This window comes from Smaragdicoccus niigatensis DSM 44881 = NBRC 103563 (assembly GCF_000380645.1).
GTDB lineage: Bacteria > Actinomycetota > Actinomycetes > Mycobacteriales > Mycobacteriaceae > Smaragdicoccus > Smaragdicoccus niigatensis.
In genome coordinates, this window is record NZ_AQXZ01000019.1 from 741,712 (window position 1) to 972,397 (window position 230,686).

Annotated in this window: 219 protein-coding genes (2 of these 219 running past the window's edge); 83 read left to right on the forward strand and 136 right to left on the reverse strand. The window is 64.8% G+C overall.

The window, feature by feature from the left end:
- Both F600_RS0124670 and F600_RS0124675 read left to right on the forward strand, forming a co-directional pair.
- On the forward strand, positions 1 to 332 hold the 3' end of the coding sequence (locus F600_RS0124670; protein ID WP_018163343.1) for an ABC transporter ATP-binding protein. Its footprint begins 397 nt before the window's first position; the window shows 332 of its 729 coding nt (coding positions 398-729); its start codon lies off the left edge, out of view; its stop codon occupies positions 330 to 332.
- Complete coding sequence (locus tag F600_RS0124675; protein WP_018163344.1) at positions 329 to 3,019, forward strand: fumarate reductase/succinate dehydrogenase flavoprotein subunit; 2,691 nt, start codon at positions 329 to 331, stop codon at positions 3,017 to 3,019. The genes F600_RS0124670 and F600_RS0124675 overlap by 4 nt, the downstream gene beginning before the upstream one ends.
- Here F600_RS0124675 and F600_RS0124680 read toward each other — a convergent pair.
- The gene (locus tag F600_RS0124680) at positions 2,992 to 3,516 is read right to left on the reverse strand and encodes a PH domain-containing protein (protein ID WP_018163345.1); all 525 of its coding nucleotides are present in this window, start codon (positions 3,514 to 3,516) and stop codon (positions 2,992 to 2,994) included. The two genes, F600_RS0124675 and F600_RS0124680, sit on opposite strands and share 28 nt — an antisense overlap.
- A 12-nt stretch (positions 3,517 to 3,528) precedes the next feature.
- A complete protein-coding gene (locus F600_RS0124685) occupies positions 3,529 to 4,335 on the reverse strand; it encodes a biotin--[acetyl-CoA-carboxylase] ligase (protein ID WP_026306919.1) in 807 nt (268 codons plus the stop codon).
- Between the two features lie 68 nt (positions 4,336 to 4,403).
- Here F600_RS0124685 and F600_RS0124690 point away from each other — a divergent pair, with 68 nt between their 5' ends.
- From F600_RS0124690 to F600_RS0124700, 3 genes are read left to right on the forward strand one after another with little or no spacing between them, the layout of a single operon-like run.
- Entirely contained in the window at positions 4,404 to 6,014 is a 1,611-nt protein-coding gene (locus F600_RS0124690) for an acyl-CoA carboxylase subunit beta (RefSeq protein WP_018163347.1), read from the forward strand.
- Complete coding sequence (locus F600_RS29755) at positions 6,011 to 6,232, forward strand: acyl-CoA carboxylase epsilon subunit (RefSeq protein ID WP_018163348.1); 222 nt, start codon at positions 6,011 to 6,013, stop codon at positions 6,230 to 6,232. The genes F600_RS0124690 and F600_RS29755 overlap by 4 nt, the downstream gene beginning before the upstream one ends.
- The gene (locus tag F600_RS0124700; protein ID WP_018163349.1) at positions 6,229 to 6,867 is read left to right on the forward strand and encodes a Maf family protein; all 639 of its coding nucleotides are present in this window, start codon (positions 6,229 to 6,231) and stop codon (positions 6,865 to 6,867) included. Before F600_RS29755 ends, F600_RS0124700 begins: the two co-directional genes overlap by 4 nt.
- Before the next feature lie 16 nt (positions 6,868 to 6,883).
- Here the strand turns inward: F600_RS0124700 and F600_RS30895 are convergent, their stop codons facing one another.
- Positions 6,884 to 7,333 (reverse strand): hypothetical protein, encoded by a 450-nt coding sequence (locus F600_RS30895; RefSeq protein WP_018163350.1) that lies wholly within the window; start codon positions 7,331 to 7,333, stop codon positions 6,884 to 6,886.
- Between the two features lie 132 nt (positions 7,334 to 7,465).
- Positions 7,466 to 7,846 carry a hypothetical protein gene (locus F600_RS0124710; protein WP_018163351.1) on the reverse strand — a complete coding sequence of 127 codons (381 nt, stop codon included), beginning with the start codon at positions 7,844 to 7,846 and terminating at the stop codon, positions 7,466 to 7,468.
- An 86-nt stretch (positions 7,847 to 7,932) separates the two neighbouring features.
- On the opposite strand from F600_RS0124710, the gene F600_RS29765 reads away from it, so the two are divergent.
- Genes F600_RS29765 through F600_RS0124730 form a run of 4 tightly spaced genes read left to right on the forward strand, consistent with a single transcriptional unit; the run spans position 7,933 to position 11,157 of the window.
- Positions 7,933 to 8,133 (forward strand): CsbD family protein, encoded by a 201-nt coding sequence (locus F600_RS29765; RefSeq protein WP_018163352.1) that lies wholly within the window; start codon positions 7,933 to 7,935, stop codon positions 8,131 to 8,133.
- 29 nt (positions 8,134 to 8,162) lie between these two features.
- The gene (locus F600_RS0124720; RefSeq protein ID WP_018163353.1) at positions 8,163 to 8,975 is read left to right on the forward strand and encodes a sulfurtransferase; all 813 of its coding nucleotides are present in this window, start codon (positions 8,163 to 8,165) and stop codon (positions 8,973 to 8,975) included.
- Positions 8,976 to 9,027: 52 nt separating this feature from the next.
- Entirely contained in the window at positions 9,028 to 10,812 is a 1,785-nt protein-coding gene (locus tag F600_RS0124725; protein WP_018163354.1) for an acetyl/propionyl/methylcrotonyl-CoA carboxylase subunit alpha, read from the forward strand.
- A gap of 3 nt (positions 10,813 to 10,815) precedes the next feature.
- A complete protein-coding gene (locus F600_RS0124730; RefSeq protein ID WP_018163355.1) occupies positions 10,816 to 11,157 on the forward strand; it encodes a hypothetical protein in 342 nt (113 codons plus the stop codon).
- On the opposite strand, the gene lat is transcribed toward F600_RS0124730, so the two are convergent.
- The 3 genes from lat to F600_RS0124745 are packed head-to-tail and all read right to left on the reverse strand — an operon-like array spanning position 11,131 to position 13,523.
- Positions 11,131 to 12,459 carry an L-lysine 6-transaminase gene (lat, locus tag F600_RS0124735; RefSeq protein ID WP_018163356.1) on the reverse strand — a complete coding sequence of 443 codons (1,329 nt, stop codon included), beginning with the start codon at positions 12,457 to 12,459 and terminating at the stop codon, positions 11,131 to 11,133. The two genes, F600_RS0124730 and lat, sit on opposite strands and share 27 nt — an antisense overlap.
- A gap of 34 nt (positions 12,460 to 12,493) precedes the next feature.
- Positions 12,494 to 12,940 (reverse strand): Lrp/AsnC family transcriptional regulator, encoded by a 447-nt coding sequence (locus F600_RS0124740; RefSeq protein WP_018163357.1) that lies wholly within the window; start codon positions 12,938 to 12,940, stop codon positions 12,494 to 12,496.
- A gap of 31 nt (positions 12,941 to 12,971) precedes the next feature.
- On the reverse strand, positions 12,972 to 13,523 hold the full coding sequence (locus F600_RS0124745; RefSeq protein ID WP_018163358.1) for a histidine phosphatase family protein: 552 nt from the start codon (positions 13,521 to 13,523) through the stop codon (positions 12,972 to 12,974).
- A gap of 272 nt (positions 13,524 to 13,795) precedes the next feature.
- Between F600_RS0124745 and F600_RS0124750 the strand changes: the two genes are divergently transcribed.
- The gene (locus tag F600_RS0124750) at positions 13,796 to 14,767 is read left to right on the forward strand and encodes an alpha/beta hydrolase (RefSeq protein ID WP_018163359.1); all 972 of its coding nucleotides are present in this window, start codon (positions 13,796 to 13,798) and stop codon (positions 14,765 to 14,767) included.
- A 180-nt stretch (positions 14,768 to 14,947) separates the two neighbouring features.
- Here F600_RS0124750 and F600_RS29770 read toward each other — a convergent pair whose 3' ends face one another.
- From F600_RS29770 to F600_RS0124770, 4 genes are all read right to left on the reverse strand, one after another.
- Positions 14,948 to 15,658, reverse strand: coding sequence for a DUF6875 domain-containing protein (locus F600_RS29770; protein WP_018163360.1), 711 nt, complete (start codon positions 15,656 to 15,658; stop codon positions 14,948 to 14,950).
- 15 nt (positions 15,659 to 15,673) lie between these two features.
- Positions 15,674 to 19,675 (reverse strand): non-ribosomal peptide synthetase, encoded by a 4,002-nt coding sequence (locus F600_RS0124760; RefSeq protein ID WP_018163361.1) that lies wholly within the window; start codon positions 19,673 to 19,675, stop codon positions 15,674 to 15,676.
- A 286-nt stretch (positions 19,676 to 19,961) separates the two neighbouring features.
- Positions 19,962 to 20,879, reverse strand: a complete 918-nt coding sequence (locus F600_RS0124765) for a patatin-like phospholipase family protein (RefSeq protein ID WP_245541625.1) — start codon at positions 20,877 to 20,879, stop codon at positions 19,962 to 19,964.
- On the reverse strand, positions 20,876 to 21,637 hold the full coding sequence (locus F600_RS0124770; protein ID WP_018163363.1) for an enoyl-CoA hydratase/isomerase family protein: 762 nt from the start codon (positions 21,635 to 21,637) through the stop codon (positions 20,876 to 20,878). Before F600_RS0124770 ends, F600_RS0124765 begins: the two co-directional genes overlap by 4 nt.
- Before the next feature lie 92 nt (positions 21,638 to 21,729).
- Here F600_RS0124770 and F600_RS0124775 point away from each other — a divergent pair, with 92 nt between their 5' ends.
- The 3 genes from F600_RS0124775 to F600_RS0124785 all read left to right on the forward strand — a co-directional run bounded on the left by F600_RS0124775 (position 21,730) and on the right by F600_RS0124785 (position 27,402).
- Complete coding sequence (locus tag F600_RS0124775) at positions 21,730 to 26,067, forward strand: Lhr family helicase (protein ID WP_018163364.1); 4,338 nt, start codon at positions 21,730 to 21,732, stop codon at positions 26,065 to 26,067.
- Positions 26,067 to 26,816 carry a DNA-formamidopyrimidine glycosylase family protein gene (locus tag F600_RS0124780; protein WP_018163365.1) on the forward strand — a complete coding sequence of 250 codons (750 nt, stop codon included), beginning with the start codon at positions 26,067 to 26,069 and terminating at the stop codon, positions 26,814 to 26,816. The genes F600_RS0124775 and F600_RS0124780 overlap by 1 nt, the downstream gene beginning before the upstream one ends.
- A gap of 73 nt (positions 26,817 to 26,889) precedes the next feature.
- Positions 26,890 to 27,402 carry a DUF4282 domain-containing protein gene (locus tag F600_RS0124785; RefSeq protein WP_018163366.1) on the forward strand — a complete coding sequence of 171 codons (513 nt, stop codon included), beginning with the start codon at positions 26,890 to 26,892 and terminating at the stop codon, positions 27,400 to 27,402.
- A gap of 12 nt (positions 27,403 to 27,414) precedes the next feature.
- Here F600_RS0124785 and F600_RS0124790 read toward each other — a convergent pair whose 3' ends face one another.
- Positions 27,415 to 28,953: a CBM96 family carbohydrate-binding protein gene (locus F600_RS0124790; protein WP_018163367.1), complete on the reverse strand. Its 1,539-nt coding sequence runs from the start codon at positions 28,951 to 28,953 to the stop codon at positions 27,415 to 27,417.
- A 108-nt stretch (positions 28,954 to 29,061) separates the two neighbouring features.
- On the opposite strand from F600_RS0124790, the gene F600_RS0124795 reads away from it, so the two are divergent.
- On the forward strand, positions 29,062 to 30,291 hold the full coding sequence (locus F600_RS0124795) for an MFS transporter (protein ID WP_026306923.1): 1,230 nt from the start codon (positions 29,062 to 29,064) through the stop codon (positions 30,289 to 30,291).
- Positions 30,291 to 31,253, forward strand: a complete 963-nt coding sequence (locus F600_RS0124800) for a TolB-like translocation protein (RefSeq protein WP_018163369.1) — start codon at positions 30,291 to 30,293, stop codon at positions 31,251 to 31,253. Before F600_RS0124795 ends, F600_RS0124800 begins: the two co-directional genes overlap by 1 nt.
- Positions 31,254 to 31,258: 5 nt before the next feature.
- Here the strand turns inward: F600_RS0124800 and F600_RS0124805 are convergent, their stop codons facing one another.
- Both F600_RS0124805 and F600_RS0124810 read right to left on the reverse strand, forming a co-directional pair.
- The gene (locus tag F600_RS0124805) at positions 31,259 to 31,639 is read right to left on the reverse strand and encodes a nitroreductase/quinone reductase family protein (RefSeq protein WP_018163370.1); all 381 of its coding nucleotides are present in this window, start codon (positions 31,637 to 31,639) and stop codon (positions 31,259 to 31,261) included.
- A gap of 4 nt (positions 31,640 to 31,643) precedes the next feature.
- Positions 31,644 to 33,377 (reverse strand): glycerol-3-phosphate dehydrogenase/oxidase, encoded by a 1,734-nt coding sequence (locus F600_RS0124810; protein ID WP_026306925.1) that lies wholly within the window; start codon positions 33,375 to 33,377, stop codon positions 31,644 to 31,646.
- Positions 33,378 to 33,457: 80 nt separating this feature from the next.
- Here F600_RS0124810 and F600_RS0124815 point away from each other — a divergent pair, with 80 nt between their 5' ends.
- From F600_RS0124815 to F600_RS0124835, 5 genes are all read left to right on the forward strand, one after another.
- The gene (locus F600_RS0124815; RefSeq protein WP_018163372.1) at positions 33,458 to 34,495 is read left to right on the forward strand and encodes a pirin family protein; all 1,038 of its coding nucleotides are present in this window, start codon (positions 33,458 to 33,460) and stop codon (positions 34,493 to 34,495) included.
- A gap of 24 nt (positions 34,496 to 34,519) precedes the next feature.
- Positions 34,520 to 36,010 carry a glycerol kinase GlpK gene (gene glpK / locus F600_RS0124820; protein ID WP_026306926.1) on the forward strand — a complete coding sequence of 497 codons (1,491 nt, stop codon included), beginning with the start codon at positions 34,520 to 34,522 and terminating at the stop codon, positions 36,008 to 36,010.
- A 2-nt stretch (positions 36,011 to 36,012) separates the two neighbouring features.
- Entirely contained in the window at positions 36,013 to 36,831 is an 819-nt protein-coding gene (locus F600_RS0124825; RefSeq protein ID WP_026306927.1) for a methyltransferase domain-containing protein, read from the forward strand.
- Between the two features lie 261 nt (positions 36,832 to 37,092).
- The gene (locus F600_RS0124830) at positions 37,093 to 38,208 is read left to right on the forward strand and encodes an LLM class flavin-dependent oxidoreductase (RefSeq protein ID WP_018163375.1); all 1,116 of its coding nucleotides are present in this window, start codon (positions 37,093 to 37,095) and stop codon (positions 38,206 to 38,208) included.
- The gene (locus F600_RS0124835; protein ID WP_018163376.1) at positions 38,205 to 38,843 is read left to right on the forward strand and encodes an FMN reductase; all 639 of its coding nucleotides are present in this window, start codon (positions 38,205 to 38,207) and stop codon (positions 38,841 to 38,843) included. The genes F600_RS0124830 and F600_RS0124835 overlap by 4 nt, the downstream gene beginning before the upstream one ends.
- Here F600_RS0124835 and F600_RS0124840 read toward each other — a convergent pair.
- From F600_RS0124840 to F600_RS0124850, 3 genes are all read right to left on the reverse strand, one after another.
- Entirely contained in the window at positions 38,840 to 39,079 is a 240-nt protein-coding gene (locus tag F600_RS0124840) for a hypothetical protein (RefSeq protein WP_018163377.1), read from the reverse strand. The genes F600_RS0124835 and F600_RS0124840 overlap by 4 nt on opposite strands.
- 201 nt (positions 39,080 to 39,280) lie before the next feature.
- A complete protein-coding gene (locus F600_RS0124845; protein ID WP_018163378.1) occupies positions 39,281 to 39,481 on the reverse strand; it encodes a cold-shock protein in 201 nt (66 codons plus the stop codon).
- 234 nt (positions 39,482 to 39,715) lie between these two features.
- Complete coding sequence (locus tag F600_RS0124850) at positions 39,716 to 41,119, reverse strand: NAD(P)H-quinone dehydrogenase (RefSeq protein WP_018163379.1); 1,404 nt, start codon at positions 41,117 to 41,119, stop codon at positions 39,716 to 39,718.
- Between the two features lie 183 nt (positions 41,120 to 41,302).
- On the opposite strand from F600_RS0124850, the gene F600_RS0124855 reads away from it, so the two are divergent.
- A complete protein-coding gene (locus F600_RS0124855) occupies positions 41,303 to 41,767 on the forward strand; it encodes a gamma-glutamylcyclotransferase family protein (protein ID WP_018163380.1) in 465 nt (154 codons plus the stop codon).
- 5 nt (positions 41,768 to 41,772) lie between these two features.
- Here the strand turns inward: F600_RS0124855 and F600_RS0124860 are convergent, their stop codons facing one another.
- Positions 41,773 to 42,930, reverse strand: coding sequence for an amidohydrolase (locus F600_RS0124860; RefSeq protein ID WP_026306928.1), 1,158 nt, complete (start codon positions 42,928 to 42,930; stop codon positions 41,773 to 41,775).
- Positions 42,931 to 43,043: 113 nt separating this feature from the next.
- On the opposite strand from F600_RS0124860, the gene F600_RS0124865 reads away from it, so the two are divergent.
- On the forward strand, positions 43,044 to 43,826 hold the full coding sequence (locus tag F600_RS0124865; protein ID WP_018163382.1) for a purine-nucleoside phosphorylase: 783 nt from the start codon (positions 43,044 to 43,046) through the stop codon (positions 43,824 to 43,826).
- A 124-nt stretch (positions 43,827 to 43,950) separates the two neighbouring features.
- Entirely contained in the window at positions 43,951 to 45,396 is a 1,446-nt protein-coding gene (locus F600_RS29775; RefSeq protein ID WP_081629021.1) for a phospho-sugar mutase, read from the forward strand.
- Here F600_RS29775 and upp read toward each other — a convergent pair.
- Positions 45,393 to 46,016, reverse strand: coding sequence for a uracil phosphoribosyltransferase (gene upp, locus F600_RS0124875; protein WP_018163384.1), 624 nt, complete (start codon positions 46,014 to 46,016; stop codon positions 45,393 to 45,395). The genes F600_RS29775 and upp overlap by 4 nt on opposite strands.
- A 59-nt stretch (positions 46,017 to 46,075) precedes the next feature.
- Between upp and F600_RS30900 the strand changes: the two genes are divergently transcribed.
- Positions 46,076 to 46,681 (forward strand): TetR family transcriptional regulator, encoded by a 606-nt coding sequence (locus F600_RS30900; RefSeq protein WP_018163385.1) that lies wholly within the window; start codon positions 46,076 to 46,078, stop codon positions 46,679 to 46,681.
- A gap of 153 nt (positions 46,682 to 46,834) precedes the next feature.
- On the opposite strand, the gene F600_RS0124885 is transcribed toward F600_RS30900, so the two are convergent.
- The 10 genes from F600_RS0124885 to F600_RS31800 are packed head-to-tail and all read right to left on the reverse strand — an operon-like array spanning position 46,835 to position 55,416.
- A complete protein-coding gene (locus tag F600_RS0124885; RefSeq protein ID WP_018163386.1) occupies positions 46,835 to 47,224 on the reverse strand; it encodes a hypothetical protein in 390 nt (129 codons plus the stop codon).
- Positions 47,221 to 48,003 carry a hypothetical protein gene (locus F600_RS30905; protein WP_018163387.1) on the reverse strand — a complete coding sequence of 261 codons (783 nt, stop codon included), beginning with the start codon at positions 48,001 to 48,003 and terminating at the stop codon, positions 47,221 to 47,223. Before F600_RS30905 ends, F600_RS0124885 begins: the two co-directional genes overlap by 4 nt.
- A 6-nt stretch (positions 48,004 to 48,009) precedes the next feature.
- The gene (locus tag F600_RS0124895; RefSeq protein WP_018163388.1) at positions 48,010 to 48,270 is read right to left on the reverse strand and encodes a hypothetical protein; all 261 of its coding nucleotides are present in this window, start codon (positions 48,268 to 48,270) and stop codon (positions 48,010 to 48,012) included.
- 25 nt (positions 48,271 to 48,295) lie between these two features.
- On the reverse strand, positions 48,296 to 48,886 hold the full coding sequence (locus F600_RS0124900; protein WP_018163389.1) for a hypothetical protein: 591 nt from the start codon (positions 48,884 to 48,886) through the stop codon (positions 48,296 to 48,298).
- A complete protein-coding gene (locus F600_RS0124905) occupies positions 48,883 to 51,636 on the reverse strand; it encodes an FtsK/SpoIIIE domain-containing protein (RefSeq protein ID WP_018163390.1) in 2,754 nt (917 codons plus the stop codon). Before F600_RS0124905 ends, F600_RS0124900 begins: the two co-directional genes overlap by 4 nt.
- The gene (gene grpE / locus F600_RS30910) at positions 51,617 to 52,117 is read right to left on the reverse strand and encodes a nucleotide exchange factor GrpE (RefSeq protein ID WP_018163391.1); all 501 of its coding nucleotides are present in this window, start codon (positions 52,115 to 52,117) and stop codon (positions 51,617 to 51,619) included. The genes F600_RS0124905 and grpE overlap by 20 nt, the downstream gene beginning before the upstream one ends.
- Positions 52,114 to 53,241: a tetratricopeptide repeat protein gene (locus tag F600_RS0124915; RefSeq protein ID WP_018163392.1), complete on the reverse strand. Its 1,128-nt coding sequence runs from the start codon at positions 53,239 to 53,241 to the stop codon at positions 52,114 to 52,116. Before F600_RS0124915 ends, grpE begins: the two co-directional genes overlap by 4 nt.
- A 28-nt stretch (positions 53,242 to 53,269) precedes the next feature.
- Complete coding sequence (locus F600_RS0124920) at positions 53,270 to 54,802, reverse strand: Hsp70 family protein (protein WP_018163393.1); 1,533 nt, start codon at positions 54,800 to 54,802, stop codon at positions 53,270 to 53,272.
- A gap of 9 nt (positions 54,803 to 54,811) precedes the next feature.
- Positions 54,812 to 55,228: a hypothetical protein gene (locus tag F600_RS0124925; RefSeq protein WP_018163394.1), complete on the reverse strand. Its 417-nt coding sequence runs from the start codon at positions 55,226 to 55,228 to the stop codon at positions 54,812 to 54,814.
- A 29-nt stretch (positions 55,229 to 55,257) separates the two neighbouring features.
- Positions 55,258 to 55,416, reverse strand: coding sequence for a hypothetical protein (locus F600_RS31800; RefSeq protein WP_156024815.1), 159 nt, complete (start codon positions 55,414 to 55,416; stop codon positions 55,258 to 55,260).
- Positions 55,417 to 56,088: 672 nt separating this feature from the next.
- Here F600_RS31800 and F600_RS0124935 point away from each other — a divergent pair.
- The 6 genes from F600_RS0124935 (at position 56,089) to F600_RS0124960 (ending at position 59,826) form a co-directional block, all read left to right on the forward strand.
- The gene (locus F600_RS0124935) at positions 56,089 to 56,679 is read left to right on the forward strand and encodes a hypothetical protein (protein WP_156024816.1); all 591 of its coding nucleotides are present in this window, start codon (positions 56,089 to 56,091) and stop codon (positions 56,677 to 56,679) included.
- Positions 56,680 to 56,768: 89 nt separating this feature from the next.
- Complete coding sequence (locus tag F600_RS0124940) at positions 56,769 to 57,074, forward strand: hypothetical protein (RefSeq protein WP_018163397.1); 306 nt, start codon at positions 56,769 to 56,771, stop codon at positions 57,072 to 57,074.
- 8 nt (positions 57,075 to 57,082) lie between these two features.
- Positions 57,083 to 57,988, forward strand: a complete 906-nt coding sequence (locus tag F600_RS0124945) for a C40 family peptidase (protein WP_018163398.1) — start codon at positions 57,083 to 57,085, stop codon at positions 57,986 to 57,988.
- Entirely contained in the window at positions 57,985 to 58,161 is a 177-nt protein-coding gene (locus F600_RS31805; RefSeq protein WP_018163399.1) for a hypothetical protein, read from the forward strand. The genes F600_RS0124945 and F600_RS31805 overlap by 4 nt, the downstream gene beginning before the upstream one ends.
- Before the next feature lie 128 nt (positions 58,162 to 58,289).
- A complete protein-coding gene (locus tag F600_RS0124955) occupies positions 58,290 to 58,598 on the forward strand; it encodes a YbaB/EbfC family nucleoid-associated protein (protein ID WP_018163400.1) in 309 nt (102 codons plus the stop codon).
- Between the two features lie 4 nt (positions 58,599 to 58,602).
- Positions 58,603 to 59,826 (forward strand): hypothetical protein, encoded by a 1,224-nt coding sequence (locus tag F600_RS0124960; RefSeq protein WP_018163401.1) that lies wholly within the window; start codon positions 58,603 to 58,605, stop codon positions 59,824 to 59,826.
- A 7-nt stretch (positions 59,827 to 59,833) separates the two neighbouring features.
- Here the strand turns inward: F600_RS0124960 and F600_RS0124965 are convergent, their stop codons facing one another.
- Complete coding sequence (locus tag F600_RS0124965) at positions 59,834 to 61,330, reverse strand: flavin-containing monooxygenase (protein ID WP_018163402.1); 1,497 nt, start codon at positions 61,328 to 61,330, stop codon at positions 59,834 to 59,836.
- Positions 61,331 to 61,394: 64 nt separating this feature from the next.
- Between F600_RS0124965 and F600_RS0124970 the strand changes: the two genes are divergently transcribed.
- Positions 61,395 to 61,985 carry a TetR/AcrR family transcriptional regulator gene (locus tag F600_RS0124970; RefSeq protein WP_018163403.1) on the forward strand — a complete coding sequence of 197 codons (591 nt, stop codon included), beginning with the start codon at positions 61,395 to 61,397 and terminating at the stop codon, positions 61,983 to 61,985.
- On the opposite strand, the gene F600_RS0124975 is transcribed toward F600_RS0124970, so the two are convergent.
- From F600_RS0124975 to F600_RS0124985, 3 genes are read right to left on the reverse strand one after another with little or no spacing between them, the layout of a single operon-like run.
- A complete protein-coding gene (locus F600_RS0124975) occupies positions 61,982 to 63,082 on the reverse strand; it encodes an adenosine deaminase (protein WP_018163404.1) in 1,101 nt (366 codons plus the stop codon). The genes F600_RS0124970 and F600_RS0124975 overlap by 4 nt on opposite strands.
- 10 nt (positions 63,083 to 63,092) lie before the next feature.
- Positions 63,093 to 64,373, reverse strand: coding sequence for a thymidine phosphorylase (locus F600_RS0124980; RefSeq protein WP_018163405.1), 1,281 nt, complete (start codon positions 64,371 to 64,373; stop codon positions 63,093 to 63,095).
- Entirely contained in the window at positions 64,370 to 64,759 is a 390-nt protein-coding gene (locus F600_RS0124985) for a cytidine deaminase (RefSeq protein WP_018163406.1), read from the reverse strand. The genes F600_RS0124980 and F600_RS0124985 overlap by 4 nt, the downstream gene beginning before the upstream one ends.
- A 187-nt stretch (positions 64,760 to 64,946) precedes the next feature.
- On the opposite strand from F600_RS0124985, the gene sdhC reads away from it, so the two are divergent.
- From sdhC to F600_RS0125005, 4 genes are read left to right on the forward strand one after another with little or no spacing between them, the layout of a single operon-like run.
- Positions 64,947 to 65,348 (forward strand): succinate dehydrogenase, cytochrome b556 subunit, encoded by a 402-nt coding sequence (gene sdhC / locus F600_RS0124990; RefSeq protein WP_018163407.1) that lies wholly within the window; start codon positions 64,947 to 64,949, stop codon positions 65,346 to 65,348.
- A gap of 18 nt (positions 65,349 to 65,366) precedes the next feature.
- Positions 65,367 to 65,834 carry a succinate dehydrogenase hydrophobic membrane anchor subunit gene (locus F600_RS0124995; protein WP_018163408.1) on the forward strand — a complete coding sequence of 156 codons (468 nt, stop codon included), beginning with the start codon at positions 65,367 to 65,369 and terminating at the stop codon, positions 65,832 to 65,834.
- Complete coding sequence (gene sdhA, locus F600_RS0125000; RefSeq protein ID WP_018163409.1) at positions 65,835 to 67,604, forward strand: succinate dehydrogenase flavoprotein subunit; 1,770 nt, start codon at positions 65,835 to 65,837, stop codon at positions 67,602 to 67,604. It begins immediately after the preceding gene.
- Positions 67,604 to 68,368 carry a succinate dehydrogenase iron-sulfur subunit gene (locus F600_RS0125005; RefSeq protein WP_026306932.1) on the forward strand — a complete coding sequence of 255 codons (765 nt, stop codon included), beginning with the start codon at positions 67,604 to 67,606 and terminating at the stop codon, positions 68,366 to 68,368. The genes sdhA and F600_RS0125005 overlap by 1 nt, the downstream gene beginning before the upstream one ends.
- 125 nt (positions 68,369 to 68,493) lie before the next feature.
- Here F600_RS0125005 and F600_RS0125010 read toward each other — a convergent pair whose 3' ends face one another.
- On the reverse strand, positions 68,494 to 69,492 hold the full coding sequence (locus F600_RS0125010) for a UDP-glucuronic acid decarboxylase family protein (RefSeq protein ID WP_342664569.1): 999 nt from the start codon (positions 69,490 to 69,492) through the stop codon (positions 68,494 to 68,496).
- Between the two features lie 99 nt (positions 69,493 to 69,591).
- Between F600_RS0125010 and F600_RS0125015 the strand changes: the two genes are divergently transcribed.
- The gene (locus F600_RS0125015; protein ID WP_245541626.1) at positions 69,592 to 70,869 is read left to right on the forward strand and encodes a D-alanyl-D-alanine carboxypeptidase family protein; all 1,278 of its coding nucleotides are present in this window, start codon (positions 69,592 to 69,594) and stop codon (positions 70,867 to 70,869) included.
- 1 nt (position 70,870) lies between these two features.
- Here the strand turns inward: F600_RS0125015 and yhjD are convergent, their stop codons facing one another.
- From yhjD to F600_RS0125035, 4 genes are all read right to left on the reverse strand, one after another.
- The gene (gene yhjD, locus F600_RS0125020) at positions 70,871 to 71,890 is read right to left on the reverse strand and encodes an inner membrane protein YhjD (protein WP_018163413.1); all 1,020 of its coding nucleotides are present in this window, start codon (positions 71,888 to 71,890) and stop codon (positions 70,871 to 70,873) included.
- Between the two features lie 24 nt (positions 71,891 to 71,914).
- Positions 71,915 to 72,937 (reverse strand): tryptophan--tRNA ligase, encoded by a 1,023-nt coding sequence (gene trpS / locus F600_RS0125025; RefSeq protein WP_018163414.1) that lies wholly within the window; start codon positions 72,935 to 72,937, stop codon positions 71,915 to 71,917.
- Positions 72,938 to 73,041: 104 nt separating this feature from the next.
- The gene (locus F600_RS0125030; RefSeq protein WP_026306934.1) at positions 73,042 to 75,609 is read right to left on the reverse strand and encodes an ATP-binding protein; all 2,568 of its coding nucleotides are present in this window, start codon (positions 75,607 to 75,609) and stop codon (positions 73,042 to 73,044) included.
- Positions 75,610 to 75,626: 17 nt separating this feature from the next.
- Positions 75,627 to 75,902 (reverse strand): DUF4242 domain-containing protein, encoded by a 276-nt coding sequence (locus tag F600_RS0125035; protein WP_018163416.1) that lies wholly within the window; start codon positions 75,900 to 75,902, stop codon positions 75,627 to 75,629.
- 214 nt (positions 75,903 to 76,116) lie between these two features.
- Here F600_RS0125035 and F600_RS0125040 point away from each other — a divergent pair, with 214 nt between their 5' ends.
- Complete coding sequence (locus tag F600_RS0125040; protein ID WP_156024818.1) at positions 76,117 to 76,386, forward strand: hypothetical protein; 270 nt, start codon at positions 76,117 to 76,119, stop codon at positions 76,384 to 76,386.
- Here the strand turns inward: F600_RS0125040 and F600_RS0125045 are convergent.
- Positions 76,383 to 77,177: an exodeoxyribonuclease III gene (locus F600_RS0125045; protein WP_026306935.1), complete on the reverse strand. Its 795-nt coding sequence runs from the start codon at positions 77,175 to 77,177 to the stop codon at positions 76,383 to 76,385. The two genes, F600_RS0125040 and F600_RS0125045, sit on opposite strands and share 4 nt — an antisense overlap.
- Positions 77,178 to 77,188: 11 nt before the next feature.
- Entirely contained in the window at positions 77,189 to 78,406 is a 1,218-nt protein-coding gene (locus F600_RS0125050) for an NADP-dependent isocitrate dehydrogenase (protein WP_018163419.1), read from the reverse strand.
- A 249-nt stretch (positions 78,407 to 78,655) separates the two neighbouring features.
- On the opposite strand from F600_RS0125050, the gene metX reads away from it, so the two are divergent.
- Positions 78,656 to 79,786 (forward strand): homoserine O-acetyltransferase MetX, encoded by a 1,131-nt coding sequence (gene metX, locus F600_RS0125055; RefSeq protein WP_018163420.1) that lies wholly within the window; start codon positions 78,656 to 78,658, stop codon positions 79,784 to 79,786.
- Here metX and F600_RS0125060 read toward each other — a convergent pair.
- Entirely contained in the window at positions 79,755 to 80,390 is a 636-nt protein-coding gene (locus F600_RS0125060) for a pyridoxamine 5'-phosphate oxidase family protein (RefSeq protein WP_018163421.1), read from the reverse strand. The two genes, metX and F600_RS0125060, sit on opposite strands and share 32 nt — an antisense overlap.
- A gap of 38 nt (positions 80,391 to 80,428) precedes the next feature.
- On the opposite strand from F600_RS0125060, the gene F600_RS30920 reads away from it, so the two are divergent.
- Positions 80,429 to 80,941 carry a CGNR zinc finger domain-containing protein gene (locus F600_RS30920; RefSeq protein ID WP_018163422.1) on the forward strand — a complete coding sequence of 171 codons (513 nt, stop codon included), beginning with the start codon at positions 80,429 to 80,431 and terminating at the stop codon, positions 80,939 to 80,941.
- Here the strand turns inward: F600_RS30920 and F600_RS30925 are convergent.
- The 4 genes from F600_RS30925 to F600_RS0125085 all read right to left on the reverse strand — a co-directional run bounded on the left by F600_RS30925 (position 80,938) and on the right by F600_RS0125085 (position 84,123).
- Entirely contained in the window at positions 80,938 to 82,596 is a 1,659-nt protein-coding gene (locus tag F600_RS30925) for a serine/threonine-protein kinase (protein ID WP_018163423.1), read from the reverse strand. The genes F600_RS30920 and F600_RS30925 overlap by 4 nt on opposite strands.
- A gap of 140 nt (positions 82,597 to 82,736) precedes the next feature.
- The gene (locus F600_RS0125075; RefSeq protein WP_018163424.1) at positions 82,737 to 83,042 is read right to left on the reverse strand and encodes a DUF3017 domain-containing protein; all 306 of its coding nucleotides are present in this window, start codon (positions 83,040 to 83,042) and stop codon (positions 82,737 to 82,739) included.
- Entirely contained in the window at positions 83,039 to 83,896 is an 858-nt protein-coding gene (locus tag F600_RS0125080) for a bifunctional methylenetetrahydrofolate dehydrogenase/methenyltetrahydrofolate cyclohydrolase (RefSeq protein WP_018163425.1), read from the reverse strand. Before F600_RS0125080 ends, F600_RS0125075 begins: the two co-directional genes overlap by 4 nt.
- Before the next feature lie 35 nt (positions 83,897 to 83,931).
- Entirely contained in the window at positions 83,932 to 84,123 is a 192-nt protein-coding gene (locus tag F600_RS0125085) for a hypothetical protein (protein WP_018163426.1), read from the reverse strand.
- Positions 84,124 to 84,287: 164 nt separating this feature from the next.
- On the opposite strand from F600_RS0125085, the gene F600_RS0125090 reads away from it, so the two are divergent.
- Positions 84,288 to 84,752, forward strand: a complete 465-nt coding sequence (locus F600_RS0125090; RefSeq protein ID WP_018163427.1) for a tRNA (cytidine(34)-2'-O)-methyltransferase — start codon at positions 84,288 to 84,290, stop codon at positions 84,750 to 84,752.
- On the opposite strand, the gene F600_RS0125095 is transcribed toward F600_RS0125090, so the two are convergent.
- From F600_RS0125095 to F600_RS0125110, 4 genes are read right to left on the reverse strand one after another with little or no spacing between them, the layout of a single operon-like run.
- A complete protein-coding gene (locus F600_RS0125095; protein ID WP_018163428.1) occupies positions 84,749 to 84,973 on the reverse strand; it encodes a DUF167 domain-containing protein in 225 nt (74 codons plus the stop codon). The two genes, F600_RS0125090 and F600_RS0125095, sit on opposite strands and share 4 nt — an antisense overlap.
- A complete protein-coding gene (locus F600_RS0125100) occupies positions 84,942 to 85,865 on the reverse strand; it encodes a DUF4349 domain-containing protein (RefSeq protein ID WP_026306937.1) in 924 nt (307 codons plus the stop codon). Before F600_RS0125100 ends, F600_RS0125095 begins: the two co-directional genes overlap by 32 nt.
- 37 nt (positions 85,866 to 85,902) lie before the next feature.
- On the reverse strand, positions 85,903 to 89,175 hold the full coding sequence (locus F600_RS0125105) for an error-prone DNA polymerase (protein ID WP_018163430.1): 3,273 nt from the start codon (positions 89,173 to 89,175) through the stop codon (positions 85,903 to 85,905).
- A 33-nt stretch (positions 89,176 to 89,208) separates the two neighbouring features.
- On the reverse strand, positions 89,209 to 89,610 hold the full coding sequence (locus F600_RS0125110) for an Imm7 family immunity protein (protein ID WP_026306938.1): 402 nt from the start codon (positions 89,608 to 89,610) through the stop codon (positions 89,209 to 89,211).
- 388 nt (positions 89,611 to 89,998) lie between these two features.
- Between F600_RS0125110 and F600_RS0125115 the strand changes: the two genes are divergently transcribed.
- Positions 89,999 to 90,472, forward strand: coding sequence for a hypothetical protein (locus F600_RS0125115; RefSeq protein ID WP_018163432.1), 474 nt, complete (start codon positions 89,999 to 90,001; stop codon positions 90,470 to 90,472).
- 6 nt (positions 90,473 to 90,478) lie between these two features.
- Here F600_RS0125115 and F600_RS0125120 read toward each other — a convergent pair whose 3' ends face one another.
- From F600_RS0125120 to F600_RS0125150, 7 genes are all read right to left on the reverse strand, one after another.
- The gene (locus F600_RS0125120) at positions 90,479 to 91,570 is read right to left on the reverse strand and encodes an acyltransferase family protein (protein WP_018163433.1); all 1,092 of its coding nucleotides are present in this window, start codon (positions 91,568 to 91,570) and stop codon (positions 90,479 to 90,481) included.
- Positions 91,571 to 91,745: 175 nt separating this feature from the next.
- Positions 91,746 to 92,636, reverse strand: a complete 891-nt coding sequence (locus tag F600_RS0125125; RefSeq protein ID WP_018163434.1) for a ferredoxin family protein — start codon at positions 92,634 to 92,636, stop codon at positions 91,746 to 91,748.
- Positions 92,633 to 94,186, reverse strand: coding sequence for a DNA polymerase Y family protein (locus F600_RS0125130; protein ID WP_026306939.1), 1,554 nt, complete (start codon positions 94,184 to 94,186; stop codon positions 92,633 to 92,635). Before F600_RS0125130 ends, F600_RS0125125 begins: the two co-directional genes overlap by 4 nt.
- Before the next feature lie 20 nt (positions 94,187 to 94,206).
- Positions 94,207 to 94,941 (reverse strand): hypothetical protein, encoded by a 735-nt coding sequence (locus F600_RS0125135; protein WP_081629024.1) that lies wholly within the window; start codon positions 94,939 to 94,941, stop codon positions 94,207 to 94,209.
- 147 nt (positions 94,942 to 95,088) lie between these two features.
- Positions 95,089 to 96,486, reverse strand: coding sequence for a glycosyltransferase family 39 protein (locus tag F600_RS0125140; RefSeq protein ID WP_156024819.1), 1,398 nt, complete (start codon positions 96,484 to 96,486; stop codon positions 95,089 to 95,091).
- Positions 96,487 to 96,516: 30 nt separating this feature from the next.
- Positions 96,517 to 97,164 (reverse strand): LuxR C-terminal-related transcriptional regulator, encoded by a 648-nt coding sequence (locus F600_RS0125145; protein WP_018163438.1) that lies wholly within the window; start codon positions 97,162 to 97,164, stop codon positions 96,517 to 96,519.
- Complete coding sequence (locus F600_RS0125150; RefSeq protein WP_018163439.1) at positions 97,161 to 98,348, reverse strand: ATP-binding protein; 1,188 nt, start codon at positions 98,346 to 98,348, stop codon at positions 97,161 to 97,163. Before F600_RS0125150 ends, F600_RS0125145 begins: the two co-directional genes overlap by 4 nt.
- A 198-nt stretch (positions 98,349 to 98,546) precedes the next feature.
- Between F600_RS0125150 and F600_RS0125155 the strand changes: the two genes are divergently transcribed.
- From F600_RS0125155 to F600_RS0125170, 4 genes are all read left to right on the forward strand, one after another.
- Positions 98,547 to 98,816 (forward strand): hypothetical protein, encoded by a 270-nt coding sequence (locus F600_RS0125155; protein WP_018163440.1) that lies wholly within the window; start codon positions 98,547 to 98,549, stop codon positions 98,814 to 98,816.
- A gap of 103 nt (positions 98,817 to 98,919) precedes the next feature.
- Positions 98,920 to 100,137: a PspC domain-containing protein gene (locus tag F600_RS0125160; protein ID WP_026306942.1), complete on the forward strand. Its 1,218-nt coding sequence runs from the start codon at positions 98,920 to 98,922 to the stop codon at positions 100,135 to 100,137.
- The gene (locus tag F600_RS0125165; RefSeq protein WP_026306943.1) at positions 100,130 to 100,345 is read left to right on the forward strand and encodes a hypothetical protein; all 216 of its coding nucleotides are present in this window, start codon (positions 100,130 to 100,132) and stop codon (positions 100,343 to 100,345) included. The genes F600_RS0125160 and F600_RS0125165 overlap by 8 nt, the downstream gene beginning before the upstream one ends.
- Before the next feature lie 120 nt (positions 100,346 to 100,465).
- A complete protein-coding gene (locus F600_RS0125170; RefSeq protein WP_018163443.1) occupies positions 100,466 to 100,675 on the forward strand; it encodes a hypothetical protein in 210 nt (69 codons plus the stop codon).
- 63 nt (positions 100,676 to 100,738) lie between these two features.
- Here F600_RS0125170 and guaA read toward each other — a convergent pair whose 3' ends face one another.
- The 4 genes from guaA to guaB all read right to left on the reverse strand — a co-directional run bounded on the left by guaA (position 100,739) and on the right by guaB (position 105,824).
- A complete protein-coding gene (gene guaA / locus F600_RS0125175; protein WP_018163444.1) occupies positions 100,739 to 102,295 on the reverse strand; it encodes a glutamine-hydrolyzing GMP synthase in 1,557 nt (518 codons plus the stop codon).
- 63 nt (positions 102,296 to 102,358) lie between these two features.
- The gene (locus F600_RS0125180; RefSeq protein WP_018163445.1) at positions 102,359 to 103,102 is read right to left on the reverse strand and encodes a DUF427 domain-containing protein; all 744 of its coding nucleotides are present in this window, start codon (positions 103,100 to 103,102) and stop codon (positions 102,359 to 102,361) included.
- 22 nt (positions 103,103 to 103,124) lie between these two features.
- Positions 103,125 to 104,234 (reverse strand): GuaB3 family IMP dehydrogenase-related protein, encoded by a 1,110-nt coding sequence (locus F600_RS0125185; RefSeq protein WP_211220118.1) that lies wholly within the window; start codon positions 104,232 to 104,234, stop codon positions 103,125 to 103,127.
- Positions 104,235 to 104,300: 66 nt separating this feature from the next.
- Positions 104,301 to 105,824 (reverse strand): IMP dehydrogenase, encoded by a 1,524-nt coding sequence (gene guaB / locus F600_RS0125190; RefSeq protein WP_018163447.1) that lies wholly within the window; start codon positions 105,822 to 105,824, stop codon positions 104,301 to 104,303.
- Positions 105,825 to 105,947: 123 nt separating this feature from the next.
- Here guaB and F600_RS0125195 point away from each other — a divergent pair, with 123 nt between their 5' ends.
- Positions 105,948 to 106,352 (forward strand): DUF5319 domain-containing protein, encoded by a 405-nt coding sequence (locus tag F600_RS0125195; protein WP_018163448.1) that lies wholly within the window; start codon positions 105,948 to 105,950, stop codon positions 106,350 to 106,352.
- A 62-nt stretch (positions 106,353 to 106,414) separates the two neighbouring features.
- Here the strand turns inward: F600_RS0125195 and F600_RS29810 are convergent, their stop codons facing one another.
- From F600_RS29810 to F600_RS0125210, 3 genes are all read right to left on the reverse strand, one after another.
- Positions 106,415 to 107,344: an anti-sigma-D factor RsdA gene (locus F600_RS29810; RefSeq protein ID WP_018163449.1), complete on the reverse strand. Its 930-nt coding sequence runs from the start codon at positions 107,342 to 107,344 to the stop codon at positions 106,415 to 106,417.
- On the reverse strand, positions 107,337 to 107,915 hold the full coding sequence (locus tag F600_RS0125205; RefSeq protein WP_018163450.1) for a sigma-70 family RNA polymerase sigma factor: 579 nt from the start codon (positions 107,913 to 107,915) through the stop codon (positions 107,337 to 107,339). Before F600_RS0125205 ends, F600_RS29810 begins: the two co-directional genes overlap by 8 nt.
- Positions 107,916 to 108,054: 139 nt before the next feature.
- Positions 108,055 to 108,852 (reverse strand): hypothetical protein, encoded by a 798-nt coding sequence (locus F600_RS0125210; RefSeq protein WP_018163451.1) that lies wholly within the window; start codon positions 108,850 to 108,852, stop codon positions 108,055 to 108,057.
- A gap of 401 nt (positions 108,853 to 109,253) precedes the next feature.
- Between F600_RS0125210 and F600_RS0125215 the strand changes: the two genes are divergently transcribed.
- Entirely contained in the window at positions 109,254 to 109,550 is a 297-nt protein-coding gene (locus F600_RS0125215; RefSeq protein WP_018163452.1) for a WhiB family transcriptional regulator, read from the forward strand.
- Positions 109,551 to 109,607: 57 nt separating this feature from the next.
- On the opposite strand, the gene groL is transcribed toward F600_RS0125215, so the two are convergent.
- The 8 genes from groL to F600_RS0125255 form a co-directional block, all read right to left on the reverse strand.
- The gene (gene groL, locus F600_RS0125220; protein ID WP_018163453.1) at positions 109,608 to 111,224 is read right to left on the reverse strand and encodes a chaperonin GroEL; all 1,617 of its coding nucleotides are present in this window, start codon (positions 111,222 to 111,224) and stop codon (positions 109,608 to 109,610) included.
- A 142-nt stretch (positions 111,225 to 111,366) separates the two neighbouring features.
- Positions 111,367 to 111,663 (reverse strand): co-chaperone GroES, encoded by a 297-nt coding sequence (gene groES / locus F600_RS0125225; protein WP_040632323.1) that lies wholly within the window; start codon positions 111,661 to 111,663, stop codon positions 111,367 to 111,369.
- A gap of 151 nt (positions 111,664 to 111,814) precedes the next feature.
- Positions 111,815 to 112,861, reverse strand: a complete 1,047-nt coding sequence (gene tsaD, locus F600_RS0125230; RefSeq protein WP_018163455.1) for a tRNA (adenosine(37)-N6)-threonylcarbamoyltransferase complex transferase subunit TsaD — start codon at positions 112,859 to 112,861, stop codon at positions 111,815 to 111,817.
- Positions 112,858 to 113,346, reverse strand: a complete 489-nt coding sequence (gene rimI, locus F600_RS0125235) for a ribosomal protein S18-alanine N-acetyltransferase (RefSeq protein ID WP_018163456.1) — start codon at positions 113,344 to 113,346, stop codon at positions 112,858 to 112,860. Before rimI ends, tsaD begins: the two co-directional genes overlap by 4 nt.
- Positions 113,343 to 113,969 carry a tRNA (adenosine(37)-N6)-threonylcarbamoyltransferase complex dimerization subunit type 1 TsaB gene (gene tsaB, locus F600_RS0125240; protein WP_018163457.1) on the reverse strand — a complete coding sequence of 209 codons (627 nt, stop codon included), beginning with the start codon at positions 113,967 to 113,969 and terminating at the stop codon, positions 113,343 to 113,345. Before tsaB ends, rimI begins: the two co-directional genes overlap by 4 nt.
- Positions 113,970 to 113,981: 12 nt before the next feature.
- Positions 113,982 to 114,500: a tRNA (adenosine(37)-N6)-threonylcarbamoyltransferase complex ATPase subunit type 1 TsaE gene (gene tsaE / locus F600_RS0125245; protein ID WP_018163458.1), complete on the reverse strand. Its 519-nt coding sequence runs from the start codon at positions 114,498 to 114,500 to the stop codon at positions 113,982 to 113,984.
- A complete protein-coding gene (alr, locus tag F600_RS0125250) occupies positions 114,497 to 115,699 on the reverse strand; it encodes an alanine racemase (protein WP_018163459.1) in 1,203 nt (400 codons plus the stop codon). The genes tsaE and alr overlap by 4 nt, the downstream gene beginning before the upstream one ends.
- A 63-nt stretch (positions 115,700 to 115,762) precedes the next feature.
- Positions 115,763 to 117,208, reverse strand: a complete 1,446-nt coding sequence (locus tag F600_RS0125255; protein ID WP_018163460.1) for an NAD(P)H-hydrate dehydratase — start codon at positions 117,206 to 117,208, stop codon at positions 115,763 to 115,765.
- Between the two features lie 42 nt (positions 117,209 to 117,250).
- Between F600_RS0125255 and F600_RS30930 the strand changes: the two genes are divergently transcribed.
- On the forward strand, positions 117,251 to 117,670 hold the full coding sequence (locus tag F600_RS30930; RefSeq protein ID WP_162141478.1) for a cupredoxin domain-containing protein: 420 nt from the start codon (positions 117,251 to 117,253) through the stop codon (positions 117,668 to 117,670).
- A gap of 54 nt (positions 117,671 to 117,724) precedes the next feature.
- Here F600_RS30930 and glmS read toward each other — a convergent pair whose 3' ends face one another.
- Complete coding sequence (glmS, locus tag F600_RS0125265) at positions 117,725 to 119,587, reverse strand: glutamine--fructose-6-phosphate transaminase (isomerizing) (RefSeq protein WP_018163462.1); 1,863 nt, start codon at positions 119,585 to 119,587, stop codon at positions 117,725 to 117,727.
- Positions 119,588 to 119,682: 95 nt separating this feature from the next.
- On the opposite strand from glmS, the gene F600_RS29820 reads away from it, so the two are divergent.
- Entirely contained in the window at positions 119,683 to 120,534 is an 852-nt protein-coding gene (locus F600_RS29820) for a dienelactone hydrolase family protein (RefSeq protein WP_018163463.1), read from the forward strand.
- Here the strand turns inward: F600_RS29820 and F600_RS0125275 are convergent.
- From F600_RS0125275 to F600_RS0125290, 4 genes are read right to left on the reverse strand one after another with little or no spacing between them, the layout of a single operon-like run.
- On the reverse strand, positions 120,531 to 121,199 hold the full coding sequence (locus F600_RS0125275; protein ID WP_018163464.1) for a hypothetical protein: 669 nt from the start codon (positions 121,197 to 121,199) through the stop codon (positions 120,531 to 120,533). The genes F600_RS29820 and F600_RS0125275 overlap by 4 nt on opposite strands.
- Positions 121,196 to 121,465 carry a hypothetical protein gene (locus F600_RS0125280; RefSeq protein WP_156024822.1) on the reverse strand — a complete coding sequence of 90 codons (270 nt, stop codon included), beginning with the start codon at positions 121,463 to 121,465 and terminating at the stop codon, positions 121,196 to 121,198. Before F600_RS0125280 ends, F600_RS0125275 begins: the two co-directional genes overlap by 4 nt.
- A 45-nt stretch (positions 121,466 to 121,510) precedes the next feature.
- The gene (locus F600_RS29825) at positions 121,511 to 123,040 is read right to left on the reverse strand and encodes a 5-oxoprolinase subunit B/C family protein (RefSeq protein WP_018163466.1); all 1,530 of its coding nucleotides are present in this window, start codon (positions 123,038 to 123,040) and stop codon (positions 121,511 to 121,513) included.
- A gap of 4 nt (positions 123,041 to 123,044) precedes the next feature.
- Positions 123,045 to 123,800, reverse strand: a complete 756-nt coding sequence (locus tag F600_RS0125290; protein WP_018163467.1) for a LamB/YcsF family protein — start codon at positions 123,798 to 123,800, stop codon at positions 123,045 to 123,047.
- A 124-nt stretch (positions 123,801 to 123,924) separates the two neighbouring features.
- Between F600_RS0125290 and F600_RS0125295 the strand changes: the two genes are divergently transcribed.
- The 3 genes from F600_RS0125295 to F600_RS0125305 all read left to right on the forward strand — a co-directional run bounded on the left by F600_RS0125295 (position 123,925) and on the right by F600_RS0125305 (position 127,998).
- Entirely contained in the window at positions 123,925 to 125,235 is a 1,311-nt protein-coding gene (locus F600_RS0125295) for a condensation domain-containing protein (RefSeq protein ID WP_245541642.1), read from the forward strand.
- A gap of 96 nt (positions 125,236 to 125,331) precedes the next feature.
- Complete coding sequence (locus F600_RS0125300; RefSeq protein ID WP_018163469.1) at positions 125,332 to 126,645, forward strand: wax ester/triacylglycerol synthase domain-containing protein; 1,314 nt, start codon at positions 125,332 to 125,334, stop codon at positions 126,643 to 126,645.
- A 21-nt stretch (positions 126,646 to 126,666) separates the two neighbouring features.
- Positions 126,667 to 127,998, forward strand: a complete 1,332-nt coding sequence (locus F600_RS0125305) for a WS/DGAT domain-containing protein (protein ID WP_018163470.1) — start codon at positions 126,667 to 126,669, stop codon at positions 127,996 to 127,998.
- A 4-nt stretch (positions 127,999 to 128,002) separates the two neighbouring features.
- Here the strand turns inward: F600_RS0125305 and glmM are convergent, their stop codons facing one another.
- The 3 genes from glmM to rplM all read right to left on the reverse strand — a co-directional run bounded on the left by glmM (position 128,003) and on the right by rplM (position 130,388).
- Positions 128,003 to 129,340: a phosphoglucosamine mutase gene (gene glmM, locus F600_RS0125310; RefSeq protein ID WP_018163471.1), complete on the reverse strand. Its 1,338-nt coding sequence runs from the start codon at positions 129,338 to 129,340 to the stop codon at positions 128,003 to 128,005.
- A 104-nt stretch (positions 129,341 to 129,444) separates the two neighbouring features.
- Complete coding sequence (gene rpsI, locus F600_RS0125315) at positions 129,445 to 129,948, reverse strand: 30S ribosomal protein S9 (protein ID WP_018163472.1); 504 nt, start codon at positions 129,946 to 129,948, stop codon at positions 129,445 to 129,447.
- Positions 129,945 to 130,388 (reverse strand): 50S ribosomal protein L13, encoded by a 444-nt coding sequence (gene rplM / locus F600_RS0125320; RefSeq protein WP_018163473.1) that lies wholly within the window; start codon positions 130,386 to 130,388, stop codon positions 129,945 to 129,947. Before rplM ends, rpsI begins: the two co-directional genes overlap by 4 nt.
- A 290-nt stretch (positions 130,389 to 130,678) precedes the next feature.
- On the opposite strand from rplM, the gene F600_RS0125325 reads away from it, so the two are divergent.
- Positions 130,679 to 132,070: a neutral zinc metallopeptidase gene (locus F600_RS0125325; RefSeq protein WP_018163474.1), complete on the forward strand. Its 1,392-nt coding sequence runs from the start codon at positions 130,679 to 130,681 to the stop codon at positions 132,068 to 132,070.
- On the opposite strand, the gene F600_RS0125330 is transcribed toward F600_RS0125325, so the two are convergent.
- The 4 genes from F600_RS0125330 to F600_RS0125345 all read right to left on the reverse strand — a co-directional run bounded on the left by F600_RS0125330 (position 132,067) and on the right by F600_RS0125345 (position 137,840).
- Positions 132,067 to 132,360, reverse strand: coding sequence for a WXG100 family type VII secretion target (locus F600_RS0125330; protein WP_018163475.1), 294 nt, complete (start codon positions 132,358 to 132,360; stop codon positions 132,067 to 132,069). The genes F600_RS0125325 and F600_RS0125330 overlap by 4 nt on opposite strands.
- A gap of 17 nt (positions 132,361 to 132,377) precedes the next feature.
- Positions 132,378 to 132,674, reverse strand: coding sequence for a WXG100 family type VII secretion target (locus F600_RS29830; protein WP_018163476.1), 297 nt, complete (start codon positions 132,672 to 132,674; stop codon positions 132,378 to 132,380).
- Positions 132,675 to 132,753: 79 nt separating this feature from the next.
- Entirely contained in the window at positions 132,754 to 133,959 is a 1,206-nt protein-coding gene (locus F600_RS0125340; protein WP_018163477.1) for a type VII secretion-associated protein, read from the reverse strand.
- Positions 133,956 to 137,840 carry a type VII secretion protein EccC gene (locus tag F600_RS0125345; protein WP_018163478.1) on the reverse strand — a complete coding sequence of 1,295 codons (3,885 nt, stop codon included), beginning with the start codon at positions 137,838 to 137,840 and terminating at the stop codon, positions 133,956 to 133,958. Before F600_RS0125345 ends, F600_RS0125340 begins: the two co-directional genes overlap by 4 nt.
- A 116-nt stretch (positions 137,841 to 137,956) precedes the next feature.
- On the opposite strand from F600_RS0125345, the gene eccD reads away from it, so the two are divergent.
- Together eccD and mycP are read left to right on the forward strand one after the other, a co-directional pair.
- Positions 137,957 to 139,366, forward strand: a complete 1,410-nt coding sequence (gene eccD, locus F600_RS0125350) for a type VII secretion integral membrane protein EccD (RefSeq protein WP_018163479.1) — start codon at positions 137,957 to 137,959, stop codon at positions 139,364 to 139,366.
- On the forward strand, positions 139,363 to 140,685 hold the full coding sequence (gene mycP / locus F600_RS0125355; protein ID WP_018163480.1) for a type VII secretion-associated serine protease mycosin: 1,323 nt from the start codon (positions 139,363 to 139,365) through the stop codon (positions 140,683 to 140,685). Before eccD ends, mycP begins: the two co-directional genes overlap by 4 nt.
- Here mycP and eccB read toward each other — a convergent pair whose 3' ends face one another.
- Positions 140,686 to 142,101, reverse strand: coding sequence for a type VII secretion protein EccB (gene eccB / locus F600_RS0125360; RefSeq protein WP_162141479.1), 1,416 nt, complete (start codon positions 142,099 to 142,101; stop codon positions 140,686 to 140,688).
- A gap of 103 nt (positions 142,102 to 142,204) precedes the next feature.
- Between eccB and eccE the strand changes: the two genes are divergently transcribed.
- Entirely contained in the window at positions 142,205 to 143,737 is a 1,533-nt protein-coding gene (eccE, locus tag F600_RS0125365; RefSeq protein WP_255222408.1) for a type VII secretion protein EccE, read from the forward strand.
- 113 nt (positions 143,738 to 143,850) lie between these two features.
- A complete protein-coding gene (locus F600_RS32595; RefSeq protein ID WP_156024824.1) occupies positions 143,851 to 145,686 on the forward strand; it encodes a PGRS repeat-containing protein in 1,836 nt (611 codons plus the stop codon).
- Here F600_RS32595 and F600_RS0125375 read toward each other — a convergent pair whose 3' ends face one another.
- Both F600_RS0125375 and F600_RS0125380 read right to left on the reverse strand, forming a co-directional pair.
- Positions 145,687 to 146,250, reverse strand: coding sequence for an NADPH-dependent FMN reductase (locus tag F600_RS0125375; RefSeq protein ID WP_018163485.1), 564 nt, complete (start codon positions 146,248 to 146,250; stop codon positions 145,687 to 145,689).
- Positions 146,251 to 146,536: 286 nt separating this feature from the next.
- The gene (locus F600_RS0125380) at positions 146,537 to 147,337 is read right to left on the reverse strand and encodes an S-methyl-5'-thioadenosine phosphorylase (RefSeq protein WP_018163486.1); all 801 of its coding nucleotides are present in this window, start codon (positions 147,335 to 147,337) and stop codon (positions 146,537 to 146,539) included.
- A 168-nt stretch (positions 147,338 to 147,505) separates the two neighbouring features.
- Between F600_RS0125380 and F600_RS29835 the strand changes: the two genes are divergently transcribed.
- A complete protein-coding gene (locus F600_RS29835; protein ID WP_156024825.1) occupies positions 147,506 to 147,769 on the forward strand; it encodes a hypothetical protein in 264 nt (87 codons plus the stop codon).
- A gap of 42 nt (positions 147,770 to 147,811) precedes the next feature.
- On the opposite strand, the gene F600_RS0125390 is transcribed toward F600_RS29835, so the two are convergent.
- Together F600_RS0125390 and F600_RS0125395 are read right to left on the reverse strand one after the other, a co-directional pair.
- Positions 147,812 to 149,338 carry an MFS transporter gene (locus tag F600_RS0125390; RefSeq protein WP_018163488.1) on the reverse strand — a complete coding sequence of 509 codons (1,527 nt, stop codon included), beginning with the start codon at positions 149,336 to 149,338 and terminating at the stop codon, positions 147,812 to 147,814.
- Complete coding sequence (locus tag F600_RS0125395) at positions 149,335 to 150,867, reverse strand: MFS transporter (protein ID WP_156024826.1); 1,533 nt, start codon at positions 150,865 to 150,867, stop codon at positions 149,335 to 149,337. Before F600_RS0125395 ends, F600_RS0125390 begins: the two co-directional genes overlap by 4 nt.
- A 116-nt stretch (positions 150,868 to 150,983) precedes the next feature.
- Between F600_RS0125395 and F600_RS0125400 the strand changes: the two genes are divergently transcribed.
- From F600_RS0125400 to F600_RS0125410, 3 genes are read left to right on the forward strand one after another with little or no spacing between them, the layout of a single operon-like run.
- A complete protein-coding gene (locus F600_RS0125400; protein ID WP_018163490.1) occupies positions 150,984 to 151,367 on the forward strand; it encodes a VOC family protein in 384 nt (127 codons plus the stop codon).
- Positions 151,368 to 151,417: 50 nt separating this feature from the next.
- Positions 151,418 to 151,789, forward strand: coding sequence for a nuclear transport factor 2 family protein (locus F600_RS0125405; protein ID WP_026306950.1), 372 nt, complete (start codon positions 151,418 to 151,420; stop codon positions 151,787 to 151,789).
- An 18-nt stretch (positions 151,790 to 151,807) separates the two neighbouring features.
- Positions 151,808 to 152,350: a hypothetical protein gene (locus F600_RS0125410; protein ID WP_018163492.1), complete on the forward strand. Its 543-nt coding sequence runs from the start codon at positions 151,808 to 151,810 to the stop codon at positions 152,348 to 152,350.
- 26 nt (positions 152,351 to 152,376) lie between these two features.
- On the opposite strand, the gene F600_RS0125415 is transcribed toward F600_RS0125410, so the two are convergent.
- The 9 genes from F600_RS0125415 to infA form a co-directional block, all read right to left on the reverse strand.
- Entirely contained in the window at positions 152,377 to 152,703 is a 327-nt protein-coding gene (locus F600_RS0125415; RefSeq protein ID WP_026306951.1) for a cupin domain-containing protein, read from the reverse strand.
- Positions 152,704 to 152,720: 17 nt separating this feature from the next.
- A complete protein-coding gene (truA, locus tag F600_RS0125420; protein ID WP_018163494.1) occupies positions 152,721 to 153,566 on the reverse strand; it encodes a tRNA pseudouridine(38-40) synthase TruA in 846 nt (281 codons plus the stop codon).
- A 30-nt stretch (positions 153,567 to 153,596) separates the two neighbouring features.
- Positions 153,597 to 154,304, reverse strand: a complete 708-nt coding sequence (rplQ, locus tag F600_RS0125425) for a 50S ribosomal protein L17, sunset domain variant (RefSeq protein ID WP_018163495.1) — start codon at positions 154,302 to 154,304, stop codon at positions 153,597 to 153,599.
- A gap of 36 nt (positions 154,305 to 154,340) precedes the next feature.
- Positions 154,341 to 155,384: a DNA-directed RNA polymerase subunit alpha gene (locus F600_RS0125430; protein ID WP_018163496.1), complete on the reverse strand. Its 1,044-nt coding sequence runs from the start codon at positions 155,382 to 155,384 to the stop codon at positions 154,341 to 154,343.
- Between the two features lie 89 nt (positions 155,385 to 155,473).
- A complete protein-coding gene (gene rpsD / locus F600_RS0125435) occupies positions 155,474 to 156,079 on the reverse strand; it encodes a 30S ribosomal protein S4 (RefSeq protein ID WP_018163497.1) in 606 nt (201 codons plus the stop codon).
- A gap of 22 nt (positions 156,080 to 156,101) precedes the next feature.
- Positions 156,102 to 156,518: a 30S ribosomal protein S11 gene (rpsK, locus tag F600_RS0125440; RefSeq protein WP_018163498.1), complete on the reverse strand. Its 417-nt coding sequence runs from the start codon at positions 156,516 to 156,518 to the stop codon at positions 156,102 to 156,104.
- 4 nt (positions 156,519 to 156,522) lie between these two features.
- Positions 156,523 to 156,897, reverse strand: a complete 375-nt coding sequence (gene rpsM, locus F600_RS0125445) for a 30S ribosomal protein S13 (RefSeq protein WP_026306952.1) — start codon at positions 156,895 to 156,897, stop codon at positions 156,523 to 156,525.
- Positions 156,898 to 157,052: 155 nt separating this feature from the next.
- Positions 157,053 to 157,166, reverse strand: a complete 114-nt coding sequence (gene rpmJ / locus F600_RS0125450) for a 50S ribosomal protein L36 (protein WP_018163500.1) — start codon at positions 157,164 to 157,166, stop codon at positions 157,053 to 157,055.
- A gap of 82 nt (positions 157,167 to 157,248) precedes the next feature.
- On the reverse strand, positions 157,249 to 157,470 hold the full coding sequence (gene infA, locus F600_RS0125455) for a translation initiation factor IF-1 (protein WP_006554587.1): 222 nt from the start codon (positions 157,468 to 157,470) through the stop codon (positions 157,249 to 157,251).
- Between the two features lie 119 nt (positions 157,471 to 157,589).
- Between infA and dtd the strand changes: the two genes are divergently transcribed.
- On the forward strand, positions 157,590 to 158,021 hold the full coding sequence (dtd, locus tag F600_RS0125460; RefSeq protein WP_018163501.1) for a D-aminoacyl-tRNA deacylase: 432 nt from the start codon (positions 157,590 to 157,592) through the stop codon (positions 158,019 to 158,021).
- A gap of 2 nt (positions 158,022 to 158,023) precedes the next feature.
- On the opposite strand, the gene F600_RS29840 is transcribed toward dtd, so the two are convergent.
- Positions 158,024 to 158,830 (reverse strand): glycosyltransferase family 2 protein, encoded by an 807-nt coding sequence (locus tag F600_RS29840; protein WP_162141480.1) that lies wholly within the window; start codon positions 158,828 to 158,830, stop codon positions 158,024 to 158,026.
- Positions 158,831 to 158,974: 144 nt separating this feature from the next.
- Positions 158,975 to 160,183 (reverse strand): formate-dependent phosphoribosylglycinamide formyltransferase, encoded by a 1,209-nt coding sequence (gene purT, locus F600_RS0125470; protein ID WP_018163503.1) that lies wholly within the window; start codon positions 160,181 to 160,183, stop codon positions 158,975 to 158,977.
- A gap of 76 nt (positions 160,184 to 160,259) precedes the next feature.
- On the opposite strand from purT, the gene F600_RS29845 reads away from it, so the two are divergent.
- A complete protein-coding gene (locus F600_RS29845; RefSeq protein ID WP_211220113.1) occupies positions 160,260 to 161,939 on the forward strand; it encodes an alkaline phosphatase D family protein in 1,680 nt (559 codons plus the stop codon).
- Here the strand turns inward: F600_RS29845 and map are convergent.
- From map to secY, 3 genes are read right to left on the reverse strand one after another with little or no spacing between them, the layout of a single operon-like run.
- A complete protein-coding gene (map, locus tag F600_RS0125480) occupies positions 161,936 to 162,727 on the reverse strand; it encodes a type I methionyl aminopeptidase (protein ID WP_026306953.1) in 792 nt (263 codons plus the stop codon). The genes F600_RS29845 and map overlap by 4 nt on opposite strands.
- A gap of 9 nt (positions 162,728 to 162,736) precedes the next feature.
- A complete protein-coding gene (locus F600_RS0125485; protein WP_026306954.1) occupies positions 162,737 to 163,282 on the reverse strand; it encodes an adenylate kinase in 546 nt (181 codons plus the stop codon).
- Positions 163,279 to 164,598, reverse strand: a complete 1,320-nt coding sequence (gene secY, locus F600_RS0125490; protein WP_018163507.1) for a preprotein translocase subunit SecY — start codon at positions 164,596 to 164,598, stop codon at positions 163,279 to 163,281. The genes F600_RS0125485 and secY overlap by 4 nt, the downstream gene beginning before the upstream one ends.
- Positions 164,599 to 164,804: 206 nt before the next feature.
- On the opposite strand from secY, the gene F600_RS0125495 reads away from it, so the two are divergent.
- On the forward strand, positions 164,805 to 165,329 hold the full coding sequence (locus tag F600_RS0125495; RefSeq protein ID WP_018163508.1) for a hypothetical protein: 525 nt from the start codon (positions 164,805 to 164,807) through the stop codon (positions 165,327 to 165,329).
- Positions 165,330 to 165,390: 61 nt separating this feature from the next.
- On the opposite strand, the gene rplO is transcribed toward F600_RS0125495, so the two are convergent.
- From rplO to rplN, 14 genes are all read right to left on the reverse strand, one after another.
- Positions 165,391 to 165,840 carry a 50S ribosomal protein L15 gene (gene rplO / locus F600_RS0125500; protein WP_018163509.1) on the reverse strand — a complete coding sequence of 150 codons (450 nt, stop codon included), beginning with the start codon at positions 165,838 to 165,840 and terminating at the stop codon, positions 165,391 to 165,393.
- A gap of 2 nt (positions 165,841 to 165,842) precedes the next feature.
- Positions 165,843 to 166,022: a 50S ribosomal protein L30 gene (rpmD, locus tag F600_RS0125505; RefSeq protein ID WP_018163510.1), complete on the reverse strand. Its 180-nt coding sequence runs from the start codon at positions 166,020 to 166,022 to the stop codon at positions 165,843 to 165,845.
- Positions 166,022 to 166,684, reverse strand: a complete 663-nt coding sequence (rpsE, locus tag F600_RS0125510) for a 30S ribosomal protein S5 (protein ID WP_018163511.1) — start codon at positions 166,682 to 166,684, stop codon at positions 166,022 to 166,024. Before rpsE ends, rpmD begins: the two co-directional genes overlap by 1 nt.
- A gap of 31 nt (positions 166,685 to 166,715) precedes the next feature.
- Positions 166,716 to 167,195 carry a 50S ribosomal protein L18 gene (gene rplR, locus F600_RS0125515; RefSeq protein WP_018163512.1) on the reverse strand — a complete coding sequence of 160 codons (480 nt, stop codon included), beginning with the start codon at positions 167,193 to 167,195 and terminating at the stop codon, positions 166,716 to 166,718.
- The gene (gene rplF, locus F600_RS0125520; RefSeq protein WP_018163513.1) at positions 167,195 to 167,734 is read right to left on the reverse strand and encodes a 50S ribosomal protein L6; all 540 of its coding nucleotides are present in this window, start codon (positions 167,732 to 167,734) and stop codon (positions 167,195 to 167,197) included. Before rplF ends, rplR begins: the two co-directional genes overlap by 1 nt.
- Positions 167,735 to 167,746: 12 nt before the next feature.
- Entirely contained in the window at positions 167,747 to 168,145 is a 399-nt protein-coding gene (gene rpsH / locus F600_RS0125525; protein ID WP_018163514.1) for a 30S ribosomal protein S8, read from the reverse strand.
- Positions 168,146 to 168,383: 238 nt separating this feature from the next.
- Complete coding sequence (locus F600_RS31815) at positions 168,384 to 168,521, reverse strand: hypothetical protein (RefSeq protein ID WP_018163515.1); 138 nt, start codon at positions 168,519 to 168,521, stop codon at positions 168,384 to 168,386.
- Between the two features lie 35 nt (positions 168,522 to 168,556).
- Positions 168,557 to 169,894: a WS/DGAT domain-containing protein gene (locus F600_RS0125535; protein ID WP_162141481.1), complete on the reverse strand. Its 1,338-nt coding sequence runs from the start codon at positions 169,892 to 169,894 to the stop codon at positions 168,557 to 168,559.
- Between the two features lie 130 nt (positions 169,895 to 170,024).
- Positions 170,025 to 171,332, reverse strand: a complete 1,308-nt coding sequence (locus tag F600_RS0125540) for a hypothetical protein (RefSeq protein WP_156024828.1) — start codon at positions 171,330 to 171,332, stop codon at positions 170,025 to 170,027.
- 86 nt (positions 171,333 to 171,418) lie between these two features.
- The gene (locus F600_RS0125545; RefSeq protein WP_018163518.1) at positions 171,419 to 172,729 is read right to left on the reverse strand and encodes a hypothetical protein; all 1,311 of its coding nucleotides are present in this window, start codon (positions 172,727 to 172,729) and stop codon (positions 171,419 to 171,421) included.
- Between the two features lie 97 nt (positions 172,730 to 172,826).
- Positions 172,827 to 173,012 carry a type Z 30S ribosomal protein S14 gene (locus F600_RS0125550; protein ID WP_026306956.1) on the reverse strand — a complete coding sequence of 62 codons (186 nt, stop codon included), beginning with the start codon at positions 173,010 to 173,012 and terminating at the stop codon, positions 172,827 to 172,829.
- 2 nt (positions 173,013 to 173,014) lie between these two features.
- Positions 173,015 to 173,578: a 50S ribosomal protein L5 gene (gene rplE / locus F600_RS0125555; RefSeq protein ID WP_018163520.1), complete on the reverse strand. Its 564-nt coding sequence runs from the start codon at positions 173,576 to 173,578 to the stop codon at positions 173,015 to 173,017.
- A gap of 1 nt (position 173,579) precedes the next feature.
- Positions 173,580 to 173,894 carry a 50S ribosomal protein L24 gene (gene rplX, locus F600_RS0125560; RefSeq protein WP_018163521.1) on the reverse strand — a complete coding sequence of 105 codons (315 nt, stop codon included), beginning with the start codon at positions 173,892 to 173,894 and terminating at the stop codon, positions 173,580 to 173,582.
- Positions 173,895 to 173,896: 2 nt separating this feature from the next.
- Positions 173,897 to 174,265: a 50S ribosomal protein L14 gene (gene rplN / locus F600_RS0125565; protein WP_026306957.1), complete on the reverse strand. Its 369-nt coding sequence runs from the start codon at positions 174,263 to 174,265 to the stop codon at positions 173,897 to 173,899.
- A 271-nt stretch (positions 174,266 to 174,536) separates the two neighbouring features.
- On the opposite strand from rplN, the gene F600_RS0125570 reads away from it, so the two are divergent.
- Genes F600_RS0125570 through F600_RS0125585 form a run of 4 tightly spaced genes read left to right on the forward strand, consistent with a single transcriptional unit; the run spans position 174,537 to position 178,083 of the window.
- On the forward strand, positions 174,537 to 175,502 hold the full coding sequence (locus F600_RS0125570) for a daunorubicin resistance protein DrrA family ABC transporter ATP-binding protein (RefSeq protein ID WP_018163523.1): 966 nt from the start codon (positions 174,537 to 174,539) through the stop codon (positions 175,500 to 175,502).
- Positions 175,499 to 176,305 carry an ABC transporter permease gene (locus F600_RS32510; protein ID WP_018163524.1) on the forward strand — a complete coding sequence of 269 codons (807 nt, stop codon included), beginning with the start codon at positions 175,499 to 175,501 and terminating at the stop codon, positions 176,303 to 176,305. Before F600_RS0125570 ends, F600_RS32510 begins: the two co-directional genes overlap by 4 nt.
- Complete coding sequence (locus tag F600_RS32515; RefSeq protein WP_018163525.1) at positions 176,302 to 177,159, forward strand: ABC transporter permease; 858 nt, start codon at positions 176,302 to 176,304, stop codon at positions 177,157 to 177,159. Before F600_RS32510 ends, F600_RS32515 begins: the two co-directional genes overlap by 4 nt.
- A gap of 3 nt (positions 177,160 to 177,162) precedes the next feature.
- Positions 177,163 to 178,083: a pseudouridine synthase gene (locus F600_RS0125585; RefSeq protein ID WP_018163526.1), complete on the forward strand. Its 921-nt coding sequence runs from the start codon at positions 177,163 to 177,165 to the stop codon at positions 178,081 to 178,083.
- Here F600_RS0125585 and F600_RS29850 read toward each other — a convergent pair.
- On the reverse strand, positions 178,019 to 179,065 hold the full coding sequence (locus tag F600_RS29850; RefSeq protein WP_018163527.1) for a polysaccharide pyruvyl transferase family protein: 1,047 nt from the start codon (positions 179,063 to 179,065) through the stop codon (positions 178,019 to 178,021). The two genes, F600_RS0125585 and F600_RS29850, sit on opposite strands and share 65 nt — an antisense overlap.
- A 95-nt stretch (positions 179,066 to 179,160) precedes the next feature.
- Between F600_RS29850 and F600_RS0125595 the strand changes: the two genes are divergently transcribed.
- The 3 genes from F600_RS0125595 to F600_RS0125605 all read left to right on the forward strand — a co-directional run bounded on the left by F600_RS0125595 (position 179,161) and on the right by F600_RS0125605 (position 182,063).
- On the forward strand, positions 179,161 to 179,937 hold the full coding sequence (locus tag F600_RS0125595) for a hypothetical protein (protein ID WP_018163528.1): 777 nt from the start codon (positions 179,161 to 179,163) through the stop codon (positions 179,935 to 179,937).
- A 391-nt stretch (positions 179,938 to 180,328) separates the two neighbouring features.
- Complete coding sequence (locus tag F600_RS0125600; RefSeq protein WP_018163529.1) at positions 180,329 to 181,138, forward strand: hypothetical protein; 810 nt, start codon at positions 180,329 to 180,331, stop codon at positions 181,136 to 181,138.
- A gap of 187 nt (positions 181,139 to 181,325) precedes the next feature.
- Positions 181,326 to 182,063: a sulfotransferase gene (locus F600_RS0125605; RefSeq protein WP_081629029.1), complete on the forward strand. Its 738-nt coding sequence runs from the start codon at positions 181,326 to 181,328 to the stop codon at positions 182,061 to 182,063.
- 83 nt (positions 182,064 to 182,146) lie between these two features.
- Here F600_RS0125605 and rpsQ read toward each other — a convergent pair whose 3' ends face one another.
- Genes rpsQ through rpsJ form a run of 11 tightly spaced genes read right to left on the reverse strand, consistent with a single transcriptional unit; the run spans position 182,147 to position 187,336 of the window.
- Positions 182,147 to 182,428, reverse strand: a complete 282-nt coding sequence (rpsQ, locus tag F600_RS0125610; RefSeq protein ID WP_018163531.1) for a 30S ribosomal protein S17 — start codon at positions 182,426 to 182,428, stop codon at positions 182,147 to 182,149.
- On the reverse strand, positions 182,425 to 182,658 hold the full coding sequence (gene rpmC / locus F600_RS0125615; protein WP_018163532.1) for a 50S ribosomal protein L29: 234 nt from the start codon (positions 182,656 to 182,658) through the stop codon (positions 182,425 to 182,427). The genes rpsQ and rpmC overlap by 4 nt, the downstream gene beginning before the upstream one ends.
- Positions 182,658 to 183,074 (reverse strand): 50S ribosomal protein L16, encoded by a 417-nt coding sequence (gene rplP / locus F600_RS0125620; RefSeq protein WP_018163533.1) that lies wholly within the window; start codon positions 183,072 to 183,074, stop codon positions 182,658 to 182,660. Before rplP ends, rpmC begins: the two co-directional genes overlap by 1 nt.
- 2 nt (positions 183,075 to 183,076) lie before the next feature.
- Positions 183,077 to 183,874: a 30S ribosomal protein S3 gene (gene rpsC, locus F600_RS0125625; protein ID WP_018163534.1), complete on the reverse strand. Its 798-nt coding sequence runs from the start codon at positions 183,872 to 183,874 to the stop codon at positions 183,077 to 183,079.
- Positions 183,874 to 184,266 carry a 50S ribosomal protein L22 gene (rplV, locus tag F600_RS0125630; protein WP_018163535.1) on the reverse strand — a complete coding sequence of 131 codons (393 nt, stop codon included), beginning with the start codon at positions 184,264 to 184,266 and terminating at the stop codon, positions 183,874 to 183,876. The genes rpsC and rplV overlap by 1 nt, the downstream gene beginning before the upstream one ends.
- Positions 184,263 to 184,544: a 30S ribosomal protein S19 gene (gene rpsS / locus F600_RS0125635; RefSeq protein ID WP_018163536.1), complete on the reverse strand. Its 282-nt coding sequence runs from the start codon at positions 184,542 to 184,544 to the stop codon at positions 184,263 to 184,265. The genes rplV and rpsS overlap by 4 nt, the downstream gene beginning before the upstream one ends.
- 15 nt (positions 184,545 to 184,559) lie before the next feature.
- On the reverse strand, positions 184,560 to 185,399 hold the full coding sequence (gene rplB, locus F600_RS0125640; protein WP_018163537.1) for a 50S ribosomal protein L2: 840 nt from the start codon (positions 185,397 to 185,399) through the stop codon (positions 184,560 to 184,562).
- Positions 185,399 to 185,704 (reverse strand): 50S ribosomal protein L23, encoded by a 306-nt coding sequence (gene rplW / locus F600_RS0125645; RefSeq protein ID WP_018163538.1) that lies wholly within the window; start codon positions 185,702 to 185,704, stop codon positions 185,399 to 185,401. Before rplW ends, rplB begins: the two co-directional genes overlap by 1 nt.
- Complete coding sequence (gene rplD / locus F600_RS0125650; protein WP_018163539.1) at positions 185,701 to 186,357, reverse strand: 50S ribosomal protein L4; 657 nt, start codon at positions 186,355 to 186,357, stop codon at positions 185,701 to 185,703. Before rplD ends, rplW begins: the two co-directional genes overlap by 4 nt.
- Complete coding sequence (gene rplC, locus F600_RS0125655) at positions 186,354 to 187,019, reverse strand: 50S ribosomal protein L3 (RefSeq protein WP_026306958.1); 666 nt, start codon at positions 187,017 to 187,019, stop codon at positions 186,354 to 186,356. The genes rplD and rplC overlap by 4 nt, the downstream gene beginning before the upstream one ends.
- 11 nt (positions 187,020 to 187,030) lie before the next feature.
- Positions 187,031 to 187,336, reverse strand: coding sequence for a 30S ribosomal protein S10 (rpsJ, locus tag F600_RS0125660; protein WP_003938093.1), 306 nt, complete (start codon positions 187,334 to 187,336; stop codon positions 187,031 to 187,033).
- Between the two features lie 282 nt (positions 187,337 to 187,618).
- Between rpsJ and F600_RS29855 the strand changes: the two genes are divergently transcribed.
- Positions 187,619 to 188,752, forward strand: a complete 1,134-nt coding sequence (locus F600_RS29855; protein WP_018163541.1) for a hypothetical protein — start codon at positions 187,619 to 187,621, stop codon at positions 188,750 to 188,752.
- Here F600_RS29855 and F600_RS0125670 read toward each other — a convergent pair.
- Entirely contained in the window at positions 188,739 to 189,272 is a 534-nt protein-coding gene (locus tag F600_RS0125670; protein WP_018163542.1) for a GNAT family N-acetyltransferase, read from the reverse strand. The genes F600_RS29855 and F600_RS0125670 overlap by 14 nt on opposite strands.
- An 8-nt stretch (positions 189,273 to 189,280) precedes the next feature.
- Positions 189,281 to 189,577: a hypothetical protein gene (locus F600_RS0125675; RefSeq protein WP_156024830.1), complete on the reverse strand. Its 297-nt coding sequence runs from the start codon at positions 189,575 to 189,577 to the stop codon at positions 189,281 to 189,283.
- A gap of 250 nt (positions 189,578 to 189,827) precedes the next feature.
- On the opposite strand from F600_RS0125675, the gene F600_RS0125680 reads away from it, so the two are divergent.
- From F600_RS0125680 to F600_RS0125690, 3 genes are read left to right on the forward strand one after another with little or no spacing between them, the layout of a single operon-like run.
- The gene (locus F600_RS0125680) at positions 189,828 to 190,706 is read left to right on the forward strand and encodes an alpha/beta fold hydrolase (protein ID WP_018163544.1); all 879 of its coding nucleotides are present in this window, start codon (positions 189,828 to 189,830) and stop codon (positions 190,704 to 190,706) included.
- A gap of 33 nt (positions 190,707 to 190,739) precedes the next feature.
- Complete coding sequence (locus F600_RS0125685; RefSeq protein WP_018163545.1) at positions 190,740 to 191,216, forward strand: hotdog fold domain-containing protein; 477 nt, start codon at positions 190,740 to 190,742, stop codon at positions 191,214 to 191,216.
- Complete coding sequence (locus tag F600_RS0125690; protein WP_018163546.1) at positions 191,198 to 192,352, forward strand: lycopene cyclase family protein; 1,155 nt, start codon at positions 191,198 to 191,200, stop codon at positions 192,350 to 192,352. The genes F600_RS0125685 and F600_RS0125690 overlap by 19 nt, the downstream gene beginning before the upstream one ends.
- Before the next feature lies 1 nt (position 192,353).
- Here the strand turns inward: F600_RS0125690 and F600_RS0125695 are convergent, their stop codons facing one another.
- Positions 192,354 to 193,712, reverse strand: coding sequence for a WS/DGAT domain-containing protein (locus tag F600_RS0125695; RefSeq protein WP_156024831.1), 1,359 nt, complete (start codon positions 193,710 to 193,712; stop codon positions 192,354 to 192,356).
- Between the two features lie 157 nt (positions 193,713 to 193,869).
- Here F600_RS0125695 and F600_RS0125700 point away from each other — a divergent pair, with 157 nt between their 5' ends.
- The 3 genes from F600_RS0125700 to F600_RS0125710 are packed head-to-tail and all read left to right on the forward strand — an operon-like array spanning position 193,870 to position 196,468.
- Positions 193,870 to 194,826, forward strand: coding sequence for a daunorubicin resistance protein DrrA family ABC transporter ATP-binding protein (locus tag F600_RS0125700; protein WP_026306960.1), 957 nt, complete (start codon positions 193,870 to 193,872; stop codon positions 194,824 to 194,826).
- Positions 194,823 to 195,620 carry an ABC transporter permease gene (locus tag F600_RS0125705; protein WP_018163549.1) on the forward strand — a complete coding sequence of 266 codons (798 nt, stop codon included), beginning with the start codon at positions 194,823 to 194,825 and terminating at the stop codon, positions 195,618 to 195,620. Before F600_RS0125700 ends, F600_RS0125705 begins: the two co-directional genes overlap by 4 nt.
- A complete protein-coding gene (locus tag F600_RS0125710) occupies positions 195,617 to 196,468 on the forward strand; it encodes an ABC transporter permease (protein WP_018163550.1) in 852 nt (283 codons plus the stop codon). Before F600_RS0125705 ends, F600_RS0125710 begins: the two co-directional genes overlap by 4 nt.
- A 64-nt stretch (positions 196,469 to 196,532) precedes the next feature.
- Here F600_RS0125710 and F600_RS29860 read toward each other — a convergent pair whose 3' ends face one another.
- The 4 genes from F600_RS29860 to F600_RS29870 form a co-directional block, all read right to left on the reverse strand.
- Positions 196,533 to 210,905, reverse strand: a complete 14,373-nt coding sequence (locus tag F600_RS29860) for a non-ribosomal peptide synthetase (protein ID WP_156024832.1) — start codon at positions 210,903 to 210,905, stop codon at positions 196,533 to 196,535.
- Positions 210,906 to 211,000: 95 nt separating this feature from the next.
- Positions 211,001 to 211,321 (reverse strand): hypothetical protein, encoded by a 321-nt coding sequence (locus tag F600_RS29865; RefSeq protein WP_018163552.1) that lies wholly within the window; start codon positions 211,319 to 211,321, stop codon positions 211,001 to 211,003.
- Complete coding sequence (locus F600_RS0125725) at positions 211,318 to 212,220, reverse strand: acyl-CoA dehydrogenase family protein (protein WP_018163553.1); 903 nt, start codon at positions 212,218 to 212,220, stop codon at positions 211,318 to 211,320. The genes F600_RS29865 and F600_RS0125725 overlap by 4 nt, the downstream gene beginning before the upstream one ends.
- Positions 212,217 to 216,926, reverse strand: coding sequence for an nSTAND1 domain-containing NTPase (locus F600_RS29870; protein WP_081629031.1), 4,710 nt, complete (start codon positions 216,924 to 216,926; stop codon positions 212,217 to 212,219). Before F600_RS29870 ends, F600_RS0125725 begins: the two co-directional genes overlap by 4 nt.
- A 366-nt stretch (positions 216,927 to 217,292) precedes the next feature.
- Between F600_RS29870 and F600_RS0125735 the strand changes: the two genes are divergently transcribed.
- The 5 genes from F600_RS0125735 to F600_RS0125755 all read left to right on the forward strand — a co-directional run bounded on the left by F600_RS0125735 (position 217,293) and on the right by F600_RS0125755 (position 221,846).
- Positions 217,293 to 217,667 carry an SgcJ/EcaC family oxidoreductase gene (locus tag F600_RS0125735; RefSeq protein ID WP_081629032.1) on the forward strand — a complete coding sequence of 125 codons (375 nt, stop codon included), beginning with the start codon at positions 217,293 to 217,295 and terminating at the stop codon, positions 217,665 to 217,667.
- A gap of 85 nt (positions 217,668 to 217,752) precedes the next feature.
- A complete protein-coding gene (locus F600_RS29875; protein WP_018163556.1) occupies positions 217,753 to 219,123 on the forward strand; it encodes an HNH endonuclease signature motif containing protein in 1,371 nt (456 codons plus the stop codon).
- Between the two features lie 20 nt (positions 219,124 to 219,143).
- A complete protein-coding gene (locus F600_RS0125745; protein WP_026306961.1) occupies positions 219,144 to 219,791 on the forward strand; it encodes a TetR/AcrR family transcriptional regulator in 648 nt (215 codons plus the stop codon).
- Positions 219,788 to 221,032 (forward strand): glycosyltransferase, encoded by a 1,245-nt coding sequence (locus F600_RS0125750; RefSeq protein WP_018163558.1) that lies wholly within the window; start codon positions 219,788 to 219,790, stop codon positions 221,030 to 221,032. The genes F600_RS0125745 and F600_RS0125750 overlap by 4 nt, the downstream gene beginning before the upstream one ends.
- A gap of 262 nt (positions 221,033 to 221,294) precedes the next feature.
- Positions 221,295 to 221,846, forward strand: a complete 552-nt coding sequence (locus F600_RS0125755) for a hypothetical protein (RefSeq protein WP_018163559.1) — start codon at positions 221,295 to 221,297, stop codon at positions 221,844 to 221,846.
- 56 nt (positions 221,847 to 221,902) lie between these two features.
- Here the strand turns inward: F600_RS0125755 and F600_RS29880 are convergent, their stop codons facing one another.
- A protein-coding gene (locus F600_RS29880; RefSeq protein ID WP_018163560.1) for a non-ribosomal peptide synthase/polyketide synthase crosses the window boundary here: on the reverse strand, positions 221,903 to 230,686 show its final stretch. 38,523 nt of this gene lie beyond the right edge of the window; 8,784 of the gene's 47,307 nt are visible here — the last part of the coding sequence; its start codon lies beyond the right edge, outside the window; the stop codon is at positions 221,903 to 221,905.

Here is a 230,686-nt window from a genome sequence, read left to right on the forward strand (position 1 = left end):
ACCTTCCACGCGACCTGTCCGGCGGCATGCGGCAGCGCGTGCAGCTCGCCCGCAGCCTGGCCGGCTCGCCCCGCGCCGTGCTCATGGACGAGCCGTTCGGCGCGCTGGACACCCAAACGCGCGCGGACATGCAGCGACTGCTGATCGAAACCTGGAAGGCGCACCCGACCACGATCGTCTTCGTCACCCACGATCTCGACGAGGCACTCCGCCTGGGTGATCGGGTCGCGGTTCTCGGCAACGGGCAATTGCGTGCGGTTCTCGATGTGCCGCAGCCACGTCAGTCGGTCGACCGAAGCGCCCTGAAGGCCCAGATTCTGGAGTACCTGTGAACATTCCCGATGTCGCCGACGCGACTCGCCTCGACTGCGACGTCCTCGTCATCGGAGGCGGGACGGCGGGCACGATGGCGGCGCTCACCGCGGCCGACAACGGCGCGAACGTCCTGCTGCTCGAGAAGGCGCACGTCCGTCACTCCGGCGCTCTCGCCATGGGCATGGACGGCGTGAACAACGCGGTCGTGCCGGGAAAGGCCTCCCCCGAGGATTACGTCGCCGAGATCACGCGCGCCAACGACGGCATCGTCAACCAGCGCACGGTCTACCAGACGGCAACCCGCGGTTTCGCGATGGTGCAGCGGCTCGAGCGGTACGGCGTGAAGTTCGAGAAGGACGAACACGGCGAATACGCGGTCCGGCGCGTGCACCGATCCGGGTCGTACGTCCTTCCGATGCCTGAGGGCAAGGACGTCAAGAAGGTGCTCTACCGCGTGCTCCGGCAGCGGTCGATGCGCGAGAAGATCCAGATCGAAAACCGGGTCATGCCGGTGCGCGTGCTCACCTCCGAAGGTCGCGCCGTCGGCGCCGCGGCGTTCAACACGCGGACCGGAGAGTTCGTCGCGATCGGCGCGAAAGCTGTCATCCTCGCGACCGGCCCCTGCGGACGGCTCGGACTTCCAGCATCTGGCTACCTCTACGGAACCTACGAGAATCCGACGAACGCCGGTGATGGCTATTCGATGGCGTACCACGCGGGTGCCGAACTGTCCGGCATCGAGTGCTTCCAGATCAATCCGCTGATCAAGGACTACAACGGTCCGGCGTGCGCGTACGTCGCGAACCCGTTCGGCGGCTACCAGGTGAACGCGGCCGGCGAACGCTTCGTCGACTCCGACTACTGGTCCGGCCACATGATGGCCGAGGTGAAGGAAGAGATCGAATCCGCGCGCGGCCCGATCTACCTCAAGGTTTCACACCTGCCCGACGAGACGCTGTCGACGCTCGAAAACATCCTCCACACGACCGAGCGACCGACCCGCGGCACCTTCCACGCCAACCGTGGACACGACTACCGCACTCATGACATCGAGATGCACATCTCGGAAATCGGTTTGTGCAGTGGACATTCCGCGTCCGGCGTGTGGGTCGACGAGAACGCGCGCACGACGGTCCCGGGACTCTACGCGGCGGGCGACCTGGCGTGCGTGCCGCACAACTACATGATCGGCGCATTCGTCTACGGAGACCTGGCGGGTGCCCATGCCGCGACTCACCTCGCACCAGCGCCGACCGACCTGCCCACTGACCAGCTTTCCGAGGCGCACGAGCTGATCTACCGGCCCCTGCACCATCCCGACGGTCCTCCGCAGACACAGGTCGAATACAAGCTCCGCAGGTTCGTCAACGACTACGTTGCCCCGCCGAAGACGGCGACGAAGTTGTCGATCGCCGTGGAGACATTCGATCGCATGCGCGCCGAGATCGAGGCGATGGGCGCGCAGACCCCACATGAGTTGATGCGCGCGGTTGAGGTCTCGTTCATCCGGGATTGCGCGGAAATGGCAGCTCGCAGCTCGTTGACCCGAACTGAATCCCGGTGGGGGCTCTATCACGACCGCGCTGACGTGCCCGGACGCAACGACGAGGACTGGAGCTTCCACCTCAACCTGCGCAAGGGCGTCGACGGCGAGATGGAGTTCTTCAAGCGCCCGGTTGCGCCGTACCTCGTTCCGGTGCCGGAGTTCGACGACGTCCCGTCGCACGACCCGACGATTTACGCCGTAGCCACTCCCGACCTGGTCACCGGGCGGGCACCGCACGTCCCACCGGCTCCGGCAACGACGGCGGTGACGCCGCCCTCGCCCCGGCTGGTGACCCTGCTCGCTCTCGATTCACCTACCGTCGACGAGTTGGCCGAGTACCTCGCGGACTCCGATCCGCAAGTACGAGTCGCTGCGCTGGCCGTGCTCAGCGAGAACACTCCGCCGGGATTCGAGCACGAATTCGTCCATGCCCTCGGAGATAGCGCACCCGCGGTTCGGCGTGCATCTGCCGAGGCGCTGCGCGAGCTCGTGGAGGTTCTCCCCACCGCGAACGGCCTCAGCCAGCACCTGACCTCGACGGATGCGCTGGTCCGGGCCACCGTGATCGACCTGCTTCGTGCCCTTCGGGCAGGTACCGCGTCCGACTACCGATCGGCGCTTGGAGACATCGACCATCGGGTTCGGGTCGAAGCGATCCGCGCGCTCGTCTCCATCGATGATTGGCGATCGGTCGGAGCCGCAGGTCACGACGACAACCGGGAAGTTCGCATCGCTGTCGCGAACGGTCTGGCGAGCATCGGCGGCGGCGGTCACGCCATCGTGCGGGACCTGTCCTCGGACCCCGACCCGCTGGTTCGCGCGGCCGCACTCGGCGCCTATGCGGCGCTCGGCGTGCCGCGGGACGACGTCGGCAAGCTGACGGGTTCGATCCGGCATGCCGCCTGGCAGGTTCGGGTCGGTGCCGCGAAAGGCCTGGCCGGCACGACCGCGAGTGTTGCCGTGGAGCCGCTGCGCAGCGCACTCGACGATCCGCACCTCGATGTTCGCAAGGCCGCGGTGTTGTCACTGGCAGCGTGGCCGGACGATGCCGGCGCGATCGACGCGCTCGAAGCGGCACTCAACGACACCGACGCTGACGTCCGCGCGCACGCCCGGAAGGCGGTGTCGGCTCAGCGGGTTTCCGTGCCGTTGGTCTGACCGTCGTTGTCGTCGAAGACCTGGTGGTACATCAACGAGTGGACCTTCTTGACCTGCGGGATCTCGTCGAATTCGAGCGGATCCTGCGAGGCCGACTCGATGATCAGCTTTCCGGTCCCGAACATGCGATCCCACACACCATGGGTGAACTGAACGCTCGAGATGCGCGACAGCGCGATGTCGATGCCGCTGTGGGTCAGAATGCCGTGGCGAAAAAGGACACGACGGTTCGTGACCACGAAGTGTGTGGTCTTCCAGCTGAGGAACGGAGCCACGCACAGCCAGCCGACGATCGCGAGCCACACCACCGCGAGGACGCCTAACACGAGCAGCCGCCCGTTGCCATCGACCTTGTTGGCGGCCAAACCACCGACGAACCCGACGACCGCGGACGTCACGATGAAGATGACGGCCGGCCAGAACAGCATCTTCCAGTGCGGGTGACGATGCAGAAGGAGATCTTCGTCGCCCGCGAGGTCATCTTCCGGGAAGCCCATGATCAGAAGGTACTAGTCCGTCCGGCGCACGTGCCGCACATCGCCCGCGGTCACGGTCGCAATTCCCTTGTCCGTGTCGATCTGCAGGCGACCGGCGGAGTCGACGCCCAGCGCGCGGCCCTGGAGCAGGTCGCCGGACGGGAGTTCGGCGCGAACGTTCGCGCCGATCGTGGAGCAGCGCTCGGCGTACGCGGGAGCCAGGGCGGTGGACGTGAAGTCAGCGTTCTCCCACCGCGTGTACCAATCGCCAAAGGACCGAAGGATCGCGCGGATCAGCGTCGTCCGGTCGGTGCATTCGGCTTCCTCCAGGACCAGCGAGGTCGCTTCGGGAACGGGGAGTTCGTCGGCTTTGAGGCTGACGTTCAGACCCAATCCGACAACGACTGCGGCATCCTTACCGACTCCGGCCATTTCGGCCAGAATCCCCGCCACCTTCTTGTCGTTGATCAGAAGATCGTTCGGCCACTTGAGCACGGCGTCGACCTCCGCGACCGAACGCAGTGCGTCCGTCACCGCGATACCAGTGAGAAGCGGGATCCAGCCCAGCTCGGAAGCCGGCACTTCCGGAATGCGCAGGAGCATCGACATCGCGATCTGTGCCTGGGGCGGCGACACCCATTCGCGTCCGTGGCGGCCACGGCCCTTTGTCTGGCTTTCGGCGATCAACACTTTTCGATCCGCGCCGCGATCACCGGCAACAGACACGAGGTCTGCGTTAGTGGAACCCGTCACGGCGACAACATCGAGACTGGAGAAGAAGGTGAGGTTCCTGCGAAGTTCTGTGGCATTCAAGGGTGGTCGCGACAGATCAGAAAACATGAGGGAACCTTACGTGTACGGAGTTGCCTACCTGCAGGTAACAAATCGGGTCTATACACTCCGAAACCATGACGAGCGTTCAGCCTGATATTCACACCACTGCCGGCAAGCTCGCCGACCTTCGCAATCGCCTCGAAGAGGCGAAGCACCCGATGGGTGAAGCGACGGTCGACAAGGTGCATGCGCGCGGCAAAATGACGGCCCGGGAGCGCATCCTCGCGCTCCTCGACGAAGGTTCGTTCGTCGAGATGGACGCTCTCGCGCGCCACCGCAGCAAGAACTTCGGGCTCGAGAACACTCGCCCGCTCGGCGACGGTGTCGTCATCGGCTACGGCACCATCGACGGCCGCGACGTCTGCGTCTTCAGCCAGGACGTCACCGTGTTCGGCGGCAGCCTCGGTGAGGTCTACGGCGAGAAGATCTGCAAGGTCATGGACCTCGCTCTCAAGACCGGACGCCCGATCATCGGCATCAACGAAGGTGCCGGCGCCCGCATCCAGGAAGGCGTCGTCTCCCTCGGTCTGTACGCCGAGATCTTCAAGCGCAACGTCAACGCCTCCGGCGTCATCCCGCAGATTTCGATCATCATGGGCGCGACCGCGGGTGGTCACGTCTACTCCCCCGCACTGACCGACTTCGTCGTCATGGTCGACCAGACCTCGCAGATGTTCATCACCGGACCGGACGTCATCAAGACCGTCACCGGCGAAGAAGTCACCATGGAAGAGCTTGGTGGCGCGCAGACCCACATGGCGAAGTCGGGTGCCACCCACTACGTCGCCTCCGGTGAGCAGGACGCCCTCGATTGGGTGCGCGAACTGCTGTCCTACCTGCCGAGCAACAACCGCGCCGAGACCCCGCGCTTCATCCCGACCGACCCGATGGACGGCTCGATCGAAGAGTCGGTCAACGACGAGGACCTCGAACTCGACACGATCGTCCCAGACTCGCCGAACCAGCCGTACGACATGCACGAGGTCATCGCTCGCGTGCTCGACGACGACGAGTTCCTCGAGATCCAGTCCGGCCGTGCACAGAACATCATCTGCGGCTTCGGTCGCGTGGACGGCCGCAGCGTCGGCATCGTCGCGAACCAGCCCACGTTCTACGCCGGCTGCCTCGACATCGACGCCTCGGAGAAGGCCGCCCGCTTCATCCGGACGTGCGATGCCTTCAACATCCCGATCCTGACGTTCGTCGACGTCCCGGGCTTCCTCCCGGGTACCGACCAGGAATACAACGGCATCATCCGCCGCGGCGCGAAGCTCCTGTACGCCTACGGCGAGGCGACGGTCGGCAAGATCACGATCATCACCCGCAAGGCCTACGGCGGCGCGTACTGCGTCATGGGCTCCAAGCACATGGGCGCGGACGTCAACCTCGCGTGGCCGACCGCACAGATCGCGGTCATGGGTGCGGCCGGCGCCGTCGGCTTCATCTACCGCAACCGTCTCAAGGAAGCCGCCCGCGATGGTGCCGACATCGCATCGCTGACCCAGGAATTGCAGAACGAGTACGAAGACACCCTGGTCAACCCGTACGTTGCCGCCGAGCGCGGTTACGTCGACGCGGTCATCCCGCCGTCGCACACGCGCGGCCAGATCGTCAACGCACTTCGACTGCTCGAACGTAAGTCGGTCACGCTGCCGACCCGCAAGCACGGGAACATTCCGCTGTGAGCGGCGCCGACGAGCCAAAGCTCATCGAGGTCGTCAAGGGCAACCCCACGGACGAGGACATCGCGGCGATCGTCGCCGTCGTCTCCGCTGCGGTCGCTCCGAAGGAAGAAGGGCCCAAGGCTCCTCGGGACCGCTGGGGTATCGACACCTCGCGCGGAACCGGTGCGAGCCCGAACGTGCCGTGGGCGTTCCCCAACGTGTCTCATCTCCGCTGGTGACCAGGCTCGTACTCGGGTCGGCCTCGCCGGCCCGGTTGTCGGTGCTGCGCGCTGCCGGCGTCGACCCGATGGTTGTGGTGTCTGCAGTCGACGAGGACGCGATCATCGCGGCCATGCCGCCGGGGTCTGCACCCGAGGCCGTCGTCACCGAACTCGCGGAGGCAAAGGCGCGTGACGTCGCGGCCGGCCTCGAGTTGGAGGACTGCGTCGTCGTCGGTTGCGACTCGATGCTGCTCATCAACGGTGAACTGCAGGGCAAGCCACAGACGGCGAAAACCGCGCGCGCCCGCTGGGAGACGATGGCCGGTCGCACCGGGCACCTCCTCACGGGGCACTGCGTATTACGGGTCGTCGATGGCCGAGTCACCACGACTGCGCGCGGCGAGAACTCGACCGTCGTTCATTTCGCCCGTCCCGACGCCCGGGATCTCGACGCTTACATCGGGTCGGGCGAGCCGCTGCAGGTCGCGGGCGCGTTCACCCTCGACGGCCTCGGTGGCTGGTTCATCGAGAAGATCGAGGGTGACCCATCGTCGGTCATCGGCATCAGCCTGCCGCTGATGCGCAAGCTGCTCGCCGGCGTCGGCGTGAACATCGCCGAACTCTGGCTGGCCAATCCACAGCCGGTGGCCTGACCAGTCGAATTCACGATCAGTGGCCTACGAGCGTGTAGGTGGCGGTGATTCCGTCGCTGTTCGCGACGTAGTGGTCGGACAGGTTGATGTGTTCGGCGTTCGCGCCTTCGAGACGAGTGCCGAGGGTGTTGGCGCCGTTCGCCATGTTGTCGGCCACGAACGTCGCGTTGACGTCGGGCGTCACCGAGTAGGTGAAGTCGGCGTGGTCTCCGTGGGCGGTGACGACCTCACTGGCGCCCGGTGCGAGCTCCGACTGCGGGCCGACGAGCCAGGACCCGTCCTCGAGGTTGCGGGACTTCAGGTGGAGCGTGCTCGGGGTGTTGTTGACGACCGTCATCGAGATCGGGACGGAGTGATCCGGAAGCGTCTGTGCGCTTGCGCAGCCCGTGGCTGCGATTCCGATGCCGGCGGCCGCAAGAGCTGCGACGGGGATTCCGACGAGGACGCGGCGAAGGTTGGTGTTCATTGTTGACTCCTTGTGTGTTGGGTTTCGCCGGCCTTTCCGGCGATGCCCATTACTTTCGGATTCAACAAAGATCGACTGTGTCCGCCTGGCGTCGGAGTACGCGGGTGAACCGCAATTCCGCCGATCGGTGGATCACCGTCGCCGCGGCAATGCGAGCGCAACGACCGATAGCAGCATCATCGCGACCGCCGAGTAGATGATTCCGGCGACCAAGATCGCCTTCAACGTGATGTCCGTGCGGTATCCGCCGTTATCCAGGACATCGCCGGCGGCATTGTCGAATGTGTTCCCGAATCCCTTCGGCACGAGCGCAGAGAGTCCGTCGCGAGTTTGTGCCGCCTTCTCGTCGGTGCAATAGACCTTGCCGGTACCGGTCTCTATCTCATAGACACCACTTCGGCACAAGACCGGCTCAGCGACCCTCAGGACCGGCGGGTAGACGATTCCGCCTATGCCGCCGACCACAACAATTCCCAGCAAAAGGCTGCTGACCAGCACCAGAAGCACACGCATTCGGTCAGGTTACGAAAATCACGTCGGAATCGACCCTGATTGGGCCGTACCGTAATGCGATAGGCACTGGTCAACAAGGAGTAGCCATGGGTTTCCGCGACAAAATGTCCCACCGCGCCCAGGATCTCGTCGGCCGGAGCAAGGAAGCCGCAGGCGTGGTGAGTGGGAACAAGCGACTCCGCGCCAAAGGACTCGTAACTCAAGCAAAGGCGAAGACCCGGTCGTCGATCTCCAAGGTCCGCGATGGTCTGTGGAAGCTGGAAAAGGAATTGCGTCGCGGTCGGTGACGACCGACGACGGACTAGGGTTCGGAAATATGAGCAACCGAGTCGTCAGCACCGAATGGCTGTCGGCGAATCTCGGTAATCCGCACGTGCGCATCATCGCTGCCGCACCGAATCCGCGATCCTTCTCCATCGGGCACATTCCGGGCGCAGCGCGCCTCGCCTGCAGTCAAATGTTCGACGCATCCCAGGGCGACTTCGTCGAAAGCAAGGCTTTCGCCGCGATCGTGGGCAAGCTCGGCATCCGGCGGAACGACTCGATCGTGCTCTACGGGGACCCGGACAATTCGTCCGCGGCGTTGCTCATGTGGCTGTTCACGATGTTCGGCCACACCAACGTCAGCATCCTCGACGGCGGGCGCGGTGCGTGGCTCGGCGACGACCGGGAAACCGAGTTCGAACCGGCGGACTGGTCGCCCTCGGACTACCCCGCGATTCCGCGCACCGACGCGCCGCACCGGATCTCCCGAGACGAGCTGCACAGACTTTTCGGCAAAGTCACAATTCTCGATACCCGGGCCGAGTCCGAATTCATCGGCGATGTCGACGCGTCCGACGAGGTGACCCGGACCGGTCATATTCCGACGTCGATCAGTGTGCCGGCCAGCGCATTACGCGACAGCGCCGGCCGCTTCCTCGATTCCGCCACACTCCGAGAGCGGCTTGTCGATCTTCGAGACGACCGTCCGGTGATCGTTTACGACCGCACTGCGGCACGCGCCGCAGAAACATGGCTTGTCCTGCGGTTTCTTCTGGACTGGAATGACGTAAGGGTCTATGACGGCGGTTGGAACGAATGGGGAAACTCGTTTGGGCTGCCCGTCCTGCAAGGCCCACAACCCTGACCGCTTAGACTCACAAAAGCCCAGCCGACCGGCGCACCCAAAAGGAGTTTCCGTGGCCGTAGTCAACACCACCAAGATCACCAAAGTCTTGGTGGCAAACCGAGGCGAAATCGCCGTTCGTGTCATCCGCGCAGCCGCGGACGCCGGAATCCCGAGCGTCGCCGTCTACGCCGAGCCGGACGCGAACGCACCGCACGTGCGGATGGCCACTGAGGCCTTCGCTCTCGGCGGCCAGAACTCGGCCGAGTCTTACCTGAACATCCCCAAGCTTCTCGACGCTTGTGCGAAATCCGGCGCGAACGCCGTACACCCGGGATATGGGTTCCTTTCCGAGAACGCCGAGTTCGCTCAGGCCGTGCTCGACGCCGGACTCATCTGGATCGGTCCTTCGCCACAGTCGATTCGCGACCTCGGCGACAAGGTCACCGCTCGCCACATCGCCATGCGCGCGGGCGCACCCCTCGTCCCAGGCACGAAGGAGCCGGTCAAGGACGCCGACGAGGTCGTTGCCTTCGCCGAGGAGCACGGCCTGCCGATCGCCATCAAGGCCGCGTTCGGTGGTGGTGGCCGCGGCATGAAGGTCGCGCGCAAGATCGAAGAAGTCGCCGAGCTTTTCGACTCCGCCACGCGTGAGGCCGTGTCCGCGTTCGGTCGCGGCGAGTGCTTCGTCGAGCGCTACCTCGACAAGCCGCGTCACGTCGAGGCTCAGGTCATCGCCGACATGCACGGCAACGTCGTCGTCGCCGGTACCCGCGACTGTTCGCTGCAGCGCCGCTTCCAGAAGCTCGTCGAGGAGGCTCCCGCCCCGTTCCTCACGGACGAGCAGCGCAAGCAGATCCACGAATCCGCCAAGGCGATCTGCCGCGAGGCCGGTTACTACGGCGCCGGCACGGTCGAGTACCTGGTCGGCCAGGACGGCCTCATCTCGTTCCTCGAGGTCAACACCCGTCTGCAGGTCGAGCACCCGGTGACCGAGGAGACCTCGGGCATCGACCTCGTCCGTCAGCAGTTCCTCATCGCCGAAGGCGGCGAGCTGAGCATCACCGAGGACCCGACCCCGCGCGGTCACAGCTTCGAGTTCCGCATCAACGGTGAGGACGCGGGCCGCGGATTCCTGCCGGCCCCCGGCCCGGTCACCCTGTTCGTCGGCCCGACCGGCCCGGGCGTGCGTATGGACTCCGGTGTCGAGTCCGGCAGTGTCATCGGCGGCCAGTTCGACTCGATGCTCGCCAAGCTCATCGTCACCGGTGCGACTCGCGACGACGCGCTGCAGCGCTCGGCTCGCGCGCTCGACGAGTTCATCGTCGAAGGCCTGGCCACGGTCATCCCGTTCCACCGCGCTATCGTGCGCGACCCGGCGTTCATCGGTGACGGCGAGAAGTTCGACGTCCACACCCGCTGGATCGAGACCGAGTGGAACAACACGGTCGAGCCGTTCGCCGGCGCCGGCGCTCCCGCCGACGAGGACGAGGTTCTGCCGCGCCAGAAGGTGGTCGTCGAGGTCGGCGGCCGCCGCGTCGAGGTCTCGCTGCCCGGTCACTTCACGATGGCCGGTCCGGCCGGCGCCACCCGCCGTAAGCCGAAGCCGCGCAAGCGCGGAAACCTCGGTGGGGCTGGAGCTTCGGGCGACTCGGTCGTCGCGCCGATGCAGGGCACCGTCGTCAAGGTCGCCGTCGAAGAGGGTCAGGAAGTCGCCTCCGGCGATCTGATCGTCGTCCTCGAAGCCATGAAGATGGAGAACCCGGTCACCGCCCACAAGGATGGCGTCGTCACCGGCCTCGACATCAAGCCCGGCACGACGATCACCCAGGGCACCGTGATCGCGGAGCTCAAGTAGCTTTTGGAACCCGTCGAGATCAACGCAGGCGCGTGGTATCTGCGCGCGCTGCGTTCGGACGAACGCGTCGATGACCGCCCTGCGCTGGCTGAGGGCGGCATCACCGACGCTGACTATGTCGCGACGCGCACCCGTCAGTGGCACGACAACGAGCACTACTCGTGGGCCGTCTGTGAGCCTTCGACGGGCGAGCTTCTCGCCGAGGCGGGACTCACGCTCGTCGGCGAAACCGCAGTTCTCACCGGTTGGGCCCGGGCGGGTCACGAAGACGCCCTGGCGGCCGGTCAGACGTCGATTCGGCGGTTTGGCGAGTCCGGGTTAGGACTGCAGGTCAAACAGCTCTAAAACTCGATCGACGGCCTCGACGGCTTCATCGATTTCGTCCGCGGTCACGGTCAGCGGCGGCCGGAAGCGAATACCGGTCTCGCCAGTCCCGACGACCAGGACGTGTTCGCGCAGGAACAGGTCGCTGACGATCTGGTCCCGCAGCGCTCGGGTGCGCAGCGTGAACGCGCACATCAACCCGCGGCCGCGCGGTTCGGTGACCACCGCGTGGCGTTTCGCGAGCCATTCGAGCCCGCGGAGCAGTCGGTCGCCGAGCGGCCCCACCCGATCGATAAGTCGTTCGTCGGCAATCGTCTCGAGGATCTTGCGCGCCCGGACCATGTCGGTGAGGTTGCCGCCCCACGTCGAGTTGATGCGCGAACTGACGCGGAAGACGTTATCCGGCACCTCGTCGACGCGCCCGCCGGCCATGATCCCGCATACCTGCGTCTTCTTGCCGAACGCGACGACGTCGGGTTCGAGACCGAACTGCTGGTAGGCCCACGTGGTGCCGGTCAGTCCGACGCCGGTCTGCACTTCGTCGACGATGAACAACGCGTCGTTGTCGTGGCACAGCTGCTGCATAGCGCACAGGAACTCGCCCCGCAGGTGCCGGTCGCCGCCCTCCCCTTGGATCGGCTCACAGATGAAGCAGGCGATGTCGTTGGGACGCTCGTCGAACGCGTCCTGAGCTGCCAACAGCACACGCTGTTCCCGCGCCTCGACAAACGGCCCCACGATCGGCGCGTGGATCCGCGGCCACCCGAATTTCGGGAAGCGGTCCGTCTTCACCGGGTCGGTGTTCGTCAGGGATAGCGCGTATCCCGACCGGCCGTGGAACGCGCCCGTCAAGTGCAGCACCTGACCGCCCAGCGCAGGATCGAGTCCTTTCGCTTCGTTCCGTCGGCTCTTCCAGTCGAACGCGACCTTGAGCGCATTCTCCACCGCCAGAGTGCCGCCCTCGATGAAGAACAGGTGCGGCAGTCGTGGGTCACCGAGCACGTCCCGGAATGTCTCGACAAACCGGGCCATCTCCAGCGTGTAGATGTCCGAGTTCGCCGGCTTGTTCAACGCGGCGGTGAGAAGTTCCGCACGAAATTCCGGATCGGCGGCGAGCGCGGGATGGTTCATCCCCAGCGCCGACGAGGCGAAGAACCCGAACATGTCGAGGTAGCTCGCGCCCGTCCGGGCATCGACGAGACGGCGGCCCTGCGACCGCTTCAGGTCGAGGACGAAGTCGAATCCGTCGATGAGCATCGACTCGCGAAGGACGTCGAGAGCTCGGTCCGGAGCTAACGATCGACCGGGATAGATGGCCGTCATGATTCCAGAATAGGAAACTTTACGACAAAAACCCTTAACGCTCGTAAAAAGTTTGAAGCACGATGGTGCTTCGCGTCTTTACGTTCGCCGTTGCTCGAATTGTCTGAAGTAGGTGCTCGAGGTGCCGCGGCGACGCGACGCGCACCATCAGCAGGTAGCTCTCCTCGCCCGCGACCGAGTGGCAGGACTCGATTTCCGAGATGCCCTCGAGGAGACTCGGTGCATCGTCAGGTCGCGACGGATCGATCGGCGTGATCGCGACGAACGCGGTCAGCATCTGGCCGAGCGCCTCATGATCGACGCGAGCGGTGTACCCCTTGATCACGCCGCGCGACTCGAGGCGCCGGACCCGGGACTGCACCGCAGACACCGACAGACTCGCCTTCTCCGCGAGCGTGGAAAGCGTCGCACGGCCATCTTCGATCAGTTGCTCGATCAGCAGACGGTCAATCTCGTCCACGATTGGTTCGACCACTTCCACCCCTTCCGAGCAATGGAATGTACCCGGTCCATCAGGTACCCGACACGGACGCGCCGATTTTGACCGTCCAGCCGCCGTTCCGGTATCGGAGGATCGTCCGGGTCAGCGGAGCGACGTCCACCCGCCAGAACGACGAATAGGGCACATTAAGGGCATTCACAATCGCCGCGCGGACCACCGCCTGGTGCGTGACCGCAACCGTCCGGCCGCCACGCGTCGCACAGTCCTCGAGCCAGGCGGATATTCGGCGGCACAATTCCGAAACTGATTCACCGCCATGCGGCGCGGCGTCCGGGTCCGTCAACCATCGGTGCAGCAGGGCGGAATCAACGTCTTCCAGTCCCATTCCCGCCCACGAACCGCAGTCCAGATCGCGCAGTCCGGCGTCGATCTTCACGGTTGGATCACCCGCGGTTTCGCGCGCGCGCAATTCGGGTGCGGTGACGAAATAGTCGGCGCGCGGAAATCGAATTCCGGCCGGTTTGTCGATCAAAGGCTCATCGACCGGAAATCGCGCGATCCGTGTGGCTGCCGTCAACCCGTGCGTCACCAGGGTCAACTTCGCAGGCACCGAGGCGGTCACGGACCGAACTCTACGGGACGTCAACCGCCACAGATTGCCGGGAAATAACGACGGCGACTAGTCAAAGCGAAAACTATTCGTCGCGCCGCAGTTTCTGATTTCGGGACTTTGGGTCGCGCCGCAGTGTCCGTTTTGGCTACCAGTCGCAATGATTCCGTGTCTCTACCGCCGTTTTCCTGCGCTTTTGCGTCATTACGATCCAGAAGAGTCTGACGTTGAAGCCAGAGTGGAGATATCAAATGATTTTGCATGGTTCCAGGACCGTTGCACGGATGCGACGGCTGCTTTCCGCAGTCGTCTGCGTTACTGCGGCGACCGGCGCGCTGCTCGCCTCGGGCTCGGTCGCGCAAAGTTCGCACGTCGTGGGTGAGCGGCCCCTCGGTGGCCGCACCTTCATGATCGACGTTTACTCGTCGTCGATGGGCCGCACCATTCCGTTGTGGGTCTCGAAGGGTGGCGACGGCGCTCCTAACCTCTACCTCCTCAACGGCGTCGACGGCGGCGTCAACGGACAGGGCTGGCCGTGGCGCACGGACGTGCCCCGGTTCTTCGCCAACAAGCACGTCAACGTCATCTCGCCGCTCGGTGGACACCACAGCTACTACACCGACTGGAACGTCGACGACCCGGCCATGGGTCGCCAGAAGTGGCAGACGTTCCTGACGCGCGAACTCCCGCCGGTCCTGAACGGCTACCTCCACTCGAACGGCCGCAACGCGATTGCAGGTGTGTCGATGTCGGCGAACTCCGCGCTCGACCTCGCGATCCACGCTCCCGGCCTCTACCAGTCGGTCGGTTCGTACAGTGGCTGCTCCCGCACCAGCGACTCGTTCGGCCAGGCCTACGTGACCTCCCAGGTCGCCGGCGGTGGCGGCAGCGCGACCAACATGTGGGGACCCACCGGCAGCGCCCAGTGGATCGACCACGACCCGACCGTTCAGGCCGGCCGTCTCCGCGGCATGGACCTGTACATCTACTCCGGCACCGGTCAGCCTGGACCGCACGAGAACCTCAATGACCCGACGCTCCACGGCGACATCGGCGCGACGGTCGACCGCACGGTGGTCGGCGGCATGATGGAGACCGTCATCCGCCAGTGCACAACCCAGCTCGCGCAGCGTATGACTGCACTGCACGTTCCGGCGCGCTTCGTGTGGGGACCGGTCGGCACGCACTCGTGGCCATACTGGCAGGACGCCCTGCACAACCACTGGCCGGCGATGTCCCGCGCTATCGGCGCCTGATTCAGATTCTGAAAGAACCGGCCCCGGGTTATCCCGGGGCCGGTTCTTTGGTTTCACCCCTGGCGATCTGATTCGGAAGGCTTTGGATCGTCTACCGATCCGAATCCTGCCCAATGCCGAGGACACCGAACACGAAGGAGCCCGGGCCGATGAATCCGGCCCGGGCTCCTTCGCTGAAAACTACTTGGCGTGCTCGTCGATGTTGTGGATGCGAAGCTCGGCGAACGCCTCGATCATGTCGTCGGCGACGACCATCTTCTCCGCCATCGATGCCCGCAGACGGATCGGCAGATCCGGTGCGAACTGCGAGAAATACGAGTAAAGCCAATCCCGCTGTCCCACCAGGAACGGGTAATCCGTGCTCATCATCTTCCGAACGATGAGCATCGGCACCGGAGCCGCCAGCGGACGGAAGTCCGGGTTCCACAGACCCTGCTGCGGACAGTCCGGGTAGAACTGCCCGAGCATGTAACCCTTGGCCACGAACTGCGGCTTGCGGTCCGCGTGGACCTCATCGATCTTCGTGAAGTCGACGAGATCCGGGAACACCGTCACGACGGTCTGCGTCACCTGCTCGCGGTAGTCGCGCCGCAGTCCGGCAAAGATGTCGAACGCGTCATCGATGACGGTCTCCATCGTCTCGTGTGTCAGCTCCGCGTCGGTCCCGCGGACGAACGACACCCAGACGGTGTGTTTGCCGACGGACGTCTTGACGAACGGGCAGACCGCCCCCGTGCGCCCCAGATCCGGGTGCGGATGTGTCAGGAACTCCGACATGTACTCACCGAGCACCAAGGAACTGGGGTGCATCTCCGCAGCCTCGTCGAGGTTGTCGAAGAGATTGATCCAGTCAGTCCCTGTACGTGCCCCGATCAGATGCCGTGCGGTCATCTGCCCTACCTCCCTCTACTCCTCCCCCGACGGGGAAGAGCCAAAATTCACGCTCGCCTTGTCAAGGCTAGTGGCTAGCACTGGTCCTATTACCGCCAGCGCCGCCGCATTTGTTAGCTGCGCATGCATCGCATCCACCGGATGCTCAGTAATTGCGCCGCCAACATACGGCCGCCATATATGTGAATCTAGAGCAGCAGTCATGCCTCTGGTAGCAGAGAAGTACAACAAGTCGCCTTCAAAATATTTTGGGCGATACTGGTGTGACATAAGTACACCATCGTGATAGCTGTTGTGAATCCGCTCGAGCTGCTCGACTGTGAGGCCTTGGCCGAAGCCCGGCGAATTCGCTAGCACCGCAGCGGCTTCCTGAGCCGAAAGATCAGATTCGTCGACCTCGTCCGGCTCCTCGCCCTGAAGCGATGTCAGCAGGTGTCGCATCGTCGGAAGCTCCGGTTCGGGCGCGCCGTCGAAAAACACAAGACTGTCAAACATCACCAGGAGTCCCACGGCGTCGCCGCGGCTGCGAAGTTGCACAGCGATCGCGTGCGCGATTTGTCCGCCTAGCGACCAGCCCAGCAGGTAGTACGGCCCGTTCGGCTGAACGTTCTTGATTTCGTCGACGAAGACGGCCGCGAGTTCGTCCACGCTCTGGAAGCGCCGGTCCTCCCCCAAGATCGCCGGACCCTGCAGTCCGTACAACGGACGGTCCTTGACGTACGGCGCGAGACCCGCGTACGGCCACGCCAACGGCACGGCGGAATGCACACAGAACAGCGGCGGCTCCGAACCGGTACGGCTCAGCGGGAGGACGACCTTGAGTGCATCCTCACCGGCGGCCACGTCCTCACCGGCGAGGGCGGCGTCGATCTTCTCGGCGAGCGCCGAAACGGTCGGCGCGGTGTACAACCACCGGACGGTCACATCGACGCCGGATTCGGCGGTCAGCCGCGCCGCGAGCGCGACGCCGAGCAGCGAGTTGCCGCCCAACTCGAAGAAGTCATCGTCGAGCCCGATGTCGCGCTGCTGAACCGTATCGGCGATCACGCGAGCGACCAGCTGCTCGGTCGCCGTCACCGGCGGACGGAACGCCCGGTGGACGGACCGCGGCGCCGGCAGCGCCTTGCGATCGATCTTCCCGTTGGGCGTCACCGGCATCTCGTCGATGACGATGAGCTGAGACGGTTGCATCGACGTCGGCAGCAGGCCGCGCACCCGCGACAGCAGGTCCGACGTCTCGATGGCCGCGTTGCCACGCGGCACCACGTAGGCGACGAGACGGTCGCCCAGCGGCGACGACGCAACCGCCACGACCGCCTGACCGACCTCGGGCTGGTTGACGAGAACGGTCTCGATCTCGCCCGGCTCGATCCGCCGGCCGCGAAGCGACATCTGACCGTCCGCCCGACCGAGGAACTCAAATCGCCCGTCGGCCATCTGACGCACGACGTCACCGGTCCGATACAGGCGCTGGCCGCTCGGATCGAACGGGTTGGCCACGAACCGCGAAGCGGTCAGCCCCGGGGCGTTGTGGTAGCCGAGAGCCACGCCCGGCCCGGCCAGGTAGAGCTCGCCGCGGGCACCCCGCGGTGCCGGCGACAATTGCGGCGTCAGCACGAGGGCCTGCACGTATGGCAATGCCGGCCCGATCGAGACTTCTTCGCCCGCGGTCATCGCATCGGTCTGGCTCGCCATGACCGTGGTTTCCGTCGGGCCGTAGCTGTTGAAGAAGCGAACGTGCGGCGCCCAGCGCGCCACGAGCGACGTCGGGCAGGACTCGCCGCCGACCACAACGGTCTCGAGCGCGGGAACGGTCTTCGGCGTGAGGGTCGCGAGCACCGCGGGCGTGGTCAGGAAGTGCGTGATCCCGTGCCGGACGAGGAGCGACTCGAGGTCCTTGCCGGCGACGACGTCGGTCGGTTCGAGAATCAGGTGAGCTCCGGCGGCGAAGGCACCGAGGAGTTCGAGGAGATGTGCGTCGAACGACGGCGAATGCGCGTGGAGCACGTTCGACGAAGAGTCGACGGCATAAGCGGCGACGACGTAGTCCGTGAGGTCCCCGAGGCCGGCATGCGATACGGCCACACCCTTGGGCAGACCGGTCGATCCGGACGTGTAGATCAGGTAGGCCGGATGGCCGCTGCGCAGCGCCGCGGCGCGGTCGGCATCGGTGACCGGCGACGAGTCCCGACGCGAGATCGAGCGGGCCGTGGCCGGGTCGTCGAGGACCAGCCAGTCGACGTGCGACTCCGGGAGCGGAGCCAGATGACGCGCATCGGTGATGCCGAAGCGAGCGTGGGAATCCTCGAGTACCCATCCCAGACGCGAAGACGGGTTGGCGAGGTCGAGCGTCACGAAGCCGGCGCCCGTTTTCGCGACCGCCCACACCGCCAGCACCGATTCGATCGAGCGCGGGAGGGCGATCGCCACGAACTCACCCGGACCGGCTCCGGCACTGATCAGTTCGCGGGCCAGCTGCGACGACCGTTCGTCGAGGTCGCGGTACGTCAGCGTGCGGGTGTCGTCCGAGATGGCGGCGGCGTCCGGACGCATACCGCTGCGGAGCAACTCCGGCAGGGTGCGGCCGATCTCGTCGGCCCTGAGCACGGGGATCGGCTCGGGCGCGGCGGAACCCGGAAGTTCGATGTCGCGGATCGCACGCGTGGGCTCGGCCTGCAGGAACTGATCGAAGAACTGGAGGAATGCCGCGTGGTGCTCGGCGATCCGCTCGCTGCTGTAGAGCGCCGGGTTGGCCTGGAAGTCGATGCTCGCGGACTTCTCATCCGCACCGAGCTGGTAACCGTTGACGAGAATGTCCTCGACCGGTCCGAGCGACATCAGATTCGCTTGACCGACCGCCGCGCCGAACCGCATCGGCTCGACGTAGCCCAGAACGTTGATCACCGGACCCAGACCGCCCCGTGCGACCATCTCATGGCCACGCTGACGCTGGATATCGCTGTATCGGTAGAGCTGATGCCGAACGGCACCCACCATCTTCGTACGGACCTGTGCGATGAGGTCTTCGACATTCGTCTGCTGGACCGAACGCAGGCGCAACGGCACGACGTTCGACACGCTGCCCGCCGAACGGCGCAAGGCGGCGGTATTCCGGCAGGCGACCGGCAGCGAGAAGGTGATGTCCTCGTCGCTCGTCATGCGTGCCAGGAATCCCGTGAGGGCCGCGACGACGAGTTCGGGGAAACTGGCGCGGTAGCGCTGGCGAGCTTCGGCGAGACGGGCCGCGGTCGACGCCGGCAGCACCGCACCGACATGGCGTGGACGCGGCGCGGGCGCGGCATCGTGGTCCGCGAGACTCGTGACGTGGCCGAGGTCGGAGACTTCGCGTCGCCAGAATTCGCCGTCGTCGACGAATCGCTGCGACGAGCGGTAGCGGTCCTCGACCGGCCCGATCTCGGTCAGCGGAACGGTTCGGTCCTCCGGGTCGGGCTGACCGGCGATCCGCGCGTCGTAGAGCTCCGACGTGCGCACGAGCATGTTCATCGCGCCGACGCCGTCGAGGGCGACGTGATGGCTGCGCGAATAGAGCAGGTGGCGCGTGGCGCTCAACCGGAAGAGTTTGGTGACCGTGACGCGGTCGTTGACGAGGTCGATGTGCGCGATCGAGTCGCGTTCCATCCACTCGATCGCCGGCGCCATCGGATCTGGATGCATGCTGAGGTCTTCGAGCGGCAGCCACATCGTGCCCGAGCGGTCGACGTACTGGTACGGAACGCCATCGTCGACGCCGAATCGGACGAAGGGAGAACCGAGTTCGCGGCCGGCCTGGTCGCAGGCCCGCATCAACAGGTTCGGTTCGATCTCTCCGCGGATGTCGGCATACATCGCGATGACCATGGGAACCGAGGGATGGAGCTGCTGCGCGATCCACAGTTCGGTCTGGGCATGTGTCAGGGCAAATCGCTCGAGGTCCAGATGGTCTGGTACCTCGAGGACCGGAAGGGTTGCGCTGTCTGCCGAAACCGACTCAACGCGATCTGCGTCGGTTCGCTTCAAGCCTCCTCCTTCACCCCAGGGCAATAACTCGTGGCCCGGCGAAAGGGTAGATCACAAAAACAGGTGTGGGGACACCTACGCCGTCCTGTCGAGTCTCGCCAGATCGACCAATTTCTCTGCGTCGGGTCTGGCGTAATTTCGACAACTTAGCTATACCGGTACAAACGGGTCATCTGGGGTTGCCGCGCAAGCTGGCACCGGAATCGCACCGTTCTGTGACCAAGCTGAGAGTCACTAGATGCAGAGATCGTCAGTTCGCCACGTCGATTGTTTGATCTCGCGTGGCTTAGCTGGCGATCACCTCAGCCAAGTGAGTGTGCACCGTCTGCCGGCCGATTTCGAGTGCCCGCGCGAGAGTTGCACCGTTCCTCTCGGACCGGTCAACGCGCGGCGAACCCTCGGGCGGCCGGAACCGTAGAACTGCGTCGTTGCTGAGGTCGGCAAGAAGTTGTTCGTCGGCAGCTTCGGATTCGATTCTCTTGTTCCAGGCCGCCACGGCACCGGGCGCGACCATCCGGATGAACGCACCACCAATGGCGCTCTGTAGCCGCGGATCGCCGACTCGCTGCTCCGAAGCCTGCCGCGTGCGCAGCACCACGACGCGAGTCGCGCCGTGCGCCAAGGCAGTCCGGATCGGAAGCGGTTCGGCGATGCCGCCGTCGAGGTAGTGCACTCCGCCGAGCTCGACCGGCGGGCCGGCCAGGATCGGAATATTGCACGTGGCTCGCATCGCCGTCATGAGCGATCGCTTGTCGACGATGTGCGGGTGCAAGTCGACCGAAACACCAGTGCGGGCATCCGTCGCGATCGGATGAAACGACGTCACATTGTTGAGAATCGCTGGGAAATCCATCGGGACCGACCCGTCGTACACGTCCCGGACGAGGTAGTCGGTGTCGAACAGAACCCCTCCCCGCAGCAGCCGTTTGGGGTCGATGAGCCGCCGCATGATCGTGGTGTCCGACCACGCCTGCATGGCCGAACGTGCGCGGCCGCACAACAACCAGGCGCCGTTCAGGGCACCTGCCGACGTGCCGTAAACCGCGTCGAAAACACCGGAGAGACCGAGTTCTTCGAGGGCCAGCACCATTCCGCTGGAATAGACGCCGCGGCTCGCGCCACCCTCCACGACCAGGACCAGTCGATGACCGTCGCGAGTTCCCGCGCGACGAGATCGCAGAAGTTCCACCACGGTGGGGCTCACTGATCAAACACTTCTCTGGCTCGGTCACTGGCCAACCCATTGATCCAGAGTTCGCCGTCCCCTTCATCGAATTCGCCCATGCGGCGCGCCTGTGCGTAGGCCCGGAACTGGCTCTTGGTAGCGGCAACCGCATACTCCGGTCGATCCGCGAGTTGGGCGGCGATTTCGTCGATCGTGTTGTCGAGCTCATCGGCCGGAACCACGCGGTGCAGCAGCGCGAGCTGCTCGGCTCGCGCAGCCGGCACCTCGCCGCACAAGAGCACCAGTTCCCGCGCGCGAGCCATTCCGATCTCGCTGATCAGCCGCGGTAGGACGCCCCACGCCAAGGGCATGCCAAGTTCGACCTCCGGGATGCGGATCCGCGAATCCTCGCTTCCCACCCGGAAGTCACACGCCAGCGCGAGGGCAGCTCCACCGCCGATGGCGTGCCCATGAACTCGGGCAATCGTGAGGACATCGCAGTCCTGAATCGCCTCGATCGCTCTCCTCCCCACTTGTGCTTCCCACCTGCGCTCCCGCTCGGTTCGGCCGCCGCGCCCAGGCGGGTTGCGCCGGTCCGCGCCGGCACAGAACAATGGGCCACGGCCACCCAAAACCACGACCTTGACGTCAAACCGCGTCTGCAGACTCGAAAACAGCGCAGCGATCTCGTCGAGCATCGCGCCGTCGAGCGCGTTCCGCGCTTCGGGCCGGTTGAGCCAAACATGCAGCGTCGAGTCGTGTTGTACGACGTCGAGTAGGTCCCGTCGAGTGGGCATCTTCGCAACTCCGATCCGGCTGGGCTCTGACCTCGGCCGGACAGTGCCGAGGTACTCGCCGCACTTGTCAGTGGTCCGACCACAATGGGGATGTGCTCACCGAATTCTCCACGCCGACCCGTGAATGGTTCACGGGCGCCTTCCCCGGCGCAACGGCCGCGCAACTCGGTGCCTGGAAGTCGATCTCGGCGGGCGATCACACGCTGGTCATCGCCCCGACCGGCTCCGGAAAGACGCTATCGGCCTTTCTGTGGGCGATCGACCAACTCGCGCGTGGAGAACGCTCAGCCGAGGGCACCCAGGTTCTCTACATCTCGCCGCTGAAGGCCCTCGCGGTCGACGTCGAACGCAACCTGCGGTCACCACTGGTGGGCATCACCCAGACCGCGAAACGCATCGGCACCGAGATCCCGAACATCACGGTCGGCGTGCGGTCCGGCGACACCGATTCGGCAACCCGCAGCCGACTGGTCCGGAATCCGCCGGACATCCTCATCACCACGCCCGAGTCGTTGTTCCTCATGCTGACGTCGAACGCCCGCGAGACCCTGCGCTCGGTACGGACGGTCATCGTCGACGAGGTCCACGCCGTCGCGGGCACGAAACGTGGCTCACACCTGGCAGTTTCGCTGGCCCGCCTCGATCAGCTGATGGATCGCCCGGCCCAACGGATCGGCCTGTCCGCAACCGTCGAGCCAGCTGCCGAAGTCGGCCGATTCCTCACCGGCTCCGCACCGATCACGATCGTCCGGCCGCCCGCGCCCAAGACGTTCGATCTCACGGTCCGTGTCCCGGTGCCGGACATGACCGACCTCGACAATCCCGAGGGCTCGATCTGGCCGCACGTAGAGGAAAACATCGTCTCGCTCGTCACCGAGCACCAGTCGTCGATCGTTTTCGCCAACTCACGGCGCTTGGCGGAGCGACTGACGGCTCGGTTGAACGAGGTCTATGCCGAAACCGGCGCCACCGACACGCTCGCGCGCGCCCACCACGGTTCGGTCAGCAAGGAACAGCGCGCGATCATCGAGGACGACCTCAAACGCGGTCGACTGCGGTGTGTGGTGGCGACTTCAAGCCTGGAGCTGGGCATCGACATGGGTGCGGTTGATCTGGTGGTGCAGGTCGAGGCGCCGCCGTCGGTCGCCAGCGGGCTTCAGCGTGTCGGGCGCGCGGGCCACCAGGTCGGCGAGGTGTCGCGGGGCGTCCTGTTCCCGAAGCATCGCGCGGACGTGCTGCATTGCGCCGTCACCTCGATGCGGATGACCGCCGGGAAGATCGAGGCGCTGGCCATCCCCACGAATCCGCTCGACATCCTCGCGCAGCACACCGTGGCCGCGGCCGCCCTCGATGAGCTCGACGTCGACGAGTGGTTCGAGGTCGTCCGGTCGACGGGCAGCTTCGCCACGCTCCCCCGAAGCGCCTACGACGCGACACTGGACCTGCTGTCCGGCAAGTACCCGTCGAGCGACTTCGCCGAGTTGCGACCGCGGATCGTTTGGGATCGCGACAACGGCACGCTCACCGGCCGGCCCGGCGCGCAGCGTCTCGCGGTCACGTCCGGTGGTGCGATTCCGGACCGCGGCATGTTTGCCGTCTATCTCGTCGGCGACAACAACGGCCGCATCGGCGAACTCGACGAGGAGATGGTCTACGAATCGCGGGTCAGCGACGTGTTCGCGTTGGGCGCGACGAGTTGGCGCATCGAGGAGATCACTCACGATCGCGTGCTCGTGAGTCCGGCCCCCGGGCTCCCCGGTCGCCTGCCGTTCTGGCACGGCGACGGCCTTGGCCGACCTGCTGAACTCGGCGCTGCGCTGGGTGCATTCGTTCGTCAGGACCGCATCGACATCGAGGCTCAGGCACTGTCCGCCGGCCTCGACCAGAACGCCGTCGGGAACCTTCTGGCTCTCATCGATGAGCAGCGGGAATCGACCGGTCACGTGCCGTCGGACCGCACGTTCATCGTCGAGCGATTCCGCGACGAACTCGGCGACTGGCGCCTCATCCTGCACTCGCCACTGGGCCTTGCCGTTCACGCGCCCTGGGCCTTGGCCGTGGGCGCCCGCCTCCGCGACAGCCTCGGCATCGACATGGCACCGACCGCCTCCGACGACGGCATCGTCGTTCGGCTCCCGGACACGTCCGACCGTCCCCCGGGCGCCGATCTGTTCTTGTTCTCGGCCGACGAGATCGATGCGATCGTCACCGAACAAGTCGGGGCCTCAGCGCTTTTCGCGTCTCGCTTCCGCGAGTGCGCAGCTCGCGCACTCCTGCTTCCGCGGCGCGATCCGGGCAAGCGAGCGCCTCTCTGGCAGCAGCGTCAGCGGGCGGCGCAGTTGCTCGATGTGGCGCGCAAATACCCGGACTTCCCGATCCTGCACGAGACCGTCCGCGAGTGCCTCAAGGACGTCTACGACCTCCCCGCGCTGACCTCGCTGATGTCCCGCATCGAGCAACGGAAGGTCCGCCTCGTCGAGGTCGAGACGCCGACCCCGTCGCCGTATGCGAAGTCGCTGCTCTTCGACTATGTCGGCACGTTCATGTACGAAGGCGACAATCCGCTCGCCGAACGTCGGGCTGCAGCACTCTCACTCGACACGGCGTTGCTCGCAGAGCTTCTCGGCCGGGTCGAGCTGCGGGAATTACTCGATCCGAACGTCGTCGCCGAGGTCGAGGCGCAACTGCAGCGCCTCGCCGACGACCGGAAGGCTCGCGACGCGGAAGGAGTCGCCGATCTCGTCCGGGTGCTCGGGCCGATGACGCTGGAGGAGATTTCCGAACGCTCGACGGAGCCATCCGGTCCGTGGCTGGCGGAACTCGCTCGCCAGCGGCGCGTCATCGAAGTGTCGTACGCCGGCACTCGCTGGTGGACCGCCGTCGAGGATGCGAGTCGACTCCGCGACGCGCTCGGCGTCCCGCTGCCGGTCGGTACTCCCCACGCCTTCCTCGATCCGGTCGCAGATCCGCTGACCGACCTGATCAGCCGATTCGCGCGCACGCACGGACCATTCACCACCACCGACGTGGCCGCCCGGTTCGCGCTCGGACCGGCCGTCGTCGCTCCGATTCTGCGCAGACTGGCCGGCGAGAAGCGCATCGTCGAAGGCGAGTTCCGCCCCGGCGCGGCCGGTAGCGAGTGGTGCGATGGCGAAGTTCTCAAGCGGCTCCGTCGCCGCAGCCTCGCGGCGGCGCGCGCTGAGGTCGAGCCCGTTGCACAGGAAGCACTCGTTCGGTTCCTGCCCGCGTGGCAATACGTCGGCGAGAACCTGCGCGGCGTCGACGGCGTGGCCGCAGTGATCGAACAGCTTGCCGGCGTACCGATTCCGGCGTCCGCGCTGGAACCGCTCGTCCTGTCGAGCCGCGTTCGCGACTACTCACCCGCGATGCTCGACGAGCTCATGTCCTCCGGTGAGGTCGTGTGGTCGGGCAGTGGCTCGATCACCGAAACTGACGGCTGGATTCGTCTCCACCTTGCCGATCAGGTCCCGGTGACCCTCGGTGAACCAGCCGCGATCGACCTGTCCGAGACGCAGGCGCGGATTATCGAGACGCTGTCCAGCGGCGGCGGGTACTTCTTCCGGCACCTGTCGGACTCCCTAGGCATGACCGACGACAATGCCCTGGTCACGGCATTGTGGGAGCTCGTCTGGGCGGGACTCGTCACCGGCGACACGTTCAATCCGGTGCGCGCGAAGATGGCGGGCAAAACGCCGACGTCGCACCGTCAGCCCATCCGTCGAGGCACGCGGATCCCGCGCGCCGCCCTCCCGACCCGGACCGGACCGCCGACCGTCGGCGGCCGATGGTCCCTTCTGCCGGCTCCGGAATCGGACCCGACTCGTCGCGCACAGTCGATCGCCGAACTGCTGCTCGAGCGATACGGCGTCCTCACGAAAGGCGCGGTTGCCGCCGAGGGGGTGACCGGCGGGTTCGCCCTCATGTACAAGGTGCTCACGGAGTTCGAGGACCGCGGCCGATGCCGTCGTGGCTACTTCGTCAATGGGCTCGGCGGCGCGCAGTTCGCAACGGCGAACGCGGTCGATCGCTTGCGCGGGTCAGAGGAGTCCAGCGCCGTCGTACTCGCTGCGGCCGATCCGGCGAATCCGTTCGGTGCCGCGCTGTCTTGGCCGCAACTCGAAGGACACCGTCCCGGACGCAAAGCGGGTTCGATGGTCGTTCTCGCCAACGGCAACCTCGTGCTCTATCTGGAGCGCGGCGGCAAGACGATGCTGACGTTCACCGAGGATGCCGAACTTCTCCTGCCCGCGGCGGCCGCCTTGACGGAACTGGTGAAGAAACGGCGGGTCGACAAACTCGTCGTCGAGCGCATTGACGGCATCAGCACCCACGAGAGCGCACTGTCGTCGCTACTGGTCGACGCCGGGTTCGCCGCGACACCGCGCGGTCTTCGGTTGCGGAGCATGTGATGCCGGAGGGTGATGTCGTCTGGCATGCCGCCGCCCGACTGAATCGCGCGCTTGCCGGAAAGACGTTGACCAAGAGCGACTTCCGGGTCCCCCGCTACGCGACGCTGGACCTGCGGGGCCGCACGGTCGACGAGACCGTGAGTCGCGGCAAGCACCTGCTGACCCGCATCGGCGATGTCACCGTGCACACGCATCTCAAGATGGAAGGCGTCTGGCGGGTGTTCACGCCTGGCCAACGCTGGAATCGGCCGGCACATCAAGCGCGCCTCATTCTCGCGGCGGAGGGGCACGAGGCTGTTGGCTTCGCGCTCGGGATCGTCGAGGTCCTTCCGCGGGCCAAGGAAGAAGACGTGGTCGGCCATCTCGGCCCCGATCTTCTCGGCGCTGACTGGGATCCCGATGAGGCTGCGCGCAGGCTCTTGAGCGATCCGGCGCGGCCGCTCGGACTGGCCCTTCTCGACCAGACGAATCTCGCCGGAATCGGCAACATCTACCGCAGCGAGATCTGCTGGGTTTCGCGTGTCGATCCGCGCACCCCGGTCGGAGAAGTGGACGACCTACCGGCCCTCGTCAACAATGCGCACGACGTTCTCATGTCGGCGACCCACCAGCCACCGTGGCGACCGCGGGCCTATCAACGAAGCCGAATGCCCTGCCGCCGTTGCGGTTCCGGCATCGAGTCGCAGGCGCTTTCGGACGATCCAGCCAATCAGCGGCACGTGTGGTTCTGCCCGAAGTGTCAGCGCTGATTGCATGCCCAGGTGAATACTTGCCCTACCGCTGATCGCCGAAGCGCCGGCGATCGCGACATTTGGAGTGCCCATGAGTGAGCCAGTCGATCAACCCGACGATGACGATGACGTGCTGGACATTCCGATGAACAGCGTGCCGAACGTGCTGCACGAGGGTGAGTCCGACGGGGTCTTCATCGGTCTTTTCGACGTGCGGTTCCGGAAGATCAACGCCGTCCGGATGGCGCCACTCGCCTACGTGGCGGTGACCATTCTGTCCGGAGCAGGCTGCATTCTTCTCGACGTCGTCGCCTTCTGGCATTCGACCACCGTCGGCATCATCACGTCATTCCTGATCACGCCGGCACTGTTCGTCACCCTGGTGATCCTGGCGCGTTTCGTGCTCGAGTTCATGCTGTCGCTACTGGTGCTGCCGTCGCATCTGACGCAGGTCACCAACTCCGTGTTGGGCATTCTGGGCACCACCACGACGATCGTGGGGACGACCACTGACATCTCGAGCGACACCGCACACCTCGGGATCATGCACCCGCTGAAGAAGATCCGGCTGAGCAAGCGGCAGCGGATCGTGCCGTACAACTAGGCCAGAAACGGCCTAGTGACAGGTGATCGTTCCGCTGTCGTTGAACGACTTCCCCGCCGCCGGAACGAACGCGTAGTCGGCGCTGTTTGCCCGCAGCGTGAACTTCAGGACGCCGTTCGTGTCGCTGTTGCGAGCCACACTGTTCGCCTGAATGGTCCCGAACTGATAGAAGCCCGCGCCTCCCGTGCCGGCGACGAATTGAACGATGCCCTTCGCGTTGTCCGCCCCACCATTCGGATCCTGCGGCGCGAACCGCTCGTACTGGTGGTTGTGGCCGGTCACCACGACGTCGGCGTTCGCGTCGTAAAGTGCCTGGTAGAGAGGCCGCGTCGCCCGGTTCGGTGCGTGGTTGGCTCCCGAGGTGAACAGCGGTTCATGCCAGTAGGCCAGCGTGCACGACTTCTTGGACGCGGCCAGGTCGGACCGCAACCAGGTCTCCTGTGCCGAACCGGCGTTCATGTTCACCTCGGAGTTGAGCGACACGATGTGCCAGTTGCCGAGATCGTAGGAGTAGTACCCCTGACCTGACGGGCCCGCCTGCGATCCGAAGTACTGGTAGTAACCCGCGGCGCCCGAGGTCTCGTATTCATGGTTGCCGGGTGCCGGGCGGGTACGTGCTTTGAACGCTCCCCACGTCGGTTCGTAGTTTGAGTTGTAGTTGTTCATCGATCCGCTGTCATAAGCGTTGTCGCCCGCGGTGAACACGGTCGCACTCGGCATCCCCTTGATCAGCGCGGCGGTCAGGGAGGCACCGTTCCCGCCGTCGGCGATATCGCCCGCACCGACGAGCACGGGGTCGGTCGCGGTCGGAGCTGGAGGCGGATTCTGTGCTGTCGTCGCTGCAGTGGTCGTCGCTGCAGTGGTCGTCGCCGGAGCGGTCGTCGCCGCGGCCGGGACGGTCTGGGCTGCAGCAGCGGTGTTGATCACCAACTGCGGCGCGTTAGCACCGCTTTCCTTCGAGTCGTAGTCGGCACCGTCGCTACTGGTGGACGAGCCTCCGATACTGATCACCGCACCCGGGGTGACCTTGCCCGTGAGATCGAGTTCGACCCAGGTATTGCGCGTGACCTGACCCAACGTGCCGAGCGGCGCACCGGCCACGGCTGGCTGGTTGTCATATGTGACCCCGGCCGGGCTCCAGTTCTTATCGCTCATCAACGTGAAGGTGCCACCGCTGGCGCTACTGGCGCTGTCGTCGTCAGCAACATGGAGACGCAACTTCGCGCTGGTGATCGGGCCCGCCACGGCCGACAGATCGAACTTCAGGAAGAGGTTCTTGATCTCTTGGGCGGGCGCCAACGATCCCAACAAGCTCGACGGCTGGACGACACTGAGGCGAGTCGAAGCCCCGTAGTTCGTCGTCGGAAGAAGGCTGTCGACGTAGGTGTCTGCGGTTGGGGTGAGCGTCGTCGTCGCCGCCGAAGCGCTTGGGCTTTCGACGACGAGCATTGTTCCGGCCACTGCGGTTACCGCGGCGATCGCGACTCCGCTAGCGACCCGGGTGTTCCGAGCCGGCATGGGTTGGTAGCTCCAATCGGGCTCGACGCCCATGGGGTTCACCGCCGGGTCGGAGCCTACGATGCTTTGACCTGCAATTACGTGACCCACACCGGGCGCGGCCCGAGAAAAACACCTCGCGATTGGCTTAGGGTGCTTCTCGTGTACCTGTCGACGGTGTCGCGACCGGTCTCCGCAAACGGGGGTCGCGTCCACAGTCGAGTGGCGGCAAACGTCTTCGCCCTCGGCGCCGTCAGCCTCGTCACCGACATCTCCTCGGAGATGGTGACCGCGATTCTGCCGGTGTATCTCGTAGTGGGACTACACCTTTCACCCGCCGCCTACGGCGTCCTCGATGGGCTATACACCGGAGCAACCGCGCTCCTGCGAATCGTCGGTGGCTTTATCGCAGACCGAACTCAGCACCGCAAGCTCGTCGCCGGGGTCGGTTACGCGACCTCCGCCCTGATGAAACCGGCGCTGCTGCTCGTCGGACCGTCGGCGGCGGGCATCGGAGCGGTGATCGCGTTCGACCGGGCTGGAAAAGGGCTTCGAAGCGCCCCTCGCGACGCGTTGATCACCCTGTCGTCGCCACCCGGCAGCCTCGGCCGCGCGTTCGGCGTGCACCGTGCGATGGACAGCGCCGGAGCCTTCCTGGGGCCCCTCGTCGCGCTCGGGGTTCTGGCGATGAGCGGCCAGTCCTTCGACGCTGTCTTCGTCGCCAGCTTCTGCATCGCGACCCTGGCCGTGGTCCTGCTCGGTCTCTACGTCCGGGACCAGCGCAATCCGCTCGCACCGAGCGGCACGGTGTCGCTGCGCTCGTTCCGCGAGCTCGTCGGCGACCCGGCAGTACGTCGGATCATTCTGGCGGCCAGCCTGCTGGGACTCGTCACCGTGGGCGACGGCTTCGTCTACCTCTTGCTGCAGAAGCGCGAAGACCTCAGCATCGCCTGGTTCCCACTTCTCGCGGTCGGCACGAACCTCGTCTATCTGCTGCTCGCCGCACCATTCGGGGCCTTGGCGGACCGGTTCGGCCGGGTGCGCATGATGCTGAGCGGTTACGTCGCGCTCGCCCTCGTCTATTTGATGCTCTTCGGGCCGGTGACGGGCTGGCCGATGCTCGTCGCCACGCTCTTCCTGCACGGGGTCTTCTACGCCGCGACCGACGGCGTCCTCATGGCCCTCGCCGGACCGGTGCTTCCGGAGGGGATGCGCACGACCGGCATCGCGATGATCCAGACCGCCCAGGCACTGTGTTACCTCGTGTCTTCGGTGGCGTTCGGCTTGGCATGGCAGCTGTGGGGCGCCGTCCACGCCTGCCAGGTCGCGGCCGCGGCGGTTGCGATCACCATCGGAATGTCGGCTGTTCTCCTTCGTCGACGGGTCTCCTGATGACTCGACGTCGGATTCGACCGGTCCTCGCGATAGCTGCCGCGGTGCTGCTCATCGGCATCGCGATCGGATACGCGATCTGGGTCCGTCCGACCGAATCGCGCGTCGCGCCCGGAGCTTCAATATCGCTGGCGCCCGACCAGCTGCTCGTGGTGACCCAGCGGCATCTCGCGACAGTGTCAGCTGCCGACCCGAACGGTCCACGCCAGGTGTCTGCGCTCTCGTGCAATCGGGTCTATGCCGCGGCCGGGACGGGTGTGTGCCTTCGTCAGGATTCGGCGTGGACCTACTCGCTCCACGTCCTCGACCGCGACCTCAAAGACACGACGTCGTTTCCCCTGCCGGGACTGCCCAACCGCGCGCGCGTCTCGACCTCCGGCCGGATGGTGTCGTGGACGACGTTCATCGCCGGAGAGTCGTACACGACGAGCAATTTCTCGACGCGGACCGGAATTCTGGACACGAAGTCGGGTGCCCAGGTGCAGAGCTTGGAAGCGTTCGACATCACGCTCGACGGCCAGCCCTATCGGGCGATCGACGTGAACTTCTGGGGCGTCACGTTCGCCGCGGACGACAACCGCTTCTACGCCACCATGTCGACGAATGGCGTGCGCTACCTCGTCGAGGGCGACTTCGCCGCAGGCACAGTGCACACGATCGCGACGAACGTCGAGTGCCCGTCGTTGTCCCCCGATGGAAAGCGCATCGCCTTCAAGCAGGCCCTCGACGGCGACCCGGCCGCTGGGTGGAGGCTGTCGGTGCTCGACCTCGCCACCCTGCGCGTCACGCACCTCGCGGAGACCCGCAGCATCGACGACCAAGCGGCGTGGCTCGACGACCGCACGATCGGCTACACCGTCCGCGACTCCAGCGGCAATCCCTCGGTCTGGTCCACCCCGGCGGACGGGTCGGGCCAGCCGAAACTGCTGGTCAACGACGCGGAGTCACCGGCGGCGTTGTAGACGGCTCAGATGTCGGCGACGAAGAACCGCAGCCCCCGGGAGGCCACCCGGAACACCAGCGGAAGCTGTTCACTCGAACTCGAATCCACGACTCGCGGGTTGCTGATCGTTCGGCGACGTCCGAGTTGTTCGACTTCAGCCACGCCGGTCGCCATTACGTTGCGCACCCAATTCACGCCCTCGCCGTGCGCGAGCGGCACGATGACCCGCCCGCCGTTGAAGATCATCGTGACCGGAGTGCGGAATTCACGTCCCGTCTTGCGGCCGCGGTGAATCACGATCCCCAGGCCCGGAACGAACCGCGCGAGCGGTCGCATCACGGTGTTGACCACTGGACTGTTGATCAGTCCGGTCACTGCCGCCGGAATCAGACGCTTCGGGGGCATGCGGTCACCGTCCGATCGGAACAGGCTCGAGGATCTGGCGCCGCGACTCCGGAGCCGATGACCGCAGCGCGTCCGCAGATTCATCATCGGGCTTCGCCTGGGACTTGATCTCGGCCTTCACCCGCGCGTAGTACAGGTCGACTTCGCGTTCGATGTCTTCGGCGTCCCAGCCGAGAACCGGAGCGACCAGCTGAGCGACCTGTTCGGCACAGTTGCTGCCGCGGTGCGCGTACTCGATCGCGATGCGCGTGCGTCGCGCGAGGACGTCCTCGAGGTGCAGCGCGCCTTCCGCGAGCGCCGCGTAGACGATCTCGACCTGCAGGTACGACGGCGCGTCGGTGAGCGGCTGCAGCAACTCCGGTTTGTCGACCGCCAGTTCGAGGACTTCATCGATCATCGAGCCGTAGCGCTCGAGCAGATGCTTGATCCGGTACGGGTGGAGGTTGTACAGCTCGGCGAGGTGCGGCACCTGGTTGACCAGCGCGAAGTAGCCTTCGGCACCGAGCAGCGGGACCTTTTCGGTGATCGAGTCGGCAACGCGAGCCGGAATGTCTTCGACGGCCGCATCGACGGCGTCCTGGGCCATCACCCGGTACGTCGTGTACTTGCCACCGGCGATGGCGACCAGCCCCGGCGCGACCCGAGCGACCGCGTGTTCACGCGACAGCTTCGACGTCATTTCGCTTTCTCCGGCGAGCAATGGGCGAAGTCCGGCGTAGACGCCGTCGATGTCCGTGTGCGTCAGCGGCGTCACCAGAACACGGTTGACGTGGTCGAGGATGTAGTCGATGTCCTTGCGGGTCGCGGCGGGATGCGCGAGGTCGAGATTCCAGTCCGTGTCGGTCGTGCCGATGATCCAGTGCGTCCCCCACGGGATGAGGAACAGCACCGACGTCGCGGTGCGCAGGATGATCGCGACCTCGCTGGGAATCCGGTCGCGGGGCACGACGATGTGCACGCCTTTGGACGCACGCACGCGGAACCGCCCGCGCTGCCGCGACAGCGCCTGAATCTCGTCGGTCCACACGCCCGTCGCGTTGATGACGACGTGTCCCCGAATCTCGGCGGTTCGGCCGTCTTCGGAGTCCCGGACCCGAACACCGCAGACGCGATCGTCCTCGCGCAGGAAGCCGACGACCTGCGTGGACGTCCGGACGATGGCGCCGTAGTACGCCGCCGTGCGGGCGACCGTCATGGTGTGGCGGGCATCGTCGACGACCGTGTCGAAGAATCGAATCGCGCCGACGAGCGCATCGCGGCGCAGTGCGGGCGCCAGACGCAAGGCGCCGCTGCGAGTCAGATGCTTGTGCCGCGGAACGGATTTCGCGCCACCCATGCGGTCGTACAGCTCCAGGCCGGCACCGACGTACGGTCGCTCCCAGCCGTAGTGGGTCAGCGGGAACAGGATCGGGAGGGGCTTCACGAGGTGCGGGGCGAGCGAATTCAGACTCAGCTCACGCTCTTTGAGCGCCTCGCGGACCAAGCCGAATTCGGCCATCTCGAGGTACCGCAGACCGCCGTGGAACATCTTCGACGATCGCGACGACGTGCCCGACGCGAGATCGCGCGCCTCGACCAATGCAACACGTAGGCCTCGGGTTGCGGCGTCGAGCGCGATACCACTGCCGACGACACCCCCACCGATGACGATCACGTCGAAGTTCTGCTTCTGCAGTTGCTCCCATGCCAGCTCGCGCTGCATCGGACCAAGTACTTGGGAGCCCGGCATCATGGGCATCGGTGCACCTCCCCCTCAGGTATCCCCAGGCTAGATGTTCCGGTGGGCTGATGTGTGGACGTCGGCACTAAGGTGGGGGCATGTCCGCAGGTGAAGGCGCGATCATCGAGAAGGTCAATCTGTCCCGGCCGTGGCAGACGATCGACCCTTTCCTCTTCTGTGTGCATCACGACGACGACTATCCCGAGGGCGACGAAGAACTCGGCCCCTGCGCACCGCTCGTCGGTCGCAATATCGGCCAGGATTTCTCCGCCAAAGACGGCTGGTCGATGTACCACGGTTCGCAGGTCCCGGGATTTCCCCAGCACCCGCACCGCGGATTCGAGACCGTGACGTTCGCCCGCACCGGCTTCATCGACCACGCTGACTCCCTCGGCGGCGCCGCCCGCTTCGGTCGAGGCGACGTCCAGTGGATGACTGCCGGATCTGGCATCACGCATGCCGAGATGCTTCCGCTGTTAAAGAAGGACGAGCACAACAAGATCGAGTTCTTCCAGATCTGGATCAACCTGCCCGCCTCGGACAAGATGGTGCCCGCGCATTACTCGATGCTGTGGGACCACGAGATCCCCAAGCACACGCTTCTGGACCCGTGGGGCAAGCCCGTCGAGGTCACGGTGGTCGCTGGCGAATACTCGCCTGGGCACCCCGCACCCCCGCCGCCACCGCATTCGTGGGCCGCGCGCAAGACCTCGGACGTCGCGATCTGGCACGCGCAACTCGCCGAAGGCGCCTCGTGGGAGCTGCCCACCGCCAAGTACGCCGACACCTTGCGGACCCTGTATGTGTTCAACGGCGGATCGGTCATCATCGACGGCGAGGAAGTCGCAGCCGACCAGGGTGCCGTGATCCGCGCGGACATTCCGGTGACGGTGGACGACGCCGGATCGGGCACCGAGATCCTCATCCTGCAGGGCCGCCCGATCGGTGAGCCGGTCGTCCAGTACGGGCCGTTCGTCATGAACACCAAGGCGGAAATCCAGAAGGCCTACAGCGACTACCAGAACGATGGCTTCGGCGGCTGGCCGTGGCCGGCCGACGACCCGAACCACGGCGCCGACCTTCGGCGCTTCGCAATTCACCCCGATGGAAAGACCGAAGAGTTTCCCGTCGGCTGAGCCCTCCCCGTGCAGAATGCAACCGTGCACAAAAAGTCAGACGAGCCGAAATTCGTTGCCGCGATTGACCAGGGCACCACGTCTACCCGCTGCATGATCTTCGACCAATCCGGACGAGTCCTGGGCTCGGCCCAGCGCGAGCATGAGCAGATCTTCCCGCGTGCCGGTTGGGTCGAGCACAATCCGGACGAGATTCGGGCGAACACCGATGCGGTGATCGCCCGCGTCCTCGACATCACGGGTCTGACCAGCGCCGACATCGCCGCGGTCGGCATCACGAACCAGCGCGAAACCGCTGTCGTCTGGGACCGCTCGACCGGTGAGCCGATCTACAACGCGATCGTCTGGCAGGACACCCGCACCGACAAGATCTGCACAAAGATCGCCGGCGACGACGGCCCGGGCCGATTCCAGGCGAAAACGGGCCTCCCGCTGTCGACGTACTTCGCCGGACCCAAGGCGCGCTGGATTCTCGAGAACGTCGATACCGCAGGGAAAGACCTCTGTTTCGGCACGATCGACACGTGGGTCCTGTGGCACCTCACCGGCGGCGCGGTGCACGCCACCGACGTGACGAACGCATCGCGCACGCTCCTCATGGATCTCAAGACGCTGCAATGGGATTCGGAGCTCTGTGAGGCCATCGGCGTCCCCGAGTCGATGCTCCCGGAGATCCGAAGCTCGTCCGGCGAATTCGGCGTCGTCGCCGAGGGCCCGCTCCAGGGTGTGCCGATCACCGGAATCCTCGGTGACCAGCAGGCGGCGACGTTCGGCCAGGCATGCCTGAGCCCGGGCGAAGCGAAGAACACGTACGGCACCGGTAACTTCATGCTGCTCAACACCGGCACGACGCCCGTCGCCAGCGCGAATGGCCTGCTCACGACGGTCTGCTACCAGATCGGCGATCAACCCGCGGTCTATGCGCTCGAGGGTTCGATCGCGGTGACCGGCTCACTGGTGCAGTGGCTTCGCGACAACCTCGGCATCATCAAGACCGCCGCCGAGATCGAGCCGCTCGCGCTGTCCGTCCCGGACAACGGGGGCGCGTATTTCGTGCCGGCATTCTCCGGCCTGTTCGCACCCCGCTGGCGCCCCGACGCACGCGGCGTTTTCGCTGGTCTGACGCGCTTCATCAACAAGGGACACCTCTGCCGAGCGGTGCTCGAAGCGACCGCATTCCAGACCCGCGAGGTTCTCGAAGCGATGCGGCAGGATTCCGGCGTCGAACTCAAAGCGTTGAAGGTCGATGGCGGAATGGTCGTCAACGAGACCCTCATGCAGTTCCAAGCTGACGTCCTCGACGTGCCCGTGATCCGGCCGGTCGTCAACGAGACGACCGCGCTCGGCGCGGCTTATGCGGCTGGGCTGGCGGTCGGCTTCTGGTCGGGCGAGGATGACATCCGAACCAACTGGGCCGAGGACAAGCGCTGGGAGCCGAACATGCCCGCCGCCGAGCGCGATCGTCTGTATGCCGAGTGGAACAAGGCCGTCGAACGCACCTACGACTGGAACTGATGATGACTGACACGAACCCGCCCATCACCTTCGACGCCGACGTTTCCGACGATGCCGCGGTCGCCATGCAGGTCGACATTCTCGATATCCAAGCCGGCGTCGTGGGCGTGACCCGCCTTCGCGAGTGGGGGCACGCGGCCCTCGCCGTTCAGCCGGGCGAGAAGGTGCTCGACGTCGGATCCGGCACCGGTTCAGAAGTGCGTGCGATGGCAGAACTGACCGGGCCGACCGGCGAAGCGGTCGGCGTCGAGCCCAATCCCAAGCTTCGGGCGGTCGCCGATCAGCGCACCACGACCACACGCGAGTGGACTCGCTACGTCGCGGGCAATGCCTATGAACTGCCGTTCGAGGACGGGACGTTCGACGCCGTTCGGTGCGAGCGGGTTCTGCAGCACCTCGATCAGCCACAGCGGGCAATCGATGAAATGGCGCGCGTGCTCAAGCCCGGCGGTCGCCTCACGCTCCTCGACAGCGACTGGGCCACCGCGATCGTGCATCCAGGTGATCCCGAGGTCGCCCGGCTGTGCATGGAAGCGATGCTGACCGCGACCCCGAACCCGCACTCCGGACGGCGTCTCTCCGGTCAAGTCGTCCTGGCCGGACTCACGGTCGCCGACATGGGCTCGGAGGCTCTGATCTGGCCTGCGGACATCGTCACCGGCATGCTGCTGCCGATGTTCGTGTCCACCGCACAGCAAGCCGGTTTCATCACGACCGAACAGGCCGCGCGGTTCGCGACCGAACTCCAAGCTGCCGCGCATTCGGGTGAGCTGCACATGTCGGTGACAATGTTCTGCGCGCTCGGCCGCAAGCCGGACTGATCGGAAACGATTCGGTGCTCTCCTGGCCACTTCAGGTCAGTATTTCGATAGGAACGGCGGTGGAGCACCGAACCGTCGATCACCAGCCCTCGAACATGAGGGGTGGATTGCGCTCGGGCTGCACCGAGTACGTCCGCTTGACGCTGAGTCGCTGGTTGTCGCTAAGAGTGGTGGCAGATGAGGGCCTCGCCCCCGCGGGAATACCCCGGAGAGCGATTCGGTTCAATAGGTTGACATACCAACCTTCCTAGGAGTCGTGACATGCAGTTCGGAATCTTCTCGGTCAGCGACGTCACCGTCGACCCCACGACAGGTAAGGCACCGTCCGAGGGCGAGCGCATCCAGAACATGGTCGCCATGGCACTCAAGGCCGAGGAAGTCGGTCTCGATGTCTTCGCCACCGGCGAGCACCACAACCCGCCGTTCGTCGCATCATCGCCGACGACCATGCTCGGCTGGGTCGCCGCGAAGACCGAGAAGCTGCTGCTCTCGACCGCGACGACACTCATCACCACCAACGACCCAGTCAAGATCGCGGAAGACTTCGCGATGCTTCAGCATCTGTCGGGCGGTCGCGTCGACCTCATGATGGGTCGAGGCAACACCGGACCGGTCTACCCGTGGTTCGGCAAGGACATCCGCGACGGCATCCCGTTGGCCATCGAGAACTACCACTTGCTGCGCAAACTATGGCGCGAAGAGGTCGTCAACTGGCAGGGCAAGTACCGCACGCCGTTGCAGGGCTACACCTCAACGCCGGCACCCCTCGACGGCACTCCGCCGTTCGTGTGGCACGGCTCGATCCGCTCTCCCGAGATCGCCGAGCAGGCCGCCTTCTACGGTGACGGCTTCTTCCACAACAACATCTTCTGGAACAGGGAGCACACCGAGCAGATGGTGAATCTGTACCGGCGCCGCTTCGAGCACTACGGCCACGGTGCCGCCGACCAGGCGGTCGTCGGCCTCGGCGGACAGGTCTTCATGGCGGAAACCGAAGCGGAGGCCAAGAAGGTCTTCCGTCCGTACTTCGACAACGCGCCCGTCTACGGACACGGACCGTCGCTCGAGGAGTTCACGGACATGACGCCGCTGACTGTCGGCACACCGGAGCAGGTCATCGAGAAGACGCTGTCGTTCGCCGACTACGCCGGCGACTACCAGCGCCAACTGTTCCTCGTCGACCACGCGGGACTGCCGATCGACAAGGTGCTCGAGCAGATCGAGATTCTGGGAACGCAGGTTGTTCCGGTGCTCCGCAAGGAGTTCGAGGCACGGCGTCCGGCCCACGTCCCGAGCGACCCGCCGACCCACCAGACGCTCATCGGCAATGCTGCACACAAGCTCGTGCAGCCGGCCACCGGGAAGGTGACCGCATGACCCGCAAAGTCGTCGTCATCACCGCCGGTCTGTCGGTTCCGTCGTCGACCCGACTCCTCGCCGATCAACTCGGCGGGGCGGTCGAGGCCGCCGTCTCAGGCCGCGGCGAAGACGTCAAATACGACGTCATCGAACTTCGCGAGCTGGCGACCGAGCTTGCCCAGGCCATGGTCACCGGCGGTATCCCGACGCCCGCAATCAGCGCGGCAAAGGAAGCCGTCGCCCAGGCGGACGGCATCATCGCGGTGACTCCGGTGTTCGCGGCGAGCTACAGCGGGCTGTTCAAGATGTTCATCGACATCCTGGACCCGGATTCGCTCAACGGCATCCCCGTCCTGATCGCCGCCACCGCCGGAACCGCACGGCACTCGCTGGTCCTGGACTTCGCGATGCGCCCGTTGTTCACCTACCTGCGTGCGAACGTCATTCCGACCGGCGTCTTCGCGGCAACCGAGGACTTCGGATCGACCGGTCTGACCGACCGAATCAACCGCGCTGCGGGTGAGTTCGCATCCGCACTGGTCACTACGTCGGTCGCGGGCTTTACACCCGCGCAGGATCGCAGGTCTGGAAACGACGTCGGAGACGTGACTCCGTTCGAGCAATTACTGGCGGGACTCGACGGAACGGGCTAATGGCCGAATCTGTTTTTCAGCGCTTCGGCCATCCGGCCGAGTCGCCGCAGTTCGGTCGATTGCCGATCGGACTGCGAGCGAAGCCAATGGGCATGCTGAACCGACGACGTATTCCGGATCGATGACTCGATTTTTCCGATGAAGGCGTGGACTCGATCCATCTCAATGGACAGGAGATGCCGCAGTTCTCGGGCTTCGTGGGCATCCACCGGATCGCCGTCGAAGCTCTGGCTCATGTCGCCGACTCTGCCTTACTTGGCTCTTCGTCTGAATTGTCGAGAGCCTCGCCACGAAGGCACGCATGGCAGGTCATGCCGGTAATCCGATAGGCAGGCTGGATGCGCCAGCATGTCATGCACCGACTGTGTGTGGGTCCTGGTTGGTTCGCCACGTCACGACCTCCCCTGTAACGAGGTATTTGAAAGCACGGGACATCGTCAGTGAATGACGATGTTTTCAGCCTGAGGGCCTCGCCGACCGGCTGCGACATCAAAGCTGACCTTCTGGCCAACCGCTAGTTCCTTGACCCCACCCGCGATACCCGAGTAGTGGGCGAAGATGTCAGACGATCCGTCGTCGGGCGCGATGAACCCGAAACCCTTGTCGACGTTGAACCATTTGACGGTACCGGCAGGCATATGCCTACTCCCTTGTTTGAGCCCGACCCCATCCCACAAGGCGCAGGACAGGATGGTCGCGGAGATGATTCCCTGTCCGGGCGGGCGACGGGATCGTAAACAACAGGAGTCCTCACCAAGACATCAGGCGAGGAAAACGTAGAGAAAAGTACCCGGGTACCAAGACTGCAACTAAGACCAGACTAGCAGGCCTGGTTCACACCAATCGGACCCGACGCGAATGGTTGTCGAAGTTCAGTCGAGATCGTCGTGCCGCATGAGCAGGCGCGCAGCCTCGACCACCGAGCCGCTGAGGGACGGGTAGACCGAGAATGTCTGCGCCAGGTCGGTCACCGTCAGGTTGTTCTGCACTGCCATGGCGATCGGGAGGATCAGTTCGGACGCCGTTGGCGCCACCACGACACCGCCGATGACGGTTCCGGTCGCCTGGCGGCAGAACACCTTGACGAAACCACGACGGATTCCGGACATCTTCGCTCGCGGATTCGTGTTGAGCGGCAACATCACCGAACGCGCGGCGACCTCGCCGTTGTCGATGGCCGCCTGCGAGACACCGACAGTCGCGAGCTCCGGACGCGTGAACACCGCAGAGGCGACGGTCTTGAGCTTGATGGGCTGCACTCCCTCACCGAGAGCGTGGTACATCGCGATACGACCCTGCATCGCGGCCACCGATGCCAGCGGCAGCAGGCCGGTACAGTCTCCGGCTGCGTAAATGCCGGAGACGGCTGTCCGCGAGACCCGGTCGACGCGGAGGAATCCGCCCTTGTCGAGTTCGATGCCGACGTGCTCCAGGCCGAGACTGCGCGTATTCGGGACCGAACCGACCGTCATGAGCGCGTGCGATCCCTCGACCGTGCGGCCGTCCGCAAGCTCGACGACGATGCCGTCATCTGTGCGCCGAACCTTGTCCGCACGGGCATGCTTGACGAGTTCGATGCCGCGCTCGGCGAACTCCTCCTCGAGCACGTGTGCGGCGTCCGCGTCTTCGTACGGCAGCACTCGGTCGCGGGAGGACACCAGCGTCACCTTGACACCCAATTCGGTATAGGCCGAAGCGAATTCGGCACCGGTGACACCCGAGCCGACGACGACGAGGTGCGTCGGCTGCACCGTCAGGTCGTACAGCTGACGCCAGTTCAGGATGCGCTCGCCGTCGGGTTCCGAGCCGGGAAGGACACGCGGCGAGGCGCCGGTCGAAATCAGCACGACATCGGCCGTGACGACCTCGTCCGTACCGTCATGCTTTTGCACGTACACCTTGTGCGCGGCCAAGCCGATCGCGGAATCGCAGAAGCTCCCGTACCCCGCGAGAATCCGGACGCCGACGGACTCGAGCCGACTCCGCACATCCGAGGACTGCGCCTGGGCGAGCTGCTTGACGCGGAGGTTGATGTTCGGCACCTCGGCCTTGGCCTGCGAGATGTCGAGGTCGATGCCCACGCTCTTCGCGCGACGAAGAATCGTGAGCATGTTCGTCGAGGCGATGAACGTCTTCGACGGGACGCAGTCCCACAGCACGCACGCGCCGCCGAGACCATCGGAGTCGACGACCGTCACCTGGGCGCCGTGCAGCGCGGCAACGAGAGCCGCTTCGTATCCAGCCGGGCCTCCACCGATGATGACGATCCGCGGCATGGGGCTCTCCTTCCGGGGAGCGAGCGGCGACTGCAAGAAGGTTCCGCACGCTGCGCTCTATCGAATTACGCTCCGTCCTAGTCTCCCGGTAACGGTGCGGATCCGGCAATCTGACTGGGATTCCTCACATTCGGACGTTCTGAGCGGGGCCTGAGGAGACGCGTGTGAGTTAGTCTGACCGACGTGCCGATGTATGCAGCCTATGGCTCGAACATGGACCCCGAGCAGATGCTCAAACGCTGCCCCCATTCACCGATGGCGGGCACGGGTTGGTTGCATGACTGGCGTTTGACATTCGCAGGCGGTGACATCGGCTGGGAAGGCGCCCTGGCGACCGTGGTGCCCGAGGAGGGCGCGAAGGTCTTCGTCGTGCTCTACGACGTCCCTACCGAGGATGAAGAACGCCTCGACCGCTGGGAAGGCTCCGAGCTCGGCATTCACCGAAAGCTTCGCCTCCGCATCGATACGTACGAAGGCCCGGTTCTCGCGTGGCTGTACGTCATCGACGGCTATGAGGTCGGGATGCCCTCCGCTCGCTACCTCGGTGTGATGGCGGACGCGGCCGAGAAGGCCGGGGCTCCGAACGACTACATCCACCGGTTGCGCACGCGACCGAGCCGGAACGTCGGTCCGGGCAGCCTCGAGTAGTCGAGTTATCGAGCGCTCTCCAGCACCAGGTTCACCAAAACCTTGACGCCGACCTCGAGAGCACGTTCGTCGATCTGAAGGTCGGCCTGGTGCAGGTCGAAACGGCGGCCTTCACCCTTCCAGACGCCCAGTCGACCCATGGCGCCCGGAGCTTCTTCGAGGTACCACGAGAAGTCTTCGCCGCCGCCCGACTGCAGCGTGTCGGCAAGTGCGTCGGGACCCAGCGCGCGAATCGCCTCTTCGAAGATCCGAACCGAGTGTTCGTCGTTCACGACTGGCGGCACGCCGCGGCGGTAGTCGAGCTTGTAATCGACGCCCGTGGGGGCGAGGAGTCCGGCGACGATGTCGCGTACGAGCGGCTCCATCCCAAGCCACGTCTCGTGATTTCCGGTGCGGACTGTTCCCACCAGACGGCCTGAGCGCGGGATCGCGTTGGCGGCCTGACCAGCGTTGATCGCTCCCCACACCATGACCGTGCTGGTCCGTGGGTCGACGCGACGGCTCAGCATGCCGGGGAGACCGGTGATGACGGTACCCATCGCGTAGATGAGGTCGGTCGTCAGATGGGGACGCGAGGTGTGCCCGCCCGGAGATTCGAAGTCGAGAACGACGGTATCTGCGGCGGAGGTGATCGGACCGACGCGGATTCCCACTCGCCCGACCTCGAGATGCGGGTCGCAGTGCAGCGCGAAGATGCGGCCGACCCCGTCCATGACACCCGCGGCGCAAGCGTCCAAAGCGCCGCCGGGCATGACTTCCTCAGCGGGCTGGAACAACAGGCGAACGCCGACTGGTAGATCTGCTGCGGCGAGCGCGAGCCCGGCCGCGAGAACCATCGCCGTGTGGGCGTCGTGCCCACACGCGTGCGAGATGCCCGGGATCGTGGAGGCGAACGGAAGGTTCGTGAACTCCTGCATCGGCAGGGCGTCCATGTCGCCGCGCAGGGCGACTCGTGGGCCGGTCGCGGGGCCGATGTCGCAGATGAGGCCCGTTCCGCCCGGCAGGATCTTGGGCGTGAGCCCGTGCGCTTCGAGCACTCCTGCCACGAACGCGGTCGTCTGAAACTCGGTGCGCGCAAGCTCCGGATGCGCATGGAGATGCCGCCGCCATGCGATCAGGTCGCCGGTGTGCTGGGCCAGCCAGGACTCAGCGATGTCGGACACCCACACCCCTCCAGATCACTCCAACGTGACATGTCTCGGCTTGCAACGATATCCCGCCACGATGAGCGCGTCTGAGACATCCCGCCGGATTGGGCGCGCTCTAAAGTGACCATATGCAGATGCCCGACCTCATCGCGGCCGAAATCGCTCGACGCATGGGAGTTCCGCGTCATGACGTGGCAATCGTGCTCGGATCGGGCTGGCGGAGCGCGGTCGAGGTGTTCGGTCCCGGCTGGCGGACGATGCCAGTCAACGACGTCCCCGGCTTGATCCCACCATCGGCGGCCGGGCATGGCGGCGAGATCCGTTCGGTGCGCGTCGGCGAGCAGAACGTGCTCATCTTTCTCGGTCGCGTCCACCAGTACGAAGGCCACACTCCAGAACAGGTTGCGCTGCCCGTTCAGGCCGCCTGCGCGGCCGGCGCGAAGACCGTGATCCTCACCAACGCCGCCGGTGGCATTCGGCCCGGGATGGCCGTCGGAGACTGCGTGCTCATCAGCGACCACATCAACCTGCTGGGCGGTTCTCCCCTGGTTGGCCCGCAGTTCATCGACCTCACCGAGGCCTACTCGAAGCACCTGCGCGAACTCGCCCACGCGATCGACCCATCGCTCACCGAAGGTGTCTACGCAGGCATGCGCGGACCGCAATACGAGACGCCCGCGGAAATCCGCATGCTGCAGACCATCGGCGCGGACCTCGTCGGAATGTCGACGGTGTACGAGACGATCGCCGCACGCGCGGCGGGTGCCGAAGTGCTCGGCATCTCCCTCGTCACGAACCTCGCGGCCGGACTCGGCGAGAGCGGCCTCGACCACGCCGATGTTCTCGCCGCCGGTCGCGGCAACGCCGACAGCCTCGGCGAGCTGCTGCACTCGATCGTGAGTGCACTGTGAGTGGGCCGGGTGACGGCTGGACTGAGGAGTCGAGGGCTGCGAGGAACGAGCGGCCTGAGCAACGAGGGAAGGCGGCGCCCTTAGGGCCCGCGAACCGCCTGAGCGAGCGAAGGCAGAAGACACTGTGACTAACTTGCGGTTCGGCACGGCCGGCATCCGCGGACCCATGCAGGCTGGTCCGGACGGGATGAACATCGACGTCGTCATCACGACGACTGCGGCGATCTGTGCCTGGCTTCGCGACCGCTGTCTCGGCGGCGGAACCGTCGTCGTCGGGTTCGATGCCCGACATCAGTCGCGCGAGTTCGCCACCGCCGCGGCAGAGGTGTTCGCGGGCGCCGGATTCAAGGTGGTGGCGTTACCGCGCCCCCTCCCCACTCCCGTGACCGCCTTCGCCGTGAAGAAGCTCGACGCGGTCGCCGGTGTGCAGATCACCGCATCGCACAACCCCAAGGGAGACAACGGCTACAAGGTCTACGTCAGCGGCGGCACCCAACTCAACGTGCCCGCGGACCGCGAGATCGAGCAGTTGATGGGTCAGGAGGGGCCGGTCGATTCGGTGCCTCGCACGCCGGTCACGCACGCCGATGACAGCCTCTTCAACGACTACCTCGAACGGGTCTCGAGCCTCGCCCGCGGCGAGCACCGCGACTTGCGAATCGCGGTCACGGCGCTGCACGGGGTGGGCGGCGGACCGCTGGTCCGCGCCTTGACCAAAGCCGGGTTCCATGACGTGAGAGCGGTTGTCGCACAGCAGGAACCGAACCCGGACTTCCCCACGGTCGACTTCCCGAATCCGGAGGAGTACGGCACGTCGGACAAGCTCATCTCGCTCGCCAAGGAGATGCAGGCCGATCTCGCCATCGCCCTCGATCCCGACGCCGACCGCTGCGCCGCCGCCATTCCCGCACCGGGAGGCTGGCGAAAGCTGACCGGCGATGAGGTCGGCGCCCTTCTCGGCGACTTCATCCTCGAGACAGCTGCGCCGGATTCACTCGTGGCTACATCGGTGGTCTCGTCACGCCTGCTCGGCAAGATCGCCGCCGCCCGCGGCGCGCGATACGCCGAGACGCTGACCGGATTCAAGTGGCTGGCCCGAACCGGCCCGGGGCTCGTCTTCGCGTATGAAGAGGCGATCGGCTATTGCGTCGACCCGGCCGCTGTCCGGGACAAGGACGGCATCTCGGCAGCGGTCGTGCTCGCCTGTCTGGCGGCTCGAACGAAAGCCGAACACCGCGGGCTCGCCGATCGCCTCGCTGACCTCGATGCCGAATTCGGAATCCATCGGACTGACCAGGTCTCGCGATGGACCGAATCGGCAGCCGAGGCGATGACCAAGCTGCGGACGAATCCCCCGACGGAACTCTGCGGCGAACCGGTGATGCTCACGGATCTGTCGGCGGTGCGCGGACCCCTGCGCACGGATGCACTCGTGTTCGAGGGCGAGACAGTTCGCGTCGTGGTCCGGCCATCCGGCACTGAACCCAAGCTCAAGTGCTATCTGGAGGCGACGGGACCGGATGCCGCGATGAACCTCAAGCAGCTCGGCGATTACTGCGCGTCGATCTAACGCGGCCCGAACTGCCGATCGCCCGCGTCGCCGAGCCCCGGGACGATGTATGCGTTCTCGTTGAGATGCGAGTCGACCGCTGCGGTCACCAAGGTCAGCGGATGCTCGGAGGCATCGAGCGCGTCGATTCCCTCCGGCGACGACACCGCGCACAGTGCGGTGATGTCCCGTGCCCCGCGCTTGACGAGCAGTTCGATGACGTGCAGCAACGAGCCGCCGGTCGCGAGCATCGGGTCGAGAACGAACACCGGAACGTCGGACAGGTCGGCCGGCAGCGAGACCATGTAGACGTGGGCCTCATGCGTTTCCTCGTCCCGCGCGAGACCCACAAACCCGACGTGCGCTTCGGGAATCAGCGCACTGGCCTGGTCGACCATCCCCAACCCCGCACGCAGCACGGGGACGAGCAACGGCGGATTCGCGACTCTGGTTCCAACGGCCGGGCCGACCGGCGTCCGCATTTCGAAGCGCTCGGTTGCCAGGTCGCGAGTCGCTTCGAAAACGAGCATCCGGGTCAGTTCGGCAAGGGCCCCCCGGAATGCGGCATTCCCAGTACGTTCGTCGCGCATCGTGGTGAGAAGGGCGGCCGCCAACGGGTGATCGAGAACCAGGGTTCGCATAGCTGAAATGCTAGTGTGCCCGCAGTCACTGGCGATCCCAGAAGGAAGGCAGGACATCCATGTCAGACCACAAGTCGGGCCTTATTTCGCATATTCCTTACGCCGTCGCGGCGCGCAATCTGCTGCGCGACTCGGTGCTCGGTGCGGTTCACGAGCTGAGCCGTTCCAACGGCTGGGCCGCAACGACCATCGCCGCGATCGCCGTGCAGTCCGGAGTCAGCCGCCAGACGATCTACAAGGAATTCGGCACCCGCCAGTCCTTGGCCGAGGCGTACATCGTGCATCGCGTCGATTGGCAACTCGACCGGATGCAGAAGGTCTTCGACACCACCGAGGGTGACCTCGAAGCCCGCATCCGCGCTGCCCTCGCCACCATCTTCGACTTCATCGACGAACCGCTCATCCACATGACGCTGGAAGGCGGCCGAATCGGCTCGGAAGACCTGGTCAGCCTCCTGAAAGAGACGAACGCGCTCGCGACTCGGAGAGTCGGAGCGATCGTCAAGACCCTCGTGCCCGACCTGTCCGACGCCGAAACCATCATCGCCGCCGACACCCTGGTGCGGGTCGCTGTCACGCACGCCATCGCCCCGATTCTGAGCCGCGAGGAAGCCATTCATCGCATGGTGTGGGTTGCGATGCGGCTTCTTCCCGACCGCGTGTGATCAGCCGACTCGAAGCGTCACTTCCAGTGACCTCCGTGCTGACTGCACACGACGCCGCTGTTGTCGCACTTGTTGCAACTCAGGCGGCCGAAGATGCCCGACGCCCGTCCCCCGTTACAGGCCTGGCAGTCGTGCAGTGGGCGACCACATTTCTTACATTTCATGGCTACTCCTTTGGTGTGGATTGTCGAAGTTGGAGAGAACGTGAGCAACAGCCTCTGCGGACGGCGGGTTTGGGGTGAACGTCCGCTGCGTCAGGTAGTCCAGAAACTCTTGGCCTGGACTGAGGAGATGGTTTTCGACGTAATAAAGCAGCGTGTCGTCCCACGACCACTCGTTATCGCAGCGGGTTGACAGCCCGACCAAAGCCAGCACGGAAGAGTCCAGTACGTCGCGAACGCGCGCTGTCGTCGCGACAACGACCCGTCCAGCGCGCAGATAGTCCACGACCCGCCGTGCCGTGGCGGCGTCGATCCGCGGGTGATCCGTGGCAATACGCGGTAGGCCGTCCGGGCCGATAGTCCAGATGGATGCGTGCCTCATGTGCGTGAACTCCTCGGTTGGAAGGTCTGCCAGCTGCCACCGGACGGGTCCGGTCCGGTTCGTCCGTGAATGTCAGTGACCGGATCGGCGACAACGGGCGGCCGGCCGTCCGCGAAACTCCACACCGCTCGATCTGGCGCGGTGACGGGGACGCCGAGAATGTCGGCCAGGTCCTGGGCAAAACTTCCCGCACCGGTGTGGCAGGCGAACAACCGAATCGGCGAGCCATCCCAACCGGTCCCGCGAACCACCGTTGCGAACTCGGCCACCGTAAGGTCCGTCCAGTTGCCGTCCGAGTCGCACAACGACACCGAATCGGGCGTGCCGTGGATGTCCAGCACGTACTCACCGGGATACGCAGGCACGTCATTGCTAGCGGCTCGAAACCTGGGGTCCCAAGCGTAGAAGAACGCCGAGCCCACCGCCGTCGAGAATTCGGCGCCAATGAATTCCAACTGGGCATTACTCAGCGGGGTGACAACGCTGCCTGCGCTGCCACCGGTGGCACTCGCTGGCCCAGCTAGATTCGTCAGGTAGCGCCGGGCCGAGTCGGCTGACTCGGTCAGTCGTTCAGCAGCGTTGACACACGACCGCGCCGCTGCATCGAGAGCCGCAAGGGCGACGTCGAGCGACGGGTCGGCGGAAACCGACGCCGATTGCCAGATCAAGTCTCTCGTTCTGTCAATCGTGGAACCCCGGCGAACGAGTTCCACCGACACCGCCCGAGCGTCAGTCTCGATTCCGCTCAGTGCGCCAACGAGCTCGTCTAGAAGACTCACCGACTGCTAGATCGAGGAGGCATAGCGATGCGCCACCTGTGCGGCCTGTTGCAGCGCCACGATTGCCTGGTCCAACTGACGTTCGGCGGCCTGCAACGCCTGCACCATGTCCTTGTCGACGTTCTGCGCGCTTCCGCCGATTGTCGCGGTCACCTGGCCGACAGCTTGGCCGAACTTCGACTTGAAACCCGCGAGCCCCTGCGCGGTGGTCTTTGCGTCGTTTCCGACGGCGGCAATGTGCTGCTTGAGCTGGGTTAACTGTGACATCTTCTCTCCTTGTTTGGTCGAGCTCTCACAGCACGACAGCGGCCAGAACGGCCGTGACGATGAGCAAGACGATGATTGCGATCACGACGTACGCGACCGACGCCGACTGGTTTGCTTCCTGGGTTGTTGAGCGTGCGGGTTCAGCAGTCACAGCGGGCTCCGAAGTTCGAGCCTGAAGGCGTGCTTGGCGAGCCCGTAGTGCGTCCGCGGCGCGGTTCGCTGCTTCGCCGGCAGCGGCGTCGGCAGCAGCCCTTTCCCGATCCGCGATACGGGCGGATCGATTGATCTGCTGCGCGAGCGAACGAGCTCCTTCACATGCGGACGCGAACGCCGCCTGTGCGTCTCCCAGGCTCGACGGCGATGCGCCCGCCGGGCGTACGAGATTCGGGAGCCCAACCCCGAGCTCAGCCAAGGACGTCGCAACCTGCCGATATTCCTTGGCAGAGGCGTCGCGCAGTGCTTGATAGCGCGCCGACGTTCGCTCGCGCTCGCGAGCGAACTGCGCGGTCTCGCGAGTGGAGTCCTGGTCGGCAACGCTCAACTGCTGGCGAAACGCTTCCGGCAGGTCAAGCACAGCATCGATGGCAGCAAGATAGCGCTGGTAGGAGTCGGTCACGGCCGCCCCACCAGAGCATTCATCGCGTCCACATCGAGATCCTCGGTGGGGGCACACGGGACGATCGTGACGGGCTCGGGCAGTTGTGTCCGGTCGTACCACAGCGCGCGGTTGTCGCGAACCGTCCAGTTCACAAACGGACCAAGAAATCCCTGGACCGACGAGCGGTCGAGACGAAGGAACACCATCGCATCGACGTACCGGTCACCACCGATGCCGACGTGCGAACTGAACGTGGCAGCATTCGTCCACCACCCGATCACGTGAACGCCGCGTGCTGGACCGTGCCGCAGAATCGTCCGGAAGTGGTCAGCAGGAGAGCTGGCGAACATGTCGGCGGACTCCAGGTTGGCGCGGTCCAGACCAAAGCCGATGACAAATGTCGGGCGGTCGACAGTGCCGGCTGCGACGTCCGCAGCCAGCGACTCCAGGCATGTCACGATGTCGTGTGCCCGCTTGACGACCAGCTCGCAGCCCAGCTGGTTCATCAACCGGTACCAATTATCTTGGCCGCTTCGCAGACGCGTCCGCTCATCGAGCAGGTCCAGGCACAGCACTCGGACCGGGGCGTTTCCGCCGGTCACGGCCAGGGAAACGCCGGCGAGATGCAGAATCCCGATGGCATGATTGGCGTCGCTCTGATCATCGTCGGCCATCGCCGCATGCGGGTCCGAACCCGCACCCAGCAGTGCAACGTTGCGTCCTGCCTCGGGCGAAAGGACAACGGCGGCACGGTCGTCGTGGACGCCGATGGTTTGTCCCAGGAGCGCAACCGGGGCAAACCCGTCCCGCCGAGCAAGTGCGGCGAGGGCGAGCGTGTAATCGCGGAGCCGCATCACTCGTGCGCCATCGAAAACGATCGGGGCACGGTGGTGTGGCAGTCGCTGGCGCCACCAACCCTCCCGGATCTTCGCCAGCGTTCGGTCATTGGCGGAGGCCACGGTGACCTGACGGTTTCCACTCCTTGCGCCGTAGTCCTCGTTGAGGATCGCTTCGCCGCGGTAGCGCAGCTTCGCCGCGGCGTCGTTGTCGGGGGCGAGCGTCGCCATTGACTCGGACGGCGAGTTCTTGAGCGCAATTCGAATTGGGAACTGGGCGAACAGGCCGTTCTCGCGGGTCAAGAGGGCGGCAACGCCGGCAATCGTCTGCGACGCGAGGATCAGATGGATGCCGTAAGCCCGTCCCAACCGCGCTGTGCTCTCGAGCAATTCGGCAATTTTGCTGGTGAGCGCGTCGTCCGACGACTCAAACAACCGCTGGAACTCATCGATCACGACGACGATCCGCGGCATCACGGCGTGACCTACCTGCGCGCGATACCGAGCGATGTTGTCGCCATATGGCTTGAACAGTTTGGCGCGGCGGTTGCGCTCAGCGGCGAGTTCGCGAAGTGCCGCGAGCCCGAACTCCTGATCCGCCTCGAGCCCCAACACTCGGGCGTGTGGCAGGTACTCCGGCGAGTCCGGGGTTTCCGCGAGTGGATAGAACGACACGCCATCTTTGAAATCGAGCAGGTACAAGGACAGTTCGTCCGGGGAATACCGGTGCGCGAGGCTGTGGATGATCACCTTGAGCAAGTTCGACTTGCCCTGCCCGACGGCCCCGGCGACGAGAACGTTGTGGCGTTGGGTCCGCTCGTCACCGAGCGTGACGTCCACCAAGTTCGGCCCCAGTCGTCCGAGCGTGAACGTGACGCCGTCAGCGCTGTTGTGCGTCCAGGCACTTCCGGCGTCGACGATCTGGTCGAAATCGACGTTCGGCGCCGAAGCCGCCGCCATCTGTGCGGCGAGGGCCGCGGCCTCGGCAGAAACCACCTCGGCCGCACGTTCGTCGACCTCCACGAGCGTGTTCCGATGGGTGACCCAGCGGAGCGGACCGCTGCTGACCACGTTCGATACGACATCGAAATCCGCGATCATCTGTCTCTCCGTCGCCGATGGCGCCTCGGACGCGACGACGACCAGCACGATTCCCGCAGCGAGCCCGGCCCGTGCGACCGTGAGGAGACTCTGGTGCATTTCCTTCGTCACGCCACGCGGATAGTCGGCGAGTACGAAGAGTTGGTAGCGCTCGATCGGATGACCGGCCTCGCGGCAATAGTCGACCAGAGTCAGCGGGCGCCCCTGGATCAGCTGCGACACACGCTGGATCTGCTGAACAAGGCGGTCTCGGAGGGTGGTGAGACCCTCCGGCGTGGCGACCACAGAAAGCGACTCCCCGGCGACTTCCTGAATTGGCGAAAACGCCGCCAACCAACCGCGCAACAAGGGGTCGAACACCGAAACGTCGATCTGACCGGTTGCCGTCCCGCGAAGGGCGCCGAGGACGATCGCGTGCAGCACCGTACGCGCACGATCACCGGCGAGCGACACATGCGAATGCCCGAAGAAGGGGATCACCCAGGGAAGGCGCGGAACCTCGTTCAGGCCGAGCGAACGGCCGTCGATCGTCAACTGACCGATCTCGAGGTACTCGGCAACGTCCAGCGGATTCTGCCCCGCCGAAACGCTCTTGGCACACAGCCCCTGGATTTGACTGGCCTGTGCCGAAAGCTGGGCGGCGACACGTGTGCCGACGAGCGCGCGCGTCCGTTGGTGTAGCCGTTTCGTCGCGGCGACGCGTTCGTCGACGGCCTTGGTCTCCTCGGCCATCGATGACTCGATCGATCGGAGCAGTTTCGCGTACGCCCCGATCACCGTGTCCCGTGCGGTGACGAGGTCGGCGGTGTGCTCAGAACTCGGACGCGTCATGCGCGGCAACCGCCAGCGTTATCTGAGCCGGCCGGAGGAGGCGACCGGCGACTGTATAGCCGTCTCGATGGACTGCCACGATCGCACCCGCTTCCGCTGCGGACCGCGCGGCAACGGTCCCCACGATCTCGTGCATGGCGGGGTCGAAGTTGCGGTCGACCGGAACCCGCGTCACTCCACGACGATGCAGAAGCTCGCCGATCTCGTCGGCAGCCGACTGTACGAGCTCGGGGCCCGAGAAGTGCTGCTCGACCGCGCCGGAGATCCGGTCGGTGATGAGCAGCAACTCCTTGAACAGCAGGTCGTGGTCACGTTGTTCGAGCAGCGCTTTGCTGGACTTCACCTCGTCCTGAAGTGCTGAATACAGACCCGCTCGTACCTTGTCCTCCATCAGCCTGCGGACGAACAGGTCGCGCAGCTGACGCGTCTCACTGACGAGTTCTTCGAGAGTGTCACTGGCTGCCCCGGCCGGCGTCGTCACCGCGCACCGACCTGAAGTCCGCTTCGAACGGTGGCCTTGGGGGCAATCTTGGAGTGCCGCTTCCACTCCGGCATTCGGTGGCGAACCACATAGATGGCGATGATTCCCGCGACCGTCAACATCGCCAGGAAGCCGAGTCCGCCGTCACCTCCGCCGAAGAGGATCAACATCGCGATCGTTGCGACGGCGAGGCCGCCGCCATAGCCCGCCATGTTGTCCGATCCATACCACCGGACCCGTTCGGCACCATCGACGATTCGACTGAGTTCGGCGAGGCCGGCCGCGAACTCGGGGTCCAGGTCGCGCGGCAGGTTGAGTGCCCGAATTCGCGCAAGCGTTGCCCTGCCCGACTCGATCTGGGCGACGTTGGTGATGATGCGTGAACCATCCGCGAGTCGGCTCAAGTGTCCCCACGTGCGGTTGAACAGGGCGATTGCCAGGCCCATGGTGAAGTAGTCGATGCCGGGATTCTCGGCGACCGCCCGCTCATAGATCGGAATCTGCAGTTCCGGATTGTCCGGATAGGTGTCCGCGATTCCAACTGCATAGAACGGGTTCGTCGGGTCGAGCTTCTGCGCTTTCTCGTACGCTTCGCGGGCGCGCAGGACGTTGCCGCCGTCGATGTAGATATCGCCCAGGATCGAGAGATAACGCGGGTCGTTCGGGTTGAGGCGGATCGCCTCACTGATCTCGAACTGAGCGTCGTTGACAAGGTCCTGTGCCATCGACGCCTGGGCTCGGATGTACCAGGCCTGCGGGTTGTCCGGCTGTTGGGTTGTCGCTTCCCGAGCCGCATAGGAGGCCTGCATCTCGTTGCCCGCACTGAGGTATTCCTCGGCGATCGCAAGCCAGTTGCGGTCGCCGGACGACGGCGGCGGAGGCGGCGCCGACTGGTGCGCCGCGAGCTGCTGATCGTAGGCCCGGCGCTGGTCGGCCGCGGACAGAACTCGCTCGGCCTCCGAGATGAGGTGGACCTGTTTCTCTGCCGTCTGGCGAATGTCCGGGTTCGGGTGATTCTGGCGCTTGGTCCATTCCTTGCGCTTGGCGCGCACTGCGTCCGCAATTGCTGCGGCGTCGGCGGATCGCGGGATGTCCAGCAGGGCGTAGTAGTCGACGAAGTCCATTGGGGGTCCTCACAGGCGATGGTCTGGATTAGGAGACGGCGATCTGGCTGATGCGCGTCTTTGCCTCTTCGATGTCGGCGCCGCTCATGTTTGCGACCCGATCGATCTCAAAGGTGCCGAGCCGTTTGCCGCTCGTGTCGTCGAACACTTCGACGAATACGGTCTGGTCGATGTCGTACGCGAACGACACCGTTATGGGCGACCCCTTGGGGTACGGCGGGATCGGGATGTCCTTCTCCCCGAGTTTCACGACGTACTGCAGGTCGATGTCGTCACCTTCGTTGCAGTCGACGTTGACGATCTTCTGTTCGTGCACGGTGGTGAAGAACGTCTGCTGGCACTTGACCGGAATGCGCGTATTTCGAGGAACGATGATCGCGTTCTCGAGCTTTCCGGTATCCGGATTGATCGCCGCGGTACCGAGCGCTTGGGACGTGACGTCCTGTACGACCAGCGGTTTGCCTTGATACAGGTCGACAGTCGTCCCGACATCCGAAGCGTCCTCGACGGCCGCCTGGATCGCGGCGCCGAGCGCGACAGCATGGTCCGGGTGGACCGACTTGTTGACGGGTTGTCCGGCGAGTCGCTCGACCATCTCGCGAACCATCGGCATCCGGGTGGAGCCCCCGACCAGAAGCACGTGATCGATGTCCGACCACCGAAGGCCCGCTTCCTCGAGTACCGAAGTTGTGAGGTCTTCTGTTCGATTGAGCAGGTCCGATGTGATGCGCTCGAACTCGGCCCGATCAAGGCGAATGCGATGGGTCTGGCCGCCAGCGGGAACGAGCATCATCGTCGTTGGCACGGTGGTGAGACTGCGCTTGGCCATCTCCGCCTTCTCACGGAGGCTCGCGGTCAGCAGTGAGTCATCGAGAAGATCCACGCCGCCCTGGGCTTGCACAGACTGGGCGGCGAACATCATGATCCGGTCGTCAAAATCCTTACCGCCCAGGTTGCGGTCACCGTCGGTGCCGAGTACCTCGAACTCGCCAGCGTTGATACGCATGACGGTGACATCGAAAGTCCCGCCGCCGAGGTCATAAACGAGCACATTTCCCTGCGCAGAAGTGTCGAGCCCGAACGACAGAGCGGCGGCGGTCGGTTCGTTCAGGACTCGGAGAACAGTCAGTCCGGCGATCTCGCCTGCGTCCTTCGTCGCTTTACGGCGTGCATCGTCGAAATACGCGGGGACGGTGATGACGGCCCGTGTGACCTCGGCGCCGAGGGTGAACTCGGCGTCTTCCTTGAGGCGGCGGAGGATGATCGCCGAGATCTCCTCGGCGGTGTAGGCCGACCCAGAACTCGACTCGAACCGATAGGCCCGGTCGCCCATGAACCGTTTGACGAACTCGACCACATCGTCGGGCGCGCCCGCGGCCGCGTGTTTGGCCATGGTCCCCACCAGAGGCTCGTCGCGGCCGCCAATGTCCTGGAACATCACCACCGACGGAGTGATCTCCTCGCCGGCATTGTTGATGAGGACCTCGGGCTCACCTGTCGGACGTAGAACGGCGACGGCCGAATAGGTGGTCCCGAGATCGATTCCCACTGTGATACCCATGTGCGTGACCTAGTGGAGCGGCGCAGCGCCGGCGACTTCGAGCGACTCGAGCTTCTTCATGAGCTTGCGCGACTTGAAGACAACGCGATCGCAGTACCCGATGAGTCCGAACTTGCTGCCCCATTCGGTCATCCCGACGACGACCTCGGTGTTGCCGTTGTCATGGGTGACGACGTTGACCGACACGGTCGGCTTCATCATTCCGACCGAGCCGACTCCGAAACCTTTGGGCTCGAAGTTGAGGTCGCCTTCGCCCTTGATCTGACGCCACCAGACCGATCCGAAGTGGTCACGAACGAGGTCAATCACCTGCGCTCGAGGTGCCTGCACGTACGTTTCGTATTCGCGCCGGGCCATGACACTGAGGGTGATCTGGAGTACGAGTGCGGCTACGACTACGCAGCCGATGAAAACGAGAATGTCCATTGTGATTGCTCCTGGAGAAGTTTGGGTGATTAACCGGTTTCGATGTCTCGCACGCGCTTTGTTTCGCCGCTCGTCCGACAGAACATTTCTGCGGACGCCTTCGTGAGTTGCACATTGACGGCGCCGGCCTTCTCGCCCTTGTCTTCGAGATACTTCTCGATGACGGCCTTTTTGCCGCTACTGTCCATAGCCGCAAAATCCGCACACGAGGTGTCTCCGCCATTGTTCGAGGCGGACGAATTCGAGGAGCAGCCCGCGGACATGACGAGCGCCACGGCTACCATTCCGATTCCGACTGTTGTTTTTCTTGCCACCGTGCCAGTTCCTTTCGTAGGAGTTCTTTGAGAAGGAAGTTAGTGATCAAGATTTGAACGAAAGAAGCCTCTTGAAACGCACCGCGCTCCCAGATATAGTGCGCCCCTCCATGCTTGAGCATGTGGGCCGCTAGCTGGCAGAATGCCCTAGCCCGGGAGCGACAGATCGCCCCACCTGACACACCTGTTCATCTGACCGAATTACTTATTGTCATTTCCTCAAATGAAAACAAGATTCTCGATTGCGCGCACCCGAGCCACAGCTGCTAGCTTTCCCGCCATGGCTGAATTCGCGCACACGGAGCCCGAGTCCGGACTGAACCGCCCGCACTACTATCGACATACGGTCACGTCAACCGACACTCGATTACCGTCGCAGAAATAGTGACCGTTATGCAGCGGAGCGCCGGTCCAATCACCGACACACTGCTCCGCGAGAGCAGTCCGCGGTTCGATTCACCACGCCTATTACTGGTGTCCGATGATGCAATTCTCCGAGTGGGAATTTCCGAATCGTTCAGAGCGGAAGGTGTCGACTGCCTCGCGGTGCCCAGTTCCCGCGCAGCGTCCTATTCGAGCGCACTATGGGACTACGTCCTGGTCGTCGCGGAAAGCTTTCGGTCGACCGACCGATTGTCGAGTTTGGATCTCGTTCAACGATTGGCACCGACTGTCCCGCAGGCCACGATCGTGGCCCTGATGACTCGTTCGCCGTCCCCGGTGGCAAAGCTCCGAATGTCCGAGGCAGGGGTCAAATTCACTGTGTCGTACGAAGACCTGGCGCCAGCAGTCCCGGACTTCGTTCGAAGCATGACCGACGGATCGCTCCCGGAGCGATTCCAACTCAAGCCGCCCATCGTCAAGAGGATGGCTTTGGGCTACCGGGCATTCGGGTCAGTGTCGAACTTTCTCGCCCAGATTGCGCACGTGGACCACATGGTGTGGCTCACCGACCGAACGCAGGACCGACTGCCGCTCACTCGTGGCGACGTTATCCAGCTCCGTCGCTGGGCGGCAGAACTAGCCGGGCTACCCGCACCAGAAAGCTCCCGATACTCGGCAGCGCGGTCCGCAAACGACTATCCGAGCTTCGCCATGGTCCGGACCTTTGTCCGACAATGCTGGAGCATCGACTGATCGATTGATCCACCGCTCCGTGGAACCAATCCACCGCCTCCCGCGTCCAACCCATCGACGTGCAATACGAAGCCCGCAGGAGCTAGTCGATGGACTCTTTCAAAGCCGATCTGGCGCAACTTGATTCGTTGCGCTTCAACGCCTCCGATACGACCGGGCTGTTGCTCGACGTCGCATCGACGTGGCAGCAGATCTCACCCGAATCGTTGGAAACGGCACTGGGGATGTTCGGCCCACAGTTCCTGTCCGCGTACCAGCAGGCGCAGCAGTCGTACGTCCGCGCGACGACTCAGCTCGCCTCGGTGTCGAACACGATCGAGAACGTCACCGACCGGGCGCTCGGCGCCTTCACCACCGATGACTCGTCGACCGCGACCACGCTGGGGTCGCTGTGAATCCTTTGATGTTCGCTGAACCGATCGTCCAACTGCTCGGCACCTTCGGGACCGGAAATCTCGGCAGCGCGACTCCCGGGTTCGCCAACGCCCAGTCCTCGATGCACTGCGCGCAGGACTCGGGGCGGCGCGGCATGAACAATCTCAGCGGGTGGAGCGGGACGTCGGGCGAGGCCGCCACGACCACCGCGCAGACAAACCAGTCCCAGATGGCGGACCAGTCCGATCGCGGACAGGCCATCGCGAGGGTGGTCTCCCAAGCCGCTCAGACCGTCGGCGGCGGCAAACTCGATGTCCAGGGAATCCTCGAATCCTTCACCTCGGTGGCCACCACCCTCGCACCGATGCTCGGCCTCCCGGCTGGCCAGATCGCACTGCTCAAGACCGCCGCCGAGCACATCGGCGACGCCGTCAACGTGGTCCAGGGTGTGAATCAGCAGATGGGGCAGCACACCGAGCAGATGAGTGCACTGGCTTCTCCGGATCTCGGTTCGAGCGCCGCCAAGACTGTGAACACCGGCACCGGAGTCGCCGTCACCCTGCCCGACGGAAGTACCGCGATGGCACCGAACGAGCAGGCCGCGACCGCGGTGCGTAGCGCCTTGAGCCAGCAGGGGGTTCCGTACGCCTGGGGCGGGACGACGCCGGCCGGGTTCGACTGCAGCGGTCTGACGCAGTACGCGTATCAACAGGCCGGCGTCGACCTTCCGCGCATGGCAGCCGATCAGGGGGTGGGCACGTCGGTACCCGCGGACCAGCTCATGCCCGGCGACCTCGCCGTGTGGGATGGTCACGTCGCCATGGTCGTTGGAAACGGTCAGATGATCGAGGCAGGCGACCCGGTCGAGATCTCGGCGATCCGCACCGACAACCAGGGCGAGGCCTTCCACGGCTTCTACCGGCCGACGGCATGATCACCGCCACCGCGCATTCCAAGGGCATCAGTGTGACCGCGTCCGTCGAAGGGGTGCCGACGGCAATCCACATCGAGCCGGCCGAACTCCGGTTCGGCGCCGAGGCCCTTGCCATCCGGGTGCTGGAACTGACGTCGGCGGCCGCACGTTCTGCTCTCCAGGAGCTGCGGTGAGTGGGCCGGGTGGGGTCTGGACTGAGGAGTCGACGGTTGCGAGGTACGAGCGATCGGCGCGACGAGGGAAGACGCCGCCCGTAGGGCCCGCGAACACCCCGAGCGGAGCGAGGGAGAACACGCAGAGTGTGGAGCAGATCCTCACTAACGCCGAGAAGCAACTCGAACTCATCGAGGAGGCCCTGGCCGGACTCTCGGCGATCACCGCCGTCTACACGAGCCCGGACGGTCTCGTCGTGACTGAAGCGGATGCATCAGGGGCGCTCGTCGGGCTGTGGCTCGACGAAACTGTGTGCCGGCTCACTGGCGATGAAGTCGGCCAGCTCATCGTGCGTGCCGCCGCCGAAGCAAGTGCCATTGCCGCTGCTCGTCGTGATCACGTTTTCTCCGCATTGACCAGCGCGGTAGCCACACTGGCGTCGCGGTCGTTACGCTGACGCCATGGCAACCGGAGACATCGTCCCCATCGAACTCGGCTTGACCGACGGAGACCTCGTTACCCTGTGGGCGCCGCGGTGGCGCGACGGTGACGACGAGTGGGAAGCCTTCCTCGGCGATGACGACTCGCTGTTCGGCTTCGGCTCGGTCGCCGAAATGGTCGCGTTCGTGCGCAGTGGCGCCGGTAACGACCTCGACGACCACCCATCCTGGCCAGTCGTTTCGAAGTTGTCTGCCTCCGAACTCGAACCCGATGAAGGACACTCGTTCGACCTCGTGGGCGTTCCGGAGCTCGCCGCTGAGCAGCCCAGTGCCGATGTCGTCGCCGAACTCGAGGAAGCCCTCGAGATCACCCGTTCGATTGGCGAGGTGTGCGAGCTCGAGGTCGTCGAGTCGTTCTTCGCCAAGCACCCGGTCCTGACCTCTATCCCCACCGGCGCGAGCGCGTTCGTCGGCCGCGAAGGCATCGCGCTGTGGGATGAGATCGGCACCGCGATCGCCGACGGATGGGACGAAGTTCTCGACGCGATCGACGACTTCATCACGACGCCGGATGTCGATAAGAAGGCCGTCGCCGTCGCCGAGGCGGAACTGCTTGCCGCCGCGGAGAACGAGGTCGACTCGGACGACGCCGCGGACGTCGACGACGACCTCGAAGACGATGCCGTCGAAGAGGAGACCTTCTGGGGTCGCGTCGGGATCGACCCGATCAAGATCATCACGTCGGAGAAGACGTACTACTCGCTGCGCTGCTACCTCGACGACGAGCCGATCTTCCTCGGCACTGACGAGAAGATCAGCGTGTTCAGCTCGCCCCGCGCGCTGGCCCGGTACCTCGCCGACAATCACGAGCACGACCTAGCGACGGTCAGCACGTACGGCGAAGTCCAGGCCGCCGCGACCGACGGATCGCTCTCGATCCAGGTCACCGACGAGAACACTTACGTCCTGAACGGCATCGCCGATGACATCCTTGCGGGCCCGAGTGCCGTGGATGCCGAGCAGCTCGACCTCGCCGTCGAGCTGTTCACTGACGCTGCGGACTACGCCGACGACGACACGGTCGCCGAAGCGCTGCAGCCCACGAACGCGCTGGGCTTCCTCGTGTCGTTCATCGTCAACCCGGACCCGACTCGCCTCGAGCCCAGCGGCCCGTTCACGGCCGAATCGGACGCTTGGCGTGAACTGGTCGAAGGGTTCGAGGCACGTCTGGACAAGTTGGGCTAGGGCTTACCTAGGCCACCTTGCGGAAGGTGTAGTCCTTCAGCGGGAAGTGGCGGCTTCGCCATGCAGCCTCGATCGTCAGCGACGGCCGCAGCGGCACATCGCCGTGCTTGTCGAAGTAGTAGCTGTTGGCCAGGCCGCACGACTCCTGCCAGAAGATCTGGTTCCCGCGACGCCGCATCATTTCCGCGTGGTAGTCGACGTGCGCCTTCTCGGTGACCTCGATGAGGTCGGCATTCTGGCGTCGAGCGTGATCGAGGCATCGGACGATGTGCGCCGAGCTGTTCTCGATGAGCGCGAAAAATGACGAACCGTTGTAGCCGTACGGCCCCATGATCGTGAAGAAGTTCGGGAACCCCGGCGACGAAACGCCCTGGTAGGCCTGCAGGCGGTTCTCCTCCCACCAATCTCCGAGCACCAGCCCGCCGCGACCGGTCAGGTCGTACGTCGGGATCGCGTCCTTCTCGGTGACCTTGAAACCAGTGGCCAGAATCAGGACGTCAACCTCGTGAGCGACCCCATCGGCGGTGTGGACCGCGTTCTCCGAGATCCGGGTGATCGAGCCGGTCTCGAGCGCGACGTTCGACCGGTTGAAGGTCTGTAGGTACGAGTTGTGGAAGCTCGGCCGCTTGCAGCCCAGCGCGTACTTCGGAGTCAGCTTCTCGGCAAGCGCCGGGTCCTTTACCTGCTGCTTGATGTACCTGCGCCCGGCGGTCTCGAGGACCGACGTGCCGGGGATGAGCTTGTGATAGTGCGCCAAGATCGGGAACGTCGCCTCGACGAACGCGTCACTGGCCAGGCTCGCGACAGCCTCGACACCTGGCACGCGTTTGAGCGCCCATCGCGCCGGACCCGGAATCGGCGCATCGAATTTCGGCATGCACCAGATCGGTGTCCGCTGGAACACCGTCAGCTTCGCCACCTGCGGGGCGATCTCCGGAATGATCTGGACCGCAGACGCCCCGGTACCGATGATCGCGACACGCTTGCCGCGCAGGTCGATGCGGTGATCCCAGCGCGCGGTGTGCATCGTCGGACCCGCGAACGAGTCGAGACCCTCGATGTCCGGACGCTTCGGGCGCGACAGCGGTCCGCCGGCGTGAATCACGTGACGTGCGGATACCGGGCCGGCGCTGGTCTCGATCCGCCACAGGTTCGCGGTCTCGTCGAAATGGGCGGAGATGACCGAGGTGTTGTACCGAATATGCTGTGCCAGATCATATTTGGCGACCAGATGCTGGGCGTAGCCCTTGAGCTCACGCCCCTTGGCATAGGTCCGCGACCAGTTCGGGCGCTTCTCGTACGAGAACTGGTAGCTGAACGACGGGATGTCGACAGCCACGCCCGGATAGGTGTTCCAATGCCACACGCCACCCGGGCCCGAGGCGTCGTCGAGAGCGAGGACGTCGTTGAACCCCGCCTTCTTCAACGCGATCAGGGTTCCGATGCCGGAGAAGCCGGCACCGACGATGACGATTTCGCGGTCGGGAATTCTTGGGTCAGTCAAAGTTCACTCCATCGGGATACTTCGAATATCTGAATATCCTGAGTACACCAGATACTCTTGTCCCGTGGCAAGGCTCACGCGTGCAGAAAGTCAGGAACGCACCCGACGTCTGCTCATCGAGTCCGCCACCAAGCTGTTTCTGCGCGACGGGTTTCGCACGACCTCCCTCGACGCGATCGGCGACGAAGCCGGATTCAGCCGAGGCGCGGTGTACTCGAACTTCTCCAGCAAAGGCGAAATCGGCATCGCGGTCATCGACGAGCTGTACGAGAGCGCGTTGCGTACAGCGGTTACTGCCGTCGGAGCGGAGTCCAGCAGCGACCCCAAAGCCTGGATTGACGCGCTGATTTATGCCCTGCGCTCGAGCATCGGCGATCCCGGATGGGCACGACTCGAACTCGAAGTCGCCGCCGCTGCGCAGCACGGCGAGATGAGGGCCGCAACCGCAAAGCGGTATGCGAACCTGAGGGCAGTCTGCGAGTCGTACGTGGTCGGACTATTCACCGCACGGAACGCAACTCCGCCTACCGACCCCCAAGTCCTGGCGCTTGCAATCGTGAGCGTGTTCGTCGGATTCGGTCTCCAACGTGCTTCCGACTCGTCGCTGCCGAGCCAGGCGATCGGCCCCGTGCTGCGACTGCTGCTCGGCGACTAGCCGACCAGCACGGCATAACCCGGCTTGATGACGTCGTCGATGATTTCGAGACGCTCCGGAAACGGCACGAACGCCGACTTCATCGCGTTGATCGTGAACCGTTGCAGGTCGCTCCACCCGTAGCCGAACGCCTCGACAAGCTTGAGCATCTCCTGGCTCATCGTCGTGCCGCTGATCAGTCGATTGTCGGTGTTGACGGTGACCCGGAACCGAAGGCGTGCGAGCAGATCGAATGGGTGCGTGGCGATGCTGTCGGCCGCCCCGGTCTGGACATTCGACGTCGGACACAGTTCGAGCGGGATTCGACGGTCGCGCACGTAGCTCGCGACGTATCCGAGCGATACAGTGCCGTCCTCGGCAACCGTGATGTCGTCGGTGATTCGCACGCCGTGACCAAGGCGATCCGCACCGCAGAACGTGATCGCTTCATGGATCGAGGGCAGCCCGAAAGCTTCGCCCGCGTGAATCGTGAATCGCATCGTGTTCGCCCGCAGGTACTCGAACGCGTCGAGGTGCCGACTCGGCGGGTAGCCGGCCTCGGCACCGGCGATGTCGAAACCCACGACTCCCTGCCCACGGAATCGCACGACAAGCTCGGCGATCTCCCGTGACCGTGCCGCGTGCCGCATGGCCGTCAGGAGGCACACGACCCGAATCCGGCCGCCTTGCGCCCGGATCTCATCCTCGCCCTCCCGGAATCCGGCCAAGGTGTGGGAAACGACCTCATCGAGCGTCAATCCACGCTGTAGATGCAGCTCCGGTGCATAGCGAACCTCGGCATACACAACGCCGTCGGCCGCGAGATCTTCGACGCATTCGCGCGCTACTCGGCGCAACGCCTCCGGCGTCTGCATGACGGCAACCGTGTGGGTGAACGGCTCGAGGTATCGAACGAGATCGCCGCTGTTCGCGGCATCGGTGAACCACTTCCCGAGCTTCACCGGATCGTCGACCGGCAACCCGGCATAGCCCGATGCCTGCGCCAGTTCGATGACGGTCGACGGTCGAAGCCCGCCGTCGAGATGGTCATGCAGTACCGCCTTTGGCGCCTGCCGAATCGTCTCCAGGGTCAGCGGTGCAGGACCGGTGAGCTGCATGTTTCCGACGTTACGCCGAGCCGACGCGCTCGAGCACGAGCGGCACGGGACGAAACGCTGCCCCGAATGCGAAGCCGCCGTCGAGGGCCGCCAACGCAGGCTCGAACAGATCGGGCGAATCAGTGTGGAGCGTCAGCAACGGATCGCCGAGGCGCACGGAATCGCCCGGCTTCGCATGCATCGTCACGCCGGCACCCGGCTGTACCGAATCGGTCTGCACCGCACGACCCGCACCCAATCGCCAGGCCGCACGACCGACTGCCATCGCGTCGAGGCGGGTCAGCACACCAGATTCCGGCGCCGGGACGACGTGGGTGTGACGGGCGACGGGTAGTGCCGAATCCGGATCGCCACCTTGCGCCCGCACCATCGACCGCCAATGATCCATGGCCGCGCCCTGGTCGAGTTTCCGTTCCGGATCAACGTCAGTGAGGCCCGCGAGATCGAGCATTTCGCGCGCTAGAGCCAAGGTGAGATTTCGCACATCGCTTGGTCCGCCGCCGGCCAAAACCTCAACCGCTTCAGTGACTTCGAGCGCATTTCCGGCCGTTTGCCCGAGCGGTGTGTCCATCGCGGTGATCAATGCAATCGTGTCGACGCCGGCGTCATTGCCGAGGTCGACCATCGTGCGTGCGAGCTCTCGCGCATCCTCGATCTTCTTCATGTAGGCGCCGGAGCCGACCTTCACGTCGAGGACAAGCGCGTCGGTGCCTTCGGCGATCTTCTTGCTCATGATCGAGCTTGCAATGAGCGGAATCGACTCCACCGTTCCGGTGACGTCGCGCAGGGCATAGAGCTTCCGATCCGCGGGTGCGAGCTCATCACCAGCGGCGCCGATGTACCCACCGATAGTGGGGTCTGCCAGCATCTTTCGCATCTGATCGGTGGAGACGTCCGGACTCCAGCCGGGGATCGACTCGAGCTTGTCGAGCGTGCCACCGGCATAGCCCAGGCCACGTCCGGAAAGCTGCGGAACCGCGGCACCGCACGCCGCGACGAGCGGAGTCAGGACCAGGGTGATCTTGTCACCGACGCCTCCCGTCGAGTGCTTGTCCACGAGCGGTCGGATCACTTCACCGAAGTCCAGGCGCTGCCCCGACGCGATCATCGCGGCGGTCCAGTCGTGGATCTCGCGCCGATTCATCCCGCGCAGATAGATCGCCATGGCGAGCGCGGCCTTCTGCTCCGGAGCTACCACGCCACGCGTGAATCCATCTACCACCCAATGGATTTCACGCGATGTCAAGGCTCGGCCGTCGCGCTTGGCAGCGATGATCTCGACCGCGTTCACGTCAGGTCCTGAGCACCGAACGAGTGCGGCAAGAGGTCGCCCAGAGGAATGGGCGAGGGTTCTGCATCGATGAGCAACTGCGGGCCTCCGTTTTCGAGCAAGACCTGACGGCATCGGCCACACGGCATCAAAGCCCCAGGTCGAGGCCCGATCACCGCGACGGCAACGAGCGTGCCGCCGCCGGACGCGACGACGTTCCCGACCAGGACACACTCCGCACACAGGCCGAGTCCGTACGAGGCGTTCTCGACATTGCACCCGGTGACCAGCCGTCCGTCTGCACACCAGCCTGCCGCACCGACCGGGAACTTCGAGTAGGGCGCGTAGGCAACCTCACGGGCGGCTTCGGCGGCTGTGCGTAAAACTGACCAGTCGATCGCTGTCACGGATTGTCACTTTGCCAGTTAATTGCGCTAAATTGACGCCGCCCGAGATCCTTTGATCTATCGCTCCAAAGGAGATAGATCACAGGGCAATTGATCTCGGGCGAAACCGCCAAGGACTAGAGTTCTCATAGCCCGGTTGCGCAGCCCTGCATCCGGTGCGCGGAAAAGATTTTGGAGGCAGCTCCACATGACCAGCACCGCCGCTGACACAGCGGTCAAAGAAAAGACTCGATCGCTGTACCTGGGTGACCCGGGCATGTGGTCGTGGGTTGCGCACCGCATTACCGGTGTGACCGTTTTCTTCTTCTTGTTCGTGCACGTTCTCGACACCGCCCTCGTGCGCGTGAGCCCGGAGACGTACAACAACGTCGTCGACACCTACAAGAACCCGCTCGTCGGGCTCATGGAATTGGGTCTCGTCGCCGCCGTGTTGTTCCACGGATTCAACGGCATCCGCATCATGCTGGTCGACTTCTGGTCCGAGGGCCCGCGCTACCAGCGTGTGATGCTCTGGGTCGTCCTCGCCATCTGGCTGGTCCTCATGACCCCGGCCGCTGGGCGCCAGATCTTCCTCATGTTCAACCACTAGGCCAGGGGGTAGAACACGATGGCTGAAGCAAGGATCATCGGGACGCACTACGACCGTCCTGCAAGTCTCGACGCACCCCGCGCAGCGCGACGCGTCAACAAGAGCAACTTCGAGCTCTACGCCTGGATCTTCATGCGCCTGTCCGGCTTGGCGCTGATCGTCCTGGTGCTCGGACACATGTTCATCATGCTCATGCTCGACAAGGGCGTGCACCGCATCAACTTCGGATTCGTCTCGGGTCGCTGGGCCAGCCCGTTCTGGCAGTTCTGGGATCTGTCGATGCTGTGGCTCGCTCAGCTCCACGGCGGTAACGGCCTCCGCACGATCATCGCGGACTACACCCGCAAGGACTCCTCGAAGTTCTGGCTCACGACGCTGCTGGTCATCTCGATGATCCTGATCATGGGCCTCGGCAGCTACGTCATCTTCACGTTTGACCCGAACGTCGGTACGCCGCTTTCCACGACCCTCTCGGGAGGAAACTAAATGGTGCAGCACCACAGGTACGACGTCGTCATCGTCGGTGCTGGTGGCGCCGGCATGCGTGCCGCGATCGAGTCAGCCCCTCGCGCCCGCACCGCAGTCCTGACGAAGCTGTACCCGACGCGTAGCCACACCGGCGCCGCACAGGGCGGAATGTGTGCCGCACTCGCCAACGTCGAGGAAGACAACTGGGAGTGGCACACGTTCGACACCGTCAAGGGTGGCGACTACCTCGTCGACCAAGACGCTGCCGAGATCATGGCGAAGGAAGCCATCGACGCGGTCATCGACCTCGAGAAGATGGGTCTGCCGTTCAACCGCACGCCGGAAGGCAAGATCGACCAGCGTCGATTCGGTGGCCACACCCGCGACCACGGTAAGGCTCCGGTCCGTCGTGCGTGCTACGCCGCCGACCGCACCGGCCACATGATCCTGCAGACGCTGTACCAAAACTGCGTCAAGCACGGCGTCGAGTTCTACAACGAGTTCTACGTCCTCGACCTCATCCTCACCGAGACGAAGAAGGGCCCCGTCGCCACCGGCGTCGTCGCCTACGAGCTCGCGACCGGCGAGCTGCACGTCTTCCACGCGAAGTCGATCGTCATCGCGACCGGTGGTTCGGGCCGCATGTACAAGACGACCTCGAACGCCCACACCCTCACCGGCGACGGCATGGGCATCGTGTTCCGCAAGGGTCTCCCCCTCGAGGACATGGAGTTCCACCAGTTCCACCCGACAGGCCTCGCCGGCCTGGGCATCCTCATTTCGGAGGCCGTCCGTGGTGAAGGTGGAATCCTCCGCAATGCAAGCGGTGAGCGCTTCATGGAGCGCTACGCCCCCACCATCAAGGACCTCGCACCGCGTGACATCGTCGCTCGGTCGATGGTTCAGGAAGTGCGCGAAGGTCGCGGCGCGGGCCCGAACAAGGACTACGTGCTGATCGACGTCACGCACCTCGGTGAAGACGTCCTCAACGAGAAGCTCCCGGACATCACCGAGTTCTCCCGCACCTACCTCGGTGTGGACCCGGTCAAGGAGCCGGTGCCGGTCATGCCGACCTGCCACTACGTCATGGGCGGTATCCCGACCAAGATCCGTGGTGAGGTTCTCCGCAACAACACCGACCACGTTCCCGGCCTGTACGCCGCCGGTGAGTGCGCCTGCGTTTCGGTCCACGGTTCGAACCGTCTCGGCACCAACTCGCTGCTCGACATCAACGTCTTCGGTCGTCGCGCCGGTATCGCCGCCGCCGAGTACGCGAACACCACCGATTTCGTCGAAATGCCGCCCGAGCCGTACAAGATGGTCGAGCGCTGGGTCGCCGGCATCCTGAGCGAGCACGGCAACGAGCGCGTCGCCGACATCCGGGCCGACCTCCAGAACGAGATGGACGACAAGGCCGGCGTGTACCGGACCGAGGAGAGCCTCTCGGAGATGCTCGAGGTGATCCAGGTCCTCAAGGAGCGCTACAGCCGGATCTCGGTGCAGGACAAGGGCAAGCGCTACAACAGCGACCTCCTTGAGGCCATCGAGCTGCTGTTCCTGCTCGAGCTGGCCGAGGTCACCGTCGTCGGTGCACTCAACCGGAAGGAATCGCGCGGCGGTCACGCTCGCGAGGACTACCCGAACCGCGACGACAAGACCTTCATGAAGCACACGATGGCCTACAAGCAGATCAGCGACATCCATGCGCCGGAACTGCTTGCCGAGATCAAGCTTGACTTCAAGCCTGTGGCCGTTACCCGCTACCAGCCGATGGAGCGTAAGTACTGATGACTACTGCGACTGAACCTCGTCCGGCACCGGTCCCTGACGGCTCGGTGATGGTCACGTTGAAGATCGCGCGCTTCAACCCGGAGAACGACCTTGGCGCACACTGGGATTCGTTCCAGGTGCCGTGTCTGCCCACGGACCGTCTGCTCAACCTGCTCATGTACGTCAAGAACTACCTCGACGGCACCCTGACGTTCCGCCGCTCGTGCGCCCACGGAGTCTGCGGTTCGGACGCCATGCGCATCAACGGCGTGAACCGCCTGGCGTGCAAGGTCCTCATGCGTGACCTGCTGCCGAAGAAGCCGGGCAAGACCCTGAGCATCACGATCGAGCCGATCCGTGGTCTTCCGGTCGAGAAAGATCTGGTCGTCAACATGGAGCCGTTCTTCGACGCGTTCCGTGCGGTCAAGCCGTTCCTCATCACGACCGGCAACGAGCCGACGATGGAGCGCATCCAGAGCCAGCACGACCGTGCTCGCTTCGACGACACCACCAAGTGCATCCTGTGTGCTTGCTGCACCACGTCGTGCCCGGTGTTCTGGAACGAAGGCAGCTACTTCGGTCCGGCCGCGATCGTCAACGCGCACCGCTTCATCTTCGACAGCCGTGACGAGGCCGCTCGCGAGCGTCTCGACATCCTCAACGACGTCGACGGTGTGTGGCGCTGCCGCACGACCTTCAACTGCACCGACGCATGCCCGCGTGGCATCGAGGTCACGAAGGCGATCCAGGAAGTCAAGCGCGCGCTGCTGTTCTCGCGCTAGTTTTGCGTCTCACGAGAAGCGCCCGGCTCCGGCCGGGCGCTTCTCGTTTCGGCCAATCGACCTGTCAGCGTCGCCATCGAATTATTTCGATGGCGAGGCTGACAGGTCGATTGGCCGCAGTGCCCTCAGCGGTGGTGCTTGTCGACGACCGACTGGAAGTACGGAATCGTCTTCCCGAGCCCCTCTTCGAGACTGATGTTCGGCTTCCAGCCGAGATGTTCCTGCGCCTTCGTGATGTCGGGCTGACGCTGCCGTGGGTCATCCGATGGGAGGGGCGCCCATACGATCTTCGACGTGCCGCCGGTCATCTCGAGGACCTTCTCGGCTAGCTCGAGGATCGTGAACTCCCCCGGGTTGCCGATGTTGATCGGTCCGGTGATCTCAGCGGGCGAATCCATGAGCCGGATCAGACCGTCGACGAGGTCGTCGACGAAGCAGAAGGAACGCGTCTGCGAGCCATCGCCGTAGATAGTGATATCGCGTCCCAGCAGCGCCTGCATGATGAAGTTCGACACCACGCGACCGTCCGACGGGTGCATCTTCGGGCCGTAGGTGTTGAAGATCCGCGCCACCTTGATCTCCAGCTTGTGCTGGCGGTGGTAGTCGAAGAACAGCGTCTCCGCGCAGCGTTTGCCCTCGTCGTAGCAGGACCGAATGCCGATGGGGTTGACGTTTCCCCAGTACTCCTCGGTCTGCGGGTGCACGACCGGGTCGCCGTAGACCTCGCTCGTCGACGCTTGCAGGACACGGGCTTTCACACGCTTGGCCAGTCCGAGCACGTTGATCGCACCGTGGACGCTCGTCTTCGTCGTCTGCACCGGGTCGAATTGGTAGTGCACGGGCGAGGCCGGACAGGCGAGGTTGTAGATCTCATCGACCTCGACATACAGCGGGAACGTGACGTCGTGGCGGATCAGTTCGAACTGCGGATTGTCGAGGAGATGCTCGACGTTCTCCCGCGTGCCCGTGTAGTAGTTGTCGACGCACAGGACATCGGCGCCACGCGCCACCAATTGAGTGCACAAATGGGAGCCGATAAATCCTGCGCCCCCGGTTACGAGAACTCGTTTACGAGTGAACTCTCTCGGCGCTTTCATCCCGACTCCTCCCGACGTGAACCGCATGAGGCTATCGAAACGCGTGAGTCTGCGGATCGAATTCTTCCGGGACACCCGTTTCGGTTAGGACAACTTGGCCCAGTCCACGGTGTACGGTCCGAAACCGTGTGGTTAAGCGCTCGGGCATCTGTCGTGGCAATTCTGCTGTTGGCATTCACCGGGCCGTTGACGATTGCTCAGGCTGAAGAATCGACCACGACTACCCCTCCCACATTCAGCACCCCCAATACCGACCACTGCCCCAACCGCAGTAATCCACCGGCCCCCACAGACACGTCTGAGGTCCCTAAGCCCGGCGGCGTCGCGCCCGGACCGCTTCCGATCCCCCACGACCCGATCGGCGGGCCGCTGCTCGGGCGCTGCGGGATCATCACGCCCGCGGGCGCACCTGCGCTCCCGGAGACGATCGGCGCAGCGAGTTGGGTGGTCGCCGACCTCGACACCGGCGAAGTGCTCGCGGCCAAGGACCCGCACGGACGCTACCGACCGGCGAGCACGCTGAAGATTCTGCTCGCGCTCGTCGCACTCCGGGAGTTGAACCTCTCGACCGTCGTCACGGGCACGGACGAGGACGCGAACATGGACGGCTCCCGAGTCGGCATCGGCCAGGGTGGCCGGTATTCCAACAATGACCTCATGCAGGCTTTGCTCATGGTGTCCGGAAACGACGCTGCCAACGCTCTCGCGCGCCAGATGGGCGGCACGGAAAAGACTCTCGAGAAGATGGATGCGGCTGCTCGCGAATTAGGGGCGATGGATACCCGTGCAGCCACCGTCTGCGGACTTGACGGACCGGGAATGTCGATCTCGTCGTATGACCTCGCGGTGTTCTTCCGCGAGGCGATGCGCAATTCCGATTTCGCACGTCTCGTTCGAACCGAACAGGCTCAATTTCCCGGATTTCCTGGACCACCCGGAGAACCCGCGCTGCCTGGATTCGCGATGGCCAACGACAATCAATTGCTTTACAACTACCCCGGCGCGATCGGCGGCAAGACCGGCTTCACCGACGACGCCCACCACACGTACGTGGGCGCCGCGGAACGCTTCGGCCGGCGTCTGGTCGTGACGATCCTCGACGCCGACGCCACGTTCCTCCGACCATGGGAGCAGGGCGCCCGACTGCTCGACTACGGATTCGGGATCAAGGGCGCGAACGTCGGATCGCTCGACGGGAAGCCCTCGGTGACCGCCGCCGAAGCTGGCGCGCCTGCTGTTCCTGCGGCGACTATGGCCGCCCCGCCGGCCAAGACCGTGCACGAGATCGCGCGGGCCAGTAAGAACTCGCAGTCCATCTTGGTGCGGTTCGCGATCGGACTGATGGGTGGGATTGTGGTGTGCCTGCTGGTTCTCGCCGCGATGGCGAAGAAGAAGCGGCGCTAGCTCACGCCTTCTTCCGCCCCAACACCCCGCCCAACCCAAACGCAACCAAAACCCCAGCGCCAACCACGGCTGTCGCCTCGATGACACCCATCCCCCGCCGCACCTGAATCCGCGGCTCAATCACCGCAGTCCCCGGCGGAGCCACCGTCGCCAGCGCCACGTTCTCCGGGGCCGTAGCCGCCCACGCGGTCGCAAATAGCGCGATCCGATACGTGAAGAACGCGAACACCATGATTCCGATAATCGGGCCGAACACCGCGCCTGCTGGGCTGTGCAAAACCGAGCGCAGATACAGCGTCGCGATCTGCTTGAAGATCTCGAACACCACCGCGGCAATCAGCGCAGCCCGTGCGGCGCTACGAAGCGTCACGGGTTCGTATGGCAACCGCGCGACGATGTAGACGAAGAGCAGCCAGGACGCCAAGACTCCAATCAGAATTCCGACGACCTTGATCAAGACAGCCGCAACGATCGAATGTTCGAGACCCACCAGGCTGAGCGCCTTCTCGGCCAGGGAGCCGGAGGTGACTGCCGTGATTGCAACCGAAAATATCAACGTCGACAGCAACCCGAGAAGCGCGACCAAATCCCCGAGCTTCGCCTTGATGAAGCTCATCTTCGGCGGATTCTGCAGCCACTGTTCCGTCAGGGCCGCGCGGAAGTTCGCCATCCAGCCAAGGCCTGCATAAAGCGCACCCAAAAGGCCGATGGCACCGACGGTCGACCGCGAATTGATCGCCTGATCGATGATCGTTTTGAGTTGGTCACCCATCGCGCCGGGCGCGGCATTCGAAATCTTGGCCTGGGCAGTAGAAAGCAATTCCGGGTGCGTGACAAGCACGAAACCGGCGATCGAGAAACTGATCATGAGCAGCGGAAAAATCGCCAGCACGGTGAAGTAGGTGACCGCTGCGGCAAAGAAATCGCCGCGCTGGCTCTGATACTGCATTGCCGCCGTGATGAGGTGGTCGAGCCAAGGACGCTGGAGTCGCTCTTCTTCGAACCGTTCCTTGAGCTTCATCCCCGGCCACCTCCCGGGATTTACTTACCCCTTTGGCAAGAACCCCACTCGCTCATACACCTGACCGAGCGTGCGGGACGCGACCTCTCGCGCACGATTGGCACCGTCCGCCAAGATCCGGTCCAGTTCCGCCGGGTCTGAAAGATACTGTTGCACGGCCTTCTGTACCGGCGTCACGAAATCAACGAGCACGCCCGCTACGTCGCCTTTCAGGTCGCCGTATCCCTTTCCGACATAACCCGATTCGAGCGCCGGAATATCATCACCGGTCAGCGCACTGAGGATTGTGAGCAGATTGCTGACGCCCGGCTTGTTCTCCATGTCGTACCGAATTTCACGCTCGGTATCAGTAACCGCCGAGCGCACTCTTTTCGCCGAAACGTTCGGATCATCGAGCAAATTGATGAGCCCGGAATCGCTCGCGGCCGACTTCGACATCTTCGAGGTCGGGTCCTGGAGGTCGTAGATTTTCGCGGTGCCCTTGACGATGTACGCCTCGGGCACGACGAACGTCTTCTTGAAGCGCGTGTTGAAACGCTGTGCGAGGTCACGCGTGAGCTCGAGGTGCTGGCGCTGGTCCTCACCGACCGGAACGAACTGCGGGCGATAAAGGAGGATGTCCGCGGCCATCAGCACTGGGTAGGTGAACAGCCCGACAGTGGTGTTCTCGTTGCCCTGCTTGGCGGACTTGTCCTTGAACTGGGTCATCCGCGACGCCTCGCCGAAACCGGTGATGCAGTTCAGAACCCATGCCAGCTGCGCATGCTCGGGCACATGACTCTGCGCAAAGATCGCCGAGCGCGACGGATCGACGCCGAGTGCAAGGAGCTGCGCGGCAACTGCGCGAGTGCGATAAGCCAGCCGCTTCGGATCAAATGAAACGGTGATCGCGTGCTGATCCGCGATGAAGTAGAACGCGTCGAACTCGTCCTGGAACGCGACCCACGACTTCAACGCACCGAGGTAGTTGCCGAGGTGGAACGAATCACTCGTGGGCTGAATCCCGGACAGAACGCGCTGCGGAGCGGCAGGAGCTGGACTCGACATGCGTCTGATCTTCCCATGCGAGGATCGCGTCCCTGCAACTGCTTTACCGTGGGCAAAATCTTGGGATAGGTCCGCAATATCGCCCATAGAACCGACGTCGCTGCCTACAACCCCAGATCATCGGCCTGCGCCACGATCGCCCGCCGGCTCGCCAGCCCAAGTTTCATGAGGATCGCCGAGACGTGGTGGTCCGCGGTTTTCGGCGAGATGTACAACCGCGCAGCGATCTCATTGTTCGATAAACCGCGGGCGATGAGACGAGCGACATCGAGCTGCCGGTTGGTGAGTCCGCCGGGGTTCGCGCGCGTCGTGCCACGCGGACGCTGCGGGAGAACCGTCAGACCGCCTTGGCGGAGCGCCACCCGCAGTCGATCGGCCGTGCCGACCGCGCCCAATCGATCCAACAGCGCAACCCCACGAACTCGGTCGTCGGTCGCCGGAGAATCCGTCCAGCACATGGCCTCCGAGAACGGATCACCCGCCAGATGCCACCACGATGCCGCCTCGGCGAAATGTCCGCCAAGCGAAAGTCGGTAAGGCTCCGCCACTGCCACGTCCGGAACGGCAAGCTCAACCCGCCGCAGCCACACGGCAAGGTTGCCGGCCGCCCACCCGGCACCCGGGGCCGACGCAAGCCTCGGCAATTCCGCGACGGCGATCTCGGACACGCGCTCATCGACTCGATCGGTCATCCAGGCGACTTCCGCCAACGCCGCGAGCACCGCCAGCCGCCGAAGAGGTTCGTCGAGCCGGCCAGCGAGGTCCCAGGCGTCATCGAGTTCCGCGAGCCGGGCCTCTTCTCCTCGGCGCAACGGCACCAGAGTCTTCACCACATGCGGCCACAAGGTGGCGATAGGCATCCCGTCCGCGTCGAGCACCGCCGCCGCGTCCTCGAGAGCGGCACTCCAATGCCCTTTCACGAACTGCAGCCTCGACCGCACCGCCGTCTGCCAATGCCGACAGATGGGGATATCGCGCTCAACGGTGAAGGGAAGCGACTCCTCGAGCACCCTCTCGGCAGCTCGGTATCGTCCGTGCTCGACGTCGAGATTGACGATGTTCGAGTACACCGTCGAGGCCAACTCGTCGAAGCCCAACACCCGCGCGGCTTCCATGTGGTCAAACAGGCGGGCCCGGGCATCGTCGTCGCCGCACACGAGGTTGTTCGCGTCGGCGACAACGCGATTGCGCAATCGCAGAAACTCCTGTGGCCGCGTGTGCTGCACATTTCTGGCCTGGTCAAGACAGTCCCGTGCCAGCTCGGCATCGCTCCGCATGTAGGCCAGATAGGCGCGCGTCGTGCGCGCTTGGCAGTAGGTCACATCGGCCCCGATGTCGCCCGCGATCGCTGCGGCTCGGTCCAAATGGGCTTCGGCGCGACCGCGCTGCGCGTTGTAGTACTCGTAGACGGCGACGGCCGCATGCGCCTTCGCGAGCCCGTCCACGTCGCCCGCGTCCTGCCAGATCGGGAACGTTTGGCGCACTGACTCGATCGCCTCCCGGAGTCGGCTGACCATGTACTGCTGGAATGCGAGCGCGAGCAGCAGGTCAGCGCGTTCCATCGGCGCCCCTGCCCCCAGGTGTTCGAGGGCGATCTCATAGAACGCCACCGCCTCGGAGTGCGCGCCGGATCGAATCGCCTCTGCCGCTGCCGCTTTCGCATACAACGTAGCGCGTGAACGATCCCCGGACGCGACCGCGTGGTGAGTCAGAACCGCCGGATCGCAGTAGTCGAGCCGTTCGAGCGCCTCCAGTAATCGAGCATGCAGACGGCTCGCGCCACCAGGCGGGATAGTGCTTTCGATGGCCCGACGCGCGAGCTCGTGGCGAAAGACGATCCCCTCCCGCCTTCGATCGATCAGCGTCGTTTCGGTCAATCGGCGCAAAGTCGGGAGGTCGATTCCGAGCGTCGGCAGGACGCGATCGCCGAGCCGGTCGGGTGCGGTGGCCATCAGCTGCAACACTTCGAGGTCCGCAGCAGACACCTTCGTCGTGTGAGCGAGAACGGCATCCCGCACCGACCCCGGAATCGGCAGGTCGGGTTCCTTCGCAACTTCGGTGACGAAGAAGGGATTGCCGCCCGTCACCGAATGCACTTCGGCGGGGTTCAGCCCGGTCCCGCCGAGAAGCTGGGCCACCGCGTCGACGCTCAACAGCGGCAGCGGGATCGTCGCCAATCCGTCAAGGACCGCAACATCGCCGAGCAACGGCCGGGCGGGGTGCCCGGCCCCGATTTCGACATCACGAAGAGTCATGAGCAAGACCAGCGGCATCGCTTCAATCCGGCGGGCCAGGAATCGCAGTACACCCACCGACGCCGCATCCACCCAATGCAAGTCCTCCACGACCACAACCGACGGTTCCGCGAGCATCGCCGCGTACACCTTCTCGCAGACCTCGGACAGCAGCATTTCGGTGTTGCCGAGATCCAAACCGACAACGGCCGCAAGGTCTTTGAACGGTCCCAGCGGCCGCGGAGTATCGAGCGGATCGCATTTCACACGCAATATGCGAGCACCGTCGACGCGCGCACAGGCCGCATCGACCAACGTTGTCTTGCCCGCACCGCTGTCACCGGAGATGGCAAATCCGCTGCCCTGACGTTCTGCCGTGAGCCGCGTGATGGCCGCGCGAAGCTGCTCGAGTTGTGAATCGCGCTCGAGCAGCTGCACGTCGCCAGTGTAGGTCGCTACCGCTGTTCCCACTGCGGACCGAATTCGTGAGCGACTGCCGTGACCTTGTTGGCCGGAAAGCCGCCGCGACGAGCGTGTTCGAAGATCGCTTCAGCGTCGTCGGCCTCGTGGACGCAGTAGATCTTGTCGCCGGCCACGTAGCTGGTGACCCAGTTGTACGGAACACCCAGCGACGCGACGGCGGCGTTCGAGGTGGTGGCGATGTCGACGAGCTGTTCCTCGGTCAGCTCGGCGGCATTCGGGATTTCGCGTTCGATGACGAAGCGGGTCATGGCGGGCTCCTTGGTTGTGATGTCCGAACCGGGTTTTCGGCTCGATGCACTCACCCTTCCGCCGATTCCGGGTCAGAACATCGGGAGGTGTTCCCTACATTTCGCGACAGCTCCCCACGCTCGAGATAGGTCGTTTCTCCCGATGTCATGACGCGTGCGCAGCCGGATCGTTGTCGATGCCGGCAACCGCCGGACCCAACCCATAGGAGAAACGATGTCCATCGCATCGAAAATCAGACGAGCCATCGCCGGGGCGGCCCTTGCTACTGCGCTGGCGGGACCCATGATGCTGGCCCAGGCTGCCACTGCGAATGCACTGCCGATCAGCAACCTGCAATCCGAGTGCCGCGGAGCCGGCGGCAGTTGGTACGTCGAATACACCTCGGGCGTTCTGACCGGGTACCAGTGCTGGTACCGCGACAATCACGGAAATCAGTACGTCGACTTCTACGACCGCCGCGGCAATTACTACGCGACGGGCTAGCGGTACTGCACCGTCACCGGCGCGTGGTCCGACCAGCGCTGGTCATAGGCGTCCGCACGCTCGACCCGAGCATCCTTGGCGCGGTGGGCGCGATCCGGGGTCGCGAAGTGGCAATCGATGCGCCAACCAGCATCGTTGTCGAACGCGCGGCCCCGGTACGACCACCAACTGTAGGGACCCGGCGTCCCCGGGTGCAGATGCCGAACGACGTCAACGAACGGCGCATTGGGACCCACAACCGAATCCAGCCACGCGCGCTCCGACGGCAGGAATCCCGAGTTCTTCAGGTTGGTCTTCCACGCCTTGATGTCCAGCTCGGTGTGCGCCACGTTCCAGTCACCGCACACGACATACTGCGATTCGTTTCGAAGCATGTGCGTGCGCAGAGCCGCCAGGAACTGCTCTTTCTCGTCCTGACGTGGCGTGCCGGCATCACCGGTCGGGACGTAGACGCTGGCCACCGTCAAGCCGCCGAAGTCGGCCTCGAGGTAGCGACCCGACAGGTCGACATCACCCTCGAATCCGACTCGAACCGCGTCCGCCGGACGACGGGACAGAATGCCCACGCCCGCGCGGCCTTTGTCCGTGCACTCGGTGTGCACGAAATGCCAGCCTGCGGAGATCGCAGGCTCCAAGGCCTTCTGGGCATCGGCATCGGTCGCGCGGACTTCCTGCACACACACGAAGTCGGCTTCGGTTGACGCCAGCCAGTCGAGCAGGCCCTTGCGAGCAGCCGCGCGCACACCATTGACGTTGATCGTCGAAACGATCGCCGGCGTGGGGAACGACAACCCCGGAGAATTCACCTCAGTTCGCGCCGCAGGTTCTCGTCCAGAGTGCCGAGGAACTCCTCAGTGCTCAGGTAGCTCTGGTCGCCGCCGACGAGCAGTGACAGATCCTTGGTCATCTCGCCATGCTCGACGGTCTTGATGACGACGTCCTCGAGCGTCTGCGCAAAGCGAATGACGTCCGGGGTGTTGTCGAGCTTGCCGCGGTGCTCGAGTCCACGCGTCCACGCGAAGATCGAGGCGATCGGGTTCGTCGACGTCGGCTTGCCGGCCTGGTGCTGGCGGAAGTGACGCGTGACGGTGCCGTGTGCAGCCTCGGCCTCACACGTCCGGCCGTCCGGAGTCAACAGCACCGAGGTCATGAGGCCGAGCGAACCGAAGCCCTGCGCCACGGTGTCCGACTGGACGTCACCGTCGTAGTTCTTGCACGCCCAGACGTAGCCGCCCTCCCACTTCATGCAGGAAGCGACCATATCGTCGATGAGGCGGTGCTCGTAAGTCAGTCCAGCAGCATCGAATTCGGACTTGAACTCGTTCTCGAACACCTCCTGGAAGGTGTCCTTGAACATGCCGTCGTAAGCCTTGAGGATCGTGTTCTTGGTCGATAGATAGACCGGATAGTTCTGCTGCAAGCCGTAATTGAGCGAGGCACGCGCGAAGTCGACGATCGACGACTTGAAGTTGTACATGCCCATGATCACGCCACCGTCGGCCGGCAGGTGCACGACCTCGTGCTCGATCGGGGCGCCGCCGTTGCTCGGCGTGAAGGTCAGGGTGACGGTGCCCTCTTCGAACACCTTGAAGTCAGTGGCGCGGTACTGATCACCGAACGCGTGACGGCCGATGATGATCGGCTTCGTCCAGCCCGGAACCAGACGCGGGACGTTCGAGATGATGATCGGAGCGCGGAAGATCGTGCCGCCGAGGATGTTTCGGATCGTGCCGTTGGGCGACTTCCACATCTTCTTGAGGCCGAACTCCTTGACGCGGGCCTCGTCCGGGGTGATCGTCGCGCACTTCACGCCCACGCCGTGCTTCTTGATGGCGTTCGCGGAGTCGATCGTCACCTGGTCGTCGGTGGCGTCACGATGCTCGATGCCGAGGTCGTAGTACTCGAGGTTCACGTCCAGGTAGGGGAAGATCAGTCGATCTTTGATGAACTTCCAGATGATTCGGGTCATCTCGTCGCCGTCGAGTTCGACGACAGTGCCCTCTACCTTGATCTTCGCCATCGGTACGCGAGTCCTCCTCGGTGGGTAACCGCCACTGGCCATTCTTGCCAAGCGTGTACGAGTTCGTCTGCCTTATGGGCTGACTTCGTCCTCAGCCTAAAGCCTTCGATGCGAATTCGTCTCCCCACCCCAAAGCTCTGACCTCACAGTTCAGCTCGGAATATTGTGCGTTTCCGACATGCCCTAAGATCGGAGTGTTCACCGCGACGCGCTTTCTGCGCCGCTACAACTAACAGGGACGGTCCAGGCTTGAGGCTCGAGCAGAATTGCGACGCCGACAGCACCGCATTCCCGAGTGGTGACGGCAAGCTAGCCATCGTTCCGATCGGCTCATTGACTCTCGAAAGCGGTGCCGAACTCCCCGCGGTCGACGTTGCCGTTCAATGCTGGGGCGCGATTTCCGCAGCCCGCGACAACGTCATCCTTGTCGAGCACGCACTGACCGGCGACTCGCACGTCACGGGCGCACCAGACGGCCTGCACCCGCTTCCCGGCTGGTGGGACGGCATGGTCGGCCCGGGCCTCCCCCTCGACACCGACAAGTACTGCGTCCTCGCGACGAACGTTCTGGGCGGTTGCAAGGGCACCACCGGACCGAGCTCTATCGCGCCGGACGGACAGGCCTGGGGTTCGCGGTTCCCCATGATTTCGATCCGCGACCAGGTGCTCGCCGAACGTCATCTCGCGGATGCGCTCGGCATTGACAAATTCGTGTCGGTCATCGGCGGATCGATGGGCGGAATGCGTGTCCTCGAATGGATGGTCGAGTACCCGACTCGCGTCCGATCCGCGCTTATTCTGGCGGTCGGCGCTCGTGCAACAGCCGATCAGATCGGCACGCAGAAGACCCAGATGGCCGTTCTCGCCGCCGATCCGGACTGGCAGGGTGGCGATTATCACGGCACTGACCGTGTCCCGCGCACCGGACTCGGGCTTGCCCGCCAGATCGCGCACCTGACCTACCGCACCGAATTCGAGCTTGACGAGCGCTTCGAGAACAATTCACAGCCCGGCGAGAACGCCTTCGACGGTGGTCGTTTCGCGGTGCAGAGCTACCTCGAGCACCAGGCCGACAAGCTGGTTCACCGCTTTGACCCGGGCAGCTACTACGTTCTCACCGAAGCGATGAACCGCCACGACGTCGGGCGCAATCGCGGTGGCGTGGCGGCCGCGCTCGAGGCCACCGACGTGCCGTGCGTTGTCGCTGGCATCGATTCCGATCGCCTCTACCCGCTGCGCACGCAGCAGGAACTCGCGGACCATCTGCCAGGCTGCCGCCAACTGGAGGTCGTCGCGTCGCGCTTCGGACACGATGGCTTCCTCACCGAGTTCGATGCGGTCGGCAAGCTCATTGTTGAGACGCTGACGCTCGCTCGCTAGCGGCGCGGAGTTCAGCATTCTCCGCGGTCAATCGAGCAATCTCTTCCTTTAGTCGCCCGACGGTGTCGGCCACGGCCTGGGCCGGAATCAACTGCGGAATGTGCTTCTGGCAGTTCCAACTCGTCGCCTCGACGTCGATCACCATCGCCCGCTCGGGGACGGCTCGATAGTTGTCGGGCATCAGCTTGGCAACCAATTCGGAGTCCTCGCTGACCCGCACGCGCCCGAAGATCTTGAGCCGGACTTTGTGCAGGTAGTCGACGAAGATCAACGCGACTCGATCGTCGTCGGCGACATTTCCGACGCTGATGTACTGGCGATTTCCACGGAAATCAGCGAATGCGATTGTCCGGTCGTCGAGCACCTTGACGAACCCCGCTGGGCCCCCGCGGTGTTGCACGTACGGCCAACCATCGGAGTTCGTCGTTGCCATGAAGAAGCTGTCCCGTTCGGCGAGGAACGACATCTCCGGATCATCAAGGGGGCCGAAGCTGCCGACCGTCGCGTCGCCATAGCCATGCTCATAGGCGCGACGGCTGCCCTGTCGAATCTGCTCAGCTTGAACTCCGGGCGTGAAAGCAATCGCCGCGTATCTGGTGTCCACGTCTAATCCTAACGCTTTGACACATTAGAATTAGTCCCGTGGTGAGAACGTATCCACTCATTGGCGAACCCGCCGCACTCGATCTCGTGAACACCCTTGTTCGTCGGGGCGGCCCGCAGCAGACGGACTTGATCGCGACCGATCGGGACTTGGCGCGTTGGCTCGCGGCACGCGGCAGTTCCGTGGAGGCCGATCTCGCCCAAGTGCACAAGCTGAGGGAATGCTTGACCGAGCTCATGGATGCTCGCGTACTCGGCACGACGCCCAGCCCGGCAGCGATCGCCTACCTCAACGAAACATCGAAGGGGTGCCCGCCGGAAATCGTATGGGCAGCGCGGCCCCGACTGGCCAGCGACAACATCATCAGCGAGTGCGTGTCGACCGCGTTCGCGCTGCTCACGGCACCCCATGGCGCCATACGCCCGTGCGCCCATAGCGAGTGCACACTACTGTTCGCGGCTACCAATGCGCGCCGACAATGGTGCTCAGCCGCCGGCTGCGGAAACCGGGCGCGCGCAATGCGCCACTACCAGCGCAGCGCCCACGTCTAGTGTTCGATCGTCACGCAGTTTCCGGTGTTGTAGCCCCCGCTGTGATCGGCCTTCAGCTGGTGCTGACTGTTGCCGATCCGGGCGCAGACCTTCGTGTTGCTGCCGATCACCTGCGCGACCTCGTCGGCGGTGAGCACTGCCGGATCGGTGTCCTTGATGACCCATTTCCCGGGATACGCGGCCTGCGTTCCCATGGTGTCGGGATCGGGGGTCGTTCCGTCACTGCCCCAGATGTGAAGGTGGTAGCCGCCGTTGATGTTCGGCGTGGTGCCCGCCCACTCCGCCGTGTACTGGATGACGAGTTGCCCGTCGACGATCTTTGCGCTGGTCAGACAGACCCAGAGCGGATTGCTCTTGATGTCGTCGGTACACTGCTCGTCGGCCGGCAGCTCGGACGTCGTGGCCTCGGAGTCCGACGTCATGTCCATGGTCATCGATGACTCACCGCTGCCGCCGGAGCTCTTGTCCGAGTTGTTAAGCGTGTACCAGGTGCCAGCTCCCGCGGCGGCGAGCAGCGCGACAGCAGCGACGGCGAGCGCGGCCTTCTTGCCGCCGCCACCCTGACCGGACGACTTGCCGCCGTTTGCCGGAGGTCGCGGAGAGCCTTGCGGCCGCACGTTCGCCATCGCGGCAATAGGCGGTGGTGGTGGCGGGGTGACGCCCTGTGCCGGGGTTCGCGGGCTGGCCACCGTCTCGCCCGAATCCGACCTGCTCGGGGGCGCCGAGCTGAGGACCGTCTCGGCCGAGTCCATGACGGGCGGCGGGGGTGGCGGTGGCGGCATCGCGGTTCCGGTCAAGGCCGCGCGCGCGGCAATGGCCAGGTCTTTGCAGCTCTGGTAGCGCGCATCCGGTGACTTGGCCATGGCCGTGGCGATGACGTCGTCGATGGCCGCCGGCAATTCGGGGCGAAGGAAAGTCGGTCGTGGCGGCGCCTCGGTGATGTGCGCGAGCATCACGGCCGCCATGTCCGGACGCGGGAACGGCTTCGAACCGGTGAGGAGCTCGTAAAGCGTGCATCCCAGCGCGTAGATGTCCGCGCGATGATCGATCGTTCCGGCTTGCAGAATCTCGGGTGCGGCGTAGCTGATCGTCGCGAGGATGCTGCCGGTGTTCGTGAGGTTCGTCGTGTTGGCCAGAGTGCGTGCGATTCCGAAATCGCTGACCAAGACGTGGTGAGCCGCTGGGTCGTTGTGGTCCCAGTCGCCAGTCAGGAGCAGGTTCGCGGGCTTGACGTCGCGGTGCAGCATCCCACGCGAGTGCGCTCGGTCCAATCCGCGTCCGGCTTGCGTGACGATGTCAATGGCAAGGCTCGGATCGATGCCGCGGGGGCTCTCCGCGATCAGGCGCGAAGCATCGGTTCCGTCGATGTACTGCATTGCCAGCCACAAGATGCCGTTGTCTTCACCGGCGTCGTACACCGGAACGATGTTCGGGTGCGACAGCTGCGCGGCGAGATTCGCCTCGCGCTGAAACCGCGCGCGGAACGATTCATCACCGCCGAGATGCGGGTAGAGAACCTTGATGGCGTCATAACGCGGCAGCCGGGGATGTTGGGCGAGGTAGACCTGACCCATGCCGCCGGAACCGAGGAGCCGGATGATCGTGTATCCCGACACCGTGCTGCCTGGCTGCATGAACCCGCGCTCTTCCGGCATGCCTGTTCACCTATTCCCTCACGGTCTTGATAGCGGGAAGTGTAACCGTGTCGTGCTCTTCTTGATCAAGTGCGAACAGGACAAATCGCCAGGACCGCGAACCAGGCTCGGCCACTTGAGCTTCCGAAGACTCGTCAGGCCTAACCCGTACCCAGCGGATCGATCGTGTACGCAAGCCAAACGATCCCCGCACCGACGACTGCGAGCGAGATGCAGTCAGCCCGCTTGGTTCGGACGGCAAGTATTCCCACCCGCCACTCCGGCAGGGAGAAGCGCAGCCCCGCCGCGATGAGAGTTGCGATCCCGAAAACGAACGCGCCACGGCGCCAGCGATCCTCGAGAACCAACATGACCGCACCCGCCATCACCGCCACGACCAGCAGGATCGGCAGGTTGCAGACGACGTAGCGGGTGAAGCGGCTGGCTTCCGGCGGCTGCGTGGTCACGCGATTCCAGCCGTCCGTTCGGCCCGCTCGACGACGTTTGCCAGGAGGAACGCGCGGGTCAGCGGGCCGACGCCGCCGGGGTTCGGCGAGACGAAGCCCGCAACGTCCCAGACGTCGGCGGCGACATCGCCACGGAGTCCATCCGCGGTCCGGCTCACGCCGACGTCAAGAACGGCCGCTCCAGGTCGAACCATGTCTGCGGTGATCAGGCCGGCAACGCCCGCCGCGGCAACGACGATGTCTGCGCGCTTCACTTCGGCGGCAAGATCTTTCGTACCGGTGTGGCACAGCGTGACGGTCGCGTTCTCGCTGCGGCGCGTAAGCAGTAGGCCGATTGGGCGCCCGACCGTGACACCACGACCGACAACCACGACGTGCGCACCGTTGAGTGGAATGTCGTAGCGGCGAATGAGGTGGATGATGCCGCGCGGCGTACAAGGCAGGGGCGCCGGAGTGCCGAGCACGAGACGACCGAGGTTGACCGGATGCAAGCCGTCGGCGTCCTTGTTCGGGTCCATCCGCTCGAGAGCTGCATTCTCGTTGAGGTGCTTCGGCAATGGAAGCTGCACGATGTAGCCAGTGCATTCCGGGTTCGCATTGAGCTCGTCGATTGTTGCGTTGAGCTGTTCCTGCGTGATGTCGGCCGGAAGGTCGCGGCGGATCGACGTGATGCCGACCTTCGCGCAGTCGTTGTGCTTCCCGCGGACGTAAGCCGCGGAGCCCGGGTCGTCGCCGACGAGGATGGTGCCCAAACCAGGCGTGACGCCCGCTTCCTTGAGCACGGCGACCCGACGCTTCAGGTCTTCGAAGATCTCATCGCGGGTCATCAAGCCGTCGAGGCGAGTCGCAGTCACGACCCCGATTGTCTCAGATGAATTGGCGCATGCCCTTAGGCGGTTGCGCGGCTTTCGAGGCCAAGTTCGTAGAGCGCCTCAGCGATGGCCAGCTTGCCCAGGCCAACGGGCGCTCCGCGCCGAAGGTCCCGAATTCGGCGATTTACCGACGCAACATCCGACGGACCAGTCACGATGTGGTCCTTGGTTGAGTCGACGATTTTGCGCCACGTCGTTGGGTCAGCCATGAGACCGCCTCTCTCGCAATCACTTCGAGACAGAACGCTAGCCGAACTGTGATCTCTTTGCGTTGCAGGAGTGGTTGGCGAGTCGCAAGGGATTACTGTGGCAAAAAGTTCCGTCAATCGCAGGACGTCCGAGCCAGCCAACTGTGCTGCGATAGCCTCGTCATGTGTTCCGGCTGATGTTCCACCAACCCTGCATTCCACAGAACACGGGCAACGCGATCCGACTGTCGGCGGTAACGGGCTCCGAACTTCATCTCGTGAAGCCACTCGGATTCGACCTTTCCGAGCCGAAACTCAAGCGGGCGGGCCTCGACTACCACGACCTGGCGTCGGTGACCGTCCACGAGAATCTCGAAGCAGCGTGGGAAAAGCTCGAGCCCAAACGCGTCTTCGCGTTCACGGCGCACGCCGACTTCTCCTATGCCGCAATTGAATACGAACCCGGCGATATTCTGCTGTTCGGACCGGAGCCGACCGGCCTGTCGGCCGAGGTTCTCGCCGATCCGCATGTGACGGCCAAGGTCCGCATCCCGATGGTCCCAGGGCGCCGATCGCTCAACATCACCAACGCAGCGTCGGTCGTCCTCTACGAAGCCTGGCGCCAGAATGGCTTCACGGGCGGGGTCTAATCGGCGATCTCGAATCGCTTGATCCGCGAGGTCGCGCCCGCCACCAGTTGCACCTCGCTGCGGCTCACTCCGAAATGCTTCGCAACCACCGCGACCGCTTCGGCGTTGGCCTTACCCTCGGTTGCCGGCGCGCGGACATAAACAACCAGGCCGCCGTCGTCGAGCGTCTCGACCAGCGGCCCCTTCCGACTATTGGGCTTGATCTGGGCCGTTATTCGCATTCGTCTCCGAGGGCCGTGGAGCCGGAACCGGCACGCGCTTCTTGTTCCGCGCGTTGACCTTACGGACAATCCCCCAGATACCGAGTCCGATCACTGCGAAGACCGCCGCGAACGGCGTTACGCGTCCCAGCGTGACCCACAGCTTGTGTGCAGCGGTGGTCAACTCGTGCCACCCCGCCACAAGACCGCCCCAGAACGAATCCGGCTCGCTCGGCGGCCCCTGATCGACCGTCGAGAAGTCGAGCGTCAACGTCGACAGGTCGATCTGATCGTTGAGGCCGCGCAATTGCGCATTGAGACTGTCGAGGTCTGCCTGACGTTGCGACAACGCGGTCTCGATCTCAATGAGGTCCGAGGTTGCGGTGGCATTCGCGAGGAGCGTTTGGAGACGATCGACCGAGGTCTGCAGCGCCTTGATCCGCGCCGACAGGTCCTGATGCTGCATCGTCACGTCATTGCGCGAGACGGAGATGTTCGTGACGGTGCCGTAGTCGGACAGTTCGTCAATGAACTGATCCGTCTTGTCGGCGGGAACGCGCACAACGAGTTGGCTGCGCGCACGGCTGTCGGCGGTCTGCGGGTACGCGGTGCGTTGATCAACCCGCCCGCCCAGCGTTTGGACCCGAGTCGTCGCGCGATGGCTCGCATCGATCGGGTCCTTGGTGGTCAGGTAGACCGACCCGGTGACGATTTCCTTGCGCTGCGTCGTCGGCTGCGACCCATCCGCCGGAGTCTGCTTGTCCTGCGCGAGTCCGGCAGATCCTTCGGGCGCCGGCGCGCTCATCCCTTTCGTGCTCGAATCGCCGCCCTGGCTACCCGAGCAGCCGGCGATGCCGAAGCTGAGCGTTGCGAGAACAATGACAAGAAGTGCCACAGGCCGCGTCGTGCGCATGGACGCAGGGTACGCGCAATTCCTTAACGTCAGCTAATTAGCGGTAATCTCGGGACTTTCCGGATATTCGGAGATCCATTCGCTGGAGTCGGTCGGCGACAACGGTCACCGCACCCTCGGCATTCTGTACCTTTCCGCGCACCAGCAACGCTGGGGCACTTTGTGCGAGCCTCCGATATTTCGACCACAAACCCACCGAACAGACGACGTTCACCATTCCGGTTTCGTCCTCGAGATTGAGGAATGTGACTCCACCTGCCGTTGCTGGACGCTGCCGATGTGTCACTGCACCACCCACCAAGACTCGGTCTCCGTCGGGCAGGGCGAGCAAACGATTCGCCGGGACAACTCCCAGTGAATCGAGTTGTGGGCGCAGGAACTGCGTCGGATAGGTGCCTGGCGAAATCCCGGTAGCCCAGACGTCAGCCGCCGCAAGCTCCACATCACTCATCCCTGGAAGGGCAGGCGCGTCGGTGCTGGCCCCCACTCCAGGCAATTGTTCGGCCCGCTGATCAGCGGCCGCCCCTGCCGACCACAACGCTTCCCGACGCGTGACACCGAGCGACCCCAAGGCACCTGCCGTCGCCAGTGCTTCGGCCTGCGGCACGCTCAAGTCGACGCGGCGGGTCAGTTCAGTGAAGGACGCGTAGGGCCGGCCCTCCTCGATCTTCTTCGCCAGATCGGTTCCGATGCCGCGCACTTGTCCGAGCCCGAGCCGAATTTCGGCGCCTTCGCTCTCGAGCGTCGCCTCCGCGAGACTTGCATTGATATCCGGCCCATGGACCACCACCCCGTGTCGACGAGCGTCGGCAACCAGCGACTGCGGCGAGTAGAAGCCCATCGGCTGCGCCTTGAGAAGCCCGACGCAGAACGCGGCGGGATAGTGCAGTTTGAACCACGACGAATAGAAGACGAGCGACGCGAAGCTCTGCGAATGGCTTTCCGGAAAGCCGAAATTGGCGAACGCGTAGAGCTTTTCGTAGATCCGGTCGGCGACATTGCCCGAGATTCCGTGCGTGCGCTGCATGCCGTCGAAGAGCCGCCCCTTCAACCGCTCCATCTTCTCCGGCGAGCGCTTCGACCCCATTGCCCGACGCAACTGATCTGCCTCGGCCGCGGTGAAGCCGGCGACGTCCACCGCCATCTGCATCAACTGCTCTTGAAAGAGCGGCACGCCCAAGGTGCGCTGCAGCGACTTCTCCAGCGACGGGTGGTCATAGGTGACTGGCTCCAGCTTGTTGCGGCGACGGATGTACGGGTGGACCGAGCCACCCTGGATCGGCCCAGGCCGGATAAGTGCCACCTCGACGACGAGGTCATAGAAATTTCGCGGTTTCAGACGTGGCAAGGTCGCCATCTGCGCGCGCGATTCGACCTGGAACACTCCCACTGAATCGGCTCGCTGCAGCATTTGGTAGACGGCTTCTTCGCCAAGGTCGAGCTGCGCGAGATCGACAGCGACGCCGTTGTGCTCGGCAACCAGGTCGATCATGTAGTGCAACGCCGACAGCATGCCGAGGCCGAGAAGGTCGAACTTCACGAGACCGGCCGCGGCGCAATCGTCTTTGTCCCACTGCAGGACACTTCGATTGGCCATTCGCGCCCATTCGACCGGGCACACGTCGGCGATCGGACGATCGCAGATCACCATTCCGCCGGAGTGAATACCGAGGTGTCGTGGGAATCCCTCGATCTGCGCGGCGAGTTCCAAAACAGGTTTCGGAATGTCGGTATCGGTCTCTTTCGAAATACCCGTCCAACGGCTGACCTGTTTGCTCCACGCATCCTGCTGACCTTGGGAAAAGCCCAGCGCCCGAGCCATATCCCGCACCGAGGACTTTCCTCGATAGGTGATCACGTTGGCGACCTGAGCCGCATACTCGCGACCGTATTTCTCGTAGACGAACTGGATCGCCTCCTCGCGCCGATCGGATTCGATGTCCACGTCGATATCCGGCGGTCCGTCCCGCTCCGGCGACAGAAATCGCTCGAAGAGCAGTTGGTTGCGAACCGGGTCGACGTTGGTGATGCCGATGGCATAGCAGACCGCTGAGTTCGCGGCCGAGCCTCGGCCCTGACACAGAATGTCGTTGTTCTTGCAGAACGAGACGATGTCGTGGACGACGAGGAAGTAGCCGGGAAATCCCAGCTCAGCAATGATCTTCAGCTCGCGCTCGATCTGTGTGTAAGCCTCCGGTCGGTCGTCACGACTTCCGTACCGGCGTTGGGCACCGGTGAACGCGAGCTCGCGCAACCAACTGTCTTCGGTGTGCCCCGGCGGGGTGCCGAATGGGGGAAGCTTTGGCGCGATCAGACGAAGGTCGAAAGCGCACTCCCGACCCAGCTCCGCAGCCTGCGGAACCGAGGCCGGAAAGCGTTCGAAGATCCGGGCCATCTCCGCACCGGATCGAAGATGCGCGCCACCGGTCGCAGGCAGCCAACCGGATATCTCGTCGAGGCTCTTGCGCGCCCGGACGGCCGCCATCGCCATCGCCAGTCGACGTTCCTCCGGGTGCGCGAAGTGCGCTCCGGTCGTTGCGATGAGCCGCGTACCGTACCGCTGCGCCAGGGCGGCGAGCCGATCGTTGCGTTCGTCGTCATCGGCAGTGCCGTGATAGGTCATCTCGACCGTGACGTGCTCACGGCCGAAACGATCGATGAGATCCACGAGCGCCGCGTCTTCACGTCCCTGCCGCATCGCTTGGCGAACATGCCCCTTCCGACAGCCCGTGAGAATGTGCCAATGCCCACCGGCGGCTTCGGTGAGCTCGTCGTAGTTGTACCGGGGACGCCCTTTCTCTCCCCCACGAAGATGCGCCTTCGCGATCTCACGAGACAGCCGGCGATACCCCTCTTGACCACGAGCCAGTACGAGCAGATGGACGCCATCCGGGTCTGGCATTCCAGTACGGGAATCGGTCGCGTCGAGAGACAACTCGGCGCCGAAAACCGTGCGAATGCCCAGTTCCTTCGCGGCCTCGGCGAAGCGCACAACCCCGTAGAACCCGTCGTGATCGGTGATGGCAATGGCCTCGAGCCCGAGCCGTACCGCCTCCTCGACGAGCACCTCGGGATGGCTTGCACCATCGAGAAAGCTGTAGGCGGAGTGGGCATGCAGTTCGGCATACGGAACGACCGGCCCGTCGACGCGTTCGATCAGGCCGGGGACGTACTCACCGCGTTTGCGCGACCAGGCCGGACTGTCGCCACCGTCGCCCGGATACATCGCCTCGGGGTTCGTCCGGCCAGGTCGGCCGGACAGCACCCGCTCCAATTCCGCCCACGACGGCGGACCATTACTCCATCCCACGTATTCGAACGTACATTCGAACAGAAGGGATGTCTAGGAGTCTTCGTCCTCGACAAGAGGGATACATGGAGAGAGATACGAATCCTTGGCTTCGATGACCTGTCCGCGTCGCATGATCAGCACCCGGAACTCGTTGTCGCGCCCGGATGAGTCCTCATCGTCACGGACGTACAGGAGTCCGTACGACCCCCGAGCCACCTCTCCAAGGCGCCGGAATGTTGAGAGAACGACGCCCTCGCGCCCACCGCCATGGTTGAACAGACCACCGAAATGCACTTGCGGAGATCCGTTCACCGTCCGCAGGTCAACAAAGCCAGAACCGGACCGGAGCTGCGCCAACTCGACTTCGGCCAATGCTGTTGCCGTAGCCGTCTCAGCCGGCTTCTCATCACCAGCAGAAGCCCGGATGGTCATCCACCCGTGGTATTCGAACATGCAGATTCCTTCTTGCACAGGCGTGCGCAGCCGAGTAATAAAGCCCAGTCAACGTCAAGGGCAGTCACGTGACCTGCCCACGTCTCGCCAGCCTTGATTCAAGGTGGCGTCACATCCTGATCAGCCCGTTCATCGTTCACGCACGCTTTGACGCGCCGGAGCGCCTAGCGGTTCCGCCCAGTCGGCCGCACAGCATCGATCACGTCTGCCCGATTGATTCTCTTTATCCTAATTGCCTGTCCCCCTTGGGATCTCGTCGTCGAACTTGTAGCTCATCCGGAGGACGTCGGGCGGACGCCGCCGAACCTAGGCTTATTGACAGATCAATTCACCGGCCAAATCTGGCCTCGGGGTGACGTCGCCACCCCGTCAGCAAGGGGTGGAATCCATGGCATCTCTGACGACAAAACTCGGCATCACCACAGCCGCCATCGCCGCGGCCCTTCTTGGCAGCGCGGGCGTCGCCGCCGCAGATTCTTCGAATGCGGCAACCCACTCGACGACGACGAGCAGTGGGAGCGACGGATCGTTTTCCTACACACAAACGGACAAGACAGTCACCACGTCGCCCAACTCATCCACATTTACAACGCCCGGACGAACCCCGACCTACCACGACCACGGCGACGCCACCCTCACGTACACCGACCCGGGCACCGGCGTCACGACGGTCGACTCGATCAACCAGTCCTACAACACCACCCTGAACTACCCTGGCGCGGCAGAGGCTTCGAGTACCGACACCGTCACCACGACAAACCCGGACGGCACCACCACGACGACCCACTGCGTCTCTCACTTCACGGATACCTCCGCCGAAGCGCAGTACCAGCAGCCGGTGGCTTTCAGCAAGTGCAACTGATACGCGCTACGCCGCAGCGGCAAGCAACTTCTTCTGCTCCACCACCCGCGGCGGATCGCTCGGCAGCACCGCAAGCAGCGGGCGCGGAGTCTCGAACAGCCAACTGAAGCCCACGCGGCGAAGCACACGATGCAGTGTCAACGCGATGGAGATCGACAGCGCAGCCAGCAAAACCGGGCTCACGTAGAACATCAGCGGATGTGCCGCCAGGATGGCCTGCACCCCGGACTGCCCGGCAAGGGCGCCAAGGATCATCTCGTGCATGAGATAGATCGGGAGCGTGATGGCGCCCAGGCGCGCCAAACCTCGGCCCACCAACCTGTGCTGCACCAGCACCGCGGCGCAGACGCCGGCCGCCAAGCCGACGACCGACACGACAACACTGACGACGGCGACTCCGGCCAGCGGCATGTGCAGGTGGTCCCGAATCGACTTGAGCCCGGTAAACGCGGCGATGGCGATCGCGAACCAGACCCACGTCGCTTTACGGCTGATCGCCACGACGATCTCCCGGGCGTGCAATCCAAGCAGGAAGAACACGAAGTCCTGAAGCGTGCGCGCCCAAGCCCAACTCAGCTCACTGAGATAGGGCGCTGCCAGCGCGAATCCGAGGCCGACGCCCATCGACAGGCGTACGCCGCCATAGGCGAGGACCTTCGCCAATGCGGCGTACAACGCGAGTGCGTACAAGAACCAGAGACCACTGTTCGGAACGAACAGTGCCTGGAGCATCATCCACGGATTACCGATCTCTCCTGTGCTCACCGTCGACGGGAGCAGCGTGAAGTAGGTGAAGCGGATGACGATCCACAGCACATACAGCCACACGAACAGGGAGATCCGCTTTCGCACGACCGCGCGCCAGGACGTCTTGAGGATGTTCTGCGCGAACAGTCCCGATGCCAGGAAGAACAGCGGCATGCGGATCGGCTCGAGGTACGTGTTGAAGCCGTCCCAGAACCAGGAGGCCAGGTTGTGGCCGAGAAGGAAGTTGGTGGAGTGCAGTAGTACGACCAAGACGATCGACGTGCCCTTCGCGACATCGACCCAAGGCACACGGGTCGTCGAGATGAGCTTCCGGCGTTCTTCCAGCCGCATCAATGACACTTCCTAACCGATGCCGGCCCTACCTCCCCCGAAGAGGTAGATGCGAGTCAGGCTGATCTCGGATACCCCACATACGCGCGGCTTATTCGGAACAATGCCCACTCTGAATTACGGCAGCGTGGTACACCCTACCGTTAACGCAAGGTGAACCGAAATGAATGACATCTCATTTCGGCGCATTCCTAGCCCATACACGGGAAACTGCCAGGATTTCAACCGGCTTCGGCGACGCGCCGCAACTGACCTCTCGCGGGGGTAGTTTACTGGCCGTGACCTCGACTCCCCAGGAGCGTCCGTCCTGGTGAGAGACCACAAACGCATCTTCTGAGGCTTCGACGGTGAGTTCACCGGCGGTGGCATCGACCAATTCCCGAATGGCGATCTCAGCGGCTTGCGCACCAGGTGAATAGCAGCTTCGCCCGCGTAATCCGTGCTGCGAAACGGAACCATTCCTAGCCATTTCGATCACCTTTTGAGCGCCCTCAAGATCGAGTCGTCCGTAGGTGTATCCACTCGGAAGCATGATGAGCGACGGCGCGAACCGATGTCCGCCGGTGTGCGAGCACTCCCACACGTGATCGGGGAAGGTCAACGCCAGACCGGAAGCGATGGGCCGGCCGAGACGCGCGCAGCACTGGTCGCGCTTGCCGTGCGCACAGACGAGGACGATCGTGTCAGTGACAGGCGTCCCGACGCCCCCGTTCTCGAAGGGAATGTCGAGGAGTTCTGCGGCACTGGAGACCTCAAGCCGCTCACACCACTCGTCGCCGACGACCGAGCTCGCGATGAACACCTGGCGCATGCTCGAATTGATGGGCCGCCCGGGACGCCGAATGAGCATCAACCGGAATCCAGCCGCGTTGCATCGCCGATCGAGCTCCGCGGTCAACTCAGCGCCAAGCGGCGCATCTCCGACGACATCTCGCCCCCAAGCACCCGGGTGCTCGATGCACAGCCATCGATGCACCACGGCGGCGGTGCCGGGCAGCGGCTCGTCGATCGCCGAGAACGCCGAACACGTCGCCGGAACATGGTCTGCGGCGCGACCTAAACTCACTCGTAGACTCCCTCCACACTCCATCGGTCGTTGCAGTAGATCAGCAGGAGTGCCTTCCCGTCGATCATGACCTGCGCGCGCGACGCACATTGCGCAGCAACCGGATCCCACCAGCGTTCATCCGCCGACCACGGGCCCGACCAGCCACGCAGTGGCCATACCTTGGTACCCCAGCGTAATTGTGCCGGGGCGTCGGTGAATGTCCCACGTGCGCCAACTCTCACTGGAACTCCACCGGGCCCTTCGAGCACGACCTGCGTCCGCGCATCGAGTACGACAGCCGGAGCCGGCGCGGGCAGTCGTCCTGGCCACGGCGCATCCGGATCTGCGGCGGCGAGGACTTCATCACCCAGCGGCACGGTCGAAATGCGTTCTGCCGGACCTCGCCCGCCCGAGAGAACCGGCATCTGCACGGCTTCCCCACCGAGCAGACCCTGCACACGAATGAGCGCCCGACGTGCGCGCTCCTCTTCCTCGCCGACTCCGCCCCACAACCCCAACTGCAGGGCACCCGCCGAAATGACCTCGACCGGTTCGAGCCGAAGCATCGTGATGCCGGCCGTTGGCCGGGTTCCGTTGCGCCCGGTCAACCAGCCGTCCAACTGCCAACGCACTCGATCCGCCGTCCCCTCCGGGGTGAGCGGCTGCGCGCATCGCCACGTGCGGGACAGTCCTTCCCCATTGCCCGTCGTGGCCTGGACCAGCAGTCGGGTGCACGCGACCGCGGCTGCGGTCAGCTTCGCGTGCAGTTGTTCGGCCAGCGCGCGACCCGCGAAAGCGGCCGCATCGACGCGATCGATCGGCGGATCGCAGTACTGCTCGACGTCGAGATCCGGCGGCAGTGCCCGCGCCGACGGCGGCCGCTCCGGCTCCCCGCGTGCCGATCGATGTGCGAGAACCGCGTCGTTGCCGAAGCGGGAAGCAACATCTCGAGGCGAGAGCGCAGCGAACGCGCCGATCGTCCGAAGGCCGAGCCTGGTCAGCAGATCGATCAACTCTCCGCGGTCCGGAGCCGACAGGCTCGGCTCCGCACTGATTTCCGCAATCGCGAGCGGCGCCAGAAAATCTGCACCCTTACCCACCGGCACGAACGTCGCGTGCCGCGCGGCGATCACGGCAGTCGACAACTCGTCGGCAATACCGATCTGACATTCGGCGCCAGCGGCCCCGACCGCATCGACGAGTTGTTCCGCCGCCCGCTCCTCCGAACCGAAATAGCGCACCACTCCCCGCGCCGGCAGAAGCATGAGTCCTGGTCGGAGCACCTCGACCCCGGGAGCGACGGCATCGACGGCCGAAACCACCGGCTCGAACAACCGGGCGTCGCGATCGGGATCGGACTGCGCGATATGCACACTCGGACAACGGCTTTGCGCTTCTCGACGACGAAGCCCACGACGTACGCCATCGGCTCGTGCGGTCGCCGAACACGCGATGACGCGGTTCGCGTGGACGACTGCGACCGGATGTGTCTGCGGCAAAGTCGCCGCTGCTGCTGCCGCCACAGCGGGCCAGTCCGGACACCAGATCGCGAGGACCCTGGAACTCACGCCTTCTGCCCTCGCTCCGCTCACAGGGCCACCGCTTCAGGCTGCGCAACACGGTTCGGGCACCACTCGACGCCCACTTCCGAACGCGTCCGCAGATCGAAACGCCCACTACGCGATCCGAAGGCCTTGCTCTGCGTCCGGACCGACAGCTGGACTGCATGAACGCGTCCGACGCCTTGTCCAAGTCCGGAATAGCCCTCGACGCGCGCATCGATCAACACTTCAGCTCCCGGCAACTGGCCGTCCACGATCAACAAGGCAGCCCGTTTGCTCCGAGCTCGGGCGACAACCGCACGGGCTCGAGTGGGTGCCACAGATGCTCCACCGAGCCCGAGGACGACGAGGTCGATTCCGTCGAGCAGCACCGCAGCCACACCTGCTGGATCCGGACCGGCTTCGGGAATCAAGGCCAGACGATCGAACCGCGCACCCATCTCCGCCGCGGCGAGAAGCCCCAACTTCGGCAAACCGACGACCGCGGCGAACATGCCCGCATTGGTAACTGCCGCCAGGATGCCGAGAAGGAGTGAGTTCGTTCCCGAGACCACCGATACCGACCCTCGCGCCAGGCCGTGCCGAGGCAGGAGTTCGGCGAGTGGGCCGGGCACCGCCAAGACCTCTCGAGTATCCGAAGGAAGCGCTTCGGCGACCGACTCTCCCTTGGCCGGGACGGCCGCGATCTTGCGTCGCAGATACTCGAGACGCTCCACTCGGGACAGTTCACCGATTTCGAAATCGGTTGATACCAAAGCCATTTCCCCACTCCTGATGCACACAGATACCACGGCACGCCGAGAACACATCCCGCGGGGAAGACACGGAATTCACTCGTTGTTCGAATACATGTTCGAACAACGAGATTATGTTCTCACGGATTCGGCGCCGTCAATAGGGTTTGTGCGTCATTCGTAAAGGTTGAGAACGAGCGTCCCGAAGTACCGCCGGGACACCAGATGCTTACCGGACGTGCATTCGACGTCTGCAGTTCGAACGAGCACCAGGGACCACACCCGAGCAAACGCGGCGGTGCTGTCCGCAGCACACGGTGCGTTGCCGGGAAGCAATCCGTCCCGCGCCGGAACCGCCAGCGGATCGGCCGCCGGCAAACCCTTCGGCGCGTAGTAATCGAGCCCCATGCGAATCGTCGGAGTCGCGTAGACGATCGCATCGTCTCGTGTCGTCTGGGCTTGCAAGAACGCAGCGGCCGCACGGAAGTCCTCGTTGTGGCTTGCCGGCGTCCGCAACAAGGTCTGATTCGGCCACCCCAGCACGAGCACAGCGACCACTGCGACGACCGGCAGCGCGACGTGAATTCGAGCCGCCGCGATCACCATCGCAAGCGCTGCGAAAAACGCCACGAACATCACATATCGCGGCACGAACATCGGTTTGACGTAGCTGACGGCCAAGAGTGCGAACGGAATCAGGAGCCCCGCGAGAATCCAGCCGACCTCATTCCATCGGCGACCAACCGCGGTCCAGACGACCGTTCCGAGGACTCCGATCGCCACCACCAGGGCAGGCAGCGCGCCACCCGCCAGCGATCCGAAGCCCAGCAGCAACTGCTCCAGACTCGGTCCGGGAATCCACGCGACCTGGCCACGCTGATGAACCGAGATCAACGCGACAAACGCAGACGCGGCGAACACCGGCGCCCACAACAGCGCCAACGTCCGAACCGTCACCTTCCGGTACAGATAGGCCGCATGCGGAATCAGCGCCAACGGCACCAGCAGATTGAGGAAGCACAGACCTGACATCAGCAGGATGTAGGCCACCCAATACCGGTTGTTCCGCGTCTCCACCGCCCGCAGCATGAGCCACGTGGCGATCGCCACCCCGGCAACGATGAAAGCCGTGCTGCGCGCTTCCTGCGCATATCGAGTGCTGGAGGGCAGCAGCACGTAGACCAGTCCCGCACACATCGCACCCAGCCAGGACACGTAGCGTCGCGCGACGACGAACACCACGACTGCGGTGATCGCCATCGCGACGAGAGACGGCGCACGCAGGCTGACCTCGGATGTCCCGAACACCTGCGTCCACGCCCACATCAGCTCGTAGTAGACGAAGTGCACCCGATCGAAGTGGTGATGAACGACGTCGAAAATCGCGATCGGACTGCCGCTGACCATCGTCGCCGTGACCACTTCATCGCGCCACAGGGACGGTGTCTTGATCCCCCACGAGAACCAACCGCAGGCGAAGACGAAGAGTGCAACCATCGCGATGCGATCGGCGACGAGGCCTCGAGTGGACGGAGCGGCGTCATCCTCGCGGACGGGCAGAACGGTGGTCACCACCGCAACACCTAATCACAGCGTGACAGGTCAGTCGATCCGACGGCGATGGGCCCAGCGCGTGAGTGCGTTGCGGTTGGACTGCTGTGTCTTCCGCAGGACGTTCGACGTGTGCGTCTCGACCGTCTTGATGGAGATGAACAACTCCTCGGCGATCTCGCGATACGTGTAGCCCCGGGCGAGCAGTCGCAGGACTTCCATCTCGCGCTTGGTCAGCGAATCGAGTTCCGGATCCAAAGCCGGCTCGGGAACCGGCGATCGTCCGGTGAAGGAGTCGAGGACGAATCCCGCGAGCCGCGGACTGAACACCGCGTCCCCGCTGGCCACCCGACGGATCGCCGCCGCAAGCTCCGGGCCCGACGTCGTCTTCGTGACGTACCCGCGGGCACCAGCTCGGATCACGGCGATGACGTCTTCGGCCGCGTCGGAAACACTCAGCGCCAGGCACACCGGGCCGGAGTGGATGCCGTGCAACACCGAGACACCCCCACCGTCGGGCATGTGCACGTCGAGCAACACGACGTCCGGCTTGATCGAGTTGATGCCGGCGACGGCATCGGCCACGGCACCCGCTTCCCCGACGACCTCGATGTCCCCTTCGCGCGCCAGTTCGGCCCGCACTCCCGACCGGAACACCCCGTGGTCGTCGACGAGAAATACACGGAATTTTCCACTCATCCGGCCTGTGCCTCCTGCGCTTCGGACAGTGGAACGACCATCCGGACCTCCGTGCCCCGACCAACCGTAGATCGAATCGACACCTCACCACCACGACGCTCGAGACGCATCCGAATCGATCGCGACAAACCGTGCCGGTCTTCCGGGACTTCGTCCAGGTCGAAACCCGTGCCGCGATCGCGCACGTAGACGCTCACCTGCGACGGTTCGGCTTCGGAGAACAGGTCGACATCACGCACCTGAGCATGCTTGGCGGCGTTCACCAGGGCCTCGCGTACTGCCCCCAGAAGTGCCGTGAACTGCTCTTTCGGCAACTGACCTGCCGCGTCACCCGGCACCACATCCCCCACGGCCACGGGCGAAATCTGCACTCCGTACTGGTCTTCGACCTCACCCGCCACGGCCCGCAAGGCACCAACCAGGCTCACGTGCGCTTCCTGCGGATCGGCGAAAAGCCATTCGCGCAGTTCGCGCTCCTGGCGGCGAGCCAGGCGCTGCACTTCCTGTGGCGAATCGGCCTGGCGCTGAATCAACGCGAGCGTCTGCAGCACCGAGTCATGAAGGTGGGACGCGATCTCCTCACGTTCGTCATTCCGAATCCGAGCGGCCCGTTCGGCGTTTAGCGCACGCATCAAACGCAGCCACAACGGGACCGTCAGCAGTCCGACACCGGCGAGCGTCGCGAGCATCGCGAGCAGCGATGGGCCGAGCGCCGCGAAATCCACCTGGGCGACGAGCATCACGGTGAGACCGGCGATCACGAGCGCGACGCCGCCGATGACGCGCGACCAGGTCCAGATCGTCGAATGCGGCGACAGACCGACCGCGGAACGGTCCGCCCCATCGTCGAATTCGCGCCACACCAGCGCAGCGCCGAGAGCGATCACGACAATCGGCACCAGTATCGAAGCCGCCGTTCCGCTGAACGCCCACGACGCCGCGAACGACGCACCGATGCCGAGGATCACCAGGCCGGTGGCGCGACGACGTTCGATCGGGCTCGGCGGTCCGACATCGGAACCCGCGGGCACGCTGACCCACAGCAGTCCATAGATGACGATGCCCGCGCCACCGAGCGCAGCCAACAGCACGAAGGCGACGCGGACCTTGAAGACGTCGACACCGATGTGGTCGGCGATACCGCCCGCGACACCGCCGACGATCTTGCCGCCGGATCGGCGCATGAGCCGGCCCGTTGCGGGCTCGGGCGCAGATACGAAGGCAGGGGGCACATCTCGATGGTGGCACGAAGCCACCGGGGCGGGCATCAGGGATTGCCCCGAATTCCAGCGGCGGGGAACCCGTGGCGCGATCGCCGCGTCACATCAGCGCACGACTCGAATTGCGCCTCCTCGACGGACTCGCACGAAGATAGGATTTCCGTGGCGACAACACTGATCGAGCTGGAGGCACGCGTGGCCGCATTGGAAGCGGGGCAAGCCGATTACAAGGCAGTCATGTCGGCCGTCAACGTCCTGAGCCAGCAGACCCGCGAGAGATTTGACGCACTCGAGAACGCGCTCAAGTTGGACATCGACGAGGTCCGGCGTGAGGCTGATGCTCGATGGCAAGAGACCAAAGTGCGCTTCCGCTCGATTGACAACAACTTCGCCGAACTCAAGGATCTGCTGGTCCGGGTGCTGAACCGCTGAGTTCACGTCGCGCCGCAAGCCATGTTTCGGCGACCCGGCAATCAGGGGGAACATCAGGGGTCTCCCCGATGCGCCGAAGTGGCGAAATCCAGACGATGTGTACATGACGACTTCAACTTTCACCGACGAGGTCAAGGAGATGTGGCGCACCCGCCCCCTCCGAACCCCGTGGAACTCCCCGATCGCGGGCGTGAGCTCCGGTATCGGTATCCGATATGGCATCGATCCGACGCTCGTACGGGTCGCCTTCATCGCGGCCACGATCTTCGGCGGCGCCGGTGTCCCCCTCTACCTCGCCGCCTGGTTGACGTTCCCGCGAGCCGGAGACGAGGTGTCTGCGCTCGAGTCGCTCGCCGGTAAAGGCCGAAGTTCGGAGTCGTCGGTCAAGACGATCGTCCTGATCGTGGCCTTCGCCATCGCCTTCTCGGCGTTCGCGCCGTTCGGCATCGGCCTCGGCGGTTCGGGGATCATCAGCCTCGGCCTCATGCTCATCGCCGTGTGGCTGCTCCACCAACGTCGTCCGGTCCCGCCGGCACCGCCCGCGCCGCCGACGTTCGCGACACCGTCGACGAACCCCTCCGCGGGTCCGCCCGTGCAGTACCAGACGATGCAGATCCCCGACGACGAAGCCCTCACCGAGAAGATCTCGGCTGAGCAGGCTCCGCCCTCGTGGGACCCGCTGGGTGCGGCACCGTTCGCGTGGGATCTGCCGGAGCCCCACACCGCGCCGCAGAAGGTCGTCAAGCCGCCGCGGTCACCGTTCACAAAGGTCGTGCTCGGCCTCGCGATCATCGCGGGTGCACTGGCGGCCGCCGCTGCCTATGCCGGCGGCGACTGGTTCACCGCAGCCCGTGTCGGTGCGATCGTGCTGACCGTCATCGGCGGCGGCCTCCTCATCGGGGCACTCGTCAACCGCGGTCACGGCCTGATCCTGTGGGCGATTCCCGTCATCATCTTCGTGACCGCCGCTTCCAACGTCGGCCAGATCAAGTTCGACGAACCCACCGGCGAGCAGGTATGGAAAGTCACCTCGATGGACCAACTCGAGCGCGACTACAACGTGCAGATGGGATCGGGCGTCCTCGACCTCACCGACCTCGTGCTCACCAAGAACGAGACGGTTGACATCAAGCTGCGCTTCGGCGACGTCAAGGTCCTTCTCCCGAAGAACATGGACGTCAAGAACGACTGCAAGGTCGAATTCGGCCACGCGCAGTGCCTCCCCAGCGGAGTCAACGGCGGTGAAGATGGCGCCAACGGCCCAGTCCTCACCCTCAACATCGATGGCAAATTCGGAGAAGTGAAGGTGGACCGTGAGTGACACAGCCCAAACCCCAGTTGTGAAGGCGCGCCGGTTTTCGCCGCTGCTGTTCCTGGCCGGCATCATCTGCCTGGCGATCTCGGGATCGGTTCTCTTCGGCTCAGACCCGTTCGACGCGATCACGAGCCTGCCGCTCGGCTGGATCGCGATCGTCGGAGCAATCGTTGTGGGGGCGGTCCTGGTGCTGGCTCCCGCACGACGAAAATAACCGCGCGCGCCATGCCGTGACCGTTCCGTAATCGGGAATGCATCCAGCGTTACCATTCGGATACCTGGACAAACACGATGGAGTGTTCGCCCGACGAACCGCCACTATTGAGGGACATAAATGTTCTCGACCATCGGATACGCAGTCGCCGCAGTCGTTCTCGCACTCTTTGCCTTCAGCACGATTGCGCTTGACCTGCAAACTGTGTTCCGGACCGCGCGCGATGAGCGCGACGGCGCCGCACCGGTTGGCACGCACCTCCGCCTCGTTGGCGGCAGCGGACCCGACACCCCTCGCGGCGGGAACGACGTCAGCCAGTCGGCTGCGTAGTCACCCGCGAGATCTCGAAAGCATCACGGGCGGTCGCATTTCATATGCGACCGCCCGTGACCTTTACTCCCACTCGATGGTGCCCGGTGGCTTGCTTGTCACGTCGAGAACCACGCGGTTGACATCGGCCACCTCGTTGGTGATCCGGGTCGAAATCCGCTCCAGAACTTCGTACGGCAATCGGGTCCAGTCCGCGGTCATCGCGTCTTCACTGGAAACCGGACGCAACACGATCGGATGCCCGTAGGTGCGTCCGTCGCCCTGAACGCCCACGCTGCGCACATCGGCCAGCAGCACGACCGGGCACTGCCAGATCTGGTTGTCGAGTCCAGCCGCAGTCAATTCCTCGCGAGCGATGGCATCCGCCTGGCGAAGCGTCTCGAGCCGCTCGTGCGTGATCTCTCCGACGATACGAATCGCCAGTCCCGGACCGGGGAACGGCTGCCGCCCGACGATCTCCTCCGGCAGGCCAAGGTCACGACCGACCGCCCGGACCTCGTCCTTGAACAGCAGTCGCAGCGGCTCGACGAGCTTGAACTCCAAGTCGTCCGGAAGCCCGCCGACGTTGTGGTGGCTCTTGATGTTCGCCGTCCCGGTTCCGCCGCCCGACTCGACGACATCCGGATACAGCGTGCCCTGGACGAGGAAGTCGACCTTGTGGTCGGTGACGACCGTCGACACCGCCTCTTCGAAGGAACGGATGAATTCGCGACCGATGATCTTGCGCTTGGTCTCCGGGTCGGAAACGCCGCTCAAGGCGCCGAGGAACTTGTCGACGGCGTCGACGGTCACGAGCTTGGCACCGGTCGCGGCGACGAAGTCCTCCTGAACCTGCTCCCGCTCGCCGGCACGCAGAAGACCGTGGTCGACGAAGACACACGTGAGTCGGTCACCGATCGCCCGCTGCACCAGCGCAGCAGCGACGGCCGAGTCGACACCACCGGACAGACCGCAGATCGCGTGACCGTCGCCAACCTGCTCACGAACCTGTTCGATGAGCGCGTTGGCGATGTTCGACGCCGTCCACGCGCCCGGCAGCCCAGCGATCTCGTGCAAAAAGCGGCTCAGGACCTGCTGGCCGTGCGGCGAGTGCAGAACCTCCGGGTGGTACTGCACACCCGCGAGACGGCGAGCACGGTTCTCGAACGCGGCAACCGGTGCGCCGACCGTCGAACCGGTGACCTCGAAGCCGTCAGGCGCCGCGACAACGGCGTCGCCATGGCTCATCCAGACCGGCTGGGTGCCCGGCAAGCCGGAATGCAGCAGACCGCCATCAACCGTCATCTCGGTGCGGCCATACTCACGGGTTCCGGTCTTGGAGACCGTTCCACCGAGCGCATGAGCCATCGCTTGGAAGCCGTAGCAGATGCCGAACACCGGGACATCGAGGTCGAAGATGCTCGGGTCGAGCTGCGGAGCACCGTCCTCGTAGACGCTGGACGGTCCGCCCGACAGCACGATCGCCGCGGGGTTCTTGGCCTTGAGCTCGTCGACCGTCGCCGTATGCGGCACGACCTCCGAGTACACCTTCGCCTCGCGGACGCGCCGCGCAATGAGTTGCGCGTACTGCGCACCGAAATCGATGACGAGTACCGGACGCTGCTGGTTGCTATCGGTCACGCCGAAGAGTTTAGTCGGTCCCGAATTTGCTCTTCGCACGACAACTGAGGCTGACGATCCGCCTCAGGAGAAATGCGTGACCGGGCGTTCCAGCTCGACCCCGTCCACCGTGATGTCGACCTTCTCGTTGTAGAAGCTGATCAGGCCGGCGATCGCCGCACAGGCGGCCAACGGAAACTGGTAGGTCCAAGCGATGTCGGCGACGTCCTCGGTCGACCAGTACCCACTCGTGACCCCCTTGTACGGGCATTGGGTCTGGGTGGGCGATGACGTGAGGTGCTCGAAGCGAACATCGGTTGGGTCGAGGTAGTAGCGCGTCGGCAACCCGGTCTCGAACAACAAGACAGGCGAATGTGACTCGGCGAGAAGGACGCCATTGCGCCGGACTTCGACGTGCCGGGTGGACCGAAGTGCATCCACACGCGCGTAGGGATTGCGTGGGTGGACGAAGATCCGCTCGTCCTCCTCGTACCACGCGTCCAGTGCCGACCACTCGAATCGAGCGTGGTCAGCGAGCGGCCCGTCCTGGTAGACGCGGACGGCTTCCGCTACTTCCCGATCTCCGACGCGCAGACCGTACCGCTTAGCCGTTCCGCGCTTGAGCTTCAACTCCCGATGCTCATCCACCAGCGCGGCGGCATCGATGTCGTTGATCGGGATGTAGAACTGCGGATACTTGGGCGATTCCCAGACATATCGCGCTCGTTGCGTATCCACGACCGTTCGACCGGCGAGAACGGCACGGACCCGCCTGGGAACGGGTTCAAAGTCACCCTGCGGCGCCAATGCTTGTGGGTAGTCCGCCATGGCGCTGAGGCTACTCGCCCACTTAGCCCCGAACTGTCAGTCCGACCTTCTGGAATTCCTTGAGGTCGCTGTAGCCGGCCTTGGCCATCGAACGACGAAGACCGCCGACGAGGTTGAGCGAGCCGAACGGGTCGTTCGACGGACCCTGCAGAACCTGCTCGAGCGACGGACGGTCGCCGTAGGTGACCGGCAGCATCGCGCCGCGCGGCAGCGACGGGTGTGCCGCCGCGGCCGGCCAGTACCAGCCCTTGCCCGGCGCCTCGGCCGCCGCCGCCAACGGAACACCGAGTACAGCGGCGTCGGCACCACAGGCGATCGCCTTTGCCAGCGAACCGCCCGTCGCGATATCGCCGTCAGCGATGACGTGGACGTAGCGTCCACCGGTTTCGTCGAGGTAGTCGCGACGCGCCGCCGCCGCATCCGCGATCGCGGTGGCCATGCGGACGCCGATACCGAGGACCTCACCAGTGGTCGTGGTGCCGGCGAACGAGCCGTAGCCGACGATGACGCCAGCGGCGCCGGTCCGCATGAGGTGCAGCGCAGTGCGGTGATCGGTGACCGCACCCGCGACGACTGGAACGTCGAGATCGGCGATGAACGTCTTGAGGTTGATCGGCGAATCGTCACCCACATGCTCGGCCGAAATGATCGTGCCCTGGATGACCAGTAGGTCGATGCCGGCCTTGAGGAGCACCGGGGTCAGCGCGGCCGCGTTCTGCGGGCTGACCCGGACAGCCGTCGTGACACCGGAAGCGCGGATGCGCGCGACGACCTCGCCGAGCAGGTCGGGATTGACCGGCGCGCTGTGCAGCTTCTGCAGCAAGGAGATGGCGGCTTCGTCCTCCGCCTCGGAGTCCGCGAGCTCGACCAGCTGCCCGATCTTGTCCTCGGCGTCGCGGTGACGGGCCCACAGACCCTCACCGTTGAACATCGCGAGGCCGCCGAGACGACCCATTTCGATCGCGAACTCGGGCGAGACCAGAGCGTCGGTCGGGTGCGCGAGCACCGGCATGTCGAAGCGGTAGGCGTCCAACTGCCAGGACGTGGACACCTGCTTCGACGAACGTGTCCGCCGCGACGGAACGATGTCGACATCGTCCAGGTCGTAGGTACGCCGGGCGGACCGGCCCATGCCGATCTCAACGAGGTCGCGCACTCGAGTGCCTTTCGGGTGTGGGTGACTTACCGGTGGTACAGGCTAGCGAGCCGTGTAGTTCGGCGCCTCGACCGTCATCGTGATGTCGTGCGGGTGGCTTTCCTTGAGGCCCGCGGCGGTGATCTGAACGAACTTCGCCTTCTGCAGATCCTCGATGCTGCTCGAACCGGTGTAGCCCATGGACGCACGCAGACCACCGACGAGCTGGTGGATGACCTGGTTCAGCGGTCCGCGGAACGGCACGCGACCTTCGATTCCCTCCGGCACCAGCTTGTCCTCGGCGAGGACGTCGTCCTGGAAGTAGCGGTCCTTCGAGAAGGACTTGCCAGCCTGACCACCCTGCCCACGACCCTGCATCGCGCCCAGAGAGCCCATGCCGCGGTAGGTCTTGTACTGCTTGCCATTGACGAAGATGAGCTGACCGGGCGATTCCGCGGTGCCGGCGAGCAGCGAGCCGAGCATCGCAGTGGACGCACCGGCTGCGAGAGCCTTGGCGATGTCACCCGAGTACTGCATGCCGCCGTCGGCGATGACGGGAACGCCGAACTTGTTACACGCGGCAACAGCCTCGAGGATCGCGGTGATCTGCGGTGCTCCGACACCCGCGACGACGCGCGTGGTGCAGATCGAGCCGGGGCCGACACCGACCTTCACCGCGTCCGCGCCGGCCTCGCACAGCGCCTGCGCACCCTCGCGGGTTGCGACGTTGCCGCCGACGATCTGCACGCGTGAGCCGATCTCGGCCTTCAGCTTGCTCACCATGTCCAGAACCTGGATCTGGTGGCCGTGGGCGGTGTCGACGATGAGAACGTCCGCACCGGCATCCGCGAGCATCATCGAACGCGACCAGGCGTCCTCACCGACACCGACCGCGGCACCGACCAGGAGACGACCGTCGCGGTCTTTGGTGGCGTTCGGGAACTGCTCGGTCTTGACGAAGTCCTTGACCGTGATCAGACCGGTCAGGCGTCCCCCGCCGTCGACGATCGGCAGCTTCTCGATCTTGTGGCGACGAAGAAGGCCAAGGGCCGCTTCCGCCGTCACGCCTTCGCGAGCGGTGATGAGCGGTGCCTTCGTCATGACCTCGGAGACCATGCGGTTGCGGTCGACCTCGAAGCGCATGTCGCGGTTGGTGATGATGCCGACGAGGTTGCCCTCATCGCCGATGACCGGGAGGCCCGAGATGCGGAACTTCGCGCACAGGGCGTCGACGTCAGCGATCGTGTCCGCGGGACGACAGGTGACCGGGTCGGTGACCATGCCGGCTTCCGAGCGCTTGACGACCTCGACCGCAGCGGCCTGGTCGGCGGCCGAAAGATTACGGTGCAAGACGCCCATACCACCGGCGCGGGCCATGGCGATCGCCATGCGCGACTCGGTGACGGTGTCCATCGCCGAACTCACGAGCGGGACCCGGAGACGGATCTCCTTGGTGAGCTGGCTGGAAGTGTCGACGGCACTCGGGATCGAGTCCGATGCCTGCGGAAGCAGGAGCACATCGTCGAAGGTCAATCCGAGCATGGCAATCTTGCCCGGATCGTCACCACCCGTGCGCACCGATGACATCCATTTCTCCGTTCATCTCACCGCGAGGACGTGCTGTCCGTCTATGGTACTTGGTCTGGCGAAATCGACTCCGGCCAGCGATGCGGCTGGAAAACCGCTGGCTGTTCTGCGTACCTTTAAGGTGTGCGCGACTCACTCCCTCCCGGGCTTCCGCCGGACCCGTTCGCGGATGATCCCAACGACCCGGCCGCCGCGCTGGATGCACTCGATCCAGGCGAGCCTCTAGACGCTTCCGAGCGTGAAGCGGTCGAAGCCGACCTCGCTGACCTGCACGTCTACGAGGCATTGCTGCGCCACCAAGGCGTCCGCGGCCTCGTCGTCAACTGCGAGGACTGCCGCGAGGACCACTACCACGACTGGGAGATGCTGCGCGCGAACCTGCTGCAGCTCCTCGTCGACGGAACGGTCCGCCCGCACGAGCCCGCGTTCGACCCACACCCTGACGACTACGTCACATGGGATTACTGCCGCGGCTATGCCGACGCCGCGATGAACCGCGCACTTCGCGGCGAAGAATTCGGCCGCTAGACCTCAAAGAGAAATGGGCGGACTGCGATGCAGTCCGCCCATTTCTGGTCTTGTGGTGAATCTCAGGAGTGAGACGACTCCGAGGACGAGGTCTCGCTGCCCGGCTCAGACTGGCCAACCGGCGGCGCTGCGTTGGACACCGAAGACGCGGTGGTCGTCGTGGTTTCGGCGGTCGACGGCAGCGACTCTGTGGTGGTTGTTGTCGGGGTCGGCTGCGTCGTCGTGGTGGAGGACGACGAAGACCCACCCTCGTTGCTGCCCGCCGGTACGCCGGCCTCGGACGACGGCGGCTCCGGCGTCGAGGAGGGGGTGATGAGCGACGACAGCGCTGAGGTCGGAACGTTCGGGAACGTCGACTTGACCAGCGTCAGGTACGAGCTGAGCGTCGTCATGATCCGGTCGCGAGCGTCATCGTCGTTGACCTTCTGTGCGGCTTGCGCGGCACTCGAGAGGTGATCGATGGCCTGCTCAGGGTCGCCTGAAGTAATGGCATCGTCGACCTGCTGCAACTCGTTGTTGGTGTCGAGCTGCGCGACGGTCGATTCAGCTTGCTCCTTGAACACCACTTCCTTGACTCCCCAGAGCGGGTCACCAGGCGCGGCGTTGTAGGAGAAGACACTGAGACCACCAACGACGATGGCAAGCACCGCGGCGGCGCTCATCACCGGACGAAGAAGGCGAAGTCCCTGCATGGAGGCCATGCGGTAGCGGCGGGCACGAATCGCGTCGTGCACGGCTGCCTCAACGGCGTCGAGATCGGGGCCTGCGGGAAGAGCGGGTGCAACGATCGCTGCCCGCCAGTCCACGAACAGTTCAGCAACCAGCGCCTCATCGGCGTCGGCGAACTCGAATTCGCTTTCACTGGCAATTGCGTCGATCAGCGCGTCATCGTGCCGGACGGCTGCGATGTCGATGGGCGCGCTGGCGGCAGTGTCGGCCGAGGAATCGCTTGGCAGCGACTCACCCGAGGTCCACTGACCGTCGTTAACCATCCAATTCACCCGCCTTCGCAATTTGCGTCTTCAGTTTCGAGATCGCTCTGTGCTGAGCTACCCGAATTGCCCCTGCAGTACTCCCGACAGCTGCAGCAGTTTCCTCTGCAGACAGTCCAACAACTAAGCGGAGAATAAGAATTTCCCGATGTTTTTCTGGGAGAGATGAGAGCAATGCTTCCATTGCCCGACTCGCCTCAGCATCGATCGCTCTTTGCTCCGGTCCATCATCGTTTGAGATGACATCAGGTACTTCGGAAACCGGCTCGGATTTGTTACGCGCCGAGCTTCTATGCGCATCGGCGACTTTGTGAGCCGCAATTCCGTAGACGAAAGCCATGAACGGCCGGCCCTGATCCTGAAATCGAGGAAGGGCGGTCATCACAGCCATGCACACTTCTTGTGCCACATCGTCGGCCGAAAGAGAGCCACGTTCCGCTGCGCCGACCCTCGCCCTGACATATCGCACGACGAGAGGCCGGATGGTTTGAAGAACCTGGGAGAGTGCGGTCCGGTCGCCCTGCGCAGCGGCAGTGACAGCCGATTCCAACTCCTCGCCCGTCAAAGTCATCGTCAGCGGTTTTCCTGGCGTTACAGCGGACACGGACCGTTGATCAGGCGTGCTTCGACCGCCCCGGGGGCCGGCAGAACATCTCCCACAATAGCCATCGGCTTGCCAGTCGCGACCTCAATACCCCTTCGGTGTCGTGTCACCGGAAGACCCCACCTCGCCGCTCGATCTCGGCAGCGCACGCATGTGCCCTGGCGACCGCGTCCGGCGACGACGTGATTCCACCGAGAAGCATCGACGCCGCCCACTCCAGGGGCACCAGGCCGGCTTCGGCACACTGCCCGGCTACTTCTGCAGCCAATTCGGCTCCGCGCGAAATCTCCCCCACCGCACTGGTTGAAGCGGCAACTAGCAACCGCGATTTGATCTCATGGCGAACTGCGCCGGCCTCGCGGGAACGCTCGAGGGCCGATTCCGCATGCGCCAAAGCCGCCCGTCCATTTCCGGAAGCCAACGACAGTTCCGCCGTCACCCAACTCAGGCGAACGAGTGCGCGCCAGAACCGGTCCTCCGATCGGCCGTCGAGGGCGTCGCGCACTCGGTGCAGCAGACTTTCCGTCACGGCGAGTCGCCACTGCCCGATCGCATCCGCAGCGAGGCCGGTCAGCGCGTCACACAGGGCTTCTACCTGGAGGTCCGAGGGCGGGGCGGCCAAGGCGTGTCGCACCGCGGCACCGTCGCGTCCAGCAGCCAGCCGATGCCACCCCAATTGCCGGAGCCACGACGCCTGGGCGCTGCACACCAATGACCTCGTTGAATCATCAATCGCACGAATTCGCCCAATCTCGGCGCGCGCACGTGCGTAATGCCCTTGCGCGGCAAGTGCGACGGCCCGCTCCCAATGTTCGAAATTGGTGGATGCGGCAACGATTAGTGCGCCCGGCGATCCACCGAATGCCGCCGCAGCCGCATTCACCGGCAAGCGATTCACGCCCACGTGAGGAATATTCAACGAAACAACCGGTTTCTTTTCCGTTACCGACGGCGCCACTTCAAGTAACGCACGTGTTACACAAATTGCGCGGCAACCAGTCGGTCGCCGCGCGTTCACCTGAATTACACCAAACCCCGGCGAGGGCACAGCGCACCCCGAAAGTAAATGGCGATCGGGTTAATTCTCGGTGCCACACCTATGCGTTTCCGCACTTCGGCGCCGTATTGACGGGTTTTCCGGGCGGCACCTAACGTTGGCACCGCAAGGCCGGATCCGCCACTCGAGATCGACACCACGTCGACCGCCGGGCGTCGGGCCGCAGCCTCCGCAACCTGATCAGGGCGGACCCCGCCGTACCGAGCATCGTGACCTGCTCGGTACCTGCAAGCCAAAAAGGAGTTCACATGGCACTTCCTGCACAGCTTCCCGGACCGAATGCGGACCTGTGGGATTGGCAGATGCGTGGCTCCTGTCGCGGACTGGACTCGTCGGTGTTCTTCCATCCCGACGGCGAACGCGGCCGAGCCCGCGTTCAGCGGGAGATGCGCGCCAAGGAGATCTGCCGCGCCTGCCCGGTGCTGAACCAGTGCCGCAGCCACGCGCTACGCGTCGCCGAGCCGTACGGCATCTGGGGCGGCCTGAGTGAGGCCGAGCGCGAGCTCTACGTCCGCCGATCGGGCCGCCGCCGCATCGCCGGCTGACGCCGCAGACGAGGAAGGGCCGCCACAGCACCTGTGGCGGCCCTTCCAACACATCAATTAGTGCGCGTGACCGTGGCCGTGGCCGTGGTCTTCGTCCGCCTTCGGCTTCTCGACGATTGCGCTCTCGGTGGTCAGCACCATGCGCGCGACCGAAACCGCGTTCTGGACCGCCGAGCGCGTGACCTTGACCGGGTCGATGATGCCCTGCGCGAGCAGGTCACCGTACTCGAGGGTCGCGGCGTTGAAGCCGATCTTGCCGTCGCCCGCCGCGATCCGCGACGCCACGACGGAGCCGTCGGCACCCGCGTTGGCCGCGATCCAGAAGAGCGGCGCGAGCAGGGCCCGACGAACGACCTCGACGCCGAGCGCCTTGTCTCCCGTCAGAGTTTCCTGCAAGGATGCCAATGATTTGCTGGCAGCGGCGAGTGCGGTCCCGCCGCCTGCGACGATGCCTTCCTCGACGGCGGCCTTGGCGGCGTTGACCGCGTCCTCGACGCGGAACTTGCGCTCCTTGAGGTCAGTCTCGGTGGCTGCGCCGACCTTGATCACCGCGACACCGCCGGCGAGCTTGGCCAGACGTTCCTGGAGCTTCTCGCGGTCCCACTCGGAGTCGGTGCGGTCGATCTCCTTGCGCAGCTGAGCCGCGCGACCGGCGATGTCCTCCCGCGTTCCGCCACCTTCGACGATGATCGTCTCGTTCTTCGTGACGACGACGCGACGTGCGTGGCCGAGGAGGTCGAGACCCGCATCGCGCAGGTTGATACCGATGTCGGTATTGATGACGGTTCCGCCGGTGACGATCGCGAGGTCGTCGAGGAACGCCTTACGGCGGTCGCCGAAGAACGGCGCCTTCACCGCAACTGCCTTGAGCGTCTTGCGGATTGCGTTGACGACCAGCGTCGACAGCGCCTCCCCCTCGACGTCCTCGGCGATGATCAGGACCGGCTTGCCCGACTGCGCGATCTTCTCGAGCAGCGGGAGGAAGTCCGGAAGCGAGCTGATCTTGTCGCGGTGCAGCAGGATCGAAACGTCCTCGAGGACGGCTTCCTGCGCATCGAGATCGGTGATGAAGTACGGCGAGAGGTAGCCCTTGTCGAACTGCACACCCTCGGTGACCACGAGCTCGGTGCTCATCGTCGAGGACTCTTCGACGGTGACGACGCCATCCTTGCCTACCGTGGCGAGTGCCTTGCCGACCATCGCGCCGATTTCCTCGTCACGGCACGAGACCGTGGCGACCTGCGCAATGGCAAGCTCGCCCGACACCGGCTGCGCCGAGGCGAGAAGTGTCTGCGTGACGTGGTCCGCGGCGAGGGACATGCCGGCACCGAGGGCGATCGGGTTCGCGCCTGCGGCGATGTTGCGCAGACCCGCCTTGACGAGCGCCTGCGCGAGCACGGTCGCGGTCGTGGTGCCGTCTCCGGCAACATCGTTGGTCTTCGTGGCGACGCTCTTGACGAGCTGGGCGCCGAGATTCTCGAACGGGTCTTCCAGTTCGATCTCACGCGCGATGGTCACACCGTCGTTGGTGACGGTCGGTCCGCCGAAGGCCTTGGCGAGGACGACGTGGCGACCACGCGGTCCCAGGGTGACCTTGACGGCGTCGGCGAGCTTGTCGACGCCGCGCTCCATCGCCCGCCGGGCGCGCTCGTCGAACTCGATCTGCTTGGACATACCTGAATTACTCCTAGGTGGATTCAGTCATGAAGGGTCGTAGAAAGCACTCATCTTGGGTTGAAAACACACCGCCCCGGCGACCGAAGATTTCCGGCCATCCGGGGCGAGTGCATAACTGCTTGCTCGTATGACGCCTGGATTACTTGTTGACGACAGCCAGCACGTCACGAGCCGACAGGATCAGGTACTCCTGGCCGGCGTACTTGATCTCGGTTCCGCCGTACTTGCTGTAGATCACGGTGTCGCCTTCCTTGACGTCAACCGGAATCCGATCGCCCTTCTCGTTGATGCGTCCAGCACCAACTGCGATGACGGTGCCCTCCTGGGGCTTCTCCTTCGCCGTGTCCGGAATGACCAGGCCGGAGGCGGTCTTCGTCTCAGCCTCGTTGGCCTGGACGAGGATCTTGTCCTCGAGCGGCTTGATGTTCACGCTCACGTGAGCCCTCCACTTTCAGTGGTCCATTGTGGTTATCGGCCGTCAGGTGATCCCGTCGTCGCGGGTGCCGGAACCACCAGCCAACTAGCACTCTATACGGGCGAGTGCCAGCACTCAAGGGTGGGTCGCGCTAAAGCCGTCGCCCTACGCGCTAAGCGAAAACCTGGCTGGTTTCCACCGAAAGGCCCGGGTCGGCAGCCACGTTCATCGGACTCGGTTCCGCACCGCCCGCGATGAGGTGCGCAGCGAAGGAAGCGATCATCACGCCGTTGTCGGTGCACAGCCGTGGCTTGGGAATTCGCAGGTTGATGCCGGCGCGATCGCACCGTTCCTGCGCCATGCTGCGAATCCGCGAGTTCGCCGTCGCACCGCCGCCGAGGACGAGTGTCTCGATGCCGAAGTCCGAGCAGGCCCGGACCGCTTTCATCGTCAGGACGTCGGCAACCGACTCCTGGAAGCTCGCTGCGATGTCGGCCAGCGGCAGCTGGGCGTCTTCTCCGAAGTCGCGCCGGTACCCCTCGACGTAGCGTGCGACAGCCGTCTTCAGGCCGGAGAACGAGAAGTCATGACGTGGACTGTTCGAACCCGTCATTCCGCGCGGAAACGCGATCGCGTCCGGATTGCCGGATTGTGCCAACTCGTCGACGACCGGACCGCCCGGATACCCGAGGCCGAGCATGCGCGCGACCTTGTCGAACGCCTCGCCGGCCGCATCGTCTACGGTGGTGCCGAGTTCTGCGATGGGCTTCGACAGATCGTCGACGCGCAAGAGGTGCGTGTGCCCGCCGGAGACGAGCAGCGCGACGCACGACGGCATCGGGCCATGTTCGATCGTGTCGACGGCGACGTGCCCACCCAGGTGGTTCACGGCATAGAACGGGACGCCCCAGGCGGTCGCGTATGCCTTTGCGGCCGCGACACCGACCATCAGCGCGCCGGCCAGCCCCGGACCAATCGTGACGGCAACCGCATCCGGCACCTTGACCCCAGCGGCCTTGAGCGCTCGTTGCATGGCCGGAACGATGGCTTCCAAATGCGCGCGCGACGCGATCTCCGGAACGACGCCACCGAAGCGCTTGTGCAGATCGACGCTCGAGGCGACCTCGTCCGCGAGGACTTCACAGGTGCCGTCGGAATTCCAGCGCACGATGCCAACGCCGGTTTCATCGCACGAGCTCTCGATACCGAGAACAATCACAACGAATCCTCGTCGGCCGAGCCGCGACACATCGTGTACGCGTCCGCACCGCTGGGCTGGTAATAATTCGGGCGCTTGCCGAGAACCTCGAACTCGAACGACTCGTACATGCCGATCGCTGCCGCGTTGTCCGTACGGACTTCGAGGAACACCGGTCCCCCGAAGGCATCGGCCACTTCGAGCATCGCCTCCATCAGGAGGCGCCCGATCCCGTGGCGCTGCCATTCCGGGTCGACGCCGACGGTGTGCACCTCGCACTCACCGTTGCCCTGAGTGCCGAGCAGTGCGATACCGGCGTAGCCGACCAGCTCACCGTTGATCCGCGCCGCGAAGTAGTGGTTCGCGGGCTGACGTAGTTCCGCCCGGAACGCCTCGATGCTCCACGGTCCATCACCGGCGAACAGGATCGTCTCGAGTTCGGCGCAGCGTTCGGCGTCCTCGGGCTTCATTGCACCGATGACGACTTCCCTTGACACTGCGGTCATCGCACCTGCTCCACGGCGTCGGGACGGCGAAGATACATCGGTTCCAGCGGGCCGGAGTCCGCGCTGAAGTTCGCGACCGCCACCAGCCCGGCGGGTGTCGGGGTGGCGGCATCGAGCAGTGGCAGACCGTAGATGCCGGCATGCGCGGGCGAGCCAGCGACTGCAGTCGCATTTCCGATCACGACAGCACCCGGAGCGCTGACGTTCGGTCCATCGATGCGCAGCCCGTCGACGTAGCGCGCCCAGTACACCTCACGACGTCGAGCATCGGTCACAACGAGCAGTTCTCCGGTGGAATTCGCCTCGGATGCAATCGCATCGAGACTGCAGACGCCGTGAACGGGGATTCCGACCGCATCCGCGAACGCGGCGGCCGTCGCCATCCCGACCCGCAACCCGGTGAATGGACCCGGTCCAACCCCGACCACCACTGCGTCCAGATCCGTGGACGCCAGTCCACTTTCGGAGAGGCATTCGGCGATTTGCGGAGCCGCGACCTCGGTGTGCGCGCGGGCGTTGTCCGTCACGCGAGTCGCCAGAGTCGTCTGTTTGCCGCAGGACTCGACCTCGACGATTCCGACGGTCACCGACGGGGTCGCGGTGTCAACGGCAAGTACATACATGTCGTCTCAACCTTACCGGCCGGACGCGGGGTCAGTGCCGGGCGAGCGCAGCGACGGGGGAATGTCGCCGCCGGACATCCATTGCCAGTTGGCGGTCCGGACGTCGGAATAGTGCTCGCGCTGGAGGGCAACGAGCAGATACCGCTGCGTCAGACGCTCGGCGAGGCCCGCGCCCCACTCCACGACGACGATCGAATCCTCAAGCGCAGCATCGAGATCGAGCGCGTCGAGTTCGCCGAGCGGGTCTGCGCTGTCACCGAGTCGGTAGGCGTCGACGTGGATCAACCCGACGCCACCGGGGCGGCCGGGTTTGTGTTCACGCGCGATGATGAACGTCGGAGAGCTGACCCGGCCACGGACGCCGAGAGCGGCCGCGAGACCGCGGACGAGTGTCGTCTTGCCCGCACCCAAGGGACCGTCGAGAACGACGAGATCGCCGGGATGCAGTAGCGCCGCCAGACGTGCGCCGAAAGCCTCGGTCTCCTCAGCTGTCCGTAGGACCTCCGTGAGAGCACCTGGGGTGGGAGTCATCGGGTCGAGCGCAGCGACGGGGCCCTTGATCCGGCGGCGAATTCTCCTACGTAATGGCGAACTGTCCGTCCGCGAATTCCACACACGACTTCATAGTGGATGGTCCCCATGGCTTCCGCCCAATCGTGCGCCGTCTGCTCGCCATGATCACCGTTGCCGAAGAGCCATGCTTCGTCGCCCTCGGACACCGAGCCCGGATCGTCCCCGAGGTCGACGACGACCTGATCCATGCACACGCGACCGATCGCCGGGCGCAGCTTTCCGCCCAGCATGACCGAGTATCGGCCCTTCATCGCGCGCGGTATGCCGTCGGCGTATCCCGCGGGCAGGAGTGCGACGGTGGTGTCCGACGGCGCAATCCAGTCGTGTCCGTAGGAGACACCTTCACCGGCGGCCACCTTCTTGACGAGAACAACGCGGGCCCGGAACGTCATCGCGGGGCGAAGGCCGAAAGTTCCCTCCTCCGGGACCGGGCTCAAACCGTAGACAGCGATACCCGGGCGAACCATGTCGAAATGCAGATCCGGCCGCGTGACCGTGGCCGCAGAGTTGGAGAGGTGCACCTTCTGTGGGTCGAGTCCAACCGCGCGGGCTTGCTCGATCGAGTCGAGGAATCGCTGCCGCTGGACGTCGATCGTCGGGTGGTAGGGCTCGTCGGCATGCGCCAGGTGGGAGAACATTCCGCGCAGTTCGACGAGGCCCTGGCGCGATGCCTTCGCCAGTTCTTCGAGGAACATCGGATATTCCTCGGACGCAACGCCATTCCGGTTCAAACCGGTGTCGACCTTGACCGTGACGGTCGCGCGGCCGATATCGGACGCGGCATTCGTCACCGCGTGCAGATGCTTGATCGAGGTGACACCGATTTCGACGTTCGCCTCGATCGCCGAGCCGAAGTCGGAGTCGCTCGGGTTGAGCCAGCACAAGATCGGCGCAGTGATCCCGGCAGCGCGAAGCCGAAGTGCTTCCGCAATCGTCGTGACGCCGAGTTCGCTCGCACCGGAATCCAGCGCGACGTGCGAAACCTCGATCGCACCGTGGTTGTAGCCATCGGCCTTGACCACGGACATGACGTCGGCACCGCCGGCGAAGTTCTTGAGCACGCCGACGTTGTGGGCGATGGCGTCGAGATCGACGATGCACTCAACCGCCGGGTCGTGCACCGAGGTGGTGCGCAGCGCGGAGTGTTGAGAATTCACAACCACAATGGTGCCATTCACCCTGCGTTTTCCGGCCCTACGTGGGCTCTTATGTAGGCCGATTCACGCGATTTCCTCAGGTCCACGACGCAGGGCGCGGATCGCGGGCCGAAGATGCCACAACAACTCGGCTGCCGAGATCGGCGCTCCGACGTCGAGGTCACCGTTCGTCGCGGCCAATCGGGCGGCGACCGAATGCGCTCGGCAGCCCATCGCGGCCGCAAGATCAGGTTCGATCCCGGACGCGAGAAGTGCTCCGATGACGCCGGACAGGACGTCTCCCGAACCCGCGGTGGCCGCCCACGACGACCCCGCATCGTTGACCCACACCGGGCCGCCGGGCGCGGTGATCACTGTCGCTCGGCCCTTCAACAGAACAGTCACGCCCAAGGTGTCGGCCAGGAGTCGCGTTGCGGCGACCCGGTCCGGTCCGAGTTCTGTTCCGGACAGGCGCGCGAACTCCCCGGCGTGCGGTGTCACCAGCGTCGGCGCATCACGGCCGTCGAGTAGCTCCTTGTGCGCCGCGAGCAGGGTGATCCCGTCGGCGTCGACGAGCACCGGAACCGGTTGTGCAAGTACGCGTCGCAGTTCCTCGAGCGCGTACTCATCGGTGCCCATGCCCGGCCCGACGACCCACGCCTGAACCTTGCCCGTCGAGTCGATGTCCGTCGTCGCGATGACTTCCGGAATGTGCGAAACGACCGTCTCGGCCGCGGGGCCGCAGTACCGAACCATCGGGGATGTCGCCGCCACCGCCGCACCGGCCGCGAGCAGTGCAGCACCGGGATACTTCGCGCTGCCGGCACGCACCCCGACGACACCGCCGCTGTACTTGTCGTCGAATGCTCCCGGTATCGGCCACGCTCGACCGGCCTCGTCCGCTTCCAGTTCGCGCAGGTAGGGATCGGGCAGCCGCAGCCCGATGGGGATGAGTTCGACGCGCCCGCAGTGCTCGGGAGCCAGCGCATGGACGGGTTTGAGTCCGCCGAACGTGACAGTCACCGCGGCCCGAACGGCCGGGCCGCTGATCGCTCCTGTATCCGGTTCGACGCCACTCGGTAGGTCCGCCGCGATGACCGGTGCCTTGATCGCCGCAACGACACGCGCGGCCTCGGGGCGCAAAGATCCATGGCCCGAAATGCCCACGATCCCGTCGATCGCAAGGTCGATGCCGGTCGGGAGCTCGTCGACGACGCGGCCGCCCACTCGGCGCAATGCGGCCAGTCCGGCCGCGTGCGCTCGCTCCGGCGCGAAGAGCAACGCCGATACCGCAACACCCCTCCGGCGCAGCATCGCCCCAGCCCAGAGCACGTCTCCGCCGTTGTCGCCCGACCCGACCAAGAGTCCGACTGTGCGTCCCGCTACCCCACCGGTGCGAGCCGTCAATTCCGCGGCGACGACCCGGGCCAGACCGTAAGCAGCCCGTTGCATCGGGACGCCGACCGGAACTTCCCCGAAAAGGACCGCCTCAGCGTCCCGAATCTGATGAACGTTAAAGAAGGTGCGCATGGCGCGTCTGAGACTACCGCTGTTGGTCCTATGCTGTGGCGCATGATGAGGCGCCGAATCACAGGCTCGATCGTCACCGCAGCCGCACTGATGACTGTCGTCACCGGCTGCGGCGGCTCCAACGAGCCGGCTGTGCCCACGATGACTCTGCCGAAGCCGTCTCCGACGAAGATCATCTCGAACGAGAAGGTGGACGGCGATGTCCACATCGTTCACCTCAGGGGCGACAAATTCAGCCCGCAGACCGTCACGATCAAGTCCGGCGAGGCCGTGAAGTGGGTCTTCGACGATGAGGGTGCGCACACCGTCACCGGCCTCCGCGACAAGGGCATGATCATCAACAGCCCCGTCCTCCAAAAGGGCAGCGAGTACCAGCTCGTATTCCACACGCCCGAGGAGATCGACTACATCTGCGCCATCCACCCGGAGGCCAAGGGCAAGGTCATCATCCAGCCCAAGTAGCGGTTGTGGACTCTGTGTCACGCCAGACGCAACACAGAGTCCAGAATCCGGGACTTACTCGACGGTGACCGACTTCGCGAGGTTACGCGGCTTGTCCACGTCGTAGCCGCGGCTACGGGCGACTTCGGCGGCGAAAATCTGCAGCGGGATCGTCGAGATGAGCGGCTGAAGCAGAGTCGGCGCGACCGGAATCTCGATGACGTCGTCGGCGAACTGTGCCACCACGTCGTCGCCTTCCTCGGCGATCACGATGACGCGCGCACCACGAGCCTGGATCTCGCGGATGTTGCTCACCATCTTCGAGTGCAGCACCGCACGACCACGCGGCGACGGCATGACGACGATGACCGGCATCCCGTCCTCGATGAGCGCGATCGGGCCGTGCTTGAGCTCGCCGGCGGCGAAGCCCTCCGCGTGCATGTACGCGAGTTCCTTGAGCTTGAGTGCACCCTCGAGAGCGACCGGGTAACCCACGTGACGGCCGAGGAACAGCACCGTCGTGGCGGTCGACAGTTCGCGAGCGATCTCCCGCACCCGGTCGCCGTTCTCGACGACCTTTGCGATGAGCTTCGGCATCGCGGACAGCGCGTTGAAGTCGGCCGCAAGCTCATCCGCATACTTCGTGCCGCGCGCCTGCGCGAGAGCGAGACCGACGAGGAGGTTCGCCGCGACCTGGGCGAGGAACGCCTTGGTCGAGGCGACACCGATCTCGGGACCGGCGTGCGTGTAGAGCACGGCGTCGGACTCGCGCGGAATCTGCGCACCGTTGGTGTTGCACACCGCGAGGACGCGAGCCTTCTGCTCCTTGGCGTGACGCACCGCTTCGAGCGTGTCCGCGGTCTCGCCCGACTGCGAGATCGCAACGACGAGCGTCGAACGGTCGAGAACCGGGTCGCGGTAACGGAATTCGCTCGCGAGCTCACATTCCACGGGCAGGCGGGTCCAGTGCTCGATCGCGTACTTGGCCACCAGTCCGGAGTGGAAAGCTGATCCACACGCGACGACGAAGACCTTGTCGACGTCGCGCAACTCCTGGTCCGACAGTCGCTGCTCGTCCAGGATGATGCCGTTCGGGCCGAAGTGACCGCGCAGCGTGTCCGCGACCGCGTCCGGCTGCTCCTCGATCTCCTTGTCCATGAAGTACTCGTGGCCGCCCTTTTCGGCAGCGGCGAGGTCCCACTCGACGTGGAACGGACGCGCGTTCTCGATGTCGTCGTTGCCGGCGAAGTCGTAGATCTTGTAGCTGTCGGCGGTGATGACGACGACCTGGTCCTGACCGAGCTCGACCGCGTCACGCGTGTGCTCGATAAAGGCTGCGACGTCGGAACCGAGGAACATCTCACCCTTGCCGACACCTACGACGAGGGGCGTCGAACGACGGCAGGCGACGATCGTGTCCGGGTGGGCGGCGTGCTCGAACACGAGCGTGAACGCGCCCTCGAGGCGACGGACGACGCTGAACACGCTCTGCACGAAGTCACCGGCAGTCTCGCCCGCCAGGTAAGCGCGGTTCACGAGGTGAACCGCGACCTCGGTGTCGGTCTCACTCAGCAGATCGACACCAGCGTTTTCGAGTTCGGCACGCAGCGGCGAGAAGTTCTCGATGATGCCGTTGTGCACGAGGGCGACCTGGCCCGCCCGGTGCGGGTGCGCATTCCGGTCGTTCGGCGCGCCGTGGGTCGCCCAGCGAGTGTGGCCGATGCCGGTGTTGCCGATGAACTTGTCGGAGCCGAGATGCTCGAGCGCTTCTTCGAGGTTGGCGAGCTTGCCCGCCTTCTTCGCAATAGCGATGTCACCCTTGCCATCCACGATGGCCACACCCGAGGAGTCATAGCCTCGGTATTCCATCCGTCGCAGGGCCTCGATCACGACTGGCAAGGCCTGCTGATGACCGACGTATCCGACGATTCCGCACATAGGTCAACAGGTTAGCGGCACATGCCGCGCTGCGGAGCGCTTGAGTGACTCGGTAGTGACCCAAAACAATTCGAAGATCGGATACGGTCGAGGACGTGTCCGGGTCATTGAAAGCGCTCGTCGCCGAACTCTCCCGCCGAGGACCGAACAAGGTCTTCGGGGGTGACCTCGCATTCGCCGGACTTCCCGGCCTGGTTTGCACCCCGGAGTCTGGGTTCAGTCTTCCCGCAGTCGCTTTCGGACACGGCTGGCTGACGCAGGCAGCCGCTTACGAAGGGCTTCTCAAACACCTGGCGTCCTGGGGCATCGTGGCGGCCGCTCCAGCTACCGAGCGCGGCGTCGTGCCGTCGCACCAGGGTTTGGCCATCGACCTCCGGACGACGCTCGACATCTGTGCCGGCGTTCGCCTCGGACCGGGCAAGATCAGCGTGCACCCCGACAAGCTCGCGCTCGCCGGCCACGGCATGGGCGCCAGTTGTGCTGTGCTGGCTGCGTCCGGCCGCAGCGATATCGCCGCGGTGGCGGCACTCTTCCCCGTCACGACCTCGCCGCACGCCGTCGACTTCGCGCCGCAGATCTCCGCGCCCGGCCTCATCGTCGCGACGCCGACTGACAACAAGAAGATCGACCCGTACGCGCGCTCGCTCGCCCTGACCTGGGGTGGAGACGTGCAGTTGCGTGCGTTGGCCAAGGGCACCGGCGCGTCGATCCCCGAGGGCCGCACCGTCATGGCCGCGCTCGGCGTCGACAAGCCGGACAAGAAGGTTCGGCGCACGCTGTATGCCGTGCTCACGGGCTACATCCTGGCGACGGCCGGGAACAAGAAGGAATACGCGGCGTTCGCCGAACTCGACAAGACGGCCCCGCTGATGAGGGCCATCGACCCGTTCGTGCCAGAGCAGGTCAAGCCTTCGATGTTGGCGCGCGCGGCGGGAATGTTCAGCTAGCTTCCGGGGAGCGCACCACCCTCAGAGAGCACGACTGGTTCCTTAGCCGTCGACTTCTGCTCCTCGATCGAGACGGCCAACCGCGTCAGACACTGCTCGAGTTCGGACTGACCGTCCGAGCAGGCATCGACAAACCGCCCGACTCGGGCGTCGACGACGGGCAGGAAGATCTTCTCGGTCCAGGCCAGCGCATCGGCCTCGTGTCGCCGCGCACCTTCGACGGTCGCCTCCGCCGCATCGATCGACCGCCCGTCGACGTCATCGCTCGACAGTGCCGCGACCCGAGCCGCTTTCGTCGCCACGATGCCGGGAATCGTCTCGATCGCTTCGGTTAACGCGACGATCACGGCATCGAGGCTGTCGAGTAATCGATCGCCGGAATCGGCTGTGTCAGCAAGGTCGCTCGCTCCCGGAAACCCGTCCAGCGAGTCGCCGATTCGGCCCTGTACCTGCAACGAATCCGCGAGACCGGCACGCATGGTCGTCAACGACGTCCGGCACTCGCGAATTGATTCCAGCGACAGACTTCGTTCGGCGTCGTAGCTCGCCCGGAGGGAAGGCAGGTCGCGCCGTTGTGGAGCGACCTGCTGCGCGAGCGGGAGGAAGTCCGCGAAGAATTCCAGGCCGGCGCGGCCGCGGTCCAGGATGGCATCGATCTCGGTCATGCCAGACGCTCCAATGCATCTGCCGCATCGGCGTCGGTCTGCGTGGCCGCGCTGTGCATGCGGGACAGCCGTTGCACCGCTTCATCGAACTGCGCAACCCACGTCACGACCTGATCGATGAGTGCGTCCCACGCGGCCGCGACCCGATCGCCGGCCGGCAGATTCAGGGACGGCAGCAGATCGTGGGCACGCAGTCGGCCGGCGAGATCTTCGAGGGTCTCGACGCATTTCTGCAGCTCGGCTCGGTCACTGTCGAGCTGACTCATATCGACCTTGAATCCAGTCACACCCGTTGGACGCAGCCGCTCGCTCTACGGTTCCCCGGACACCCGAACAAATCTGATCTGGTTTCCCGGAGCCAGTTGGCCGGCGAGATCGGTGTCGGCGTCGAGGACGGTGCCGATGACGGGGTAACCGCCGGTCACCGGATGATCGGCGAGAAAGAGCACCGGTTGCCCGTTCGGCGGAACCTGCAGCGAACCCCGCGTCATGCCCTCGCTGGGCAGCTCCCCCGACTGTGCGCGTTCGAGCGGATTTCCCTTGAGCCGCAATCCAACTCGATTCGAATCGGACGTCACCTCCCACGATTGATCGGCCAGCTTTGCCAGCGATTCGGCCGAGAACCAATCGGCCCGCGGACCCGGGACGAAGCGCAGTTCCACGCAATCGGCACAGGGCGGCGGAGAGACTGGCGTCTTGACCGCCTCGTGCGGTTCCCGACCGATCGGCAGTGCATCACCGGTTCGGAGCGGCGCAGGACCGAGTCCGGAGAGAACGTCGGTCGAGCGGCTATCGAGCTCGGTGTCGACGTCGAATCCGCCGCGCACCGCGAGGTACGACCGAAGCCCGGCGGTGGGCGTCCCGACCTCGACCTCCCACCCGGGTTCGAGGGCGAAGGGTGTGCCGGTCGGTACCGACCACTCGAACTTTTCGTTGGCGATATGCGCCGCGACCTCGGCACCCGTCACCACGACAACAACCGGGCGCTCCGCACGAAGTCGCAGACCGCCGAAGAGCGACTCGATCACCGCAGCATCGAGTGGATTTCCGACGAGACTGTTCGCCAACTGTGCCGCGGGGCGGTCCATCGCACCGGAAGCCGTCACGCCGACAGCCGCGTTTCCGGGACGTCCTCGGTCCTGAATGAGCGACTGCATTCCCGGAGCCAGAACAGTGAAAGCACCAGCGTGTGACCTCGCCTGCCGCCCTTCTGCGAGTACCGGAATCGCTTCGCGGACCGCATGGAATCTCACGACGTCTCCATGCGCGACGAGGTTGGGCGGGGTTCGCTGGGAGTCCCACATCGGCGCGGTCGTCCGGCCCAGCAGTTGCCAGCCGCCGGGCGAGTCCCGTGGGTACACCGCCGAATAACCGCCGGCTACAGCCACGGACCCACTCGGCACCGAGGTTCTCGGGCTATCGCGTCGAGGGACATCGAGCGGATTTCCGTCGGCCACGAGGTACGCGAATCCAGGCGCGAAGCCGCCGAAGGCCGCGGTCCACTCGTGGTCGGTGTGCGCGGCGATCACCGCGTCGGTCGACAGCCCGAGAAGATCCGCGACGTCATGCAGATCCTCGCCGTCGTACACGACGTCGATGTCGACGACCCGGGCCCGGGTTTCACGCCTTGACGCGCGCAGCTCGATGGCTCGAACGGCTTCGATCACACGCGCCAACGCCCGCGGCGACCAGGCCGACACGAGAACAGTTTTCGACGCGGGCACGATGTCACGCACACCTTGCAGCCGCAACTCTCGCAGCTGATCAGCGACATCGAGCACCGCGTTCAGGTCGGGCAATTCGATGAGCACTGCCCGGTCACCGGCTCGACGAATATCCATGACGCTAAACGAAACTCGCGATCTCGACGCCGTCGGACTCGAGTCGCTTCCGGATACCGGCCGCCATCGCGACCGCGCCGGGACTGTCTCCGTGGATGCAGATGCTTTCGGCAGCCAGCGCGATGCGTGCGCCGGTCACGGTGACGATCTCCCCGTCGGAGACGATCCGAAGGACCTGTTCGACTGCGGCGTCCTCGCCCAGCACTGCGCCGGACTGCGAGCGGGCGACGAGGCTGCCGTCTTCGTTGTACGCGCGATCGGCGAACGCTTCGACCACGGTGCGCAGACCCGCGTCGCGCGCGAACTTCTCGATGACCGTGCCCGGCAGGACCATGAGCGGCAGTGAGCCATTGAGTTCGACGATCGCTTGAACGACGGCACGTGCCTGGGCCTCGTGCTTGCCGATCGTGTTGTAGAGGGCGCCATGTGGTTTGACGTACTGCACCGAGCCGCCGACGCTCGCGGCAATGCCTTGCAGTGCACCGATCTGGTAGATGACGTCATCGGTCAGTTCGGCTGGCGCCACATCGATGAATCGCCGCCCGAATCCCTGCAGATCGCGATACGCGGGATGAGCGCCGATCACCACGCCCGCGGCGACCGCGGCGCGACAGGTCGCACGAATTCCGTGCGGGTCTCCCGCATGGAACCCGCACGCGATGTTCGCGCTCGAGGCCGACTGCAGGATCGCCGCGTCATCGCCCATCCCATACGCACCGAAGGACTCACCGAGATCACTGTTGAGGTCGATCCGCTGCATGGTCTCTCTCCTGTTCAAATGACATCACCCATTCTCCCCGCCTCGCCACCGCTCACTTGATCTTGCCTGGGTATACGGTCTCCCCGGCTGTCAAAATCCGACCGAGGGGATGAATCCCGTGCGCATGTCCGCCCTCGATGCCACGAACTACTACAACTGCCAGAAGAAGTACGGCAACTACTTCGGTGGCGGCGACATGACCTCGCTGATCGTTCTCGACAGCGGCGCCGAATCACCGTCGTTCGACGACATCCGGGGAGCGCTCGCGGCCCGAATCGCACTGATTCCAGCCCTGCGGGAGAAGGTTCTTCGATCCCCCGGGGATCTGGCATACCCCCATTGGGGAACCGACCCCACCGCACCGGAAACCAAGTTCACCGAAATGCCCGGGGATTCTTGGGGTGCAGTCCTCGACACCGTCCGGTCGATCCCGCTGGACGGCCTCGAGCCGCTCGTGAGCGCCTGGCGCGGCTACGTCTGGCGCAACGTGAGCGGCGCTCCTGGCGTCGCCGACCGAGCCACGATCATCGCAACAAAGGTCTCGCACACCCTCACCGACGGACGCGGCGTGTCACAGATCCAGCGCGCCCTGTTCGGGGACGACGCGGCTCTCGCCGTCATCCCAGGACACGGAAATCCCAGTGCGAAGGTCAGACTCTCGCACGTCCTCTCCGAACTCGCCCGGGCGCCGTGGAACCTCCGGAACTTCCAGCGGGTCGCGCGAAGTGCATCGCCTTCGCTCCTGGACTCGAGTGACTTCGTGGCGGTCGAAGAACTCAATGGCCGCGGCAGCCGGTTCGCGTTCCTCGATGTCCGTCACGTCGGGATCACCGACCTGCGCTGGGCGGGCACCGTGACCGAGACCGGCTTGACCGCCTCTTCGATCGCCCTGGAGGCCTACCTGGCGAAGCTCGGCGTTTCGGCACGGTCGTTGTCGGCTCAGCTCCCGGTGGTGCCGAAGGGTATCGACACACTTTCGCTGCCGGTTCCGAGCGGAAACACGGCGGGCATCGGCGTCGTGGTCGATCTCGCGGTCGGCACCTTGGACCCGAATGAACGTGCCACGATCATCCGCCGGAACCTCGCCGACACAATCGCCGAGCAGACCATCTCGCATCTGGCGATTCGAGAACTCTTCGAACGCCTACCCGTCCAGGCTCTCCAGGCGAACGCCGCGCGTTCGGCATTGATCACTCAGGTGCCCTGGCACATCGGGCTGACCTCGTATTCCAAAGGCCCGGCGGACCTCACCTTGCTCGGCGATCCGGTCGCCTTCATGGTCGGCGTTCCGATGCTGCGTCCTGGGCTCGGAGTCGCGCAGAAATTGATCGGCCTCGGCGATCAGGTCACGGTGGCAATTGCGGCCAGCGACGCGATCCCGCAACCCGAGCTCTACGCGGATCTCCTGCACGCGGCGATCCGGCGCGAAATCTAGACTTACCCTCGTTCGCCGACCCCGCTCGTCGCGTTCGCAACCGTCCTTGTACCGTCAGCACGAGTTGCGCAATTCGGATGAAGGGGATGAAACCCGGTGCGCCTTTCCGCGCTTGACGCGTCGAACTTCTACTACAGCCAGGCGGGACGGTACTTCGGCGGCGGCGACATGATCTCGGTCATGGTCCTCGACAGCGGAGACGAGTCGCCGTCGATCGAGGAACTCCGCGAGGCGCTCGCCGCGCGGATCGCACTGATCCCCGCACTGCGCGAGCGGATCGCTTTGACACCCGGCGACGTGGCGTATCCCCATTGGGTGACCGACCCCACGCCGACCGGCACCAAGTTCGCGGAGATGTCCGGCGGCACCTGGGGCGAGGTCGTCGGGGTCGCCCAGGCGATGCCGCTGGACCCGCTGGACCCGCTGGAATCCGCCTGGCGTGGTCATATCTGGCGCAACGTCGCCGGAGCACCCGGCATCGAGAATCGCGCCACCGTGATCGCGATGAAGGTCTCGCACGCGGTCACGGACGGTCGCGGCGTCACCCAGATCCAACGCGCCCTATTCGGCGACGATGGTGCACTGGCCCGCATTCCCGGCCACGGCAACGCCGGCCGCACTGTTGGGTTGGTCCAGGTATTCGCCGAACTCGCCCAGGCACCGTGGAACCTGGTGAAGTTCATCCGGGCCGCCCGACAGGCCGGCGGCACACCCGTGAACACCCACGACTTCCAGTCGGTCGCAGCGCTGAACTCCCCCGGCGAGCGCTTCGCGTTCCTCGATGTGCGTCACGTCGCCGTCGAGGACCTGCGCTGGGGCGGCAGCGTCACCGAGACCGGCCTGGCGGCCACGTCGATCGCACTGGAGGCCTACCTCAAGAAGGTCGGTGACGATACGCCGCCATTGTTCGTGCAGATGCCCGTCGTGCCGCCTGGGCTCGGAGAAGCGGACTTGCCGGTCCCGAGCGGAAACTCCGCGAGCGTCGGCGTCGTCGTCGACCTGTCGGTCGGGACTCCCGATCGCGTCGAGCGGGCTGGTCGAATCCGCCAGAACCTCACCGATCAGGTCGCCGCGCAGGCCAACGACGACCACCTGGCCGGACGGCAACTGTTCGAGCGGGTTCCGGTCCAGATCCTGCGTCTGATCGTCGCGCGCGGCTCGCAGATCAAGCAGGTGCCGTGGCACATCGGATTCACCTCGTATACCAAGGGACGACCGGATCTTCAGCTCCTCGGCCACCCGTTGGCCTACTTCGTCGGCCCGCCGATTCTGCGTCCGGGCCAAGGACTCGGGCAGACTCTGCTCGGGCTTGGGGACCGCGTTACCGTATCTGTGGGGGCGAGCGACTCGATTCCGCAGCCCGAGCTGTACGCCGACCTTTTGCATGCCGCGATGAGGCGCGAGATCTAGACCTGATCGGAGGACGAACCGGTGCGCCTGTCCGCGCTCGACGCCCTGCATTTCTATTACTCCCGCGGCGGAAAGAACCTGGAAGCCTCGGACCTGTGCGCCATCATCGCGATCGACAGTGGCGCTGAGTCGCCGTCGTTCGCCGACATCCGGGACATCCTCGCGGGTCGGATCGGGTTCATCCCGGCCCTTCAGGAACGGATCGAATACGCACCCGGCGATTTGACCTATCCGCACTGGGTGCGCGACCCGGAACCGGCGCGAAACAAGATCACCGAGGCAGTCGGTGCCACGTGGCAGGACGTCCTCGACCATGTGGTCGAGGCATCGGCGAACCCCGTTGATCCGACCCAGTCCGCGTGGCGCATGGTCATCTGGCGGAACCTCCGCGGTGTACCGGATGTCGCGGGGCACGCGACGATCGTGTTCTTGCAGGTGGCGCACGTTCTGACCGACGGGCGCGGGATCACCCAGATCCAGCGCGCACTCTTCGGCGACGATTCCGCGGCGGCCCGGATTCCCGGTCACGGCAACCCGACGCCACGGTTGGGGCTGCGCGAGAGCATCGGCGAACTCAGCGCCGTCCCCCGGAACCTCTGGAACGCCAATCGCCAGGCCCGGAAGCTGACGAAGAAGCGGCCCGCGAGCCCGCCACCGGAAATCGAGTCGATCGAACCGCTCAACGCCACCGGCGAGCGCCGGTCGTTCCTCGATATCTCGATCTTTTCGCGCGCCGACCTCCGCTGGGCGGGCACCGTGACTCAAACCGGTTTGACCGCAGTGTCGCTGGCCATGGAGACGTACCTGGCCGAGCTCGACGCCCTGCCCGAATCCGGAGCATTGTTCGCGCAGGTCCCGGTTGTCCCGGATGGAATCGCGGACAGCGACCTGCCCGTCCCGAGCGCCAACGTCGCGAGCGCTTCGGTGCTCGTCGACCTCGGCATCGGGATCGAAGACCTCAACGAACGCGTCGAACGAATTCAAGAGAGTCTTCGCAAGGGCCTGGCCGACAAGCCCGACGACGAGCACCTCGCGGAGCGGCAACTGTTCGAGCAGCTACCGGTTCAGGTCGTGCGGTCGAACGCGGAGCAGAACTTGCGGACGACTCCGACGTCCCCCATCTGCCACACGAACTTCACGTCCTACCCGAAGGGGCCGGCAGATCTGTCGCTGCTCGGTGGCCGCGTCGTCTTCATCGGCGGTCCGCCGCTGCTGCGCCGGAACATGGGCCTTACCCAGGCCATGGTCGGACTCGGTGATCGCGTCGCAGTGTGCATAACCGCGAGCGACACGGTCCCGCGCCCGGAGCTGTACGCCGAGCTGCTGCACGCCGCGATCCGGCGCGAGATCTAGGTTCCTAGACTGCGCCCACGATGGCGGCGAGGTCGGCTGCCAGCTTGTCGGCGAGGCCGGGCTCGGTGGCCTCGACCATGACCCGGAAGAGCTCTTCGGTGCCGCTGGGGCGCAACAGGATTCGACCGTTTTCGCCCAGGTGACGTTCGGCGTCGGCGACCGCAGCAAGCACTTCCGGTGCCGACGCGACCGCAGCTTTGTCACTCACCTTGACGTTGATGAGGACCTGCGGAACGGTCTGCACGACGCTGGCCAGTTCACTGAGCGTGCGCCCGGTCTGCGCCATGCGCGACACGATGCGAAGCGCGGTGAGAATACCGTCGCCGGTGGTCGCGTAGGCGGGGAGAACAACGTGCCCGGACTGTTCACCGCCGAGCGAGTACCCGCCTGCGCGCAGTTCTTCGAGGACGTAGCGGTCGCCGACACCGGTCGTCTTGATGAGGACGCCGGCCTTCCGCATTGCGATGTGCAGACCGAGGTTGCTCATGACCGTCGCAACGAGCGTGTCGTCGACGAGTTCGCCGTCCTCGTGCATCGCCAGCGCGAGGATCGCCATGATCGCGTCGCCGTCGACGATCGAACCCTGGGCATCCACCGCAAGGCAGCGGTCGGCGTCGCCGTCATGTCCGATGCCGACGTCGGCACCGTGCAACACGACAGCCTTCTGCAGCGACTCGAGGTGCGTCGACCCGCAGTCCTGGTTGATGTTGATGCCGTCGGGCTCCGCATGGATCGTGATGACCTCGGCGCCGGCAGCACGGAAGGCCGCCGGAGATGCCTCGAACGCCGCGCCGTTGGCGCAGTCGATGACGACCTTCAGGCCGTCGAGGCGATGCTTGATCGACGTGGCGAGGTGCGACAGGTAGGTGTCGAGCGCATCGGTGACCTGGAAGGCGCGGCCGATGCCGGCGCCGGTCGGACGATGGCTGAGTCCCTCTTCCATCGCCGCCTCGATCTTGTCCTCGGCGTCGTCCTCGAGCTTCTCGCCCTTGGCTGCGAAGATCTTGATCCCGTTGTCGTCCATCGGATTGTGCGAGGCCGAGATCATGACGCCGAGCGCGGCGTCGTAATGGCCGGTCAGGAAGGCGACCGCGGGAGTCGGCAGCACGCCCAGAGTCAGCACGTCGACGCCGGATGCCGTGAGACCGGCGATGACGGCCGCCTCGAGCATTTCGCCGCTCGCGCGGGGGTCCCGTCCGACGACGGCAACCGGGCGGTGGTCACCGGTTGGTTCGTCGGCGAGCACGTGCGCCGCGGCCGTGGAGATCTGCAGCGCCAGTTCGGCGCTGAGCGCTTCGTTCGCCAGGCCCCGAACGCCGTCGGTACCGAAAAGTCGACCCACGAAACACACCTATCTGCAGGAGAACTGGCCTGAATATATGCCCTGATAACCACCTTGGGCGGGTGTCCGGAAAAGGACACCCGCCCAAGTATGGGGTACGAAGATCAGCGCTTCGAGTACTGCGGCGCCTTGCGCGCCTTCTTCAGACCGTACTTCTTACGCTCGGTCGCACGAGCGTCACGAGTCAGGAAGCCAGCGGCCTTGAGGGCCGGGCGGTCCTCCGCAGTGACCTCAACGAGAGCACGAGCGATGGCCAGGCGCAGAGCACCGGCCTGACCCGACGGGCCGCCGCCGACGAGGCGAGCGTGAACGTCGAAGGACTCGACGCGGTCCACGGTCACCAGCGGCGACTTGACGAGCTGCTGGTGCACCTTGTTCGGGAAGTAGTTCTCGAGGGTGCGGCCGTTGAGCGTGAACACGCCGGTGCCCGGAACGAGGCGGACGCGAACGACAGCCTCCTTACGACGACCAACGGTCTGGATCGGACGGTCGAGAACCGGGATCGGGCGCGGCGCCGCAGCGGCCGGGGCCTCGGTGGTCTCGGCGTCGTCTTCGATCACTTCTTCGACGACCTCGAAGTCGTCTTCGAATTCCTGGGCTTCGGTCACTGTGCCACCTGCTTAATGACGAACGGAGTCGGCTGCTGGCCGACGTGCGGGTGGTCCGGGCCCGCGTAGACCTTGAGCTTCGAACCGATGACGGCACCGAGCTTGTTCTTCGGGATCATGCCCAGAACAGCCTTCTGAACCAGCTTCTCGGGGTTGTTGGCCATAACCTCGCCAGCCGTCCGAGACTTCAGACCGCCGGGGTGACCCGAGTGGCGGTAGATCTTCTTGTCCGCCAGCTTGTTGCCGGTCAGGGCAACCTTGTCAGCGTTGATGATGATGACGTAATCGCCACCGTCGACGTTCGGAGCGAACGTGGGCTTGTGCTTGCCGCGAAGCAGGTTTGCTGCCTGGACGGCAAGGCGGCCGAGCACCACGTCCGAGGCGTCGATGACGTACCACGCGTGCGTGATGTCACCAGCCTTCGGATGAAAGGTAGACACAGCAGATCCTTGTCTGTTTCGGTTGGCGCCAGCCAGGCAAATCGGGTGAATTATCTTCCGGCGGCCGGCACAGACCCGGAAGTTCAGCTGACGAATCAGCGATGCCACATGCCAGCGGGCTACTTTACCAGCGGCTTTGCCCTCGTCCAAAACGCTGGATTTCCTGGGTTCCGCCTGTGGCTAGGCGATGGAAATGTCGTCAGTGCGAGTAACCGTGGTGAATCCGCTCCACCGCTCGGTGTACGTGAGTGAAACTGCGAATGATGTTGTACCGAAGATCATCTCTCGCCATGATCGCCGTCGTGCTGGCGGTCGTGTTGAGCGCATGCGGACAACGGGTTGCGGGCACCGCGCAGTCGATCTACGACGATCCATTCCGCGTTGCCGGCCTGGCGCCGGTCGGGGGCCAATCGGGCCCTCGCCCGGGTGTCCCGGACGCCGAACTTCGGATCTACAACACCGACCACGGCGAGATCGATCGCCTCGTCGGCAACGCCCTGAGCGACATCCAGGACTACTGGCGGCTCGAATATCCCTCGATCACCACCGCCCCGTTCCGCCCGATCGGGCGCATCGTGTCGTTCGACAGCCGATCCACCGAGTCCGTCCGGTTCTGCGGGATGGACACCTACCAACTCGTCAACGCCGCGTTCTGCACCCAGGACAACTCGATGGGATGGGACCGCGGACTCCTGCTCCCCGAGATGGTGTCCATCTGGGGGCCGATGGCGGTCGTCATGGTGGTGGCGCATGAATACGGCCACTCGATCCAGGGACAGTCCGGGCTGGCGAAGGACTCCGATCCGGGGATCGTGCTCGAGCAGCAGGCGGACTGCTTCGCCGGCGCATTCCTGCGGCACATCGTCGAAGGTGGTGCCAAGCACTTCCGGCTCAATACCTCCGACGGCCTCACGGCGGTGCTGTCGACGATGGCGTCGCTGCGTGACGTCGATCCGAGCGACCCGTTCGCGATCCACGGATCGTCCTTCGAGCGGGTTTCGGCCCTCCAGATCGGCTTCTCGGACGCCGCGGTGGGCTGCACGAAGATCACCGACAAGGAGATCCAAGAGCGCCGCGCCGCGGTCGAGTCGAAGTTCCCGTCGGTCTCGCCCACCAAGGACGAACCGCCGGTCACCAGGGAGTCACTCAACGATCTGCTTTCGGCGCTGAACGGCGTGATGCCGGCGAAGAAGGAACCGCAGTTCGACTTCGGTGGGAAGTGCCCGGACAGCAAGCTCGACCGCCCGGCCCAATACTGCGAGACGGACAATCAGATCGCCGTCAACGTCGACGATCTCGCCCGGCGGGCGATTCCCATCTATCCCACCGAAGCGGGTCTGTATAAGACCGTCAACGGCGACTTCACCGCGAACCTGGCCGTGATTTCGCGCTATTCGCTCGCCGTCCAGAAGCAGCTTGGGCATTCGATCCAGGGTGTTGAGGTCGGGCTTCGATCGTCCTGCCTGTCCGGAGCCATCGCCGCTGCCCTCGCGGAGCAAAAACCGGACGGAGTCCGGCTGACCTCCATCGATCTCGATGAAGCGATATCCGCGTTGCTGACGGACGGATACGCGGCGCAGGACGTCGACGGCAAGTCGGTACCGAGCGGATTTTCCCGAGTCGAGTCATTCCGACTCGGGATCCTCCATGGCATCGACGCCTGCAACAGTCGGTACTACTAAAACAACGACGCGAGCTGGCGATCAGTCGCCTGCAACTGCTCGTTGCCGGTGAGAACAACGCCCGCGGCCTGGTTCAGCATCGAGGTCAGTTCCTCGGTTTTGCTGTTCCAGTTGGCCTGAAGCGCCGCGAATGCGTCGTTCGCCTCACCCTGCCAGTGCTGGTCGACGAACTGGCGAACCTGGCTGTTGAAGTCGGCGAGCATCGACAGCAGACCCTGCGCGCTCGACCGGATTGAATTGGCACCATCCGCGACGGACGCGAAATTGGCTGCAATGACGGAATCGGACATGAGAACTCCTAAACGACTCAGAGGTTGAGAGAGCTGACCTGGCTGTGGAACTGTTCGTCGGCTCCACCGATCGCGGCACCGGCTCGGGCGACGTCGTCGGCAGTCGACTGCAGCTGGTTGTTGAGCTCGCGCGCGAGCGAGAAGTACCGATCCATGAAGTTGTCGAACGCGTTGCGCGCCTGGCCCTGCCACGTCGCCGTGGTCATATCGGACTGCTGGTCGACGCGGGCAATCGTTTCGGCGATCTGTGTGTGCTTGTCGTGCATATCCTGCGAGAACTTCCGGATCTGGTCCGGGCTGGCCAATAGCGGCATCGGTGCTCCTTGAATCAAGTTCCTTACGCACCCTTCGACGCGTGAAACCCGAGATCGGTTCCATCGAAGTCGAAATAGCTCAGCGGACGACGTCGACCGAGGCCACGACCTGCTCACACGTCGCCGCGAGGTCGTGCCACACTCCCGGCCGGAACTGGCAGCCGACGCTGGTCTGAACTCCGCGGTCGATCATGGTGTACCAACGGATTTCGGACGTATCGCCAGTCGGATGCTCGGTGTAGAAGATCGTTTGCCGGCCCCCGTAGACGAGGTCTTCGAGATCGGAGAACGTGTCTGCCTTGGCCAGCATCTGCCGGCGCAGCGATCGCTTCGCGTCGTCGAGGGTCGTCGCTTCGGGCACCGAGTTCTGCGTCACGATGATCCGAAGATCCTTGCGGTCGCCGAGACTCAGGTCGATGCGGCGCTGGCCGGAATCCTGGTCTCGCTCCTGAGAGGTCCAGCCAGGCGGAAGGAGAAGGTGCGCACGTCCGAATGCGATCGTCTGCGGCTTGTCGGAAGCCTTCGCGGACTCGGGTCGATCGATGAGCAGGAACGTCCCAGCGACGACGACCGCGACCATCAATGCACCCGCGAGAACCCACCAGACGCGGGGCACCGTCGCCAACCGCGTGCCCAACGACGGCACCGGTTCCCGCTTCTGTTCGAGCCCCGCCGGATCCGGTGCGACGACCGCTCGCACCGATTGCGCCGCAATGCGGTCGAGCTCTGCACGGCCGGTGATCAGCACCTGATCGATCCCGGGCCGACTGACCAGGTCGCCGAACTGCGCTGCGCGATCAGGAGATTCGGCAACATCACCCGAACCCAGCGTCGGTGCGTAGCGCGACTCGGAGATCCGGCCGTCCGCGCCGACCACACTTGCGCACGTCGAGAGTTCGCCGCATTCGACCACGAGCGTCACACCTCGCTGACCGCGACGACGGACGACCGCCGACGCGAACGGCGTGCACGACACCGCACACCCGAGCGCCGGACCGACTTCCTCGAGTTGCCGGATTCGCCGCGTACCCCAATGCGTCGGGTGGATGAACGTCAATCGGTCGATCGATTTCGCCGACCGACCGAGCGTGCCGAATGCCCCTCGGACCAACGCTTCGAGCGCCTGCGACATCGGTGTCGGGCGAAGTCCCGCCGTACCGGCAAGAACGACCTCGTCCCCGAGGTAGCGGGCCGGATTCCAATTCTGATCCGGTACGGCTTGGAACGCGCCGCCGGTGCGAATCCAGCAACCACCGTCGGTGATGACGAGCTCGGCCGCGGTCACGACGGTGGAGCCCAGGCCGTCTGAACCAGCGCCGCATCCCGCGTGACGAACACACCGCGCCCGGCCGGCATCGCCGAAGGCCGCACCTGACCGACGAGCGCTCCCTCCTCGCGGTTACCGCTCATCACCACGCCCGCGGCCCCGACTTCACGAAGTCGGCTGATCACCGGGTCGAACAGAGCGCGGGCCGCGCCGCCGCTGCGCCGCGCGAGAACGAGGTGCAACCCGATGTCCTTGGCCTGCGCGAGGAATTCGACGATCGGCGCCATCGGATTCGATCCGGTTGCGACGAGGTCGTAGTCATCGATGATCACGAAGATCTCCGGCCCCGACCACCACGACCGGTCTCGAAGCTGTTGTTGCGTGATGTCCGCAGCGGGGAGGCGCCCGCGAAGAACGGTCGAGAGGTCGTTCATCATCGTGGTCAGCGTCGGCGCGGCTGGCGCGTAGCCGGCGAGATGGTCGCCGTCGACGACACCGAGGAGGGTCCGGCGGTAGTCGCCGACGATGAGCTTGACCTCGCTCGGCGCATGCCGCTCGGTGAGTTCGCGGGCGATGAGCCGCAGCAGGTTCGTCTTGCCACACTCACTGTCGCCGAACACCAGCATGTGAGCTTGCTCGGCGAAGTCGACGAATGCGGGTCGCAGATCGGCTTCGCGGAGACCGATCGGGACCGCGAGCTTGCCCATTGAAGCATCGACCAACGCCGCGTGAAGGGCGTCGACGCGAAGCTCGGTCGGCAGCATCCGAACCGCGGGCGCCGGATCGGATGCGTTGCGTACGGCGACGAGGTTTGCGACCGCGAACAGACCCGCCTGATCACCGATCTGCGGTCGCGCGACAAGCAGGTGATGACCTTCCTTCGTCATGCCACGGCCCGGACGTCCGGCGGGTACCTGCGCTGCGAGGCGGCGCCCGAAATCTGAATCGATGGCGTCGCCGAGCCGCAATTCGATCCGCGTGCCGAGTTGATCCTTCAGCGCCGGTCGCAGATCCGGCCATCGGGCGGCGGTGATGACAACGTGCACTCCATACGAAAGTCCTTGCGTGGCAATCGCGGTGATCTGCTGTTCGAGGCCGTCGAAGTCCGACCGCAGGACGCCGAATCCGTCGATCACGAGGAAGACGTCACCGAAGTCATCGCCGAACGAGGGTTCTGTCGCACGCCTGCGACGGAACTCGACCATCGACTCGACGCCCCACGTCCGGAAGTGACGTTCGCGCTCGGCGACGAGTCCCGTCACTTCGGCGACGGTTCGGCGCACGAGATCACTGTCTCGGCGGGACGCGACTGAACCCACATGTGGCAGTTGGGTCAGCCCGTTGAGGAGTCCACCGCCAAAGTCGAGGCAATAGAACTGCACCTGGCGGGAGGAATGGGTCAATGCCAGCGAGCACACCAACGTTCGGATCGCGGTCGACTTGCCCGACTGCGGCCCACCGACGATTGCGGCGTTTCCAAATCCGCCCGAGAAGTCGACCACGAGCGGATCGCGGCGCTGCTCGAAGGGTCGGTCGACCTGCCCGATCGGCACCCGGAGACCGGCCAGCGCCTCGATCTCCGCCTCCAGGCGGGCACCGAGGATCTCCGTCAGATCGGCCGAAGCGTCCAGTGGGGGAAGCCAGACTCGGTGGGCGTTGGCACCGCGACCCCGGACCTTCCCCACGATCGTGTCGAAGAGCGTCGAGGTACCTGCGTCTGCCGCGGCCTGCGCGATCGCAGGAGGCACGTCAGGCATCTCTACTTCGAGCGCCCGGAACAGCATGGGCCGCAGCGCCGACGATCGGACTCGCGCACCTCCTGCCGCGCTCTCGACGAACGGACCTGACACATAAGCGGACTGGAATCGAAGCAGGTCGCCATGATCGGACTTCAGGTAGGCGGCACCCGGTGTCGACGGCAAGTGGTGCGCATCGGGAACGCCGAGCACCGCGCGCGACTCGCTTGCCGAGAACGTCTTCAGTCCGATCCGGTAGGACAGATGGCTGTCCACGCCGCGCAGACGCCCCTCGTCGAGTCGCTGGCTCGAGAGCAGCAGATGGATGTGCAGCGAACGCCCGAGCCGGCCGATCGCGACGAACAACTCGGAGAACTCCGGATGCTGGGACAGCAACTCAGAGAATTCATCGACGACGATGAGCAACGCCGGCATCGGAGCGAGCTGTGCACCCGCTTCGCGGGCCCGTTCGTAGTCGCCGACATTCGCGAAGTTGCCTGCCGCACGGAGGATTTCCTGGCGGCGGTTCATCTCACCGGCAAGCGCGTCGCGCATGCGTTCGACGAGGGTCGACTCCGCTTCGAGGTTCGTGATGACCGCAGCGACGTGGTGCACGCCGTCGAGCCCGAGGAATGTCGCGCCGCCCTTGAAGTCGACGAGGACGAGGTTGAGTTGCTCGGGTGAGTGGGTCGCGATGAGGCCCAGTACGAGAGTTCGGAGGAACTCCGACTTTCCGGAACCCGTGGCTCCGATGCACAGACCGTGGGGACCGATTCCGCTTTCCGCCGACTCCTTGAGGTCGAGTTCGACGACCGATCCGTCTTCGGCGACTCCGACGGGAACCCGTAAACGGTCCCTTCCGACGCGGCGAGACCAGGACTGATCTGCGTCGAAATTCAGTGGGTCGATATCGATGAGCCCGGCCCATCCGGATCGGCTTCTCGTTCCTTCGGCGGGCGTCGAGCCGAGTGCGGGAGCCCGGAATCGCGCCATGCTCCGCGCAACCTGCTCGGCTTCGACAATCGAGACCTCGTCGATCACGGCGATGGGCGTCAACCCGGATTCGCCCCGGGCGCTGATCTGCCGACCGTCGAGGGACAGTTCCAGCGTGCGGCCCACCGCTGGAGCAAGGGGCGTTCCGAACGACACCAGAGTCACCGACTCGAGTCCGGCGTCACCGATGACTTCGCTCGCATCGACGGAATCCGCGATCACGACGACGTGGGGTGCGGTGTGGGTCGACGCGGAACGCGTGAAGCGGCCTCGATTCGACAGCCATCCGCCCAGCATGGCTCGCACGTCCGAGACGGAAACGCCGACCAATCGACGCTCCCCCAACGCATCTCGCTGCGTCGGATGCTGCACGTGCGGCAGCCACTTCGCCCAATCCCACCTGCCGGCCACGGTCGGGTCGGCCACGATCGCAACGACCACGTCGTCCGGACCGTGAGCCATGCACAGTGACGACACGAGCGCACGAACTCCCGCGCGCACGATGTCGGCGTCTCCCTCGATCCGGACCGAGGCATACCCCCGCAGCGAGACCGCGATCGGCAGATTCGGCACCACGGAATGCGCACGAACGAAACGACGCAGCGCGAGTGCGCTGACGGGTTCGAGTTCGTCGAGCGGTCCGAGATCGGGAGTCACGAGGCCGCGCGCCAACCGCTGGTCACCGACTCCGATTCGCACGTGTCCGAAGTCCGGATCGGTGGATCGACGCTCCCACATGCGAGATGTCCCCGCTCGCTCCCACAGCATGCGCGGGTCGGGATGGGTCCACGCTGCGGCCGCCTGCTGGTCCGATCGGACCGCGGCCACCTCGGCACGAGTCTGATCGAGGTACCGCAGGTAGTCCGCGCGGTCCGCATCGGAAGCCCCGGCAGACGTCCCGGAGCGCTGTCCGGCGTACATCCCCAAGGTCGAGACCGCCATCATCACGGGGAAGAGCAGACCGACCGGGTTGGACGCCAACGAGCCGGAAGCGAACAACATCGCGACCATGCCGGCCGCACCCGCGATCGTGACGACGGGCAGGATCTTCGCCAGAAAGCTGCCAGATGTCGGTCGTTTGACTTCCGGTGGTGGCTGAAGGGGCATTTCGCCGCCCGGGACCCGTGGCGCAGGATGTCGTGGACCGCGCTCGAAACGGACCGACGTCATGACCGGACCACCCGCATAGGTAAATGAATATCAACATCATGATGGCTGCGGCACCGACTGCCTAAAATCGCAGCTGACCGCATCCTCCGACGTCAGGGGAACGTTTGAGCCAGGCCATGTCTTCGGGCCAGTCAACCGAGCCCGCGGCCGACGCCGTACCGGGAACGCTGCGTCCAGCAGTGCTCTGCCGGCTGACGATTGCGACAAACGATCGACAGGTCGATGTCTCGGTACCGGCCGACATTCCGATCGCTCTGTTGTTGCCAGACCTCGCTGCGCTGACCATCGGATCCGCGAACGGCGCGTCTGAGGCGCTCACCCTGAGCAGGGTCGGGCAGCCACCGTTGACTGGCACTCTGAGTCTTCGCGCGCACGGCATCGCGGATGGCGATCTCCTCGTGCTGAGCCGTCCGTCCGCACGGGTGGACCCCGTTTTCGATGATGTCGCTTCGCTCTTGTCCGGTCCGGATGTCACCCGGGAACGGGCGTGGAGTGAGACGAGTGCGCACGCTGTCGCGTGGACGTGCGGGGCTGCACTGCTCGTGGCCGCATGCTCAACACTGTTGTGGGGCAACGGGTCTGCCGACACCGGCATTCGGATCGTGGCGGCGTTCGGCACGGCAGCCGTGCTGTTACTGTGCGGTCTGATCGCGGCACGAACCTACGACGAACCACTCCTGTCGGCGGGTCTGGGCGCCGCCGCAGCGCCGCTCGCTTTCACCGGGGCACTCCTCCTCATTCCTGATCCACGGCTTGGCGGCGTCCTGTTCGGCTGCGCACTGGCGGGAACGACGTCGATCATCGCCGCGCGTTTGTCGGGACGCGGCCACACCGCGTTGTCCGCTCTCGCCTACCTCGCCGTTCTGGCCGCCCCGGCGGCTCTGCTTGGCACGATTACGAGCCCGGCACTGCCCACGTGCGCTGCCGTGCTGACTGTGTGCGGCCTGGCGGGGCTGACCGCGGCGAGTCGCCTGTCCGTGACGCTGAGTCGGCTGCCGATTCCGGCGCTGCCCGGCCCACTTGCCGACAGCGATCGCGACGTCGACCACGACCTTCCCTCGTTCGCCGAACTCCAGCAGAGCGCCATCCGCGCCGACCGCTACCTCGCCGGTCTTGTCCTCGCCGCAACGGTCGCGATCGTCCTTGGAGCGGTCGGAGCAACGTTGGGTGGCGTCGGTGTCTCGTGGCGAGGCGTCGCACTGGCCGGCGCTTGCGCCGTCCTCCTGGGCCTGCGTGCGCGCACCTACGCGGCGGCCGCACCAGCAGCAGCACTCTTGGCGGGCGCTTCGACGACGGTCGCGGCGGTGGCCGTCGGTATCGCGTTCCGCTCCGATGTGGCGCTCGTGGGGTTCGCTCTGGCAGCGGTGGCGGCCGGGGCCGCGGTGTTGATCGGTACGGCCGGCAGTCGCCAGCTGAGTCCTCCGGCTCGCCGCGCGATCGACGTCCTCGAGCTCGTCGCGATTGCGGTCGCCGTTCCACTTGCCTGTTGGGTGGGCGGATTGTTCGACTCACTCTCGCTGCGGTGAGGATTCGACAAGCGGTCACGGTTGCCACCACGCTGGTTCTGATCGCGAGTCCGATCGCGAGCGCGGAGCGTCCGCCCGACCCCAATCCCGCCGATCTCCCCGGCGCTGCCGCACCGTCGCCGTCCGCGGCGACGCAGAAGCGATCCGAATGCGCGGAACCGCTTCCCCTCGATCCCGCCGACTCCGTCGAGGCCGCGCTCCCCGTCCGTGAGTTGTGGGACCTCACGCGCGGCGCTGGCCAGAAGGTCGCGGTCATCGATACCGGAGTCGCTCACCACCCTCGACTGAAGAATCTGATCGGCGGCGGTGACTACGTCACCCAATCGGATGGGACCGAGGACTGCGACGCCCACGGCACACTCGTTGCCGGCCTGATCGCGGCGACTCCGAGCGACAGCGACGGCTTCGCCGGCATCGCGCCGGACGCGACAATTCTGTCGATCCGACAGTCGAGTGCCGCATATTCGTACACCGGTGGGCAGTCGAATCAGTCGGTGTCCAACTCGAAGGGCGTGGGCACGGTCGGCTCGTTGGCCCGCGCAATCCGCTATGCCGCCGACTCCGGCGCCACCGTCATCAACCTGTCGGAAGTCGCGTGCGCCCCGGACATGAACGACGCAAGCCTCGGGGCCGCAGTGCAATACGCGGCGGTCGTCAAGGACGTCGTCATCGTCGCCGCGGCGGGCAACAACGACGTCTGCCACGTCGCCGAAGGTGGTCAGCGGTCTTGGGAGTCCGTACGGACGATCGTGTCTCCGGCCTGGTACGACGAGTACGTCTTGACCGTGGGTTCCGTCGGCCCCAGTGGACAGGCGTCGCCCTTCACCGTGCCGGGACCGTGGGTCGATATGGCCGCACCCGGAGAGCGGGTCGTTTCCCTCGATCCACGCACCGACGGCTTGACCAATGCAATCGCGGGCACCGAGGGCCAGCGGTTGGCGATCAATGGCACGAGTTTCGCGGCCCCACTCGTGTCCGGTACCGCCGCGTTGATACGAGCACGCTTTCCGGAATTGCGGGCTCGCGACGTCATCGCCCTCATCGAAGCCACCGCACACGCGCCCGCCCGCGGGTGGGATCAGTACGTCGGATTCGGTGTGGTCGATCCTGGTGCCGCAGTGACCGCCGTCGACCCGGCACACATCGCTTCGCCACGTAAACCCGGATCGGACCGCGCTGACGGACGCCCGATTCCGATTCCGGATCTGCCCTCGGAGACGCACGTCTGGGGGCGGAATCTCGCGCTTCTCGGCACTGCCTCGGTTCTCGGCCTGTTGGCCCTCGGACTCGTGGCCGCACCTCGCCGAAAACGGCGGTGATCAGCGCGGAGTCGGCTCGATCGTCGCCGTAACGCCACCAGCTTCCAGGCCATCGTGTGCAACGAATGCCTCCTCGCGGCCCAACGCCGGCCCGGCCGCGAGCAGCCCGAGGATCGACCATGGAACTGCTTCCGGATTGGTGAGGCCGAGCATCTTGGCGGCATCGGTGTCCGTCACGCCGTATCGAACCCCGGTGTCGGATAGGTAGTACAGGCTGTCGCCACCGGCGCCCGTAGATTGCGCGGACTTCGCGAACACACCAGATCCGACCGGAAGATAGAACGCGTCGACCTTCGGGCCATTGCCGTCGCGCTGCACCAGCTCGACCGGGCGGGCCCCACCAGGGACGGGCGGCTTCGCACCGACAAAGAGTCGAGCCGGCGCATTCGGTCCCCACGTCGAGCAGGCGACATCCTGGTCGATGATCGACGGCGCTATTTGGGGAAAACCGGCAGTGTTCAACTCTTTGACCGGGGGAATCGAACCAAGAGTGTCCGGCGTGATCCGCGGGATCGACGACTGTCCATGGGAGTCGGCGAAACGCACGAGGTCTGCGGCCAGCTGCCCGATCTCTTGAACTCCTGATCGCAGCACCACGAAATATCGCGTCGCCGGTCCCTCGCCTAGTTGCACGACGGTCCCGACGGCGTACTGACGAAGCGCCCCGGGTCCCGGCTGACCCGCACCCTCGATTTTCGGAACCTCGATCGGCGCGGTCTCCTGGATCGTCCCGAGCAGTGCTGCACTGACCTGCCGTGTCGCCTTACCATCGATGCCGAGCGCGCGAGTAACTGCACCGTTTGCCGTGTCCACGCGCGCACGATGGCCATCGAAAGCCAGGAACGTGCTGTCCGCCGATCGCATCAGGATCGCCTCGTTGCCGGTCAGAGAATGCACTCCAACCGACTCGTCCGGCTGCCCGACGATGATCGTCGACTGCAGCCGACCGTCCGTTGCGAGGTCGCACACCGCCCAGAGGTGGCCTGTGCTCTTCGGGTTGTACGGCATCGCCGACGGCGCGCCCGGGATACCGACGAGGGGCCCGCGGGGCAGGTCTGCCAGAGCCTTCTCGCTGACAACGACCGGTTGCGCCGGACTCCCCGCGATGAGCCGAGCCGACGCCAGATTCAGCACCGGATGAAGGGTGTCGTTGATGCGCACGTACATCGCACCCGATTCCTTCGTCACGACGATCGGGTCGGTCCCCACGTGGGACTTGGGGCGAATCAAGCCGAACAACGCACTACCGGCAAGCACCACCGCGGCCAGGACAACACCGACGGCAAGTGCACGCGATTGGGATCGGAGCGGATCGCCGAGGCCGCGGACATCGCGCCGAACCACAGCATTTTCTAACTGACGAAGGTGGAAGCGGTACCCGCTCACCTGCGGCCGGGTCACTGGCTGCTGCCGCAACGACCCTCCCGCATACACCTCGAACCCAGAGCCTCCTGAGATCACTAACAGTACAGTTCACCTGGGACGATGCTGGCCTGTCTGGTGGATATGGGTGGTGGGTGTGCAAGGACTTCGGCGACCGACGTTGGCTTCCGTGCTCACGGCCGAACTGATCGGGGTCGCCGCCGGGTGTCTCGTCGCGGCCGTCGCTTCTTCGGTCGTCGCAGTGACTGTCGGAGTCCTTGTCGCCGTCGCTCTCGTGGTCCCAATCCGCCGGCAATCACTTCTCGGCCGACTCTCCACCGCGATCGGGTATGCGCGAGCGTCGAACCTTGCCCTACCGGTACCGACGGACTTCAACGGCATGGCTGCCAGCTGGTCTGGTCTTAAGTGCGCAGCGGTCGTTTCCATCGTTCCCAAGACCCGACTGACAGTCCTGTCTCGCCGAGGCGCCGTTCCGGGTGAGCAATTGCCCCTCGAGGCGCTTGCGGCGGCCCTGCACCAACACGACATCACGTTGGCCGGGATCGACATCGTGAGCCATGCGCGGCGAATTCACACCCGACCGGCGAGCGTCCTTCGACAGCTCATCGGACCGTTGCCGGCAGTTCCGGATCGAGCGGTATGGATCGTTGTCCGACTCGATGCACGGTCAGAGGCGGTGGAACGTCGAGGCGGTGGGCGCGACGGTGCAGTCTCGACACTGAGGACCGCAACGAGCCGGATCGTCGATGTCTTGGCACGCCACGACGTCGACGCGCGGATTCTGTCCGCCGATGAGATCACGGCCGTGTCCCAGGCCGTGGCCGGCGGGGATGTGCGAAACGGCTGGTCGTCCGTTGCGATCGGCGATCAGAACGACTCGGGCTTTTCGGCGACGGAACTGACACCGGCCCTCATCGACCAGGTCTGGACGATTTCTACTCAGGCGACGACGACGATGCTCGCGCTACGACCGCAGGAAGCCGCCGGCCGAGTCGCAGCCGCTTTGTCGTGGCGGCTCACCGGGGCCGACAAGACCCCCGCGCTGCCCGCGCGCCGAGTCGACGGACATCAACTCCAACACCTGCGAGCACACCTGCCGCTGGCTTCGAACGGCGACGCTGCCCTGGTCTTTCACGATGTCCCCACTGCCGAGTTGTCGAGCTTTGCGGTGGCCACCGGGGGATGTGGTCAACTCGTCGGCGCCACCTCTGACGGTCGCGCGATCGCGGTTCCGCTGTGCGCATCGAGCACCCGCACCGCGACCCTGGTGGGTTCGTCGATGTTCCTGCGGCAGACGATCTTCCGCGGCGTTGCAACCGGAGCGCGAATCGTCGTGCGAACGGACCGGCCGGACATGTGGGAGCCGCTTGTCCACGCCGTCGGAAACCGTTCTCAACTTTGCGTCGCTGGACTCGGCGAACCGACGCCCGTTGGCTACGACGTGCTCGTCGCGGACGGGGATCTTCAGCCAGGCGCTCCCGGAATCACCACGATCTTCGCCGCGGCAACGCCAGCCGCTTTCACCGGCATCGCGCCCGACCTCTCGATCACCGCAACCGGCGCCTCGATCATGGTGACCGTGGGTGGTCAATCGATAGCGGTCGAGCTTGTGACAGTCCCCGCCGAACAGGAATTCATCGTCGGATCGAGCGCGGTGCGAACTAGTTGAAAACGCAAGCTCAGAGCGGTTTTCTGGCCATACGGACGTTCAGGCCATAGGCTCCTGAGTAGTGGCGCGATTGCGGCTCCGGTGTCCTACAGGACCCGTTCTGAGGAGCATTCATGGCTGCCCCAACTCCCCGTTCCTCGACTCGTTTGCGCACCCGATCGGGCCGTGCTCGCCGCATTGCGGCAGGCTCGGCGTTGGGCATGATCGGCGCCGGCATGATCCTCGGACCGAGCGTCGGACTGGCGTCGGCGGCCCCTTCCCCAACGTGGACGGCGTTGTTCGGCGCCCGCCCTACCGCATCAGCAACATCGCCGCTGTTGTCCGTTCGACACTTCACTGCCAGCCAATTCACGACCCCGACGGTCGCTTCGATATTGGGGGTGTCTTCGGCGGCCGTGACGAATTCTTGTGGGTTCGTATGCAACGGCGCGGACGGCACCGCGGAGAACCCGAACGGGCAAAACGGCGGCCTGCTGATCGGTAACGGCGGCGACGGATACGACTCAACCGCCGCGGGCACCACAGGCGGTAATGGTGGCAACGCCGGACGGATTCGTGGTGACGGCGGCGACGGCGGCAACGGTGGTGCCGGAGCAGCTGGCGGCAACGGCGGTAAAGCTGGCGCCTCCGGTAGCGGCGGCGCGGGCGGTAACGGCGGCAACGCCGTCGTCGCTGGTGGCGTCGGCGGCGCGGGCGGTAACGGCGGGACCGCACGGCGCGGCGCGGGCGGTGCTGGCGGTAGCGGCGGCGCAGGCGCGGCGGGTACCACTGGGACCATCGGCACGACCGGCAGTACTGGCACCGATGTTGCCTCAACGTCGGGCACCCAAGGCAACCCGAACGTCACCGGCCTCGCCGGGAACACCGGCGGTACCGGCGTAACCGGTTCGACCGGTGGAACCGGCGGTGCAGGTGGAGCCGGCGGTAAAGGCGGCTCGTCAGTGTTCGGCCCGGGCGGTGCCGCGGGTAACGGCGGTGCCGGTGGCGCGGGCGGTACCGGAGGAACAGGTGGCACTGGTGGCACCGGTGGAACCGGCGGCAGCGCTTACGGCTATGACGCCACGAATCCTGGGGAAGCGGGTGGCAACGCCACCGGCGGCACTGGTGGTGCAGGTGGACCCGGAGGCAACGGCGGAACTGCCGGTACCGGCGGGCTCGGCGGCGCTGCGGGAACTCCAGGCACCTCATTCTCCGGAGCAACCGGCGCTGCCGGAAGCAGTGGATTCAATGGCTCGCAGGGCACGACCGGCGCCACGGGCGCCCAAGGCAACGGCGGCACTGGCGGTGCCGCATTCGGCGGCGACGGCGCCGTTCTCAGCACCGCGGGCGGTTCCGGAACCGGGGGTACCGGGGGAAGCGGAACCATCGGCGGTAGCGGCGGCGACGGAACTGGCGGAACGGGCGGAAACGGTGCGTATACCGGCATCGGCGGCCCGGGAGGCAACGGCACGGGCGGCACCGGCGGCGCCGGACTCGTCGCCGACGGGAACGGCGGAACGGGCGCGGGCGGCGATGGCGGCTTCGGCGGCACCGGCAACCTTCCCAACGATCTCCCGGGTACTGGCGGCGCCGGCGGGGCGGGCCTAGGCGGTTCCGGCGCTAACGGCGGCGACGGCTACGGCGGCGACGGCATGACCGGCGGCATTGGCTTTGGGGGCGGTCCCGGCGGTACCGGCGGCACGGGCGGTTCCGGCACTGGCGGCAACGGAACGACTGGTACGGGCGGTACTGGCACCGGCGGCGATGGCGGGTACGGCGGTCTCGGAGCCAGCGGTGTTGGCGGCGCCATCGGCGGTACCGGCGGCACGGGCGGCACTGGCACCGGCGGCGCCGGCTCGGACGGCCCAGGCACCAGCAATCCAGGTTCTGCAGGGGGCGCAGCATCCGGCTCTAGCGGCGGCATCCCAGGAGCTGGCGGCGTCGGTTCGGGAGGCCCCGGTCCCGGCTGATCAGCCCGGGTACGGATCTCCTGACCGCGCATCGCGCAGATGCCGGCCCCACCAGTCGAGCTGGTTCAGCATGCGACCCACGGCGTCGATCGCGGGACCGTTCGCGGTCTCACCCGACTCATCGAACTGCTTCTTCGCCTGATGGAAGCTCACCTGCTCACGCACACTCACCATGTGCAGTTCAGCCACGATCTGCCGCAGGTGCTCGACCGCGCGCAGCCCACCGGAAAGACCGCCGTAGGCGACGAACCCAACCGGCTTCGCCCGCCACTCTCGTTTGAGCAGGTCGAAGGCATCCTTCAGCGCACCCGACGTGCTGTGGTTGTACTCGGGAGTGACCGCGACGATCACATCCGCGGCCGCGATGCGCTGCTGGAAAGCCTGCGCGCCGTCGCTGTCCATCGTGAGATCCGAAGGCAACGAGAACTCCGCGAGATCGATCAAACCGATGTCGAATCGCGGGTCATTGGCCGCCTGACGGAAGAACCAGTCGGCCACCACCGGGCCGAACCGCACTGGCCGGACAGTGCCGAGAATGATCTCCAGGCGAAGCGGTTCGCTCATGGCAATGACACTAGCGGCTGGCCCACCGAGGCACGGTTGACATGTCCTCCAGTTGACCGACACACCCTTGCTGACTTGATCTTCGTCACATGCTTCGTCCTACACTGAGAGCGCGCTCCCGGTTCGCCGGGGGTTTCCTGGAGCCTGCTTGAGCGGCAAACAGATGTAGCACAGTTCTGCGGGGGTCACCCTTGCCGACCGTCGATGAGGCCGGTCGTGCAAGGTGACTGCCAAGCGAGTGGTGGCTGCCTGCGAAGGAGGGGTTCGTAGGCAACCACCCTCTGCATCAAGGCAATTCGAACGGCAGCGTCACGCCATCATGGACGCGGCATTCAGCGCAGGTGTCTTCGCCGGAGATGTTCTCGATCGCGGTACGAACCAGGTCCTTGAACGGTCCGAGGTTCCGCTTGAACTCGGCGAACACCTCAGCGGCGCTCACGCCTTCACCTTCGGCGAGACCCGCATCGAGGTCCGTGACCAGCGCGATCGGTGCATAGCAGAGCTCGAGCTCACGGGCGAGCACAGCCTCCGGGTGACCGGTCATGTTGACCAGCGTCCAGCCCTGCGCAGCAAACCACTGGCTCTCCGCACGGCTCGAGAATCGCGGGCCCTCGACGACGACCATCGTTCCGCCGTCGATGATTCCCGGCTGCGCGGCGACGGTTTTGCGCAGGTCGGCGCAGTACGGGTCAGCGAACGGAACGTGGATGGCGCCGCCGTCGAAGTACGTCTGGACGCGGCCCGCGGTCCGGTCCACGACCTGGTCCGGCACGACGAACGAACCGGGTCCGAGCGTCGGCGTCAGGCTGCCGACGGCACACGGCGCGAGTACACGACGCACGCCGAGCGACCGCAGCGCCCACATGTTCGCGCGGTACGGCAGGGTGTGCGGCGCGTACTCGTGGTTGCGACCGTGACGCGGCACGAACGCCACCGCACGACCGGCGACCGTGCCGACGGTGATGGGCGCGCTCGGCGCACCGTAAGGGGTCTCGACCTCGATCGATTGAGCGTCGTCGCCGAAGAAGTCATAGAAGCCGCTGCCGCCGATGACGGCCAGGCGCGGAGTGAGAGAAAGCTCTGGCATTCGTACATTGTTGCTTGTCAGGGCACCGTCGCGCGCATCCGGGTGGGCCTATCCGAGCCCAAGGGTGTGTTGTACACACCCAAGGGTGTGTTGTACACGCTTACGCATCGCCTTGGAATTGAGGTAGTGGGCGCGGCTCCCGTGCGCCCCAAAGTGGAGGTGCCTGAAATGCCTTCTGACACGACCAATACGAGCCCAGCGCAGCGACCGGCGAGCGAAGAATCTCTGATTGGTGCGTCATGGGGCATCCTCGTGTGCCTCGCAGGATTGCGCCTCGCCATCCTCTGGGCCCGTGCAACGGAGGGACTTTGGATGGTCCTCTGCACAGGTCTGGCACTGCTGCTGGCGGCGGCCGCGATCGGTTTTGCTGCCGACTTCATCACCGCTGTTCGGCGCTGCCGTGCTCGGAGACGCGTGACCAACCACTCCTAAGTTGGTTCACCGACAAGCAGGAACCGTCCTCGGCGAAACCTCTCACTCGGATTTCGCCGCGACCAGCACCAACCTCCCGCGAACGAGAACCACCACGGCGAGAACGAGTGAGATCACGACGCTCATCAAAGCAACTGTCTGCATGCCGGTGGTGAAAGCTTCCGCACCAGCGGTGACGATGCGATTCCCGACGTCAACCGGCAGCGTCCGGGCCGCGACCACGGCGCCGCCGAGGGTGCCGCGCGCCATCTCGGCAGAGTCCGCCGGCACGCCGACCAGCACCGGTTCGATGCCGGCGCGATAAATCGCGATGCTCACGCTTCCCATCACCGCGATGCCGAGGGCGCCGCCGAGTTCGGCAGCTGTCTCCGAGATTCCGGCGGCAGCGCCCGCGCGGTTCGCCGGGACAGACCCGATGATCAGGTCGTTCGTAAGGGTGAAGATCGGCGCACAGCCGATCGAGAACAGAATCGATCCGACGACCACTTGCCACAAGCCGTGGCTCGGCTGCACGAGCATCACCACGGCGAACCCCGCCGCAGCCAACGCCAGACCGCCGCCGATCTGGCGAGTAGGTGACACCCAGCGCAGCAACCACGGACTGACGTTCGCACCGATCACCGACATCAACGCGGACGGAACGGTCCAGAGCCCGGCGATCAAGGGCGAGAAGCCCAGCACGAGCTGCATGTATTGCGGGATGAACAGCAGCCCACCGAACATGACCATGATGCCGAGTCCGTACGTCACCAGCGACAGCCGGAACGACGGGACCGAGAACAGCGCGATGTCGATCAGCGGATCGTCGAGACTCTTCTGCCGGCGGACGAACCACGTCCCCACGAGCAGGCCGAGGCCGACACCTGCGAGCGCGACCCAGGAGAACCCGTTCTGCGCAATCTGTTTGATCGCGAAGACGATCAGCAGGATCGATGTGATCGACGCCAATGCACTCGGGATGTCCGCGCGTCCCGCCTCGGGATCTTTGAACTCGGGGATCAGCTTGCGCCCGAGGATGAGGATCACGGCCATAAACGGCACGTTGAGCAGAAAGACCGCGCCCCACCAGAAGTATTCGAGGACGATGCCGCCGAACACCGGGCCGAGCGCTCCACCTGCGGAGAAGCTGGTGACCCAGATGCCGATGGCCCGCGAACGCTGCACCGGGTCAAGAAACATGTTCCGCAACAACGACAACGTTGACGGCGCCAGCGTCGCACCGGAGATCCCGAGAACGGCCCTCGCCAGGATCAGCAATTCCGCGGTCGGCGCGAACGCCGCGAACACCGATGCGACGCCGAAGCAAGCGGCGCCGATCATCAGCAACTTCCGTCGGCCGAGACGGTCGCCGAGCGAGCCCATCGTGATGAGGGACCCCGCGACCATGAACCCGTAGACGTCGATGATCCACAGCAACTGCGCGCTCGACGGGTGCAGGTCTTCGCTGATCGCCGGGACCGCGAGATGCAGGACCGACAGGTCCATCACGTAGAGGACGCAGGCGAGCGACATGACCCCGAGGCCGATCCATTCCTTCCGCCCCGCACGTACTGCGGTTTGTCCGGTCATTCGCGCACCTCCCCACCGACGTCGACCACTGACTTTCCGCGGGCGAGCACCAAACCTCCGAGTCCGAGCGCCAGTAGAGCACTCATCACAGCGGTTACCTGCATACCGACCGTGAAGGCCTCCGCGCTTGCCGACAGAAGCCGATGTCCCACCTCGCCGGGAAGGGCCCGCGCGGCATTCATTGCTCCACCGAGAGTGCCCCGCGCCGACTCCGCAGCGTCTGCGGAGACGCCGGACAACGCGGGTTCGATTCGAGCGCGGTACAACGCAACCGCGATGCTGCCGAACACCGCGATTCCCAATGCTCCGCCGAGTTCTGCCGACGTCTCGGAGATTCCGGCCGCCGCCCCCGCGCGATTCGCCGGCGCGGCACTGATGATCACATCCGTCGTGAGGGTGAATATCGGCGCCAGCCCCAGCGAAAACAGAATCGAACCGACGACCACCTGCCACAGTCCCTGGTCGGGCTGCACCAGCGCGATGATCCCGAACCCGATCGCCGCCAGCACAAGACCCGTCCCGAGCTGTATCGCCGGCCCGCACCACCGGAGCAGCCAAGGACTCACATTGGACCCGAGGACGAACATCGCTGCTGACGGAACCATCCACATACCAGTGGCGAACGGCGAGTACCCGAGGACGAGCTGCAGGTACTGCGGCATGAAGAGGAATCCCCCGAACATCACCATCACGCCGATTCCGTAGATGACCAGTGCTGCTCGGAAAGCCGGGATGCCGAACAGGTGCAGGTCGATGAGCGGATCATCGAGCCCCCGCTGCCGACGCACGAACCAGACACCGACGACCACACCAACGGTCAACGCTGCCAGGGCAACGACGGAAAGGCCGTCCTGCGCGACCTTCTTGATCGCAAAGACCACGAGCAAGATCGCCGACAGCGACGCCAGCAGGCTGGGAATGTCTGCTCGCCCCGCGGTCGGATCCTTGAACTCCGGCAGCAGTTTGGGGCCGAGCACCAGCAACAGCGCCATGACCGGCACGTTGATCAGGAAGACCGCGCCCCACCAGTAGAACTCGAGCACTATCCCGCCGATCACCGGACCCACCGCTCCGCCCACCGAGAAGCTGGTGACCCAGACGCCGATCGCCCGCGATCGCTGTTCGTGGTCGGCGAACATGTTCCGGATGAGCGACAGTGTCGATGGCGCGATCGTCGCGCCGGCGACGCCCATGACGGCTCTGGCGAAGATCAGCATCTCCGCGCTCTGCGCGAATGCCGCGAATACCGAAGCGGCACCGAAGAATCCCGCGCCGTACAGAAGTAACTTCCGCCGACCGAGTCGGTCGCCGAGCGAGCCCATCGTGATGAGGAATCCCGCGACCATGAACCCGTAGACGTCGATGATCCACAGCAACTGGACGCTCGACGGATGGAGGTCCTCGCTGATCGCGGGAATGGCCATCTCGAGGACCGACAGATCCATGATGTACAGCACGCAGGCAATCGAGATCACCGCGAGGCCAACCCACTCCTTGCGCCCCGCGCGCTGCTGAACCTGTTCGATCATCGCCACCTACGTCCCGGTTCAACGTCACCACGGACAAGGCAAGGCGGACAACCCATATTCCGCACAGATACTCGTTGACCTGGATCCGTCGCGCGCACCGGTCGTAGGCTCGAATCATGCTCGGTACTTCAAAGACCTTCAGCAGCTTCTCCGTTGACGACCTCGATGCCGCGCGCACGTTCTACGGCGAAGTTCTCGGACTCTCCGTGCGCGACGACGACATGGGCATCCTGCACCTCGACCTCGCGGGCGGGGCTGAGGCGATCGCCTACCCCAAGCCCGATCACCAGCCCGCGACTTTCACGGTTCTCAATTTCCAGGTCGACGACATCGACGCGACCGTCGATGAACTCACCGCGCGTGGAGTGACGTTCGAGACCTATCCCGGGCTCCCCCACGACGCCAAGGGTGTCCTTCGCGGCCGCGCCGCCAATCAAGGCCCGGACATCGCTTGGTTCACCGACCCCGCGGGGAACATCCTGTCCGTCCTGAGCGGCTAACCCTGCAATTGCCAGGTGACCGAACGCCCGTGATGGTGTACGAAAACAACATGGACACGTTGGCCCTGGAGACACTCGGCACGATCGATCGCTTCAACGACGCCTTCAACCGGCAGGATCTCGAAGCCATGGCCGCGTTGATGACCGAAGACTGCGTCTTCGAGTCGACGGCGCCGTCGCCCGACGGAACGCGCTTCGAAGGCCGCGACAACATCATCGAATTGTTCCGCGACTTCTTCGCCGGCGCGAAGTCTCGAATCTTCGAGTCCGAAGACGCCTTCGGCGCGGGTTATCGAGCAACCGTCCGTTGGGTTCACCGTTGGGTCGACCTCGACGGAACCGAGGGTCATGTTCGCGGCGTCGACGTGTTCACTGTGCGCGACGGCCAGATCGCGGAGAAGCTGTCGTACGTGAAGGGCTGAGAAAGCAGGTGTTCAGCCATGAGGTGGATATCGTCGACGACGTTCGTGACGCTGTTTCTCGCGGCGAGCGCGTGTAGTTCGCCGCCGGCTGCGCCCGCACCAACGTCGACCACCGCCGCTGCACAGGGTCGTGTCTTCCTCACCGACCTGCTCCCCAACGGCAGCCTCAGCTTCGAGCCGGGTGATGCACAGGTCGGCGGAGTCGACTACTCCCACAGCCTCGTGTGGGGTTGCGGCGATGGCTGCCCCAAGGTCGGACAGCCCGGCCAGGCCGGTCAACCGGGCATAGAGTTCGAAGTTCCCGACGGCTTCGATCGCCTCGAGTTCACCGCGGCGCTCACCGACTCCTCAACCCAGACCGACGGCAAGGCCTACGTCGCGGTATACGAGGAACCGGAGCTGACGAAACTGTTCGATTCGGACGCCGTCACCACCGGCACCGGATTGCCGGTCTCCGTGCCGGTCAAACCCGGAACCAAGATCCGGATCGACGCCGCAAAACTCAACGGCAACGAAACGGTGTGCCTCTGCGACGCCAGCGTGGTCCGCTCCGAGGGCTGAGGGCACAAGCGTGCTGGTCTGACCGCCTATTTGACGACGGTCAAGAGGACGGTGCTGTTCTCGAGCGCGTGCAGGGCGTGCCGACTCTGCGGAATGACGAGCAGATCACCGGTTCGGCCTTCCCACGAGGCATTCGACGCTTCGAGCTTCACCCGGCCACCCAACACGATGAGAGTCGCCTCTCCCGGATTTTCATGCTCACTGAGTGAGGCACCCGCCGCCAGTGCGATCAAAGTTTGCCGAAGTTTGTGCTCGTGCCCGCCGTACACGGTGCTGGCGCACCGCTGCGCCGGAAGCGCCACAGCCTTTGCGAGTTGCTCCCGTGCGATCGCGTCCAGCGAGAACTTCTCCATGAGGACGAACATACCGCTCAGTCGCCGCAGCAGCCCTGTTCGTCGATCGCATCGCGAATATCGCGCGTGATCTCATTGCGCGCCGCCAGATCGGCATGCTCGGGGTAATCGACGCCCATCAACGAAAGTCCGTGCGCGGGAGCAACTGTGATCTTGCTCGACCGCGTGCGCAGGGCAAGCAGCTCATCGAACCAAGCGGGCTCGCGTCGTCCCTCTCCCACGGCGAGGGTCGCGCCTACCAGACTCCGGACCATCGACCAGCAGAAAGCATCGGCGCTGACGAAGGCCGTCAACCGATCTCCATTGACGACCCAGTCGAAGCGCTGCAACTCGCGAACCGTCGTCGAGCGCTCGCGAAAACGGCAGAAGGCGGCGAAGTCGTTCAACCCGACCAGCCGGGAGGAAGCATCGCGCATGGCCTCGATATCGAGCCCCGGCCGCCAGCCGACGATGTGATTGCGCACGAGCGGGTCAGCTCCGTACGGGGCCGTCGAGAGTCGATAGGCGTAGTGGCGGCGCAGGGCCGAAAAGCGCGCGTCGAACTCCGGCGGCACCGCCGTCATGCTGATGATTCGAACGTCGGTCGGCAGGAAGCGCGACAGACGCCGCACGAGCTGCGGCAGATCCGCGCGTTCGACGGGCAGATCGCAGTGCGCGACCTGACCCTCGGCATGCACGCCGGCATCGGTTCGCCCAGCCACCGTCAGGCGAATGCGTTCACGCGTGATCGTCGAGAGTGCGTCCTCAAGAACGGCCTGCACGGTGCGGCGATCGTTCTGCCGAGCCCAGCCGGAGAAGTCCGTGCCGTCATACGAGATGTCCAGCCGGATCCGAATATGCGACCGCCCGGCTGTGTCAGACACAGCCGGGCGGTCAACGTTTGCAGTCAAGGACTACTCGGCCTCAGGAGCCTCGTCGCCCTCTTCAGCCTTCTCGCGCTGCGACGGCGGGAGCTGGAAGCCAGCAGCCTCGGCCGAAGCCTCGTCTGCGAACCAGATCTCGGCGACAGTCGAGTTGTAGAAGCGGCTGCCCGGGACGTGGTACAGCTTCGACGAAGCGTTGCCCTTGATCGGGAAGCCTTCCGGCTGCTCGTCGCCCTCGATCGGTCCGTGCGAACCGGCCGGAGCCTCAGCTGCGGTCTCCTCGGCCTCGGCAGCTGCCGGAGCCTCGACCTCAGCAACCTTGGCCGGAGCGGCCTTCGAAGCCTTCACGCGCTTCGCGCGGTCAGCCTCAGCGGTGACGGTCGACTCGAGAACGAGCTCGATGATCGCCATCGGAGCGTTGTCGCCCTTGCGCGGCATCGTCTTGACGATGCGGGTGTAACCACCGTTGCGCTCGGCGACAGCCGGGCCGATCTCCGCGAACAGCTTGTGAACGACATCCTTGTTGCGGATGTCCTTCATGACGTTGCGGCGGTCAGCCAGCGTGCCGGCCTTCGCCTTCGTGACCAGCTTCTCTGCGTACGGACGCAGGAACTTGGCCTTGGCCTCGGTCGTCTGGATGCGACCGTGCTCGAACAGCGCCGTGGCCAGGTTGGCGAGGATCGCCTTCTGGTGCGACGCCGACCCGCCGAGGCGGGCGCCCTTCTTGGGACGTGGCATTTCTGAATTCTCCTGGTGAGTTGGAGCTCGAGACCCTTACAGGTCTTCGGTCTCCGCGTAGTCGTGGTCGAGGTCCTCGCCGTAACCGGCGTCGCCCCAGCCCTTGTCCTGGAAGCCCATCATCGCGGCCGGGTCGAAGTTGGCCGGGCTGTCCTTGAGCGACAGACCCATCGAGGCAAGCTTGACCTTGACCTCGTCGATCGACTTCTGACCGAAGTTGCGGATGTCGAGAAGGTCCGACTCGGTGCGTGCAACCAGCTCGCCGACGGTGTGAACACCCTCGCGCTTGAGGCAGTTGTACGAACGGACGGTGAGGTCGAGGTCCTCGATCGGCAGGCTGAACGACGCGATGTGGTCAGCCTCGGCCGGCGACGGCCCGATCTCGATGCCCTCGGCCTCGGTGTTGAGCTCACGTGCCAGGCCGAACAGTTCAACGAGGGTCTTACCCGCAGACGCAAGCGCGTCACGGGAAGTGATCGAGTTCTTGGTCTCGACGTCCAGGATCAGACGGTCGAAGTCGGTGCGCTGCTCGACACGAGTCGCCTCAACCTTGTACGTGACCTTGAGAACCGGCGAGTAGATCGAGTCGACCGGGATACGGCCGATCTCGGCACCGCTGATCTTGTTCTGGACTGCCGGAACGTAGCCACGGCCACGCTCGACAACCAGCTCGATCTCCAGACGGCCCTTGTCGTTGAGGGTCGCGATGTGCAGGTCAGGGTTGTGCACGGTGACGCCGGCCGGAGCGACGATGTCGCCACCGGTGACGGTTCCCGGGCCCTGCTTGCGGACGTACATCGTGACCGGCTCGTCCTCGTCCGACGAGACGACCAGCGACTTGATGTTCAGGATGATGTCGGTGACGTCTTCCTTCACACCAGCGACGGTGGTGAACTCGTGCAGCACGCCGTCGATGCGAATGCTGGTGACAGCAGCACCAGGAATCGACGACAGCAGGGTGCGGCGAAGCGAGTTGCCGAGGGTGTAGCCGAAGCCCGGCTCGAGCGGCTCGATGGTGAACTTCGAGCGGTTCGGGGCCAGGATCTCCTCGGTCAGCGCCGGACGCTGCGAAATGAGCATTTCTTTACCTTCTCCTCCGGACGACCTCTATTTGACGTCCACGATGGGGGAACCTCCGGACCCGGGATTGGGTCCGGAGGCAGTTGGGCTTACTTCGAGTAGAACTCGACGATGAGCTGTTCCGACAGCGGCACGTCGATCTGAGCGCGCTCCGGCGTCTGGTGAACCAGAATGCGGAGGCGGCCCGGAACGACCTGCAGCCATGCCGGAACCGGACGGTCGCCGTAGGTCTCGCGAGCGATCTGGAACGGCAGCGTCTCGGCCGACTTCGGCTTGACGTCGATGATGTCCCACTTGGTGACGCGGTAGCTCGGGACGTTGACCTTCACGCCGTTGACCAGGAAGTGGCCGTGGCTGACGAGCTGGCGAGCGGCACGACGGGTGCGTGCGAGGCCAGCGCGGTAGACAACGTTGTCGAGACGGGTCTCGAGGAGCTTGAGCAGCTCATCACCAGTCTTGCCGGGGAGGCGGTTGGCCTCCTCGTAGTACTTGCGGAACTGACGCTCGAGCATGCCGTAGGTGAAGCGCGCCTTCTGCTTCTCCTTGAGCTGCAGGAGGTATTCGCTCTCCTTGACGCGGGCACGACCGTGCTGGCCCGGCGGGTAGGGACGGCGCTCATACGCCTGGTCTCCACCAACGAGGTCAACTCCGAGACGACGCGACTTGCGGGTAGCTGGTCCGGTATAACGAGCCATTTTCTATAACCTTCCTTCCCGCTTAGACGCGTCGCCGCTTGGGCGGACGGCAGCCGTTGTGCGGCTGCGGGGTGACATCGTTGATGGTGCCGACCTCGAGGCCAGCAGCCTGCAGCGAACGGATCGCGGTCTCGCGACCCGAACCCGGGCCCTTGACGAAGACGTCGACCTTCTTCACGCCGTGCTCCTGCGCCTTGCGGGCAGCGTTCTCAGCAGCGAGCTGAGCGGCGAACGGGGTCGACTTACGCGAACCCTTGAATCCGACGTGACCCGACGACGCCCACGAGATGACGTTGCCGTTCGGGTCGGTGATCGAAACGATCGTGTTGTTGAACGTGCTCTTGATGTGCGCGTGGCCGTGGGGAATATTCTTCTTTTCCCGGCGGCGTGCCTTGGGCGCGCCCTTCTTCGGCGCGGCAGCGCGTGACTTCGGAGGCATCTAGTTACCTGGCCTTCTTCTTGCCGGCGATGGTCTTCTTCGGGCCCTTACGGGTGCGCGCGTTGGTCTTCGTGCGCTGGCCACGAACGGGCAGGCCACGACGGTGACGGAGGCCCTGGTAGCAGCCGATCTCGATCTTGCGACGGATGTCGGCCTGAATCTCGCGGCGGAGGTCACCCTCGACCTGGAGGTTCGCTTCGATGTACTCACGCAGCGTGTTGAGCTGCTCGTCGGTGAGGTCCTTGGCCCGCAGGTCCGGGCTGACGCCGGTAGATGCGAGGATCTCACTCGATTTGGTCCGGCCAATGCCGAAAATGTAGGTAAGCGCGATCTCCATGCGCTTGTCGCGCGGCAGATCAACGCCTGCAAGACGTGCCATGTTGGCAGGTGCCTTTCGTTGTGGAGGTCTGCTCGCTACCCGTCCCCTCTTCTTTTTGGGGCGCCGGCCTCCACCGGCGGTTGACCACCCTCGATTAGGTGGCTGGTGTAGCGAGGTTCTTCATTAACTTGTCAAGCTCTGCGAAGCCGCAGTGGTTAGCCCTGACGCTGCTTGTGACGCAGGTTGTCGCAGATAACCATGACCCGACCCTTGCGGCGGATCACCTTGCACTTCTCGCAGATCGGCTTGACGCTCGGGTTGACCTTCACGTCAGATCCAATCTTGGTTACATCTGGCGGACGCCAGACATGGGTTAACCCCGGCCAGGTTCGACCGGGGAAAATTGTGGGCTTACTTGTATCGGTAAACGATGCGGCCGCGGGTGAGGTCGTAGGGGGAAAGCTCGACGACGACGCGGTCCTCCGGAAGGATACGAATGTAGTGCTGACGCATCTTTCCGCTGATGTGTGCCAGAACCTTGTGTCCGTTCTCCAGCTCAATGCGGAACATTGCATTGGGCAGAGGCTCGATCACTCGGCCTTCGACCTCGATGGCCCCGTCTTTCTTCGCCATATCCTCCACGATCCCGGCTTGGCCAGTTGACCAAGCCTTTTGCATGACAACACCGCGCGACCTAAAGCGCGCCAAGCGTCGAGTGTACTCGCGGATGTGATATCCGACAAAATGATGCGGTGCGCGCGCTCATCCAACGAGTAACGGCCGCTTCGGTGTCGGTCGACGGTTCGATCGTAGGCCGAATCGAGCCCAAAACCCATGGTCTCGTCGCCCTGATCGGAGTCACCCACACCGACACCAACGACCACGCGGCGAATCTCGCCCGCAAGGTCTGGGAGCTGCGCGTCCTCGAAGGCGAGAAGTCGTGCGCCGACCTCGACGCACCGATCCTGGTGATCAGTCAGTTCACTCTCTACGCCGACACCCGCAAGGGGCGTCGTCCGTCCTGGAACGACGCCGCGAAAGGCGATGTCGCCGGACCTCTCGTCGCCGAGTTCGTGCGCCAACTCGCCGAGCGCGGCGCGACTGTCGCCGAAGGCGTGTTCGGCGCACATATGGAAGTGAGTCTGGTCAACGACGGACCGGTGACCGTCCTGCTCGAGGTCTGAACTCAGGGCAAGGCGCGGCCAGTACTCGCTTTACGGTGGTAGAGCACCCGGTAAAGCACGTAGTCGAGGCGACGCCACGCGACGTTGATCCAGATCAGTCGAGCTTCCCGGTTCCAGCCGTTGACCCGGAGGGTTCGCGGCAACTGGGCGGTGTACTCGCAGTAGCTGCGCCAATTGGTCATGAGTCGGCGATTGGAGATCTCGACCTCGAGATCGTTGACCCACGCCATGCGATGCCCTTTGACGATGAAGCCGATCGACATGTCGCCGTCTTCCCAGATATCCGGATCGTCGTGGAGATCATCGCGCACGTTTTCCCAGGCACTCCGGCGAAATGCCATGTTCGACCCCTGCAGTCCGCGCGTTTCCGAGAATTCCGGCATTTCTCCCCGCGACAGCATTTTCATGAGTAATCGAAACGTGGGAAATTCTTTACGATCGGATGTAAATGCACCGCCGGTCAAGACGTCGAATTCCGGATGATCGGTGAAGAATTCCTTGATCCGAGCGGCCCAGCCGACGCTCACGATCGAGTCGGCATCAATCCGGGCGATCAGTTCGCCCGTCGCGGCGTTGAGTCCGGCGTTGCGCGCGGGTATGACACCCTGCTGCACCTCATGGATCTGGCGAAGTCGTCCATCCCGCCTGGCGTACTCGGCAACCATCTCGGGCGTCCCGTCGGACGAGTTGTTGTCGACGACGATCACCTCGTCGACCTCGTCCTGCTTCAGCACCGCGGTAAGACAGCGCTCGATCAGGTCGATTTCATTGAATACAGGAATAACCACCGTCAACGTGTTATTCGGCATGGCAAAAATGGTAGCAACGGCGAGCCATCCCATTCCTACCGAATAAAAATGTTTAGAAATCCCCGAATGCGGTTACCAAAGATTCTAATCGGACATTTCCGCGCAATTCCGGCGAATAATGTCGGAATAGCCCGTCATGCGACGTCAGTCCGCCAGACGAATATTCTCCGCGGCCTTGCGCGCCGTGGCCCGCGCTGCATCGACGTCGTCGCCCAGGGCGAGCGTGACCGCCATGCGGCGCCGGCCGACCACGGCCGGCTTTCCGAACATGCGAATGCTCGTGTCGGGCTCGGCGAGCGCGGCAGCCACACCCGCGAATCGCGGCGCCTCGACGTCCCCTTCGATCAGTACCGCACACGATGCCGCAGCACCGCGCGTGCGAATGTTCGGGATCGGCAGTCCGAGAATCGCACGTGCGTGCAAGGCGAACTCCGACAGATCCTGCGACACCAAGGTGACCAGACCGGTGTCGTGCGGCCGCGGGGAAAGCTCGGAGAACACCACGTCGTCCCCCACGATGAACAGCTCGACGCCGAAGAGCCCGCGACCCGACTCACCGCACAGATCGCGCACGACCTTCGCCGCGACCTCCTGCGCCTTCTCGAGGACGCCATCCCGAAGTTCCTGCGGTTGCCACGATTCGCGGTAGTCACCGTCGACCTGGATGTGGCCGATGGGCGGGCAGAACGAGATGGTGTCCGGACCGCCGCCGATGGTGGAGTGCTTCAGTGTGAGGAGCGTGATTTCGATGTCGAAGTCGATGAAGCCCTCGACGATCACCCGACCGGCGCCGGCGCGGCCACCGGCCTGCGCGTACTCCCACGCCTTCACCACGTCGTCGGCAGTCTTGATGACCGATTGGCCCTTGCCCGAGGAAGACATGACCGGCTTCACGACGCACGGAATGCCGATCTCGTCGACGGCCGCGGTGAATTCATCAAGCGTGCCCGCGAAGCGATACGGAGATGTCGGCAGCGCGAGATCTTCAGCGGCGAGACGGCGGATGCCCTCCCGGTCCATCGTGAGACGGGTGGCGCGGGCCGTCGGCACGACGTTGTAACCCTCGGACTCGAGTTCGAGAAGGGTCGGCGTATGGATGGCCTCGATCTCCGGCACGATCCAGTGCGGCTGCTCCTTCTCCACGACCGCGCGAACAGCGGCCGGGTCGAGCATGTCGATCACGTGGCTGCGGTGCGCAACCTGCATGGCGGGCGCGTTCGCGTAGCGGTCGACGGCGATCGTCTCGACGCCGAGGCGCTGCAGTTCGATGACTACTTCTTTGCCGAGTTCGCCCGCGCCGAGAAGAAGAACGCGGTTGGCGCCGGCCGATAGTGGGGTCCCGAGGATCGTCACGGAAACACCCTAACCGGAGCTCCGAACTGAGCTGTCAAACCCCACGTGCCCCGGGTCCGAGGCTTAGGGTGGCACCGTGACCGCCCCCTCCCTGGTGACCGGCCCGTTGCTGCGTTACGCCGATGCCCATGCGGCGACAGTGTGGGTCGAGACCGACCGGCCAGCACAGGTGACGGTCCTCGGCGCGACGACATCGACCTGGTCGGTTCACGGCCGGCACTTCGCACTCGTCGAGATCAACGGACTCGAGGCGGGCACGACGATTCCCTACGAAGTCCACCTCGATGGTCATCACGTGTGGCCGCTCGACGATTCCGCGTATCCCCCGAGCGTCATCCGAACGCTGTCCCCGACCCGTCCGTTCCAGCTCGCGTTCGGTTCGTGTCGACGGGCAGCGCCGCTCGATTCGGCGGCGACCCGAGCGTTTGGCGCCGACGCCCTCGTCGCGCTCACAAACCGGATCGCCGGCCAGCCGGTCGACACGTGGCCGGATGCGCTGCTTCTCGCGGGTGACCAGATTTACGCCGACAAGCCATCGGCAAACCTCGGCACTGACAATGCCTCGACGTTCGATGACTATGCCCATCTGTACGCCGAGGCATGGCTGCCTGGGCCGATTCGATGGTTGCTGTCGACAGTGCCGACCTGCATGATCCTCGACGACCATGACCTGCGGGACGACTGGAACACCTCGCTCGCCTGGCGGGACGTCGTGACTCAGTCGCCGGATTGGACCGGACTTGTCCAGGGCGCGTTCGGTTCGTACTTCGTCTACCAGCATCTCGGTAATCTCTCGCCACACCAACTGGCTCAGAACGCCACCTATCGCGCACTGCGGGACGCCCCCGACGACGCGGAGCGAGCACAGATCCTCGACGACTTCGCCTGGCAGTCGGATGCGACGCCAGACAGCGCACGGTGGAGCTTCTACCGTGACTTCGGCGTCGACGGTGCTCGGATCCGCCTGCTCGTGGTCGACGCCCGATGCTCCCGGCAACTCACTCCTTCGGACCGCCGAATCGTCGACGCAACCGAAGCCGACTGGTTGAAGGGCGTGCTGAACGACGCCGCCACACAGCACCTGCTCGTTGCCAGTACGCTCCCCGTCTTTCTATTTCACGGCATCCACGACCTCGAAGGCTGGAACGAAGCGGTGACGGCCGGTGCCTGGGGCACTCGCTGGATGGCCCGGGGTGAAAAGATCCGGCAGGCCGTCGACCTTGAACATTGGGCGGCATTCCGCGCCTCGTTCACCGAACTCACCGAAGTGCTGCGCGCAGTCATCGGTCGCGCACACCCGCCACGCTCCGTGCTCTTTCTTTCCGGCGACGTGCACTGCTCCTATACGGCGCGGGTGACGCTGACGGACTTACCGCATGCCCCGACAGTGGTTCATCAGCTGACGATGTCGCCATTCCGCAATCCGCTCGAGGTGCACATTCGGATCGCCAATCTCCTGCTGGAAACGCGTGGCGTGCGGTGGCTCACGCGGCGCCTCGCCCGCGCGGCCGGGGTGTCCGCGGACTCGGTCGACTGGACCGTCGAAAACGGCCCCTGGTTCGACAACGGGGTCATGACCATCACGATCGAGGGCGACCACGTACGGGTCGTCGTCGACCATGCGTTCGCCGAATCCGGAACGCATCAGCTCGTCGAAACCACGACTATCGATCTGACTGGGCCGCCTACCGGCCGGAGACCAGCGGTTGCCCGTCGGCAACGCCGACGCCATCGGCGCCTGCGGAGGAAGGTCTAGCGCGCCGTCAGAATCCGCGGACCGTCGTCGGTCACCGCAACGGTGTGCTCCCAATGCGCGGCCCGACTGCCGTCCGCGGTGATGACGGTCCAGCCGTCGTCGAGCACGATCGTCTCGTCGGTGCCGAGAGTGAGCATGGGTTCGATGGCCAGCGTCGACCCGACGACCAGATGCGGTCCGTCCCCGGGCCGGCCATCGTTCGCAAGGTACGGCTTCATGTGCATTTCCCGACCGATGCCGTGCCCGCCGTAGCCGTCGACGATCCCGTAAGCCCGACCGTGCTGAGCCGATACTGCTCGCGTGGCCTGACCGATTGCATACGAGACGTCGGTCAGTCGGTTGCCCGGAAGCATCGCGGCGATGCCCGCGTCGAGCGACAGACGCGTCGCCTCGCTCAGGCCTTCGTCCGCGGCGGTCAGCGCGCCGACGCCGAATGTCCACGCGGAGTCGCCGTGCCAGCCCTCGAGAATCGCGCCACAGTCGATCGACACGAGGTCACCTTCGGCAAGGATGTCCTTCGCCGACGGAATCCCGTGGACGACGCGATCGTTCACGGACGAACAGATCGTGCCGGTGAAACCGTGGTAGCCCTTGAAAGACGGGACCGCCCCCGCCGAACGGATGACCTCTTCGGCGATCGCGTCGAGTTCGAGGGTCGAGACCCCGGGCTTGGCGGCCTCGCGGGTCGCGATGAGCGCAGCCGCCACGATCGCCCCCGCCGCAGCCATGGCGTCAAGTTCGCCAGCCGAACGAAACGGGACGACCTTGCGCCTACGTCTGATCCTCATCGAGGTGGACTAAGCGTCCAGGGCAGCACGCGCGCGAGCGTTGACGTCGCCGATCGAGCCCATGGCGTCGACCGTGACAATGCTGCCCGCGTAGTGACCGAGCAGCGGCTCGGTCTCGGCGTGGTAGACCCGGAGCCGGTTGCGGATGACGTCCTCGGTGTCGTCGGTGCGACCACGCGAGAGCATGCGGCGAACCACAGCCTCTTCGTCGACGACGAACGACAGCACCTTGTCGATCTTGGTGCCGAGCTCACGCAGAATCTCCTCGAGCGCATTAGCCTGCTCGACCGTGCGCGGGAAGCCATCGAGGAAGAATCCGATGGCCGTGTCCGGCTCGTTGACGCGCTCCTTGACCATGCGGTTGGTCAGGTCGCTGGGAACGAGCTCGCCCTTGTCGAGGTAGCCCTTTGCTTCGACTCCCAGAGGGGTGCCCTGGCCGATGTGCGCCCGGAAGAGGTCGCCGGTCGAGATGTGCGGGACGCCGTAGTGTTCAGCCAAAAGCGTCGCCTGCGTACCCTTACCAGCACCGGGCGGGCCGAGGAGCACCACTCTCATTTGAGGAATCCTTCGTAGTTGCGTTGCATCAGCTGGCTCTCGATCTGCTTGATCGTGTCGAGACCCACGCTGACGATGATGAGCACAGCGGTTCCACCAAATGGCAGGTTGCTCTGTCCGCCGCCGCCCATATTAAGGAAAAGGAACGGTAGCACTGCGACGACACCCAGGTAAATCGAGCCTGGCAGGGTGATGCGGCTCAAAACGAAGTTCAAGTAGTCGGCGGTCGGCCGTCCGGGGCGGATACCTGGGATGAATCCGCCGTAGCGCTTCATGTCGTCCGCTCGTTCCTCCGGGTTGAAGGTGATCGCGACGTAGAAGTAGGTGAAGAAGATGATCAGCGCGAAGTAGATGCCGATGTACACCGGGTTCGCTGGGTTGACCAGGTAGGTGTTGATCGCCTTCTGCCACCAGCTCGGGTCGGCCGCCGAAGCGGCACCGGTCAGCTGCTGGATCAGGTTCGGCAGGTACAGCAGCGACGAGGCGAAGATGACCGGGATGACGCCGGCCTGGTTCACCTTGATCGGCAAGTAGGTCGACGAACCGCCGTACATCCGGCGTCCGACCATGCGCTTGGCGTACTGAACCGGAATCCGGCGCTGACCCTGCTCGATGAAGATAACCGTGATCAGCACGAGGAGGGCGGCGACACACACGATCGCGAAGATCGCGCCGCCGCGGCTCTCGAGGATCGCGCGGCCTTCCGCCGGGATACGCGAAGCGATACCGGCGAAGATGAGCAGCGACATGCCGTTTCCGACGCCGCGCTCGGTCATGATCTCGCCGAACCACATGATGAGCGCCGCACCCGACGTCATGACGAGAACGATGATGATCATTCCGAAGACGCTGGTGTCCGCGAGGATCGGGAGCGTGCAGCCCTGAAGCAGCTGGCCACGTGCCGCGAGCGCGACCAGACCCGTCGCCTGGAGCACGGCAAGCGCGATCGACAGGTAGCGCGTGTACTGCGTCAGCTTGGCCTGACCGGCGGAACCTTCCTTGTTCAGCTCCTCGAATCGCGGAATGACCACGCGCAGAAGCTGAATGATGATCGACGCCGTGATGTACGGCATGATTCCGATCGCGAAGACCGACAGGTGCAGCAGCGCACCACCGGAGAACAGGTTGATGAGCTGGTAGATACCGGCGTTGTCGCCACCGGAGACCAGCGCGATGCACTGCTCGACGTTTTTGTAGTCGACACCCGGCGACGGCAGTGCAGCACCGACACGATAGAGCGCAATGACGCCCAGGGTCAGCAGGATCTTGCGCCGCAAGTCGGGGGTCCGGAAGGACGACACGAAGGCGGAAAGCACAAATCCTCCTGGTTGCTTAACAAAGACGTCACCCAAATATGGGCAACTCTTGCACTCTAACAGTGACGGAACGTGCGGTACTCATAGCCCACGCGAGTAAGCGCCTCGGGCGGCATCGCCACGGACGCCGATCGGGATCAAGTAGGCATCGCGATCGCGGTCCGAGCGCACCGATTCTGGCGGAGTATTGATCGTGAGGTGACGTGATGACAGTCGAATACTCCGAGCAGCAAACACTTTCGCCGTGGATCAAAATCCTCGTCGTCGTTCCCGTCGTGACCTTTCTGTCGATCACGGTGATGGCGCTTATCAACAAACAGTGGGCCGCTGCAGTCGTGATCGGCGCGGCCGTTCTCGTCCTCGCCGGTCTCGCGGCCGTACAGATCTCGCTTCGCCTGACCACCACCGTCGACGAAAGCGCAGTTCGACTGCGCATCAGACCCGCCGGATTGAGCTTTCTGCCGCGCCGTATGACGACGAAGGATGTGCCACTCTCGTCGATCGCCAGCCGGCGAATCCAGACCTACAACTCGTTGACCGACCGCGAGTTCTGGGGCTGGAAGGTGTGGGGGCTGTCGCATGGACGCCGCGGACGGATCCTCTACGGCATGCGCCCGGAGGGCCTGTTCAAGGTGACCGGGGTACGAATCGAAACCACGGCGGGAGAAGTGCTGCTGATCGGCACGGCAGATCCCGACGCGCTCCTGGCCGCACTCGAACGCCGCCACTGACCTGTCAACGCCAAAGTGGCCCTCTCGGCATACGCCGAGAGGGCCACTGAGGTCGGTCTACTTAGGCCGTCGTCGTTTCGGTGACGGTTCCACCAGCGGCGACGATCTTTTCCTTCGCCGAGCCGGAGAACTTGTCTGCGGTGACCTGAACGGCCACCGAGATCTCGCCCTCACCGAGGACCTTGACGAGCTCGTTCTTGCGCACGGCACCAGCCGCGACAAGCTCAGCGACACCGATTGCTCCACCTTCGGGGAACAAACGGGCCAGATCGCCGACATTGACGACCTGGAACTCGATACGGAACGGGTTCTTGAAGCCCTTCAGCTTCGGCAGACGCATGTGGAGCGGCATCTGGCCACCCTCGAATCGTGCCGGAACCTGGTAGCGGGCCTTCGTACCCTTGGTACCGCGACCAGCGGTCTTACCCTTGGAACCCTCACCACGACCGACGCGAGTCTTGTCGGTCTTGGAACCGGGCGCCGGGCGCAGGTGGTGCAACTTGATGGTCATTTCTATACTTCCTCAACCACGACCAGGTGACGCACCGCGTTGATCAACCCACGGTTCTGCGGGTTGTCATCACGGACGACTTCCTGACGGATGCCCTTCAGACCAAGCGTGCGCAGGCTTTCCTTCTGCTTGTGCTTGGCACCGATCGAGCTCTTGACCTGGGTAACCTTCAGCTGAGTCATCAGTGAGCCCCCAACGCTGCCGCTCGCGCCCGCAGCATGGCTGCCGGAGCGACGTCCTCGACCGGGAGACCACGACGAGCCGCGACCTCTTCCGGACGCTGCAGCATCTTCAGCGCAGCCACCGTCGCGTGAACGACGTTGATCGCGTTGTCGCTGCCGAGCGACTTGGCCAGGATGTCGTGGATGCCCGCGCACTCGAGCACGGCACGAGCCGCACCACCGGCGATAACACCGGTACCCGGCGAAGCCGGACGAAGCATGACCACACCAGCGGCCGCCTCACCCTGAACCGGGTGGGTGATCGTGTGACCGATCATCGGGACGCGGAAGTAGCTCTTGCGAGCCTCTTCGACACCCTTCTGAATGGCCGCCGGAACTTCCTTCGCCTTGCCGTAGCCGACGCCGACGAGTCCGTTGCCGTCACCAACGATGACGAGGGCGGTGAAGCTGAAGCGACGACCACCCTTGACGACCTTGGAGACGCGGTTGATCGCTACAACGCGCTCGAGCTGGTTCTTGTCGGTCTGAGCGGCACCACGGCCGCCATCGCGACGATCACGGCCGCCGCCACGGCCTTCGCGGCCACCTGCGGCGCCGTCCTGGCTCTGACCACTCTGTCCGGCGGGTCCGCTTCCGCCGTGTTGACGCTGACGTCCCGGCATCAGACGTTCCTTCCGTTCATTGCGTTCACCATTAGAACTTCAACCCGCCTTCACGTGCAGCGTCAGCGAGGGCAGCGATACGACCGTGGTAGTCGTGGCCACCGCGGTCGAAGACCACAGCCTCGATACCAGCAGCCTTGGCACGCTCGGCGAGCAGAGCGCCCACCTTGGCGCCACGGGCGCTCTTGTCACCCTCGACGGCACGGACGTCGGCCTCGATGGTCGAAGCCGCGGCGATCGTCGTACCCGTGAGGTCGTTGACGATCTGTGCGTGCAGGTGACGCGACGAGCGGTTCACGACCAGACGCGGACGAGCCGCGGTGCCCGAGACCTTCTTACGCAGACGCAGGTGACGCTTGATGCGTCCAGCGCGACGCGCGGTCGAGACGTCAGTACCGAGAAGCTTGTCGTTGGTCTCGTTGACCGGAGCCGACTTCTTCCGCTTGATGATGAACTTGCTCTTACGGGTCGCCTTGACGGCACCCGGCTGGGCAGCAACCTTCTTAGCCATTACTTCTTACCCGTCTTTCCGACCTTGCGGCGGACGACCTCGCCGGCGTAGCGGATGCCCTTGCCCTTGTACGGGTCAGGCTTGCGCAGGCCGTGGATGACCGCAGCGATCTGGCCAACCTTCTGCTTGTCGATGCCAGCGATCGAGAACTTGGTCGGCGACTCGACGGCGAACGAGATGCCTTCCGGCGCCTCGATCGGCACCGGGTGGCTGTAGCCGAGAGCGAACTCGAGGTTCTGTCCCTTGAGCTGGACGCGGTAACCGACGCCGAAGATCTCCATCTTCTTGGTGTAACCAGTGGTCACACCTTCGATCATGTTGGCGATCAGCGTGCGGCTGAGTCCGTGCAGCGAGCGGCTCACGCGCTCGTCGTTCGGACGGGTCACCTTGACCTCGCCGTCTTCCAGAGCAATCTGGATCGGCTCGGCAACGGTGAGGGCGAGAGTGCCCTTGGGTCCCTTGACCTCGACGTCCTGGCCAACGATGTTGACCGTGACGCCGGCGGGAACCTTAACTGGAAGCTTTCCAATACGCGACATGTGTCCGACCCCTTACCAGACGTAGGCGAGAACTTCTCCGCCTACACCCTGCTGCTTGGCCTGACGGTCGGTGAGCAGGCCGGTCGACGTGGAGATGATGGCCACGCCGAGGCCGCCCAGAACCTTGGGCAAGTTGGTGGACTTTGCGTACACGCGCAGACCCGGCTTCGAGACACGACGCAGGCCGGCAAGGCTGCGCTCACGGCTCGGGCCGTACTTGAGGTTCACCACGAGGGTCTTGCCCACGCGGGCGTCCTCGGTGGTGAAGTCTGCGATGTAACCCTCGCGCTTGAGGATATCGGCGATGTTCGCCTTGATCTTGGAGTGCGGAAGACGCACTTCGTCGTGGTACGCCGAGTTGGCGTTACGCAGACGTGTGAGGAAGTCTGCGATCGGATCGGTCATGGTCATAGGTAGACCTGGTTTACCTTTCTCGCGTGGTTCCCATGCAACACCAGCTTTTTCAAGCTGATCGTGGGCCTGCAGCGGGCGTATGGTGTCCCCAGCGAACTCACTGACGCTGGGATCGAAGCCTGATCTCCGCGCGCCGAAGGCACGACAGAACACAGGCAACCGGTCCAGTGTAGGAACTTCGCGGGTCAGAAGCCAAATCGGCGTTAAAAACCGACCTTTCGAGGGCCCAAACCGACTACTTTCGATCGTCCTTGGGCCAATCCGGCGGCATCTGCGGCGGATTCCGACGCTCGAGGTGGCTGATCGCCCAGACCGCGGCCACCAAAATCAGCAGCGAGACGACCATCAGGATCATGGTCGCGAGGGCGATCATGCCGCCGACTTCATCGCTCGAGGCTCGACCATCGATCAGCCTCTCTGGGGCTCAGCGGCACAAGCAGCGACCACGCGGTCGAACTCCTCGACGAACATGTCGGCAAGGCGGCGGACGGCGTCGGCCTCGAGCGGCTTCGCGGCGACCATCAGCTGAATCACGTCGCCGAACGTCCAAACGATGATCGAGAGCGCGGCAACGCGCGGCGACGGCAGCGGCCCGCCCGCGATCCACGGCTGACCGGCCAACTGCAGGTCCAGGTCAGAGCGGAAAGACATCGACGAGACGAACACATCTGCGCGCGGATGACGCGGCAGCTTCCGGATGCTTCGACGCTGAAGGAGGTACGGCATGCCGGCCGCGGTCTTCGTCACCTCTGCTGTGTCCGCGCTCGCCAGGTCGGCTCGGCTCTTGCGCAGTTCGTCTCGAATCTTCGCGAGGCGATCGATCTGACCGCCTTCGGCCGTGTCGACCGGGATCTGCGCCAGAAGTACGTTGTTGGCCCCCATGTCGTCCTCGAACGGAACGAGGACGGGGACGCTGACCGAAATCTCCGCAGATTGCCCCGCGTCCGCATGGAACCGGGCCAGCGCCTGGCTGATCGCCGCGATCCATAGCTCGGTGACGCGGAACTCGCCCTTCGGCGGAACCGGGATCTGACGGGTCTCGAGTACCTGTCGAGGACCATCACCCCAGAAGTCGGCGGCCCACCACTGCGGGCGAACGATTGCCCGGGCCGCGGCGACCTCGCCCTGCCGTACGCGCCGGCGGCGACGACGCGTGCGGACCATCGCAGTCGACATCTGCGCGACCATCCGCGCGGAACGCACCGCAGCACGCCATGGCCGGAACACGACCGCAGCCGAGGGCAGCCCGTCGATGCGCCACCGAAGGAGCCGAGGCGCGAAGAGATACTCGCCGAGCGGACCCGTGCTGCGACCGGACATCAAGGCGTGGCTCATGGTCACGGTGACCACGTCGGCGAGCGGGCCCAGCCCGGTCACGTTTCGGTACACGCGCATGCGCAACGGCGCGACAGCCAGATCCAGCGGATCGTCGAGAAGGTCGACGATCCGCATTCTCACCTCGTCCCAGGACAGACCGGTCTCCGGCGACACCGAAATGAGCGGTCCGACCTCGTCGATGCCGTAGACCCAGTACGGGTTGTCGAGATGGCGCGGTGTCCGGCACAGGCGCCGGTTCAGCACCGGCGAGGCTTCCACACGCTGCTGTAGCTGATCGACAATGGCCGCATCGGAGACCTCAGCGGACGATTCGAACGCGAACCAGAGAACGAAGTCGGTGGGAAAGCCACGCTCGGCCCACTCGATGCAGCTTGTGTCGAAGAATCCCAATTGGGCTTCACGCATCACGTCCGGAATGCTACCGCCGCTCGGCGATCTGACCATGGTCGCGTGATGGGCCTCACCGACCCACGACCCAGGTACAGGCTGTCCCAGACAGACCTCTTCGAGTGCTGGGAAAGCAGCGCTGAACTGGCACTTACCGCTTCGGCGTGGCGGCCGCGAGGGCCACGAACTCCTCCGCAAGGAGTTTTGTGTACCGCCGAAGATCCTCAACATCGCGGGGACTGGCCGACACCGTCACGGTCATCTGGTCCCCGGCGGTCCACACCGAATGCACGAGAGCTCCGAGGAATTTCGACGTGATCGTGCCGGCTACCTGGAACTCCCGGTCCCCCATCTGCCACGTGCTCTGCGGCGAGAACCGCATGGACGTCAGCACGGCGTCCGGCAGCGAGTACTGCCCCACGCTCGTCATCGCCTGCAGGAGCGCGTAGTGCGGAATGCGGGCGCCACCGGCGGCGCGCCGCGCACCTTCATCGCCCATCACCGAGGCCGCACGAGACTTGAGCTGGTCCCGCACCCGCGCGAGTTGCTCGGTCTCGGAGCCCTCGGTATCAACGTCGATCAGCGCTGTGATCACGTTGTTCGCGCCCATCTTGTCTTCGAACGGAACGAGTACCGGGACGTTGACCTGAAGCTTGCCGAATGCCGGATCGTCGTGAAACCGGATGAGGGCGCGCGGAATCGCGTTCACCCACATTTGGGTCACGGTGAACGCCGTTCCCCGGGGAATCGGCACGGTGACCGCATCGATGCGGCGCGGGCCCTGCGACCAGTAGTCGCGACCGATCCACGGTTCCGGTGTCTCCGCCGGCGGCTTTGCACCGCCGCGAACGGCACCGGTGACAACATTGAGGATGCCCTCCGCGGTCTGACGGACGGCCCGGACAGACCGGACCACCGCCCACACGGGATTGAACTTCGAGGTCGCCGTCGGCAATCCAGGGATGGTGAGTTCGTGGAGTTCGGGCGACCAGAAGTACTCACCCAGCGGACCCGTCGCTGATCCAGCGAAGATCGTGTGGCTCATGTACTTCGCGACCACCACACACGGCCGGTCGGTTCCGGTGACGCCGTCGACCCGCGGGAAGATCCGGAACGCCCAGGGCACCACCGTGAGATCGAGGGGTTCGTCGAGGATCGCGAGCATCTCGTCGACACATTCAGACCATGCGACGGCCTGCGGATGGACGCTGAAGGCCGCGTCGACGTTCTCGACACCGCGCACCCAATATGGATAGTCGAGCTTGCCGGGGACATGACGGAGCCGCCGGTTGAGCACGTCGGAAGCCTGGATGCGGGTCTTCAGGTGGTCGATGATCTCCTCGACCGTAGTCGACCCGTCGGCATCGAACGCCCACCACAGGATGTAGTCGGTGGGACGCCCGCGGGTGCCCCACTCGGCACAACTCGCGTCGAACATTCCAAGCTGGGCTTCGCGCACGAGAAACAACCCCTCACTACCGGCTGGCTTGCAGGCTATCAGTCAGACCGAACGCCGCCTGTCGTCGAACGCAGGACGGATCAAGATCATCGGTTGGCTTTCGGCGTCGCCAGAACAAGCGATTCGAACTCCTCAACGAGAAACCCGAGGTACCGCTCGGCGCCATCCGGGTCGCGAGGCCACGCGGCGACGGCAATCGTCATGCTGTCGCCGGCAGTCCAGACCGCGTGGACCAGTGTGCCGATGTTCTTGGCGGGAACGAAACCGGCACGTACCAACGGCCGCCCGTCAGCGGTCCAGGGAGCCTTCGGCGTGTATCGCATCGACGAGAGCACCGTGTCACCCGTCTGCAGGCGTGCGTTCGAGTTCATGGCCATCCGCTGCGCGTAACGGGGAATGCGTTTGCCAACGGACGCCATGGCCAGTCCCACCTCGCCCATGTGTACACCGATCTGTGCACGCATCTCGTCGCGAACCCAGTCGAGCTGCTTCTCGGTCGATCCCTCGGGCGTCACGGGCAACACGACGAACATCAGATTGTTTGTGCCCATGAGCGACTCGTAGGGCACCGCAACCGGCATGCTCACGGTGACCACGCCGTGCGCGTCGTCGTCGTGGAATCGCGCGAGTGCGCGCGGGATCGAAGCCGCCCAGAGCTGCGTCACCGTGTAGGACGAGCCCTTGGGAACGTCGACCGCGACCGTCGCGATCTGGCGCCGCTCCCCCTGGCTCCAGTAGTCCCCACCCAGCCATTCCACTCGTTCGATCGCGGCGGGCGCGGGCTCCTTCGCGGTCAGCAGATGCCAGATGCTCGCCGCGGTCTGCCGGACGGCACGAATCGATCGAGCCAGCGCCCAGACCGTCGTGTAATTCCGCGTCGCCTCCGGCAATCCCGGGATCGTGAGTTCGGAACCCGCTGGTCCCCAAAGATATTCGCCGAGCGGTCCAGTCGCCTGTCCGGCAAAGATGGTGTGACTCGCGGTCATCGCGACGACCAGGCACGGCCCGTCCGCGCCGATGACGTCGTCCACGCGTGGGAACACCCGGAACGAGAAGGGCACGACGGTGACATCAATCGGCTCCACGACGAGCTCAAGCATGCGGTCCGTGCATTCCGACCAGGACATTCGAGCGCACGGTTCGACGTCCAACGCGGCGTCGATATCGGCGACCCCGTGCACCCAGTACGGGTAGTCCAGGTGCCCAGGCACGTGCTGCAGCCGGCGGTTGAGCACGTCGGAGGCAATGATGCGGCTCTTGAGGTGCTCGATCACTCCCGCGGCATCGACATCACCATCGGGGCGGAAGGCCCACCAGAGGACGAAGTCGGTCGACATCCCGCGGTCGGCCCATTCGACGTAAGTCGTATCGAACATGCCGAGCTGAGCCTTGCGCATGCTGTCGCCCCTAATCGCCGTCACAGCCGGTTTTCGATCAGTTGGTGAAAAACAAAAATGCGGTCCCCGAAGGGACCGCATCGTTGCAAATCGCAGGCTACCAGCTGCTCTTGTGCACACCCGGGAGCTCACCGCGGTGAGCCATCTCGCGCAAGCAGATACGGCACAGGCCGAACTTGCGGAACACCGCGTGGGGACGGCCGCAGCGCTGGCAGCGGGTGTAACCCCGAACCGCGAACTTCGGCTTCTTGTTTGCCTTGTTGACCAGAGCGGTTTTAGCCATGATCACGCCTCCTTGAAGGGGAAGCCGAGCTGCTTCAGCAGTGCACGGCCTTCAACGTTGCTCTTCGCGGTGGTGACGATGGTGATATCCATACCGCGCGGACGGTCGATCTTGTCAACGTCGATCTCGTGGAACATCGACTGCTCCGAGAGACCGAAGGTGTAGTTACCGTTGCCGTCGAACTGCTTCGGGTTGAGGCCACGGAAGTCACGGATACGCGGGAGCGAGACCGACAGCAGACGGTCGAGGAACTCCCACATACGGTCACCACGGAGGGTGACGCGAGCACCGATCGGCATGCCTTCACGGAGCTTGAACTGCGCGATCGACTTGCGAGCGCGACGGATCTCCGGCTTCTGGCCGGTGATCAGGGCGAGGTCGTTGACCGCGCCGTTGATGAGCTTGGCGTCACGGGCAGCGTCACCGACACCCATGTTGACGACGACCTTCACGACGCCCGGGATGAGCATGACGTTCGGGTAGTTGAACTCAGCCTGCAGAGCGTCCTTGATCTCCGCGCGGTAGCGGGTCTTCAGACGCGGCTGAACCTTTTCAATGCTGGTCATGTCAGATGTCCTTCCCGTTACGACGGGAGATACGGACTTTCTTGCCGTTCTCGTCGATGCGGTAGCCAACGCGCGTCGGCTGGCCGTCGGAGTCGACGACCGCAACGTTGGAAGCGTCGATCGGAGCTTCCTGGGTCACGATGCCGCCCGACGAAGCGCCACGCTGGTTCGCCGAGTTGGCGACGTGCTTCTTGATGCGGTTGACGCCCTCGACGAGGACACGGCCTTCCGCCGGGTAGGCCTGGATGACCTTGCCCTTGGCGCCCTTGTCCGGACCCGAGATGACGAGAACAGTGTCTCCCTTGTGGACCTTCATGGTTAGAGCACCTCCGGAGCGAGCGAGATGATCTTCATGAACTGCTTGTCGCGCAGCTCGCGGCCAACGGGCCCGAAGATACGGGTTCCACGCGGGGTCTTGTCTGGCTTGATGATGACGGCGGCGTTCTCGTCGAACTTGATGTACGAGCCGTCCGGACGACGGCGCTCCTTGACGGTGCGCACGACGACTGCCTTGACGACGTCGCCCTTCTTGACCGTTCCGCCGGGGATGGCGTCCTTCACCGTTGCAACGATGATGTCGCCGATTCCCGCGTAACGCCGGGACGAGCCACCGAGAACACGGATGCAAAGGATTTCCTTCGCACCAGTGTTGTCAGCAACCCGAAGCCGGGATTCCTGCTGAATCAACTTGTCTCCTTGACCTGGACTTTTCGCCTGCACGGATTACCGACCCGAGCAGGCATGGTCGGTTGCCATCTGGGCGCACACATACCGCTGAGAAATGCTCCCAACGGTGGTTTGTGGCCAGACTGTGAACCATTGGCCCACCGGCAACCACACGAGTCTAGCGAACCCGCAGGTCAGAAACCAAATCCGGATTCGTGCCCGGTTTGGGGACGGATAGGGCCCAGCCAGCCCTTTAGTAGCATGAGGAAAATCCCTCTGCGTCTGGAGAATCATGCCGAACACTGCTGATGCGGTGCTGGTCGAGGATATCCACAAATCATTTGACGACGTGGCCGCACTGCAGGGCGTGAGTTTCAGTGCCAAGCAGGGCAGCATCCTCGCCATTCTCGGGCCGAACGGCGCTGGTAAGACGACCGTCGTCAAGGTGCTCTCCACTCTCCTGACGCCCGACCGCGGCCGGGCATACGTGGCCGGCCACAACGTGGTCACCGAGGCCGCCAAGGTCCGCCGCGCGATCATGATGACGGGCCAGTACGCCGCGCTCGACGTGACCCTTTCCGCACGGGAGAACCTCGAACTGTTCGGTCGCCTGATGGGACTGACCCGCAAGGTCGCCCAGGCACGGGCCGACGAACTGATCGAGGCGTTCGACCTCGGCGAGGCCGGCCGCCGCCGGGTCGTCACCTACTCCGGCGGTATGCGACGGCGTATCGACATCGCCTGTGGGCTGGTCGTCCGCCCCGAGGTCGTGTTCCTCGACGAGCCGACGACCGGGCTGGACCCCCGCAGCCGCCAGAACGTGTGGTCGCTGGTCACCGGCCTCAAGGAGCAGGGCATCACGGTTCTGCTGACGACGCAGTACCTCGAAGAAGCGGACATCCTCAGCGACAACATCATCGTCATCGACCGGGGCACCGTGATCGCTTCGGGCACCGCCGACGAACTCAAAGCGCGAACCGGCGCGAGCTACTGCGAGATCGTTCCGCTGACCCCGGCTCTGGTGCCGAAGGCCATCAAGGCGCTCGGCGACCTCGTCCCGGCGTCCGTGTTGCAGGAGCTGTCACCCGATGCCGACCGGTTCTCGATCCCGGCACCGAAGGCCGGCGCAACGCTGACCGAGTCGCTGCGACTGCTCGATGCAGCGAACGTTCCGATCGCCGACATCGCCCTTCGCCGGCCGTCTCTCGATGACGTGTTCCTGTCGATCACCGGCACACATGCCGGCGGCATCGCATGACCGTCGCCTCGCCGTTGGACGTGTTCAGCACCACGCTGAGCCCGCAACCGAGCACGTGGCGGCAGTACCTGGCACTCACCGAGCGCAACGTCCGAGAAGTGCTGTTCCGCGGCACGTGGATGTACTCGGTGATCGCTCCCGCGATCTTCACGGTCGGCTACTACCTGCCGATGCAGTGGATCATGACGAAGACGAACCCCGGCCTGAACTACGCGCAGTTCATCATGCCGATCATCGTCCTGCAGACCGCATCGTTCACCATGGCGGCGACCGCGCAACAGGCTGCCATGGAACGCCGTGGCGGGTTCACCGAGCGGCTGTACACAATGCCGGTCTCGCGGTTTGCCCCGCTCGGGGCAAACCTGACAGGCGGTCTCCTGCGGTCGTTCATCGCGATGACCGCGGCGATCTTCTACGGCCACCTCATCGGGTTCCGTATGGATGGCTGGGCCGCGTGGGTGACCTTCTACGCCTTCGCGCTGTGCACGAGCCTCGTCTTGTCGTTGGGTGCAGATGTTCTGGGCAGTCTCGCCAGCCATCCCACGGTCGTCGGCCAGGTGCTGACGCTGCCCACGCTCATCTTCGGACTGTTCTCGACCGGCTTCGTACCCGAGTCTGGATTTCCGGTGTGGGCCCGACCGATCGTGCGCAATCAGCCCGTTTCGCAGCTCGCGATCTGCCTGCGGGACCTCTCGCACGGGCACGCGCACTGGGATATCCTCCGCGCCGGAGTCATCTGGATCGGCGTCTTGTTCGTCATCTTCACCCCACTCGCGATCGCCGTAAGGAGCCGCAAGCCGTGACCACCCCACGGACGGCAAGCCAGTCGGCGGCACTGAACTTCCCGGAGCCGACTCCCCTCGCCGAGTCCTCGCCCCAGGCGCTCGTCTCGCAGAGTCTGCTGCAGGCCAAGCGAATCCTGACCGGCTGGAGCCGCAACCGCTCCGCCATCCTTCAAGCGCTGCTGTACCCCGCCGTCATGATGCTGATGTTCCGCATCGTCCTCGGCGGATCGATCGATGCGACCTCGGCGATCACGCAGCAACGCGGAATCTTCGGAACCGTGCCGATGATGTGTCTCGTCGGTGCGATGTCCGGGTCGTCGATCAGCGCGATGGGCATTCAGCGGGACCGCGAGACGGGGCTGCTCGGACGCTTTGCCGCGATGCCGGTCAATCGGACGTCAGACCTCCTGGGCCGACTTCTCGCGGAAGCCGCGCGGTTGATCACCACGGTCGCGCTCATCCTGGCGGTAGGCGTCTTCCTCGGATTCCGTTTCGAGAAGGGGCTGCTCAGCGGGCTCGGCATGCCGCTGGTCGTGCTCGTCTTCGGAATGAGCTTCGTGATGGCGATGACTGCGATCGCGACGGTTATGAAGGGTCCGCAGATCGTCATGCTCGTCATGGTGTGCACGACTCTGCTGATGTTTTTCAACAGTGGGTTCGTTCCGATCATGGCGTACCCGCAGTGGCTTCAACCATTCGTCGCGAACCAGCCCATCTCCTGTGCGATCAATGCGATGCGTGCGCTGACCGACGCTCGGTACCCGGGCACGCTCGCGGAGCCGCTCACCAAGACGCTGCTCTGGTCCGCGGGCTTGCTCGCCCTGTCGATCCGCGGAGCGGTCAAGGGTTACCACCGCGCCGCTGCTGACTAGCCGATGCGTCGCTGCGAACGGCCGCCACTGCCCAAACGGCACGGACTCGAACCGGCCTGTCTGCGACTTCCCGAGTCGAATGAGTGGGCGACGATCCGCGACTTCCTCGTCGACCGGCTCGCGCCCCATGTGACATCGAATCGAGTCGACGAATGGATCGCCGACGGCCGAGTCGTCGATGCCGAAGGGCCGATCGGGCTGGATGCGCCGTACGTTGCGACGAGTCGCGTCTGGTTCCATCGGGACCTTCCGGACGAGACACCGGTGCCATTCGAGGTCGAGGTCATCTACCGGGATGAGTCGATCCTCGTGGCTGACAAACCGCATTTCCTGGCGACGATTCCGCGGGGTAAGCACATTCTCGAAACCGCACTCGTTCGACTTCGCCACCAGTTCGATCTGCCGGACCTCGTCCCTGCGCACCGCCTCGATCGAGCGACCGCCGGGCTCGTTCTGTTCGTCGTCGATCCGACAAAACGCGGCGCCTACCAGGGCTTGTTCGGTGGTCGAACCGTGCGCAAGACCTACGAGGCAATCGCACCCTACCGTCCCGATCTCGAACTCCCCCAGACTGTCCGGACGCGGATTCGCAAGGACCGCGGCACGGTCGTCGCATACGAAGAACCTGGTGAAGCGAACAGCGAATCACTCATCGAGCTGATCGAGGAGCGGAACGGACTCGGGCGCTACCGGCTGAGTCCGCACACGGGCAAGACCCATCAGCTCCGGCTCCATATGAACGGGCTCGGTGTTCCGATCGTCGGCGACGACATCTATCCCGTGCTGCGGGACACCGCGCTCGACGACTACTCGACGCCGATGCAGTTGCTCGCCAAAACGCTCGAATTCGTGGACCCGCTCAGCGGTGAACGGCGTCGATTCGAGTCCCGTCGTCGCCTCTCGTCCTGGCCGCCGCTTCCCTGAAGTCGGTACACAGCTCGGCGCCCGGGATCGTGTGCAGGTAGTCGTGGAAGATCAGACTCAATTTCCGGTTCGCATTGTCGACCAAAAGGACTTCGCGGCCGATCAACAGCCCGAGGACTGCGGCGTGAAGACGGTCCGTCACCACGGTCTTTCCGATTGCGAGTGTGCGCACACCCTGGTCGACGAGGTGTTCTGCAATCGATCGGAAGGCGGCAACCCGCGCGCGCTCGATGAGCCGCGAACGGCGGCCGAGCTTGGTCGCGGCCACGATGAAAACGGCCAACCCCTGGACGGTGATTCGAGTTCGGGGCTCGACGGTCCAATCGGACGTGGCCGCCAGCGGAAACAGGTCTGTGTTCCATTTCTCGACTACAGCCTCTCGGTCCGCACGCTTGAGAACCTTCACGCCCTGCGTCGGCGGCGGGACTCGAACGATCGGTGGCAGTCCGAGAGCGTGATCCGGGGAGAACCGGATCATGTGCGCGCCGAAGATCGCACTGGCCGCGTCGACACCGTCGTGATCGCGAACGAGCACGGTGAGGTCGGGGTGCTGCGAGTAGACCCGGTGGCACTGCTCGAGAGAGCCGGAGTCGCCGACCCACTCCATGGTCTGCGGCAACGAGATGATGCGCCGGTCGGGGAAATCCAGGATTACGCGCTCACGCAGCAATTGGTGGTGGTGATAGCGATCGCCGAAGTTGCCGCCGCCGGCCAGCAAGATCGGCCCGTCTGGGACTGCCCTGCGTAGTGCCCGTGGGTCGTAGGTGCCGCCGTCGGCGACGTATCCGAGCTCCACGTTCAGTTCGTCGAGCAGAGCCATCGACCCGAGCACGATGAGGCTGTCACCGATATTGAGATGCCACGGAAAGCCAATGAGCGCGACCCGTCGCGCGGGACCCAGCGCCCGGGCGAGCGCATCGCGTCCTTCCGACCGCAATTGGCCAAACGCGGCTTCGCGTTGCTGTCGGTGCGCATCGGACACCGCTTCACGCTACGTCACGATCCGACCACACGGACCCGGACAAACCACTCAGATTTCCGGCACCGAAGATCGCGCGCGGCGATACCGTTTCGATCATGACCCCGCGCCGCGCTGCAGCCGCTCTTCTTTCCATCGCGGCCTCGGTCGCACTCAGTTCCGTCGCTGCGCCACCGGCGGGCGGCGCCCCGAACGCCTGCGTCTCGGCCAACGGCCACACCCGCAACTCGGGCACGGCGACGTGTGAAACCTCGGCCGGCTTCAATGTCGCCGTCGCACGGGGTGACAATTCCTCCGCCACCGCAACCGCCGGCAACGGAAACCGTGCCGTGGCCGTCGGTGACAACGCCTCGGCGCAGGCCAGCTACGGAGACGACAACACCGCGATCGCAGTAGGCGACAACACGCACGCGCGGTCGGGCGGTCAGATTGGCATCGACGGCAACGATCGCAACACCGCTATCGCCATCAACGCCAATCCCGCCGGCGGTGCCTCGAACGCGTCCGCGGTGGACGGCGACAACAACAGGGCCAGATCGCTGAACGTCGGGACCGGCAGCGCATCGGCGATCACCTCGAGCAGCTTCAACAGCACTGCAACCGCCATCAACCGGTCGTCGGGTCAAGCAAAGGCTGTCGCCTCCGGAGGAGCCGGAGACTCAGCGACCGCGGTGAGCAACGGCGGTGGTACCACCCAAGCCCGTGCTGAGTTCGGCAGCAACAACCATGCCACTGCGGTCGGCGGCGACCTGGGAACTTCGGTCTTTGCGGGCACCCTCCCCAATTACCCGGACAACAACAACACGGCTAAGTGCAACGTCGATGGCGGAACAGTCACCGCCACGGGTGGATCGACCGGCACCTGCGTGCACTAGGTCGGGCGAACGTCGTTCAAACGACGGAATCGTTCGACTTTCAATGTCGGACCGGCCCTGGCGGGGTAGGTTGCGAAACGGTCAACACGCCACCGCCGGCTCTATTTTGCCGTGGTCAAAAGCCCGCGAATTGACATCCAAGTAAGCCCTATTCGGTCGATGTCTACATTCTTTGAATGACATTAACTTCGCGCAGAATGCGCCGCCGGAGGATTTGTCCTGCGAACGCTATAGGCACGTCACTCAACCAAATGACACAGCAAATAATTCGACCTTGAATCACCGTTTCGGTCTTTATGTTTTGCACAGGGCACGCCTCACATATTCAGTGACGAATTCAGGCTGGATGAGACGGACCCGCAGAAGCATAAGCACTATCTCAGGAATTCGCATGAACCGAAGCACCCTCGGCCGCACCCTCTTCGCCGCCGCAGCCACCAGCACACTCCTGGCCCTCGCCGCGCCACACGCAGACGCCGCGCCCAATCCGAACGCCTGCATTTCCGTCAACGGGCATACCAAGAACTACGGCACCGCCAGCTGCAGCACCACGAGCGGCGCGAACGTCGCGGTCGCTCGCGGCGACAACGCCACAGCAGTCGCGGGAGACGGCCAGCGCAACCGTGCGGCTGCATACGGCAACGACAGCACGGCAACTGCGACGGGCGGCAACAACAACAGCGCCCTCGCCAAGGGCAACAACACCTCGGCTTATGCCGGTCGCACCATCGGGAGCACTAGCACGGGAAACAACAACAACCGTGCCGTCGCGATCAACAAGAACGCGACCAGCGGTGGCGCCCTCGCGGGCGGGGTCGAAGGCAGCAACAACAGCGCGAGCGCGGTGAACACCGGGACCGGTTTCACCGGGTCCGTCGCGGGCGCGGGCGACAACAACAAAGCCACAGCCACCGGAAGTGGCGCTGGCGACGGTACGCAGTCGGGTACCGGCGTGACCATCGCGGGGGCGGCTTATGGCAACAACAACACAGCTACCGCGTCCGGTAACGGAACGGGCACCACGACCGCACTGGCAATCGGCGGAGACAACAACAGCGCACAGGCGTCCGGCGGGGATTTGGGCACGGAAGCCATTGCCGGCAACCCAATGGGCACTCCCCCCGACGACAACAACACCGCGACGTGCAACGTCGACGGCGGCTCCGCAGTAGCGACCGGTGGCGACACCGTCACCTGCTGAGAATACGAAAGAGTGTTGACTGTCCATCCATTTCGGGCGGACAGTCAACACTCCATCTCTGCATTTCACTATCTGCACCCGAAATTGCCAATTGCGCACCGGCCAGTGCGCAATTTGGGGTGCGTTCGTAATTTCAACGTGCGCTTGTACACCATGCAGTCAACGGAATCCTGAAGCAAATGGCATCATGCTATTTGTGCTGACGAGATTTCTTCCTTGGAACGCGAGCGCCAAATCACACGTGGGCCCCACCGACGGACCCAGCCGGTACGTCTTTGTCGTCACCTATGGCCGTTCCGGATCAACGCTCTTGCAGAGTTTGATGAACCGCCTACCCGGAGTGTGCATTCGGGGCGAGAACAACAATGTTTCGGAACACATGGCGCGCGCGTGGGACAGTGCCCGACTCCAGGAGTTCCCGCACCTGCGACACAAGTTAGTATCCAGGCCCGCACACGATCCATGGCATGGCGCGGAACTCATCGACGCGAACCGGATCGGGCGCGAACTTGCCGAGGTCCTCACCAATCAGGTCATCGCCCCGCCCAAGGGAACCGAAGTCGCCGGGTTCAAGGAGGTCCGATGGCACTCCGAACCGGATTTCCTCTCCACGCACCTGGACTTCCTGAAGTCGTTCTTCCCTGATGTGCAGTTCTTGATCAACACGAGAAGTCACCAGGCGGTGTCCCAGTCGGGCTGGTGGCGGAACATGAATCCGCAGTTCGTTCGCGAGAAGTTGGAGTCCGCAGAGGCCTCGTTCGCCGCCTACGAGGCAGCCCATCCGGACATCTGCTGGCGCGTGCATTACGACGACTATGTCGACGATCCTGCAGGGCTCAAACCAGTCTTTGACGCTGTCGGTCGACCGTTTGACCTTGAGGCCTGTCAGAACACGCTGAGCAAGCAGCTCAATCACATGAAGTGAACAGCCGCGGCTCCGATCCCACAAACGACGAAGGCCGCCGTCCGGAACGAATTCCGGACGGCGGCCTTCTGCAAGAGTGCGGCTTACTTGGCCTTCTCGAGCACGTTGACCAGACGCCAGCGCTTGGTGGCCGACATCGGACGGGTCTCCATCAGCTCGACGCGGTCGCCGATACCGGCGATGCCGTTCTCGTCGTGCGCCTTCACCTTGGTGGTGCGACGGATGATCTTGCCGTAGAGCGGGTGCTTGACCCGGTCCTCGAGCTCGACCACGATCGTCTTCTGCATCTTGTCGGAGACGACGTAGCCGATCCGAACCTTGCGGGATCCGCGAACCTCAGTCACATTCTTTCCTTCATCACTCATGCGACGTCACCGTCCGGTGCAACCAGACCGAGCTCGCGCTCGCGCATCACGGTGTAGATCCGCGCGATGCCGTGGCGCACAACGCGCAGACGGCGGTTGTTGTCGAGCTGACCGGTCGCCATCTGGAAGCGAAGGTTGAAAAGCTCTTCCTTCGACTCCTTGAGGCGTGCGGTGAGCTCGTCGTTCGAGAGCTCGCGCAGCTCACCGGCGGAAGTAGTGCTCGTTGCCATTAGAACTGCTCCTCTCGAGTCACGATGCGGCACTTGCACGGCAGCTTGTGGATCGCACGGCGCATGGCCTCGCGAGCGGTCTCCTCGTTCGGGAAGGACAGCTCGAAGAGCACGCGGCCGGGCTTGACGTTGGCGACCCACCACTCCGGCGAACCCTTACCGGAACCCATTCGGGTTTCGGCAGGCTTCTTGGTCAGCGGGCGGTCCGGGTAGATGTTGATCCAGACCTTTCCACCACGCTTGATGTGACGAGTCATGGCGATACGCGCCGACTCGATCTGTCGGTTGGTGATGTAAGCCGGCTCCAGAGCCTGGATGCCGTAGTCACCGAACGTGACCTGGGTACCGCCCTTGGCGGCACCCGTACGGTCCGGGTGGTGCTGCTTACGGTGCTTGACCCTACGGGGCATAAGCATGGCTAGCTCTCCTGACTTTCAGTCGCGGGAGCCTCATCCACCGAACGGCCAGCTTCAGTACTGGTCGCAGTGGTGCCCTGGGCACCCGAGCGACGTGGGCGGGTCGGACGCTCGCGACGCTCACGACGGTCGCCACCGGCCGGCGCAGCGGCTGCAGCGAGCTCGCGGCGACCGCCGACGATGTCACCCTTGTAGATCCAGACCTTCACGCCGATACGGCCGAAGGTGGTCTTGGCCTCGTAGGTGCCGTAGTCGATGTCGGCGCGGAGCGTGTGCAGGGGCACACGGCCCTCGCGGTAGAACTCCTTGCGCGACATTTCCGCACCGCCGAGGCGGCCCGAGCACTGGACTCGGATGCCCTTGACGTTCGGCTGACGCATGGCCGACTGGATGGCCTTACGCATCGCACGACGGAACGCCACACGGTTCGAGAGCTGCTCAGCAACACCCTGGGCCACGAGCTGAGCCTCAGCCTCAGCGTTCTTGACCTCGATGATGTTCAGCTGAACCTGCTTCTTGGTCAGCTTCTCCAGCGAGCCACGGATCTTCTCGGCCTCCGCACCGCGGCGGCCGATGACGATGCCCGGACGTGCAGTGTGGATGTCGACGCGAACGCGGTCACGCGTGCGCTCGATCTCGACCTTCGCGATACCCGCGCGCTCCATGCCCTGGGCGAGGAGCTTGCGGATCGCGACGTCTTCCTTCACGTATTCCGCGTACTGCTTGTCCGCGTACCAACGCGACTTCCAGTCAGTGGTGATACCGAGGCGGAAGCCGTGCGGGTGAATTTTCTGGCCCACTAGCGAGCCCCTCCCTTACGCCCACGACCGGTGTTTCCGGCCTTCGGAATGCTGGTGACCTCGATGGTGATGTGGCTGGTGCGCTTGCGGATGCGGAATGCACGACCCTGAGCACGCGGCTGGAACCGCTTCAGGGTGGTGCCCTCATCTGCGTACGCCGTCGTGATCACCAGGGTGCGCGGGTCGGCACCGAGGTTGTTCTCAGCGTTGGCAGCTGCCGAGGCGACGACCTTGTAGACCGGCTCCGAAGCTGCCTGCGGGGCGAACTTCAGGATGGCCAGGGCGTCCTCGACGGACTTGCCGCGAACCAGGTCGATAACCCGGCGAGCCTTCATCGGGGTGACGCGGACATGCTTGGCAGTCGCGCGCGCCTTCAACAGTTCTTCAGTCATCGACGCTTGCTCTTCCGGTCATCCTTGATGTGGCCCTTGAACGTACGCGTCGGCGCAAACTCACCGAGCTTGTGTCCGACCATCGCGTCCGAGACGAACACCGGCACGTGCTTGCGACCGTCGTGGACGGCGAAAGTGTGACCGATGAAGTCCGGAAGGATCGTCGAGCGACGCGACCAGGTCTTGATGACCTGCTTGGTGCCCTTTTCGTTCTGAACATCCACCTTCGCGAGGAGGTGGTCGTCGACGAACGGGCCCTTCTTAAGGCTGCGTGGCATTTCTTACCTCCTCCTTTAGCGCTTGTTCTTGCCGGTGCGGCGACGGCGGGTGATGAGCTTGTCGCTCGCCTTGTTGGGCTTGCGGGTGCGGCCTTCCGGCTTACCCCACGGGCTGACCGGGTGGCGACCACCAGAGGTCTTACCCTCACCACCACCGTGCGGGTGGTCGACCGGGTTCATGACGACACCACGCACGGTCGGGCGGACGCCCTTCCAGCGCATACGGCCGGCCTTACCCCAGTTGATGTTGCTCTGCTCGGCGTTGCCGACCTCGCCAATGGTGGCGCGGCAGCGAACGTCGACGCGGCGGATTTCGCCCGACGGCATACGGAGGCTCGCGTACGTGCCTTCCTTACCGAGGAGCTGGATGCCAGCGCCGGCCGAACGAGCCATCTTCGCGCCACCGCCCGGACGGAGCTCCACCGCGTGGATGGTGGTACCGGTCGGGATGTTGCGCAGCGGCAGGTTGTTGCCCGGCTTGATGTCCGCGGTCGGACCCGACTCGATCGGTGCACCCTGAACGAGGTTCTTCGGTGCGATGATGTACCGCTTCTCGCCATCTGCGTAGTGCAGAAGGGCGATGCGAGCGGTGCGGTTCGGGTCGTACTCGATGTGCGCGACCTTGGCCGGAACACCATCCTTGTCGACTCGCTTGAAGTCGATGATGCGGTAGCGCTGCTTGTGGCCACCACCGATGTGACGGGTGGTGATGCGTCCGTGGGCGTTACGTCCACCGGTCTTCGGCTTGGGGGCAAGCAGTGACTTCTCAGGAGTGGAACGAGTGATCTCGACGAAGTCCGAGACGCTCGAGCCACGACGACCCGGGGTAGTCGGCTTGTACTTACGAATAGCCATTAGTTACCCGGCCCTCCGAAAATCTCGATCGGCTTGCTGTCTGCCGACAGGGTCACGAGCGCACGCTTGGTCGACTTACGGGTGCCGTAGCCAGCCTTGGTGCGCTTGCGCTTGCCCTGACGGTTTGCGGTGTTCACGCTGGTCACCGTGACGCCGAAGATCTTCTCGATGGCGATCTTGATTTGCGTCTTGTTCGAGTCCGGGTGAACCAGGAAGGTGTAGGTACCTTCCTCGATCAGTCCGTAGGACTTCTCGGAGATGACCGGAGCGAGGATGATGTCGCGCGGGTCGGCGATCGTGGTCACTTGCTCTCCTCCTGGGCTGCCTCAGCCGGGCCGTGCAGGAAGGTGTTGAGCGCCTCGACCGAGAACACGACGTCGTCGCTGTACAGCACGTCGTAGGTGTTCAGCTGGTCCGGAGCGATCGCGTGCACTTCCTGCAGGTTCGACACGCTCTTCCAGCCGGCGAGGTCCTCGCGGCCGATGACGAGCAGGGTCTTCTTGCGGTCGGTCAGCTCCGCGAGGAAGGTCTTGGCGTCCTTCGTCTTCGGGGTCTGGCCAGCCACGATCTCGGTGATGACGTGGATGCGCTCGTTGCGTGCACGGTCCGAAAGCGCACCGCGAAGAGCGGCGGCCTTCATCTTCTTGTTCACGCGCTGCGTGTAGTCACGCGGCTGCGGGCCGTGGACGGTTCCACCGCCGACGAACTGCGGAGCGCGGGTCGAACCCTGACGGGCGCGGCCGGTGCCCTTCTGCTTGAACGGCTTGCGACCACCACCGGAGACCTCGCCACGAGTCTTCGTGGAGTGGGTGCCCTGGCGAGCCGCAGCCATCTGAGCCACGACGACCTGGTGCATCAGCGGGATGTTCGCGGTCACGTCGAAGATCTCAGCGGGGAGTTCGACAGTGCCCTCGGTCTTGCCGCCGGGAGCCTTGACGTTCAGAGAGATAGTGCTCATGCGTGCGCACCACCCTTCACGGCGCTCTTGACGATCACGACGCCGCCGTTGCGGCCCGGGATCGCACCCTTGATGAGGAGCAGACCGTTCTCCACGTCCACCTTGTGGACGGTGAGGTTCTGCGTGGTGACACGGTCGTTACCCATGCGGCCGGCCATGCGGACGCCCTTGAAAACACGACCCGGGGTAGAGCAGCCACCGATCGAACCGGGGCGACGGTGCACAGCCTGTGCACCGTGTGCCGCACCCTGTCCCTTGAAGCCGTGACGCTTCATGACACCGGCGTAGCCCTTACCCTTGCTGGTTCCGGTGACGTCGACGAATGCGCCGTCCGCGAAAACATCAGCGGTGAGCTCCTGGCCAACCTCGTACTGCGAGGCGTCGGCAACACGGAGTTCGATGATCGTGCGACGCGGGGTCACACCAGCCTTGGCGAAGTGTCCGCTGACCGGCTTGTTGACCTTGCGCGGGTCGATCGCGCCGAACGCGAGCTGGATCGCGCTGTAGCCGTCGACCTCGTTGGTACGGATCTGGGTGACGACGGCCGGACCGGCCTTCACTACGGTGACCGGCACGACGCGGTTGTTCGCGTCGAAGACCTGGGTCATACCGAGCTTCGTCCCCAGGATGCCCTTTTCAGGGCGAGTCTTATTGTCAGTCATCTGCTCCACACTCACTGAATGTTGACGTCGACACTGGCCGGAAGGTCGATGCGCATGAGAGCGTCAACGGTCTTCGGCGTGGGGTCGAGGATGTCGATCAGGCGCTTGTGAGTGCGCATTTCGAAGTGCTCGCGCGAGTCCTTGTACTTGTGCGGCGAGCGGATAACGCAGTACACGTTCTTTTCAGTGGGCAGCGGCACCGGGCCAACCACGCGGGCACCCGTACGGGTGACCGTCTCGACGATCTTTCGCGCTGACGCGTCGATCGCCTCGTGGTCATAGGCCTTGAGCCTGATGCGGATCTTCTGTCCCGCCACGCTTAGTCCTCTTCTTCCAGCCGTCTGTGGTGCGGTCGAGATGACCGCATTGCTGAATAGCAGGTAGGGCGCGCGCGGAATGAATCCGTATCGGCCTGTGCCGCTGTTCAGCTGTCATGGTTCACCGGTACACGCGGTCGGGCGTGTCGCTCCCGTGGAACATAGCTGTTCCCTGGGCGGGTAATGCTTGTCTGCCTGACTTTCGGCGTAACCGTGGCGCAGGCAACCTGAACAGTATGCCCCGTCGCGGCTTTGAGTTCAAATCCGGTCTACGATCGGCCGATGCGCTCCGTCCGGCTTGACCTGATCGGCGGCACCAGCATGGCAGCAACCGCTCAGTTGCGGTCCCGCGGCATCGACTTTCACCTGACCACGACGGCCAACGTCACGCTCGCCAACCACGCCGACGCGTGGCTCCCGTTGGCCATTCCCGTCGCCATGCGGACGGGTTCGGAGATCGAATCGAACTCCGCGCCCTCGCCGACCTTCGTCGCCAACGCGGTGCGCGCGCAAGAGGTTCTGCACGCGTGGTGGCCCGACCTGGACATTGTCGGATTGCCGCCGGCCGGTGCCGAACCCGCCGTCACCGACGGACGCGGCATCGGCTCATTCTTCAGCGGCGGTGTCGACTCGTTCTTCACCGCGCATCGTCATGCCGACCAGATCACGCACCTCATCTTCGTCACCGGCTTCGACATCAGCGTCGCCGAGGTCGGGCATGCACAACGCAGTGTCGACAACGCCCGCGCGGCCGCCGCGGCGATGGGCAAGCAGCTGATCGTGGTTTCGGCAGATCTGCGGAAACTGGGCGGCCCCCATGCGCTCGATTGGGGTTACCACTTTCACGGTGTCGCGATGGCGCACGTGGCGCACCTGCTGAGCGATCATCTGCACACGATCTACATCCCCTCGTCCTACTCGACCGAAGACCAGGTGGCGTGGGGAAGCGCTGAGGCGCTCGATCCGCTGTGGTCGAGTTCGCGGATGCGCATCATTCACGATGGCGGCCCGAGTCGACGCCACGACAAGGTCGTGACACTGGTTGACGACGAGGTCGCGATGAGTCACTTACGCGTCTGCTGGGAGAGAAGCGGGGAGCAACTCAACTGCGGCGAGTGCCTCAAATGTGTGCGGACAGCGATCTCGATCCGGTCCGCCGGTGGTCGCTGCGCGACGTTGCCTTCGCACATCGGCGTCCTCGACATCGCTCGCCTGCCGTTTCGGCAGTTCGTCGACCCGGACGCCCTGTGGCGCCTTCGGATTGCGCTGACGAACAGCCGTCACCGCAACCGCCCGGTCGAAATCGCGCTCGCCGGCGCCGAAGCCGGCAGTCGGGTGAACAGAGCTCTCAAGACTGCGTTGGTCAAGCGCGTCACCCGCGCACGCGTCGCGGCGATGCGATCTACATCCGGGTGACCGACGCCGACCGCAGTTCACCTCGCCGGACTTCCTTGCACAACTCCCACACGGACCCGATCCGCCGGAACCCCGCACGTCGGTAGACGCGCGATCCCGCAGTCCCCGCGATCGCGAAGGCGCCGAGCGCGAATCCTTCATCGGCGGCGAGACCCGCCAACGCGATGCAGACTTCGTAGGCAATCCCCCGGCGACGCCACGCAGGCTCGACCAGCAGGTTCTTGAGCCGGTACACGGATCCGGCGGTCATCAACCCGACCGATCCGCAGGTATGGCCATCGAGGTCGGCGACGAAGAATCGCACGTCGCCGGTGACCCACTTTCGACGTTCGAGCTCGATCCATTGCTGCGAGGCACCGTGGTGGCCGTCTGGCTTCTCGGTGGAAGCCGCGTCCACTGCCTCCTTGATCGCCCACTGATCCTCGGTCAGGACCTCGTGAAGCTCGATGCTCGATCGCTCCGGCGACGGCTGCCGAACGAGAACCAATTCCTCACGAAGTGCATAGCCCCGCGCGACCATCGTGCTGTTCAGGACGGACTTTCCGAGTCGACGTAGAGCCGGAACAGAGCCGCATCTGCGGCGCGCACCCGTTGCTCGAAGTCATCGATGACGGCGTGCACGTCCGTGGTTCCGGTATCGACGCTCGTGCCGACGCATCCAGCCGGCAGATCCTGCAGACCGGGCATGACGGCCAGCGTGTACCCGGCGGCGGTCGACACCGCGGCGGCCGAAGCGAAATAGCGTAGGTCGGTGTCGACGAGGTCGGCGAACATACGAGACGGCGAAATCGGTCCGCTAGGGGCGTCCACCTGCACAGATGCCACCGGCGACCTCGTACTCCGCGTGACCGGAATGTCCGGACCGCATCAGCCTAGAGCGTGTTCCGACGAGCACCGATACCGGATCCCAACCAAACCGCAGCCTCCGCGTGACCGTGCCGCCGGGCCTCCAGGGGTAGCCGACAGATAGCTTCCGATTACTGGGAGCTATCTGAGAACCGCCACCCGAAACCGACGAGGCAACGATGCCGAGAGGACGCTGAACCGAATGTTTGGGCGATCACGGAAACCCGGTGTGACTGCAGTGCTGTGTGCAGTCGCGGCTTTGCTGTGGCCGAGCTCAGCATCGGCTGCGCCGGCCGCCTACGCGAACATGGGCGAAGCACCCCCCGGCGCCAACGACTGGAGTTGCAAGCCAACCGCTGCCCACCCTCGCCCGGTGATCCTCGCGCATGGCACTGGCGGCCGCATGGCGATGTGGAAGACGCTCTCACCGATGCTCAAGCACGAAGGCTATTGCGTCTTCGCCCTCAACTACGGTGCCGCCGAGCCGGGCCCTACCCCGGATGACACCATCTACGGCACCGCGGACCTCAACGAATCGGCCCGCGAATTCGGCGCGTTCGTCGACGCCGTGCGAACGGCAACGGGGGCGCGGCAGGTCGACATCGTCGGTCACTCCCAGGGCGGGATGATGCCGCGTCTCTACATGAAGAACTACGGTGGCGCAGACCCAGATCATCCGGAGCGAAACAAGGTCAACTCTCTCGTCGCACTGTCACCGAGCAACCACGGCACCTACAACCTGGGCGCGCAAGTCGGCGAGGTACTCAGCGCACTCGGCGGTATCAGCACCGACGGACTCATGAACGTCGCGCTCGAGCAGCAGGCCTACCAGTCGGCGTTCATCAAGGCCCTCAACGCCGGCGGCGAAACGGAGCCGGGTGTCCACTACACCGTGATCGCGACGCTGTACGACCAGACGATCACGCCGTTCACAAGCAGCTTCCTGGTCGGACCCGAAGTGCAGAACATCCTGCTGCAGACCACGTGCGCCACGGCAACTCCGACGCACAACCAGATGCCCATCAATCCGAGCGCGTTGTGGCTCGTGATGAAAGCGCTCGATCCGCACTACGCGACCAAGCACGTCCAGCCCTGCCCGCGCCTCTAACCTGGCATCCTTCGGCTGAGTAGAGTTACGGCCGTGACAAACGAAACCGCCACCTACAAGGGCTGGAAGAAGCTGCCGAAGAACCGGTTCGGGCAGGCGCTGTTCTCGCTGGGCATGGTCGCTCGCGTTCCGTACTTCGGCACGGTCGTCCCGAACGTCGTCCGTATGGAGCCGGGCCTGTGTGAGGTCACCGCGCCGGACTGGCTCGGTGTGAAGAACCACATCGGTACGTTCCACGCGATCGCGTGCTGCAACCTCGCCGAAATCGCCATGGGCATGCTGTGCGAGGCCACCGTGCCGACCACGCACCGCTGGATCCCGAAGGGCATGACGGTCGAGTACCTAGCCAAGGCCGACTCGGCGCTGCGTGCCGTGGCCAAGCTCGACGAGGTTCCCGACTTCGACGCGATCACCGAGGGCACCGACCTCGTCGTCCCGATCTCGATCACCAACAAGGACGGCCGGGAAGTCGTCCGCGCCCAGATCACGACGTGGGTCACTCCGGCTTGATGTTCGACGTCTGCGTGGTCGGCCTCGGCCCAGCCGGCCGGGGCCTCGCGCACCGCTGCACCACAGCCGGGCTTCGCGTCGCGGTGGTCGATCCGCGCCCGGACCGGCTGTGGGCACCGACCTATGGTGCGTGGACCGATGAACTCCCCGATTGGGTTCCGTCCCAGGTGGTGGCCGTCGAGGTCGCGAAGCCGATCGTCTACACGCCCAATCTGCGGATCGTGGATCGGCCGTACGCGATGCTCGACAAGGCCGAGCTGTTCAAGACCCTGACGCTCGACGGCGCGACGGTCTACGCCGACCGGGCCGTCGACATCACGCCCGATACCGTGCGTCTCGCCGGCGGTACCGAGATCGCGGCACGCGTCGTGATCGACGCGCGTGGTCTCCCTGCTCCCGGCAAGCGGCCCGCGGCCTGGGCCCACGGCATCTTCGTCGATGCCGACGTGGCTGCCCCGTTCGTTCCGCCGGGTGAATGTGTGCTCATCGACTGGCGTCTGCAGAACGGCACCACGAACGCCGATCCGCCGTCGTTCCTCTACGCCGTTCCGATCGGCGACGGCACCGTCCTGTTCGAAGAGGTGTGCCAAGGCATCCCGGGTGGCCTGAGCCAGACCGAACTTCGGCGCCGCGTCATCAGCCGACTCGAGGCCAACGGCGTGCATCTCAACGGCGAGGAGGAAGCCGAGTCGTGCCACTACGCGCTCGACCAGGCGCCTCCCCCGATTCGACACAAGGGCGAGGTGTTTCCGTACGGCGCTCGCGGCGGCCTGATGCACCCCTGCACGGGCTACAGCGCGGCGCATTCGCTCCGGATGGCCGACCGTGTCGTCGAAGCGATCTTGTCCGACACCGACCCCGCGCGCGCCCTGTGGACGACTCGGGCTCGCCTCGTCTACTGGATGCGGATGCGCGGGCTCGCCGGCATCGGCCGCCTCACCAATGACCAGTCCGCCGCGACGTTCGACTCGTTCTTCCGCGCTCCGCTGCGCCAGCAGCAGGCTCTGTTGTCCGAGCATGAGGACGTCGTCGGTATCGGTTCCGTGCTGGTGAACACCGTCCATCACACGTGGCCGTTCCGCTGGCGGTTCGACCTCGTGGGTTGGACGCACCGCAAGCGCTGGGTGCGAAACTAGGTCAGCTGTTCAGCGCCTTACCGACCTCCACGGCTGCGGCCTGGAGGTCGGCGGCGTATTGGTCGATGTCGCTGATAACGCCGCGCTGTGCCACCGTCGCGATGGTGACCGACTCCTTCGAGCCGCACGTCGAGTGCGTCAGGCCCATCGAGCCGCCCTGGTAGACACTGAGCATCGTCATCGGAGCGCCCGCGACAGCGCAGCCGGCTGGGCTCACGACAAGACTCGTCAGCGCGGTGTAGAGCCGCTCGTCATAGGGGCGCACCGCGGCGAGGGTGCGCTTGCGACCGATCGCCGAGGCCATGCGGTAGAGCAGGAATGGAACTCTGCCCTGGACCACATCCGCTGCGGCGCGAGCCGGATCGGCGATCCGGTCGCGAGCAGTCGCGAGAGACGCGGCGATTTCGGCCGAGCGTGCTTTGAGGTCCTCGAGATCGCCCCGGAGATTGAGCATCGAGTAACCGAGCCGGTTGACGCCCATGTGGTCGGCGTCTGGCACGGCGACGACGACGTTGCTCAGCACCTGGGTCATCGGCTCGCCGCTCTCCCGTTCCGCGAATGTCTGCATGGCCTTCGAAACGGCGGTCAGTGCGCCGACGGTCACGGTCGTGGAGCTACCGCGAAGCTGGTTCGTCGGGATTTCGATGAACCGAAGCGTGCGGTCGCCCCCGCCGGGTGGCAGATCGTAGGTCGGTGCCTGGTACGTCTGCGCGACCTCGGCGGCACCTGCAGTCGCGGGTGGGGCGGTCCGCTTCGTCTTGGCCAGGCGAACGCTGAACGGAACGAGCTTGAAGGGTGCCGCAACACTGCGCGCCAGAGCGCTCAGCGGCGAGAGTGCCTTGCTACGAGCTTCTGGCAAGCCGTCGACCAAGACCTCCTCTCCGTCTGCGAAGAGTGCCTTCGTCATCGATGGGAAGGCGCTGCCGGTCATCATCGTGTGCGAGATGTGGCCGGCAACGAAGGTGGCCGGTCCCGCGGTGTGCGGACAGCCGGTCACCCCGTGGAAGACATAGAGCTTCCAGGCCGTCTTTCGACTGTCGAGCGGCGCCGCCAACATCTTGCCGACCGTGTCCATACAGGTCGTCCAGTCCATCGACTCGGCGTCGATGTGCGTGACCAGCTCACTCAGCGGAGTGGCGTCCGTCACCCAATAGGGCCGATCGACGTGGCCCGGAAGTTCGACGATCCGGCGGCGCATCGCCGCGAGCGACGGCAGGCGAGACTCCAGATGGGCGTCGACCGCGTCCCTCCCCGGGGTGCCCTCGAACGTCCAGAATGCCCACCAATCAACCGAATCCCCAAGTCGACCCTGGTGATACGCGGAGGCATCCCAAAACGACAGCTGACCTGTCAACCCCATCGAAACCCTGACTCTGTGTGCCGACCCGACTGGCTCGCGACCGTACCGAGACCTCTTTAGCGTGAGGTCTCGTTCCTGATGTCGCAAAATTCAACGATATGGTTTCACTAGTCGGCGTTGCGCCGGCGTATTCCACCAAGCACAGGTCCAGAGGTCAATGCCGAATTCGAATCATGGAGTCCTCGTCTCCGACGTGCACAAATCCTTCGGCGACGTCCACGCCCTCCAGGGCATCAGCTTCGAGGCGAAGCCCGGCACCGTTCTCGGTGTACTCGGACCCAACGGCGCAGGCAAGACGACGATGGTCAAAGTGCTTTCCACGCTGCTCACGCCGGATTCCGGTGAGGCGTTCGTCGCGGGACACAACGTCGTCACCGAGGCCGCGCAGGTACGCCGCTCGATCATGATGACCGGCCAGTACGCCGCGCTCGATGACATCCTGACCGGACGCCAGAACCTCGAACTCTTCGGCCGCCTGTCTGGGCTCGGCAAGAAGGCGGCCCGCCAGCAGGCCGACGACCTCATCAACGCGTTCGACATCAAAGCTGCCGCGGACCGCATGGTCGGCACCTACTCGGGCGGTATGCGCCGCCGGATCGACATCGCGTGCGGCCTCGTCGTCCGGCCGGACGTCGTGTTCCTCGACGAGCCGACCACGGGTCTCGACCCGCGTAGCCGCCAGACGGTGTGGGCACTCGTCGAAGGTCTCAAGAACGAAGGCATCACGGTGCTGCTGACCACGCAGTACCTCGAAGAGGCCGACATCCTCAGCGACAACATCATCGTCATCGACAAAGGCACCGTCATCGCGTCCGGTACCGCCGCCGAACTCAAGGAACGCACCGGCGAGAGTTACTGCGAGGTGGTCCTTCTGGTGCCGGGTGACCGCGAGGCCGCCGTCGCCGCCCTCGGCGAACTCATGCCTGCTGCCCTCGCCACCGACGAGGACGCCCCGGACCGGATCTCGATCCCCGCGCCCGACGGCGCTGGAACGCTCGCCGAGGCCGTCGGTCGCCTGCACAAGGCGGAAATCCGCTTGGCGGACATCGCCTTACGCCGCCCGTCGCTCGATGACGTGTTCCTGTCGATCACCGGGCACGGAAGCATTTCATGACGATCGCCCAGGTCGACCTTTCGGTCATCCGGAAGCCGGCGCCCACCCCGACGACGCTGAATCAGTTCAGCGCGCTGCTCGAACGGAACATCCGGACGATCATCATCCAGTGGGCGTGGACCTACTCGGTGATCGCGCCGCTGATCTTCACCGCCGGCTACTACCTGCCGCTGAGCTGGATCATGTCCGGCATCAATTACGGCCAGTTCGTCATGCCGATCATCGTGCTGCAGACCGCGTCGTTCACGATGATCTCGGTGGCCCAGCAGGCCGCGATCGAGGCCAGTTCCGGCCTCACCGAGCGCCTGCACACGATGCCGCTGTCCCGGATCGCCCCGCTCATGGCGAATCTCGTCTCGGGTCTGCTGAAATCGGCGCTGTCGATCGGCGCTGCGATTGTCTACGGATACTTCGTCGGATTCCGCTTCCACGGTGGTGTGCTCGGCACGCTCGGCTTCATCGGAATCGCCCTGGGCACCGCCTTTGTGCTGTCGCTCGGCGCGGACGCGTTGGGCAACTACTCGCGCAGCGTCGCGGTCGTCGGCCAGACGATGACGCTGCCGGTTCTCATCTTCGGCATGCTGTCGACCGGTTTCGTGCCCGAGGGCGGCTTCCCCGCGTGGATCCGTCCGTTCGTGCGGGTCCAGCCGGTGTCCCAGCTGTCCGCCGCGCTGCGTGAACTCGCTTCTGCGCACCCGACTTTCAGCGCGATGTGGCCTGGCCTCGCCTGGCTCGTCGGCATGTTCGTGGCCTTCCTCCCGCTGGCCATCTGGGCGAGAGGCCGCAAGTCGTGACCACTTCCATCAGCCCCCTCGGCGCCATCACGCTCCCCGAAGGCAATGCGCCTGACGAGCGTTCGATGCGCGCTCTGTTCAGCCAGAGCCTCCTGCACACGCAGCGCATCCTGACGCGGTGGCGCAAGCATCCGACCGCGATCGGGCAGGCGCTCATCTACCCCGCGATCATGCTGCTCATGTTCCGGGTCGTCCTCGGCGACTCGATCGACGCGAAGGCGGTCATCACCGGCCAGCGTGCGATCTTCGGAACCGTTCCCATGATGGCGATTGTGGGCGCGATGTCGGGCGCTTCGATCAGCGCGATCGCCCTCATGACCGACCAAAAGATCGGGCTCGTCAGCCGGTTCGCAACGCTCCCGATGCACCGCGGAGCAGACCTCCTCGGCCGGCTCACCGCCGAAGCTCTCCGCATCGCCGTCACCGTCGGGCTGATGATCAGCATGGGTTACCTGCTGGGCTTCCAGTTCGAAAAGGGTTGGGAGGCAGCGATTGCGATGACGCTGATTCCGATCGGGTTCGGACTCAGCTTCACGCTCGCGTTGACCGCCCTGGCGACCGCCTCGAGCGGCGAGAACATCATCGGGCTCGCGATGGTCCTCACGACGCTGCTGATGTTTTTCAACACCGGTTTCGTACCACTTATGGCCTACCCGCAGTGGCTGCAGCCGGTCGTCGAGAACCAGCCCGTGTCGTGTGCGATCAATGCCATGCGCGCTCTGTCCGACAGCCGGTACATCGGCGATCTCAGTGAGCCGCTCATCAAGTCGCTGCTGTGGTCGGCAGGCCTGCTGATACTCGCGTTCCGACCGGCGATCAAGGGTTACCAGAACGCTGCGGCCAAGTAATCCGCTGAGCGTCTCCCACGGCCAACTCACCTGACAGGTTGAATGGCCGTTTCGGCTAGCCCGGCTACCCCAGCCAGTCGTTCAACCGCGGTGCCCACGCCGCCAGCGCTTCCGGGAAGAAGAGCTGGTCGTGCGCGAACGGCACCTGCAGGTCCTCCACCGTCCCCACGACATATGGACCCCACACCGTCGCACCGTCGCTGACGTCATACGGATCCGCACCCGCGCCCACGAAGACGAAGTCGCCCTCGACCGTGTTCGGCGTGAACTCGTTGAGCAGCTCCACGTTGCGCAACGCCGCCTTGAACAGCCCCTTCACGTGGGCGACGTTGAGCGACAGGGACGCCGCATCGAGAGCCGCGAAGAGCTCCTCGGCCCGCTCGTCCGTCATCTCCGCGAGATTCTCGTCGCCGATGTCCACGCCGGCGCCTGCGAGGCCCGTGCGAATCAACGAGTAGATGTCCTCCGGATTGATGTGATGGCGTGAGTCGAGGCTGATGAGCGTCCCTACCTCTGCGCCGGCGGCCTGCAGCTGGACGGCCATCTCGTGCGCGATCGCGCCACCGAGCGACCAACCGAGCAGGTGGTACGGACCCTCCGGCTGAACGCGACGGATCTCGCTGACATAGCGTGCCGCCACTTCCTCGAGCGTCGCGTACGCATACTCGGGCTCGAAGATCCCCGGCGTCTGGACACCATAGAGCGGCCTGTCGGCGTCGACGTACGGGATGAGCGCCGCGTACATCGTCGAAAGGCCGACGGCCGGGTGGATACAGAACAGCGGCTCACGTGATCCCGTCGTGCGGAACGGCAGCACGACGCTGAGCCCTTCGTCGGCGGTCGCTTCCGCGTCGCCGGCATCGATTCGAGCCGCGAGTTCGGCGACCGTGGGTGCGGTGAAGAACAACTGCAGCCGAAGGTCGAGTCCGAGCCGCTCCGCGATCCGGCTGCGGGCGTCGACGGCGAGCAGCGAGTTGCCGCCGAGCTCGAAGAAGTCGTCATCGGCACCGACCCGCTCGACCCCGAGCGACTCGGCGAAGGCGGCCGCGATGGCTTCTTCGGTCGGTGTCGACGGTGCCCGGTATTCGGCCGCGGTGAACGTGGGCTCCGGAAGCGCTGCGCGATTGAGCTTGCCGGACGGGTTCAGCGGGATCTCGTCGAGGATCATGATCGACGCCGGAACCATGTGCGGGGCAAGCCGTTCCGCAACGAACGAGCGCAGTTCCGCAGCGTTCGGGGTGTGTCCGGGAACGCCCGCCACATAGGTCACCAGGGCGGCTGCTCCGGTGCTCGACTTGTGCGCGATCGTCGCCGCGAGGTCGACCGACGAGTGCGCCATGAAGACGCTGTCGATCTCACCGAGTTCGACGCGGAAGCCGCGGATCTTGACCTGGAAGTCCGAACGTCCGACGTAGTCCAGACGCCAGTCCGGCGTCCATTTCACGACGTCACCGGTCTGGTACATCCGCGATCCGTCGGCTGCGAACGGGTCTGCGACAAACTTGCCCGCCGTCAGGCCGAATCGCTCGTGGTAGCCGCGCGCCAACTGCGGACCGGTCAGGTACAGGTCACCCGGAACACCGACCGGAACCGGCCGGAGACGGTGGTCGAGGACGCGAGCCCAGACTCCACGGACGAGCTGACCGATCGTCAGCGGGTCACCCGGCCGAACCGGATCACCGATGTTCGTGACCATGGACGCTTCGGTCGGCCCGTAGACGTTGAAGAAGTCCCGAGTGTCACCCCAACGGCGAACGAGCTCGGGCGAGTACGCCTCGCCACCGATGGCCAGCACGCGAAGGTCGTCGATCCCGGTGGGGTCGACGGAAGCGAGCGCCGCGGGAGTCATGAACAGATGCGTGACGCGCTCTGTGCGCAGCGCATCCGCGAGATCGCTACCGCCGAAGACGTCGGTCGGGACGATCACCAGGCACGCCGAGGCACCGAGCGCGAACAGCATCTCGAGAACCGAGGCATCGAAGCTCGGCGACGCGAAATGCAGCACTCGCGAATCCGACGTGACGCGGTAGCTGTCGCGCTGCGCGTCCGTGAACGATCCAAGACCCGTGTGCGAGACGAGGACGCCCTTCGGCAGACCCGTCGATCCCGAGGTGTAGATGACGTACGCCGTGTTCGTGAGGCGAAGCGGGCGAACGCGTTCGGCGTCGGTGATCGTGTCGGCGGACAAGTCCTGCAGATCCAGATCGTTGATCGAAATCCACTCGACCGATTCCGGCAACTGGGACTTCGCCGCCTGGACCGTCAGACCGACGACCGAGCCGGAGTCGTTGACCATGTGCGCAATGCGGTCTTCGGGGTACCGCGGGTCGACCGGGACGAACGCCGCACCCGTCTTCGTGATGGCCCACTCGGCGAGCACCGAATCCGCCGATCGCGTGATGCCCACTGCGACCCGGTCCTCCGGACCGATCCCCCGCGCGATGAGGTGCCGGGCAAGCCGGTTGGTGAGCTCGTCGGCTTCCCGATAGGTCAACGTCCGGCCGGCGTTCGAGATCGCCTGACCGTCCGGGTTCGCCCGGACCGCGTCGTCGAGGATCTGCGGCAGCGTGCGCGGAACGACTTCGCCTGGACCGGTCTGCGACAGCAGCACCTCGACGTCACCATCGGCAACGAGAGTGATCGCGTCAATGCGCGATTCCGGCTGGTCGACTAGCTTTCCGACGATCATCTGGAATCGTTCGATCACGGTGTCGAGGGCCTCGGCCGTGATCGCCTCGGACTGGTACGTCGCGGTGAAGACGAGCTCCTGCCCCGGCTCGACCATGAGAGTCAGCGGGAAGTGCGTGTCGTTGTTCGGGCGGACACCGGTCAGCATGAGGCCGTCGATCGACGCCGATTCCGCCGCGAGACCCTCGCGGTCGATCGGGTACGACTCGAACGCGATGAGGGTGTCGATCGAGATCTCGGTATTCGCCGCCGCGGCGATCGTCGTGAGACCGAGGTGGTGGTGATCCATGAGGTCGGCCTGCTCGCCCTGGACGCGGCGCAGCAGGTCGGCGACCGTCTCGTCCTCGTCGATGCGCACGCGGACCGGAATCGTGTTGATGAACATTCCGACCATGGCCTCGACACCCGCGAGCTCGGCCGGACGACCCGACACCGTGGCGCCGAAGAGCACGTCGGAGCGGCCGGTCAGGCGTGCCACCAACAGACCCCACGCGGCTTGCACGATCGTGTTGGCCGTGACACCGATCTGGCGTGCCAATTCACCGATTTTCACAGTGGTGTCGGCATCGATCGTGAACGCCTTGTGGCCCGGCTCGCCGCCGCCGCCCGAGGTGATGTGCGTCGGCTCCCCGAGTTCGAGGAGGGACTTGGCCCACGCTTCGCGGGAGGTCGCCTCGTCGCGCGACGACAGCCAGCGGAGGTAGTCGCCGAACGGACGGACCGGCGCCAGGACGCTGTCGTCACCGCGGGTCGCGTAGACGATGAGCATGTCCTTCATGAGCAACGGCAGCGACCAACCGTCGAGCACGATGTGATGGTTCGTCAGCACCAGCTGGAACTTGCCGTCACCCAGCGTGATCAGCGTGAACCGCAGCAGCGGCGGGTTCGCCAGGTCGAAGCCGGCCGCCTGGTCGTTTGCCGCGAACTGGCGTGCCGCAGCGGCCGGGTCCGGCTCCTGTGACAGGTCGAGGTCGCGCCACGGCATCTCCACGACGTCGTGCGCCACGACCTGCACCGGGGCACCGTCTGGCGTGACCGTGAACCCGGCACGCAGGTTCGGGTAGCGACGCAGCAGCGCGGACGCCGCAGTGCGCAGGCGCGCCGAATCCACGACGCCTTCGAGTTCGATGATGACCTGCGTCGTGTAGACGTCCGTGCCACCACCGGCGAGGACGTTATGGAACACGAAGCCCAGCTGCAGCGGCGACAGCGACCACACATTCGCGAGCTGACCGAAACGGCTCTCGAGGGAGTCGACGTCGTTCTGTGAGACGCGCACGAGCGGGAAGTCGGACGGCGTGTGACCGCCCGCGTCCGGCCGCTGCGCGTGCTCCGCGATCGCCGTGAGCGCCTGCGCCCACAGGTCGGCGAACTCCTGAGCGTCGCGCTCTTCGACGACCTCGGTCGCATAGGCGAACGTCGCGGACAGCGTGTCACCGGTGACGATGGCGTTGATGTCGACGAGGGCCGCGACCGGACGGTCAGGGTCCGTCTCCGCGGTGAGGCCGAGCTGGTCCGCCGCGGGCAGCCAACCGAGACCGGAGGATGCTTCGGCTCCCGCTTCGCCGGTCCGGCCGAGGTAGTTGAACGCGATCTGCGGACGTGCCGGATTCGCGAGCAGCTCGGCGGTCGAGTCGTTGAGGTGGCTCAGAATGCCGTAGCCAATGCCGTTGTCCGGCGCGGACAGCAGACGTTCCTTGACGTTCTTGACGAGCCGGTCGAGGTCGCGTGCCGAGCCGCGCAAGGCCGCTTCGGGATCGACGTCCGGGTAGCGGAACCACATCGGGAACACGGTCGTGAACCAACCGATGGTCTGCGAGACGTCGGCACCGGGGACGAGCTGCTCTTCGCGGCCGTGGCCTTCGAGCTGAACGAGCAGCGACCGCTCGTCGATGCCTCGACGCAGGCGCCACACCGACGCGGCGAGCGCCAGCGCCGACAGCAGACCGTCGTTGACACCACCGTGGAAGGCCGCGGGAACGTTGGTCAGCAGCGCGCGGGTGACTGCCGCATCGACGGAGACCGAGATCGACTTCGCGGTCGGGGCGAGGTCGAGTTCGGCGTCGAAGTCGCGTGAGCCGATGAGCGGATCCGTGGCGAGCGACATCTCGCGCCAGATGTTGATCTGATCGGTGAGGTGCGGGGTCGTCGCCTTTTCCGCGAGCGCGTACGACCAGCGCCGGTAGGAAGTACCGACCGGATCGAGCGCGGGTTCCTGACCAGCGAGAACCAAGAGCCCGGCCTTGACGAAGTCCGGCACGAGGATGCGCCATGAGACGCCGTCGATCGCGAGGTGGTTGATGATGACGAGCATCCGGCCCGGAGCGTCCTTGACGTCGAGCCACACAAACTGCGCGACGATGTCGTCCGCCGGCTTCAGTCGGTCGACGGCGGCGGCGAATTCACGACGGGCGACGGCTTCCAAATCGCCTTCGACCGTCACTGTGTGGAGAAGGCGCGACACGTCGAAGTCGTCGAACGGGAGCGTCTCCCACGTCTGCGGGTCGGTGGTGAACCGAGACCGCAGGACGTCGTGGCGCTTCACGACTGCGGTCACGACCTCGAGGACCTGCTCGCTCGTCGCGTTGGCCGGGGTCTCGAGAACGAGCGACTGGATGAAGCGGTCGAGGCTGCCACCCCAGCCGAGCATGTGGCGGACGACCGGCGGGACGAGGATCTCGCCGACGCCGCCGCCCTCGAGCTCAGCGAGAACTTCGACGGCTTCGTCGCCGTGGCGGGCAACGAGCGCGAGTCCCTGAATCGTCTTCTGCTCGAAAACTTCCCGCGGTGTGAAGACGATGCCGCGAGCACGTGCGCGGGCGACGAGCTGGATCGAGAGAATCGAGTCTCCACCGAGGGCGAAGAACGAGTCGTCAGCGCCGACGCGCTCCATACCCAGAAGCTGGGCGAAGATCTCGGCGATCGCCGTTTCGGTCTCCCCGACCGGTGCGCGGTAGGGCTTCCGTTCGACCGCCGGCGCGGGCAGCGCCTTGCGGTCGAGCTTGCCGCTCGCGTTCAGCGGAAGTGCGTCGAGGACCATGATCACGGCCGGGACCATGTACTCCGGAACGGATTCCGCGATGAAGCTCTTCAGAGTTTCCGGGTTGGGAGCCGTACCGGGTTCGCCGACGACGTAGCCGACGAGAGCGTCCGCCGGACCGTCCGTGCGGACGATCACCGCAGCTTGAGCGACTGTTTCGTGCCGGTGGAGCGCCTCTTCGATCTCGCCGAGTTCGATCCGCAGACCACGCAGTTTGACCTGGAAGTCGGTACGGCCGATGTACTCCACTTCCCCGTTCGGAAGCCAGTGCACGAGGTCACCCGTGCGGTACATACGCGTGCCGTTTTGGTCGGCCACAAAGCGGTCGCTCGTGAGGTCCGGGCGACCGACGTATCCGCGTGCCAGCTGCACACCCGTCAGGTAGAGCTCACCCGGAACGCCGACGGGAACCGGCTGCAGGCGTGCGTCGAGGACGCGCAGCCCGGTGTTCCAGACGGGTGCACCGATCGGCACGCTTGCCGTGTCCTGGTCGGTGACCTCGTGGAACGTGACGTCGACCGCGGCTTCCGTCGGGCCATAGAGGTTGTGCACCTTCACGCCCGGGATGAGCTGACGCAGCTTTTGCGCAGTGTTCGAGGGCAGGGCTTCACCAGAGGCGAAGACCATCCGCAAACTGGTGGCCTGATCAGCGGAATCAGACGCAACGAACACCGCCATCATCGACGGCACGAAGTGCGCAGTCGTGACGTTGTTGTCGGCGATGAGCTGCGCGAGATACTCGGGATCGCGGTGACCGTCCGGCTTCGCAATGACCAGGCGCGCACCGATTTCCAGCGGCCAGAAGAGCTCCCACACCGACACGTCGAACGTAACCGGAGTCTTCTGGACGACCGCATCGTCCGCGGTCATCGAGTAGGCGCCCTGCATCCACTCCAGGCGGTTGACGATCGCCTTGTGGGTCACGCCGACGCCCTTGGGACGTCCCGTCGAACCCGAGGTGAAGATGACGTAGGCGAGGTTGTCGGGGGCTGCCACGCGCTTGAGCGGCTCGGCGCTTACCTCGCTCAGATCGAGCTCCGCGAGGAAGTCCTCCGTCAGGACCGCGGCCGGCTGCGCGGTCTCGAGGATGTACTCGATGCGCTCGGCCGGGTGGTCGGGATCGATCGGAACATAGGCGCCACCAGCGGTGATGACGGCGTAAATGCTCGCCAGCATGTCGATGCTGCGGCGCAGCCCGACCGCGACGAACGACTCCGGGCCGACACCCATCGACTGCAGGTGGCGAGCGAGGCGGTTCACCCTCGACGAGAACTCGGCGTACGTAACGGACTCGCCCTCGAACACCACCGCCGTGGCATCCGGCGTCCGGGCGGCCTGCGCCTCGAACATCGAGACAAGGGTTTGGCTCAGGTCGACGTCATGCTGGGTGTCGTTCCACGAGGCGATCTGCGATAGTTCGTCCGCGTGGGCCAACGGAACGGCCGCGGCCGCCGAATTCACATCGGCGGCAAGCGCTTCCAGAACGCGAACGTATCGTTCGCCGAACACGTCGATCGTCTCGGCGTCGAAGAGGTCGGTGGCGTAGTTGAGTTCGACGTTCATGCCGCCCTGGCCGTTGTCGCCGAGGGTGACCTGTAGGTCGAACTTGGCCAAGCCGTCGTCGAACGGAACGCCCGCGACGGTGAGATCCGGCAGTTCGAAGGTCGTTGACGCTATGTTCTGGAACGTCAGCATGACCTGGAACAGCGGCGAGTAGGCCTGCGAACGCTCGGGCTTGAGGACTTCGATGAGCCGCTCGAACGGCAGGTCCGCGTGCGCGAACGCGCCAAGGTCGGTCTCGCGAGTCTGGGCGAGAAGCTGGCTGAATGTCGCCGACGGTTCGACATCGGTGCGCAGCACGAGCGTGTTCACGAACATGCCGACCATGTCGTCGAGTTCACGCTCGCCGCGGCCCGCGACGGGGGTTCCGATCGCGATGTCGGTCGTCGCCGACAGACGCGAGAGCAGCACCGCGAGTGCGGTGTGCACGACCATGAAGAGCGACGTGTCTGTGGCCCGTGCGGTCTCGTTGAGGCGCGACACGAGATCGGCGTCGATCGTCATCCGGCGCATGCCACCGCGGTAGCTGGCGACTGCTGGCCGTGGACGATCTGCCGGCAGGTCGATGACGGTCGGAAGTCCGGCGAGCTGCTGCTTCCAGTAGCGAACCTGTTCGCTGATCAGAGACGATTCGTCGTCTTCGTGGCCGAGTACCTCGCGCTGCCACAGGGCGAAGTCGGCGTACTGGACGGCGAGCGGAGTCCACGCGGGTTCCGCGCCGGCCGCACGGGAGCCGTAGGCGATCATGACGTCGCGAGCCAGCGGTCCCATCGAGACGCCGTCACCCGAGATGTGGTGGACGACGACGACCAGGACGCGGCTGTTTTCGCTGATCTCAAACAGTCCGACGCGGATCGGGACTTCGGTCGTGACGTCGAATCCGACCACCGCAAAGCGGACGACCGCATCGAGGATGCCTTCTTCGGTGACCGCTGTGACCACGACATCGGGCACTGCTGCGTCAGTCGGCAGCACCTGCTGCACTCCGAGTCCGTCGATCTCCGGGTAGACCGTGCGCAGAACTTCGTGGCGGTCGACGACGTCGTGGATCGCTTGTTTGAGGGCGTCGACGTCGAGCTGCCCGTCGAGGCGAACCGCGATCGGGATGTTGTAGATCGCCGACTCGGGTTCGAATCGGTTGAGGAACCACATGCGCTGCTGCGCGAGCGAGAGCGGGACGCGGTCCGGACGTGCCTTGGCGACCAACGGAATCGCAGCACCCGAGCCGACGAGGGATTCGAGGCGCACCGCCATCTGGGCAACCGCGGGAGCGTCGAAAATCAGGCGCACCGGGACGCGAGCGTCGAGACGCTTGCCGAGTCGGGCGACGGCCTGCATCGCAAGGAGCGAGTTTCCGCCGAGGTCGAAGAAGTCGTCGTCCGCACCCACCTGCTCGACCCCGAGCACGCCCGAGAAGATCTCGGCGACAGCGGTTTCGAGCTCAGTCGACGGTGCGCGGAACTCGCGCCGCTCGATCTCCGGGGCCGGCAACGCTTTGCGGTCGAGCTTGCCCGACGGGTTCAGCGGGAAGGCGTCGAGAATCATGATGGTTTGCGGAACCATGTACTCCGGCAGTCCATGGCCCAGGAACTCTTGCAGCGCAGCCGGATCCGGAGCGGCGCCGTCGGTCGGCACGATGTAGCCCACGAGGCGCTGACCGGTCGGGGTGTCGACGACGAGAGCCGCGGACTGCGCGACGTCGTCGTGCGCCAGGAACGCGGCCTCGATCTCGCCGAGTTCGATTCGGAGACCACGAAGCTTCACCTGGAAGTCAGTACGGCCGATGTACTCGACCTCGCCGTTCGGCAGCCAGTGCACGAGGTCGCCGGTGCGGTACATCCTCCCCGGTCCGTAAGGGTCCGCGACGAAGCGGTCCGCAGTGAGGTCGGGACGAGCGACGTAACCGCGCGCGAGCTGAACGCCCGTCAGGTAGAGCTCACCCGGGACACCGACCGCGACTGGCTGCAGGCGGGAATCGAGGACGCGAAGCCCGGTGTTCCAGACCGGCGCACCGATCGGGACCGTGACGGCGTCGTCATCGGTGACTTCGTGGAACGTGACGTCGACGGCAGCCTCGGTCGGGCCGTAGAGGTTGTGGACCTTCACGCCCGGGATGAGCTGACGAAGCTTCTGCGCGGTCTGGGCCGGAAGTGCTTCACCGGAGGCGAAGACCATGCGCAAACTCGTGGCGTTTGGCGCAGCTTCGGACCCCACGAACACCGCCATCATCGACGGCACGAAGTGCGCGGTCGTGACGTGCTCGTCGTGCATGAGTCCGGCGAGGTACTCAGGGTCGCGGTGACCATCTGGCTTCGCAATGACGAGACGTGCACCGATTTCGAGCGGCCAGAAGAGTTCCCACACGGAGACGTCGAACGTGACCGGGGTCTTCTGGACGACAACGTCCTCGGCGGTCATGCCGTAGGCGCCCTGCATCCACTCGAGACGGTTGACGATCGCACGGTGCGAGACACCGACACCCTTGGGGCGTCCGGTCGAACCCGACGTAAAGATGACGTAGGCGACGTTGTCAGGGGCAGCGTTGCGTTCCAGCGGCGCAGCCGAGACGTCGCTCAGATCCAACTGCGCGAGGAATTCCTCCGTCAGGAACGCCACCGGCTTGGCGGTCTCGAGGATGTACTCGATGCGCTCGGCCGGGTGGTCCGGATCGATCGGAACGTAGGCACCACCAGCGGTGATGACCGCGTAGATCGCGGCGAGCATGTCCGCGCTGCGGCGCATGCCGACCGCAACGAACGACTCGGGTCCGACACCCATCGACTGCAAGTGGCGGGCAAGCTTGTTCACGCGCGCGGAGAACTCCGCGTACGTCAGGGTCTCCCCCTCGAACGTGACGGCAGCAGCGTCCGGCGTCCGCGCGACCTGCGCGTCGAACTTCGAGACAAGCGTCTGCGTCTGGTCGACGTCGTGCTGGGTCTGGTTCCAGGTTTCGAGGACGGTCTGGCGCTCTTCGTCGCTGATCAGGTCGACGTCGCCGACGACGACCTTCGGGTTCGCCGCCGCCGCACTGACGATCCGCGCGAAACGGTCGGCGAAGCCCGCGATCGTGGACTCGTCGAACAGGTCCGTCGCGTAGGTGAATTCGGCGCCGATGCCCTCCGAGACGCCGTCGACGGTGAAGCGCTCGCCGAGGGTCAGCTGCAGATCCCACTTCGACATCGCGATGTCTGGTTCGATCGCGGTGACCGTGAGGTCGGGCATTTCGAACGCGCTCTGCGTCATGTTCTGGAAGATCAGGCCGACCTGGAACAGCGGCGAATGCGCCTGCGTCCGAGGCGGATTCACGACCTCGACAAGACGCTCGAACGGGACGTCAGCGTGCTCGAACGCGGTGATGTCGGTTTCGCGCGCGACGGCGATCATGGCCTCGAAGCTCGACGACAGGTCGACCTGGGTGCGCAGCACGAGGGTGTTGACGAACATGCCGACGAGGTGGTCGAGAGCCTCTTCGTCGCGACCGGCGACAGCGGTACCGACTGCGATGTCCGTGGTTCCCGACAGTCGTGCCAGCAGCACGCTGAACGCCGCGTGCAGGACCATGAACAGCGAGGCACCGCGTTCGCGCCCGATTTCGGTCAGAGCGTGGGTGGTCGCGGCATCGAAGTCGAAGCGGTACGACCCACCGCGCAGTGACGCCACCGACGGGCGGATGCGGTCCGCGGGGAGTTCGAGAACTGTGGGCAGCCCGGCAAGTTCGGCGAGCCAGTGCTTTTCCTGCGCCGCGATGAGCGAATCGGGGTCGTTCTCGTCGCCGAGAACCTCACGCTGCCAGATCGAGAAGTCGGCGTACTGAACGGCGAGCGGTTCCCACGCCGGGGGCTGACCGTTGGCCCGGGAGGCGTACGCGATCATCAGGTCGCGCGCGAGCGGACCGACGGAGTAGCCGTCGCCCGCGATGTGATGCACGACGACGACCAGCACGTATTCCTGGATTGGCGCGTCGGTGACGGAGAAGAACGCGACCTTGACCGGGACCTCGGTCGTGACGTCGAAACCGGTCGTGACGACCTCGGCAGCTTTGGCCAAAACCTGGTCTGACGTGACTTCGACGAGGTCGAGATCGATGCCGCCGGTCGGGCGGACGTCCTGGTACGGCAGGCCGTCGAACTCGGGGTAGACCGTGCGCAGAACCTCGTGCCGGTCGACGACGTCCGCGACCGCGGCCTGCAGAGCCGAGATGTCGAGGTTGCCGGAAAGCCGGATCGCGAGCGGGATGTTGTAGACCGCCGACGCCGGGTCGAAGCGGTTGAGGAACCACATGCGCGACTGTGCGAGCGACAGCGGGATTCGCGCGGGACGCTCCTGCGGAGCGAGTGCCTTGTGGCCGCCCTCGCCGACGTGATCGGCGATTGCAGCGGCGAGTTCGGCAACGCTGCTGGATTCGAACACCACGCGCGGCGGAATGCGCATGTCGAGCGCCGCGCCGACGCGCGCCGCAACCTGCGTGGCGAGCAGCGAGTTACCGCCGAGGTCGAAGAAGTCGTCGTCCGCACCGACGCGCTCGATGCCGAGAATGTGCCCGAACACCGACGCCACCGTCTCCTCGACGAGGCCCGTGGGGGCACGGAATTCCTTGGCCTGGATCTCCGGCGCCGGCAGCGCTTTGCGATCGAGCTTGCCGGACGTGTTGAGCGGGAAGGCGTCCATCACGACGTACGCCTCGGGGAGCATGTACGACGGGAGCTTCTCCGCGAGGAGGCGCTTCAGACGGTCGAGGTCGATCGTCTCCCCCGGCACCGGGACCACATAGCCGACGAGCTGTTGCTGGCCCGCCGCAGTTTCGCGGACAATCGCCGCAGCCTGGCTTACCGAGGTATCGCCGAGCATGTCGGCTTCGATCTCACCGAGTTCGATGCGCTGACCACGCAGCTTCACCTGGAAGTCAGTGCGGCCGATGTAGTCGAGAACGCCGTCCGCGCGGAGTTTCACGAGGTCACCCGTGCGGTACATACGACCGCCGTCGCCACCGAACGGATCGGCGACGAAGCGGTCGCTCGTCAGGTCGGGACGCGTGAGGTAGCCGCGAGCGACCTGCACACCCGCGAGGTAGAGCTCGCCCGGCACTCCCGGCGGAGTCGGGTGCAGGCGCGAGTCGAGGACGTAGCAGCGGACGTTCCACTCCGGGATACCGATCGGAACGGCGACCCGGTGCTCCGGTTTGGCCTGCTCGTAGGTGACCGAGACAGCAGCCTCGGTCGGACCGTAGAGGTTGTGGAGACCGGCGTCCGAAAGCTGCAGCCAGTCCTGTGCCGTGGCGGCGGGCAGAGCCTCACCGATGGCGAAAACGTGCCGGAGGGTGACGAGTTCGTCGCGCTGCGCCGCGCCGATGAAGACGCTGAGCATCGACGGGACGAAGTCGGTGATCGTGGCCTGGTGTTCGGCGACCATCGCCGAGACGTACTGCGGATCCTTATGCCCGTCCGGCGAGCACAGCACGAGCTTGGCGCCGACCATGAGCGGCATCCAGAAGCCCCACAGCGAGACGTCGAACGTCGTCGCGGTCTTCTGCAGGTAAACGTCGTCGCTGGTCAGGCCGTATTCGACGTTCATCCACCGCATCTGGTTGATGACCGCGGCGTGGCTGACGGCGACGCCCTTCGGACGACCAGTCGAGCCCGAGGTGAAGATGACGTACGCGATGTTGGTCGGGCACAGCGGTGCGACGCGGTCCGCGTCGGTGACTGTTTGCGTGCTGTACCCGCTGTAGTCGACATCGTCGATGATGACGACCGGCGCGACCTCGGTCGTGAATGCGTCCGATGAGTTCGTGAGAACGCACACCGGTTCGGCGGTTTCGAGGATGTAGTCGATGCGCTCGGCGGGATGGTCCGGGTCGACCGGAACCCACGCGCCACCGGCAGAGACGGTGGCGTAGAGGCCGACCATGAGGTCGATGCCGCGGCGCATCGCGAGGCCGACGCGCGCTTCGGGTCCGACACCGAGCGAGATGAGGTGACGCGACAGCGTGAACACTCGGTCTGCGAACTCGCGGTAGGTCAGCGACTGTCCCTCGGCGACCAACGCGACGGCGTCGGGGGTGCGCGCGACCTGGCGCTCGAACTCGGTGAGCAGCGACGGAGTGTCCGGGACGACCCCCGGAATCGGACCCTCGACCGGTTCGAACAGGCCGTCACGGTTGACGCGAACCTTGACGCCGGTGCGGAGGATGCGCGAGCCATCGGGGGCCGCGATCAGGTGAGTTGCGGTGGTCGTGGCGCCCTTTAGCGAGCGTGCGATTCCCGGGCCGGACAGGTAGAGCTCACCTGCACTGTCGACGGCGGCTGGACGCAGCTTGCGATCGAGAACCTGAGCGGTGACGCCCGCGAGGCCGGAGCCCAGCGACACCGGGCCACCGGGAAGCAACGCGGCGCCGTTCGTGCCGAGCCAGCCGGCGGCGAGCGGTGCATAGAGGCTCTTGACGGTCCAGCCGGCTTCGGACCAGCGGGTGACCGGTGCAGGTTCGACGATGTCGCCGACGAGCACGACGGTGCCTTCGCCATCTACGGCTTCGGTATCCGGCGACGGGACGACATGGGTGGCGTCCGCAGGGTTCGTGCGGACCAGCGCGGCACCGACGGATGCGGCGGCGACTGTGGCCAGGAAGGTTGTTCCGTAGACGCGCGAGTCGGCAGTGATGCCGAGCGCCTCGGTGAGGGCGGGGAGGCCAGCGAGTCCGGCGTGCGTCATGACTGCGTCGCCGACGATTGCGGCGTGCTCAGCGCGGACCTGGCGAACTCGGTCGGCGTAGGTCACCGGCTCTGCCGAAGCAGCATTCATCTCTGCGGTGAGTTCGACGCTGCTGATTCGGGTCTCGGCGTTGTCCGAGACCGCGGCACCGGTCTTCGCCACGGCCCAGAATGCGACGACATCCGATTCGTCGATCGCGACGACATCCTCGGCGCCGATTCCGCGACCGATGAGAACCCAGGCAAGGCGCGACGACTGCGCGTCGAGTTCGGCGTAGGTCAGTTGTCCGGTCGGCGAGATGACTGCGACCGCAGCCGGATTCGACTCGGTGGCGGTCGCGAGGATCTGCGGGAGCAAAAGCGCACGCGCGCGCCGGCGAACCGGCCGCTCAGGCCGGCCTTCTCGGCCCGGCCGTGTGCGTTCTCTGCCACCGCTGGTCATCCAAACCCGCCTTTCTTACACCCGGGTCGACATTACCGAACCGTGAGGGTGGGAAATGCACGTGTTTGCCCTGCTGTGACCCACTTCAGGTAGGGCTAGCGGGTCTGGAACATGAAATGTCCACGCAGCGCCTGCAATGCGTCGTCGCTCAGCGAGGGGTGGCGCCGCTGCATCTCGGAGTGAACAAAATCACCGGCCTGCTGCCATTCGAGCTTTTGCCAATCGATCGGCATGTTGCCCGATTCGTGGAGCAACGGTCGGATAGCCGCGAGAAGCACCGCCGCGCGTTCAGCGCCATAGTGGGCCGTCATCTTCTGTTCGCTGAGGATCGGCGCACCCTGCGGACTGCCGTGTGACAGTCCCCAAACGATGGCCTCACTCAGTTCGGCGTCGGTGACTGTTGGCTCAGGATTCATTTTCGAGCGACCGCTTCCCACGCCGTCTCCAACCGCGCGGCGCGCACCCGATTGGCGACCTGAAGGATCGCCTTGTCGCGGCTCCACATGGCGGCGGTTTCGAGGTCGGCGCTATTCCATAGCGCGTCGAGTTTGGCGAGTCCGTCCGTCATCTGTGCCATGACGCCGGCCAGAGCGATGTGAACCGTCGGCGACGAGGGATCTGCTGCGCCCAGCGTGCGCAATGCGGCGAACGATGCGAGAAGACTCTCGATCACATCCGGTGGCCACGGGGATTCCCGCGCGACGCGGATCATCCAGCCGACCGTCGCCGCGCTGACGTGGATGTCTTCAACAGTCCGGAAAGGTTTGACGTACTGGAGGTAGCCGTCGCCGTCGTAGACCTCTGCCACCTGGACATTCTCCAGCGTCACTTCGCTGTGCGGCAGTTCCGGGACGATCGGCAGCGGCGGACGATCCGTGACCGTGACTCCGTCCTGCTCGGCATTCACCCGGACGAGTTTGAGGACGGGCCGCCCGTCGCCGCTGGTCCCCTCCTTGGCGACGACCAGCAGTTCCGTTGCCGCGCTCCCCATCGTGACGAAGGTTTTCGTGCCGTTGACGACCCCTTTTTCGAGCGTCGTCTGGATCGCTCGCGGGTGCCCGCCACCGGCTTCGGTCACGCACATGGCGGCCAAGTGCCCGGCGAGATCCGGGATCAAGGCACGCAGTGCCGCGTTGTAGCCCGCACCGAAGGCATGGGCGACACTCCCCGCCGCGAATCCGCCGGCGGCTGCGATATCAACAGTGTCCTCGAATGCCGCAGCGACCGAGCGGGTCGCGGTCCACCAGTCGTCGATCGAGGTGGCGGGCGCGGGGATTTCGGCGGTGAGCAGGAAGCGGAAGACGTCGGCGGTCACAAGGTTTGTCTACCCCGTGGTTCTCGGTGTCGGAACCATCGGGTCTCAGCGGCGCTCGGAGTGAGACTTCTCCGCCGAACGGCAACCAGGACTACCAGAGCAGCGACGAGAGTCATCCCCGCGACCGAAGTGGCGATGAGCAGCGTGTGACGGCTCGCAACACGTGTTTCCGGCCCTCCTGGGAGGTCGGGGCAGAGTTTGATGTACTCGATGTCGCGGCTGATCCACTGGTTCCACTGCTCCTGGTTGATGTTCTCGGTGAGTTTGGAGCAGAGGTTCTCGGGTGTGGCGTCTTGAGGAGTGGGCCACAACCGCAACGTGCCGTCCCCACTGACCGACGCTAGCCTCCTGCCGTCGGGACTGAACGTCACACTGATGACGCCAAGGGTGGGCGCCGTGAGCGGCAGGCCGAGCGGCGCAACATGAGTCAGGTCGGTGAGATCCCATAACCGGACCGTGCCGTCCAGCGGTGTGATCGTCTTCCCCTCCTCCGCAACAGATTGCCCGATGCCTGAGGCCAGCGTCTGGCCGTCGGGGCTGAACGCCACACTCCACACGGTCTCGAGATCGCCCACGGATCCACCATTTAGCGGCTTACCGAGCGGGACGGCATGAGCCGGATCGGTCAAGTCCCACAACTGAATCGTGCCGTCGTAATTGCCGGCGGCCAGGATCTTGCCATCGGGACTGAACGCCACACTGGTGACCCCTGGGACGTGAGCACCAGTGACACCCGGGCTGGGACCGACCAGTGGTCTCCCCAGCGGGACTGGATTAACGCGGTCAGTCGTATCCCACAACCGGACCGAGTCGTCCCCACTCGCCGCGGCCAACGTCTTGCCATCGGGACTGAACACCACGCTTTCGACCACGCCACTGTCCACGGTCAGCGGCCGACCGATCGGGACCACGTTGGCCGGGTCGCTGACACTCCACAACCGAACCGTTCCGTTCCCGCTGCCTGAAGCCAGAGTCTTTCCGTCTCGACTAAATGCAACACTCCAGGTCTCGCCTAATAGCGGCCGGCCAAGCGTTTTCACATGTGCCCGATTGGTCAGGTCCCACAGTTGAATCCCGGCGAGTGCACTCGAGCTCAGGGTTCTGCCGTCTGGAGTGAACGCCAACCGACTGCCAGCAGATGGGTGCCCGATCAGGGGGTTGGCAGCTTGGACATTCCACACCATAATCGCGCCGTCGACGCGGCCCAACACCAATATCTTGCCGTCCGGACTGAATGCCGCGCTGTCGGCCTGGTGTGTCTGGCCGGTCAGAGGTGTGGCTGCCTCGACATTCCACAACCGGACCGTGCCGTCGCCGCTGCCCGAAGCCAAAGTCTTACCGTCCGAACTAAACACGACACTGTAGACCGCGCCCGTGTCGCCAGCCAGAGGCACCCCGAGTGGCACTGTATTGGCCGGGTCGCTGAGGTCCCACAGGCGGATTGTGTTGTCCCCGCTGCCCGAGGCCAGGGTCATACCGTCCGGACTGAACGCGACAGAGTAAACGGACTTGTTGTGACCGGTCAGGGGCCGGCCAAGCGGCACCGCATGACTCAAATCCGACAAATCCCACAACTGGATTGTGCCGTCGCCACGAGCAGAGGCCAGGGTCCCGCCGTTCGGACTGAACTTAACGCTATTCACCGAGCCGACGTTGCCGAACGGCAGGCCGAGTGGCACCACATGCCTGCGATCGGTCACATCCAACAATTGAATCGTGCCGTCGTGATTGAGCAAGGCCAAAGTCTTACTGTCGGGACTGAACACCACACCATCGAGGTACTCGCCTTGGCCGGTCGGAGGTTGGCCGAGAGGCACCACATGCCTGCGATCGGCCAGGTCCCAGAGCAGGATCGTGCGATCGTATCGGCTCAAGGCAAGAATCTCACCGTCCGGACTGAATGCCAAACGGGGAACCCCCTCTACTTTGCCAATGGCAGGGTCGAGGACGACCGTGTCGATGTGGCCGGTCAGGGGTTGGCCGAGCGGGACAGCGTGAGCCCAATCGGCGACATCCCACAGGCTGACCGTGTAGTCCTCGTTGCCCTCAACAGATGCCAGCGTTCGACCGTCCGGGCTCAGCTCCTGGCTGCCGCGCGTGTCGGTGCGCTCAGTCGGCGACGGACCGTGCGGAACTAGATGCGCTCGATCGGACACGTCCCACAATCGGAAGCTGGTGCCGCCGCCGCTGAACAGCGTTTTGCCGTCGGGACCAAAGAACACACTGCCAACACCGCTGTCCGTTTGGGCGATGGAACGTGTCGTCGCCAGCGCAGTAGTGGCACCGTAGAGAGTTGCCCTAACTCCAGCGCGGGTGTTGCCAATTCGCTCAGCGGCGAGTGTTTGCGCGATCGCCTGAATCTGGTTTCCGTTGCCAATGCCGGAAAATATGCTGGCAGCCTGGCTATCAAGCTCGTTCGCAATGACGTCATGGGCCTCTCGAGTCGCCTGATGCTTTGCGCTGGTCGCCCGGACGAACCCAACCGCCGCGATCACCGCGATGACGACAGTGACGACAAGAACCACTCTGAGGATTCGGGAACGCCGCCGAATGACGACCGCGTGCGCGAGCGCCTCGGTAGCGCGCCGATCAGCTTGCACTTTTGCGTCGTTCGACAGTTCGAGTTCCCGGCGGCGCTGGTCCTCTTCTGCGGCCTTCAACTGAGTTTCTCGCTCGCGGGAGGAGATCAGATACGCACGAGCTGGAGCGAGATGCTTGCTGAAATCCGGCTTCGCAACGAGGGCCTCCGCCTCCACGAGGCGAGTCCCCGTTAGCAACCAGTCCGAACTGTGTGCGTTCGCCGACCAAGAGGCTGCATTGTGGGTCAGGATGTCCGCGTCTTTGAGGTCTTGTTGCTGCTCGTTGAGCCAGCCAATGAGCGGCTGCCATTGGCGCAGGAGCGATTCCAAAGCGACTTCAACTGTGGTGATGCCGGTCTGCGGGTTCAGGTTCTGGACGAGAAGACGCTTCTGCACGAGCGCATCGACCACTGGCGTCGCGGCGACAGGCAGGTCAGCGCGGTCAGCGATCCGCCGTACCGGTTGACCACTGTCGGCGTCGACCGTTGCCAGCCACGGGATGAAGGTCTGGCGTAGCAACTCAAGCTGCGGGGACCGCGTGATCGGGTCGCGGTCGAGCACAGCGTCGATCTCGTTCTGCACGACCTGGCTCATCCCACCCAAGGACTCGTACTGCGCGAGGGTCAGCCGGCCGGTGTCGCCGTAGTCGATGTAAAGCCGCGACAACGTCAACGCCAACAAAGGAAGAGTGTCGGCACCCCCAGTGCTATCGGCAAGTAACTGATCGACGAGTTGAGCGTCGATGGACAGCGGGTGGCCTCCGGCCGTCGCTCGCCCAGCCGGACCGGTGATGACTTCTTTGAACTGGGTGGGCGGCATCGGTTTCAGATCGTCAAAGACCACGCTCTCCACGGCTGCGAGAGCCGGCGCGGTTTGTAGGGACTCGAATCTGTCGGTCCGGATTGTCGCCAGCACCACCAGATCGAGAGCTGCCGCCATAGCCTCCGCTTCGTCCACTCGTTCCGCCGTCGATCGCTCATCAGCCGCGGCTTGGCCAACCAAGCCATTCGCCGTGAGGGCGGAAACGAGGGAAAGGAATTGCACGGCTTCCACACTCGCGTCGGCGGCAAACAGTTCCTCCGCCTGATCGAGCGGCAACACGAGAGTCGGCGCGGCGGCAGATTCCTCCACGCTCGAATTCGACTGGCGAGTCAGCAGCCGACTATGCGCGGAAGTCTGTATCTGCGCCAGCAGTTTGGCAACGATCACCACATCACCGCGCCTGCAGGCGTCCTTGATCTCTCCACGACTTGGCTCGAGCAGCCTGAATCTTCGGCGGGAGTCATATATCGCCTCGGCCAGACCGGTGGCCCCGGTCAGCGCATCCCGCTGCGGTCGGACGACACCCAGCGGAACGAACCGACGGTCCTCACGGCGGAGACGCGGCAACAAACCCGCTCGCAGAAAGGACGACTTCCCGGCCCCTGACGGACCCAAGATCACCAACAGCGATGCGGTCGCCGTTGTGCGCATTCCTCGAACAACGTCCAGTCCGCGCACGATCTGGCTGTCCCTACCGTAAAAGACCGCGGCGTCCTGTTCTTCCAACGGCTCCCAACCCCGATACGGGGCACGTTCCTCGCGCCCTCGCGGTGGCCAGATGAAACTGTCCGCACCGATGCCGGCTCCGCGAACGCTGTCGCGCAGGAACAGCAATCCCGACTTCGACAAGCGGACAGCGTGTCCGGAGTCCGTCTGAACGGCGAATTCCACGACGTCCGATTCGGGTGTGTCAGCGGTGACGAACAGGTCGATCTGCTGCCACTCGACAGTCATTCCCCGGCTCGAATTCCGGTCGATCCGTGCGCAGAAGATTTGCTTGTACAAATTCTCGGCAGTGCGATATTCGGTCTGACACTCGAATGAACTCTCCCAATTGGGAGAAACGAGACAAATCACCGCCTCGCAACGCGTGTTGGCTTTCCGCAACGCGTCTTTCCAGCGCTCGCCGCCCTTTATTCCATTTCGGGGGTCCAAATCGAGGAAGATTTCGTTTGCGAGCGGCGGATCCTGCTCGATGAGCCACTGCTGAACACATATCGCTTGGGCGCTATCGAGACTCGAATGACTAATAAAGATTCGAGACATGGCGGCCTTCCCATGCCCCGTCAGACCAACCGCGAGCATCGAAGCAAGAAGAACAGACTCATTATCCGTCCTCCAATCGCTTTCGAGAATCCCCAAATTCGAGGTCAGACCGTCTATCAAACAGATGAATCCATGCCGCAATGCAAGATCTTCGTGTCCCCTATATCGCTGCCAGCGCGATGGGGTGTATTCCAAAAATAGCCCCTGTTCAACTGCCCCTTTTCGGCGTCACAGGACGGACGTAGTCATGACCGAACACCGAAGCCACCGGAATCTCTTGATCAGGCTCATCTACATTCCGGCCCTCCGGCAGTGTTCGGCGACACCGCTTTCCCGTTCTGCAACAGCAAGAGCAACAACCACCACCACCGCGGATGCTGAACGCATGAAAGGCGGAGGTCCACCATGACAACAGTTGCCAACCCCATCGATTCGCTCATGAGCGACATGTGCGACGCATGGAATCGCGTCGACGCGAACGGCATCGCTCAGTGCTACACCAAGCACGACGAATTCATCGGCCCCTACGGGCACCACTACGCCAGCCGAGCAATGATCGCTCGCGAGTACGAGCAACTGTTTCAGGGCATGCTCGCCAATACGACGACGACCATCTCCATAGAGACGGTTCGCCAGTTGGCCTGCCACCTCAGCCTGGTCGACGCAACTCAGATCATCACCGGGTTCCCACCGCTGCATCTCACTGCCCTCGTCCGTTCAGGCAAGAAGTCGCACATCGTCGAGAGCCGACTGATCGCGTTTCTGCCGAAGCCAGTCTGAAAATCTTTGGCCGAACTACCGCAAGATTGTTCATTTCCGCAGGTAGGGGCACTTACTTGTCAGAGTTCGAACATATGATCGAGTCATGTTCGACCGTTTGATAGGCGAGCTTGATGCGGCTCTGCCCGACCCCTACCTATCCACCGACCATCTCGTGGGCACCGTCGCCACCCTGCACCGATTCGAATCCGCCGTCTCCGCACGCAAACACGCCTATGTTTCGGAACTGTTCTCACGCTTCGAAGACATCGCCGCACTCAACGATGAGTACAGCTCCATCGACCCCTGGGACGCGCTCGAAGCCGAACTCGGACCCGCGTTGGTCATCACCCCGTACCACGCCTCCTCGTTGATCAGCCTCGGCGTAACCCTGTCCCGCCGCCTGCCGAACGTGTGGGACGCGTTCTCCCGCGGCGAGTTGGATATTGCCCGGGTCCAGAAAATCGCCGACGCCACCGCCGGGGTGTCCGACGAACACATCAAAGAAATCGAACGACGTGTCCTCAAGGCCGGGCTCGACGGCAAAGCACCCCTGTCGGGTGGACGGCTCCGCAACGCCATCAACCGCGCCATCGCCGCCGTCGACCCCGACGGCATGAAACGACGCCGGGAACAGAAAAAGCAGGACCGGCACGTCTGGATCGGCAACGGCTCCGACGGCATGGCCGAACTCTCCGGCTCCCTCGCCGCCGAAGACGCCATGTTCCTCACCAACCGACTCGGGGAAATGGCCAAACGCGTCTGCACTGACGACCCCCGCCCGTTCCAGGCACGACGAGCCGATGCGTTGATGGCGCTCGTACACGGTCGCGCGGACCTGGACTGCCAATGCCAGAACCCGGACTGTGCCTTCAAAGCCGGGATCGCCGGCACCCCGCGCCGGCCCCTCGTGCACGCGTTCGGCACCACCGCAACCCTCAACGGCACCAGCAACGAACCCGGCTGGATCGACGGCTTCGGTGTCATCGACGCCGACCACCTACGCGAACTCGCCCGCGACGCCATCATCCGCGACCTCAAAACACCCACCGGAAAGGAAGACAACTACCGGCCCTCGAAGTCCCTCGCCGACTGGGTCCGTGCCCTGCACGGCACGTGCCAGTTCCCCGGCTGCGACCGACCCGCGTGGGAATCCGATCTCGACCACCGCGACCCACACGCCACCAGCAAAAACACGAGCGTGTTCAACCTCGGACCGTTCTGCCGCAAGCACCACCGCGGCAAGACCTTCGGTGGTTGGCGACTCGTCCAAACGTTGACTCTGATCAGTCCACTCGGGTTCGAATACCCGATCCCCGCGACCGGGCCACTCGCACTCCTCGAACCCGACCCACCCGCACCCAAACGGCAAACCCGGATGCAAGGACGAGCGAAGCGAACCGCAGCGGACCGCACGCTCAACAAGCGCGACCGCGAAGCACAGTGGGGCCGCGACGACGACCCACCGCCGTTCTGACGGTTTGCTACAATCTGACCATGCGGTCAAAAGATAGTCCGAGTGGTCAGACATTCACTGAGCGCGCCCGCCGCGCCCAGTTGCTGTCGGCCGCCTGCGACCTGATTGCCGAAATCGGCTATCCCAACACGTCGATCGCGCGGATCGCCGAACGGATTGGAGTGGCGAAAGGTGTTGTGCTGTACCACTTCAAGACGAAGGATGCCCTGGTCGCGGCGATCGTCGAGGACGTCATGATCGCGGGTGCGACAACGATGATCCCGGCGATGATGGCCCACGAGACAGCCACCGGAAAGCTGCATGCCTACATCCGGTCGAACTGCGAGTTCATTCACGAAAACCGAGTTCGTGCGGTCGCCATGTTCGAGATCGTCAGCATGTACCGGACACCGGAGGGTCTGCGATTCGATCAGGCCGTTGCCGCGCAAGCGTCGACGACACCCCCGCCGCCCGAGATGGCGATGCTCGATCCGAAATCAGTTTTCGAGCTTGGCATCGAAACCGGCGAGTTCGACCCCGACAGGTCACCGCTGCGGCTTCGCAATGCGCTGCGCGCCGCACTGGACGGAGCTGTCTCCGAACTCGCCCGCGATCACGACTACGACGTCCGTGCCTACGGCGAAGAACTCGTCGAAATCTTCACCCGAGCGGTCCGGAGGCCCCCATGAGCAAGATCGTCATTCTCGCCTTTGGGACAAGAGGTGACGTCGCACCTGTCACTGGGCTGGGCACCGCACTCGCCGCCGCCGGGTTCTCCGTCGCCGTCGCCGCGCAAGAGCCCTACCGCGACCTCGTCACCCATGCCGGGCTCGAGTTCCGGCACCTCCCGCGGGACACCGAGGAAGAGACCCGAAACTCCGCCAGCGCGCAGGACCTCATCAATGGCGGCCGGATGAAGCCGTCGCGAAACGCGCTTGCCGACATGGTCGACCAGCTTCGCGGAGTAGGACCGGCGATGGCCGAGGTGGCGAAGGACGCCGACCTACTCATTGCGGCAAGTCCGGTCAGTTCTCTGTTCGGGTACCACATCGCTCAGGGGCTCAAGATACCGAGTGTGGGAGCGTTCCTGCAACCTCTCGCCCGCACGGGCGACTTCCCGCCCCCACCCCTCGGGACGCGCTCGCTCGGCCGGCTCGGGAATCACGCGCTCTGGAAGATGGGCGCTCTCGGCGACAAGGTGTATTTGCCACTCATCAACGACTTGCGTGCCGAACTAGGGCTTCCCGCAACGACATTGCAGTTTCAGAAAGAGCGCGATGCACAGTGGGCCATCCTCAACGGCTTCAGCGAGTTCGTCGTTCCCCGTCCGCAGGGCTGGCGCGAGAACGTCCACATCACCGGCTACTGGTGGCCGCCGGTCGATCCGGATTGGCAGCCGTCGGCAGAGTTGACGGCGTTCCTGGACGATGGACCCGCGCCGGTGTTCGTCGGGTTGGGATCGACCGCGACGAACAACGGCGACCAGCTCAGCGAGACGATTTCGGCAGCCGTCCGAAAGTCGAGTGTGCGCACGGTCGTGCAGTCGGGCTGGGCGCGGCTCCATGCCGATGGCGACGACGTTCTCACCATCGACGACGCTCCGCACGAGTGGCTGTTTTCACGATGCGCGGCAGTCGTGCACCATTGCGGCGCGGGCACCACCGCAGCCGCACTGCGCGCGGGCGTCCCCTCGGTTCCGACCCCGGGAATCATGGATCAACCCTTCTGGGCCAAACGCCTCCATGAACTCGGCGCCGGCACCGCACCGGTCCCCCGCCGAGAACTGACCGTCGACTCGCTCGCGGACGCGATTGCCGAGGCAGTCTCGAATGTGACCTATCGCGCGTCCGCGGGATCGGTCGGCGAACGACTGGCCGCCGAGGACGGCGTCGGGAACGCGGTAAGGCTGATCTCGAACCTGGCTTACTGAACCTGGAGCACGATATTCCGGCACGTTCGACGCCGATTCGAAGGCCACAGTTCGTTCCGCACCACGGATACGACACGGCTGGGCGGCGGTTCGGAGCACGGGCGACTCGCTCCGACAGAAATCTGGGCGTCCGCACCGCAGACAGCAATCGTTCGGCAATAAGCAGAGGGCACGCGATCGACTCACTAGGCTCGTAGAATCGGACATTCCCACGAATGCGGATACGTCCGATACGGACCCCGACCGCCAAGGAAGCCACCTCGTGAAGATCACGACAATTCGTCGCCTCGCCACACTTATCCTCGCTGCACCCATTGCCACAGTTGTCATCGGCGCAATCAGCACTCCCATCGCGTCCGCCGCGCCGCCCATCCAGTACAACCACTGCTACGCCAACGGCACCACCCACCTCAAAGCCAAATTCGGCTCCGCGCAATGCTCCGCAGACGGCAAAGGCAACCTTGCCATCGCGTCAGGACCGAACGCCGAAGCCAAGGCGGTGACGGGAACAAGCAACAAGGCAACCGCGTCCGGGAGCTACGCCTACGCCGAAGCCGGACTCGGCAGCAACAACACCGCGACCGCCACGGGACCCGTCGCACTTGCCGTCGCTGGTATCGGAAACAACAACACCGCAACCTCCACGGGCGACCACGCGACTGCCGTCGCTGCCAGCGGAGACAACAACACCGCAACCGCAAACGTCGGTGGCGGATATGCCGATGCCGGTTACGGGAACAACAACACCGCAACCTCCAACGGCGTGTGCAGCGCGATTGCATATGGCGACGACAAGAACGTCAGCTGCAATTAGGACTGACCTGGACCACGATATTCCGCGGTGATCGCGGAAGATCGTGGTCCAGGCGGTTAGACCTCGATGACTGTCGCGTCCCCGAACTCGACCGGTCCCCCAACCGAAACGACCGTCTCGACGTCCGGAGCATCCTCCGGGTCGACTGAGCCGATCACGTCCGGCGAGGCGAACAGGTGGGTGACCCACTCGTTGGCCAGGGCATCAGCGAGACCGTCCTCGGAGAGTGCAACCGTCGCACCTGAGGTACCGGCGACCACCAACTCGATCACGGCAGCCTTGGCGCCGACCGCGAATGTCCGCGACTCGTAGTCGATCTCGACTTGAGCCACGACCGCAGCGAGGTCGTCGTACGACATGCCGTCGACCACCGGGTCGGCACCCGTGAGGGCACGAACGCGGTTGGCCTGCGTGATTGGACGTCCGGACAGCGAGGCAAGCGAAGGATCGTTGGGGTCGATCCCGCCATTGCCGATGTTGACGACCGCACCTTCGGTACCGATCGCCGCACCCGCCTTGAGCACGGCCCAACCGGCCACCACGGACTCGACCGAACGGCCCGCATCGATCGCGACGAACGATCCAGGTCCGACCTCGAGCTCGATGAGCTTGCGTGCAAGCTGCGACGAACGCTTGTCAAGTTCGGCGTAGGTGACTTCGAGGTCCTCGCCCATGACGATCGCCGGAGCCTCCGGGTCGTCCTCGACCGAGGCCGCGAACTCACCGACGAGACCCACACCGCTCGCGGAAGCAACCGGCACAGCAGCCGGCTGAGCCACAACCGGAGCAGCTGTCTGACCAGCAATGTCGATGTCACCCACGACCACCGCGGCGTCTGCGACGACCGCGTCGACGACCCGCTCGAAGATCCGGGCAAAGCCTTCGACAGTGGGCGCGTCGAAGAGATCCGTCGCGTACGTCATCGCCGCAGTGATACCGGCCGGTGCACCATCCTCGGCGAAGTTCTCCGCCAGGTTCAGCGACAGGTCGACCTTGGCGTCGATGAATCCACCCGGGTCAACCGGCGAGACCGTCAGACCCGGCAGTTCGAGCGATACCTGCTCCATGTTCTGGAAGCTCAGCATCACCTGGAACAACGGGTTGTAGGCCGTGCGGCGACCCGGACGCAGCACCTCGGCGATGCGCTCGACCGGCAGGTCGGCATTGCCGAAGGCAGCGAGGTCGGCTTCCCGAGCGACGTCGACGAGGTCCGCAAAGACCGTGCCGAGATCGACGCCTGTGCGCAGAACCAAGGTGTTGACGAACATACCGACGAGGTCGTCGAGTTCGCGCTCACCGCGGCCCGCCACCGGCGTACCGACGACGATGTCCCGCTCGCCCGTGATGCGCGACAGCGCGATCGCGTACGCCGCATGGATGACCATGAACAGCGTCGCGCGACGCTCAGCCGCGATCGCGACGAGGCGCTGGTGCACCTCGGCCGACAGACGGATCTGGACGGCCGCACCCTGCATCGACGGCGTGTTCGGACGCGGACGATCGGTCGGCAGCGCGAGCAGCTCCGGAGAACCGTCAAGAGCGTCCCGCCAGTACGCAAGCTGCTTGCCGGCGACCGATTCAGGGTCGTCGTCGGTGCCGATGACCTCGCGCTGCCACAGCGCAAAGTCGGCGTACTGCACCTTCAGCGGGTCCCAACCCGGCGCGTTTCCAGCAACCCGCGACAGGTACGCCGTCATGACGTCCCGGCCGAGCGGCAGCATCGAGACACCGTCCGCCGCGATGTGGTGGAGCACCACAACGAGGTAGAAGTCGTCCTCACCCGCCTTGATGACCTTCGCCCGCAGCGGCGGAGCAGCTGCGACGTCGAAGCCCTGAGCCATGAGCGCGATGCCCTTGGCGAGCGGGTCGCCTTCCATCGTCAGGTCGAGTTCGAGTGCACCTTCGAGCGCCGAGGCCGCGAGGACCTTCTGCGCCGGCTGACCGTCGACCTCGGGGTAGACGGTCCGCATGCTCTCGTGCCGCTCGATGACGTCCGCGAACGCCTGCTTCAGCGCGTCCGTGTCGAGCGCACCCTGCAGACGAATCGCGAGCGGGATGTTGTACGCGATCGAAGCGGTGTCGATCTGGTTCAGCACCCACATGCGCTGCTGCGCGAGCGACAGCGGAATCGTGTCCGGACGCTCCCCTGCGACGAGCGGCTTGCGCGCACCCGACATCGCGTACGACTCGGCCTGAGCGGCGAGTTCGGAGACGGAAACCGTCTCGAACAGCAGCCGAACCGGGATCGTCGCGTGCAGGGCGGCACCAATGCGTGCGACCACCTGCGTCGCCAGCAGCGAGTTACCGCCGAGGGCGAAGAAGTTGTCGTCCGCACCGACTCGATCGACGCCGAGGACCTCGGCGAAGACACCGGCAACAACCTGCTCGACCGGAGTGACCGGTGCCCGGTAGGCACGAGTCTGGGCTTCCGGCTTCGGCAGCGCGCGGCGGTCGAGCTTGCCGTTCGCGGTCAGCGGGATGCTGTCCACGACCATGACGACCGTCGGCACCATGTAGCCCGGCAGACGCTCGGTCGAGCCTACGATCACGGCATCCGTGTCGACCGTGGCACCGGCATCCGGCACGACGTACGCGACGATCTGGTCGCCCGTCCGCTCGTCGTGGTGAACGATCGCGACGGCCTGCGAGACACCGTCCTGGTCCGCCACGACCGCGGCAATTTCACCGAGCTCGATACGGAAACCACGAACCTTGACCTGGTCGTCCGCACGGCCGAGGTACTCGAGCTCCCCTGCCGTGTTGTACCGAGCGACGTCACCGGAGCGGTACATGACCGCGCCCGGCTCGCCGAACGGATCGGCGACGAAGCGCGTCGACGTGAGGAACGGTTGACCGAGGTAGCCGCGCGCCATCTGCACACCGCCGACGTACATCTCGCCCGGAACACCCGGGGCGACCGGACGGAGACGGTTGTCGAGGACGAATACCTTCAGACCCGCGATGGCCTGACCGATGACGCTCGATGCAGCCGAAGCTGCCATCTCCGCGGTCAACGAACGGTACGAAACGTGGACCGTCGTCTCGGTGATGCCGTACATGTTGACCAGCGTCGGAGCGTTGTCCGCGTAGCGGGCGTACCAGCCGCTGAGGCGCTTGAGCTCGAGCGCTTCACCACCGTAGATGACGTAGCGGAGCTTGCTTTCCGGCAGCGTCTCGTCGATGAACTTGTCGGCCTCGGCGAACTGGTAGAACGCCGACGGCGTCTGGTTCAGAACCGTGACGCCTTCACGACGCACCAGTTCCGCGAACTGCTGCGGCGACCGCGAGGTGAAGTAATCCACCACGACGAGCGTTCCGCCGTACAGCAGCGGGCCCCACAGCTCCCACACCGAGAAGTCGAACGCGTACGAGTGGAACATCGTCCACACGTCGTCCGGTCCGAAGCCGTACTCCGCGTCCGTGTTGCGCATCAGGCGCAGCACGTTGACGTGCGGAATCTGAACGCCCTTCGGACGTCCCGTCGAACCCGACGTGTAGATGACGTACGCGATGTTCTGCTCGCGGATCTGCACGTCCAGCGGCTCAGTCGAACCGCTCAGGTCGGCGATGTCGACGACCGGCACACCTTCCGGCAGAACCACATTCGCTCGGTCAGCAGCCGACGACACGACCGCCGCAGGCGAGGCATCGGACAGCATGTACTCGATGCGCTCCGGTGGGTAGCTCGGGTCGACCGGCAGGTAACCGGCACCGGCCTTGAGCACACCCATCAGGGCGACAACGAGTTCTGCCGACCGTGAAAGTGCCACGGCGACAAGCGACTCGGTTCCAACCCCGGCCGCGACGAGCATGCGGGCAAGCTGGTTGGCCTGCTCGTCGAGCTCGCGGTACGTGAGCGACGTGTCCTCGTAGCGGACCGCGATGTTGTCCGGGTGCGCTTGGGCAGCCTTCTCGAATTCCGAGACGAGCGTGCCAGTTGCGCCGCGGTCATCACCGAGGGTCGTCCACTCACCGAGCAGCGACGAACGCTCCTGCGCGGCGAGGATGTCAATCTCCCCGACAACAACCTCAGGGTCAGCCGCGATCGCATCGAGAACACGGTTAAACCGCTCCCCGAAGCTCACGATCGTCGACTCGTCGAAGAGGTCGGTCGCGTAGGTGAACTCGGCGACCATGCCGTTCGACTTCGAACCTTCAAACTGCTCGACGAGCGTCAGCTGTAGATCCGACTTCGCGACCGTCGTGTCGTACGGCACTGGAGCGACCGACAGACCCGGCAGCTCGAACGTCGAATGCGCCAGACCCTGACCGAGGTTCTGGAACGTCAGCATGACCTGGAACAGCGGAGTGTGCGCGGTCGAACGCACCGGGTTGAGCACCTCGACGAGACGCTCGAACGGCACGTCGGCGTTGCCGAACGCAGACAGGTCCGACTCGCGGTTCGCCGCCAGCAGGTCGCTAAACGTCGCCCCTGGGGCGACGTAAGACCGCAGGACGAGCGTGTTGACGAACATGCCGATGACGTCGTCGAGGGCAGCGTCACCGCGACCCGCGACCGGCGTACCGATCGCGATGTCGGTCGTGCTCGAGAGGCGTGCGAGCAGCACCGACAGCGCCGAGTGGGCGACCATGAACAGCGACGCATTGCGATCGCGGGCGATCGCGGCGAGCTTGTCCGTGACCTCGGCCGAGACCGCGAAACGCCAAACAGCACCCTGGTTGGTCGCGACTTCCGGACGCGGCCGGTCCGCCGGCAGTTCGAGCACCTCAGGCAGGTCGACGAGCTGGTTCTTCCAGTACGCAACCTGCTTGGAAACGATCGAGTCCGCGTCAGCTTCGGAGCCGAGCACCTCTTGCTGCCACAGCGCGAAGTCCGCGTACTGAACCGCCAGCGGCGCCCAACCCGGAGCGTCCCCATGGGTCCGCGAGGCGTACGCGATCATCATGTCGCGGGCCAGCGGTCCCATCGAGAAGCCGTCCGCCGAGATGTGGTGGACCACAAGTGCGAGGACGTAATCGTTCGCCGCGAGCTCGTACAGCGCAGCGCGGATCGGCACCTGGACGGTGACGTCAAAGCCGGTCGTCGCGAGCGTGACAACCTTGCCGAAGATCTCCGCTTCAGTCGACTCAGAGACCTCGAGCGCAATGCCCGCCTCCGACGCCAACAGCACCTTCTGTCGCGGGGTTCCGTTGACGTCCGGGTAGATCGTGCGCAGCGACTCGTGACGGCCGATGACGTCGCTGAACGCGGCTTGCATCGACTCGACGTCGACCTCGCCGGTCAGGCGGATCGCGACCGGGATGTTGTTGACAGCCGACGCCGGGTCGAAGCGGTTGAGGAACCACATACGACGCTGCGCGAGCGACAGCGGGATGACATCCGGACGCTCACCAGCGACAAGTGCCTTGCGGGCACCCTCACCGGCGTGCGACTCGACGCGAGCAGCAAGGGCTGCCACGGTCGACGCCTCGAAGACCGCTCGGACGGGGATCTGCGCGTCGAGAGCGACACCCAGGCGAGCCGCGACCTGCGTCGCGACGAGCGAGTTACCGCCGAGACCGAAGAAGTCGTCATCCGCACCGACCCGCTCAAGACCCAGCAGTTCGCCGAAGATCTCGGCAACCAGCTGCTCGATCGGCGTCGACGGCGCGCGGAACTCGCGTGCCTCGAAGACCGGTGCGGGCAGCTGCTTGCGGTCGAGCTTGCCGGACGCGTTCAGCGGGAACGCATCGAGCACGACCCACGCCGCCGGAACCATGTAGGCCGGCAGTCGATCCCGCAGCGCGTTGCTGAGGACCTTCGTGTCGATCTCATGTCCCTGCTCGGCGACCACGTACGCCACGAGCACGTCACCACCCGGACCGTCGGTCCGAACCAGCGTCGCCGCCTGGGCGACCTCCGGCTGCTCGAGCAGCACCGCGTCGATCTCGCCGAGCTCGATACGCAGGCCACGCAGCTTGACCTGGAAGTCCGTACGGCCGATGTACTCGACATCGCCGTTCGAATTCCACCTGACCAAGTCGCCAGTTCGGTACATCCGGCCGGGGCCGAACGGGTTGGCGACGAACCGCTCCGCCGAGAGGTCCGCGCGACCGAAGTACGCCCGCGCCACCTGGCGACCCGCGAGGTAGAGCTCACCCGCGACGCCGACCGGGGTCGGACGCAGGCGCGAGTCCAGGATGTACAGCTGCGCGTTGGCCACCGGACCACCGATCGGGACCGCACCCGAACCCCACTCGGTGAGGTGGATGTGGGTCGCGTGGACGGTGAACTCCGTCGGGCCGTACAGGTTGTGCAGCTCCGCACCGGTGAGCTTGCGCGTCGCCGACAGCGTGCGACCGGTCAACGCCTCACCGGCGATCTGGATCAGACGCAGGCTCGCGACCGACTCGCGCGAGACGGACTGGACGAACACGTCGAGCATCGACGGCACGAACGAGGTCGCGGTGACCTTTTCGCGCTCGATGACCTGGGCGAGGTACGCCGGGTCACCGTGTCCGTCGGCCTTGGCGACGACCATCTTCGCGCCCGCGGCGATCGTCGAGAACAGCTCCCACACCGACACGTCGAACGTGGCCGGCGTCTTCTGGAGCACGACGTCATCCGGGGTGATCGCGTACCGCCCGGCTTCCCAGACGACCTGGTTGATCGCCGAGAAGTGGCTGATCGCGACGCCCTTCGGGCGACCCGTCGAACCGGACGTGAAGATCACGTACGCGAGGTTCTCCGGACGCAGCGGAGCGTTGCGGTCCTCGTCGGTGAGCGGAAGGCCGGAGTACGCGCTGAGCTGCATCTCGTCGATACGGAGGCTCCGGACACCCTCGAATTCGAGGTTCGCCGACACCGCCGTGAGCACGACGACCGGCTGTGCCGCCTCGACTATGTAGCTCAAGCGCTCCATCGGGAGGTTCGGGTCGAGCGGCGTGTACGCGCCACCCGCAGCCTGGATCGCGTACATCGCGACGACCATGTCGATCGAGCGGTACAGACCGACACCGACCATCGACTCCGGTCCGACACCCAGCGAAACCAGGTGGCGGGCCAGCTTGTTCACACGCGAAGCGAACTCGGCGTACGTGAGAGACGTTTCGTCGTCCACCAGAGCGACACGTGACGCGAACTGCACCGAGCGGGCGGCGAACAGCGACGCGAGGGTCGCGTCCTCCGGGATCGCGACGGCCGTGTTGTTCCACGTCCGCAGGACCGTATCGAGCTCGGCATCGTCAGTGAGCGCGATGTCGCCGACGATCGTCGCCGGCGCGGCCGCCGCGAAGATGCGGTTCAGGCGCTCGGCGAACGAAGCCACGGTGGAGGCGTCGAACAGATCCGTCGCGTACTCGATCTGCGCGGTCAGGCCGTCGAGTTCGCCACTTTCCGTGAACTTCTCGAAGAACGTGAACTGCAGGTCGAACTTCGCGATCGAAGCGTCGAAGTCGACGCCGGCGACCTTGAGGTCGGGCAGTTCGAACTCGGTCTGACCGAGGTTCTGGAACACGAGGAACACCTGGAACAACGGCGCGTGCGCGGTAGAACGGACCGGCTTGAGCACCTCGACGAGACGCTCGAACGGCAGGTCCGCGTGTCCGAACGCACCGAGGTCCGTGTGGCGAACGTCGGCGAGAAGGTCGCCGAAGGTAGTGCTCGGCTCGACCTCGGTCCGCAGGACCAAGGTGTTGACGAACATACCGATGGCATCGTCGATCGCAGCCTCACCACGACCTGCGACCGGCGTACCGATCGCGATGTCCGACGTGCCCGACAGTCGGGACAGCAGCACGGCGAGACCAGCGTGAACGGCCATGAAGAGCGTTGCGCCGTTCGACTTCGCCAGACCCGCGAGACCACGAGCGACGTCGCCCGGAACCTCGAAGCGATGTGCCGCGCCCTGGTAGGACGCGATCGCCGGACGTGGCCGGTCACGTGGCAGGTCGAGCACCGCAGGCAGCGCTGCAAGCTCGTCCCGCCAGTACGCAACCTGCTCACTGATGAGCGACTTCGGGTCGTCTTCGGAGCCGAGAACCTCACGCTGCCAGATCGCGAAGTCCGCGAACTGAACCTGTAGCGGTGCCCAGCCCGGCTCGTTGCCGGTCGAACGCGAGCTGTACGCGATCATCACGTCGCGAGCCAGCGGTCCCATCGAGAAACCGTCAGCCGAGATGTGGTGGACCACCAGCACCAGGACGTAATCCTGAGCACCGACCTGGAACAGGCTGGCGCGCAACGGAACTGCGGTTGTGACGTCGAAGCCCTGAACCACGATCTCAGTGACCCGAGCGACGATCTCGTCCTCGGTGACCTCAATCGGCGTCAGATCCGGAAGCGCCTGCGCGGCGGTCAGGATGACCTGCTCAGCACCGTTCGGACCCTCGGGGTACACGGTCCGCAGCACTTCGTGACGCTGCAGCACATCGCCGAACGCCTGCTGCAGAGCAGCGACGTCGAGCGAGCCCGTGAGACGGATCGCGATCGGGATGTTGTTGACCGCGGATTCCGGCTCGAAACGGTTGAGGAACCACATCCGCTGCTGCGCGAGCGACAGCGGAATGTGCGCCGGACGCGGGCCGGCCTTGAGAGCCTTCCGCGCACCTTCTCCAGCATGCGAACCGACGCGGCGGGCCAACTCAGCGACCGTCGGAGCCTCGAAGATGTACCGGACCGGAATCCGGGCTTCGAGCGCCGCCGACAGACGCGCGATCACCTGCGTCGCGAGCAGCGAGTTACCGCCGAGACCGAAGAAGTCGTCGTCGGCACCCACGCGCTCGATGCCGAGCACGTGACCGAAGACCTCGGCAACCGACTCCTCGATCGGAGTCGACGGCGCACGGTAGGCCGCGACCTGGATGTCCGGAGCCGGCAGCGCCTTGCGGTCGAGCTTGCC

Excerpts from the sequence above, each read along its gene's own strand:
- rplD (WP_018163539.1), bottom strand. The coding sequence starts at position 186,357 with ATGAGCACTATCTCTCTGAACGTCAAGGCTCCCGGCGGCAAGACCGAG.
- rpsH (WP_018163514.1), bottom strand. The coding sequence starts at position 168,145 with ATGACCATGACCGATCCGATCGCAGACTTCCTCACACGTCTGCGTAAC.
- F600_RS0125430 (WP_018163496.1), bottom strand. The coding sequence starts at position 155,384 with ATGCTCATTTCGCAGCGTCCGGCGCTGACCGAGGAGATCCTGGCCCCG.
- rpmC (WP_018163532.1), bottom strand. The coding sequence starts at position 182,658 with ATGGCAACGAGCACTACTTCCGCCGGTGAGCTGCGCGAGCTCTCGAAC.
- F600_RS0124770 (WP_018163363.1), bottom strand. The coding sequence starts at position 21,637 with ATGCCCACTCGACGGGACCTACTCGACGTCGTACAACACGACTCGACG.
- rplO (WP_018163509.1), bottom strand. The coding sequence starts at position 165,840 with ATGACCATCAAGTTGCACCACCTGCGCCCGGCGCCCGGTTCCAAGACC.
- F600_RS0125570 (WP_018163523.1), top strand. The coding sequence starts at position 174,537 with ATGCCGAACACTGCTGATGCGGTGCTGGTCGAGGATATCCACAAATCA.
- F600_RS0125135 (WP_081629024.1), bottom strand. The coding sequence starts at position 94,941 with ATGGCTTTGGTATCAACCGATTTCGAAATCGGTGAACTGTCCCGAGTG.
- upp (WP_018163384.1), bottom strand. The coding sequence starts at position 46,016 with ATGCGAACCCTGGTTCTCGATCACCCGTTGGCGGCCGCCCTTCTCACC.
- rplB (WP_018163537.1), bottom strand. The coding sequence starts at position 185,399 with ATGGCTATTCGTAAGTACAAGCCGACTACCCCGGGTCGTCGTGGCTCG.
- F600_RS0125290 (WP_018163467.1), bottom strand. The coding sequence starts at position 123,800 with ATGCAGCGGATCGACCTCAACAGTGATCTCGGTGAGTCCTTCGGTGCG.
- F600_RS0124810 (WP_026306925.1), bottom strand. The coding sequence starts at position 33,377 with ATGCCCATGATGCCGGGCTCCCAAGTACTTGGTCCGATGCAGCGCGAG.
- F600_RS0125185 (WP_211220118.1), bottom strand. The coding sequence starts at position 104,234 with ATGGGCCGGTCCGCCCGGCGTACCTACGACCTGGACGATGTCGACATC.
- F600_RS29770 (WP_018163360.1), bottom strand. The coding sequence starts at position 15,658 with ATGACCGCACGGCATCTGATCGGGGCACGTACAGGGACTGACTGGATC.
- F600_RS0125390 (WP_018163488.1), bottom strand. The coding sequence starts at position 149,338 with ATGACCGGACAAACCGCAGTACGTGCGGGGCGGAAGGAATGGATCGGC.
- F600_RS0125010 (WP_342664569.1), bottom strand. The coding sequence starts at position 69,492 with ATGCGGTTCACGTCGGGAGGAGTCGGGATGAAAGCGCCGAGAGAGTTC.
- F600_RS0124685 (WP_026306919.1), bottom strand. The coding sequence starts at position 4,335 with ATGTTTTCTGATCTGTCGCGACCACCCTTGAATGCCACAGAACTTCGC.
- F600_RS0125280 (WP_156024822.1), bottom strand. The coding sequence starts at position 121,465 with ATGAGTCAGCTCGACAGTGACCGAGCCGAGCTGCAGAAATGCGTCGAG.
- guaB (WP_018163447.1), bottom strand. The coding sequence starts at position 105,824 with ATGTCATCGGTGCGCACGGGTGGTGACGATCCGGGCAAGATTGCCATG.
- eccD (WP_018163479.1), top strand. The coding sequence starts at position 137,957 with ATGTCTTCGGGCCAGTCAACCGAGCCCGCGGCCGACGCCGTACCGGGA.
- F600_RS29835 (WP_156024825.1), top strand. The coding sequence starts at position 147,506 with ATGCCTTCTGACACGACCAATACGAGCCCAGCGCAGCGACCGGCGAGC.
- F600_RS0124895 (WP_018163388.1), bottom strand. The coding sequence starts at position 48,270 with ATGTCACAGTTAACCCAGCTCAAGCAGCACATTGCCGCCGTCGGAAAC.
- F600_RS0124960 (WP_018163401.1), top strand. The coding sequence starts at position 58,603 with ATGGCAACCGGAGACATCGTCCCCATCGAACTCGGCTTGACCGACGGA.
- F600_RS0124780 (WP_018163365.1), top strand. The coding sequence starts at position 26,067 with ATGCCGGAGGGTGATGTCGTCTGGCATGCCGCCGCCCGACTGAATCGC.
- F600_RS0124975 (WP_018163404.1), bottom strand. The coding sequence starts at position 63,082 with ATGCAGCTCACCGGTCCTGCACCGCTGACCCTGGAGACGATTCGGCAG.
- F600_RS0124800 (WP_018163369.1), top strand. The coding sequence starts at position 30,291 with ATGACTCGACGTCGGATTCGACCGGTCCTCGCGATAGCTGCCGCGGTG.
- F600_RS0125120 (WP_018163433.1), bottom strand. The coding sequence starts at position 91,570 with ATGCGGCTGGAAGAACGCCGGAAGCTCATCTCGACGACCCGTGTGCCT.
- rplR (WP_018163512.1), bottom strand. The coding sequence starts at position 167,195 with ATGGCTAAGAAGGTTGCTGCCCAGCCGGGTGCCGTCAAGGCGACCCGT.
- rplF (WP_018163513.1), bottom strand. The coding sequence starts at position 167,734 with ATGTCGCGTATTGGAAAGCTTCCAGTTAAGGTTCCCGCCGGCGTCACG.
- F600_RS31815 (WP_018163515.1), bottom strand. The coding sequence starts at position 168,521 with ATGATCGCCCTCGCGACCATGATCCTGATGGTCGTCTCGCTGCTGATT.
- F600_RS0125345 (WP_018163478.1), bottom strand. The coding sequence starts at position 137,840 with ATGACGTCGGTCCGTTTCGAGCGCGGTCCACGACATCCTGCGCCACGG.
- rpsS (WP_018163536.1), bottom strand. The coding sequence starts at position 184,544 with ATGCCACGCAGCCTTAAGAAGGGCCCGTTCGTCGACGACCACCTCCTC.
- rpsM (WP_026306952.1), bottom strand. The coding sequence starts at position 156,897 with ATGGCACGTCTTGCAGGCGTTGATCTGCCGCGCGACAAGCGCATGGAG.
- F600_RS0124805 (WP_018163370.1), bottom strand. The coding sequence starts at position 31,639 with ATGCCCCCGAAGCGTCTGATTCCGGCGGCAGTGACCGGACTGATCAAC.
- rpsE (WP_018163511.1), bottom strand. The coding sequence starts at position 166,684 with ATGCCGGGACGTCAGCGTCAACACGGCGGAAGCGGACCCGCCGGACAG.
- F600_RS32510 (WP_018163524.1), top strand. The coding sequence starts at position 175,499 with ATGACCGTCGCCTCGCCGTTGGACGTGTTCAGCACCACGCTGAGCCCG.
- lat (WP_018163356.1), bottom strand. The coding sequence starts at position 12,459 with ATGACGGCCATCTATCCCGGTCGATCGTTAGCTCCGGACCGAGCTCTC.
- F600_RS0125180 (WP_018163445.1), bottom strand. The coding sequence starts at position 103,102 with ATGGCGGACTACCCACAAGCATTGGCGCCGCAGGGTGACTTTGAACCC.
- F600_RS0125205 (WP_018163450.1), bottom strand. The coding sequence starts at position 107,915 with ATGACTTTGACGGGCGAGGAGTTGGAATCGGCTGTCACTGCCGCTGCG.
- F600_RS0125295 (WP_245541642.1), top strand. The coding sequence starts at position 123,925 with ATGTCCGCCCTCGATGCCACGAACTACTACAACTGCCAGAAGAAGTAC.
- F600_RS0124905 (WP_018163390.1), bottom strand. The coding sequence starts at position 51,636 with ATGACGCGTCCGAGTTCTGAGCACACCGCCGACCTCGTCACCGCACGG.
- F600_RS0125545 (WP_018163518.1), bottom strand. The coding sequence starts at position 172,729 with ATGCGCAAGGCTCAGCTCGGCATGTTCGATACGACTTACGTCGAATGG.
- F600_RS29825 (WP_018163466.1), bottom strand. The coding sequence starts at position 123,040 with ATGGATATTCGTCGAGCCGGTGACCGGGCAGTGCTCATCGAATTGCCC.
- infA (WP_006554587.1), bottom strand. The coding sequence starts at position 157,470 with ATGGCGAAGAAAGACGGGGCCATCGAGGTCGAAGGCCGAGTGATCGAG.
- F600_RS0125275 (WP_018163464.1), bottom strand. The coding sequence starts at position 121,199 with ATGACCGAGATCGATGCCATCCTGGACCGCGGCCGCGCCGGCCTGGAA.
- F600_RS0125485 (WP_026306954.1), bottom strand. The coding sequence starts at position 163,282 with ATGAGAGTGGTGCTCCTCGGCCCGCCCGGTGCTGGTAAGGGTACGCAG.
- F600_RS0125600 (WP_018163529.1), top strand. The coding sequence starts at position 180,329 with ATGAACCGAAGCACCCTCGGCCGCACCCTCTTCGCCGCCGCAGCCACC.
- rplV (WP_018163535.1), bottom strand. The coding sequence starts at position 184,266 with ATGACTGAAGAACTGTTGAAGGCGCGCGCGACTGCCAAGCATGTCCGC.
- F600_RS0125330 (WP_018163475.1), bottom strand. The coding sequence starts at position 132,360 with ATGTCCGATTCCGTCATTGCAGCCAATTTCGCGTCCGTCGCGGATGGT.
- F600_RS0124815 (WP_018163372.1), top strand. The coding sequence starts at position 33,458 with ATGTCCGCAGGTGAAGGCGCGATCATCGAGAAGGTCAATCTGTCCCGG.
- F600_RS0125050 (WP_018163419.1), bottom strand. The coding sequence starts at position 78,406 with ATGGCGAAGATCAAGGTAGAGGGCACTGTCGTCGAACTCGACGGCGAC.
- F600_RS0124680 (WP_018163345.1), bottom strand. The coding sequence starts at position 3,516 with ATGGGCTTCCCGGAAGATGACCTCGCGGGCGACGAAGATCTCCTTCTG.
- F600_RS29765 (WP_018163352.1), top strand. The coding sequence starts at position 7,933 with ATGGGTTTCCGCGACAAAATGTCCCACCGCGCCCAGGATCTCGTCGGC.
- F600_RS0125380 (WP_018163486.1), bottom strand. The coding sequence starts at position 147,337 with ATGCCAGAGCTTTCTCTCACTCCGCGCCTGGCCGTCATCGGCGGCAGC.
- F600_RS0124750 (WP_018163359.1), top strand. The coding sequence starts at position 13,796 with ATGCGACGGCTGCTTTCCGCAGTCGTCTGCGTTACTGCGGCGACCGGC.
- F600_RS0124790 (WP_018163367.1), bottom strand. The coding sequence starts at position 28,953 with ATGGGCGTCGAGCCCGATTGGAGCTACCAACCCATGCCGGCTCGGAAC.
- F600_RS0125215 (WP_018163452.1), top strand. The coding sequence starts at position 109,254 with ATGGCACTTCCTGCACAGCTTCCCGGACCGAATGCGGACCTGTGGGAT.
- trpS (WP_018163414.1), bottom strand. The coding sequence starts at position 72,937 with ATGTCGAGTCCAGCTCCTGCCGCTCCGCAGCGCGTTCTGTCCGGGATT.
- rplC (WP_026306958.1), bottom strand. The coding sequence starts at position 187,019 with ATGACTGACAATAAGACTCGCCCTGAAAAGGGCATCCTGGGGACGAAG.
- F600_RS32595 (WP_156024824.1), top strand. The coding sequence starts at position 143,851 with ATGGCTGCCCCAACTCCCCGTTCCTCGACTCGTTTGCGCACCCGATCG.
- F600_RS0125405 (WP_026306950.1), top strand. The coding sequence starts at position 151,418 with ATGGACACGTTGGCCCTGGAGACACTCGGCACGATCGATCGCTTCAAC.
- F600_RS0124865 (WP_018163382.1), top strand. The coding sequence starts at position 43,044 with ATGCAGATGCCCGACCTCATCGCGGCCGAAATCGCTCGACGCATGGGA.
- tsaB (WP_018163457.1), bottom strand. The coding sequence starts at position 113,969 with ATGTATGTACTTGCCGTTGACACCGCGACCCCGTCGGTGACCGTCGGA.
- F600_RS0125395 (WP_156024826.1), bottom strand. The coding sequence starts at position 150,867 with ATGATCGAACAGGTTCAGCAGCGCGCGGGGCGCAAGGAGTGGGTTGGC.
- F600_RS0125040 (WP_156024818.1), top strand. The coding sequence starts at position 76,117 with ATGTCCATCGCATCGAAAATCAGACGAGCCATCGCCGGGGCGGCCCTT.
- F600_RS0124920 (WP_018163393.1), bottom strand. The coding sequence starts at position 54,802 with ATGGGTATCACAGTGGGAATCGATCTCGGGACCACCTATTCGGCCGTC.
- F600_RS0125410 (WP_018163492.1), top strand. The coding sequence starts at position 151,808 with ATGAGGTGGATATCGTCGACGACGTTCGTGACGCTGTTTCTCGCGGCG.
- F600_RS29865 (WP_018163552.1), bottom strand. The coding sequence starts at position 211,321 with ATGAATCCTGAGCCAACAGTCACCGACGCCGAACTGAGTGAGGCCATC.
- F600_RS0125095 (WP_018163428.1), bottom strand. The coding sequence starts at position 84,973 with ATGCGAATAACGGCCCAGATCAAGCCCAATAGTCGGAAGGGGCCGCTG.
- F600_RS30925 (WP_018163423.1), bottom strand. The coding sequence starts at position 82,596 with ATGCCGGAAGAGCGCGGGTTCATGCAGCCAGGCAGCACGGTGTCGGGA.
- F600_RS0124915 (WP_018163392.1), bottom strand. The coding sequence starts at position 53,241 with ATGGACTTCGTCGACTACTACGCCCTGCTGGACATCCCGCGATCCGCC.
- F600_RS0125400 (WP_018163490.1), top strand. The coding sequence starts at position 150,984 with ATGCTCGGTACTTCAAAGACCTTCAGCAGCTTCTCCGTTGACGACCTC.
- F600_RS0125160 (WP_026306942.1), top strand. The coding sequence starts at position 98,920 with ATGACGACTTCAACTTTCACCGACGAGGTCAAGGAGATGTGGCGCACC.
- F600_RS0124710 (WP_018163351.1), bottom strand. The coding sequence starts at position 7,846 with ATGCGTGTGCTTCTGGTGCTGGTCAGCAGCCTTTTGCTGGGAATTGTT.
- F600_RS29830 (WP_018163476.1), bottom strand. The coding sequence starts at position 132,674 with ATGCCGCTATTGGCCAGCCCGGACCAGATCCGGAAGTTCTCGCAGGAT.
- F600_RS0125035 (WP_018163416.1), bottom strand. The coding sequence starts at position 75,902 with ATGACCCGCTTCGTCATCGAACGCGAAATCCCGAATGCCGCCGAGCTG.
- F600_RS0124720 (WP_018163353.1), top strand. The coding sequence starts at position 8,163 with ATGAGCAACCGAGTCGTCAGCACCGAATGGCTGTCGGCGAATCTCGGT.
- F600_RS0124885 (WP_018163386.1), bottom strand. The coding sequence starts at position 47,224 with ATGAGGCACGCATCCATCTGGACTATCGGCCCGGACGGCCTACCGCGT.
- F600_RS0124840 (WP_018163377.1), bottom strand. The coding sequence starts at position 39,079 with ATGAGCCAGAGCTTCGACGGCGATCCGGTGGATGCCCACGAAGCCCGA.
- glmS (WP_018163462.1), bottom strand. The coding sequence starts at position 119,587 with ATGTGCGGAATCGTCGGATACGTCGGTCATCAGCAGGCCTTGCCAGTC.
- F600_RS0125700 (WP_026306960.1), top strand. The coding sequence starts at position 193,870 with ATGCCGAATTCGAATCATGGAGTCCTCGTCTCCGACGTGCACAAATCC.
- F600_RS29840 (WP_162141480.1), bottom strand. The coding sequence starts at position 158,830 with ATGCCGAATAACACGTTGACGGTGGTTATTCCTGTATTCAATGAAATC.
- F600_RS0124850 (WP_018163379.1), bottom strand. The coding sequence starts at position 41,119 with ATGCCGCGGATCGTCATCATCGGTGGAGGCCCGGCTGGATACGAAGCG.
- F600_RS0124830 (WP_018163375.1), top strand. The coding sequence starts at position 37,093 with ATGCAGTTCGGAATCTTCTCGGTCAGCGACGTCACCGTCGACCCCACG.
- rplE (WP_018163520.1), bottom strand. The coding sequence starts at position 173,578 with ATGACCAGCATTGAAAAGGTTCAGCCGCGTCTGAAGACCCGCTACCGC.
- F600_RS0125085 (WP_018163426.1), bottom strand. The coding sequence starts at position 84,123 with ATGGCTGACCCAACGACGTGGCGCAAAATCGTCGACTCAACCAAGGAC.
- F600_RS29855 (WP_018163541.1), top strand. The coding sequence starts at position 187,619 with ATGCGCTCCGTCCGGCTTGACCTGATCGGCGGCACCAGCATGGCAGCA.
- F600_RS0124940 (WP_018163397.1), top strand. The coding sequence starts at position 56,769 with ATGGACTCTTTCAAAGCCGATCTGGCGCAACTTGATTCGTTGCGCTTC.
- F600_RS29875 (WP_018163556.1), top strand. The coding sequence starts at position 217,753 with ATGTTCGACCGTTTGATAGGCGAGCTTGATGCGGCTCTGCCCGACCCC.
- F600_RS0124925 (WP_018163394.1), bottom strand. The coding sequence starts at position 55,228 with ATGGACATTCTCGTTTTCATCGGCTGCGTAGTCGTAGCCGCACTCGTA.
- F600_RS0125100 (WP_026306937.1), bottom strand. The coding sequence starts at position 85,865 with ATGCGCACGACGCGGCCTGTGGCACTTCTTGTCATTGTTCTCGCAACG.
- rpsQ (WP_018163531.1), bottom strand. The coding sequence starts at position 182,428 with ATGAGTGATGAAGGAAAGAATGTGACTGAGGTTCGCGGATCCCGCAAG.
- F600_RS0125605 (WP_081629029.1), top strand. The coding sequence starts at position 181,326 with ATGCTATTTGTGCTGACGAGATTTCTTCCTTGGAACGCGAGCGCCAAA.
- F600_RS29810 (WP_018163449.1), bottom strand. The coding sequence starts at position 107,344 with ATGGTTAACGACGGTCAGTGGACCTCGGGTGAGTCGCTGCCAAGCGAT.
- F600_RS0125745 (WP_026306961.1), top strand. The coding sequence starts at position 219,144 with ATGCGGTCAAAAGATAGTCCGAGTGGTCAGACATTCACTGAGCGCGCC.
- F600_RS31805 (WP_018163399.1), top strand. The coding sequence starts at position 57,985 with ATGATCACCGCCACCGCGCATTCCAAGGGCATCAGTGTGACCGCGTCC.
- F600_RS29870 (WP_081629031.1), bottom strand. The coding sequence starts at position 216,926 with ATGCTCGCGGTTGGTCTGACGGGGCATGGGAAGGCCGCCATGTCTCGA.
- F600_RS0125115 (WP_018163432.1), top strand. The coding sequence starts at position 89,999 with ATGGCATCTCTGACGACAAAACTCGGCATCACCACAGCCGCCATCGCC.
- F600_RS0124785 (WP_018163366.1), top strand. The coding sequence starts at position 26,890 with ATGAGTGAGCCAGTCGATCAACCCGACGATGACGATGACGTGCTGGAC.
- F600_RS29860 (WP_156024832.1), bottom strand. The coding sequence starts at position 210,905 with ATGACCAGCGGTGGCAGAGAACGCACACGGCCGGGCCGAGAAGGCCGG.
- groL (WP_018163453.1), bottom strand. The coding sequence starts at position 111,224 with ATGTCCAAGCAGATCGAGTTCGACGAGCGCGCCCGGCGGGCGATGGAG.
- rplP (WP_018163533.1), bottom strand. The coding sequence starts at position 183,074 with ATGCTTATGCCCCGTAGGGTCAAGCACCGTAAGCAGCACCACCCGGAC.
- F600_RS0125375 (WP_018163485.1), bottom strand. The coding sequence starts at position 146,250 with ATGAGCGAACCGCTTCGCCTGGAGATCATTCTCGGCACTGTCCGGCCA.
- F600_RS0124945 (WP_018163398.1), top strand. The coding sequence starts at position 57,083 with ATGTTCGCTGAACCGATCGTCCAACTGCTCGGCACCTTCGGGACCGGA.
- F600_RS0125705 (WP_018163549.1), top strand. The coding sequence starts at position 194,823 with ATGACGATCGCCCAGGTCGACCTTTCGGTCATCCGGAAGCCGGCGCCC.
- F600_RS0125595 (WP_018163528.1), top strand. The coding sequence starts at position 179,161 with ATGACCCCGCGCCGCGCTGCAGCCGCTCTTCTTTCCATCGCGGCCTCG.
- F600_RS0124845 (WP_018163378.1), bottom strand. The coding sequence starts at position 39,481 with ATGCCTGCCGGTACCGTCAAATGGTTCAACGTCGACAAGGGTTTCGGG.
- sdhC (WP_018163407.1), top strand. The coding sequence starts at position 64,947 with ATGACCAGCACCGCCGCTGACACAGCGGTCAAAGAAAAGACTCGATCG.
- F600_RS30930 (WP_162141478.1), top strand. The coding sequence starts at position 117,251 with ATGATGAGGCGCCGAATCACAGGCTCGATCGTCACCGCAGCCGCACTG.
- F600_RS0125695 (WP_156024831.1), bottom strand. The coding sequence starts at position 193,712 with ATGGGGTTGACAGGTCAGCTGTCGTTTTGGGATGCCTCCGCGTATCAC.
- rpsD (WP_018163497.1), bottom strand. The coding sequence starts at position 156,079 with ATGGCTCGTTATACCGGACCAGCTACCCGCAAGTCGCGTCGTCTCGGA.
- F600_RS0124995 (WP_018163408.1), top strand. The coding sequence starts at position 65,367 with ATGGCTGAAGCAAGGATCATCGGGACGCACTACGACCGTCCTGCAAGT.
- F600_RS30900 (WP_018163385.1), top strand. The coding sequence starts at position 46,076 with ATGTCAGACCACAAGTCGGGCCTTATTTCGCATATTCCTTACGCCGTC.
- F600_RS30895 (WP_018163350.1), bottom strand. The coding sequence starts at position 7,333 with ATGAACACCAACCTTCGCCGCGTCCTCGTCGGAATCCCCGTCGCAGCT.
- rplX (WP_018163521.1), bottom strand. The coding sequence starts at position 173,894 with ATGAAGGTCCACAAGGGAGACACTGTTCTCGTCATCTCGGGTCCGGAC.
- F600_RS0124835 (WP_018163376.1), top strand. The coding sequence starts at position 38,205 with ATGACCCGCAAAGTCGTCGTCATCACCGCCGGTCTGTCGGTTCCGTCG.
- F600_RS0124690 (WP_018163347.1), top strand. The coding sequence starts at position 4,404 with ATGACGAGCGTTCAGCCTGATATTCACACCACTGCCGGCAAGCTCGCC.
- F600_RS0125735 (WP_081629032.1), top strand. The coding sequence starts at position 217,293 with ATGACAACAGTTGCCAACCCCATCGATTCGCTCATGAGCGACATGTGC.
- sdhA (WP_018163409.1), top strand. The coding sequence starts at position 65,835 with ATGGTGCAGCACCACAGGTACGACGTCGTCATCGTCGGTGCTGGTGGC.
- F600_RS0125670 (WP_018163542.1), bottom strand. The coding sequence starts at position 189,272 with ATGGTCGCGCGGGGCTATGCACTTCGTGAGGAATTGGTTCTCGTTCGG.
- F600_RS0125415 (WP_026306951.1), bottom strand. The coding sequence starts at position 152,703 with ATGGAGAAGTTCTCGCTGGACGCGATCGCACGGGAGCAACTCGCAAAG.
- rpmD (WP_018163510.1), bottom strand. The coding sequence starts at position 166,022 with ATGACTCAGCTGAAGGTTACCCAGGTCAAGAGCTCGATCGGTGCCAAG.
- rpsK (WP_018163498.1), bottom strand. The coding sequence starts at position 156,518 with ATGCCTCCGAAGTCACGCGCTGCCGCGCCGAAGAAGGGCGCGCCCAAG.
- rimI (WP_018163456.1), bottom strand. The coding sequence starts at position 113,346 with ATGACCGCAGTGTCAAGGGAAGTCGTCATCGGTGCAATGAAGCCCGAG.
- F600_RS0125150 (WP_018163439.1), bottom strand. The coding sequence starts at position 98,348 with ATGCGCCGATCCGGCGGCAAGATCGTCGGCGGTGTCGCGGGCGGTATC.
- F600_RS0125325 (WP_018163474.1), top strand. The coding sequence starts at position 130,679 with ATGATCGCCGTCGTGCTGGCGGTCGTGTTGAGCGCATGCGGACAACGG.
- tsaE (WP_018163458.1), bottom strand. The coding sequence starts at position 114,500 with ATGACTCCCACCCCAGGTGCTCTCACGGAGGTCCTACGGACAGCTGAG.
- F600_RS0125170 (WP_018163443.1), top strand. The coding sequence starts at position 100,466 with ATGTTCTCGACCATCGGATACGCAGTCGCCGCAGTCGTTCTCGCACTC.
- F600_RS0125585 (WP_018163526.1), top strand. The coding sequence starts at position 177,163 with ATGCGTCGCTGCGAACGGCCGCCACTGCCCAAACGGCACGGACTCGAA.
- F600_RS0125550 (WP_026306956.1), bottom strand. The coding sequence starts at position 173,012 with ATGGCTAAAACCGCTCTGGTCAACAAGGCAAACAAGAAGCCGAAGTTC.
- yhjD (WP_018163413.1), bottom strand. The coding sequence starts at position 71,890 with ATGAAGCTCAAGGAACGGTTCGAAGAAGAGCGACTCCAGCGTCCTTGG.
- rplQ (WP_018163495.1), bottom strand. The coding sequence starts at position 154,304 with ATGCCACGTCCCAAGAAGGGCGCCCGCCTCGGCGGGTCGGCGTCGCAC.
- F600_RS0125145 (WP_018163438.1), bottom strand. The coding sequence starts at position 97,164 with ATGAGTGGAAAATTCCGTGTATTTCTCGTCGACGACCACGGGGTGTTC.
- F600_RS0125255 (WP_018163460.1), bottom strand. The coding sequence starts at position 117,208 with ATGCGCACCTTCTTTAACGTTCATCAGATTCGGGACGCTGAGGCGGTC.
- F600_RS0125110 (WP_026306938.1), bottom strand. The coding sequence starts at position 89,610 with ATGTTCGAATACCACGGGTGGATGACCATCCGGGCTTCTGCTGGTGAT.
- F600_RS31800 (WP_156024815.1), bottom strand. The coding sequence starts at position 55,416 with ATGGACAGTAGCGGCAAAAAGGCCGTCATCGAGAAGTATCTCGAAGAC.
- F600_RS0125005 (WP_026306932.1), top strand. The coding sequence starts at position 67,604 with ATGACTACTGCGACTGAACCTCGTCCGGCACCGGTCCCTGACGGCTCG.
- F600_RS0125495 (WP_018163508.1), top strand. The coding sequence starts at position 164,805 with ATGACAGTCGAATACTCCGAGCAGCAAACACTTTCGCCGTGGATCAAA.
- F600_RS0125750 (WP_018163558.1), top strand. The coding sequence starts at position 219,788 with ATGAGCAAGATCGTCATTCTCGCCTTTGGGACAAGAGGTGACGTCGCA.
- F600_RS0124825 (WP_026306927.1), top strand. The coding sequence starts at position 36,013 with ATGACTGACACGAACCCGCCCATCACCTTCGACGCCGACGTTTCCGAC.
- map (WP_026306953.1), bottom strand. The coding sequence starts at position 162,727 with ATGAGGATCAGACGTAGGCGCAAGGTCGTCCCGTTTCGTTCGGCTGGC.